Raw genomic sequence first — 230,686 nt, forward strand, 5'->3', positions numbered from 1 at the left:
GCGTAGCTCAGCTGGTTAGAGCGACTGCCTGTCACGCAGTAGGTCGCCGGTTCGAGTCCGGTCGCTCCCGCAGAGAAAAACACCCGCAAGGGTGTTTTTTTGTGGGCGATTGGCTCGAACGAGGAAGGGGGTCGGGGAAACGGGAGTTTCACCGTTGGCGGAGAGCAGGACTTTGTCCGCTGAGAACGGAGGCGTTCTCAGAGCGAAGCTGTTCGATTGTCCGGTCGCTCCCGCAGAATAAAGAACTTGGCCCTTGTGGCTGAGTTTTTTTGTATAAAAATTCTTTTGATGATACATTGAAAATCAATATGAAACACGTATTCTCACAATTAGAAAAAAAGAGAAACACAAACACTCAATCACGTGAGCAGTTCCTTCTTCATGTTTGTTGCGCACCGTGTAGTATCGCGGTGATTGATGAACTGGCGACAGAGTATGATCTCGTCGTGCTTTTCTATAATCCCAACATCCATCCGGAAGAGGAATATCTAAAACGGAAACGAGAAGTAGTCCGTGTGTGTGAAGAATGGAAAGTGCCGATGATCGATCATGATTATGATATTGAAAAATGGGAAAAAGATATACGAGGATTGGAAAATGAACCAGAAGGAGGGCTCCGTTGTGTCTCGTGTATCAGTATGCGACTTCTCCATACTGCAGAAATAGCTAAAGAAAAAAACATAGAGCTATTTGGTACGACGCTCACGATGGGACGAAACAAGAGAGAGATAGTCATCACGCCTCTTGGAAAATCGGCAGGGGAGAAATATGGTAGAGAATATTATGTCGAAGACTGGAAAAAGAAAGGACGCGAAATAAAAGCACGGGCTATGGTGAAAGAACGGGACATCTATCGTCAAACGTACTGCGGATGCAAGTACTCGATACGTGTCCAGAGAGAGGAATAAGAAAAAATAACGAGAAATGAAAAAAGAATCTTCAAAGAATTTTTAGGAAACCATTGGGCGAAACTGCTTCGGACGGGTTTATCTAAAATTTTTTGAAGATTCTTTTTATTCTATATAAGTAAAATACTATGGATTTTGTTTTTGTTGCGAAGTACGATGAGACAGGATAAGATAGGAATACATTTATTGATAAATATTATGACACAGAGTGAAGCGCTGGCTCTCCTCAAAACAGGAGCAAATGTCTTCCTTACGGGTGAGGCGGGATCAGGAAAGACCTATACTATCAATCAATATACCGACTATCTTCGTTCTCATGAGATCGATTTTGCTGTGACGGCTTCGACAGGTATCGCTGCGACACATATCCATGGTATGACGATACATTCGTGGAGTGGTATCGGTGTCCATCAAGAAGCGGACGAAGATGAACTCAAACACATTGCAGAGAATCGCTATGTCGCGAAACGTATCAAAAGAGCCAAGGTACTCATCATTGATGAGGTATCGATGCTTGATGGAAAAGTTTTGACACTCGTCGAACGGGTGTGTCGCAAGGCGCGAAAACTACGATTGCCGTTTGGAGGACTGCAGGTGGTGCTTGTGGGAGATTTTTTTCAGTTGCCACCAATAGCTAAAAAAGAAACAGCAATAGAATTTGCTTTTGATTCAGATGCATGGCAGGGATCGATGCCAATCGTGTGTTATCTCACGGAACAACACCGTCAGGAAGATAGTAAATTTTTGGATATTCTTTCGGCTATTCGGAATAATACGTTTGATGAAATGCACTTTGAAAGTTTGAGCGAACGGATTATATCACACGAAGAATTGCCGGACGATATGACGCGTCTGTTTTCTCATAATACCAATGTCGATACGATCAATACGAAAGAATTGCAAAAACTCCCAGGGAAAACAAAACTCTTTGTGATGGCAGCACGTGGCCCAGAAACACTGACCGATGCACTCATCCGCGGGTGTCTCTCTCCGGAACGTCTCGAACTCAAAGAGGGAGCAGCGGTGATGTTTACCAAGAACAATGCGAATCAGGGTTTCGTCAACGGAACACTCGGTACCGTCATCGGGTTTGATACGACAACTCATTATCCGATTGTGAGAACATCGAGCGGGACACATATCGAGACAGAGCCAATGGAGTGGACGATTGCAGAGGGGGATGAAATATTTGCCAAGATCACTCAGATACCACTCCGTCTCGCCTGGGCAATGACGATTCACAAGAGCCAGGGAGTGAGTCTTGATGCTGCAGTAATCGACCTCTCACAAACGTTCGAATATGGTCAGGGATATGTTGCTCTGTCACGAGTACGTACACTCTCAGGTATCCATCTCCTCGGTGTGAACGCACGAGCGTTTCAGGTCCATCCACTCGTTTCTGAAAAAGATGAACAATTTCGTCGTACTTCTGAGACTGCGAGAGAAGAATATCGACAATTTTCGAAAGAGAGAGTCGAAGAAATGGAAAAGAATTTTATTGTGTTGTGCGAAGGAAAACATCAGATCAAAAAACAGAAGAGTGTGAAGAAAAAAAAGACAGTATCAGTCGGAAAATCATTGGAGGAAATCCGCGAGAAACATCCGAAAGCATACGCGAAATGGACCACTGAGGAAGATGAAAAACTACGAAAATTATGGAACAAAGGAACGCAAGTCCTCGCACTCACCGAGGTATTTGGCCGTAAAAAAGGAGCTATCACATCACGTCTCAAAAAATTATTGCTTCTCCACTAGAGAACGGATGAAAAAGAATAGTTTTTTCTACTTTTCTCTCAATACCCAAAAGAATATTTTGTTGGTTGCTCCACTTGTTTGAGACGGCTTTCTTTCTTCTAAAAATTTCCTATGGATGCCGTAGAGTGAGGGAATATTTTTAGCAAAGAAAGAAGGCTTTCGAGGCTGGAGCAGAAACAAAAGATTGCTTTTGGGTGGTGAGAGAAACTGTACTTCTTAAAAGGAATGGAAGTTTTTTATTGACAAGAAAGAGAGATACCTCTATGCTACATCGTCGTTGAGAATTGCTTCTCTACGAATATTTATGCAACTTTCCAAGGAGTAAAGAATGAGCAATGTCAAAACTACGGCAAATCAACCGGTTCAGTGGTTTGTTGAATGTGATACTTTCACGAATGAAAGTATCGAACGGGAACTCTCAGCACGAGGACTCGAGAGTGATGCTATTAGTGCGCATTTTGATGCGCTGGGCAATGATGGGAAATTGCACAATGTGCTCGGTATCCCATCGACGTTTATCAAAATGTTGAAAGGAGCAAGGGTAAACGATACCCGATTCCAATTTCGTTTTTGGAAACGCAATGGTACGAAAGGAGTACTTTTTCCTGCCGACTTTGTCGAAAAGAAACCGCTCAGTCAGACAGCAGAAGTGAAGCGTGTCATCGCCAGGATCGGTGCCTTGAAAGACAAGAAAAAATGAGAATGAGGAAAGAGAAATTTCTTCCCCGGTGAGGGTATCAATGATACTCTCACTTTTTCTTTTTCTGGCTTATTGTTAGCAAAAAAAGTCATCCTATGATATTCTAGAATGACTTTTATAGAGAAAAGAAGTATGAATAAAAAAGGAAAACCACTATCTGTTTGGAGCGTTCTCCGGTCGTATGCTTTCTCGGTCCGCCGATACAAATGGTCTGCGGTGAGTGTGTTTGTGGTGTATGGATTGGCATCGGTAGTGAGTGGCATACTCTCCCCACTTGTGTATAGACGTATTATTGATACACTTTCTGGTGCCACAGATCGAATATTAGTATCGGAAATCCTCTTTCAGAGTTTATGGATGCTTATTGGTGTTATCGTTTCCTATCAATTCTTCTATCGAGCAGGAGATTTCATTATCACTTTTGTCGAAAGCAAGACGATAGAAGACCTGAACAATCGAGCCTTCCAGTCTTTTATGCGTCAGGGACACACATTCTTCATCGACCGTTTCTCAGGAAGTCTCGTGGCACAAGCGAGAAGGTATGCTCGTATTTTCGAAGATGTTGCTGATCAACTCGTGTTCAATTTTTGGATGCCATTTGTTCATCTGACAGGTGTTATTGTTACGCTCTTTTTTATTGAATCAAAAGTTGCTGTTATTTTCCTTGTTTGGATTCCGATTTACATCACTATTGCTATTTGGATTACCAAAAAGAAATTGCCGTATGATACCAGAAGTGCTGAGCAAGACTCTCTTTTGACAGCCAAACTCTCTGACGCACTTTCAAATATTTTTGCTGTCAAAACATTTGCTTCTGAAGAACATGAAACAGACGTATTCTCGCTCACTGCAAAAAGCGATGAGCAGGCACGACTCAAGTCCTGGCGTTTCAATAATGTTCTGATCGCCATTCAGACGATTATGTTTAGCATACTCGAAATCATGGCTATGTACGTCGTGCTCAAAATGTGGATTGTGGGAAGTGTGAGTACGGGAACGGTTGTCTTGGTGCAGGTCTATATTGGATCGATTTTTAGTGAATTGTTTGGACTTGGGCGTGCTTTCGGGAGATTGATGAAAAATGTTGCCGATGCCTCTGAAATGATTGAGACACTCGAACGTACAGACGGAGAAGTTTTGGAAATGGAAGATACTTTGGACAATACAACAGTTCTTTCTTCTGGCGGAATTACCTTTGATCATATTGTCTTTCGTTATTCCGCAAATAATGCGGTTTTCGATGATTTCTCTCTCGCTATCCGTCCTGGTGAGAAAGTGGGGCTTGTAGGTGCTTCTGGATCAGGCAAGAGTACACTTACCAAATTGTTACTCGGATTTATTGTCCCAGAATCAGGGACGATTTCGGTCGGTGGACAGAATGTCTCACCACTTTCTCTCCAATCACTTCGTCGTCTCATCGCGTATGTTCCTCAGGATACCGCACTCTTTCATCGAACGATTGCCGAGAACATTTCATACGGCAAAAAGGATGCTTCACGAAGTGAGATTGAGGCAGTGGCCAAGAAGGCTCATGCTCATGATTTCATCACAGCTCTTCCTCTGGGATACGACACCTTGGTCGGAGAGCGCGGAGTAAAACTTTCTGGAGGGGAGCGTCAGCGCGTGGCTATCGCTCGGGCACTTCTCAAAGATGCTCCGATACTCGTACTTGATGAAGCAACGAGTGCTCTCGATACGACGAGCGAGCACCATATTCAAGAAGCACTCCACGAATTGATGCAGGGGAGGACGACGCTCGTAATCGCTCATCGACTGAGTACCGTACGGGAGATGGATCGTATTATCGTTCTTGAGAATGGGAAACTGGCTGAATCAGGATCACATACAGAACTGATTACACAGGGAGGTATCTATGCTGGTTTCTGGAATCGTCAGACAGCCTCATTCGGCGATGTGTTACTTGTTGATGAGGAAGAAGAGAAATAAGATGCTGATGATATGGTATACTGGGAGGGGTAATTCGTGGAGAATATACATATCTTATGAACAATAAAACACTCGTTGAATACGTTGCAGGGAGACTCCGTACCGGTATCACTCGAGTAACTCTTGAAGAAGAATTGCGTACTGTCGGATGGTCAGAAGAAGAAGTCGAGGATGCATATCGATCAGGATTGATTGACTGTGGATTGCCAATTCCGGATGAGAAAAATCGTGCCGTACTTTCTCGTACATCTTCTACCGTAGATATCGTGATCAACTTTTTCTCGTTTATCCTCCTCGGTATTGTAGCAACCGCACTAGGAATATTGCTTTTTGGTGTTGTGAACAAATTTTTTCCTGACGTACTGGATACCGTGAATATGTATACAGAGGCTTCGACGTCGAGTGCTATTCATTATGCTATCGCTGCACTCATCATCGGTTTTCCTCTGTATTATTTTTCAATACGTTTGTGGTTCCGTACCTTCCGTGAAGATGAAGGACGGACAGAATCCAAACTTTCTCAGTGGTTGACGTATCTCGTATTACTCATTACCGCCGTGACGATTGTTGGAGACCTGATCACAGTCGTTTTTACTCTTCTACAAGGAGAAATTACGGTGCGATTTTTCCTCAAAGCACTCGTTATCCTGATGATTGTTGGTATTGTCTTCGGATTCTATTATTTGGAGCGTCGTAAAGTCCAATATCACGTTGATATTCCACGAACTCTTTTTCTCGTTTTCGGACGTATCGTGACAGGAATTCTTCTTCTTTCTATCGCACTTGGATTTTTTGCCTCTGGATCACCTACAACAGAACGACAACGAACTTTCGATCGTACTCGATCAGAACATCTGGAGACGCTTTCGGATTGCGTCACGAGTTACGCAAAGACATTTGGAAAACTTCCTGTATCGTTGGATGATATACGTTATACGAGTGAATTGAATTATTGTGGAAATTCGATGCAAGATCCCGAAACAGCTCTTCTGTATGAATACCGCGTGATCACTCCTTCGACTGAAGAAGGTTTGGTGCGTGTCGGAGAATTTGAATTGTGTGCTACTTTCGCATTAGACTTCATGGTGAGTACGGATTTGATACGCGTAGGGAACGAGTGGGCAGTACATCCTGCTGGAAGAAGTTGTGATATACGGAAAACACAACTTTCTGTTCCCGAAGGATCTATTCAAAAATCAGTTGATGAAGTTCCGTTGGATTTTATTCGATAAAAAGAAGATGAGAATTCTTTTTATAAGTGACTCTCGGTGTAGTATGCGAAAAGAAATACTGGAGAAAAAATTTCATTTACTCTATGACAATCAGTCAGACGCTCTTTTTCGATTTGTTTCATTTCGTGTGAATGATCGAGAAATGGCCCTTGATATTGTCCAGAATACTTTCCTCAAAATGTGGGAAGTATTGGAATCTGGACGCGCTATAGAGAATGAACGAGCATTTCTTTTTCGTATTGCTTCGAATCTTGTTATTGATTATTATCGGAAGTCCAAGGAATATTCGCTGGATAGTCTCGCTGAGGAAGGATTTGACGCTCCTTCTGATCCTGGTATTCCTATCGAAACACAGATCGATGCTGATGGAGCACTCGCTTGTTTGCAGTCTTTGTCAGAGAAATATCGAGAGCCGGTCTGGCTTCGCACGGTTGAGGATTGGTCAGTAAAGGATATTGCAGAGGTGCTCAATGAGACAGAGAATGTGGTATCGGTACGTATCCATCGTGGATTGAAGCTCTGGAGAAGTGAAATTGGTAAAAAAAACGGTAAGAAATCAGCTTCTGAAACGTCAAGAAAGTATGTATAAGAACAACCAACCAAAATATAGTCAGGGTGAGCGTGCAGTATTCGCTCGTTTTCGCGCCACACATCTTTCTTTAGGAGAGAAACGGGTGCTATGGAAGCATATTCGATATTCGATGCAAAACAGAAACAATCCATCTGTATATGAGTCAAGGAGTATTTTTCTTAATTTTTTCTCGTTTTTGACACATCGTTCATTTGCGATGCTTTCGTTGTCTCTCGTGATTATTCTTGGGAGTGGATTCGGTATCGCTCGTGCTTCTGAAAACGCTCTCCCTGGTCAGAGATTGTATTCGGTAAAAATAAATGTGAATGAGGCTTTTATAAGAAGTTTGAAGCGTTCTGATGATGATCGAGCAGAATGGGAGAGAGAATTAACGAGTCGGAGAATTACAGAAGCCGAGACACTTGCAGAAGAAGGGCATCTAGGAATTGAAGAAAAAGATGAAATAGAACGACATCTTTCAGAGAACCGCAAGGCATTAGAAGAGATTGAAGGTCGAACAGTGACCGATGAAGAATTTCTTCCACAGAACATTCAGTCTATGACGAAGAAAATCAATGTACGCGTCGAACACACTGAGGAAGAAACATTTATTCATATCGAAGAAAAATTTGAAACCGAAGAGGATGAAGAAAGAGAACAAGAACAGGGTTTTGTCGACGGAGAAGAATGGCACACATCCAATATCGAATCCACAGACAATGATGTGGAAATTCCTGAATCATTGGAACAAGAAAAAGTATTAGGAGAGGATGATAAGAACGAAGATCTAGAATCCAGAAAGTCTTCTTCAAAAAAGGAAGTAAAACAACAAGATACACAGGATTCCTCCTCTGACATACAGACTGATACAAAGAAAAAACAAGAAACTACTCAAAGTAAACAATCCTCGTCTTCACAAGAAGATAATCAAGACGATAGAGAAGAGGAGAAACAGAATGTAGAAGATGAGTCAAGCGTCGACACATCAGACGATGAAGATTTGGAAGAGTAAAAATATTTTTGCTTTCTTATTGTTTTTTCTCGAGAAACATGTATGCTGGCAGTGGTAAAGTATTTCTATCAAGGTCAGTTTTTTAACATTTTATGACTGTAAAAGGAGTTTATCGTGAACAAAACAACTATTCGAAGCGTACGGAAACCCGTTATTCCCGTTGTGAGGAAAGCTGTCCCCAAAGAGCCTTCACCATTGGTGAAAAAACTCTTGGGAAACGCAAGCCGTTTCGGCCCCAAGAAATTATTCGTCTTGGATACGAATGTACTCATGCATGATCCGATGAGCCTGTTTCGTTTCGAGGAGCACGATGTGTATATCCCGATGATGACTCTCGAAGAACTCGATGGTCACAAGAGGGGACAATCCGAAGTGGCTCGGAGTGCGAGGCAAGTCAGTCGGACGCTTGACGAGCTTGTTTCTGGAAGCAAGACAAACATCAAGGAAGGTGTTGATCTGCAGGAAAAATCTCAGGGTCAGGCGACTGGTCGTCTTTTTTTTCAGACAGAAGCTCTCGGCGATGCATTGCCAGATTTCTTACCGAAGGCCAAAGCCGATAATCAAATCATCGGCGTCCTCATTGCACTCAAAAAGTGTTATCCGAACCGCGAAGTGATATTGGTATCCAAGGATATCAATATGCGCATCAAAGCCAATGCTATCGGTCAGGTGGCACAGGACTATTTCAGTGACAAGGTCCTGGAAGATACGGATCTCCTCTATTCCGGCACCACAGAGCTTCCGGAAAATTTCTGGGGAAAAAATACAGAAACCTGGAAGGCTGGCGGACATGATTTTTATCGAGTGCGGGGAAAATTGTGTTCTCAACTGTTTGTCAACGAGTTCGTATGGCAAGATGGTGATCATCCGTTTCGTGCGATCGTACACGAGCGTGCTGGTCAGATGGCGATACTTCGGACATTCAAAGATTATGTCCATCAGAAGAATGCCGTATGGAGTATCACAGCTCGCAATCGTGAACAGAGTTTTGCTTTGTGTCTGCTCATGGATCCGGAGATTGATTTCGTGTCTCTCTCAGGGCAGGCGGGTACCGGCAAGACACTCCTCACGCTTGCGGCGGCTTTGGAACAGACGCTCAACAAGAAACTGTACAGCGATATCATTTTCACACGGGTGACGATGCCTATTGGTGAAGACATCGGATTTCTCCCGGGCACAGAAGAAGAAAAGATGTTGCCATGGATGGGCGCGATGGAAGACAACCTCGATGTTCTTGGAGCGAATAACCCTCCAGAATTGCACAAGGAAGGGGAAAAGAAACACCCAGTTGATTGGAATCGTGTCGCTGGTTTGACCGATCTGATTCGTTCCCGTCTCAAAGTGAAGTCACTTAACTTTATGCGCGGGCGTACTTTCGTCAACAAGTTCATCATCATTGATGAAGCGCAGAACCTGACTCCTCATCAGATGAAAACCCTTATCACTCGTGCAGGACCAGGGACCAAGATAGTGTGTCTTGGCAATATCGCGCAGATCGATACGCCGTATCTGACAGAAGGGGGATCGGGATTGACGTATGTTGTCGATCGCTTCAAAGATTGGGAACACGGTGGGCACGTCACACTCCTCCGTGGCGAACGTTCACGACTTGCAGATCACGCAGCTGAAGTACTCTAACAGAGACAGAGTTCGAGAAACCGCACAGAAAGAATATTTCTTGTGCGGTTTTTTCTTTATCGTCTGTATGTTCTCTCCGTTTCTTCCTCATCTTCGTTCTTGGCAATCTCACGGAGCCTTGTTTTCTCTGCCTCTGGATCAGTAATAGCATTCATTATGGCGTCTTTTTCGAGCATGACATGAGGCACTACCCCGACAATTTCTTTGTATTTTGCTCTGAGTCTCTGTGATTCTTCCTCTGGTGTTTCGGAGGTGAAATTGAGTTCAAATTGTTTTGGCATAGAATATTTATGAAGGATTATACTATCAGTATACCAGTATCATTTGTTTTGTGAATATCATAAGAAGGATCTACTTTCAGAAGAACAAAAAAATGCTATACTAGAAAAGTAAAAAGTAAAAAAAATTATGAATACAAACACACGTTTCCTATCGTGGTTGACAGGTATATACGTCGTTCTTTTTTTGCTTCTCTCCATCAATCCAATTGATCGCACGACGTGGTTTGTCGAGAATCTGACGGTATGGATTATTCTCGCAGGAATACTCGGTCTCTTCTGGGGCGGGGTGCGTTTTTCACGCACTGCGTATGCGCTTATGTTCGTCCTCATTTATATGCATACTATTGGGGGGCATTATACTTTTGCCCTCGTTCCTTTTGATTGGGTCACTGATTTTTTTGGATTTACACGCAATCATTATGATCGTGTCGCTCATTTCACAGTCGGTTTCTATGCGTTCGCCATTGCAGAATATCTCTGGACCAAGAAACTTGTTGTAGGGAAATTCCTTTTGTTCACGTATCCTGTTTTTGTGATTGCGACACTTGCGATGAGTTATGAGCTTATTGAATGGATCTATGCTGCCACAGCCAATCCAGAAGCAGGGATGGCCTATCTCGGGAGTCAGGGAGACATCTGGGATGCTCAGAAAGATATGCTCGCAGATACTCTTGGTGCTCTTTCTGCAATGATGCTTTTTTTCTGGTCGAAGAATATCTGGAAGAAAAGAGAAAATATTTGAACATATGCGAGAAATAATTATGGGTACGGTGGCAGGCGTTATGCTGAGTATGCTGGGCGTCGTATTGTTTTATCTGTATGTATCAGATGATTCGTATCGTTTTGATACGCCCCAGAGCATTCCTTGTACCGAAGAAGTAATGCTTTGTGCAGATGGATCTTCTGTAAGTCGCACTGGCTTGCAATGTGAATTTGCACCATGTCCGACTTCTGTTCTACCAGATATTCGTAAAGAGGTTTTTGGAGCACCGCTTGATCAGGCAAGCGAGAGAATAATGAAGAAACCATTTGGCATCTTGATCGATTCGAAGACATCCCCGGTACAGCCCGAGCGATTTGGTGGCTATCATACGGGGACTGATTTTGAAACATTTCCGAATGAAAAATCTGTCGATGTTTCGGTGCGTGCGATATGTACAGGAGAGATAAATATGAAACGACAGGCTTCTGGATATGGGGGACTGGTTGTACAACAGTGTACTTTGGATGGAGAGGCAATATCGATTGTCTATGGTCACCTCGCTCTTAGGAGTGTGACAGCAGAGAAGGGTGATATTCTCATACAAGGAGATGTGATAGGAATCTTGGAGATGGCAGAGAGTATTGATACGGACGGTGAGCGCAAGCATCTTCATCTTGGAATATTCAGAGGTGATGCAATAAATATTCTTGGCTATGTTCCTTCACAGAAAGAACTTGACCAATGGATTGATCCCTGTATTCTCGTCTGTAAATAACAAAACAAAGTAAGAACACTTATGGCGACTCTTTTCATTGATGTTCGTACCAAGGAAGAATATAAGAAACGTCATGTGACGGGTGCGATGAATCTTCCTGTTGAGGAAATAATCGACGGAAAACTTGGCATGCTTCATGATATGAATCGTGACACAGTACTGTATCTTTATTGTCGGTCTGGCGGTCGCGCAGAAAAAGCGAAGGAAATTCTTTTTTCTCTTGGTTTTACAAATGTTTCCAATCTTGGTTGGCTTGAGAACGCAGAAAACTTTTCTCGTGAGCAATAAGTATTCCTTTGGTGATCTGGAGTTTGATGGCAAAACAACAGAATAATGTGGTATGATAGGAAGGTAAAAGAGAAAACTCTATCGAATATATGTATAAGCGTCGTCTTTTAGATGTAAAAAAATTGATTGATTTTTGGTCTATACCACATTTCCTTTTTGGTACGTTGCTTGCTCTTGCAACGATTACTTTCGTTCTCTCGATCGAATACATGTTTCTTGTTACACTATTCTTGGCTATTGTGTGGGAATTGATTGAGATGAAATGGAGACTCTGCGAAGCACCAGGCAATGGTTTTGTAGATGTTCTTCTCGCACTCGTAGGCTTTACAGTGACGTTTCTTCTGGTAAATCGCGTAGGGGTGAGTCCAGAGCGGTATGGTTCTCTTTTGATTTTCACAACTTTGCTCTTTTTGTGTTTGAATTTTTTCGCATGGCGAGCTCGCTTCGAACACGACAGAGAGTTTCAAGGGTAATTCATATAAAAAAAGAATATGGCAGAAGAACAAGATATTTGGGAAAGAAAAAAAGTATGTATCATCGATGATAACGAAGATATTCGTTCTATTTATCAGACGAAATTCAGCGCGGAAGGATTTGAAGTCTTTATGGCCGTGAATGGAGAAGAGGGATTGAAAGTTATCAACCAAGCAAAACCAGATATTATTCTTTTGGATATAGAAATGCCAATCATGAATGGAATAGAGGTTTTGAAAAAACTTCGCGAAGATACTGCGTTATCACGTATTCCAGTGATTATGCTTACCAATCAAGATAGTGAAGATTCTTTTCGTACCGTTGGAAAATTTGATACACAATTTTACATTATCAAATCTCTCGCTACTCCTCAGAAGGTAGTGAATATTGTCAGGGAAGTATTGCGTGCCAGAAGATAATTCACCGATAGCTTTCCTTATGATTCCCTGGAAAAAAGAATATTGTCTCGGTATTGAATCTATTGATACCCAGCACAAACAACTGATAGATATTATCAATGTTTTGTCTCAAAGGATTGCGAGTGGTATAGCCAAGCACGATGTTGAGATAGCTATCGTTGATATGGAACGCTATGTACAGACACATTTTCTTTTTGAAGAGAAATTTTTTACGGCTTGTCGTTACGAAAAGACATCAGAACATATCGCAGAGCACCATCTTTTTCTTGAAAAAACTCAAGAGTTTCGTACACGAGCTCTGACAGGAGATATCTCTCTTTCTCTCGAAATGCTTGGCTATCTCGAGGATTGGTTCTTGCATCATGTACTTGTCATCGATAGGCAGTACGTGGACGACTTCAAGAAGTTTGGCGTACAATAGATCATACAATAAAAATATTTGAGCACTATGCAAAAAAGTTATTTGCCAGTTTTGTTTTTTACACTTTTGATCGATATGATCGGCATTGGAATGATTATTCCTATCATACCGATTATTTTCACTGATCCATCATCGCCACATTTTCTTCTGGTTCATTATTCGACAGGGGAGCAGTATGTGTTCGCTGGTGCTGTGACGGCACTTTTTGGACTGATGCAATTTATCACCGCGCCACTTTTAGGAGAACTCTCTGATGTGTTCGGGAGGAAGCGACTTCTCACTATCGGAGTTGGTATTCTTGCGCTCTCTCAGATTCTTTTTGGATTTGGTATCGAGATTGTTTCTCTTCCGCTTATCATTCTCAGCCGTGCAATTGCTGGTATTGCTGGTGCGAACTTCAGTATCGCTCAAGCAAGCATTGCCGATGTGACCGCACCGAAAGACCGTGCGAAGAACTTCGGACTGATTGGAGCAGCATTTGGTCTAGGATTCATCATTGGTCCGATGCTTGGAGGATTCATCGCCTCTACCACTGGGAGCCCTGCAGCACCGTTTTGGTTGGCAGGTATGCTTGGCGTGTTGAATGTGATGTCTATCTCTCTTTTCTTGCCAGAGACGAATATGCACAGGAGTGAGAAAAAACATTTTACTCTCCTCAAAGGAATACATAATATCCAATCCGCTCTTCGTGATAAGAATGAGAAACCTCTTTATATCGCCAACTTCCTCTATGTGTCTGGGTTTACTTTCTTCACTTCGTTTATTAGTATTCTTCTCGTCTCACGATTTCATTTTACTGAATCCAACATCGGCACCTTCTTTGGTGTGTTGGGAATATGGATTGTTTTCACTCAAGGATTCATTCTTCGTATCTTGACCAAGAAGTATGATGAGAGAACGATACTTCGCTACTCACTTCTGTTTCTTATGTCGGGTCTCGCACTCTACGCAATCGTTCCGAGTACTCTACTTCTTTATGTGTTGATGCCTGTCGTCGCTGTCTCGAATGGACTCTCGATGGCCAACATGGCATCGCTTATTAGTAAGGGCGTCTCCGAGACCAAGCAGGGGGCAGCGCTTGGCATCAACGGATCGCTCATGGCACTCTCGCAGGGCATTATCCCTCTTCTCGCAGGATTCGGCTCAGGAGTTGTTGGTATTCAGGGTCCATTTTTCGCTGGTGCGCTTTCTGTATTCTGTGCTTGGTACATTCTTTTTGATCGTAAGGCATAAAGAATCGAAAATGAGTATTTTTGATACGATAAAAAGCTTTATAAAAGGGATAAAGAGGATTTTCTGATTGACAAAAACGAGAGAGTGCGCTATAATACAAACGTGTAATAAAGGCACAGCAAAAAACGGAGTCGAGTTTTCGCAGTATATAAGCAACCGTAAAAAAATCGTATGCAAGGAACTATCAAAACCCTTACAGACCGAGGATTCGGATTCATTTCTCGCGATGGCGAAGCAAAGGATCTTTTCTTCCACTCTAAGGAACTCGTAGGAGTCACTTACGACGAATTGAAAGTAGGCGACACTGTCTCTTTCGAAGTTGTCAATGGTGAAAAAGGCCCAGCAGCTACAGGCGTATCTCGCATCTAGTTGTCGCTTTCAAGAAACACCCTGAGCTTGTCGAAGGGTGTTTTTTGTTTTTCATTTTCATCTTTTTCCTTCTTGTTATTCCTACTTTTCTTTATTTTTCCTCTGTCATTTCAACTTCTCCTTTGTCATTCTCGCGTAGGCAGGAATCCAGAGTTTTGTTCTCACTCCGACCCGATGAATTCTACAATGGTGTATAATGAGAGTGCTGTTAATTTCTTTTGAAGAACGATTATGACTGCACCATTGTTTAGTATTTTTGCTCTCGGAGCAGAATTTTGTGTGACTGGCGTCGTGTTCTATGTTATTTGGCAAGCAGTGGAAAAAGTGAAGTTTAACAAAAAGCTCGGTTTTGGCGTGTTGGCATACGAAGTCATCTTCAATATTTCATATATGGTCATGAGGTCTCTCGAGCATGTGAATGAGAAGCCGGACGTTGTAGAGAGGCCAGGGGAGACGGCGCTTGTTATTTTTCATGGAACATTTTCGCTCGTCATGTTTGTCGCGCTGGTCATCTTCTTTGTCATCGCCGAGCGACACTATGCCAAGGGTGAGAATTTCTTCGTCCATCATCATCGTCTGACGAGTATCTTCCTCTATGCCTGGGGCATCTCTGTTTTTTCTGGAGCCCTCTTCTTCGTTCGTCTGTATATGTAAAGAGTGTAGAAGGGTAAACAGAGTGCCAAAAAGAATATTTTGTTGGTTGCTCCACTTGTTTGAGACGGCTTTCTTTCTTCTAAAAATTTCCTATGGATGCCGTAGAGTGAGGGAATATTTTTAGCAAAGAAAGAAGGCTTTCGAGGCTGGAGCAGAAACAAAAGATTGCTTTTTGGTAGTCTGTTCCAGTATCTCGTGTTGTCATAAAAAAGAAAAAAAGAAATGTGCTATACTGGGAGTGAAAAGCCTTCAGAAAGGACTGCGAAAAATTGAGACCCACCTGGACTTCCGGGGAAAAATGTAATTTTTTCCGTTAATCTTTTTCAAGGGACTCAGCCGCTCTCCCGCATTGAAGGCTTTTTATTACCCTGAAAAGATATTGTTCTGTGTTCGAAAATGGTCTATACTGATACTATGAAATACTTCCAAAAAACAATCGTATTTAGTTTGATAGTGATGCTTGTATCGTCTGCGGGTGGTTTCTGTATGAACCCGATGATGGCAGAAGCGAACACTTCTGAGATGAACAAGGAGATGAATCATCTGCTCGTTATGGCACATGATGCTGTGGCCGCACAATCTGAGACATCATCTGCTATCGATGTGTGTATTGTCGATTGTGTTACAACGGTCCTTCAGATAACCACTACCAAGAAATCTGTTGTTGATCACATTCTGCAAGTTTCTTCTCTTACCCCGCTCACTCTCTTTCGAGGGTCGTCTTCGGATGGGATACTCGTGAGCGACGATGCCTTTGGTATTTCGCCGCCGTCACCCGATATCCTTTCTTCTGTTTTCAAACGGGAATAAATTTGTTTTTGACGTTTCTACCAGGCCCGATTTTTCGGTTGCTCTTTTGGGGACGTCAGAGTACCATTTCTTTAGAGAGAGATGGTTTTTGTTTTTCTTTCGCAGATAATATATCCAAGAGTATAAAATACAAAATTTATGAATAAAATAATTGTCGATATTACAGGAATGACCTGTCGTTCGTGCGAGCTTATCACAGAAGATGAGCTCGGTAGTGTGTCTGGTGTGACCAAAGTGAAAACAAATTTCCGTACAGGAAAAGCGGAACTCTGGTATGATGGCGCGCGGCCGAGCGATACGAGTATTGCTCGTGCGATACAGAAATCCGGGTACGCAGTAGGCAAAGGAAAGAAAAACTGGATCAATAATGATGTGTCTGCCTGGGTGGAAACTCTTTTCGCGCTCGGAATCGTCTTTGTGCTGTTCGTGATTGCTCAATCATTGGGACTCTTCAATATTTCTCTCGGAGCATCTGAGAAACTCACTAATCTCTCATTTGTACTGCTTCTTGGTGTGGTCGCTGGACTCTCGACGTGTATGGCGATGGTCGGTGGTCTCGTCCTTGCAATGTCAGCTCGTTTCAGCGAGCGTCATCCAGAGGCGAGCATACGACAGAAATTCATGCCAAACGTGTATTTCAACATTGGACGCATTGGAGGCTTTGCCATCCTCGGTGGATTGCTCGGATCTCTTGGCGCGACATTCCAACTCTCATCGCTTTCAGTAGGAGTGATGACAATACTTATCGGAGGAGTGATGCTTCTTGTTGGGCTTCAGTTACTCGAACTCTTTCCTCGTCTTTCGATGTGGAAATTGCAACTCCCGAAGAGTATTGCTCGAATACTTGGAATACAATCACAGACAAAAAAGGAGTACAGTCATGGACGCGCAATGCTCCTCGGTATGATGACGTTTTTTTTGCCGTGTGGCTTCACTCAGCTTGTTCAGCTCTTCGTCGTGGCACAAGGAAGTTTTTTCGTGGGTGCGGTGACGCTCGGGGCATTTGCTCTCGGGACAGCGCCAGGACTGCTTGGTATCGGAGGTATCACCGCCAGCGCACAGGGGACATTTCGGCAATTTTTTTTCAAGTCGGCAGGTATTATTGTGATTGCACTCGGCATCTTCAACTTTCAGAATGGTTCTGCGCTTGTGAGACTCGGATCAGAGACAAGAGGTATGAATATTGAACAGAATGATCGAGGAGCAAACGAAGAACCTCAGGTCATTCGTATTGTCCAAGATGCGAATGGATATACTCCGAGACAGCTCACGGTGAAGAAAGGACAACCAGTCAAGCTCATCATTGACTCAGAGGATTCATATACCTGTGCTACGAGTTTCACGATGCCGAAAGCGGGTATCAGAAAAACTCTCAAACCAGGAGAGAATGTACTCGAGTTTATACCAGGAGAGACGGGCGCGCTACCGTTTAGTTGTTCGATGGGGATGTATCGTGGGGTGATCAATGTCATCGAATAATCCTCATATCTTATGAATACAATAAAAAAAGTTGAAGAGAAGAGAATCAGTCTCTCTCTTTCTGGTATGCACTGTGCTTCATGTGCAAATCTCATCGAACGATCATTGCAAAAAGTGGCAGGCGTGAAAAGTGCGACGGTGAATTTTTCAGCAGAAAAAACCCTGATTGATTTTGATGAATCGATAGTCAATATTCAGACACTGATTGATACGGTGGTCGGTATTGGATATACAGCCCAAGAAGTCGATGCGAAGGACACGGAATATGAAACACGGAAACGTGAGAAAGAAACTTCGGTGTATTGGAATAAATTTCTCTTTGCTGCCATCCTGAGTTTTCCGATGCTGTACTTCATGTTGTTTGACTTTGTCGATTGGCTTCCTGGAGAGAAAGCATTTGCGCCGTATATCGGTGTTTTCTCACTCCTCCTCACCATTCCAATACAGTTCATTATTGGGGCAGGATTCTACCGAGGGATGTGGGCATCGCTTCGGATGAAGACGTTTAATATGGATAGTCTCATCGCTATCGGTACGTCAACAGCATTTTTCTATAGTCTGTATAATTTCACGACGTATGCGTTCGCGAACAGATCTCTTCTGGGTGTTTCGGAAATGAAGATTCCTGATTTATACTTCGAGACCGCTGCGTACCTCATCACATTTGTTCTTCTTGGGAAATGGCTCGAGATTCGTACCAAAGGCAAGACGTCGGATGCTATCAAGAAATTGATGGGACTCCAGGCTAAGACAGCTCGAGTGATCCGTAGTGGAGCAACACTCGATATTGCTATTGATGATGTTATTCACGGCGATATTGTCATTGTTCGTCCCGGGGAAAAAGTTCCTGTCGATGGAAAAATTGTAAAAGGTTCGTCGGCAGTCGATGAATCGATGATTACCGGAGAGAGTCTTCCTGTAGAAAAAAATGAAGGCGACATGGTAACAGGAGGAACGATCAATAAGACAGGAAGTTTCGAGTTTGAAGCGATGAAAATTGGAAGCGAGACAATCCTTGCTCAAATCATTCGTCTTATCGAAGAAGCCCAAGGGTCGAAAGCACCCATTCAAGGTTTTGCGGATAAGATTTCTGCCTGGTTTGTACCGGCGGTGATCGGAATAGCTCTCCTTACATTTCTTGTGTGGTATTTCGCGCTTGGATCGACACTCTCATTCGCGCTTATGGCGTTTACATCAGTCATTGTCATCGCTTGTCCATGTGCGCTCGGACTCGCAACACCGACGTCACTCATGGTCGGAACAGGTAAAGGCGCAGAGTATGGCATCCTCGTAAAGGGCGGGGAAGCTCTCGAAGCAGCAAGTAATATCTCTGCTGTCATATTTGATAAGACGGGAACACTGACCAAGGGAAAACCCGAAGTGACGGACATTGTAGTGTTCGGATCACAAGACAAAAATGCTATCTTAACCATTGCCGCAAGTTTAGAAAAACTTTCAGAACATCCGTTGGCTGAAGCTATCTGTCAGTATGCCAAGAAAGAAAACATCAATCTGGAAATTGTCCATAACTTCAATTCTGTTACCGGTCGAGGTGTACAGGGTGAGATGGGTGGTGTGACATATTCTATTGGGACTCGTAAAATGATGATTGAAATGCTTCATTTGGATGTAGAGAAAATCGAACAAAAGATGACACGTCTCGAAGAGCAGGGCAAGACAGTTATGATCGTGGCGACCGAAGAGGCTCTTATCGGAATTATTGCAGTGGCCGATACAGTGAAAGAAACTTCGCGAGAAGCGGTCGAAAAATTACAAAAAATGGGTATCGAAGTATGGATGATTACAGGGGATAACAGGAGAACAGCAGAAGCTATCGCCGAGCAGGTGGGTATTACAAATATTTTAGCAGAAGTACTTCCAGAAGAAAAAGTAAATGAAGTGAAAAAAATGCAGGATGCCGGGAAAAAAGTCGCTATGGTTGGCGACGGTATCAATGATGCTCCAGCTCTCGCACAGGCCAATGTGGGGATTGCCATGGGATCAGGCACTGATGTGGCGATGGAGGCAGGAGATATCGTCATTATGAAGAGTGATCTCTGCGATGTCGTTACGTCGTTTCAGCTTTCCCGAGAAACGATGTGGAAAATCAAACAAAATATGTTTTTTGCACTGTTTTACAATGTGATTGGTATTCCGATTGCTGCGAGAGTATTTATTGATTTTGGTCTCATACTCAAACCAGAGCTTGCTGGACTGGCGATGGCGATGAGTTCGATTTCGGTGGTAGGGAACTCACTTTTGCTTCGATTCTTTCAGCCAAACAAACGAAACTATATTTCTTTGGTTGCTCCATTTATTATGGTAATGGTGTTTACTTTCGGATTCTTCGAGTTTGCGAAATTGAGTGCTGGAATGTAAAGAAAATATGTTGTGAAGAGAAAAGCAGTCTCAAAAGTGAGACTGTTTTTTGTATAAAATTATGAAGGTTCATAATTTGAATAACCCTCAAAAAGCCTTTGTTGAGCCGTCTCAAAAGGGGGTTGTACAGGATTGAAGAAAAGGAGTATTATTGAGTGGAAAAGAAAGAGTGATATATGAGTGTATTCTTTCTCAGAAAGTGAAAACATACTATATGTAGTGTGCTATAATAGAAATACGGTACATTTCTATTGGGAGAAAGAAGTTTTTTTTGAAAATGAAAGACGCTTCATAAGAAGTCGTTTTTTCTTTCAAGAAAGTATTTTTGTGAGACATAATCCAACATAAACAGAGCATCTATGCCGATTTACAAAGTGCAGAAACGAAACGGAGGTATTGTAGATTTTGATCTGACCAAGATCGAGCGCGCGATCGAGAAGTCTGCTGAAGCAGTGGGAAAGAAGGGTGAAGTGAAGGTATCTGTGCTTGCAAAAGAAGTGTACAAAAATCTCGAGAAGAAATTCGAGGATGGAATCCCGACCGTGGAAGATGCTCAAGACAGCGTAGAAGAAATACTCATCGAACATGACTATGCTGATATTGCAAAAGCCTACATTCTCTATCGTGAAAAACGTCGTGAAGTACGTGAAGAGAAGAATGTCGTTATCCAAGTAGAAAAAGTCGTGACGGAATATCTCGAGAAGCTTGATTGGCGTGTGAATGCAAATTCCAATCAAGGCTATTCTCTCGGAGGTCTCATATTAAATACCGCTGGCAGTGTCATAGCCAATTACTGGCTTTCGCACATTTATCCCAAAGCTATTGGTGACGCACATCGCAATGGTGACTATCACATCCATGATCTCGATATGTTTTCTGGGTATTGTGCTGGATGGAGTCTTCGCGTCCTCCTCGAAGAAGGTTTCAATGGCGTGCCGAACAAAGTAGAATCTGCGCCTCCGAAACATCTCAATTCTGCAGTCTCGCAAATGGTCAACTTCCTCGGAACGCTCCAGAACGAGTGGGCAGGTGCTCAGGCATTCTCGAGTTTCGATACCTATATGGCACCATTCGTAAAGAAATATGAGATGGAGCTCCGTGCTGATGTGAAGAAATATGGAATGAAATTTGCTTCGAAGGAGGCAGAAGAAAAATATATAGCAGACGAGACGTATGAATATGTTCACCAAAATATTCAGTCATTTGTATTCAATCTAAACATTCCATCACGTTGGGGAACACAGACGCCATTCACGAACATCACTCTTGATTGGGATTGTCCGACAGATATGAAAGAGAAACGACTGTTTCTCGGAGGCAAAGAATTTGAATACACGTTTGGTGAGTTGCAGAATGAAATGGATATCGTAAATCGCGCTTTCATCGAAGTGATGTCTCATGGTGATTCCAAGGGACGGACATTTACTTTTCCTATTCCGACCTACAATGTGACCAAAGATTTCAAATGGGATGATCCGAAGAATTTGCCACTGTTTGAAATGACTGCTAAATACGGTACTCCATATTTCCAGAACTTCGTGAACTCCGATCTCAATCCGAGTGATGTACGTTCGATGTGTTGTCGTCTCCAGCTCGATTTGAGAGAACTTCGGAAGCGTGGAGGTGGACTCTTTGGTTCTGCCGAGATGACAGGTTCTATCGGTGTGGTGACGATCAATGCGGCTCGTATCGGATATCTTTCGAAGGGAGACAAAGAAAAGTTTTTCAAACGTATCGAATATCTGATGGACCTTGCCAAGACATCACTCGAAATGAAACGTAAAGAAGTACAAAAATGGATTGACGCAGGATTGTTCCCTTATACGAAACGTTACCTCGGATATTTGAAAAATCATTTTTCAACTATTGGTGTGAACGGTATCAATGAGGCTATCCGTAACTTCACGGATGGCAAGGAGAATATCACGACACCCGAAGGACACAAATTTGCTCTCGAGATTCTCGATTTTATGCGAGAACGTATCAAAGATTATCAAGAAGAAACAGGAAACTTCTTCAACCTCGAAGCAACACCAGCCGAAGGTACGACCTATCGATTCGCCAAAGAAGACAAGAAACGTTTCCCGGATATTCTCCAAGCTGGCACAGAAGAAGCCCCATACTATACAAATTCTTCACAACTACCGGTTGGATTTACGGATGATGTGTTTGAAGTATTGAAGCTCCAAGATGATCTGCAAACGAAATATACTGGAGGTACCGTACTCCATTGTTATATGAATGAGAAAGTGAGCTCGGGTGAAGCCTGTCGCAACCTTGTTCGCAGTATTCTTTCCAATTTCCGTCTCCCATACATCACGATCACACCAACCTTCTCGATCTGTCCGAAGCACGGCTATCTCGAAGGGGAATATGATTATTGTCCGAAGTGTGATAAAGAACTCGGTATCGAAAATGGCATACGGTTCGACACTGAGACACGGAAGAAGTATGAAGAATTGGAACAAGTAAAATAAAAATAATAAATAAGTGAATTAACCACAAACATATGTCAGAACAAAAAGCAGTCGACGTGGAAGCGCTCGAAGCCAAGAGAACACATTGCGAAGTGTGGACACGCGTGATGGGATATCATCGCCCGGTCTCCCATTTCAATATTGGTAAAAAGGCCGAGCATTATTCCCGCAAGCACTTCCAAGAAACCGTCGCTTCGAATAACGAGTTCTGCGAAAAGTATCAACTCGTAGCATGCTAGTAAGAATAATTTATCAATTTTATTGCTCGTGAAAACTTTTCATCACAAGCAACCTCTCTGGGTAGCCATTCATTTGCCCCAGCGGGCAAACTCTTTGCGTGAACTTTTTTTCATCCGACGAAGCGTCGGAACCATGCTGAAAAAAATTTCAAGCCTCCCAGAAAGATTCTTGTGAAAAAAGTCTCTGTTCCACTTTTTTTGTCTCGATTTTTTATTCTTTTATTGAAAAATGAAGTATTGATTAGAAATTCTTTTCTATGATCATCAGTGGTATTCAAAAATTCACTCTCTTGGACTTTCCTGGGAAAATAGCGTGCATCATCTTTACCGGTGGGTGCAATTATCGTTGTGGTTTTTGTCACAATCCGGAATTTGTTCTGCCGGAAGAACTGGCGAAGATTTCCAAGAATTTCATTCCCGAAGAAGTAGTATTCAATTTTCTGAAGGAACGACAAGGGATGCTTCAGGGAGTAGTGATTACGGGTGGCGAGCCGACGATTATGCCTGATCTCGAAGCATTTATTATGAAAGTGCGAGCGCTCGGATTTGCCGTGAAGCTCGATTCCAATGGCAATCGTCCAGAAGTACTCCGTTCACTTATCGAGAAAAAATTGGTAGACTATATCGCGATGGATTTCAAGACGAGTCTCCCAGAATATCAGAAGCTCGTCGGGAAGTGGGCCGACAGAGAGAAATTGCAGGAGAGTATCGATATGCTCAAGGATGGGAATGTCGACTATGAATTTCGTTCTACACTCATCAGAGAAATTCACACACCAGAAATTCTGCAAGCGATGAGTGAAACGCTCGAGGGAGCCAATCGCCTCTATCTCCAGACATTTCGTAACGGCATCACACTTCATCCTGATTTCAAGAACTACCACCCATTTTCTTCTGATGAAATGGAAGATATCGCCAAGCTTTTCAGAACAACAATTTCGGAGGTGTTCGTCCGCGGAGAATAAGAGATGTGCTAGAGTGGAGGTATGAAACAGAAATTCCTCTTTATTCTTTTGATGTTTTGTACGCTCGGAATGGCGATAGGATTTTTTGTTGTTTCTGTTGTGAGACAATCGAATGTCACTTCGGTTCAGGATATCCCTCAGGGAGAGAAGGTAGAAGAAGAAAAGAACAGACCAATTGTTACTTCAGATGAAAAGAAAGAGTCTGATGAAAACAGGTCTGTCGAAAGAGAACCAAAAAAAGTGAGAGAAAGTAGTTTCCTCGAGAACGTTCCTTTTACGACACAGGCACCATTCGGAGAATGGGATGATCCAGTGTTTCAGAACGGTTGCGAGGAGGCAGCTCTCGTGATGGCAGAGTATTGGCTCACAGGAAAACCGTTGACGAAAGAAATCGCCAAGAAAGAAATCATCGCTCTCTCGAAATTTCAGAAAAAGACAATAGGACAATCAATCGACACATCTACAGAAGATACGGAAAAACTTCTCAGAGAATATTATAGTGTCACGACATCGACTGTGCAGACAAATATCACACTTCTCGATATACGGGAAGCACTTTCTTCTGGAGTGCTCGTCATCGTACCAGCGGATGGGAGGAAACTTCATAATCCGAATTACACACAACCAGGACCGACGACACATATGTTGGTTATCATCGGATATGATGCCGAAAAGCAGGAATTCATCACCAATGATTCAGGCACTCGGAATGGCAAGGGATATCGATATAGGGAAGATGTCTTGTTTGAAGCGATCAGAGATTATCCTACGGGGAATCATCTGCCTATACCAAAAATCGAAAAGAGTATGATCATTGTGAGAAAAGAGTAGATTTTTTGTGATATAATAGAGGTATAATATGCTAATTAAAAAAGACTGTCGTTTTTTACAAGAATCTTTCTGGGAGAGTTGGAGTTTTTTCGAGCACGGTGCCGTCGTCTTCGACGGATCGAAAAAAATCCATAAGAGAAATTCACCGCTGGGTGAATGAATGGCTCCCAGAAAGGTTACTTGTAAAAAACATGGTAAATAATATACACCTATGGGACTTTTTTTCTCATCGAAGAAACCAGCCGTTCCTACGACACCGAGTGCGAAAGGAAGCGTTTCTTTGGCACACAAATATGATCGCAATAGTAGAGGGCGCATCACTGAAACGGAATTCAAATTTCTCGAAACGAGATTGAAACAAGAAATGAGTCATTCTGATGCGAAGCGAATTCTCGAGGGGATCCGTCCAAACCTCGATTCCGATGGACACTATGGTGGCAAGAATATCAGCACAAAAGAAGCGAATGACTCACTGGACTATATGAAAAGGAATCATCACAGCGGATTGTCAAACAGCGATATCGAAAAAGCGCGAGATATTTTGAGCGAATACCAATAATACGATTCTGGAAGTTTGTATGAGAGAGATGACTGTGTCTGATGAAAATGGCAACATTGTCTGTGTGGTCAAGAAAAATATACGGGCTCGTGCTCTGCGACTGGTCATCCAGAAGGATGGAAGAATAACACTTACTCTTCCATTTTTCATTTCGTATGAGCAGGGGCGACGTTTTCTCCAGAGTAAGCAAGAATGGATTTGTGAGAAAGTACGAGCATTCCTCTCGGCACCACAGCACCTCATCCATCGAGGGAGTGTAGAAGAATACAAGGCGTCTCAGAAAGAGGCAAGAAAACTTATTGAAGCTCGTCTCATATATTTCCAGAATGCGTACGATGTACATTGGAATCGTGTGAGTATACGCAATCAAAGTACGCGCTGGGGGAGCTGCTCACGTCATGGCAACCTCTCATTCAACTACCGTTTGCTTCTCCTCCCTCCGCACCTCTGTGACTATGTGATTGTGCACGAACTCTGTCATTTGCGAGAAATGAATCATTCACCGAAATTCTGGGCACTCGTAGCGCTCACCTTTCCAGACTATAAGAAACTTCGACAAGAAATGCGATTGTTGTGAAACATATGAGAAATCTATAGTTTTTGATTTATCTTTTTAGAGAATTATCAAAAGCCAATTTTTCATCATCGTTCCACCTCTCACAAGAGCTCTCAGTATTACGAAAAAAGCAGTCTCCAATCTACACAATCACAACTTCTTTTTTCGATCTGAGAGCTCTTGCTCAGTCAGTGTGGAAAGGATGATGAAAAATTCTTTTGACAATTCTCCTCACAAGTTGGGCTGTTTTATGAGAATGTGAGGTCTCTTCTCCTCTCTTTCAATACCCAAAAGAATTTTTTGTTGGTTGCTCCACTTGTTTGAGACGGCCTTCTTTGATCGAAAAATTTCCTATGGATGCCGTAGAATGAGGGAATATTTTTCATAAGCAAAGAAGGCCGGTGAGGCTGGAGCAGAGACAAAAGATTGCTTTTGGGTTTTGAAAGAGTTGCACTTCAGAATAGAATTCAGTTACTCAGGCTTGACAGGACTGCTTTTTCCTGCTTTAATGAAGTTCTTACTCTAGAGCCTTTTAGATGGTTCTACATTCCTTTGATTGAGTCATATCCTCTAATCTGAAGGGAAGAGATAAGACTTAATCACTAAGGGGTCTTTCCTTTTAGCACATTTCTTTGTTACAAGTTCCGGTACTCACCGCTGTATGCGACATACAGCTTGTTCTGTTCCTCACTTGCGCCTCGAACTGTACATAAAAGTAAAAAACCCTCTATATATCGAATATGTTTAGTAGAAACTCGAGGGGACGATCTCCTCAAAGAAGCGTGTCCGCAAACCGTGCTGGCCGACCAAATATGAGAGGACGACGCAAACGTCCCGCAGAGCGTGAGCTCGATTTCACACAATTTGTGAAAAAAGCAGTGCAAACAACAGAAGTAGAAGCTTTCAATCCGACACACAAGTTCGCTGATTTTGAAATGCACAGCAAATTGAAGGCCAATGTCGCCAAAGCAGGATATGTTCATCCGACACCTATTCAGGACGGGGCTATTCCTCATATTTTGGAAGGCAAAGATGTGATCGGCGTAGCGAACACTGGTACCGGGAAAACAGCAGCTTTCCTTTTGCCACTCATTCACAAGACATTCAAGCACCCGACAGAAAAAGTATTGATCATTATCCCAACTCGCGAACTCGCACTTCAGATCGAAGACGAACTCCGTAAATTTGCTGATGGATCAGGACTCCGTTCTGCACTTTGTATCGGTGGATCACACATGGGAGATCAGATTCGTAGTCTCTCCCGCAATCCGAGCTTTGTTATCGGAACACCGGGACGATTGAAAGACCTCGTCGAACGTGGCAAACTCCATCTCACAGATTTCAACAATGTGGTGCTCGACGAAGTAGATCGTATGCTTGATATGGGATTTATCAACGATATCAAATATCTCATCGCACTGCTCAAAACCCCTCGTCAGTCTCTTTTCTTCTCTGCTACGATGCCGAGAGAAATTGCAGAATTGACCAAGAAGTTTTCGAACAACGCTGTGACCATCACGATCAAATCCCGAGCGACTTCAGAAAATGTCGATCAGGATGTCGTACGAGTCTTGCCGAAAGAAGACAAGCTCGAGGTACTCCATAACCTCCTCCTCAAACCAGAGTTTACGAAAGTCCTCATTTTCGGACGAACAAAACACGGTGTAGAGAAACTCGCGATGCGTCTCGAAGAACGTGGTTTCAAATCTGATTCTATTCATGGTGATAAATCACAGTCTCAACGCCAGCGTGCCCTCCGTCGTTTCAAACAGGATGAAATCATCATCCTCGTCGCAACCGATGTAGCTGCTCGTGGACTCGACATCCCGGATGTTTCACACGTCATCAACTACGAACTCCCGGAAAATTACGAAGACTATATCCACCGCATCGGTCGTACCGGTCGTGGATCCAAGAAAGGCAATGCTTTGACATTCGTCGACTAAGCAGGAATCTTCATTCCAAGAAATACGAAGAATGTACTGAGCGGTTGAATCGCTCAGTGAAGTCTTCACTGGCAAAAAAAGTTCTGCTGTGTAGCAGGACTCTTTTTTTTAGGCTATACTAAAGAAGCTCTTTTTTGAAGATTACTATGCATTTCTTTCATGCTATCGAACAATTTATTACTCATTTTTCGACGACAGTGCCTCTGCCGGTGTTTGTGTTTGTAGGATCTTTTTTAGAAGAAGTCATTAGTCCTATCCCTTCTGCTCTCGTGATGGGAACGGCTGGGACGCTGGCGATGATTGAGGGCAATCCGTTCTCGTACCTTTTTCTTCTGGCCGCTATCGGCAACATAGGAAAGGCGAGTGGTGCCTGGATCTACTATTTCATCGGTGACAAACTTGAAAATATTCTCGTGAAGCCACTAACAAAATATTTCGGTATCAATCATCATGATATCGAGAATATCGGAAAACGTTTTACAGGACATCACTGGAAGGATGGAGGTGTTTTGTTTCTTATCCGTCTCTTCCCACCGTTCCCGACGACACCAGTTTCTCTTGCGTGTGGAATTATCAAGATGGATACCAGAGTGTTTCTCGCTGCGACCTACGCCGGGAACTTTTTCAAAGATCTTCTTTATCTGTATATCGGGTACGCAGGTTTCGCGAGTCTCCATTTTCTCTGGCATCAGACCAACAAAATGAAACTCGGAGTAGATATTATAGTTACATTGGCCATTATTGCATTTTTCGTCTTTTTATTCTTTCATCAGAGAAGGGGAAAGAAATTTCTTCGCCATTGTCAGAGTCATTCTGTTGATTTTTTGAATTTTTTGAAGAGAAAAAAATAGTATGTCCGTATTCACATTACGAAGCAAATACAAACCAGCAGGGGATCAGCCAGAGGCCATCGCTTCTTTGATGCGTGGATTGAAGAAAAAAATGCGGTTCCAGACACTCCTCGGTGTCACAGGATCAGGCAAGACTTTTACTGCGGCCAATATCATTGCTCAGAATGACCAACCGACCCTCGTCATCGCTCACAACAAGACACTCGCCGCTCAACTCGCACAGGAGTATCAGGAATTTTTTCCCGATCATGCCGTGCACTATTTCGTCTCATACTACGACTACTATCAGCCAGAAGCATATATGCCAGCCTCTGATACGTACATCGAGAAAGACGCACAGATCAACGCAGAGATTGACCGTCTCCGTCACGCTACCACGCAGTCGCTCCTCACCCGTCGTGACGTGATCATTGTCGCTTCCGTTTCCTGTATCTATGGATTAGGGAGTCCAGAAGAATACAAGAAAGAAAATATGCATCTCGAAATCGGTATGCGGATGGTGCGGACAGAGCTCCTTCACAAGCTCGTCTCTATCTTCTTCGAACGCACCAATGCTGATCTTGGCCCGGGACAATTCCGTAGTATCGGCAATCGAGTCGAGATCATGCCAATCTCGGATACATTCACCTATTTGCTCGAGATAGAGAGTGGGAAACTCGTACATATCACCAAGATCGATCCTGTCTCCCAAAAAATCCTCGATACACCAGAAAATATTTTTCTTTTTCCTGCAAAACATTTCATCACTGATCCAAAACAGAAAGAAAAAGCGATCGTCTCGATCCGTCAGGAACTTACGAAACAATTGAAAGTACTGGAAGCTGAAGGCAAACCACTCGAGGTGGAGCGTCTGAAACGTCGGACGAACTATGATCTCGCGATGATGCAGGAGATCGGCTATTGCAATGGTGTCGAGAACTATTCCCGTCATCTCTCTGGAAAAAAACCAGGTGATCCGCCAGAAACACTGCTCTCATATTTCCCACACCATGAGGATGGAACACCAGACTTCCTCACGATCATCGATGAGTCACACGTGACCATACCTCAACTGCGTGGTATGTATGCCGGTGACCAGTCTCGCAAGAAGACGCTCGTCGAATACGGTTTCCGTCTCCCGAGTGCTCTCGACAACAGACCACTCCGTTCTGAAGAATTCCTCGAACGAGTAGGACAGATTGTATTCACTTCGGCGACACCAGCAGACTATGAACGAGAGGTGAGTAGCCAGATAGTGGAGCAGGTTATCCGACCGACTGGACTGATCGATCCTGAGACGACGGTGCTTCCTGTACGAGAGAAAGACGAGCCTGTCCGCAATGCTTCCGTTTCGGATGCAGGAGGGTATCCAGGACAGATCGGAGATTTTATCAGACAGACTGAAGAAGAAATAAAAAAGGGTGGACGTGTCATCGCGACGACACTGACGAAGAAAATGGCCGAAGACCTGAGTACCTATCTGAAAGAACGTGGCGTGAAAGCAGAATACCTCCACAGTGATATCAAAACGATCGATCGTATCAAAATCCTCACGTCTTTTCGTAAGGGTGATTTCGACTGTCTCGTCGGAGTGAACCTGCTCCGCGAAGGTCTCGATCTTCCCGAAGTTACATTCATCGGTATTCTCGATGCTGATAAAGAAGGATTCCTCCGCTCCGAGACATCGCTCATCCAGATCATCGGGAGGGCTGCTCGCAATGTGAACGGACGAGTCGTCCTCTATGCTGATCGTATGACGGGATCGATGGAATATGCTCTCCGCGAGACCAATCGTCGTAGGAAATTGCAGATAGAATATAATACGAAACACGGTATCACTCCGCAAACCATTCAGAAAAAAATTCACGATATTACCGAATCGATGGAGAGCGATCATGCCAAAGCCGTACGTGCAAACGTCACCCTCGATGAAGAAATATTTGCCAAGAATCCAGAGAAACTCATCCGTTTGAAAGGAAAAGAAATGCAGTCAGCCGTGAAAGAACTCGATTTCGAGACGGCCGCTATCCTCCGCGATGAGATACGTGCCCTCGAAGAATCGATAGGCGGGAAAAAGAAGAAGCGCCCCGTCCGTTCCAAGATGTTTTAGTCAAAAAAAATATGAACCCAGAAATTCGTGAACGATTCATCATTACTGCCGATGATTATGGAATCCGTCAAACAGCGGAGCCTATACTTCGTCTCGTACGTGCGGGCAAACTCGACCGTGTCGCCGTGATGATCCGCTATATCTCACCCGAGGAGGCACAGGCACTCCTTGAGACGGGCGTGAAAATTGATCTCCATCTCGAGCTTATCGATATATTAAAAAGCGGTGAGAAGATGTATGATGGAGTGATCAAACGCGGAATCAATTTCGTCTTTCGTCTCGGACTCGGTATCGTGACCGCAAAGAAAGCAGAGGAGGCATGGCGTACCCAGATCGATCATTTCCAGGAACTCTTCGGACGTGTGCCAGACGGACTCGACTCGCATGAGCATCTCCATTATTTCCCCTCATTTTTCAGAGCGTGTGCACGCCTCGCCGAGGAATATCATATTCCTTTCATTCGTTTTGGGAGAGAGGGACTCCTGCCAGGACTGCACGGATCTCTCACGGGGAAGATTCTTCATTTCTTCTCGAGGAGAACACAGAGACCGTTTGCTGAGACGCACCTCACCACGACTGACTATGTCGTCAGTCTCGACTGGTTTTCTGATTTCGCAGATTTCATCACCCATCTTCCGAAAGAGGGGACGATCGAGCTCGTCGTCCATCCCGAGCGAGACGAGGACTATGATTCAATATTGAAGCACTTCTAACAAGCCATTTGGTGGCTTTTTTTTCTTGACAACCTTTCTCCCCAAGGTGTATCATGCTATATGTAACTAGAGTAAACAAATAAAATACTCTGAGAAAAGAATCATTCTTTTTGATTCGCAATTGAGAGTTGATATTTCTCTCGTTCTCTGGTATACTACATTTCCTTTTGATGATATGTATGACGAAAAAAATCGCACCAAAAAACACGTCGCACACCGCTCAGCCATCCGAGTGGATCATCGTTCGGGGTGCGCGTACGCACAATCTGAAGAACGTGACAGTACAGATGCCACGGAACAAAATGGTTGTTTTCACTGGTCTCTCTGGATCAGGCAAATCGTCTCTCGCATTTGATACCATATTTGCCGAAGGACAGCGTCGCTATGTGGAGTCACTCTCTGCGTATGCACGGCAGTTTCTGAACACGATGCAGAAGCCGGACGTGGATGAAATCGTCGGACTCTCACCGGCCATCTCTATCGATCAGAAATCCGCGAGTCGAAATCCTCGTTCGACCGTGGCGACGATCACCGAAATCTATGACTACCTGCGTGTACTCTACGCTCGTCTCGGTCGTCCGCACTGTCTCGTGTGTGATCGGGAAATCCAGAAACTTTCTACTGAAGAAATGCTCCTCATCGTCTCCGACAAAGTGAAGCAGGCCCTTACTGTCGCCAAGAAGAAAAAAATGTTACTGAGTATCACCGCTCCGGTCGTCCGTGGACGCAAGGGAGAATACTATCAGTTGCTCTACAATGCACTGAACAAAGGATTTGCAGAAATATTTCTCGATGGGGAACGCAAGAGTCTACGTGAGCGTGTCCTCCTCTCCAAAACCAAGAAACATAACATCGATCTGATCGTCGATGAGTTGCCATTGTTCGAATTTGAAAAATTTCCCGAGACATCGAGAGAACGATTGTCCGAAGCAGTGGAGCGAGCTCTCGAAGAAAGTGACGGACTCGTCAATGTGCGTATCGGTGATGAGAGTCTCGTTCTGTCCGCCAAGTTTTCTTGTCCGTACGATGGTTTCTCCTACCCGGAAGTCGAGCCGAGGCTGTTCTCGTTCAACTCTCCCTATGGTGCATGTGAGGCCTGCAATGGACTCGGGACGAAACATTTTTTCGGTGATGAACCGTGCGAAGTCTGTCATGGATCACGTCTTCGCGAAGAGGCTCTTCATATCCGTATCGGTGGAAAAAATATCGTGGATGTGACGACGATGATGACCGAGGATGCCAAGAAATTTTTTGACACACTCGAGCTGACTGAACGTGAGAAACAGATCGCTGCTGTCGTACTCAAGGAAGTCGGTGGACGTCTCCAATTCCTCCTCAATGTCGGACTGAATTATCTCTCACTTTCTCGTCGTGCCAATACGCTTTCAGGAGGAGAGGCTCAGCGTATCCGTCTCGCTTCTCAGCTCGGTTCACAACTCGTGGGCGCTCTCTATGTCCTCGATGAACCGACCGTCGGACTGCATCAGCGTGACAATGATCGTCTCATCGCGACACTCAAAGACCTTCGTGATCTGGGCAATACTATTATCGTCGTCGAACACGATGAAGACACGATCTATGCTTCTGATTATCTCGTCGATATCGGACCGGGTGCAGGGGTGCATGGTGGTAATGTTGTCGTGTCCGGGTATCTCGATGATTTGCTTCAGTCACCGAAGAATGATTCACAGTCACTCACACTCGCGTACTTGCGAGGCGAAGAAAAAATCCGGGTCCCAGAGAAGAGACGCACCAAAGAAAAAGGAACACTGAAAGTGCGTGGTGGGAAACTGTTCAATATTCATGATATGAATGTCGATGTCCCACTCGGACGGCTCAACGTCATCACCGGTGTCTCCGGCTCGGGCAAGTCGACATTGCTCTATGAAATCATTCACAAAAACCTCCAGGCTCGTTTCGACAGACGCTACAAATCCAACGAAGTATTTCACTGCAACACATTTACCGGTTCTGAATATTTGTCGCGCGCCGTACTTATCGATCAGAGTCCGATCGGTCGTACACCAAGATCGAACCCAGCGACGTACACAGGAGCATGGACACATATCCGTGATTTGTTCGCATCGAGTGAGGACGCTCGGGTACGTGGTTGGAAGGCTGGACGTTTCTCATTCAACCGTCCTGGTGGACGCTGTGAGACCTGTGAAGGAAACGGATTCATCGCTGTCGAAATGCATTTTCTCCCGACAGTCTATGTGCCGTGCGATGTCTGCAATGGCAAACGATTCACCAAAGAAACGCTCGAGATTCTCTACAAACACAAGAACGTTTTTCAGGTGCTCGATATGACGATCGAAGAAGCGTTCTCGTTCTTCGTGGACATCCCAGCCATCGCTGATCGTCTGAAAACACTGAACGAAGTCGGTCTCGGATATCTCAAGCTCGGTCAATCGGCGACGACACTGTCGGGTGGTGAAGCGCAACGTGTGAAAATTTCCTCGGAACTCTACCGCAAGATGTATGAACGCACGATCTATCTCCTCGATGAACCGACGATCGGACTGCATTATGAAGACGTAAGAAAACTGATCGAGATTCTCGAGAGCCTCGTTCAAAAGGGGAATACAGTGATCCTCATCGAACACAATATGGATATTATCAAATCAGCGGACTATATCATTGATATCGGTCCCGAAGGTGGAGCAGGTGGTGGCAAGATCGTCGCTTTTGGTACGCCGGAGGAAGTAGCTCAGATGCCACGCTCGTATACTGGTCAGTATCTGAAAAAAGTCTTGAAAAAATAAGGTTGCTTGTGATAATAAAGTCTGATAAAAAGTCAAAAAAACCACTCAATGTTGAGTGGGATAAAAAAAGAGGGATGCCACGTGACACAATGTCTTTCGTAGCATCCCTGTAAAGTCTGATTCCCCTTGAATTCAGGAGGAGGGGACCTGAGAGGAATCAGCATGGCAACAAACCCCGTTACAATTCGTATCTCGATTTCGGTTGAAGTGTCGGCATACGAACCGATGTGAGTACAAATTTCTTCGGTTGCGCGTTATATTTTTTGATCAACCGTTTGACTTCTCTTTCGGTTTCTCTTTTGAAATAAGGATAGGCTCCTGATTCAAAACTTCCTCTATTCATCTCAACGACTTTTTTGAAGTAAAAGAGAAATATCTCAAAAGAGAATTTTTGTTTTTCTGTGGCGAGAAAGAGATCAAATGTCTCCTGCCCCATCTTTTTTACGAGAGGATAAGCCATGTTGAACCCTTTCTTGTTCGGTGTTTGGTTGTCAAAGAAACGTATTTAGTATATTATACACCTTATTTCTCTCATTGTCAAGTATATGACACCGATCTCAGACTCTCACAGCCTGTCTCAAGAATGGAAAAAGCTTTTGAGCATAGACTCTTTTCATAAAGAAAATAAGCTCCCAGAAGTGCCGGGGGTGTATTTCTTCTTGGACGAGAACCGAGAAATCCTCTATATAGGCAAGGCGACATCGCTCCGTGATCGGGTGAAGAGCTATTTCTCCCGAGATATACAGGAAACTCGCGGACCGAAAATCAGTTTGATGCTCGACCGTGCACGATACATCGCGTATCGAGAAACCGATTCGGTACTCGAGGCGCTCATCCTCGAGAGCAACCTCATCAAAGCAAAACAACCTCCGCACAACACCGATGCCAAAGATGACAAAAGCTATTATCTGGTCGCGATAACAAAAGAGCTCTATCCTCGTGTCCTCATGGTGAGAGGGAGGGACATCGAACAGAAAAAATTTATCGATCCTGTGAAATATCTTTTCGGACCATTCCCATCTGGAGGAGGATTGCGCGAAGCACTCAAAATCGTGCGAAAACTCTTTCCATTCCGAGACAAATGCAAGCCGTTCGAAAGAACAGCGAAGCATCCTGAGTTTGTCGAAGAGTTGCATATGAAAAATATTCCGCACCCTTGTTTTTCTGCACAAATAGGACTGTGTCCAGGAGTGTGTTCAGGAAGAATTTCTCGACAAGAGTATGGAAAAACAATCAATCATATCCGACTTTTCTTTGAAGGACATAAAAACGATATCATCAAACAATTGAAGAGAGAAATGAAAGTGTCTGCAAAAGAACTCCGATTCGAACGAGCAAACGAAATCAAAAAAACATTGTTCGGATTGCAACATATCCAAGACATCGCTCTTATCAAAGATGATCTGAAAGAACGACATGCGCATCGTATCGAAGCATATGATGTCGCGCATCTCGGAGGAACGGCGAGTGTCGGTGTGATGACCGTTGTAGAACAGAGTCGGAGCAATCCAAGTGAGTACCGGCAGTTCAAGTTGCGAGGGAAGCACAATGGCAATGATCTGACTGCGCTCGAAGAAATCCTGACACGACGTCTGAAGCACACAGAATGGGCACTACCAGAAATCATCGTGGTGGATGGATCGTTGCCCCAAGTGGCAGTAGCGGAAAAAGTACTCACATGTGTGGGTCTTACCATCCCTGTCCTCGGTGTGGTAAAAGATGAGAAACATCGTCCAGACCATTTTGTCGGAGAAGAGGCGCTTACAAACCGTTTCAAAAAAGAGATGCTTCTCGCGAATAGTGAAGCGCATCGATTTGCTATTACCTTCCATAGAAAACGTCGTGCAAAAGAATTCCTCTAAACCGATCAAAAGAGCAGAGAAATCACATTTCTTAAAGAGAGAACGTTTCCTTTACACCGCGTGAAAAAGGGTGTATCATTGAAACCAATGTATGTTTTTTCGAGGAGGAGTTTCATCTGTTCTAAAACGTTTTGAGAAAGAAATGACGTTATGCCAGAGAAAAAATCAGTGATTGAGGTGCGCGGTGCTCGAGTCAATAATTTGAAGAACGTGGATGTCGATATACCGCGCAATTCCCTCGTGGTTATCACAGGACTTTCTGGATCAGGAAAATCTTCACTGGCTTTTGATGTTCTTTTTGCAGAGGCGAATCGTCGTTATGTGGAGTCCCTTTCCTCCTACGCACGCAATTTCCTGGATGGTTTCAACAAACCAGATGTCGATGCGATTCACAATCTTTCTCCTGCTATTTCTATTGATCAGAAGAGTGTCTCTCGCAGTCCTCGTTCGACGGTTGGTACGATGACGGAAATCTATGATTATTTGCGTATTCTCTTCGCCAAGATAGGTGTGCCACATTGTCCGGACTGTGACAAACAATTGACACGTAAGAGTGTGAGATCCATCTTAGATGAGATACTCCTCTTGCCTACGGATACCTCTATTGCTTTCCTTGCTCAGAATAAAACGCTTGCTACCAAGACAGAACGAGAAGCTCTTGCGCTCATCAATACATGGGGGTATGTTCGTGTTTGTTTTCATGGAGCGTTGGTGCCGATCGCACAAGCGATAGCAGAAGCTTCTTCGACAGAAATATCTGAAGTAATCATCGTGGTGGATCGACTCGTGTTGGATCTCACTCGTCCTGACAAAGAACGTATTCTCGATTCTCTCCAAACAGCTTTTCGTGTCGGCGAAGGAACACTGACGCTTCGTATCAATGGTACCGAAGAAGAGCGCGTCTATAATGAAGAATATCGTTGTGAAGAATGTGGAGTGAGTGTGCCAGAATTCACACCAAGCAAATTCTCTTTCAATAGTCCAGAAGGAGCCTGTGTCAAATGTGCCGGACTCGGTGTGACGCTCGAATTCGATCCGGAATTGGTTATTCCGAATAAGAATCTTTCTCTGGCAGAGGGAGCGATCCGTCCGTGGAGTAAGATGAATGGCGATCGTCATATGGGTAATGGACCAATGCAGTGGCTTCGGAGCGCGAGCCGTCGACAGAAATTTTCTCTTGATGTACCAGTGAAGAAATTATCGGCTAAACATCTCGCTCTTATTTTGAACGGTGAACTCGATGTACAGCAGGATGCCTTTCCTGGAGTGATTGCTTTGCTTGAAAAAAAATACCGTGAGACAAAATCGGATCATTTGAGAGGGGATATCGAAGCCTATATGCTCACGAAACGTTGCCCGGTCTGTGAAGGGAAACGATTGCGACTTGTTTCTCTTGCGGTGAAGATTGAGGGGATGTCTATCTATGATTTTGTTTCACGAAGTGCCGAAGATTTTCTTCAGATGATCATGACACTCCATCAACATCTACTCAAAACGGAAGAACGAGGCGTGATCGATCCGCTCTTTCGAGAAATGGAATCTCGAATACGAGCAGTGGACAAAGTTGGTCTCGGATATATCGAATTGGCGCGAAGTGCTGATACGCTGTCTGGTGGTGAGGCTCAGCGTATACGCCTTTCTGTACAGATGCGATCGGGACTATCAGGAATTATCTATGTCCTTGACGAACCGTCTGTCGGTCTTCATAGTCGAGATACTGAACAGCTGATCAGCGCACTCGAAGATCTACGCTCTGCGAACAATTCTCTCGTCGTTGTCGAGCACGATGTCGCTATTATGAGAAAAGCGGACTATATCATCGATCTCGGACCAGGAGCAGGGAGTGAGGGTGGTGAGATTATTTTTGCTGGTACTCCAGAAAAATTGATGCATTCCAAGATGTTGACTGGAGAATATCTTTCGGGAAAACGAAACATATCAAATAAAAAAATAACACGGAAACTTACCAAAGAAGCTATCACTATTTTTGGAGCGACAGAACATAATCTGAAACATATCGATGTCAGTATTCCTCTCGGAATGCTCGTAGCGGTCTCAGGTGTTTCTGGCTCTGGAAAATCGACACTCATTCACGATATTCTTTCACGTGCATTATCGAAATATTTCTTCCGTGCCAAGACTGAACCGGGAGCGTATGAGAAAATGGAGGGATTTTCGAATATCGATAAAATAATCACTGTCACACAAGATCCTATCGGACGTACTCCTCGTTCCAATGCTGCTACATATACCGGTGTTTTTAGTCTGATTCGAGATCTTTTTGCAGAGACAACAGAAGCAGAACGAGAACGATATTCAGCGAGCTATTTTAGTTTCAATATGCGTGGTGGTCGGTGTGAGGCGTGTCAGGGTGGGGGACTGAAGAAAATAGAAATGTATCTCTTGCCGGATGTCTATGTACCGTGCGAAGTTTGTCAGGGGACGAGATATAATGCGAAAACACTTGCTATTAAATATCGAGGAATGAGTATCGCTGATGTGTTACAGATGACTGTGACAGAAGCGAGACGCTTTTTCTTGGACCAGAAAATGATCGAAGAAAAGTTGCGTGTGCTCGAAGAGGTAGGTCTTGGATATCTCGTCTTGGGACAGAATGCGACCAATCTCTCTGGTGGCGAGGCTCAGCGTATCAAGCTTGCTACGGAACTCGCTCGCAAATCGACCGGCAAAACACTTTATATCCTCGATGAACCGACAATTGGTCTTCATTTTGAGGATGTCCGTCGTTTGCTTGAAGTTCTCGAAGCACTGGTGGACAAAGGGAATAGTGTACTCGTCGTAGAACACAATATTGATGTGATACGGAGCGCTGATTGGGTGCTCGAACTCGGGCCTGATGGAGGCGCGCGAGGAGGAGAACTCATTTTTTCTGGACCACCAGAAAAGTTGAAACAATGCAAACGGTCTCCTACTGCAAAGTATCTGTAGGTTGGAGATTTCTTTAGGAATTAGGTAGGTATTCGATATTAGGTATTTTATTCTTATGTCCTATCGTTTAGGAAAAAACATCTTGGCAACCGTGACATATTATGATGTTTTGGAGATGCCTCTGACTTCTTTCGAAATATGGAAACACCTCATCACGCAGAGTACGGACCAGCTTGCGTGTGATCGTCCTTGTACAATCGGTGATATTGTGAAATTTCTTCGGACGGGTCAATTAGAAAAGAAAATTGAAGAAAAAAATGGATTTTATTTTCTTCCTGGGCGAGAGGTACTCGTAGAGCATCGTATCCGAGCGGAGAAAATCTCTGTTGCGAAACTGAAGCGTATGCAGAAACTCGTTGCTCTCCTCGCTTACCTTCCGTACGTCCGCATGCTCGGAGCGACTGGCAGTCTGGCAATGAAGAACGGCACACGTGAGAGTGATTGGGATATGTTTGTCGTCTTGCGATCAGGAAAAATCTGGATCGGACGAACCCTATTGACAGGTTTTCTCCATATCATAGGCAAGAGACGTCATGGCAGGAAGATACAGGATCGTGCCTGTCTGAATTATTTTATTACCGATGATAATTTAGAAATCGGAACAAAAGATCTTTTTTCGGCACACGAATATCGTTTTCTTATACCGTTTTTCGAGAAAAAGCTCTTTCAGACATTTGAGATAAAAAATCGTTGGATTGTGGAATATAGACCAAATTTTACCCTGACCACGATACCTGCACTCTGGACAGTGAAAATGAAAAAGCAAAGAACAGCGATACAAGAGCGACTGGAGCAGTTTTTTGATCTGCTTCATTTCGAAACATGGCTTGCCAAGTGGCAGAAGGAAAAAATCAAGCGAAATCCCAATACGTTTTTGGAAGGAAGTTTCATCAAGGCAGATGATCATAATCTTATTTTTCTGCCTCGTCCACGTGGTCCGCAGGTATTTGAAAAATATAAAAATCGTCTGAGTGCATGATAGAAGTCTACCTTTTTGAAATGAATTGTGTTACAATAATGATATCGAAAAGTATTTTTGAACACACAAAAACAAAAATGTCGAAATTTTTTTATACTGCAAAAAATATCACGACTGGAGAAAGTTCTGGTGGTGAATTGGAAGCCAAGGATGAAAAAAGTCTTGCTCAAGAATTACGTTCACAGGGACTTCTTTTGACTTCTCACAAGGCTCTAGAGGAAGAAAAAACTCTCAATATCAAATTCTTTGATCGTTTTTCGACAGTTCCTCTCAAAGAAAAAATGGTCTTTACTCGCAACTTGTCAGTAATGGTTTCGTCAGGTCTCACTGTTTCTCGTGCTGTGCAAAACCTGAGTATCCAGACAAGTAATGCTCGATTCAAAGGTGTTCTCACTTCTGTCTATGATGATGTTCAGGCAGGTAGGACGCTCTCCGAAGGTCTCGCACGTTTCCCGAGTGTTTTTGATGAGTTGTTTGTCAATATGGTGAGTGTCGGAGAGATGAGCGGAAACCTGGAAGAAATTCTCGATATCCTCGCTCTTCAACTCGAGAAAGAGCAGGATCTCTCGAGTAAAGTCAAAGGAGCACTCATCTACCCTGCAGTGATTGTGGTAGCGATGGTCGGTATTTCTATATTGATGTTGACCTATATCCTCCCGAAGATCACAGGTGTTTTCAAGGATATGGACGTGACACTTCCTGCAACGACACTTTTCATCATGAAGATGAGTGATCTCCTCCGAAATAATGCTATTATGGTGATTATTTTTACCATCATCTTTATTATTGGGGTAAAGATCTTTGCAGGGACTACCACCGGGAAGCGTTTCTTTAGTCTCTTGTACCTCTATTTGCCTATCGTAGGCGGTATCGTCATCAAGGTGAACTGTGCTCGTTTTGCTCGTATCTATAGCTCACTTTTGAAAAGTGGTGTTTCTGTAGTGACTGGACTAGGGATTGTCTCCAAGACACTCGGAAATGTGTACTATCAAGATGCTCTCGCAGAAGGTATCGAAGAGGTGCAGAAAGGCGTTGAACTCAGTAAAATCATCAGAAGATACCCTCATATTTTTCCGATTCTTGTTCCGCAGATTCTTGAAGTAGGTGAAGAAACTGGAAAAACCGAGACAGTACTTCGTCGTCTGGCAGAATTCTATGAAGAAGAAGTGTCTCAGATTACCAAAAATATGTCATCGATCATTGAACCGATTCTCATGCTTGTTATTGGTGGTGGTGTAGGATTTTTCGCGGTTGCTATGCTTCAGCCGATGTATAGTGTTCTCGAAAATATCAAATAGTTTCAAAGTATTTTTTTTGGAAAATTTCATTGTTAGACGCTCTGGTACTCGACACGGTACTCTGAGTACCGCTTACTCCATTCCTCACGTCTGTCGCGAACTTTTCTCAAAAAAAATACTTTGAAGCTTATTACAAAAATCGTTTCTCAATAACAGATTTATAAACAGGGTTATTTGAGGAAATATTTTGATATTTTTTATGCTCGTTACGAGTCGCAAATTACAAATGATAAGCCGTAAGGGCTTTACTCTTATTGAAGCACTTGTTTTGTTGTTTATTTTTTCTGTCGTATCGGTGACATTTTTTCAGACGTATGCTGTTGGAACACGACTTATTCTCGATGCGAAGAATCGTCTCGGTGCGACGGCCCTCGCGAACCAAAAAATGGAAATTATCCGGAGTATTGATTATGATGCCATCGGGACAAAACATTGGAACGGAAGCGCATGGGTAACTGGTGTCCCAGCAGGAGATATCCTCGAAGATGAAGACGTAGCAGTGAGTACGACAATGTACCATGTTTATACCGTTGTTCAGTATATCGATGATTCTTTTGATGGAGTATTTGGAGGCAGTCCGAATGATGCTATCCCGAATGATTATAAACGAGTGCGGCTGGAAGTGTCATGGGGAGATGGTACTCCTGCGAGAACTGTTTCGCTTATTTCTACGCTCACACCAAACGGTATCGAGACTTCAGCTGGTGGTGGAGTGCTCGTGATCAATGTCTTGGACTCTGGTGGGGCAGGTATTTCGGGTGTACATACTCATATCGTCGGAAGCTCGACTGGTGTCGATACTACCACTGATACCGATGCAACAGGCAACATCACTCTGCCTGCTACCCCAGCGAGTATCCCTCTCGGGGCTCAGGATTATGCTATCACTGTTTCCAAAGCGAATTATTATGGAACAACGACGTATGTGCCATATCCGACAACGACGTATGATCCTGTCGATGAACACATTTCAGTCGTAGCAGATACTCTCAATCCCATAACAATTGTTATGGATCAATCATCAGATATTACGCTTCATACTGTCGATCCTTTTGGTACTGCTATACCTAATGTTGACTTCTCTCTCGTAGGAGGAAGGATACTTGGAAATAGTGTTCCGCCAGCCACGATGGAATATGGATTTTCTCAAACGACGAGTACGGATGCATCAGGGAATAGAGTTTTTTCGAACGAAAGTTACGGACAATACACACTAACAGTCTCTCCTTCGGCACCATATGAATTGTACAAGATTGATCCTCCAGAGGCAGCTGCCGATATCCTTGTTGTTTCTCCTGGTGTTGACAAGGAAACGAATATTGTTCTTCTCGATACTTCGATCGCATCCGCAAAAATAAAAGTAGTGAATGATGCTGATAGTACTGTTCTTACTGGAGCTACCGTACGACTTTCGAACACGCTTCTTGCATATGACGTGACGCTGACTACTGATTCGAATGGTTTCGTTTACTTTCCTTCTACATTACCAGCTCTTACCTCGGGAACGTACGATATTGCTGTATCTGTCGCTGGCTTTGCGGATAAAACAGATACTATTACGATAGAAAGTACTCTACAGAATAAAACGATAAGTCTGACAGCAAATTGATGCTTTTATGACAAAAAAAAATCTCAAAGGGATGACTCTTGTGGAGCTTATGGTAGCGATCAGTATTATGCTGATTGCTATGGGAGGTTTTACGACGCTTTTTATTAAGAGTTGGGATACGAATAAGTTTGTTCTCGAGGAAGGTATGGCATCCTCGAATGCTTCATATGCCTTGGGAAAAGTGATCAAACAGCTCCGTGGTGTGAAGCAAGCGGACAATGGAGATTTTCCTGTTGAATCCGCTGATGATTTTGATCTGAAAGTCTATGTCGACATCGATCATGATGACGTGACAGAGCGTGTACACTATTTCCTCGATCTCGATACACACGAGCTACAAAGAGGAGTGACCAATCCCACCGGATCAGCACCGGTCTCATATCCAGCATCCGATGACTCTGTCTCTGTGATTGCCGAGCATATCACGAATACGAATGCCAATCCGCTTTTTCTCTATTACAACAAAAACTATCCTGGTGATACGACCAACAATCCAATCGCGACACCGGCCGATGTCTCTGCTATCCGATTGATTCAGGTGCATCTCTGGGTAGATGTCAATCCGGCTCATCCACCGAATAATATCAATATGGAATCATTTGTCGATCTGCGTAACCTGAAATATTATGAGTAGTATGAGTGCAAAACAAAAAGGTTCAGCATTGGTGTATGGTCTGGTCATTATGACAGCTGTGGCTATTATATTGACATCTCTTTTGACATATATTACTTCACAAATAAAATACTCGTTGCGTATACATTCACGCGAACAATCGTTTCAGATAGCAGAGTCGGGCATTAGCTTTTATCGTTGGTATCTGGCACATCAGGCAGAAGGGAGAACCGCCCAACAGCTCGCTACCTTCTGGTCGAGTGGGAATCCATATGGTGTCGGAACTCCATATGTCGGGGTGTATTATGATCCTTTCGGAACGGCGATAGGGGAATACTCTCTCACAGTGATTCCTCCGGCAGTAGGATCGACAATTGTCAGAGTGACATCGATTGGTGCAACGTACAAATATCCGACTGATACTCGGACACTTACCGTACGTTTTCGTCGTCCTTCGTGGAGCGAGAGTGCGGTACTCGCCAATGATTTTATGCGTTTTGGAAATGGTACAGAAGTATTTGGCAAGATTATGTCCAATAAGGGCATTCGTTTTGATGGTTTGTCACATAATATTGTTTCCAGTGCTGTTTCTACATTCGATGATCCTGATCACACTGGTGCCAGTGAGTTTGGTGTTCATACACACAAAAATGTCCCTCCGACTACAGGGGTAAATGATACATTTCGTTCTGCGGAAGCACCGAACTCTGCTGTTGCGCTACGATCCGATGTGTTCGAAGCCGGTCGATCTTTTCCTGTAGCGACGGTGGATTTCAATGGCGTGATCGGGGATATGAGTTTAATGAAATCAGAAGCGCAAGCAGGGAATGGAGAATATTTCAATACAACTGGTTTTGGACGAGAAATCGTACTCAAAACAAATGGTACTTTTGATATCTGTACGGTGAATACCTATGATGCCACCACTTATCAGCCGTCTAATTATGTCGGTGCTGTTTCGGGTGCGAGCGGTTCCTATGCCGGAACCAATGGAAATAGTTGTGTTGCAACAACTTGCTGTGTAGGAGTTGCCTGTCCATTGATTCAAAATAGTAAACCTACAAGAGGAAGATGTGCGAGTCAATCGAATCATACTATTGTGGATAATGGAGTGATATTTGTTGAGAACAACGTGTGGGTGTCGGGTCAGATAGATACCAAGAAGATCACGATAGCTGCTGCGAATCTTGTCGGAGGCACTATTCCTTCGCTCTATGTGATGCACAATCTCTTGTATACCAATTATACAGGGACGGATATTATTGGTCTTATCGGACAGAAAAATGTCGATATTCCACGGAACAGCGATACGACACTTCGAATCGATGCTGCGCTCCTCGCTCAACAAGGGAGAGTGGGACGTGCGTGGTATAGCGGTCTGACAAAAAATACTATTACTATCTACGGAGCCATCGCTACGAGTCTTCGATACGGTTTTGCTTACACTGATGGCACCGGATATATAAATCGTAATTTGTATTATGATAATAATCTATTGTATTATCCACCGCCATATTTCCCTACAGGGACACAATATCAGATGGATTTGTGGGAAGAAGATTAGTCAGAGAACAAAGAGAAAAACACAAAGAAACAAAACAGAAAAAATATGTTATACTACAAAAGAAATAAACATACAGACCAATGAGTATTTTACAGAAGAATTTTTTCAATGTTTTCCCGAATGCTTTCGGACTTGATTTGAGTGATCTCTCTATCAAAGCTGTGTGGCTGGAACGTATGGGAAAACTCGACTCTATTTCGAGTTTTGGTTCCGTGCCATTACCTCTAGGCAGTGTTGTTGATGGGGAGATTGTCAATCCTGATGCAGTTCAATCTGCAATTATAGATTTGCTTGACAAAACTGGACCTGGACGAATCACAACCCGAAAAGTAATATGTTCTCTCCCTGAAACCAAGGCTTTTTTACGTATCATATCTATCCCCATGATGGCTTCCAAGGAGGTAAAAGAGGCTATTAAATGGGAGATTGAAGCCAATATTCCGTTGACACTTGATCAGGTATACTATGATTGGCAGATTCTCGATGAGAATTTTATTCAAGAAAAAGGGAAAATGAGCGTGTTAGTTGTAGCTGTGGCACGCAGTGTTGTTGATCAGTTTCAGTCCGTTCTCACTTCTGCTGGACTCGAAGTTGTCGGACTCGAAACAGAATCTATTGCTCAGGCACGAAGTCTCTTGGCGGAGAAAAATGAGAAACAAACAACACTTATTGTTGACATCGGTGATCGACGTTCGAGCTTCTTGATTGCTATCGGAAGTACGACGTGTTTCACTTCGAGTGTCCCTCTCTCTTCTCAGATGATCACTGATGCTATTTCCAAATCACTTCAGATTCCTTTTGGAGAAGCAGAAGAGATCAAAATCAAGCAAGGCTTAGGATCACTTGCTTTACAGAGTCCAGTGCTCAAAGCTGCTTTACCAGTACTCGAAAGCATTGCGACAGAAATAGAACGATCAATTGATTTCTACCTGAGTAATCTCCATTATTCTGAAAATATCGATTCGATTGTGCTCTGCGGAGGAGGAGCTAACATGCAAGGACTTGTACCATTTCTGTCTCGACGGTTGGGACGATTGGTCGAATTTGGAGATCCTTGGGTCAACGTCAATCTCGGTAAGAAAATACCTCTTATTGATCACAATCGTTCCGTACAGTATTCAACCGCTATCGGCCTCGCACTCCGAGGTCTCGACGAATATGAAAACTTTGCTTAACCTCTTACCAGAGGAAAATAAAAAAGATATCGAACGTAAAACACGCTTCCATTTTTTTCTGTGGCAGTTGTTTCTTATTTTTATGTTGGAAGTGTTATATGTCAGTATACTGGTTAGTTCCTATATCATTCTCGATTTTCAATTAAAAAATTTGACGATGTCCAAGAAGATAGAGAATGTAGAAAATGCGAAACAATCGACACTTGATACGTATCAGAAAAAATTCAAAGAAACAAACACGACAGTAGGTATAATAAAAAAAATAAGTGACAATCATTTTTCTTTTTCTCAGATTTTTCCATTACTAGACAGCTTGATTCCAGAGGGTATCGTTATCGATCAAATATCAACAAAAAACTACACGGTATCCCTTAAAGGAAAAGCGAACACAAGAGAGCATTTCTTGATGCTTGATGCGAAACTCAAAGAATCAGCGTGTACAGAAAATGTCAATATTCCTCTTTCGAGTCTTTTTTCTCAGGAAAATATTGAATTTCAGATTGATTTTGAAATAAAGAAAGAATGTTTGAAAAAAACTCTATGACAAGTCACTCATTTTCATTAAAAAAGTCTACACCATCGATTCTTCTGATCACACTTTTAGTGGCCGTAGGAGGTATGGTTTGGTTTGGTATTTTTCCTTTGAAGACATCGCTTCTTAATAAAGCACGAATGACCCAAGAATTTTATGCCGATGAAGAAAATCAATTGAAACAAATCGGTCGTTTACCAGAATTGCAGAATCAGTATACTACCATAGAAAATGATGCATCTAAACTTGATATTTTGCTTTATGAAGGACAAGTGATCGATTTTATCAAAACGCTCGAAACGCTTGCTTCTGAGGCAAATGTGAAATTGATTATTGCTTCCAAGGATACAGGGAAAATCGTCGAGCCCAAAGCAACAACTAAAAAGCCTCCTGTCACAGCAGAAAAAGAAACAAAAACTGATACATCGAGTACGACAAAAGCAAAAACAGTCGATATTCTCGAAGATATTCCCTTTGATAGATATCTGCGGTTGAGCATCAGTGCCACTGGACAATACGCCAATATCATCAATTTTCTCCATAAGATAGAGACATTGCCTGTTGGATTGGACGTGATCGGTATAGAAATAAAGAGAGCTGAGACAGAGAAGAAAGAAAAGCCTGTATTAGGAGCAGGTGTTCTTTTCTCGAGTGTTCCTTTGAATGGCAATCCACCTACTCAACCAGTAGCAGGAGAAGAAATTATAGAAAAAAATATTCTCGAGGGAGTATTTGATCTTGTGGTGTATGTGAATAAATAAAAAGTATCGTATGAATATTCCTTTTGGCGCTTCATTTAAAAAAATCAAAGAACAATCATCCTCCTGGCATATGATTTTTTTCTGGTATCGTCATTATAAAGTGTTTTTCTTTCTTGGATTCCTTGTTGTGTGCGCATTGGGTGGATGGGATTATTACTACAGTGTTTTTCGGTTTCGCTTTACTGATGAAGAAAAGAAGCTCTATGTCGATTCATATTTCAAAGAAACGCTTTTTGATGAAGAGAAATTTCACAAAACAATTAATGGTCTCACAAATCGTGCTGAGCATCACAAAGAACCTCTTCATCTTGAAAAAAATATCTTTGAGGTGAAATAGTTTATTTGAAGTGATGTGTCTTGTGTGAACGGAATTGACCCCGTATGTTTTTTGTCGTATACTGTTTGCTTACAGAGAAGAACGAATGAAGAACAAGTTACTTGAATTTTATAGAATATGCTTCTTTCCCGTAAACAACAATTTGAAGCCTTATTTCCAGAAGCCCCCGCTTTCCGATGGCGTCAGATAGAAGAGGCTTTTTTTGATATTTCTCTCAAATCTGTGACAGAAATCTCCAATATTCCTCTTACTATGCGTGAAATTCTTGTAAAAGAATTACCCTGGCTTACTGTCAAAGAAGTACGAGTATTTGAAAGTGTCAAAAAAGACACATTCAAGGCAGTGGTAGAGATAGAAGGAGGCCATCGGGTAGAAACTGTGCTTATGAAAAATGCACGAGGACAATGGACGGTGTGTGTCTCATCGCAGGTAGGGTGTGCGATGGCGTGTACGTTTTGTGCGACGGGAACGATGGGTTTCACTCGTAATCTCATATCCGATGAAATTGTCGATCAGATACGTTTCTGGAATATTTTTCTTGCTTCGCGTCCAAATCTCGCCCCTCGTATCAGCAACGTAGTCTTTATGGGAATGGGAGAACCACTCGCTAACTACGATAATGTGAAAGAAGCGATTCGACAATTGCTTACTTATACTGATCTTGGACCGACACACATTACGGTATCGACTGTCGGACTGTTACCGATGCTTCGCAAGATTCTTACAGATGAGAAGTGGCCACCTGTCCGTCTCGCTGTCTCGCTTCATAGTGCTGTGACTGAAACACGGAAGAAAATGATGCCCAGCTCGTTTGAAACTTTTTTAGATGAACTCATTGTGTGGACTCATGAATATTTTGCAAAGAATGAGACGAGACGTCGTCATCTCACGTTTGAATATGTGATGTTGTCAAAGATCAATGATACCGAAGAACACGCTACCTCTCTTATTCGTTTTGCGAAACAGATGGAAAATGTGAAAATAAATCTCATTCCTTACAACTTTACCGGAAGCGTGTACAGAGATAGTCTTCCTGGAGACTTTGATCGCTTTCAAAAACAACTCGAAGATGCAGGTGTCACGGTTACTCGTCGCAAAACAATGGGAGATGATATCGCTGCCGCTTGTGGACAACTCATTGTAGAAGGTAATACAACCACGAAATAGATGTATGACAAAAAAATTTTTCCTCAAAACTTTCGGGTGTCAGCAAAATGTCGCTGATTCAGAACGGATCGAGAGTTTCTATCTCTCTCGTGGTTTTTCTCGTGCTGAAACAATAGAAGAAGCTGATGTGCTTCTTCTCAATACGTGCGTCATTCGTGATAAAGCGGAAGAGAAGGTGTACGGTATGATCAAAAGTCTCCGTACACGTCTCGGTAATAAATCACCGCATATCGTCGTGACAGGATGTCTCATCGGAGCGGCGAGTCGTGTCCCTGGTGGTAAAATGATGAAACGTCTGACGACACGTCTCCCTGATGTTGAATTTCTTCCTCTTGAAGAAGTCGGTTTTGAATATACGCCGACCCGAGCTTCTGGCAAGACAGCATCTATCGTCATTTCCAATGGGTGTAATAATTACTGTGCTTTTTGTATTGTACCGTTTTCTCGTGGCAAAGAACGATCACGAGCCTTCGCTGATATTCTTTCTGAAGCCAAACAGGTGATAGCAGATGGATATGAGGAAATAGTACTCCTTGGTCAGAATGTGAATTCGTACGGGGCTGATTTTTTGCAAGAAAAAATACAAGAAGAGGAAGAATATATTTTGCCAGATGGTAAGAAAGTGAAGCCAGTGATGGTAAAACATCTGAACCGACACCGTATTCCGACATTGTTTCCATACCTTCTTGAAAGTGTTGCACAAATACCCAAAGTGAAAAAAGTCACTTTTATTTCTTCGAACCCATGGGACTTTTCCGATGAATTGATCAATGTGATGGCACGATACGAAAATATCAATCGAGAGCTTCATCTCCCTGTGCAATCAGGAAATGATGAAATATTGAAAAAGATGAATCGTTGGTATACGCGTGAAGAATATCTCAGTCTCATTGACCGTATTCGTCAGGCAATACCCAAGATGACATTCACGACTGATATCATCGTCGGATTCCCTGGTGAGACGAGAGAACAATTCGAAGACAGTATTGATATCGTAAAGCGTGTCGGTTTTGTCAAGACATTCATCGCGTGGTATTCACCACGTCCGGGAACATCAGCTACCAAAGGAATGGAAGATGATGTTCGTATCGAAGAAAAACAGCGTCGTTTTCACGAACTTGATGCTATCGCGTTCAAAGGAAAGAAGTAGTAAGAATTTTTATCTCTAGGGCGGTATTGTTTTTCAAAAGTATTTTTCTTCTTCCGTACCCCGCTTCGAACGATTCATGTCTTAGCGAAGAGAAAGTCGTCTCATTCTCGCTCTCAAAGAGCGAGTTCAGATAAAAACTGAACCATGAGACGATTTTCCTTGCTCCGCTTTCACCTCGAATCGTTATCGAATACAGGCTAAAGGAAGAGAAAAATACTTTTGAAAAATAATACCATCTGTAGACAGGGAGCGATATCAAAACAATATTTGCACCATCAAAAGATATGAGGAAATTTTCTGTCGCAAGAATCTTTCTGGGAAGCCTGAAGTTTTTTTGAGCATGGTTCCGACGTTTCGTCGGATCAAAAAAAGTTCACGCAAAGAGTTTTTCCGCTGGGAAAAATAAATGGTTCCAAAGAAAGGTTGCTTGCGATAGAAAATTCACAAACTCTATAGCAACAGAAGAAGTTTACCGATTTTTTCTATTGAAAGCCACAGAAGAAAAATATTTTTGGAGAACAATGTTGTTCATTGATTTTTGAAAATTGATTGAAGATTATTGTTTGGATGTGCTAATATAGGGAAGTATTCTATCTATTATTATGTCCAAAAAACTCCTCACAATCATATCGTGGAATGTCAACGGTATTCGTGCTGTCCATAAAAAAGGCCTTTTTTTGCCATTTATAGAGAAATATCAACCAGATATTCTCTGTTTACAAGAAACCAAGGCTCTCGAGGGTCAGGCGGAAATTGACTTACCAGAATACGAAGAGTATTGGAATTCTGCTGACAGAAAAGGCTATTCCGGGACAGCGATATTTACAAAAACAAAACCACTCTCTGTTATCAATGGCATTTTTCCTGAGATAGCTGAGCGATTTCATCTGACACACGATAGTTATGGTGATCCGACGAGAGAAGGACGAGTGATTACGGCAGAATATGATACTTTCTATCTTGTGACAGTGTATACCCCCAACGTGAAAGAAGATTTGAGTCGTCTCTCACTTCGTAAAAAACAGTGGGACCCTGCTTTTCTCGCTTTCTGTCAAGAACTAGAAAAGAAGAAGCCCGTTGTTTTTTGTGGAGATCTGAACGTGGCCTATACAGAAGACGATCTCGCGAATCCAAAAGCCAATATCGGGAAGCATGGTTTCACCAATGAAGAACGAAATGGTTTCCATAATTTTATCACAGCAGGATTTGTCGACACGTTCCGTATTTTTCACCAGGGCAATGGTTTCTATAGTTGGTGGTCGTACTTCGCGAATTCACGATCCCGCAATGTCGGTTGGCGGATCGATTATTTCCTCACGAGTCAGTCTCTCACCCCGAGAATCCATGACGCGTATATCCTCCCCGAAGTGACAGGCTCGGATCATTGTCCTGTCGGTATCACATTTTCCTTATGAACACTATTCCTCTCGCGGAACGGATGCGTCCGAAGACAATCGAAGAATTCTTGGGTCAGGAAAAAATATTTGGCGAAGGATCATTCCTCCGTGACGCTATCAAACAGAATCACGTCCCATCACTCATCCTCTGGGGACCACCAGGGAGTGGCAAGACGACACTGGCACGCATCCTCTCGACGGCACTCGATGCGGATTTTATTGCTCTCTCGGCAGTGAGTAGTGGGAAGAAAGACTTACAAACAGTGCTCCTCCGAGCACAAGAGAATCATACACAAGGGAAGCAGACGATTCTCTTTCTTGATGAAATACATCGCTGGAACAAGGCGCAGCAAGATGCACTCCTTCCTTTTGTCGAGTCCGGTATATTGACCCTCGTCGGTGCAACGACCGAGAACCCGAGTTTCGAAGTGAATTCTGCTCTTCTCTCTCGATCTCGAGTACTCGTACTTGAGAAGCATACGACTGCCACACTGACACTGCTTCTCAAACGTGCACTCACTGATGATGCCGAAATGAAAAAGAAAAAAATAACCGCCCGAGACGAGACGCTTTCTTTTATTGCGGAAGTCGCAGGAGGGGATGGACGGCAAGCACTCAATATTCTCGAGGCTTGTGCAACTCGTACCAAAAATATCACTCCAGAAATCGTCGGCACTATCGTCGAGCGTTCGCACATTCTCTATGACAAGGGAGGGGAGCAACATTACAATATTATTTCTGCTTTGCACAAATCCCTGCGGGGAGGGGACGTCGATGCGAGTTTGTATTGGCTCGGACGGATGCTTGTCGCAGGAGAAGATCCTCTCTATGTTGCACGACGTCTCGTCCGTTTTGCTTCTGAGGATATCGGACTGGCGAACTCATTTGCATTACCACAAGCAGTCGCTGTTTTTCAGTCCTGTCAGATGCTTGGGATGCCAGAATGTGAAGTCCATCTCGCTCAGGCAGTGGTCTATCTCGCGAAGTCCAAGAAATCCAACGCACTCTATGTTGCTTATGGAAAGGTTAAGGATGATGTGGCTCGTTTCCCGAACGAACCAGTACCCCTCCATCTTCGTAATGCCCCGACAAAATTGATGAAAGAAATAGGTTATGGAAAAGACTATAAATACACCCCTGATTTCAAGGACGAAAAATCAGCCAAACAAGACTATCTTCCAGAAAAACTCCGTGGGAGAAAATATATTGATTTTGTATAGTATTTCTTGATGATTGATAGGGAGTGTTTTTTTGTGCTATGATTGCAAAGCCGAGAAATGAGGAACAAGTTACCCGGTAGTGGTCTTTTGAGATCACTTTTCGTTTTTTGACAATTGAAACAAGAAGGATAATAGTATGCAGGTATTTTGTGAGGTGGTAAAAAAAGAACAATATTCTTGGAAAAAACACGTAGTGTGGTTTCTTACTTTTTCAAAATCATATCTCGAAAAAGATATGACAATACAAAACAAGGAGAAAAAAATGATTGAAGACGTTATTAAACAGGCTGAAAAAGCTATCGAACGAAGAGACCTCGTGGTCGCTCTCGCGGCACGAAAGGTTTTTGTCTATATCACTCGAGAGGAGCGATATCGGGATCATGAGTATTTCACGGCGAAATATCGTGAGATATGTGCTGGCATAGATAAACTCATTTACGCCGATGAAGCACTAGGTGAATCGAAAACGACGAAAAGACTCGTTGCGTAAATATGCAATGAGTAGGGCTCGGTAATCAGGGAAACTTCCTTGGTTACCGAGTTTTTGTTTTCTCGTGAAAAATGATACACTAGAATACTTACTTTTTAAATATATGACTATGGCTCTCGCTCTCGGTACGCAAGCACCAGATTTTTCTCTCCCAGATCAGAATGGTGTTCTCCATCATTTTGAGACCTCTCTCGGAAAATGGGTGATTCTCTATTTCTACCCCAAGGATGATACCCCTGGATGTACGATCGAAGCCTGTAGTTTCCGAGACAATTTTTCTGCACTTACAGAAGCTGGGATTGTTGTGCTCGGCGTTTCTGTCGATTCAGTGGTCAAACATGCAAAGTTCGTGTCGAAATATGAACTTCCATTCACACTTCTTTCTGATGAAGAAAAAGAGGTTGTTGCACTGTATGGAGTGTGGGGGAAGAAGAAATTTATGGGACACGAGTATATGGGGACGAGCCGGGTGTCTTTTCTTATCGATCCGACAGGGAAGATTGTGAAGATCTATGATCCGGTGAAGACGCTTGGTCATGCCAAAGAAGTATTGGCAGATGTTCAATCATTGAAATAATAGAGGACTATGCAATTTCTTTTTACAAAAAATGTTTCCGAGAAAAGTGTGTTGGCGCATATTACAGACAAAGAAACTGATGAGGTAGTCCATAAAGGAGAAAGAGAAGAACTCTTGCTCGGTATTGGTTCACGAGAAAAAATGACCAGACGAAAGTTATTGCTTCTTCCTCGTCGTATGGTGATGCTCGCTCAGTCAAAGAATATGAGGGAAATTTCGATTGATTGGCAGGAATGGCACTTTCCACATTTGAATATCGATGAAGTGGAGCTGGCAGAAATATTTGCGACGAATGCACTCATGGCCGATTTCTCTTTTGATGTATTCAAGACAAAGCCGAAAAACGGCTTTTCAAAAGTAGAGAAAATATTTTTTGATATATCAGTCAGAAAACAAGTCCTCGCTGGACTAAACAAGGGAATCATCATTGGAGAAGAAGTGAATGCCTCACGTCATATTGCGACGATGCCCGGAGGGGAGATGACTCCATCAATACTGGCGATGCACGCAAAAAAGGCAATCAAAAATCTTCCCATCAAACTCTCTGTCCTTGATGAAAAAGCGATGGGAAAATTGAAAATGGGAGGAATACTCGGTGTCGGTAAAGGTTCTATAGAGAAATCATATTTTATCGTATTGGAATATTGGGGAGCTGGAAAGCCCGCCCAGGGCGGGTCCGCCTTTGACGGAAAAGGGCCAGTTGTTTTGGTTGGCAAAGGCGTGACTTTTGATACTGGTGGTATCAATCTGAAACCGAGTGATAGTATCCTCGGAATGAATATGGATATGTCAGGAGGAGCATCGGTAATACACGCTCTCGCTTCAGCTGCACGTCTGAAAATGAAAAAAAATATTGTCGCTTTGATTCCGGCGGTGGAAAATATGGCATCGGGTTCGAGTTATCGTCCAGGTGATGTGCTCCGTTCGATGTCTGGAAAAACAATTGAAGTTTTGAATACGGATGCTGAAGGAAGAATTATTCTTGCTGATGCACTCATCTATGCAAAGAGGTATCATCCGAAATTGGTCGTTGATGTCGCGACGCTGACCGGTGCGTCTCTCGTCGCGCTTGGTGAGCGAGCTTCAGCTCTGTTCACACAGGACGAGAAACTAGAACAACTGTTTCGTCATCTCGGTGAAGAAAGTGGAGATCATGTTTGGCCACTGCCACTTTGGGATGAATATGATGATGAAGTGAAGGGTACTTTTGGTGATGTTGCCAATCTCGGAAAGACACGCTGGGGCGGTGCTATCACTGCTGCCGTTTTCCTGAAACAATTTGTCGACAAGGCATATCCGTGGGTACATCTCGATATTGCACCACGGATGACGACCCTTTCTGATGAATTTCTTGCCAGGGGATCAGCTGGCGCGCCAGTTCGTTTGCTGGTAAAATTATTGGAAAAATTCTAGAGAAGATATCTTAAAAGAAAGATATAATAAAAAAATGGCTTTTATGAGCCATTTTTTTGGTGCATAACTTTTGTGTTGACGGCTGTGAGAGAGTGGCGTAAAATGGGGACATGTGAAAGAGAAGTGGGACAGAGTGGGGAAATTAACAAAAATGTTATGTTCATCGGAGAATACTCACATACGATCGATCCCAAGAAGCGCCTCGCGCTTCCTTCAAAGTTTCGTGGTGAACTCGGAAGCAAAGTTGTAGTGACACGAGGACTCGATAATTGTTTGTTTGTGTATCCGATGAAGGTATGGGAAGAACTCGCAATCAAACTCGGGACACTACCAGTTGGTGAAGCAGGAACGCGAAGTTTTATTCGTGTGATGCTCGCAGGTGCGACTGATGTCGAGCTCGATAATCAGGGACGCATTCTTCTTCCGGAATATTTGAAGAATGATGGTGGCTTGAAAAAAGATGTCACGATTGTTGGACTCTTCAATCGTCTCGAAATATGGGACACGACGAAGTGGAACAAATACAAGAGTCAGGCAGAGAAGAATACAGGAAAGATTGCAGAGGATTTAGGTAAGCTGGGCATTTACTAAAATACGAAAAATTCAAAAATCTCAGCCAAAGGCGGATCAGCCTTTGGCGGAAAACAGTTCTAAAGAAAAAACAAAAAAAATTCAAAACACAAAATATCAATACAAAATTTGCTTGCATTAATATTTTGAAGGTTGAATGAATACTATGGAAGAAGTGAAACATATACCAGTTCTTTTGCAAGAAGTAGTCGATGGACTTTCTCTTCATCCAGGGGATATTGTCGTTGACGCAACATTCGGTGGAGGTGGGTATACCAAAGAAATACTCACACGTATTCTCCCAGGAGGAAGAGTTATTGCTATTGATACCGATCTGTCTACTCTCGAATCTTTCCGAAAAAGAGTAAAGGAAGACGTGTTCCTTTCTCAAAGACTCGAGAAAGAAGAACTTGTACTCGTGCACAGTAATTATTCCGCACTGGAATCAGTACTCGAGAATCAAGGTATAGAGAGAATCGATGCTCTCGTCGCTGATCTCGGATTTTCCTCTGATCAGATAGAAGCAAGCGAAAGAGGATTGAGCTTTATGCTTGATGGACCGCTCGATATGCGACTCAATCGTGAAACAGGGATTACTGCTGGGGAAATAGTGAATACATTTTCTCTGGAAGCTCTCGAAAAAATCCTTCGTGATTTTGGAGACGAAAGCGAATGTCGGCGTATAGCCAAGGCCCTTGTAAAAGAGAGAGAAGAGAAGCCTTTTACGACAACAGATGAATTACGAGAAATGATCGAAAGAGTATATCCCAGAGGAAAACGATATAAGATGAAGATTCATCCTGCAACCAAGACATTTCAGGCACTCCGTATCGCTGTCAACGAAGAAGAAAAACATCTGGACGAATTTCTCAAACAATCGGGAAATCGAATGAAGAAGGGTGGACGGATAGCTATCGTCACATTCCATTCTGGAGAAGATCGAAGAGTAAAACAGTTTTGGAAAGAACAAGCAGAGGGTTGTGTCTGTCCACCAGGGTTCCCGGTCTGCCGTTGTGGGAATATGCCAAAAGTAAAAATACTCACGAAAAAACCAATTATCCCAACAGACGAAGAAATCAAAAAAAATCCGAGAGCTCGTAGTGCCAAGCTCCGTATCGCAGAAAAAATCTGATAGAGTGGCACCAAAAAATAAAAAACAAAAAAGAATATGAGAACGTATTACTGCAAAATAGCAGAGACAAAAAGAAAAAGGGAAGATAGCAGATCTCGAACATTGACCGGGTCTGTTCATATTGCTCTCCTTAGTATGCTTATGATGACTTTTGTAGGAGGAGGTATCTATCTCTATTCTGTCAATAAAAGTGCCGTCCAGGGATATCATATGAGGACTCTTGAAAAAGAAATCGGAGTATTGAAACAAGAAAATGAAAATTTGAGAATAAGTGAAGCAGATGCTCGTTCGCTCTATCGTATGGAAACAGTCAGAGAAGACCTCCATATGCAAAAAATTGAAGCCCCTCTCTTTCTCGAGGATACCGAAAGAGAAAGCCACGATCGTTCAGTAGCTCTCAGATAGCATCAGATATTTCTGGAGATAAATCATAGATGAGACAGGCAGATATGCAAGGCTCTAGAAATCTTTTTTTGAAAAAGACAACAAAGAACACTTCTGGTTCGAGATATATGAGTCGTACCCATTCTCTCTTCTTCATCTTTCTTTTCATTGGAACTTTGCTCACGGGTCGTATGATTTTTCTTCAAATCATCGATCATGAAAAATGGGTCGCGATAGCAGAAAATCAACACACGGTCTCTCAAGGACTTTCAGCGGATCGTGGGGAGATATACATTCATGATGGTGATAGTCGATATCCTCTGGCAGTCAATCGTGAATATCAGACCGTCTATGTCTCACCCAAAGATGTTGTAGAGAAAGATCGGATGACACTGGAACTCTCACGCATTCTTGGATTGGAAACAGATTTTGTGCAGAATAAGCTCAAGATTCCTGACGATCCGTTTGAAATACTGAAAAAACGTTTGACGGATGATGAAATACAAGGTATTAAAAATCTTCATCTTAAAGGAGTTTCTTTCTTGTCCGAGAAATATCGATACTATCCAGGCGGACAACTTGCTGCGCATGTTGTGGGATTCGTCGGTTCCAACGAAAATGGAAAATCGAATGGATATGGTATAGAAGCATCAAAAAATATTCTCCTTCAAGGTGAGTCTGGCACTGTCTCTCAAGAGAAAGATGCTTCAGGAAGGTGGCTTCCTCTTTCTGATCGTGAAATGATAGCTCCGAAAAATGGTGATAATGTGGTATTGACTATTGATCGTGTTGTACAGTATGAAACAGAAAAGATTCTCAAAGAATCAGTAGAACTTTATGGTGCCGATGGCGCTACGGCTATCGTGATGGATCCGAAGACAGGAAATATTCTTTCTATGGCAAGTTTTCCCCAATTTGATCCTAATTCATATGGCGAGCAGGAAGATTATTCGATATTTCTCAATCCAGCAGTGAGTGTTTCGTATGAGCCAGGATCAATCATGAAACCAATTACGATGGCTATTGGCATTGAAGAAGAGAAGGTGTCTCCTCGAACAGAATATGTCGATACAGGATCAGTGAACGAATCTGGATATGTCATTCGTAATTCGGAAGAAAAAGTGTACGGAAGGAGTACAATGACACATGTTTTGGACATGTCAATCAATACTGGTGTTATTTTTGTAGAGAAACTCGTCGGTAATCAGTTGTTTGGTGAATATCTGAAAAAATTTGGTTTTGGAGAGAAAACGAGTATAGATTTACCAGCAGAACTTTCTGGAAACATAAGTAACTTACGCAATCCTCGAGCAACACTCAACTTCTTCACAGCTTCTTTTGGTCAGGGGATTGCAGCGACACCTCTTCAAATGATCACAGCCTATGCTGTTCTCGCTAATGGTGGTAATTTGGTGAAACCAAGGATTATTGAGAGTATTTCTGACGAAAATAATCAGGAAGAGACTGTGCCAACAGAAATTGTACGACGAGTCATTAGAGAAGAAACGAGTCGGTCCATGGGAGAAATGTTACGGAGTGTTGTTGTGAATGGACACGGAAAACGAGCTGATGTCCCTGGATATCTCGTTGGCGGAAAAACAGGAACAGCTCAGGTAGCCAAAACAGGAAGCAAAGGATACGAAGACAGTGTCACAATAGGATCATTTGTGGGTTATGCGCCGATTAATAATCCAAGATTTGTTGTGCTTGTGAAGCTTGATAATCCAAAAAATGTAGAATGGGCAGAGTCGAGTGCTGCACCAGCATTTGGTAGAATCATGAAATTTCTGCTAGAATACGCCAAGATTCAACCGACTGAGACAATTCCAATAAAGTGATATTCTTTGAAAGATTTTCTTTTAAAGAGGGGGTAAATGTATATATGATGAATCATCAGAAAAAAAATTTTTTGCAGAGCATACTGCGATTTATGGCACAAGTGATACTGAAAAAGTATCATCCGCTTGTAGTTGCTATTACTGGATCTGTAGGAAAGAGTTCGACCAAAGAAGCAATAGCATTGGTATTGTCACGAGCGTATAATATCCGTAAATCAGAGGGGAATTATAATAATGAGATCGGAGTACCGTTAACGATTATTGGTATTGAAAGTGGTGGATCATCGATAATAGCCTGGATCAAAGTTGTCTTTTTTTGGTTGCAAAGAGTTCTGTTCCCTGTGAAGTATCCACAAATATTGATTCTTGAGATGGCCATTGATCGTCCTCTCGATATGCAGTATCTGCTCAGTTTTGTTCCGGTAGACATCGGTATTATCACTCAAATCTCTTCGAGTCATTTGGAATTCTTCGGATCATTGGGAGAAATTGCGAAGGAAAAAGGAAAGCTTGTTTCTGCTATACCTGAGAATGGATTTGCAATACTCAATTTTGACGACAAGCGAGTGATGAAAATGCAAGAGAAGACGAAGGCCAAAGTGTTGACATATGGTTTTGGTGAAGGAGCGATGTTTCGTGTTGATAACATACTCTTCCACCGCGATATCAAACAAACAGAAGGACTTAGCTTCAAATTGAATTATGCCGGAAAAACTATTCCAGTGCGACTGCCAAAAATTATTGCGCAGCATTCTTTGTCAGCCGTTTTGTCTGCGGTGGCAGTGGGCATTGCTCTCAAGATGCATTTAGTAGAAATTGCAGAAACGTTAGAGGGTTTTGAGTCATTACCAGGAAGACTGCGATTGCTCCCGGGGAAGAACGGTATGTTTCTTTTTGATGACACCTACAACGCTTCGCCTGTTTCTACTCTGGTCGCCCTGGAAACGTTGAGAGAATTTATGGCACCTCGTAAAGTAGTTGTACTCGGTGATATGCTGGAACTCGGACCAAGCGCGAAGGAAGAGCATCAATCTTTGAAGGACGCTGTCATTACCTCAGGTGCTTTGATAGTCATCCTTGTCGGAACATATATGAAGGCACTTGCAGATGTATTACGGAAAGAGGGTTTTTCACAGAAACAGTTGTACTGGTTTCCTGATGAGACATCTGCTCGTATAGAAATCTCAAATATTGTCCGGTCAGAGGATCTCATACTCATCAAGGGTTCTAGAGGAATGCGTATGGAAAAAATTACCGAGATGCTTCTTCAGGATCCTCGTGATGCAAAGACACTGCTTTGTTGTCAGTCCAAGGAATGGCGTGATCGTCCATTTATAGCACCAAAGGAATGGGAGAAAAATGAAGATACTCTATTCCGATGATTGTTTTATAAAATAAAAAGTGTGAAGGATAGAGAGGACTTGCACACCTCGAAAAAGAAAGCTATACTAGCAAGAGAAGATGTATTCTTCAATAATGATTTAATCCGTATATCAAGTCTTATGACAGACAATGTGAAAGACAGAGATTTTATCGAGTACGCTGTGAAGATGCTCGTAGACAATCCAGAAGATGTGAAGGTAGAAAGAAAGATCGATGAGATGGGAGTGCTTATTACACTCGATGTAAATCCGAAAGATATGGGTATGGTAATTGGTCGTGAAGGTATGACCGCCAAGGCTTTGCGAACTCTGCTTCGTGTGATTGGAGCACGCAACAATGCTCGTGTGAATCTTAAAATCAATGAACCAGAAGGATCGGAGCGTCCACCACGTGAACCTCGTGAACATGTCGCACCTGTAGTTTCTTCAGTAACTGAAACTCCTAAATCAGAAGAGAAGAAAACCTTGGATGACGTGATGAATGATATTCAGATATAATTTTTGTTGATAGTATCGAAAAACCACCCTCATTGGGTGGTTTTTTTGCTTTTCTTTCTTGGATATTTTATAATGGAAATATTGTGAAAATAATTTTAAAAAATTGCTACGTATGCAGACAGAAAAAACACCCCTGGAAGGAGTGATAATTATTACACCAGATATTTTTTCAGATGAACGAGGTTTTTTTGTGGAAACGTTTCAAGAAAAACGTTATCAGGAAATATTTGGTGCCGATGTGCATTTCGTACAGGACAATTTTTCTGCTTCCAAAAAAGGTGTGCTTCGAGGACTGCATTATCAGGCATCTCCATTTGCTCAAGCAAAACTTGTACAAGTAGTGAAAGGGAGGGTACTTGACGTAGCAGTCGATGTTCGTTTTGGATCGCCGACATTCGGACAATTTGTTTCTGTAGAACTTTCAGAAGAAAATCACAAGCAATTTTTTATTCCTGCAGGTTTTGCTCACGGGTTTGTCGCTCTCGAAGATGATACATTGTTTCAATACAAATGTACGAATGTTTATTCCAAAGAACATGAACGAGGAATTATCTGGAATGACAAAGCAATTGGGATAGAATGGGGTATAAAGCAACCTCTCGTTTCGGGAAAAGATAATGAGCACCCGCTCCTTCAAGATATTGTACAAGATTTTGTATATCAGAAAAAATGATAGGAAATATATTGAAACAATTTGTATAAGGAAAAGCATATTGAAAAACATCTGAAAATATCTTCAGAATGTTTTTTAGGAAACCATTGGGCGAAACCTCTTCGGACGGGTTTATCTAAAAATATTCTGAAGATATTTTCTTTCTATTAAGCATCGCATTTAATTTATCTCTTTCTTATTATGAAAATACTTGTTACCGGAGGAGCTGGATTTATAGGGAGCAATTTTGTTCATCATATTCTGAATACCTATCCTCTTTATGAAGTCATCAATCTTGATGTACTGACATACGCAGGAAACCTAGAAAACCTGAAACAATGGGAAGATGATAAGCGATATCGTTTTGTGAAAGGGAGTATTACTGATTCGACCATCGTTGACCCTCTTGTAGCAGAATCTGACGTAATAGTGCATTTTGCAGCGGAATCACACGTGGATCGTTCTATTACTGGGCCGGATGTTTTTATTGATACCAATATCAAAGGTACATTTACACTCCTCGAATCAGCCCGCAAACAGAACAAACGTTTCCACCATGTCTCTACTGATGAAGTATTTGGAGCGCTCGGACCAAATGATGCACCTTTTGATGAATCCACCCCGTATGATCCTCGAAGTCCGTATAGTGCTTCCAAGGCATCCTCTGATCATCTCGTTCGTTCATATTTTCATACGTATGATCTTCCGGTGACGATTTCCAATTGTTCGAATAATTATGGCCCGTATCACTTTCCAGAAAAACTCATTCCTCTTATTATTACCAATCTTCTCGAAAATAAAAAAATACCAGTTTATGGTGACGGACTACAGGTACGCGATTGGCTATACGTCGAGGATCACTGTAAGGCTATTGATCTCATTTTGCATCAGGGAAAAATCGGTGAAACATATTGTATCGGAGGGAATAGTGAACGAGAGAACATTTGGATTGTCAAGAAAGTGATTGAGCTGTTAGACAAAGACGAGAATATGATCGAATATGTGAAAGATCGTGCCGGACATGATCGGAGATATGCAATCAATTATTCTAAAATTGAGCGTGAGTTGGGCTGGCGCCCAGAGGTCAATTTGGAAGCCGGACTTCTAAAAACAGTGGAGTGGTTCAGAGAGCATGAAGCTTGGTGGAAAAACATCAAGTCTGGAAATTATCAAAAATAGTATTAGCAGTACTTACAAAAAATGATAAAAAAGAAGTGATCGGAGCAGTTGCTGCCAATCACTTTTTTTATGTACGATCAGTCAGTCAATGAGCTGACAAATATCGTATGGAAAGCGAGAAACAATAGGATGAAGACGTCTCCATTGTTCTGCTATTTCATTTTTATCGAGGTATACCAAGACCTCAGTAACGGTTATGGTAGGGACTGCAAAACCATTTGGATTATTTCTGTCCCTCCAGTCACCACCGTCTGGATTTTCAGAAGGCAACGGAAAAATGATACCAATCCATTGCCTATAGAACAACTCCCCCGGAACATTTCTTGGAGGTATGTCAATAATTTTTATTTTCACTATTTCTCCTTTCGATGTGGTGTTGTAGATATGCATCCGTTTATGCAATGTGTGCATTTTAACACTGCCTTATTTTTTGTAAAGTACTGGTGCTCTATTTCCTCAAAAAGCTCTTTTTTGTTAAAATATAAAAAGAAGGTATTTTTAGATATATATAAATATGATGACTACAAAGGTTCTGATCCTTGGGGCAAAGGGGATGCTCGGACAAGAATTGGTTGATGTTTTCTCTCAGGATGAAAAGTATACGGTGACGAGTTGGGATTTCGAAGATATTGATGTGACTGATTTTGTCTCAGCAGAAGAGAAGATTCGTTCTTTCGCGTCAGATATTATTGTTAATGCAGTTGCATACAACGCTGTTGATAAATGTGAAGAGAGTGATGAAGAATATGAGAAAGCAATGATGCTCAATGCTCTCGTGCCGAAATTTCTCGCGCATCTTGCTCAGACATTGGACAATATTTTTGTACATTATTCTACTGACTATGTATTTGATGGAACGAATCAATCGGGTTATGCTGAGAATGCTCTTCCTCAGCCTCTTTCACGGTATGGTATGAGTAAAAGAATGGGAGAAGAAAATGTACTTGCCGTAGATGGGAAAAATTATATCATCCGACTTTCCAAGCTTTTCGGGAAACCGGCAATTAGTACTATCGCCAAAAAGAGCTTTTTTGATGTGATGTTACAAATTGCCAAGACAAAAGAACGAGTACAGGCAGTTGATGATGAGAAGAGTTGTTTCACTTATGCTCCAGATCTTGCTCAGGAAACGAAGGCTCTTCTGGAAGATAGGGCTCCCTGGGGGATTTATCATTTACCCAATAGTGATGATGTAACGTGGTATGAGGCCGTACAAGAGCTCTATACACAAGCCAAAATTGGGGTTACAATACAACCTGTAGGCAGTGATGCCTTTCCTCGTCCTGCCAGGCGCCCACAATATTCGAAACTTCTCAATACCAAGCGCGTACCGCTTCGATCATACAAAGAAGCGTTGCAAGCATATCTCGCACATATGGAATAAAATTTTCAATACGGAGTTTGATACAATACAATACACTGAAAATTTACTGTAATACTATGATGAAATATACGACTATCAAAAAACAAGATGCAAAAGTGTACGACGCGCTGATGGGTGAGACGAAGAGGCAAGAAGAAGGTTTTGAAATGATTGCTTCAGAGAACTACGTCTCCCTCTCTGTATTAGAAGCTATTGGTACAGTTTTCACAAACAAATATTCCGAAGGCTATCCAGGCCGTCGTTATTATGGTGGTCAGGAGTTTACTGATATTGTCGAAACACTCGCCATCGAACGTGCAAAAAAATTGTTCGGAGCAGAGCATGCGAATGTCCAGCCTCACGCTGGTGCTCCAGCCAATCTCGCGGCATATTCCGCCATCCTCAAGCCAGGAGATGTTGTCCTTGGTATGGACCTCTCTCACGGAGGGCATCTCACTCATGGTCATCCTCTCACTTTGCCTGCACAGATCTATCGATTTGTGGGATACAAAACAGAAGCAGACGGCACTATCGATTATCGTAAACTCGAAGCTCTCGCCAAGCAGGAGAAACCAAAACTTATTTTGGCAGGATTTTCCTCATACACACGACAACTCGATTATGAAAAAATTACGGCTATTGCCAAGAAAGTTGGCGCTTATTCAATGATGGATATGGCTCACATTGCAGGTTTGGTAGCGGGCAAGGTAGTTCCGAGTCCTGTACCGTATTTTGATATCGTGACGACAACGACACACAAGACACTTCGTGGTCCTCGAGGAGGGATGATTCTTTGTAAAGCAGAATTGGCAAAACAGATAGATAGGGCAGTGTTCCCAGGACTTCAGGGTGGACCACTTATGAATACTATTATGGCCAAAGCGGTAGCTTTTGAAGAAGCGCTCCAGCCAGCTTTCAAAAAATATGCGAAGCAAATACTGAAGAATGCAAAGACGCTCGAAAAAGAAATGCGGAAATATGATGCAGTCCTTCTTTTCGGTGGAACTGAGAATCATATGATTATGCTTGATACGGTGAAAAGTTATGGGATTTCAGGGAAGGAAGCAGAGAAATTTCTCGATATTGTGGGTATTACTGTGAACAAAAATGTGATTCCTGATGATCCTCGCGGACCGATGGACCCGAGTGGTATCCGTGTCGGCGTGCCTGCTGTGACCACTCGCGGATTGAAAGAGAAAGAAATAAAAATGATTGCGAAGTGTATTCATTTTACACTTTCTTCTGGTGGAGATACTGAGGTGCTTTCTAGTATACGTACGACCGTGAAAAAACTCTGTCGTCAGTTTCCTGTGTATCGCTAGGCATGTAATTGTTAATGAAGATTCTATGAAAGGTATTATTCTTGCAGGAGGGACAGGCACGAGACTTCTTCCTTTGACTGCTGTCACTTCCAAACAGCTCTTGCCAGTCTATGATAGACCGATGATTTTCTATCCACTCAACACACTTATCAGTGCTGGTATCAAAGATATTCTCATCATCGTTGCACCAGATCATTCGGGGCATTTCCTTAATCTGCTCGGTTCAATGTTTCATAAGTTTGGTATCAATATTTCTTTTATTGTACAGAAACAGCCTCGTGGTTTAGCAGAAGCATTTATTCTTGCTGAGGATTTCATCGATGGAGAATCGACGACGCTTATTCTTGGTGATAACATTTTTGAAGATGATTTTACGGAAGCGATTCAATCATTTACTGCTGGTGGACGTATTTTTGCAAAACACGTTTCAGATCCAGAGAGATTTGGTGTTGTAGAATTTGATGAGAAGAATGAAGTAATTTCTATCGAAGAAAAACCGAAAATGCCCAAGAGTTCTTTTGCTATACCAGGGATTTATATTTTTGACAAGGAAGTAGTAGAAGTAGCAAAATCTATCGTACCGTCAGAACGTGGAGAACTCGAAATTACTGATGTGCACAAATATTATTTGAAGAAAAAAAAGCTTGATGTGAGAGTGATAGAAGGAGCATATTTCGATACTGGTACACACGAGTCACTTTTCGAAGCAAGTAATTATGTGAGAGAGCACGATTTTCGGAGTCGTTTCCATCCGATGGTCAATGATGCAATTACTGAGTTTAATACAGAGTTTAAGAAAACTGTTTCCCTTAAAAAATAATTTTCTACACATATATGGATAATGCAACGCCGAGAAAAATCAAAAAAGCCATTCTTCCTGTTGCTGGTTTTGGAACACGTTTTTTGCCTGCGACCAAGGCTCAACCAAAAGAAATGCTCCCAGTTGTTGATAAACCTGTCGTACAATATTTGGTTGAAGAGGCAGTTGCATCAGGAATCGAAGAAATTATTTTTGTGACTGGTCGTGGCAAAAGAGCTATTGAAGATCATTTTGATATTTCATATGAACTCGAAGATACCCTCGTGGAGAAAAATAAACACGATTTACTCGAAGTAGTACAAAAAATATCGACACTTGCAAAGTTCTCTTATGTGAGACAGCCTATTCCGCTCGGTGATGGACATGCTCTTCTCCAGGCCGCCCATCTGATCGATGATGATGAATCGGTACTCGTGATATTTGGTGATTGTATCTACGATAGCAATGTTCCTGCTGCCAAACAGCTCATCGATGCGTATGCGCAATATCAGACACCAATTATAGGACTTTCAGAAGTGGCACTCGAGGATGTATCAAAGTTCGGTGTTGTCGCAGGGGAAAAAGTGAGTGACAATGATTGGAAAGTGACACGTATCGTCGAAAAACCAAATCCAGAAGATGCTCCGAGTCGACTCGTGGCTGTGGGAAAATATATTATTACTCACGATGTTTTTCAAACACTCGCCAGTATGGAATCAGGAAAATCAGGTGAGATTCGTCTCGCCGATGCCTTTGATGTCATGCTGGAAAAAGGTCTGCCAATACATGGACGAACACTCGAAGGAGAATGGCTCGATACAGGAGACAAATTCAACTTCCTCAAAACAACGATTCATTTCGGATTAAAACATCCTGAAATAGGAGAAAAATTCCGTGCATATCTGAAAGGTCTTTCACTGTAAAGAGATTACCGACATTTTTGACGCATTAAATACTTGAATACTGGTAAGTTATGTATTGGATATATCTCGCAATCTTTATTTTTATTGTTTTCGTTCCAAAAATTATCCAAACAGGCTACTTTTTCTTTCAAGAGGAAGACATTGAGTCGCTTATTCTTTTCTTTTTTGGTATTTTTATTTTCATTCTTTATTTTTCCAAAGAAAGGACTTTGCTCCATGTTTTTCAAGAAAAACTCCATCTGCAGAAAAAAACCAACATCGTTACCAAGGATCTTTCTGATTCGTATTCTTATATAGGGGGACTTAACAGAAAGTTTGATATCGTAAAAGATTTCATCTTTCATATTCCGGAAGATACTGCGGATGTACTCCTCTCAAAAAAACAAGAAACGTATCGATCAGTGTTGAACACTGTAAAAATCCTCGCAAAGTCAAAGTCGATATCGCTTCGTTTTGTAAATGTGAAGAAGAAAACAATTGAAACAGTGGTGGAGGTTGGAAAAAATGACGAATTCCATCTTTTCACGGCACAGGTACTTTTGAAGTCCAAAAAGAAATCTCTAGAAAAAAATGGTTACGCTATTGTGCAATCACCTTCTCTCGCGCACAGTATGACTGCCTTCCTTATTTTTCCGAAGCTCACCAATCAGATAGAGGATGTAGAAATGTTCAAGATTCTTGCATCACAAGCACTTCTTTTATTCTGTATAAACAAATATATTCTTCCGAATAACGACACCCTCCCTCCCACCAAGAAAAAATAATTATCAAAAGAGCGTACTGAAATATGAAAATAGGTATAGATGCCAGGTTCTATGGCTCCATTGGGAAAGGACTCGGTCGTTATACGGAAAAACTTATCGAGTATCTTGAGCGAGTGGATTCAGAAAACGATTACGTCGTTTTTTTGTTGCCAGAAAATTTTGATGAGTACATTCCGAAAAATGTACGTTTTCAGAAAGTTCTCTCACGGTATCCATGGTATGGTTTCTCAGAACAGTTTTTCTTTCCTTTTCAGCTTCTTTCGTATCATTTTGATCTCATGCACTTCCCTCATTTCAATGTCCCTATTCTGTATTGGAAGAAATTTGTCGTGACCATCCATGATTTGATACTTCTTCATTATCCGACAGCAGAGAATACTACCCGTTCACGATTTTTCTACGCAATGAAATTTATCGCATATCGTTTTGTGATTGCGTGTGCCGTATATCGATCCCATCATATTATCACTGTCTCTGCTTTTACGAAGGAGGATATCATTGCTACCTATCCCTCAACACAGAAGAAAATATCAGTGACGTATGAAGCAACGGATGAATGGTGTCAATTTCTTCTAAGAGAACAAGAATTAAAGTTATTTCGAACATTTGATTTACTGAAGTCTGATGTATCGGAAGAGCCTCTATCCAAACAGGTGAAATCGTATGTGCTCTATGTCGGCAATGCGTATCCGCATAAAAATCTGGATATATTCCTTGAACTTTCACCACGATTTCCAGAACAACTCTTTGTGCTCGTTGGAAAAGAAGATTTCTTCTATAAACGTCTTAAAAAAAGAGTGCAGGATAGACGTATTCAAAACATTCTTTTTCTTGGTTTCGTCGATGATTGGCAACTGAATACACTCTATCGTTTCGCTTCTTGTTATTTTTTCCCATCACTGTATGAGGGTTTCGGACTCCCTCCTCTTGAAGCAATGGCACGAGGAATACCAGTACTTTCTTCTTCTCGAGGATCTCTCCCTGAGATTTTAGGCAATGCCGCACTTTATTTTGACCCCGATAGAGTAGATGATGGAGAGAAGAAACTTACAGAAATCCTTATTTCTGATACACTACGTATGAAGTGTATACGTCTGGGATATGCACATATCAGGCAATACAGTTTTGATCGCATGGCAAGAGAAACGCGAGACGTGTATGAACGGAGTATAAAAAACAAACAGTAAAAAAGTGTTATGGCGTTTCTTCCTCATCGACAGTCATCACGTTTTTCTGATATCCGATCGGTCACGCCATCATCGGAGTTTATGTCGACCAAGAAATACCCGTTGTATACAAAACCACTTTCAAAACAATTCTCAAAGGAGAATATTTTGTATACTCCGATATCTTCTGCATCAATAATTGCTCGAAAGGAAAAACAAGAAGAACAAGGAAAGATATTAAGAAAGAAACGAAAAATTTTTCTTCAAATCGCTATCGTGATGGTGATTATTTTTTCGATATATGGTATTGTTCACAAAATTTCTGATACTGAACAAAAAGTATTAGCAGATGGTGAAACAGGTTTTCGATCCCTTTTATTTGCTGTTGAAAATATCAAATCTGGAGAGTTTGATAAAGCACATCAATCGTTTGAGAATGCATATCAGGCATTTTCGAGAGGAGAAAAACGTCTTTTGTGGTTTGGTGGTTCGATGCTTCGGTTGACGAGATTCGTCCCAGGACTGTCTCAGGTGGCAAGTGGTTCGTATGTGCTCGAATCAGGAAAGCATTTTTCTCTGGCTGGTATTTCGTCAGTCGCTATTATTGAAGAACTGTTTCTTTCCAAAGAGGCCTCGGCCCAAGGAGAGAAAGTATCTTGGCTTGATTTTTTCTCTCGTGTCGAGAAACCCTTGGAGGACATATTGGCAGAGCTTACTTTGGGTAACCAGTCTATCGAAAAAGTCCATCTCGATGATATCCCAGAAGAAAAGCGCGAACAATTTCTTTTGGCACGAAAGAGTCTACCGACCACTATCGGATTGATAAAAAGTGTTCATCAAAACAAAGCGATTATTCAGGAATTGCTCGGAGGCAATGGTCCTCGCAAGTATCTTTTTTTGTTGCAGAATAATCAAGAATTACGAGCCACAGGAGGATTTATCGGAACGTATGCACTCATGGATATACAGACTGGTTCCGTCAAACAATTTTTTGTGGATGGTATTTTCAATCCCGATGGACAGTTGAAAGAAAATATTGTCCCACCAAAACCCATACAAAAGATCAGTGCTGCGTGGAGTCTCCATGATAGCAATTGGTTTCCTGATTTCCCGACATCAGCAGAAAAGGCAATCTTTTTTTATGAAAAAACAGGTGGTCCAACAGTAGATGGAGTGATTACTCTGACACCGACAGTGATGCAAAAATTATTGGTTGTGACAGGCCCGATCACTCTGCCTCAATACGGAATTACTGTTGATGCAGAGAACTTCATCCCTATTATTCAGGAACAAGTAGAAACAAAATATGATAAGGAAGAAAATCAACCAAAAAAAGTATTAGCAGACCTGACGGCATTATTAGTCGAGACCGTACTTGCTTCTCAAGACAAAGAGACGCTGTATGGCATGATGAGCGCTCTTACTGAGGGTTTGAATGAGAAGCAGATACTTATCTATATGCGCCATGCGGAAACAGAAGCGTTGATAGATGAGGCTGGTTGGTCTGGTCGCATACTTTCAACTGAGAAAGATTATCTAAGTGTCGTGCATTCGAATATCAATGGATACAAGACAGACGGTGTGATAGACGAAACGATTCACCACAGCGCCGAGATACAGGAGAATGGTTCTATCATAGATACTGTTACGATCACGCGTATTCATAAGGGAGGGGATACCCCGTATGATTGGTGGAACAAAGTAAATGCTGATTATATGCGAGTGTATGTACCAGAAGGATCGACACTGTTGTCTGCCAAGGGTTCCACATGGGAATTTGGAGAGGATCCACTTGATTACAAAGCACTTGGTTTCCGTGTCGACGTTGATGTGGAACGTGAGGAAAAATCGATTACTGTCGATGAGAAAACGGGGACGAGAATATATTCCGAGGCAGGAAAAACAGTTTTTGGAGGATGGGTATATGTGAGTCCTCAAGAATCAGTAGTCGTGGAATATCGGTATCTGTTGCCTTTCACTCTCGATATGTCGAATATTCAAAACGGAGGAGTGGATTCATACACGACACTTTTTCAGAAACAATCAGGATCGATCGGAAGTAAACTTCTTCTTTCTGTGCATTTTCCGAATACGATAGAGCCTGTTTGGCAGACGGGCGGGAATTTGATACCGTATAATAGACAATGGAAATGGGAAACCAATCTCAAGACTGATGTATTCTCTGGTATGGTTTTCAATGCTAAAAAATAACTTTCTCAATATTCATGGTTAGGAAATGGTACAACAATTTCTCTTCTTGGACCCTCACTCCAAGTAAGACGGTAGGAAGCGCTGCACTGCTTATTGCGCTGGCTGGTATCGTTAGCCGTATTCTCGGATTTTTCCGTGATCGTATTTTGGCATCGCAATTTGGTGCTGGAGATGTATTGGATGCATATTATGCCGCTTTTCGTATTCCCGATTTGCTTTATAGCCTCCTTGTTCTCGGTGCTCTGAGTGCGGCATTCATCCCTGTGTTTACTGAGTTAGTTGCAGAAAAGAAACAAGAAGAAGCCTGGAGATTGACCTCAGGTGTTTTGCAATTGCTTTTTCTCGTACTTGGCAGTCTTTCGTTGTTAGGTATTATATTCGCTCCAATGCTGATACCACTCATCACCCCAGGATTTTCTCGTGAGAAGACGGATATTGTGATCCTTTTGACTCGAGTCATGCTCCTTTCACCTATTTTCCTTTCAGTGAGCGCTGTGTTTGGGAGCGTGCTTGTTTCTTTCAAACAATTTGTAGCATATTCTCTTGCTCCGATTTTTTATAATGTTGGTATTATTATCGGAGCAGTTCTTTTTGTTCCTTTTTTTGGTCCTGTTGGATTGGCATGGGGAGTCGTGATGGGTTCGATGCTTCATATGACAATACAGTATCCGTCATTGAAAAAATCAGGATTTCGTTTTGTTCTGCAACCTTTTATTTTTTGGCGAGATCCGACCGTACGAAAAGTTGTTCGGCTGATGATTCCTCGGTCACTTGGTTTGGCAGTGAGTCAGATGAGCCTTTTTACAATGACGATATTTGCTTCGACCCTTGCTTCGGGAAGTCTCGCCGTATTCACGCTTGCAAATAATATCCAGAGTGTCCCTCTCGGACTTTTTGGTATAGCATTTTCTGTCGCTGTTTTCCCATCACTTGCCTTTTTCTCTGCCAAGAAAAAAGAAAAAGATTTTTTCGTGATATTGTCACAGACATCAACACGTATTCTTTTTTTCGTAGTACCTATCTCCATGTTTATGGTTTTGTTCCGGGCTCAATTCGTACGCGTGATTCTTGGTGCAGGACAATTCGATTGGGAGGATACGATACTTACATTCGAAACATTGGAAATACTTGCCCTGAGTCTCTTCGCACAGAGTCTGATCCCTCTTTTTGCACGAGCCTTCTTTGCTCTCCAGGATACCAAAACACCGTTCTATATTGCCCTCGTGAGCGCAGGAGTACAGATAGCTCTCATACCATTTTTTCTTCCAGCATATTCTGTTCTTGCTCTTGCTCTCGCTTTTTCTTTGAGTAACGTGCTCAATGTGATTCTTTTGTATCTCTTCTTGCGCTCCAAACTCACTTTCTGGAATGATCGAGAATTCTTTCTTCCTATTATAAAAATTATTTTTGCAACACTTGGGGCTGGCATTATTGCTCAGATTTCGAAATCTGTTTTCGCTCTAACGATAGATGAACTTGATACATTTGCAAAAGTGTTTTTCCAGCTGTGTTCAGGAATTGCTATCGGAGGCGTATCTTTCCTCGTTTTCTGTCACTGGCTCGGAGTAGAGGAGCTTGGTATGGTGAAACGATTTATTTTGTGCAAGATCTTGCGTCAACCGGAAACAGCGACGGTAGCAGAAGATCACCCAGAACGAGGTGATTGGTAAAGTATCTTTTGTAGAAACAAAGAGAGCATGCGCCTTGCTTTTAGGGCGTTTTTGCTTTATTCTGAGGAAATGAATGAAATTACCCCACAAAAAAATATTCGAAACTTTTGCATTATTGCTCATATTGACCATGGAAAATCTACTCTAGCTGACCGTTTGATCGATCTGACACATACGGTGGAAAAACGGAAAATGAAAGAACAATTGCTCGATCAGATGGATCTCGAACGAGAACGTGGCATCACTATCAAGCTTCAGCCAGTCCAGATGCACTATATCTATGAGGGAGTGGAGTATATGTTGAATCTGATCGACACACCAGGACACGTAGACTTTCATTACGAAGTATCGCGCTCGCTTGCTGCAGTCGAGGGCGCTATCCTTCTCGTGGATGCTACCAAAGGAGTGCAGGCTCAGACACTTGCCAATCTCTATCTCGCTATTGAACAGGGTCTTGAAATCGTTCCTGTGATCAATAAAATTGATTTGCCGAATGCACAGGTAGAAAAAACCAAAAAAGAAATTGTTCATATTCTCGGATGCAAAGAAGAAGACATTCTCCTCGCTTCTGGGAAGACAGGGATGGGTGTACAAGCAGTACTCGAGCGAGTTATTACTCTTGTCCCTCCACCAAATGGAGATGCGGAAAAACCTCTTCGGGCACTTATTTTTGATTCTGTTTACAACACGTACAAAGGAGTCGTCGCGTATGTGAAAGTTGTTGATGGAAGTGTGAAGCGTGATGATATGCTCCATATGCTCGGAACAGAGAAAGAAGGAGTAACTGTTGAAGTAGGACTTTTTCATCCAAACCTCGTACCAACTGATATTCTTCGTGCTGGAGAGATCGGTTATATCGCTACAGGACTCAAAGAAGTGGGACACTGTCGCGTCGGAGATACAGTGACGTGGCGACTCAGAGACCGAGAAAAAGTGTTCGTGGAACGTCTCCCAGGGTACAAAGAAATCAAACCAGCCGTGTATGCGAGTTTCTATCCGCTTGATGGTGATGATTATACATTGATGCGTGACGCCTTGGATAAACTCAAGCTCAATGATGCTGCGTTCACTTTCGAACCAGAAAGCAATCAGGCTCTCGGAAGAGGGTTTCGTTGTGGATTTCTCGGACTGCTCCATCTCGAAATTATTCAGGCCAGACTTGAGAGAGAATTCGATCTCAGCCCGACGATTACAACACCGTCAGTTGTCTATGAAATTGCTTTGCATGGTGAGGAGAAACGCATTCCGTTGTATTCACCGACAAATCTTCCTGATCCATCAAGTATCGAGAAAATTTACGAACCATATGTCGCTCTTTCTATCGTGACGCCGAGTGAATATTTGGGAAATGTGATTACACTGACTTCGTCTATTCGTGCGGAATACAAAAATACAGAATACATCGATGAGGAACGGGTGCTCCTCTCTTTTGAAGCACCCCTGATGGATGTTATTGTCAACTTTCATGATGATCTGAAAAGCGCTTCCTCGGGATATGCTTCGATGAATTATGAACCAATAGAATATCGAGCAAGCGACGTTGTCAAGCTTGAGATTCTCGTTGCGAATGAACACGTGGACGCTTTTGCTCGTATGATCCCTCGTCGGGATGCATACGGAGAAGGAAAACGTGTGGTAGAGAAATTGAAAGAAGTAATTCCGAAACAGAATTTTGCTGTGGCTATCCAGGCTGCTATCGGAGGAAAAGTCATCGCTCGTGAGACGATCGCTGCGTTCCGTAAGGATGTGACAGGTGGTCTCTATGGGGGAGATTTTTCACGGAAGAAAAAGCTCCTTGAGAAGCAGAAAAAAGGGAAGAAGAAGATGCGTGATATCGGGAAAGTTTCTATTCCAGGAAGTGCTTTTCTCGCTGTGCTGAAGAAATAATAAAAAAGTTCACGCAAAGAGTTTGCCCGCTGGGGCAAATGAATGGCTACCCAGAGAGATTGCTTGTGATAAGAAATCTTCCATCTAAAGAATGGAATGATTTTTGCAAAATTGGGACGAAAACGGTATAATAAATGTGTAATATATTTTTATATAAATTCTTATGGCAATGCAATTTACAGACGCAAATTTCGAAGCAGAAGTATTGAAAAGTGATAAAATAACACTCGTCGATTTTTGGGCACCATGGTGTGGACCTTGTCAGTTGATGGGGCCAGTAATTGATGAACTCGCAGGAGAGATGACTACAGCCAAAATTGGTAAAGTAAACGTTGATGAAAACCCCAAGACAGCTGGCGCATACGGTATTATGTCTATTCCTACCATCAAGGTGTTCAAGGCAGGTCAAGTAGTGAAGGAATTCGTCGGTGTTCAGGCCAAGGACAAATTGAAAGGTGAGCTCGAAAGTCTCGCAAAATAGATTCTTTGCGTCTTCTCGTTTATAAAAACAAAAAAGTATGAAAATCCACAATGAAAAAATTTTGTTGGAAAGCAAAACTCAGATAGAGTTTATAGACATCACTGATCGAGTCCAAGAAATCATCGATCATTCTGGTATCCGTGAAGGACAGGTGCTCGTGTATGTGCCTCATACGACTATGGGTGTCTGTATCAACCATAATGAGCCGATGCTTATCCAGGACTTTATGCGGATTCTCTACAAAACGGTTCCTGTGGATGATCATTATTCTCATGACCTTTTTGAACTGCGTCGCGAGTCTGGCTCGGATGGTCGGAGCAATGGACACTCACACTGCAAATCTATTCTCTTGGGGAATAGTGAGACCGTTCCTCTCGAGAAAGGCAAACTTTCTCTTACGGAACGTCAGAATATTTTCGCTGTCGAATTTGATGGCTCTCGGAAACGCGACATCAGTATCCAGGTCATTGGATTATAATCTTTTTCTTTTGTAAGACAGTATTCTTCTATGCGTGTATTTCTTTTTATTGCTCTTACTCTCTCCCTTCTCACTCTCGGAGCTTTCTTTTTTCTTTCGTATGCGGAGGATGATTCTCATGGATCCAGACGAGACATGCAGCGTTTTGTCGTGAACGAGGGGGATAATGTACTTACTCTATCGGAACATCTCGAGGATGCTCAGATTATCACATCACGTTATATTTTGATGTGGCATCTGGCTCGTATCGGCAAGACACATGATCTCGTAGCAGGAACCTATAGTTTGAGCGGGGATCTCTCACCAACAGAAATTGCCTTCTTGATTACTGAGGGCCGAGTCATTCCTCGAGATATCAAGGTGACCTTTCCAGAAGGATGGGAAAGCAAGAAGATGGCAGAACGACTCACTGCAAATAGTCTCCCTGGTGCGGATTTTTTGGCGTTGGCACAGACGCCAAAAGCTGAATGGCGAGAGAGATTTGATTTTTTGAAAGAAATCCCAGAAGATGCTTCTCTCGAAGGTTTTCTTTTCCCTGATACATACCTCTTTGATCGAGAAGCGTCGGCTCAGACTATCATCGAAAAAATGCTGACGAATTTCGAGAAAAAATGGAATACTTCTTTCCGTACCACAGCAAGAGATGAGAATAAAAATATTTATGAAATAGTGACGCTTGCCAGTATTGTCGAAAATGAAGTGAAATCGAATGCAGATCGAGCAATGGTTGCTGACCTCTTCCTTCGTCGATTGAGTATCGGTCAAGCGCTGCAGAGCGATGCGACACTTCAATACATACTCGGATTGGACAAGGTAAAACATTCTTTCGAAGAGACCCGCACAGAGTCACCCTACAATACGTATGTGAATCCTGGTCTCCCACCGGGACCAATCGGTAATCCTGGAACATCCTCTCTACAAGCAACCCTTTTTCCCAAGAAAAATCCTTATTTTTATTTTTTGAATGATACAAAGACAGGAGAAACTATTTTCTCGGTCACATTCGAAGAACACGTGAAAAACAAAAGTCTGCACGGATTGTAAGATTGATAGGATGTTTGTAGTATGAAAATAGCTCTGGTACATGATTATTTGGTGCAATACGGGGGAGCAGAGCGAGTACTCGAGGCTTTCACTGAGCTGTTTCCGTATGCCCCGATCTATACACTCATCTATGACAAAGAAGCGATGCATGGGGTTTTCGAAAACAAACGTATCTACACGTCATTTCTCCAGCACTTTCCCTTTTCACGCAAACGACATCGTTTTTTTCCACCGCTTATGCCACTGGCTATTGAGCAGTTTGACTTGAGTAAGTATGATGTCGTATTGTCGGATTCATCGAGCTATGCCAAGGGTATCATCACTCGTCCTGAGACCCTCCATATCTGCTATATGCACACCCCGATGCGCTACGCGTGGGATGATTGTCAGAAGTATACTCAAGATTTCGGATTTCCAGCGCTGGTGAAAAAAATTGTTCCATTTTTTATGAACCCGATTCGTCTCTGGGACAAATCTTCAGCTGACCGTGTGGATCATTTTCTGACGAATTCACAATTTGTTACTAAACGTATCAAGAAATATTATAACAAAGAAGCTCTCGTTGTTCATCCGCCAGTCAATGTCAACCATTTCTTTCTTTCAGAAGAAAGACAGGATTATTTTCTTATTGTCGGTCGTCTCATTGCTTACAAGCGTCACGACATCGCTATCGAGGCCTTCAATCGGTTGAAACTCCCACTCAAAATTATCGGACGAGGACCAGAACTCGAACGTCTGAAGAAAATAGCTGGTCCGACGATCGAATTCCTTGGTCGTGTTCCCGAAGAAGAATTGCCAACATACTATGCCAAGTGTCGGGGATTTATTTTTCCTCAGGAAGAAGATTTTGGTATTGTGGCGATAGAAGCGATGGCGTCCGGTCGTCCGATCATTGCCTATCGTGCTGGAGATATCGTAGAACATCTGGAAGAGGGAAAGATGGGAGTTTTCTTTGATACACAGACGCCAGAAGCAATCATTGATGCCGTACATCGTTTCCGTGACGACGACTACGACCCGGCGTATATCAGGAGTAGAGCCCTCCCTTTTGACAAAGAGCGATTTAAGACTACAATAAAGGACTATATAGAAAAAGCTTTGAAGAATCACCTTCAAAGCTAAAAATGATACAATGAACTAATTTCGAAATTGTGACATTAGAAATTGTTTGAAAATTAGAAATTGAAAATTGGTTAATTAAATTCGTATGGAACTGAGAGAATATCTCGACATTTTCAAGAGACAAATCAAATGGTTTTGGATAACTATTCTTTTGTTTCTTTTCATAGCGGGAGCATGGCAACAAAATCAGCCAGAGACATTGGAAGCCACACTGCTCCTCAATATTGGTCGTGCCAGTGTTCAAGATACTCGAGACTACACATTCGATAGTTTTTATCGATTGCAGGCAGACGAACGTTTTGCCGATACAGTAGTGAGGTGGCTCGGTTCTTCTCGTGTCGCAGAAGATATCTATAGAGCAGTTGACAGAGAGACGAGAGATATGAGCACTCAGACACTCGAGAACGTTTTTGAAGCGAAGCGCTTGTCTTCTCAGATGATCGAAGTGACGTATGCACATCCAGACTATGAGACACTCCAAAAAATGTCTGAAGCGACAGTCACGCATCTGAACAACTACGCAGAACAATTGAACAAAGAAAGTCGTGAACAAACCCATTGGTTTACGATTGTGGGCAGCGACCCTATCATTCGTGATGTACGGATTACTCTTTCTTTTGCTCTTTCGGTCGGACTGGCTTTTGGAATATTTATCGGATTTTGGGTGGCGCTTATAAAACACTATTTCTCAAAGTGATGCGGATAGGAATCGATATACGGTGTCTGGCAGAAGGAAAACGTACGGGAGTGGAAGAATATACTATTGCTCTTCTTTCTGGACTTTTCGAACAATTTCCAGAGAATGACTACATTCTTTTTTTCAATGCATGGAAGAAGCAACTTCCTGATTTCTCGTGGGCGACTCGGTATCCCAATGTGACACTGCGAGTGTTCCATTTTCCAAATAAATTGCTCAATTTCTCACTCTGGTACTTCCGTTTTCCGAAACTCGATACACTTATTGGCGGTACGGATGTATTTTTTCTTCCGAATTTGAACTTCTCCGCTGTTTCTCGTAAGACGAAACTGGTGGTGACAGCACACGACCTGTCATTCGAACTCTTCCCAGACACTTTCTCTCTGAAACGTCGTATCTGGCATTTTTTCATCAATTTCAGAAGTCTAGTTCGGAACGCTGACGCTGTGATTGCCGTATCAGAATCGACCAAGAATGACCTCATAGATTACTACGGTGTTTCAGAAAAGAAAATAACCGTGATCCACAGTGGCATAGGAGAACAATTCTCCGTGATGAGTCGTAATGATACGAACCTTGTTCGAGTACAGGAGAAATATCATCTGCCATACAAATTCATCCTTTCTCTTTCGACATTCGAACCACGCAAGAACCTACTTGCTCTCATATCAGCCTTTGATGCATTGATGGCACTCGACCATCCTGTACTCAAGAAATATATGCTCGTGATTGCTGGTACACGTGGGTGGAAATATCGAGAGACGTTTCAAGCGATCAAAAACTCTCCATACAGAAAAAACATTCTCCTGACGGGATTTATCGCCGATGAGGACAAATCCGCGCTTTATAATCTTTCGAGTCTTTTTGTTTACCCATCATTTTATGAAGGATTCGGATTTCCACCTCTCGAAGCGATGGCGTGCGGTGTGTCTGTCATCGCTTCCCATTCGTCTTCTCTCCCAGAAATAGTCGGTTCGGCAGGGATACTCGTCGATCCGTATCGACCAGACGAGCTCTTCCAGGCGATGAAACAGGTCTTGCTCGATCCAGAACTCCTAGACACACTCCGTAAACAAAGCGAACTGCGAGCACGTGATTTCCAGTGGAGCACTTCCATCGCATCGACGGCTCATATCTTCTCTTCGATTGTTGAAAACTGAGCATTGTTTCGAAAAATGATGTTTTTTCGAGCTTCCTTGACAGCTCGTTTTTTTTTGCAAAAAATATGATACAATTACCACAGAGAGATGTCGATATCTCTTCTCGTTAGACTCTCTGACGAAAATGTAAGAAAACAAACAGTTGTGCGTCATAAGAAACAGAGAGGAATATAATCCTCATAGTAAATAATAATAAAAAGTGTATGAAGGAGAAAAACACAAAGAAGATAGGCACAGGAGCAGCATTACTCATAGCAGTAATGTCTTTTAGTTCGTTTTTTGCCGTGGCATCGTTGGTAGGGAAGAACCAATCTCCTCTGACTCCAGTCAGTCTTGCGAGTGATAATGAGGGGGAAGATGGTAATGATTCAGATGAGAACAAAGACGAGGAAGATGATGACAAGGATGAGGTGAAGTCTGCTTCTGAAAAAGCTAAGAAAGAGAAAGAAAAATCTCGAGAAGATTTGAAGAAGCGTTCTGAACGTGCAAAAGAGTCCAATAAGCAAACCACAGAACAAGATTCTGATGATGAAGAAGATAATAATGATGAAAACGAAGGAGATGAAAACGACGAGAACGACGACAATGATGGAGATGTAGATGACGATATGGATGAAGAAGATGATGATTCTTATGGTCAGGCACGAGGAGGGGATTTCGAGGGCATGTACAAAGACAGCGCGAAAACCCTTTCAAAATTGCAGGAAAATATAGCAGAAGCTGAGAAACATATTCTCGAAAAACAAGCAGAAGGAGTCGATGTGACTACTGCTCTTGCTGAGCTGAGTCTTGCCAAGGCCAAATTGGCTGGAGTAAGTACAGCATTTACTGCAAGCAATTTCGAGATGGCCAAGAAATTGTCCAAAGAAATCAAAAAAGAATCACTTTTCAGCGAGAAAGATCTCGAGTTCAAGAAAGATATGACTGAGTCGATAGCAGAAGTGATGAAGAAATTTACGAAAGTAGAGAAGAAAATTGCCTCGCTCGTCGCTCTTGGTGGCGATTCGACGACGTTCAACACACAATTGGCGTCACTCCGAGCTGATTTTGATGTCTTACAAACTTCATCACTCGTGACACGAACTGATGCGAGAGCTTTCGAGAAAAAAGCTGAACGATTGAAGAATCTCGTCGAGCAATCAATTTTTGCTCTCGGTGGCACAGAAGAAGATGATGATCTCTATGCCGATCATGAAGAAGATGCGGATGATCTCGATGAAGATTTGAATGATGTGGCTGAGATCGAAGACGGTGATGACAATGGTGTTGCGAAGAAGGTTCGTGCTATTGCAGCAGAACACCGCTCATCAGTAGCTGATATCGCCAAAAGTTTGAGTGATATTCAGAATCAGAGCGGATTTACAAAAACAGTTTTTGGTCCTGATGCTACCGCCTTGAATGGTCTCACAGCACAGACGACTGCTATGACGGCTCGTGCTGATGCATTGACGACTGCCTCTACACAGGTGACCGATCCTGATGTGAAACAGATTCTCACAGATCGTGCATCAGCACTGCGTAGTGAGGCTTCCAAGCTTCAGGCGTATCTCACTGCTACGACAAACCAGTTCAGTATCTTCGGAAAATTCCTCTCTCTCTTTCGCTAGCGAAGAGAAGGAAAGAAAACAATCCCTTATCCTTGATGAGGGATTTTTTCTTTTGTGATTTCTGTGATATTCTAATGGTGTAGCAAATTTTGTAAAATAAATCGACACGTATCACTATGGATAAGAAATCAAAAATATTTTTTGCCGTATTTTTTCTACTCATTGTTCTCTCTGTTGGAGCGACCTACTATCGGTATGTCGTGGCGCATGACTATATGATTCAGGCAGAGTTAGACTGTGATCCCTATACTGAATCTTGTTTCGTCTATGTTTGTGATCCGGAAGCTGATGAAGAATGTACCGGAGATCCGATAGAAGATACTTCGTATTACAAACTTATCGATCGCAATGCCAAGAATATTCCTCTTTGTGATCCTGCCGATGAAAATTGTACTGCTCTCGTGTGTGAAGAAGGGGAGGTAGACTGCTCATACACACTCTGTGATCCAGAGACAGCCGAAGAGGGTGAAGTGTGTAATGATCCAGTTGTGTATACAGCCGAGAATCCGATAGAAGAAGAAACAGATGAAGCAGTGGATGAAGAAGGAGCTACTACTCTGACTGAGGACGAAGAAAGTATCCCTGCTACCGAAGGCGAAGAAACAGCAAATGAAACAGTCGAAGGAGAAGAAACAACAGAAACTCCTGCAAATGCTAATGAAACAGAACCTGTATCTACCGAAGCATCCATCACTCCTGCAGTTTCTGGGACGGTTATCGTGCCCTAGTATATTTGATTCATATCGCTATCGGTATTTAGCTATGACATAGCAGAAGAGGGTTTTTTCGGACACGTTTCGAAGTCTTTTTTTATTTTGCAGATCTTACAAATATAGTAGCCAAGAAGCTCACACAATCTTTGAAAGTACAGGTGAAAACCGGTATAATGGACGGGTATATCACCGATGCGCATGTGTACAAAAACACCTATGACGATGCATTCGATATCCTGAGTACGTATCTTAATCAAACAGCTACAGCTTAATATATGAAGCTTTATTGTATTTCAGGGAATAAAAAGAAACTTGATCATTATCAAGAATTGCAAAAGATATTTTCTTCACGTCTTTTTGACATTGTTCCCAAAGAGATAACTACTTCCGAAATACAGTCAGTAAAAGGAGAAGAGGTTGTCCGGGAGAAAATGAATCAAATACGTAAACAAACATCGATGCCTTTTATTGTTGATGATGTTTCTTTGCTTGTTGGATCGAATGCTTACCCAGGAGCACTAATAAAGCATCTACTAGAAAATAATAATACCGAAACGATACCACAATTCTTGCCAGACAAAACACCTGTTGTAGTGGTTTGTTATCTCGGATATTTTGATGGTTTTGACTCTTTCATATTTAAGGGTGAGTTACGAGGAGAAACTCACTTTGATTCTTTGGATGTCCGTGCCCCGATTCAGTTGGATACTCTCATCTTTGCTCATGGTGTCCCTCTTGGTGTTGTTGATTCTACCGAAAATCATCGAGGGAAAGCCTTTCAGGAATTAGTGAAACACATTGAATCAGTCAGAGAAGAGCGTGAACGACATAATGTACAGGTAGCTGAACGTTGGAGCAAACGAGCAAACGAGTGGCAATCAGTACGTGAGGATGTTGCGTCCTATGTGAATCATGAGAATGGCTATGATCGTTTCGATACTGAAGTAAACCGTATTTTGCCTTTTATATTTGGTACGGCTATTGATGTTGGTTGCGGTGATGGAGCTGTCACGAGGCTTATTTCCTCGAATGCGAACATAAAGAACATCATTGGAATGGACATCAGTTCAGAAATGATCCAAACAGCTACAAAGAACACAACAGACAGTCGAATTCGGTATGAAGTTAGTTCATTTTTGAATACTAATAAAAGAAAGTATCATCTTATCACCTCGAGAGGTGTCGTGTTGTCGCATATGCATAAGACAGATGTTCTTCCGACGCTTATAGCGTTTGCAGAGTCTCTTGAGACAGATGGTTTCCTCGTCTTTGATTATATTAGTAATATAGATAACAATGATGATGCAGGGAGAATGCAGAAAAATCAGTTGAGTAAAGAGTGGATCCTTGCCGTTTTGACAGAGCTTGGGCTCGTAAATATTTCGTATAACGGATCCGAGACTCATAGAGTGAGTATACTCGTATTTCATAAACCAATTCCACAATCAGTATATTTTGCCACTGGCAATGCTACCAAGGTTCTCGAACTGAAAAATAAATGTAAGAATCATATCATTCATTTGGCAAATGTTGATGTTACAGAAATCAAGAGTGATGACATTGTGGAGATTGCAAAAGATAAGGCAATGAAGAGTTACACTGTATTACATCACCCTGTCATTGTGACCGATGGAGGTATATTTATTCATGCGTTGAATGAATTCCCTGGTCCAAATTCTAAACAGGCAGCGATGCTTCTCGGGCCAAAAAAGATACTCGCCTTGATGGAGAATGAAATTGATAGAACTGCTATCAGGCGAAATTGTATGGTTTTTTTTGACGGACATAACTATAAAATTTGTATTGCAGAAGTACCTCTTCTTATAAGTCATGATATTACGACGAGTAAATATGATGCCTATCCATTGGATTCTATACTGATACCAATACATACTGACAATCTTAAAAAACAAACCTATAAGCAAATGACTGTTACGGAACGCTTGATGTTTACCGAATTACCATTTTTTGAAGAATTCCTTGCTACACTTTGACAATTGACTCTTTTGAGAATAGTAAATGGTGGTGCAATAATGCAACATCATGCCTATTCTGAAAAGGAGAGAGCGATGAAAAAGATAACTATCTGTGTTTTTGGTGTCAATGGTGTTGGCAAGTCAGTTCTTTTGGAAGCTGTGCAGGATATACATCCTGATGCTATTGTTGTGCGTGGAAGTACTCTCCTCAAAGAGGCTTTGAGCGTAGCTTCTTATGAAGCTCTGGAATCGATGTCTTCATGCGTGAAGAAGAAGGCAATAATCGATAGTATCATAGCGCTGACTGAGGATACGAAAAGTCCTATCACAATAGTGGACACACATTTGGTTGTGCCTATCCGTAAATCTCATGAATTGACTGTCGAAGATATGTGGGATGATGGATTGCTTGGATGCTTTCAAGGCTTCATTTACATTCAGGCACATCCATCGATGGTTTCTGAACGACGTCAGATCAACGGAGATCGCGTATTACGTGCTCTCAATTCCAGTTCAGAGGTCTGCTCTGAGGATCTTCGGTTGAATGCTTGTCGTTGGGATGAGATTTGCCCGAAGATGCAGAACAAGAAAGTGATAGTGAATGACCAGTCAGTGTTTATTGGAGCGATGAAGATATCTCACTTCATCAGAGAATTGCAGGTATCTTTTTGACTTCACGAGATGTTGTGCGAGAGATGGGCGTTCCGAATAATATTTGGAGCCCCATTTTTTTATGTAAAGCTATTTTTTATGATAAAATAGGGTATAATCAAATAAAATATGTTAAATCTTTTGAAAAAAATACTCATTGTAGGAAGTACTCACGGTCACGAAAGGATCGGTTTAAAGGTGATCGATGAATTGAAAAAACTGAATGTAGGGAGCGATGTGCTTCAGTTTGAAGTTGGCAATCCAAGGGCTTCAGAAAAAAACATTCCTTTTACTGAGAATGATTTGAATCGTGTTTTTCCAGGGAAAGAACATGGTACCTATGAAGAAATGCGAGCGTATGAATTGTCTCCGAAAATCAAAGAATCGGACTTGGTGATAGATATCCATTCGACAAATACTACAGATCTGAGTGATAGATCCGTGCTTATAGTGACTAGCTATAACCAGGCGACGAAAGATATTATAGACGTAATCAAGCCACCCAAGGTTCTCTATATGAAGTATAAAGGAGACAACGCATTAATCTCTCAAGCAAAAGTTGGTATAGCTTTCGAATATGGTAAAGATTCGAGTACTGAAGTACTCAATGCTATTTTGTATGATATCGCAGAAGTATTGATGTATTACGGTCTTGTGGAAAAAAATCCCTATAAAACGATCAAACCTATAACTGAAACTGAAATATTTGAAGTGTATGATGTATTCAAGAAAGATTTCGTCGGTCCTCACAAATTTTATCCAAATATAAAAAATTTCGTAAATGTAGCGAAAGGTGAGACAATCTGTAGTACAGAGAGTGATGAGCAGATACTCGCAGAAGAAGATTTTATACCAATATTATTTGGCGAGAACAGATATACGGATATACTCGGGTTCAAGGCGAAGAAGATTTAATAATACACACTATTTTTTGCAAAAAATGGGGATTTGGGGTAGAACATGAGTGCAAGAAGTGCCTTTTTTTTGAAGAAGAGAGTTTTTAGATTTTTGACAGTTTTATACTTCTGATGTATTGTTTTATTTTAGTCGAATGAATCAATAATTCATTTTTTAAACTTTATTTTTTAAAAAATACATGAACACAATAGATACATCTGATAATATTAAGGGAAACAGTGAAGTTAATGTGAGTAAATTTGGAGTAGCTCCACAATTGGATGGTTACTATTTTTCACCAGAAAGAGCAAGAGAAGCGAGAGATCAGGGGCGACTATTGTCTATAAGGATTGAGCCAAGTTTTCGGTGTAATTTACGTTGTGAGTATTGTTATAATAAAAATTATCAATCTTTACCTGATGAAATTAGTTATTCTGAATTGGAAGACATTATTTATCAAGCAAAAGAACTCGGCGCTGAATCTATTGTGAATATCGGAGGAGGGGAACCGACCATTTACCCTCGATTTAAGGATTTGACGATATTTATTAATTCGCTAGGTATGGTCCCTGTTATTTTCACGAACGCTCAAACAATGACAAAGGATCTCGCAAAGTTTTTATTTGATAATAACGTTTCGGTAATTATTAAATTTGATTCATTAACGGAAAGTATACAAGATTCTTTATCAGGAGTGAAGGGTGCTCACAGAAATATTATGCAAGGGCTGGATAATTTATTGAAGGCCGGTTATGCTCACACAAAAAGTGACCAAAAGCTTAAATTAGGAGCCTCGTTCGTTATAAGCAAGAAGAATGCACATGAAGTTGTTGGCTTGTGGAAATTTTGTAGAGAGCGGAAAATATTTCCAAACTTGGAGATGATGACTCCTAATGAAACAGGAACGAATGCTGAGAAAAATCTTTTAAGCAGACAAGAATGGAAAGAAATTAAAATGCAACTTCTGGAAATTGACCGGAACGACTACGGTTTTGATTGGTTACCATTTACTCCCTTAGTTGGAAGTGGTTGTTTCCAGTTAATGTATAGTTTTTATATTACTGCAAGAGGATTTGTTCGCCCATGCGCTGCGATTGAAGTAGAATACGCAAATATAAAAGATTATTCTTTAAAAAATATAATGAAACTTCCTTTTTATCAGATGGCAAGAAATATTGACAAACATTTACAGGGGAAGTGTGGTGGATGTAAACATATATTAAATTGTCTGGGGTGTAGAGGAATGGCGTTCTCAATAGGAGTAAATAATGGTAAAAATCCGACGACTGCTCTTTGTGGGGAGGATCCTTCCTGTTTTAAGTAGTGGATTTCAAATTCAACCTATACGAGTTATTGGTCTATAGATGAGATGTATATATCAAAAGATCTATCTACTAAAGAAAAGTTACTCTTTCAATACAAAGACGAAAACATTTTTTCTTATGGAGGATGAACTCTTTCATGTCTTTTTTTAGGAATGTAATTGCTGGGATTGTTTCTGGATTTCGGTCGAAAATGGTTACGAAGTTAGTGTGTGAATGTGCATACAGGATATCGTTTTTGTCGCAGACAGTGTAAAACATTTTCTTTTTCTTTTCTATTTGAGCGCGCTTCTTTTTTGTTTCTGTAATATTTGTCACTTTTAGCGTGTTTAAAAGAGTGAAAATAGATGTTGTCGCGATAGGATATTGAGGTAATGCCTCTCGTAGTATTTGTATTGTTTTTTTATTACTAATAATATAGCCAATTCGTTCAGTTTCTAAAGAGAAGAACTTTGAAAATGTACGAAGGATAATGGTATTTTTTTTATGGAGAGCTTGTTGAATCAAGGATATTGGGACATAATCCCCGTATGATTCATCGATAATACAAAGGTTGCTCTTATTAACTATATGGATTAACTCATTCGAATTGAGATATAATCCGAGCTTATTGTCTGGATTGGTGATGTAGAGTATGTCGGTAGGATTAGACAGACCAGGCAGGAGAAACTTTCTAACGCCCGAACATACGTCCCAGAAAGTTTTCTGTTCTGTTGCAATTCTTGCATTTTCAGTAATTAGCTGTGTAGCGTAGTGATAATTCAAATCAAGGTATGTAACATTTTTGTCTTTAAGGATTGTTCTTACAAGTGTATGTATAGCAGCATCAGCGCCATTCGTAAAAAGGATACATTCGTAAGGAATATCTTTTATACTAAAATATCGTGCCAGAGCACCTCTGATATATTGTGATACGGCATTATCCGAGTTAATGTCGACAAGCTCATTGCTGTTGAGAGATGGTAGATTCATATTGATTTATTCTGTATCATTGTATCAATCTTAATAAGATCACTAATAATTTTTTCTGCCGATTTTGATCGACTAAAATTTGATCCAAATTGTCTTATTTCTATTCCTGGTATTTGATTATTTATCACTCTTGGGCGCATATTGAATGCACTCCATTTCTTGTAAGCAGTATCAATATCTTTCGTTTTAGCAGTTTTCAAGAGTCTTTTTGTAAACGTGGTAAAGTAGTTAATTGCATTCAATGAATTATTAGGAATTGAAAAATTGGCGCCAATTTTTGAAGTATGTACAGAGAGAAACTTCTTTAGGAAGATATTTCGGATATTTTTCTTAAAATGCACCATCTTTCCGTTTCGAAAAAGTTTTTTGTTACCGCGGTCATATTTTTCGTATCTCGAGATGAGTGTTTGTGTTAGACGGAGTATTTTTATATAATCTTTGAATGAAAACTGGTTTGAATATGTTGGATGAAATGTGATATGAAATGAGTTGATATGATTGTAGGTCCCAATTACTTTTTCAGATATTCTATTGAAAGACCAGGTAATATCTTTATATTGTTTGATATATTTTTTATATTTTGGTAATACAATATTTCTCCCGTCTTTTTGATCTGATAAAATTGTAAGATCAGAGCATAAGTATTGGTTTGAAAATGAACTTCCTTCATCAGAGAGAGCAATCCTATAGTATCTTGCCAGTTTAGGATAGGTTTTCTTTACAAATTTTTGTAGTTTGTTCTCAACAAATAAGTGGAGCTGGTTGATTTTTTTTAGGCCATCAAATACTTCATTAATGTGGTAAGGTTTTGATATAATCTCAATAAGACACTGGCTATATTCCTCGACAATAATATGATTATGCGGGAGCTTGGTATTCATAAGAAAAAGAAGGAATTCCTGTGCGAGATTTAAATTATACACTCGATCATCTTTCTTTGAATGAGCTTGTAAGAGAAATTCTTTCTCAAAGCCAAATTCAATTGGTAGATTAAGCTTCGTTGTAGCCATTTTCAATTCATTAATGTCCATATTTTTTTCTATATCTTATAAGTCTGCCTTCAGCTTGTTTTATTAAATTTGTATTATTTCTTATATGAGTAACTCGCCAGATCCAAAAGTCGATACCGGCAAATATAATCCAATCTTTCGCTTCTTTTCCCAGTGTAAGTGATGTTTGCCCGATTTTATTATATTCATGTATGAAGTGTTTGAGTCCAGTTAAAGTTTGAAGAGGTATTAGTCCAGACCAATAGAGTTTTGCGATATCAAAATAAGGAGAAGAATATGTTGCTTCATCGAAGTCAATCAGAAAGATTTCCCCTGAAACTTTGCGTAAATTGGAGAGGGTTATATCGCCATGCGTTAAAGAAGATGTACTTTTTGATTTTGTATAGCGACTGATACGTTTGATAAGTTGATGAATATCTATATCTATTATTTTTTTGATATCTGTGGCGTGTTGTTGTAAATGTCGAAATCTCTTTTCAATGAGTCTTCGAGGAGTCTGTTTTTTGATTTTGTGTAAACGAGAGAGCGTTTGAGCCAAAGATGTTACATCGTTTTTTGTGAAAGATCGGAGTCCTGTTCCTACAGATGTCATAATGATGTAGGGCCTTCCTTCTGTCGATCCATTTTTGATAAATTTTGGCATGTAATCAAATCCAGAATTGAAAGCAGAAATTTCAGATTTATAGTAGGATTTTTCGGAATAAATTTTAAGGATAAGGCCATGTTTTTTGTCTTGATAGACATCGTTAGCGAAGCCACCTTTACGCACGGTGAAGCCCTCCGGTATGTGAGATATATTTGTTAGGTTATTTGCTTTCATTGGTTTTTTATTATAGTATATACGTATTATTATATAATAAATACAGAATTATGAATACGTCACTTTTTCATAGAATTCAGCAAGAAAAGGCTCCTGAGATCTTATTCCTCTTGGTTGAGATCAGTCAGGGTGATTACAATAAATATGAGTATAACCATGATATTGGTGTCCTTGAAGTTGATCGTGTGCTCTATGGACCAATGTTTTACCCAATTAATTACTGCGATGTTCCAGGAACTTGGAACGATGGGGATAAAGACCCTCTTGATGCCCTTCTCTTTAGCAGCAAACCGATTGTTCCGGGCGCTATGGTTACAGGAAGAGTTATTGGTGCAATGGAGATGATCGATAATGGCGAAATTGATCATAAGATTGTTTGTGTAAATGCAAAAGATCCTCGCTTTGATCACGTGAAGAAGATTGAAGATCTGACACCGTATCAACGCAAAGATGTCGTAACCTTTTTTGAGCTTTACAAAATTCCTCAGACAGGTAAAGATACCACGACAGTTGGAAAGTTTATGGATTTTGATGAGGCTGCTGTATTTATTCAGAAATGTATAGATGCATATAAAGAGAAATTCGGAAACATACAAGGTAATTAGAATTCTTTATGAACAGCGCTGACTTGCTTGATTTAGAGAAGAAGTATTGTTCTTACGGAGACACTGTTCATTACGCTGAAAATCCGAAGATTTTTTCACGATGTGAAGGATCATATCTTTTTGATGAAAAAGATATGAGATATTTTGATTTGCAAATGTGGTATTCCGCCGTTAACCTTGGTTATGCAAACAAGAATATAAACACCGCGGTGAAAAAACAGATTGATACTTTACCCCAAATTGCATCACAATATCTTCATCAGGGAAAAATTGAACTCGCCGCACGCTTGTGTACGGAAACAGAAAAGCGATTTGGTGTGAAAGGACGGGTCCATTTTAACGTTGGTGGTGCGCAAGCTATTGAAGATGCTCTGAAACTTGTTCGAATGCGAACAAAAGCAAATGGAGTATTTGCTTTTATGGGAGGATATCATGGGAGAACAATTGCAGCCTCCGCAATTACTTCTAGCTATCGATATCGAAGTCGTTTCGGTCACTTTGGTGATCGTGCATTTTTCGTTGAATTTCCTTACGCTTTTCGTTGTCCAGAAAAAGGTGTAGACATAACTGATTATTATATCAGCAAGTTCAAACGATTGTTTGAGACAGAATATCATGGCATTTATGATAGCAGAGATGGCGCGTGTGAATATCGTGCATTTTTTGCTGAACCGATCCAGGGGACAGGTGGTTATATCATTCCTCCGAAAAATTTCTTTAAAGAATTAAAAAAAGTACTCGACCAATACGGCATTCTTCTTGTTGTTGATGAAATTCAGATGGGGTTTTATCGTACTGGAAAACTTTGGAGCATTGAACATTTTGACGTTGTTCCAGATATTATTGTTTTTGGTAAGGCACTTACAAATGGGTTAAATCCGCTCTCTGGGATTTGGGCAAAGGAAGGACTTATTGAACCAAGTGTATTTCCACCGGGTTCTACTCATTCAACTTTCGCTTCTAATCCTCTTGGTACTACAGCAGGATTAGCTACTCTTGAAGCTTTTGATAATTGGACTGATCGAGAGCGTGATATTGAAGGAAAGGGTAAATATTTTTTGAATAAGTTAAAACAACTGAAAGAGAAATTCCCACAGATTATTGGGGATGTAGATGGATTAGGACTTGCTCTTAGAATTGAGTTATGTGGAGATGATGGTCAGGTTCCGAGTAAAAAACGTGCTGATTTTATATTCAATGAGGGATTAAGGGGAGATCTTATATATGACGGAAAACCAATTGGGCTTATTCTTGATATTGGTGGTTATTATAAGAATATAATAACTCTTGCACCGAACTTACTTATAACAGAAGACGAAATTGATATGGTGTCAGAGTTGCTTTCTCAATTGTTTGATAGAGTTAAAAAGAATGGGATATAAGTTAGTAGATTTTGAATCTTTCAATTCTTTAGCAAAGCAATCACGTATTTTGCCAAAGCGATTATGTTTGCCAGGGCAAAATGTTTCTTGGCGCATTGGAAAAGAATCATACCAATTACCTTTTTCTAATAAAATAAGAGAAAGACTTGCCTTACTTGGGATGCTCTGTAAGAAATATCATGATGCTGTTGAGGATCTTTTTTTTCATGATACAGAATTTAGGAAAAAAGTGAATATGTATCGAGAAAAATCATTTCTCGATAATTTTAATCGAGCTAAGGATTTATCATCTGGGAATATTTTTTATCGACCAGACTTGGTTATAACAGAAGATTCACAATTTAAAATTGCTGAAATAGATGCTCTTCCTGGGGAGTTGGGTGTCCATAGTTTTTTATTGAATGCTTATGGGAGTTCTGTAAATAAGATTGTTCAATCTTTTGAAGATGTATTGAAAAAATTTCAACTTTCACAGAGTATAGATTTTGTTATTGATTCTATAATTTCTGAAGATGAATATGTCGCTGAGTATACGTACCTTGCGAGCTGTTTGTCCAGATCAGATATTACAATGCGTATATATAATATTAACGAATATTCTGGTCCAGAAAGAGAAGGCGTCTTGGTTTATAGATTTTTTGATATGGTACGAAATAATCAGGTACAGATACACACTATTCTTGATCGAATTAAAGAAACTAAATCATATTTGTATCCACCAATAAAACATTATCTCGAGGAGAAGTTTTCATTAAGCTGTGTACACGATAAGAATGTAGAAACAATATTTTTGCGACATTTTACAAATGAAGAGCTGTCTCTTTTTAGAGATCTTCTGCCAAAAGTTCATTATCTCGATAAACAGAGTCGATTAATTTTTCCGCCGATTCAATATAATGGTAGTTCTGTAGTAAATTTTTCAGATCTGGCTTTGTTGGCGCCAAATATACCATATGTTCTTAAAACGAGTGCTTTCTCAGATCAATTTTCTACATCGAAAGGGGCTATTCTCTTAGAAGGGTTGTCAAAAGAACAGATAAATAGTTTACTCGAAGAACATATAAACAAGTTTGATGAACACTTTATATTGCAAGAAAAGATTACGCCACTCATTGTTGGCGTACAAGTGGTTGATTCGAATGGCATAAACCAAGAAGTGAGGGGATTTTCGCGACTAACTCCTTTCTATTTTGTGCAAAAGAGAAAAATTGCACTTGTATCTTCTCATATAGTAATTCGAGAGAAGAATTTTGATGTTCATTTTGCTTCAGATTCTGTTGTTATACCGGCGTATTAAGAATTTCAAGATTTTTGAATGATTTGAAGTATTTCGTGGAAGTTTCTGAAAAGACAGGATTTTTTTTTCCTGTCGCGTAATAGTGTGAAAAGTTTCTCTTTTGCAAAAACGGTTGAACAGTGGCGAGCTCCTTCAATATCAGAAATTCCGTCGCCTATATAGATTGTATCGTTAGGATGAATAGGGATTGTTTTGATAATATGCTTGATAATTTGTGGTTTGCAATTTGCACAGACATTATTATGAATACAAGGATATAAATCAGAAGAATCAGATAGTGGTATAAATTTTATCATTTTTTCGGACATAAATTTTATATCATTTGCGTAGATAGAAGTGAAATATATCTTGTGAATTGTGAGGAATTGTTCGATGAGTGTATTTATTCCATCGCTTATAATAAAGAGAGGGATGCCCTTGTCTTTACAAAATTGCGAGAATTCGATAAAACCATTTTCTAGATGCAATTTACCCGCAAGATCAAAAATATCCGTAGCGTTCATTCTAATATTAGAGAATTGTTTTATAAGGCATTCTCTACTACCGATAGTGCCAGATGACCACTGCAGTTCAATATTTTTCCAGGTGTTGTCCACGCTGAACTGATTCAGTATTAAGTCTGTACTGTCTTCTTTTGCTATTGTCCCGTCAAAATCACAGAATATAGAATGTAACATATACTTGTATTATATCAAAACTGCCCTAAGAAATGAAATAATAATAATTTGTACTGTATGTTAGGATTGATATGAGTTTTTATAGTGGCATATTCTAAGGGTTGTTATGGTTCCATAGTATTTTTTGCAAAAAATGGGGATTTGGGGTAGAATATGAGTGTAAGAAGTGCCTTTTTGAGGTATTTTTTGTATTGACAAATAGTAAAAAAAGTGATATAGTATAAAATAAATTTATTTTTCGATAAACACTATGATGACACAAGATTTCAAGAAAGACGTTCGATTCGATAAGAAAATGCTCATAATCGGTGGTGGATTTATCGGACAAGGAGTCTTGCCTCTCATACTGAAACATATCGATATCAAGCCAGAGCAGATATCAATCATCACTGCTGACGAACGAGGCAAAGAAACAGCTGCCTATTACGGTATACCGTTTTCTATCAATCCGATTTCCAAAGAAAATTATCGAGAAGTACTTGATCCACTTCTCTCTCCTGGAGATTTCTTGCTCAATCTCTCATCTGATATAGAGAGTACGCTTATCGTGGATTTCTGTAGCGAACGAGGGATACTCTATCTCGATACTTGTATCGACTCATGGCTTGGAGAAAGTACCAACCCAGCACTTTCTGTTTCACAGCGATCTCTCTACAAATTGCGAGAACAAGCTATCAAGCTCAAAGAGAAATGGGGGAATACAAATGCTACTTCGGTACTCGCTCACGGAGCCAATCCTGGTATTGTATCGCACCTCGTGAAACAAGCACTTCTCAATATTGCAAAAGATGAAGGAAGAGATGTAGTCATCCCACAAACGAGAGAAGAATGGGCACGCCTCTCCCAATCACTCGGGATCCGGGCTATCCATGTCGCAGAGCGTGATACGCAGATTCCTACAGAACGAAAAAAAGTAGGTGAATTCATCAATACCTGGTCTATCGATGGATTGGTCGGTGAAGGACTCCAGCCAGCAGAGCTCGGATGGGGATCGCATGAGAAACATCTCCCTGTCGATGGGAGTAGACACACGTTTGGTGATCAGTCTGCTATCTATTTGAACAAACCAGGAGCATCAGTACGTGTCCGCACCTGGCTCCCTCTCGCTGGTCCACAGATCGGATATCTCATCACACACAATGAAGCTATTTCCCTCGCGAGTTATCTGACTCTCGGAACAGGGGAGAATCCAGAATATCGTCCGACAGTACACTATGCTTATCACCCTTGTGATGATGCGGTACTTTCGATTACAGAACTCGAAGAATCCAATTGGAAAATTCAGGAACAAAAACGATCGATCACTGATGAAATTGTTTCGGGTATAGATGAACTCGGTGTTCTCTTGATCGGGAACAAACAGGGTGTGTACTGGTTCGGATCACGACTCGATATCCATACTGCACGACAGCTCGCGCCATACAATTCTGCGACATCACTGCAGGTAGCTGCCGGTGTCGTAGCGGGGATGATATGGGCGATGCGTCATCCAGAGAGTGGGATAGTCGAAGCAGAAGAAATGGATTTCAGAGAAGTGCTCGATATTGCTAGTCCATACTGGGGAGAGCTCGTCGGCGAATACAGTGATTGGGATCCGACGATAGGACGGAACACCCTTTTTCCCGAAGATATCGATACAGAAGATCCCTGGCAGTTCAAGAATTTCCGCGTAGTATAGGCATTTATTGAGAATTTATAGAAAAGAAAAAAGAAGCAATGACGTAGCAATACTTCTTTAATTTCTTAAGTCAGTAGATACTAACTTGAATAAATGTGGTTCTTTCTATTGAACCTCGATTCGCTTCCGCAGATACGAACAGACCCATAGTTACCCTTGTTGCGATAATTCATCATTGAATCTGTTATCTCTGGAAGTTGTATTTTGAAATCAGCACTAAACTGAGTTTCAGCATTTGGTGCCGAAAGCATCATATACAGATTTCTTTCTGCGTAGTGTAAAGGAACGATATTTCTCATCAGTATTCTCCTGGTTAATTCAGAATTTCGGAAGGATGGCAACTTTCTTATAGCATGCAATAGTTATTTTGTACAATAGCTAGTAGGGGTATTTGTAATATTTTCACAGATTGACGAAAAACCGTTCTTATGATATTGTTTTCTTGCCATTATATCAATGGTGTTTTTAGGAGAATATCTCATGAAGCAAGGCCTTTTCGGTGGTTCTGGTGGTCACGGCAATGGAAATGGTGGCTCTGGTGGCCAACGTGGTGGCGGTGGCGGTAGCACCGGTGGCGGTTCCGGGACTCGTGGCAAATAAGTTCATCTGCCAAATCGCGTAATCTGCCAGTATGGCCTCGATCATCATTGTGTGATTGAGGCCATTTTATTTTTTCGATAAATACTCTATACTTCAAACTATGCAAGTATCTCATTTCGAAAATATACTCGAAGGGAAGGGAGGGAAGTTCCTTTCCATACACTGTCCACATCTGCAGGTGTCGATTGCTTCTGTATGGTTCGAAGCTGGTTCGATATATGATCCTTTGGGCAAAGAAGGATTGGCACATTTTTTCGAACATTTGCTCTTGCAGAAAACAAAAAAAGAGCCTTCTCGAACACAGAGACTCTATACTCTCGAATCTCGTGGAATAGATTTTTACGCCTACACGAACAAAGACTCAGCTTACTATTACCATATTCAAGAACCAGAGAAAACAAAAGAAAGCCTCGGATTACTCGCGCTTGGTATTGCAGACTTCGTTTTCGATGAAACCGATATCGAGAAAGAGAGAAATGTGATTCTTTCAGAGAAAGACACGTATGATGGAAATCGGGATGAGAAAGTGTGGGATTTTCTCTTCGATGGTTTGTATCATGGAAGTGTTTTTGCTCATAATCCGTTCGGAGATGCCCATTCGATTAGTTCTATTACGAAAGAAGATATAGAAAAATTTTATCGAGAATACTATAATCTCGAGAACGCTGTGTGGGTCATTCTCTCTCCGCAAGTATCTGGTGCAGATGAGAAAATACATCTTGAGGAAACCTTACGTCCTTTTGTTGATGCAAGCGAGAAAGTGTCAATCGATCATGATGCGAGAGAAACAATGGGAAGTGTCCATGATCAGAGGATAGTTGCCTCATCAGAAGATACATCATTTCTCGTAGCTGAAGCATTTCGTACGACGGATATTTTTGATCAAGAAAATATTCTTCGTATCGATCTTCTCCGTTCTATCATCGCCTCTGGGTGGATTTCTTGGGCAAATAAAATACTACGTACCGAGAAAAGTCTCATCTATTGGGCACGCAGTGTTTTCAGTCAATTTCATGATAGGGGATATGTAGCTTTCCTCTTTGATGTGCAAAATTCTTCCAAGACTGAAGCCATCACCCTCTTCGACAGATTGATAGAAGATTCGAAGGATATCGAAAAAATGAGTGAACATCTGGATGCACACAAGAACGCTTTTGCAACACGATTTCTCCGCGTGTATCATAACCCAGAAGATCTCTTGTGGTGGTATGGATACCCTGCTTTATTTGGTATTGTCAAAGAGTCTCCCAAAGAATATTTGCATCAACTGAAACAATTGAAAGCAGAAGAGCTCGTTTCTGTCGCAGAAAAAACTTTTACGAAGGAAAAGAGGAGTGTCATAGAGATTAGTTAGTATGTATGGTATTTCTGTGACATATAATCATTACTATGAATTTCAAGAATTTCCGCGTAGTATAGGCATTTATTGAGAATTTATAGAAAAGAGCCATTGACAAGGCTCTTTTTTTAGTGTATAATATAAATTTGATAGTCAAATGGGTTGATTATTGAAAGTTTTTTGAAAAAGGAGTCGCAAATGAAAGTAATGAAGAAATTTGTCGCTTTCATGGCGACACATAAAGAGCAGATTGCTCTCATTGCTACCGGACAAGGTGTGATGAGCGTGATCAATTGGCTCTATGATAATCCTCTTTACATAGGGGTTATCGCGTATTTCGGACCAGTGGTAGGCGGGGCAATGATGACAGCGGGTTCGCTTGTCATTTGTCTCGGCCTTATCCTCTTCTATAATAAGAAGGGTGTAGACTGGCTTGGAGTAGGAGCACTTGACGCGGTGAAGGAGATTTCTCTGGAATACGCCAAGAAGCTCGTTGAATGGAGGTCAGATTCGATTTTTGGTAAGATAGCATACTTCGTATTCTATCTTCCGATTCAGCTGATTTTCATTCTTGCACATCTTGTGAATCACAAGGTGTGGGGTGGTGTAGTAGCATTTGTGTTACTTTCCATCTTCACAGACCCATTCGTGACGACTGCCTATTCTCGTCACGGAAATTACGGCCCGATGAAGGTTCGTGATTGGGTGGTATTTTTCGGAAGTGTCGTGCTCAGCAATGGGTACTGGATATTCCGGACCACAGTGGTCATCGAGGTAGCGAAGGCCATTTGGAAGTTTGTTTGAGTGGAGGGTGAAACATCATTGATGTATCACCCTTTCATTTCATTTTACGAAAAACTTATTTTTTGCTAAAATACTTTCTATGAAAGATGTTTTGAATACGAAAATATACACGAATTTGGATGAAGCGAAAGCAGAAATTCAAAGACGTTGGAAGGACGAAGAATTGAAGAAAAAAGTCTTAGAATATCTCGGGGATATTCCAGAGTTTTTTTGTGATGAACCGAGAGCTATTCTTCATAGACATATTACTTCTCCAAATATTGAATTTCAACAATTTATTGATCATTCAAGAGATTTCGGACTGAAACCGCTCGGTTTGGAATATACCAATGATATTTTTTTGACGAGAAATCATGACAAGCTTGGATTAGGGAAGTTACCCTTTATCTCGGATAACAAAAAAAATGTACATTACAGGAAGGTGATCGATCTGATGGGGTCAGAGAAAAAAAAGTTTGCAGATATTCAAACATTATGGGGTGAAAATCTCATTGATTTTCATCATAATTTATTGAGAAATGCTTCATTTGACATAGAAACAGCAGATCTTTCATATTGGTACGGTAGACATGGAGATAATGCTCTCAATCGATATGAAAAATTATTAGCTTTTTTCGTCGCACATGGTGTTTTGTTTGAAAATTTCATTACAGACGAGAAAGAATTAGCATTTGCGGAAACAGTTGTTTGTCCAGCTATTGAAAAAATTACTTCTCTTTTCGGAGTAAAACCTCTTATTGTTCCAGTTTTTGCTCTCGATCAAGAAATGGAGGATTCTTGGTGGTGCTATGAGCAAGAAAAAGAATCTTTCATGAGTCATTAGGAATAATTCATCATGTATTGTCATCTTAGTCCTGTCTGTTTCGATAACGGCAGGACTTTTTTTATTTTTGAAATGTGGTAGAATAAAAAATAGATTAAGAACATTTTGTAATAACATAAACATATTCCAATGAATAATAAAGACGGATCAATTGATAATACAACTCTTTTTAAAAAATGTGATTTCTCAGATTTCAAGAAAGTACTTATTAGAATAAAACCGTCAGAAAGATTTGGAGGAATAGGCTTGTTTGCTATGAGGGATCTTGGAAAAGGGATGATGTTCGCAAAATGGGAACTTATGAATGAAGATCTTTTCTTTTCCTGGGATGATTTTGAAAAAATTGATGAGGAATCCAAAGAAACTGTTCTGGATTTTTGTGCTGAGGCGGAAAATGGCTTCTATGCACCAACTGATATAAATTATATATCACTCCCTTGGCACATGAACCACTGTTGTGATGGAAACGTAGGATTTAATGAAAATGGTGATTTTATAACTATCAAAGACGTGAAAAAAGGAGAAGAACTTTTCTATGATTATGGTTTGGTAATGTCGAATTCGAGATATAAGCTTGATTGTAAGTGCGGATCAGAAAATTGTCGAAAGATAATTACAGGTGATGATTGGAAAAATATCAATTTTCAGAAAGAAAATTATCAGTATATGTCTCCAGAAATAAAGGAGATGATAGATTCAATAAAATAAAAAAAATATGGATTTTAATATAATTACGAACAGTGAGATTTGTATTGCGAATACACAACAATACTTAACAGGACTCGTCTATTATTCTCATTTTCCGATGATCATACTGTCTTTATTTTTTGGATTTTTTGTATTTTTAAAAAATAAAAGTTCGTTAGCGTCAAAATGTTTACTGGGTATTACGTTCTTCTTTTCTTTATGGCTTGTTTTTGATTTTATTTTGTGGAAAAGTAGCAATAGTAGTTTGCTTATGTTTTCTTGGGCTATACTAGGTGTATTTGAAGCACTCTTTTTCATTCTAGGTTTATATTTTATATATACATTCATTGATAAAAAAGATGTTTCCAATAGTATAAAATTCATTTTTTTACTTCTTTCTTTGCCAGTTCTCTTTCTGACTCCAACGACATTTAACTTATCAAATTTTGATATCATAAATTGTGTTCCCGTTGAATCAGGGATATCTTTGGACTACGTTATTTCTTTGAAATTGATTATTTTATTGTGGATTTTTATTCTGTTGATAGTGAAATACCGGAAGCCTCCTGTAGACATATCAAGATTACAAATTTTTCTGTTAGGTTTAGGTATAATGTTGTTTCTATCTTCGTATTTTGTTTTGTCTTACGTTTCTGATTATTTGTACAATGCAGGTTATGAATGGGGGTATCAGGTTGAACAGGGTGGAATTCTCGCTATGGGTATTTTTCTTGGGTTTCTTAGTTATCTCATCGTTAAATTCAAGGCATTTGATATCAAACTGATCGGAGCACAAGCGTTGGTGTTAACACAATTTGCCCTTATTAGCTCAATGTTCTTTTTTGCCACGGTACTTATAAGTCGCGTCCTCATTGGAGTGACACTCTTTGGTACGACTATTGCTGGTTGGTATCTGATCCGATCAGTGAAGGCAGAAATCAAACGCAAGGAAGAGCTCGAAAAGATATCGCATACACTGATGGTGGCGAATGAACGATTGAAAGAGCTCGATGCCGCCAAATCAGAATTCATCTCTATTGCATCACACCAGCTCCGTACACCGCTCACGGCTATCAAAGGTTACCTCTCACTCTTGCTCGAGGGCTCCTATGGGCCAGTCTCTCCTCAGGTACTCGATATTCTGAACAAACTCTACGGTGTGAACAATCGTCTCGTCCATCTCGTGGAGGATCTGCTCAATGTCTCTCGTATCGAAGCAGGGCGTATCCAATACAGTTTTGCTCCGACACAGATCGAGCCTATCCTCGTTGAACTCGTCGATATGTTCCTTTCTCCAGCTCAAGAAAAGAATCTGACTATTGATATCCATCTCTCCAAGCATCCGCTCCCTCTCATCACGATGGATCCAAACAAAATCAAAGAAGTGGTGTCCAACCTCATCGACAATGCAGTGAAATACACCAAAGTAGGTGGTGTGACAGTCACACTCCAGAACACGCCTGAGGTCGCCCGTATCATCATCTCGGATACTGGTATCGGTATTCACGAAAGTGACAAGAAGAACCTCTTCCAGAAATTCCTTCGAAGCAAGGAAACAACGAAAATGGTAGTCTCTGGAGCGGGTCTCGGTCTCTACGTCGGCAAGAGTTTTATCGAAGCACACGGAGGCAAGATCTGGGCAGAATCCGATGGTCCAGATAGAGGCTCTCGCTTCATCATCGAACTCCCGATCAAAAACACTCATATTCAGATCGGTACGTCTGATGAACCTACTTCTGTCGAAAAAGAGTAATCTATAGAATGAAATTATTGTTGATAGATAATATGAAATAAAGTTCTATATAATAGAAAATATATGAACATTTGTGATAATTTTGATAGGATTAGCACACTCTCTAATAGAGATTTAGTGTCGCGTGGAGCGCCGTATTTGTTCAGACTTTTTACTATTGCAATAAAAGAATTCTCAAGTTTGTTTTCTATTGCTGAAGACGATGAACAAAAATGTTTTTATTTTTATGTTAGTAAAGATAAAAACATAATATTTAAATCAAGTGCGGTTAGTTTTTCGTGCGATAGGTATATTATAAATGCAGATTCAAAACTTTTTGTTAGTGTAAAGAATGGTGCTTGGAGGACATTTAATTTTGATGATTTTAAGCACTTACTATTAATTATAAATAAAAATTATAAAATAAATAAAGATTTTGACATTAATAATCAAATCAAAAAAGTTATCCAACAGACAAGATATTATATTTTTATAACGGAACGTGTCTTTGATACTAAAATAAACTTAAAGAGATATAGTCGAAATCATGATTTTTTTAGTGACTTACTTTTCAATTCACATAAACGGATTCTGGCTTTTTCATTGGTTGACGCTTTCGGTGTAACTTACGGACACTTAGATCACCCAACCCCATATCCGTATTCAAGTGGATTGAAACAAAGTCTATTGGGAGCTGATCCTTTTTTATCATTTATTAGAGAGATGGATAAGATAATCAAATTGAATGATGACGAATTGAAGTCGATTATTAAAAAACCTGATGTCTTACAGAAGAAATTTGATGTATCATCTAATGGAATTAGTCTGATTTTAGTGCCTAGATATTTCTTCGTGGAAGATGAACGCCTGCACCTAGAAGAAATCTCTTCAATCCTTAATTCTACAATTAAAAATCTTTACGGACGCGAGATTGATTATGATAAAAGTAAGAATTACTTGCTATTTATTCCTGAGATTGAGCGTGGTTTTGCATTATCGAGCAAGTCACTTTTATTTCAGGAATGTAAAATATTATCAGAGAGTCTTTTTGGTATTTCCTCAAGTTCGGGAAGAAGCATGATTGTGCCTGTAGTTCTAGAAAATAATAAGAATAGTTTTCTATTCCTAAAAACATCATGGCCTGATATCATAAAGACAGCCTACAATAGAGGGTTGAGGATTAGTGTAGTTGAATGGTATTTGGTATGTTACGAAATCTTCAGCTCATTTTCGTCAAATGAGTTTGAATTTTTCTCGGAAGAAATCTTTAGTCCGATTTTAAAAGATCATGATGTAACAAAATATCTAACTTTTATTTCAAGAAAACTTTTAATGTTAGAAAGAGATAAAAATGAATTCGTTTTGCCGCTAATAGGGTTGGTTGTTCCTAATCACGCATATCCTTTTGATGAAACTCCTCTGGTTCATTTTATGAAGCTGAGTCAAAATCCAGAGCTATTCTTGAGATGTCTAGTAGACTGTATAACGAAAGCAATTATATCGCAGCTTCTCAGTAAGGGTGTTTATCATAGTTCACATCTTCAGAACTGTTGTATAATTTTCAAAAAAAATGGCAAAGACATCTTGCCAATAAAAGCCCTTTTAAGAGATGGAGACATACGGGTTTGCGAAGATTATTCCTCATTACTTTCTATTGAGGAAATTAAGACAATTAGTAATTTGAGGAAAAAAAGAAATAAAATTTATCATGAAAAAAAGTTTTATAAGCATCTTTTTCATAACATAATTAATGAAAACTTTGGTAATATTGAGCAGTGTTTATTGATAGATAACCAATTTTCATCAGAGTTTTTTTGGCGATTAGTCCGTTCTAGTTTTGAAGATGCAATCAAGAGGAATGTAAAAGTTTTGAAAACAAGGAATGAATATAGAAAAATTCACGGAGTTATAGTAAAAAATTTTACGGAAACAGTTTTTAAGGGAAGCGGTTACTCAGTGAATTTTTTTCGAATGAGTTTTTTTGGAGTAAAGGAAAACTTTATTAAAGTACACAATCCTTTTTTAGGAAGAAAATCTTTTGAATTATACACAGCCAGGAGTCAGAGTATTACGGATACAAAAACCAATGAAGAAGAGTCACTTCGTCTTTAATTTTTTGAGAATAAAGATAATTGATTAAAAAGCTAGATACGTAGAATTTTTTTTTGAGTTCCGGAAGGAGAAAGTAAGTTGTTAATATATTTTAATGAATCATTCCTATGACCGAGCTAGAATCAATTAAAAAAATACGGTTTGTCCTTACGGATTTTTGTAATTATCAATGTAGATTTTGTCATAATGAAGGAACTCCAACAAAGAACACACGGTTTTTGGATAAGGAGAGTATTTTTTCGTTAACGAGTGTGGCTAAAGATTTAGGTATTAAAAAAATTACTCTAACAGGAGGCGAACCATTACTTCACCCAGAAATTGTAGCTATTGTAGACGGTATCAATGCTATATATCCAGAAGCTATCTTAGGGATGACAACTAATGGGATGTTATTTGATAAAAATAAATTTGCTACGATTATTACTAATCTTAGTCGGTTACGTTTAAATTTTCAAAGTTTAGATGAAAAAGTTTTAAAATATATTTGTGGTAATGGCGCTAATATTAGTAAAGCGCTTTTGATGATTGATGACGTGAGGAAACTGAATCCTGATTTAAATATTTGTTTGAATTTTGTTTTAACAACTTATAACAAAGAATCACTTTCTGATGTTATAAAATTTGCAATTAAAAATAATCTAGATGTAAAATTGTTAGAGTATATGGCTCTCAATAAAGATCTTTATGTTGAAGTCAAATATGCTAAAGATATATTAGAGTCTCTTCGACCTATTAAAAAGTATAAAGACTATCAGGACGATGATATTTATATGTTTACAGGATCTTCAAGTCGGATACGTTTATGCTATTCATTTTGCAATGGTTTTAGATGTAAATCTTGTCGTGAATGTGGTGAAATTAGATTGGCACCAGGGTTAACCCTTAAGCACTGTTTTGATGAGAGAATTGAAGAGGTTGATATTAGAAAAGAGTTGCTAGAACAGAATCTGGAATCAATAAAAAAGAAGATCATTTCAATTGATCAAATTAAGGGAAGATTGCTCTGACACGTCTAGTTATTATATGATTTTAGAAATTTCTTTTCTAAAATAAAATTATTTATGACCTCTGTATTTAAGAAGATATTTAACTATGAGGACGATCTCTCAGTATTCAAAGGAATAGATGCGAATAGAATTGCTTGTAATACGATAGTTTTGTGTGGTAATAAAATACTATTAGGTTGTCGGCGAAAGAAATATGCAAAAGGGATGTGGTGTTTGCCCGGTGGCCACTTAAACCTTGGGGAGAGTTTAGATAAATGTTTCTCTAGAGAACTTTACGAAGAAGTTGGTGTCGTCGGTAGTGGACAAGTTCCATTTTTGATAGTAGAAGAAGTTTCTGAAAAATATATATTTTATCACTTTTTTGCGTATTTAAGAATTAAAAGAAAACGAGCAGGTTGGTTTGTAAATAAAGAACCAAAAAATTTTTCTTGTTGGCTCCTTTTTGATTATAAAGATATTCCTGATGAAATGATTACATCTCATAGATTGGCTGCTGATTATCTTTTTTCGAAGAATCGTGTTATAAGAATATGATGATTAGTTGGAAGGAAATTGTGTAGCCGATTGCTATCGTATAGAGTGATTGTCGCTTGTTATGTTGAAGAGTTATATTAATAAAGATAGTCTGGAGAGAACCCTGTCTTTCCCCATCGTTTGCATAATGGAATACAAGTCAGGGGTCTGTATTTTTCCTGTTAATAAAACTCGGAAGATCCTTGCTATATCCGTGATATTTCCTTTATATCTTTCTGGATTTTCCTTAAATATCTTCATATTTTCCGCATAATCATGGGTTTTGGAAATTTTTTTTATTTTTTCAAACCACTCTTCTTTTGAGTCTTTTTCATTGTAGGATTTAATGAATGAATCTACTACTGTTTTGATGGTGGCAGAATCAATATTTGAAAGAAGGTGCACTGCAGTATCTTTTGTAATATTAAAATTTTGATCAAAGAAATACTCAATTTCTGTTCTTACATCAAACCATTTAGCAATATCTTTTCTACCACCTGTTCCACTATTTCTTTCTATGTTTAATATCTTTTTTGTATAATCAGCATCTTTTTTCATTGTTTTAGCAAGCTCTGGATCATATTTGTTGGTCCAGCTTAAAGCTTTTTCATAAACTTCTTCAGCTGAATACCTTGCAATAATCCCTTTGCTCGTGTCATTTAGTTTATCAAAATCAAATAGGGGACCGCTTGAGCCTGATAGTTTTTTTTGTGTCAGAAGGAATTCACGATTATTTTTATCTGGATTGGCCTTTCGCCAGTTTTCGAAATTTGAATTCGCTAAATTCAATAAGTATTCTATAACGGCATCTTCAGGGTATCCCTGTTCGGTGTAATATGCAACATTTGCTTCAGGGTCTTTCCTTTTGCTTAATTTTCTTTTTGAAGAATTCTCGATTTTCTGAATTGGAAATATATGTCCATATTTTGGAGCCTGCCATCCCATAGTTCTAAATAATTGTAAGTGTAATGGTAGCGAAGAAAACCATTCGTTTCCACGGATTACATGGGTAGTTCTCATTAAATGATCGTCAATGATATGAGCCATGTGGTAGGTTGGTAGACCATCAGATTTTATTATTACCATATCTTGGTCATTTTCGGGTAACTCTCTGCCTCCCAATACAATGTCATTAACGAAAATTTTATTATTAATATTGCCACAAGATTTAAATCTAATGACAAATTCTCTTTTTCCATCTAATGCTATTAGAATCTCTTGATCAGATTTATCGCGCCATTTCGCCCATTGTTGATAGTATCCAGGCTTAATGCCACGAACCGCCTGTATTTTATGTATTTCCTCAAGTTCTTCGTTAGAGCTAAAGCATGGGTAGGCTAATCCTTTTTCTACTAGTAATTTCGCATAGGCCTGATATATTTCTGTGCGTTTGCTTTGTTTGTATGGTCCGTAAGAGCCGATTTCTGTCCCTGAGGTTGTTTGTCCTTCGTCTGTGTTAATGTTGTAACTTTTGAGAGCGGAAGCAATCAGATTTGAAGCACCTTCGACTTCCCTCTTTTTGTCAGTATCTTCGATACGAAGATAAAAAACACCATCTGTCTGATGTGCCAATCTTTCAGATATTAGAGCAGTGTAGATACCGCCTATATGCATGAATCCCGTTGGACTAGGGGCAATTCGTGTCACCATTGCACCCTCCTTGAGTTTTCTAGGTGGATATCGTTTTTCAATAGCCTCTATAGTTGGTAGTTGTTTAGGAAACAACTTCTCAAGAATCGTCCTTTTGTTTTTTTGATTGTTCATATTTTATGCTATAATTACTTGTCGAGGAATGTTGCAATGATAAGTTGTGTTTATTTTAGATTACATTAAATCCTTGAAAAGTAAAGCTTTGTTCTCGTAGAAGTAGAAATTAGTCTTATATGAGCAAGAGTTTCATCGAAGCACACGGAGGCAAGATCTGGGCAGAATCCGATGGTCCAGACAAAGGATCGCGATTTATCATCGAACTCCCGATCAAAAACACTCATATTCAGATCGGTACCTCTGATCAACTAGCAGAAGCGAATGGCAGAGAAGTTGAAAAAGAAAAGTAACAGAAGTGAATTTGAAAGGGATGTTTTGTTTTTTTCTTTTTTCTGGTAGTATATAGGTAAAGATATGTAATAAAAAAATATGCCAAAGATTCTTTTCGTCGAAGATGATCCATTTATTGCTGAAATTTATAAGAAAAAATTTGCGAGCTCTGGTTTTGATGTGCTCAATGTCATAACTGGGAAATCAGCACTCAAGGAAGCTCTCGAACAGAAATTCGATTTGATATTGCTTGATCTCGTGATCCCAGAACTGAGCGGTACAGAAGTGCTTCGTGAATTACGTCACAATCCTGAATACGATCCGAATATGAAAATTGTTGTGTTCAGTAACCTGAGCTCACAAGAAGATCGTGATGAGTGTCTTGGTCTCGGTGCCAATGGATTTATCTCCAAGACAGAATTTTCTCCATCGGAAGTTGTCGTCGAAGTCAATCGCTTCCTGAGTCAATTCAGTGAACAGGCCAAGAATTCTGCTCGTTTCGAAAAACAAGGTACAGCAGAACATGAAGATGCTCCGGTAGTAGAGGGAAAAAAGATTCTCTTTGTTGAAGATGAGGCAGTGTTTATCGATATGTTTGGCAAGCGACTCCGAGATGAAGGATATGTCGTGACGACATGTCGTGACGGTGTCTCTGGACTACAGGCAGCACTTGATGGGACATTTGATCTCGTGATTTCAGATGTGATGATGCCAGGAATGGATGGTCGCGAACTCGTGATGAAGTTGAAAGAAGCAGAATCAGAAAACAATACTCCGATATTTCTGTTCTCCGCATCACTCGACGATAGAGATGTTCAGGCACTTATTGATTCCAAGATTGCCGAGGGAGTATTTCTCAAGACACAAATCACTCCTAGTGAACTCACTTATGCCGTCAATGATTTTTTCAAGGAGCAATCAGAGAAATAAATAACGATGTACGTATATATTGCGTAGTTATAGTTCCTTATAAATTTTCCACTTTTCAGATACGGAGGTTAAGAATGTATAATCCCGAGTCATTATATGATGTTAGCGAAGAGTACATCCGAGAGAGTCAGATACTTGATTCAAAAAACAGGCCAATCTGTTTGGTTTGGGTGAACGGTCAACAATTCAATTTTTATGTTGGACCAGACGCGCATGGATTTATTTTTGAGGATGAGGAGGGCGAGTACATCAACGTTGGGAATGAGAAGAGGTGGTGGCGCGGAACATTAGAGCCAATTCCTAATATTCTGAGACCCGACAGATTGAATGAGTTTGGGTTTTGTTCTATCAAGCCGGATGCCTTTGAAAGAGGCTTGGCTGAATTCATCAGGGCAGAAATTGAGTCGATGGGACTTGAAATTATTGGAAAAAAAGCGGTGTTAATTGAAAAGTCAGAATTATTTCGGCTTTACCCGTACTTTTTTGAATCCGAGTGGGAATCAGTTTTGATAAAGTACTTTTGCTCGGCACCAACATTGTTTATGATTCTCAGAGGCAATCAGTGACAGAAAATCTTCTCAAGCTGAGAAAAGCAATGAGACTGAAATTTAGGAAGTCTGAAGAACACCCGATTCGAAACATGTTCCATTGCTCAGATTCACAACTGGAGGCTATTCGCGAAGCGAGTATATTTTTTGGAGCAGAGGAATTACTTAAATTGGTCGGTTGTTCCGAAGACCTGTAGATAACGTTTAGCTGAAGCAGCTAGACGTTATTTTTAAAATAATATCTTATATATGGAGAATTTATTTTTTCTAATAGGAGGTAGTTTTTTAATTATATCAATATTTTGGCTCTTAAAAATTTTAAAGAGTTTTTTTTGGATTAAAAATAGCGCTGTTAATAATATTATTTTTAACAGCGTTGATAATAACATCCGATTCTTTATTTTAATACCCGTACTTGATGAAACAGCCATATTGGAGGATACAGTTAAATATTTTTTAAAGATTTCTCGGGTTTTTAAAGGTTCTAAAATAATTATTATTACTACAGAAAAGGAGTATCGATTTAATCACTCTGGAAGTAAGAATGATACTGTTGCTTTATCAAAATCATTAGAGGGGCAATTTAAGGATGTAGTACATGTGCATTATCCGGATGTTGATGGCAAAATGGCACATCAGGTAAATTACGCTGTTAATTTCGTAAAAAATAACTTAGATAAAAAGGACTTTTTTGCTCTTTATAATGCAGACTCTAGGCCTGATATTAGAACATTTAGCTGGATTAATAATTTCCAACTCAATAAACGGCATGGCAATTCTTCAGAAGTATTTCAACAGTATGGGAATTACCTTGGAAACTATTTAAAAATTGTGTCTATGCCCAATTTTTTTGAGAAAGCAATTTTAGTCTCTGCATCATTGTGGCAAAATAGATGGAGCATTGGTTTTGAAATACCACATTCCTTGAATCAACTCAAAAAAAGAGAGAGGGGCAATTTTTTCTCCTTTCCAATGAATTATTGTATTGGGCACGGACTCTTTTTCTCGTGCAGAATTTACGATAAGGTTAGGGGTTTTTCTGAGAATATGCACAATGAAGATGCTATTTTTGGTCTGAAGTTAAGTTATTATCAAGATACCATTGTCCCAATTCCATTTTTTGATGAAGCCTTCTCCCCGGAGAGTGTAAAGAGTTTATTTTTCCAAAAAGTCAACTGGTTTTTTGGACCACTGCAATCTTTTGAATACTATTCCCAAATAATAAAAGATGATCATTCGGTGAGAAAGAGTCGTTTGTTAGTGCTTACTTTAAAACTATTTAGCCATGCTGTTTATTGGATTTTCGGGCCGCTTATGATGATGTTTCTTTTTATCTATGCATTATTGTCAGAAACAGCGGCAATTTGGCTTTTCTTTAATTTAACTTTTATTTCCTTTTTTATAATTCCAAATTTCTTTTCTTGGTTAATTACGCGGAATAGAATAATTGCCAGTGAGATACCAGCAATTATTTTTTATTTATTTGTGGGGAGCCTTTTTTTCTATGCGTTGCACGGTCTCGCCGGATGTTTATCCCTATGGCGCTATCTCGGTCACATAATGTTTGGGCAACCACTTATTCAAAAGAATAAAACTGCGTTGTACAAGTAATTATTTTTGGCTGTAACCTACTAAATGGTGACTATTTTTTTTGAGGATAGCGAAAAGGCTAGGAAGATATTCAACAGTTTTTATGTTGATAGGTATTTTATCTATAGATACCCATTGATGCTGGTCGTGATCTTCTTTATTTAAGAGTATATTAGTCTCATTGCATACGCCAATAAATATAAGACGAATAAATTGTTTGTTCTTTTTTCTATCGATATTTGATGTGTAATGAAACAGGCTAAGGTTTTGAATATCAATCCCTGTTTCTTCTTTGGTTTCTCGAATAGCTCCTTCTTCTGGATCTTCCCCGTCGTCAAGTGTTCCTCCTGGGATATCCCAAAGACCAGGTAGAGTGTCCTCGCTAAGTGATCTCCGAATAAGGAGCACCTCTCGGTTCCCATTGAAGAGAACAGCATGTACAATTATTCCTTTGTCCATATTAGTTAAAATTATTTTTATTACACTATTAATTCATTGACTTTATTCATAAACTATAGCATAGTGTAGAGTATCCTGGAATAAACCAAATGGATATTGATTTAGCAAGAAATTTTTGTAAGGAGGCATTTATAAAATTTGAATTGTGGGGCTTTTTCGACAGAAGTGGTAATGTCAAAAAGTTTTCAAATGATGTACACAAAGAAGTTGTCTATGGATGTGAACAGCGACGGCCCTTAGAAAGGATGCATATAAATTTTAAGGGAGATGTTATTTTGTGCTGTATGGATTGGAAATGGCAGCATAAATTAGGAAATGTGAACGAGAGGTCTTTAGAAGAAATATGGAATTCTGAGATTTATAATGAATATCGTAAGTCTATTTACAATAATGGATCAGGAACACGAACAGGTCTATGTAAGAAATGCAAGTTATCGTTATGATGATTTCATTTGATGGCAATGTTTATGTGGGAAAAACGACTTTAATTAAGTCATTATCTCAGAGATATGGTTTTTCTACCATTGATGAACACTCTTTTTTTATTAATGATATTCAACAGAAAGATTATTATGAGAATGAGTATGTTAACACGCAGGCACGATATCTTGATGTAGATATCCAGAGAGGAAAACTTCTTAGAAATGGCATCAATCTTTTAGACAGGAGTTTTGTTTCTGTAAGTGCCCATGTTTATGCTATTTATAAATTGGGGTTGGTTGATATAAGAAGTTCATATCTTGAACTCTTGGTATCTAAGGTGGGGGAAATATTAATACCAGACATATTCGTTTTTGTAAGTTGTGAGTATGAGACTTCGCGTGCAAGATGTTTTGAGAGTGGTAATAGAAAACAAACGGGGGATTTATATCTTTCCGAACAATATTTCAGGTTCGTGAAAATATTTAATGTTAATTTTATCTCGATGGTTAATGGCCATGTTATTGATACAGAGAGCATCTTTACGGATACATCGTGTGTTGATATGTACAATCGAATTGTTCTCAATTCAAGAAATAAAAAAATAACAAAAGACACAGTAGCGATGATTGATAACATTCGAAACTGTCTTGATCTATAAGGATTTATAATAGAAACTGTTGCTATTATAATGCTTTTGTGATATAAATGTATGTTACCAAGTTTGAAGTAACAATTGAACTTTACCAATTGAATGAAGGAGAAAATCATGAGTATAACCTTTGGACTTGATTTTGGAACTACGAACTCTGTTTTGGCAATTTTGCAAAATGGCCAAGTAAAAGTTGCGAGTATTGATCCGAGCGGGGCTGTAGAAGAAACCCTGAAATCAGTTCTTTTCTTCGACGAAGAAAATTATGTGGCCGTTGGTCAAGAGGCTATCAACCAATACGTTGGTTACGGTGGTGTGTACGGTCGCTTCATGCAGTCGATTAAGGCGTTTTTGCCAAACAAAAGTTTCACTGAGACATATGTTTTTGGTAAGCGTTACGAGATTGAAGATCTGATAGCCTTAATTTTGAAAGCTATCAAACATCATGGTGAGCTTTATGTCGGTCACGTTGTGGACACAGTAATGATGGGACGTCCTGTTATTTTTTCGGAGGACAAGGAGTTAGATCTTTTGGCCGAAGAAAGATTGCGAGCCGCCGCCCTGCGTTCTGGGTTTACGAATATCCATTTCGTATATGAGCCTATTGCTGCTACGCTTGCTTACGAATCACAACTCAAGTCAGGTGAGGAAAAACTTGTTCTTATGGGTGATTTTGGTGGTGGCACCTCGGATTTTGTTGTTATGCGTCTTTGCGGCCGTGACACGCCGAAAAACAATCGGAAGGATGATATTCTCTCCATTGGGGGGGTGTATATTGCTGGTGATGCTTTCGATGCTTCTATCATGTGGCACAAAATAGCTAAACACTTCGGCAAAGGGGCAAAAGTCTATGGTGCCTCGAATCGTCAAATTCTTGATATGCCGATTTGGATTCCGCAGACACTTTGTCGGTGGCATATGATTCCGCAGCTTCGTAGCAAGAAAACACTTCAGATTATCCAATCTCTTCATGGTGTATCTGACGAAGATCGGAAGGCTTTGGAGAATCTGCGTACGCTCATTATGGAAAATCTTGGGTACTTGCTGTTTAGGGCCATTGAAAAAGCGAAGCGGGAGTTGTCTGATAACGAATCTGCCATTATTGAATTTTCCGAGAAGGGGGTTGTAATTCACGAGGAAATTACAAGGGAGGAATTTGAAATCATGGCTGACGATAACTTTCAGAAGATTAACGCTTGTGTAGATGAAACATTGGTTCGCGCAGGCGTGTCTTTGTCAGATATCGATACCGTCCTGTTGACCGGCGGGTCATCGTTTATTCCAAGAATCCGAAGAATTTTTTCGAGTAAATTCGGAGAGGAAAAAATAATATCGATTGATGCGTTTATGAGCGTAGCCTATGGGCTCGGCCTCTGCGCATCATAGTGCTGATTTCTGTTTGAGTCTTGGTTGTTGTAATAATGACCAAGACTTTTTTTATGATTTGAGTTATGGTAGAATGATATATTATTGATTCGTTGTTTTTAATTTAATCGTATGAAAGATGGATCGTATCATCGTCATCGAAGATGGAAAAATTGTCGAGTCTGGTTCACACAAAGAACTCATTGCCAAACAAGGAAGTTATTGTCATTTCTGGCAACAGCAAACTGACGGATTTATTGAATAAAAATAGGATGCTTGTTTTTCGGAAGCCTTTTTGTTATGATAAAGTTATATTTAAGCCATTGTCATAACATCTATGGAAGCCAAGAAACGTGTTCTCATCGCTGAAGCATCAAAATATATTGGAAAAGAGGTGAAACTGTCTGGTTGGATAGATGTACGCCGTGATCATGGTAAACTCATCTTTCTCGATTTGCGCGATATGAGCGGTAAAGTGCAGATGGTAGTCCTCCCGAATCATCCAGAGGCCATAGCAGTCGCACAGACCCTCCGTTCTGAGTGGGTGGTGGAAATAGTAGGGAGTGTGAATCCTCGCCCAGAGAAACTTGTGAATAGCGAGCAGGAGAATGGTGCTATCGAAATAGAAGTGCTCTCGGTGACTGTTCTCAATACTGCCGAGACACCAGCATTCGATGTGTCTTCTGATGGCAAAGAAATCAGTGAAGAACTCCGTCTCAAATATCGCTATCTCGATTTGCGTCGTGATCGGATGCAGAAGAATATGCGGAACCGTCATCTCGTGACGAATTTCGTCCGCAATTTCTATACCCAAGAAGGATTCGTAGAAATCGAAACGCCCAATATGACCAAGTCGACTCCGGAAGGATCACGTGACTATATCGTTCCTTCTCGTATTGATAAAGGAAAATTCTATGCCTTGCCACAATCCCCACAACAGTACAAGCAACTGCTGATGGCCGCTGGTTTCGAGAGATATTTCCAAGTGGCTCGCTGTTTCCGTGATGAAGATACCCGCGGTGATCGTCAGCCAGAGTTCACGCAGATTGATATGGAAATGAGTTTCGTCACGCAGGAGGATGTGATGCAGATCAACGAAAAACTCATCACAGAATTGGTACAAAAAATCTATCCCGAGAAAAAAATCCAGGAACTTCCTTTTCCACGTTTGACATACCAAGAAGCAATGGAGAAATATGGCTCAGACAAACCAGATATCCGTACCGATAAGAATGATCCAAATCTTCTTGCTTTTTGTTGGGTGATAGACTTTCCTTTTTTTGAGAAAGATGATAAAGGTGGCTGGACATTTACACACAATCCATTCTCCGCTCCGAAACCTGAGTTTATGAATGACTTGATGGAGAAGAAAAACATCGAAAGTATCGGAGCAGCACAATATGATATGGTACTCAATGGCTACGAAATCGGTGGTGGAGGAATACGAAATCATAACCCGGAAGCTCTCAAAAAAGTGTTTGAAGTGATGGGATATTCCGCCGAAAGAATTGAGAAAAATTTTCATCATATGCTCGAGGCTCTCGCTTCGGGGACACCACCGCACGGAGGACTGGCATTCGGATTTGATCGATTGATGATGCTCCTTCAGAATGAACCGAACATTCGTGAAGTTATTCCTTTTGCAAAAACTGGTGAAGGACGTGATCCAATGATGGAATCACCATCCGAAGTCTCTCTTGACCAGCTCATCGAACTCGGCCTCCGTATCACGAAAGAAGAGAAGTAGTTTCGGCTCTTAAAGAGAATCTTTATGAAGACTATCGTCGCTATTGGAGGAGGGGAAATAGGAGAATTGGAAACTCTCTCTATTGATCGTGCGATTGTGAAACTTACAAAAAAGGATCATCCGAATGTGCTTTTCATCCCAACGGCGAGTAGCGATTCTACTGGATATGCAGAAACTTTTCAGAAAGTGTACGGGAAGAAACTCGGTTGCGATATCGATGTCCTCTATCTTTTGAAAGAAAAACTTTCTAAAAAAGAAATTGAGAAGAAAATTCTCTCAGCTGATATTATTTATGTCGGCGGTGGAAACACGCTCCGGATGATGAAAGCTTGGCGAAAAAATGGTGTGGATGGATTGCTCAGAAAAGCTCATAAAAAAGGGATAATTTTGGCAGGTCTCAGTGCAGGATCCATTTGTTGGTTCCGTTATGGATCGAGCGATGCTCGGAGATTTGCAAATCCGAAAGATACTTCTTTTATGCGGGTACGTGGTCTTGGTATCATTCCACTGACTGTCAGCCCACACCATATTCGCGAGAAAAAACTCCGAGATGCTGGATTGGTAAAATTGATAAAGAGAACTCCTGGTATCGGACTTGCTCTTGATGATTATACAGCGATTCTTATTCAAGATGATCGATACGAGATATTGAAATCAAAAAAAGATGTTGGAATCGTCAAAGTGTTCCGGAATAAGGGAAAGATAGAACAGATTCCTCTCAAATCATCAGGAACACTCGTGGAATTATTGGAGAAGAAATAAATATATGAATATCGAATATGAAGCGACGTTTCCTGATATTGAGAAGGAAGAGATGCGTCTTATATTAGAAAAATCAGGGGCGACGCTGATACGACCAGAGTTTCTTCAGAAGCGAGTCGTATTTGCTCTCCCGACAGGACATGAAATCACAGGTGGGTGGGCGCGTGTACGTAATGAGGGAAACAAAATAACGATGAGTCTCAAAATAGTCGATGGAGACAAGATCGAGAATCAACGAGAGATCTGTCTGACTGTCGATAGTTTCGAGCAAGCAGAACTGTTTCTCACCACTATCGGATGCAGGAAGAAGTCATACCAAGAAACCAAGAGAGAATTGTGGATGATGGGTGACACCGAAATCACTATCGATGAATGGCCTTTTCTCCGACCGTTTCTGGAAATTGAAGGGAAGTCTGAGGAGGTTGTGAAACAAGTGACAGAGAAACTTGGTTTGGATTATAGAGAGGCGCTTTTTGGCGCAGTCGATATCATCTACATACATCAGTATCCCCATCTCACTTTTGATCGTATCAACAAGACGCCTCGTATCGTATTTGAAGGTGAGAATCCTTTTTTATGAAAAACTATGCGACGAAATTCATCGGGAGTATAGTTGATATACAAATCGACAGACCTCTGGGTTCGAAACATCCAAAACACGGATTTGTGTACGAAGTGAATTACGGATTTGTTCCTGATACTCTGGCACCAGATGGAGAAGAAATCGACGCGTATTTCCTCGGAATAAACGAACCCGTAGAGAAACAGAAGGGGAAATGTATCGCTGTTATCCATCGGACCAATGATGACGATGATAAACTCGTCATGATCCCTCAGTCGATGAATGATATGAGTGATGAAGATATCGAAAAGCTCACCCATTTCCAAGAGCAGTTTTTCACATCAGAAATAGTGAGGAAATAAATCTCAGTGAATCTATCGATAATTATGAATAATTCAGATTTTCAGACAAGACTGTGTGGTCGTATTGAAGAGAAACTTAAAATACGAATTGTCGATATGCACATTCCTCCACAAGGAATGTCGAGCAAAGTATTTTTTGTGAAATCTGATACAGAGAAGAAATACGCTATTAAATACGGCAATGACGTAACGAAAGATGTTTCTGCTTTGAAATTGATTATGAAGGAGGGTATTGATATCCCTGTTCCACGATTGTATGCGTCATTCCTTTTTGAAGAAACTCCCATAATTATTCTAGAAAAAATAAACTTTCCTTTGCTAGAATCGGTCTCAAAAGATCAAATGCCAAAGTACATTCCATCGATGATTGGAAACTTGAGGAAATTGCATTCAATAAAATTTGATAGATCAGGGTCGCTCATTGATTCAAAAAGTGAAAAATCGTGGAAGGAGATGTTGTCCGCGATATTTGATGGTGATGAATTTGATTGGAATGAAATTGCCAAGCGAGAAGGGCTCGATACGGAGTTGGTCCTGTCATCAGTGGAAAAAATAAGAGAAAAAATAAACAACACGGTTTTTGAAGAAGGAAATTATTCTCTTCTTCATACGGATTTTAATCAGAGAAATTTATTTGTTGATCCGAAAAGTGATGAAATAACAGGAATTATTGATTGGGAGGAGGCTTTATTTGGTGACCCTCTCTATGATTTTGCTCGAGTACGTATGTTTATGTGGCATTTTGGCTTTGATAACTCGTCTATTCAAGCCTACTATGATTTGATGAACTATACAGATGAACAGAAAGCGCTCGAAAATCTATATCGGCTTGTCCTGGTTATTCAGTATCTCGCATGGTATTCTGAAGATCTAAGTGAGTTTGCTCGAGGAAGAATCAAATTGCATCAGGATTATTTGCGGACGTATAATTGGGAAAAATAGAAATGGAAAATATGATTATTTTTGTAAATGGATCAATAAATTCTGGGAAAAGTACGGTGGCAAAGTTACTTGCTTTGAAATTGCCTAGAACAGCTTTGCTCGAGATTGATGCATTATGTGAATGTATCGCATGGATGCCTCTTGCAGAGGCGATTCCTATCAATTTAGAAAATGCCATTTCTGTGATTAAAAATTTTGTAAAAAGGGATATAAATGTTGTTGTTCCTTATCCTCTTTCACAAAAGAATTATGATTTTCTTATTCAGGAATTGAAATTATTGAATCAAGATATTTTTGTTTTTACTCTGAATCCGCCACTAGAAATAGCTTTAACGAACAGAGGAGAACGAGAACTGACCGTAGAAGAGCAAGAAAGAATCAAATATCATTATGAAATCGGAATCAATAAGCCAAACTTTGGTACAATTATTGATAACTCCAAACAAACACCAGAAGAAACAGTTGGAATAATTATGAAATCTATTGTATGAAAAAGTATCCAGAAGTGACACTTGTGATTGATGTAGAAAAAGATATTGAGAACGCTACTTATTTTCTGAAGTATGAAAAGAATCAATTCTTTCGAGACTGCTTTTTTCGTGGCGATTTGAATTTTATTTTGAGTGAAAAGTTTTCGAAGAAGGAACAGGGAAAAGTTATCGAAGCATACGTACGAAATTTCTTCAAAGAACATAAGAAAGAAATCGAAAAAGGACTACTTCTCGTAAAGCGAGACTGGAAAAAGAAAGAAAAGAAATATCTCGCGCTTATCGAGAAGATGTTCCGTGGACGTAAATGGCTAGAAGGGGAATATAGAGGTATTGTAAGTATTTTCAGGATGTATCCCAGGTGGATAGAACAAAAAACATTTTTCTTTCCTTATGCCCACCAGAAACCAGGATTTGCAAACGGTGTCATCGCGCACGAGATGCTTCATTTTTTCTTCTTTGATTATATCTTTGAGAAGTATGGCCTCAAAGAGGGTTCAAAAATAAAAGGAAAAGAATCAGACTATATCTGGAAAGTTTCAGAAGTATTCAATGTTGTGATGGAAAATTGGAAGCCGTATACGGATATCATCGGACGTGCAGGGAAGCCGTATCCTGGACAAGAGAAAATGTATAAAAAAATGCAGAAGCAATGGTTTAAAAATCAGGATATTGATTGGTTACTCGATCAGTGGCTTCAGAAATAGAAAAAAATCCCTCGGTACAGTTTTGTACACGAGGGATGTTTCTTGATGGAGGTGAAACGAGATCAATGGCTCAGATGTATCTGAACGGGAATGAATTGATCAGCCCCTTTACGCTTGATCGTTGTTGCGGTGAGCCTCTCGAAATATTCTTTTCCAAATATCTTGTCGAGCCGTTCTTCCAGGTAGACCTTGCGAATGGTCGCAAATACCTTTCGGAACCCACCCGTTTTGGCGTAGGTGTATACGGCCAAGTGAAGGGCGAAGAACACGAGCTTACTCCCAGATGTATTGATCATCCGAGAAATTTCGATGGCATCCCGAGGGATGGCTATCTGCTCAAATTGACTCAATCCTTCTTCCATAGGGAGGGGATTGCCGAGCAAGAGTTTTTTGTGGATGATACGACATCCAGCCACCGCTCGATCACCCTTCATCACAACAATGAAGATTGATGCGAGGTCGTAGCGATCCCGCTCCTCACCCCGTGGTTCTTCCCAATGATGCTTCTTGGCGAAGACATCATCACGAAGCTCATAAAAGAGCTTTGCTAGTTTCCGATCCCTTGGTGCGACCGGATTGACACGGATGATCCTCATTCCCAAAAGGACGAGAATCATAGCCAGTATCTTGCTGATAGTCACAAATGACCCAATGAAGAATTTCACGATTTCACCTCCAGGTTGTTAAAGTACTAAACCATACATTATACACCAAAAACGCATAAAAGTCAAGTCTTTTTTCATGCGGAAAGAAGGGAAAATATGACACATAAACGTTCTTTTTCTGTAGGGGGTTGCTTAAATATCGTGTTTGAGATAAGATAATTCAAGTACCGAAGAGGCATATAATAGATTAGAAGATTAGCGTTATGAAAGTGATACTTTTGCAGGATGTAGAAAAATTGGGAAAAGCAGGGGAAATCAAAGAAGTGCGTAGTGGATACGGATTCAATTTCTTGTTGCCTGAGGGACTGGCAGAGTTTGCTACCCCAACAGCTATCAAAGAAACGGAAAAAATGGTCGCAAGACAGAAGAAAGAGACTGAATCAATGCTCGCAGTGTCCAAAGAAACTGCGGGAGCATTGGCAGGCAAGAAAATAACTATCAAGACCAAGGCAGAAAATGGAAAACTGTTTGGTTCTATTGGTCGTGAAGAAATCGCTTTGGCACTGGAAGCAGCTGGTACAAAGATCGATGCCAAGCACATCGTTCTCGAAAAAGGTTTCAAGGAAGTTGGTGTATTTACTGTCGAAGCTCATTTCGGACATGGAGTGAAAGCTTCTTTTGAAGTGACGATCAAGTCAGAATAGAACATCCCCGTGTTACTTCACAAGAGCCGCTCCCAGTTCATCACCGGTAGCGGCTCTTTCTCTATAAAATAATTTTTTCCTTTCTCTTTTATTATGGCAAAACAAACAAAGAAGACGAAGTATATTTTTGTGGTAGGTGGAGTGATGAGTGGTGTCGGAAAAGGTATTACCACTTCTTCTATCGGAAAAATCTTGCAGTCGCGTGGTCTCTCTGTAACAGCATTCAAGATCGATCCGTATATCAATGTCGATGCTGGAACGATGAATCCAACAGAGCACGGTGAAGTGTTCGTCCTCAAAGATGGCTATGAAACGGATCAGGATATGGGGAATTATGAGCGTTTCCTCAATATTGAGCTGAACCGAGACCACTATATGACGACAGGAATGGTCTACAAGTCAGTGATCGAACGTGAACGCAATCTCGAATACGCTGGCAAATGTGTCCAGGTCGTGCCTCATATCCCTCTCGAAGTCATATCTCGTATCAAGAAAACCGCCAAGAAAGACAATGCTGATGTGGCTATCATCGAAATCGGAGGGACAGTTGGAGAATACGAAAACATTCTATTTTTAGAGGCAATTCGGATGATGAAAATCGCCAGTCCGAAAGATGTTGCAACAGTGATGGTGAGTTTCATACCGACTCCATCGACGATTGGTGAAATGAAGACCAAGCCGACACAGCACGCCGTTCGGACGCTCAACGGTGCTGGTGTACAGGCAGATATCATCGTGGCTCGTGCCAGTCGACCGCTCGATGAGAAGCGCAAAGAAAAAATCGCTGTTTTCTGCAGTGTCCGGAAGGAGGATGTCATCAGTGCTCCAGATATAGAGAGTATTTATGACGTGCCACTCAATTTTGAAAAAGACCATCTCGGTATTATTCTTCTCGCAAAACTCGGACTGAAAACGAAGAAGCGAACACAAGATTTGAAAGAATGGGAGAAGGTGGTAGAGCGTATCCATCATGCGACTGACGCAGTCCATATTGGTGTCGTAGGGAAATATTTCAAGACAGGGGACTATGTACTGAGTGATGCCTATATCAGCGTCATCGAATCACTGAAACATGCTGCCTGCCAGATCGGCAAGAAAGCAGTACTTACGTGGATCGACAGTACCGATTTCGAAGAAAATGCTGGGGCTTTGTCAGGACTGAAACAGTATGATGGCATTATCATCCCGGGAGGTTTTGGTACACGTGGTGTCGAAGGAAAAATCGCGGTAGTAGAATATTGTCGCGAAAACAAAATCCCATATTTTGGGTTGTGTTATGGTATGCAACTCCTCGTGGTGGAATATGCTCGTCATATCCTCGATCTTGCAGATGCACACACGACCGAAGTCGCACCACAGACCAAGAATCCTGTTGTCGACATCATGCCCGAGCAGAAAGAGAATATGCGAAAGAAAAACTATGGTGCGACGATGCGTCTCGGACAGTATCTGGCGCATATCGTTCCGAAAACTATTGCGAGAGAGTCCTACGGTACCGATATGATACTTGAGCGTCATCGTCATCGCTATGAGGTCAATCCTGCTTATGTGGCGTCACTTCAAGAAGCAGGGCTCATCTTCTCTGCGACGTCTCCAGACGGTGTGCTGATGGAAATAGCAGAACTTCCCAAGAAGCAACATCCATTTTTCCTCGCCACGCAGTTTCATCCAGAGTTCCAGTCTTCTCTCCTCCATCCTCATCCTTTGTTTGTTGCTTTTCTCAAAGCATGTATCAAGAAGAAATAAAAAAATATACAATCCATATATGTCAAAAAACATACGGAATTTTATCGGAGTATTGTTCCTGAGTTTTTTCATCTTCTCGCCGTCAGTACAGGCACGAGAGAATGTGACGGATTGGTATGTGAAAGATTTTCGGGAAGAATTTGTCCTTTCGACTGATTCTACAATGACGGTGACAGAATGGATTACGGCAGATTGTGGTCAGGCAATCGGAAAACATGGTATTTTTCGTGTGGTTCCGACGAAAACAACACTCGTTTCAGGAGAGATCATCGATCATCCTGTGACACTTATCGGTATCACGGATTTCCAGGGACATCCTTACAAATTTGAGACCACAAACGATCGAAGCAACGGAACGGTTACCTGGAAGATTGGTGACAAAGAAAGAACGGTTACTGGAGAGAATACATACAAAATTGTTTATACAGTAGAAAATATCATTCGATTTTCGAATCAGGCATTCGACGAATTCTACTGGAATGTTGTCGGAAATTTCTGGGTCATGGATATCGATGCTTTCGAGGCAACGATCATTTTTCCTGAAACAATCAAACAAGATGTTATTAATCTCTCATATTATACCGGAATGCGTGGATCCAAAGATTCTCGTCTCGTACGGTCTTCTTGGAAAAATGACCACTCACTTTCTCTGATAGCGAACCAATCATTTGCCCCGGGCAACGGTGTCACTCTCTCTGCGAGCGTACCAAAGAATCTTTTTGTTCCGTACCAGTTTGGTTTCTGGAAATTGTACGGTGAATATTTCTGGCTTTTCCTCCCTCTTTCTGTTTTTCTTTTCTGTTACCGTCTTTGGAGAAAGTATGGCGATGATCCGACGTGGAATAAGGTTGTCATACCGGAATATGAAATGCCAGAAAATTTGGGCGTGTTTGAGATGGGGATGCTTATGGATAATGGCATTTTCGATAATAAGTTCGTAACAGCAAGTATCATCGAACTTGCAGTGAAGGGGGCTCTCAAAATACAAGAACAAGAGAATAAGATTCTTTTCTTTACAATAAAAGAGTTCGTGTTGGAGAAACAACCAACAGCAGGAATCACTCTTCATTCGTATCAAAAAATTCTTTTTGATACACTCTTCAAATCTGGTGATCAAGTGAAGCTTTCATCGCTCAAAAATACATTTTATCAAGCACTGGATATTCTGCAAAAAACAGTGATTCATTCACTGACAACAAAAGGACTTATCGAGAAGAAAGGACTTTCATATCGGACATGGTTCGTGATGGGAGGAGCATTTCTTTTTGTAATTTTTTATGGAGCGTTTTCTGGTCTAGCTCTTTTTTCTGGAATTGCAAGTGGTGTTCTTTTGATTTTTTTTGCAAGAATTATGCCGAAGCGAACAGAAAAAGGAGTGGAAGTAAACTGGAGGATCCAAGGTCTGAAATTGTACATGAACACAGCAGAGAAACATCGACAACAATTTTACGAAAAAGAAAATATCTTTGAAACACTGCTTCCATGTGCCATCGCTTTCGGTATGACCAAAGAGTGGGTCAAAAAAATGCAAGATATCTATGGTGAAACATATTTCTCAGAGTATCATCCGGCATGGTTTGTTTCGAGTACTATCGGAAATTTTGATGTAGAGAGTTTTCATTCCTCTCTCGCAACACTCTCATCGAGTATCGCTTCGAATACAGGCGGTTCTTCGGGATCAGGGGGATCGGGTTCTTCAGGCGGAGGAAGTGGTGGTGGAGGCGGTGGAGGATGGTAAGAATCTGAACCCCCTTTCTCTTTTTTCTTTTGAACAATATCAAAAAACTCTCCTTTCGGAGAGTTTTTATTCTTTTTCAGATCGAAATGATATCTATTTCTTGGCCGCTTCTTTCTTTACAGTCTTTGTCGGAAGTACATGAACGAATGTGCGGGCGACAAGTTTTCCAGTGAAATCCTTCACTTTTTTGGCTTGGAATTCGACAACTCCGCTGATCAGAGCGAAAAGAGTATCGTCTTCACCTTGCGCAACATTTTTCCCTGCATGGAATTTGGTACCACGTTGACGGATGATGATATTTGCTGTTTCGACCATCTGACCACCAAAAATCTTGACGCCGAGGCGTTTGGAAATCGAATCACGACCGAGGGCGGTAGTCCCGCCTGCTTTTTTATGTGCCATACAAGAAGAGCTTACAAATTATTTGATGATTTGATATACTGCATATCATAGCAATGATAACTGTCTTTGTCAACCGAATCGATACTCTTATGCTCGATACTCTCCGCCAATGGTTCGTGAATCATAAGCAGAATATTGCCCTTTTTGGAGGGATTTTGCTTGTGGGCGTACTCAGTTTTGAGGGAGGGTTCCTCCGTGGTCAGATTTCTCAATCAGCACCGATGATCATCTCTCTTCCTGCAAATGTCGAATCAGCAATTCCTGTTGTTTCCGCGGGTACAGATGATGCTACACGTCAGACGATATCTGATGGAACAATATCTACCAAGGAAATCGAGGGGAATTGTCCGTTGGTAGGGAGTCGGAATTCTGATAAATACCATCTCTTTACGTGTGCGGTGGTCAAGAGAATCAAGACAGAGAACAGAGTTTGTTTCTTGTCAAAAGAAGATGCAGAGAAACGGGGCTATGTAGCTGGTTGTACGAAATAACAGAATAGTACTCGTCAAAAGAAAGTAAATGTGGCATACTAAAAGAAAAATGCACAAAGAAAATTTCAATCCCAAAAAAATATTCTATCTCAGCCTCGTTTCGTTTGTGCTTGGTTTTGTCGACGCTTTCTGGATCTATACTATCTCGACCTATTTTGCAGAAATATCTGGGACGAATAATGTCGGTATTTTTTATCTTGTAGCCTTTACCAGCGTACTCATTTCTCTTTTTTACGTACAGTCAATCGTGAGTCGTATAGGGAGATCGAGATTGCTTTATTTCTCACTCGGACTTTCTATCCTTCTCCTGACCTTATTGACACATGTTTCTCCTTCTTGGTTTTCTATCGGTCTCTTTCTGCTTTTTATGGTGATGAATAGTATCGTCTGGGTAGCTCTCGATATCCTTATTGAGGGTTTCTCATCTGATACGATGGCTGGGAGGATTCGAGGATTACATCTCACTATTATGAATAGCGGTGTTCTTGTAGCGCCTTTCTTGGCTTCCAAGGTACTCGATCTCTTTCATTTCGAAGGGATATTTTTTATCCTCGGTATCGGATATATGATTGTTTTCCTTATAGCACTTCTAGCCTTTCGTAATGACAATGCTACTTTTCACGAGCATCTAAAACCCTGGCAGACCATACGAAGAATGATACACGAGAAGAACATCTTTTTTATTTATGTGATATCGTTCGCATTGGACTTTTTTTATGCCATGATGATCGTCTATACTTCGCTCTATCTCTTGAGTATAGGGTTTTTGTGGACTGAAATCGGTATTATTTTTACTGTCATGCTTGTTCCTTTTGTATTGTTGCAATATCCTCTCGGTATCATCGCTGACAAGAGACTTGGAGAAAAAGAACTGCTCATCGTGAGTATTATGATCATTATTTTTTCTACAGGGAGTCTGCCGTTCATTCATACACACAGTATATGGGTCTGGAGTGCCATACTTTTTCTGACACGTGTCGGAGCAGCTGGTATCGAAGTACTGCGTGATGCCTATTTCTATAAACAAATTGATGGAAACAACCCTGATCTCATCGCTTTTTTCCGAACATCGCGACCAATCGGAAATATCTTTGGAGCTGGTATCGCGAGTCTTTTACTTATTTTTTTGCCTCTCCAGAGTGTTTTCTTCGCTGTTGTCCTAGTGATGGTGATAGCTCTTATTGCTACCCTCTTTCTTGAAGATACCAAGGGTGAATCCGAAGAATGCTCTGCCTAGGTATTACAAAGAGGTTGTTTGGAAGATTTCTCGAAAAATGGTACACTAATGAGGAAAAGAAGGCCTTTTTTCCTTGTGTTATTTGTGGAAAAAGACAATGGCTGGAGATTGATTATTTTCGTGAAAAAAATGGCGTATCAGATACATCTTGATCAATTCGAAGGTCCGCTCGACCTTTTGCTTTCTCTCATCGAGAAAGAAAAACTTGATATTACTATAGTAAGTCTTTCTCGCGTGACCGATCAGTATCTCGAATATCTCAAGAGTGAAGAATCTGTCTCGCTCGCGGACCTTTCTTCTTTCCTTTCTGTTGCTGTGAGACTTCTCCTTATTAAATCGCGTGCACTTTTACCTGTTCTCGAATTTACCGAAGAGGAAGAAGAGTCGATGGACGATCTCGAAATACGACTCAAAGAATACAAGCGATTTCGTGAAGGAGCTGTTCGACTCGGGACGTTGATCGATCAAGGAAAGAGCATCTCTATACGTGAGAGTTTTCTCGGGACACGTATCGTGTTCTATCCACCGAGCGGACTCACTGTCGACGACATACAGCTTCATTTTTCCAATGTCCTAGGTGAGATCCCTCTTGTCGAAGTATTGCCGGAGAAAGAACTTTTGGCCGTCATTACATTGGAAGAGAAAATAAATGAGCTCAAGCGTACGCTTCGAGAACGAGCGGAATCTTCTTTCACTGATCTTGTGCAGTCCGGATCTTCACGTGTCGAAATCATTGTTTCTTTCTTGGCTCTGCTCGAAATGGTCAAACAGCGTATTGTCTCTGTTGATCAAGAAAAGTTTTTTAGTAATATTCGTATCAATCGTATTGCTCCATAATATATCGTTCTATGTCATCACTTCATATTCTCTCATCACTAGAATCCCTCCTTTTTATCAGTGGAGAACCTATTTCGTTTGCTCGTCTTGCCAAAATACTCGAAGTTGATGAAGAAACTATCAAACAATCCCTCGAGACACTCGCTTTGAAATATTCAGAAGATGCTTCGAGCGGACTCATGCTCGTGATGAAGGAAAAAGAAGTTGTCATGGGTACGAAACCAGAAAATGCGACACTGGTCGAATTGTTGACCAAGAGTTCTATGCAGGAAAATCTCAGTCGAGTCGCACTTGAAGTACTTTCTATTGTTGCGTATCGGGCGCCGATTTCTCGAGTAGCTATAGAAGCGATTCGCGGTGTGAATTGTAGTTTTACTTTGCGTAATCTCCTTCTCCGTGATTTGATCGAGAGACAAACCAATCCGACAGATACTCGTGAATATGTTTATTCCCCGACGTTTCGTTTTCTGCAGTTACTCGGACTACATAGTGTGCAAGAACTCCCTGATTACGAGACGATGTCTGTCGATGGACGATTGAAAACGCTTATTGATTTTCCTCTCGAACAAGAAACACCAGATCCATCTGATATCAATACACAAAAAACGTCTGAATAAAATATGCACAAAGCTATCGTCTTTCTCACTTCTGTAATCATTATTCTCTTCCTCACCATTTCTGATGGAGAACATTTCTTGGCTCGAGGAGAGAGCTTTCTTGGTTTGTTTCGTATGGAAGATACACGTTTTTCTGATACTTCTTTCGAATCGCGTCAAATAGCCGATACTGTTTATGTGACAGAGGATCGAAGTTTTGCGTGTGGCTTTGTCCCTGAACTCAAGACGTATGCACCGAACCTGAGTATTGTTTCTGCTCATGCCTCAGTCATTCTCGACGTCGATTCTGGAAATGTATTGTATGAGAAAAATGCAAATGAAGAACGGCAAATAGCATCACTTACGAAACTTTTTACAGCGACAATAGTAATGGAACGGGTGAAGAATCTCGATGAACTCGTAACTATCGACGAAGAAGCGGTCTATGCTGAAGGGACTCGTATCGGTTGCCCTCGTTCGGGTTTCTGTAATAGTGTACGTCTCAAAGTGGGGGAGAAAATTTCTGTCAAAAATCTTTTGAAAGCAGCGCTCATGAATAGTGCCAATGATTCTGCCATCGCACTCGGAAAACATATCGGAAAAACACAAGCAGGATTTGCGAATATCATGAATGCACGAGCCAAAGAACTCGGGTTGGAACATTCTCATTTTTGCACACCATCCGGTCTCGAACTCGATGGACGTGAGGCTGAGTGTTATTCTTCTGCTCTTGATATGGCCAAAATTACTGTACACGCTCTTTCTTTTCCAGAGATTTGGGAGATAATGCGTATAGAAAAGGATTTCATTGCCTCTTCTGATGGAGTGTATGAACACGAGATTTTCAACACCAATAAGTTACTTGGTCAATTGCCAAATCTGGTTGGAACAAAGACTGGATTTACTCCGCTCGCAGGATATTCTTTGTTGGCAGTTGCTACTGATGAGAGTCGATCACATAGAGTAGTAGCAGTACTTCTCGATGATCCTAATCGTTGGCAAAGTATTCGATCGATGTTTGATTGGAGTTTCCAATCGGTGAGCTGGAGATAATAATTATGTAATTTTTCTATGGATATCCAAATTGCTCAAGTGCAGAATATTCCGATGGTGATCAATGTGCTCAAAGTTCTTTTTACCGGATTTTTAGCATTTCTTTTGGCATTTTTTCTCACACCGATCTGGACACATATCCTCTATAAATATAAAATTGGTATCAAAATAAAATCGAAATCAGTCGACGGGGAAACATTGACATTTGTCGGTAAACTCCATGCCAAAAAACAGGGGACACCAACCATGGGTGGAGTGATTATTTGGGTAACGGTATTGATGTTGGCGTATCTTTCGCATTATCTGTTTCCACTTATTGCAGAATGGCTCGGTATCAATTTCATCGCTCGATTGGATTTTCTCAGTCATTCACAGGTATGGTTGCCTCTTTTTGTACTGGTAACTGCTGGTATACTCGGATTGTTTGATGATTATATGAGTATCCGTGGATGTGGCACAAACAAGGGTGGAGGAATGCGATTTGCTTTACGTTTTTGGTGGCTTTTCACTATTGCAGGCATAGGTGCTTGGTGGTTTTATTCCAAACTCGGATGGGATGAGATACATATCCCTGCTCTGGGTGATTTTTCGATGGGGCTTTGGTATATCCCACTTTTTATCTTTGTCATTCTTTTTTCGGCTATTTCATCCAATGAAACAGATGGTCTCGATGGTCTGAATGGAGGAGTGCTCCTTATCGCTTTCAGTTCTTTCACGCTCATTGCTTTTATGCAAAACAGTTTGGACCTCGCATCTTTTTGTGCAGCCCTCTCAGGAGCCCTCCTTGCTTTTTTGTGGTTCAATATTCCTCCCGCGAGATTTTTTATGGGTGATACTGGTGCTATTTCACTCGGTACGACACTCGGCGTCGTAGCGATGCTCACGAATTCGTCTTTGATTCTTTTCTTTATTGTTTTTATCTATATCTTGGAATCAGGAAGTGCTGCTCTCCAACTGTTGAGTAAACGATTTTTGAAACGAAAAATATTTTTGTCAGCACCGCTCCATCATCATTTTGAAGCCAAAGGTTGGGAAGAACCAAAAATAGTGATGCGAGCATGGATATTTACTGCACTCACGGCGCTTATTGGTCTCATGATCGGTATTCTCGGCATGGGAAAAATACATTTGTAAATCACTAAGAGGAAATGATATATGATTTTAAAAAGTATCGAAGAAGCATCGCTGGAGAACGCTCGAGTGCTCGTACGAGTGGATTTTAATGTCGAATTCAAGAACGTGTCTGAAGTGGCAGAACATTTCCGTTTTGATATCGTGAAAAAAACCATTGATTTTCTTGCGCAATTTCCTGGTGTGAAAATAGCTTTGCTCACTCATCTGGGTCGTCCCGAAGCTCAGGATAAGATGTTTTCTACAGAACGCATCATCTCTGCTGTAGAGCAATCTCTCAAGCGTAAAGTAGTATTTGTCCCAGACTGTATCGGAGACAAGGTGTCTCAGGCTCTTGATACGTTACCATCGGATGCGGTACTCCTTTTGGAGAATGTCCGGTTCTATGCTGAGGAAGAATCCAATGATATACTCTTCACACAGAAATTGGCAGAACCATTCAGTGTCTTTGTCAATGAGGCGTTTAGTGCATGTCACCGGGAACACGCTTCTATTGTCGGTATTCCACAACTGCTTCCTGCGTATGCCGGTTTCCGACTGATCGAAGAAGTGGAAACGCTCGATCGAGTGAAATATGAACCGAAACATCCAGCTATTGCCGTGATTGGTGGTGCCAAAATAGAGACCAAGTTGCCTCTTATTCATGCATTTGAAGAAAATTACGATGCTATTTTGGTGGGAGGGAAGATCGCCAATGAAGCTCTTGATCAGAACATCGTTTTTTCTGAAAAAGTATTGCTTCCACAAGATTTCGGCTCTCCTGATCGATTCGATATCGGACCAAAAACGATTGCATTTTTTATACAAATGATCAAATTAGCCAAGACTGTAATATGGAATGGGCCAATGGGAAAGTTTGAAGAAAAACCATACGATATGGGAACGGACGCTATCCTCCATGCTCTTCTCGAGAGTTCCGCGTACGTCGTTATTGGAGGAGGAGAATCACTCTCTGTATTGGAGAAAGCGGATGCGATGAACAAAATCGGATTTGTTTCTTCGGGTGGCGGAGCGATGCTCGAGTTTCTCGGTGGAAACACTTTGCCAGGACTCGAAGTGCTCAAAAGCGAAGAATGAGAGAGTGTGGTATAATAAACCAGAAGATGATTGTGTATCAATCAAAGAAAAGTGACTTTGAAAAAAAGAAAATATCAAAAAATAATTTTCCTGGAACGTATGTTTTTCACTACTCCATCGTATAAAGTTATCTGTGTTGGTTCGACCTCCAAAGATGTTTTTTTCCCTACCGACGAAGGAATTATTATCGAAACACCGGAGGATATTCTCTCGAAAGAGAAGATTGCTTTTGAATTGGGTGGAAAAATCCGTGTCGAGAATCGTTTTGAAGCTGTCGGAGGTGTCGCTGCCAATGTCGCACACGGATTGACTCGTCTCGGGCATCGTGTCGGTTGTTATAGTAAGATAGGCAAGGACGAAACTGGAGACTGGATTTTAGATGAATTTCGGAGCGAGTCTGTACCGACCGATCTTTTGTCTATTGATGCAACCGCCAAGACAGATCTCTCTGCTATTATCGTGATGATGCAAAACGGAGAACGGACTATTTTTCATAATCGAGATGCCAATGAAAAATTGGAGATCAAAACTGAAAAACTGAAAAACACTGAATGGATTTTTGTCAGTGCTCTCAATGGTGATTGGGAGAACAATCTCAGTATCCTCACTGATTTCAAAGAAAAGAAGGGTCTTTCTCTGGCACTCAATCCAGGTCAACACAATATCAAAAGTAACGTCTCAGCTGTTCTCAAGGCCGTAGCGGTCAGTGATGTCTTGATGCTTAACAAAGATGAAGCGATCGAACTTGTGATACAAATCAAAAAAGATATACCTCGGGAAAAACTCGATGATGAATTTTTCCTTCTCGAAGCATTGCACCTTTTTGGCGCAAAAATTATCAGTATGACAGACGGAAAACGAGGTGCTTGGAGTTTTGATGGCACAGCGTATTGGTTTTGTCCGATACATACGAAATCAAGCGTGGTAGATAGTACTGGATGTGGTGATGCGTTTGCATCAGGCTTCTTTGGAGCTATTCTCGAAGGACATTCTATAGAAAAAGCCCTTTGTTATGGTACAGCGAATAGCGGAAGTGTGATTGGTGAGTATGGGGCAATCAGTGGTCTCTTGCACAAGGATATAATGGAACAGTCTCTCGGAGATATTCTCCCAGAACGTTTAAACTAAAAGCATCATTTATACAGTATGGGTATTTTTTCGAAACTTCCATGGGGCGGTGATTCAGATCTTTTTCTGGCACTGGATATAGGGACAGAAGTGGTAAAAGCCCTTATTTTTCGTATTGATAAACAAAAAAATCAGGGTATTATTATTGGGGTTGGTAGAGCACCTCAGAAAATCGGTAATATGCAAAGTGGTGCAGTATCGGATATTAGTCGCGTGATCGAGTCTTGTCGAGAGGCTATTGTTCTTGCCAAGGAGCAGGCTCATATCAAACATATCAAAAAAAGCATCATCGGTATCGCAGGAGAACTCGTGAAAGGCACAACAACGACGGTACATTATGAACGAGTCAATCCTGAAATGCATATCGGTGTTGCGGAATTGAAAACAATTATTCAGAAAGTACAGGATAAAGCATATCAGCGTATCAAAAAACAATTGGAATGGGAAACGGGACAAAGTGATATCGATGTCAAACTCATCAACGCAGCTATAGTCGATGTGCGCATCGATGGATACCATATTGCTACCCCTGTGAATTTTCAGGGAAGAGATGTTTCTATGAGTGTATTCAATGCTTACGCACCAATGATTCATCTCGGAGCTATCGAGACTATTGCGGACGAACTTGATCTCGATCTTCTTTCGGTTGCTGCTGAACCGTATGCTGTAGCACGTTCTGTCGAAGTGAAAGACATGATGGATTTCAACGCAATCTTTATTGATATCGGTGGTGGTACAACGGATATTGCCGTTGTCCGTAATGGTGGATTGGAGGGAACAAAGATGTTTGCTCTTGGTGGACGAGCTTTCACGAAACATCTGGCCCAAGAGTTCAATCTGAGTTTTGAGGTTGCAGAAAAAATGAAAATTGATTATACCAATGGACAAATACGGAAAGAAGATGCCGAGCGCCTTTCACTTTTGTTCGCCGATGACTGTCGTGTGTGGCTTGGTGGTGTAGAGTTATCACTCCTCGAATTTGCAGAAACAGATATCTTGCCATCGCGTATATTTCTTTGTGGTGGTGGATCGGCTTTGCCAGGAATTCAGAAGGCGTTACTCTCTCCAGATTGGTGGAAACAAAGTCTCCCATTTGCCAAACAGCCCCAAGTCGGATTTTTGCAACCGCGTGACATTGTGCACATTGTTGATGCAACCGGCGAATTGAACAATCCGCAAGACATCACTCCTATCGGATTGGCCAATCTCGCTCTCCTCAGTCATTTGGATGAAGAGAAAATGCTCTCCAGTATTTTACAGAGAAGTGTCGAAACTATAGAGAGACGATAAATCACAATACGTTCGATTTTTTACACACATTTTATTATTGCTTATGGCACAAACTTTTTATATCGAGTCAGACGAAGAAATTATTTCCGTGATCAGTCACTTACGGAAGTCTCTCGATGAAGAGAATATTTTTGTGTTTCCCAAACGTGCACTCGTACTACAAAGTATCATCAATTTGCGTCTTTTGGAACGAGAAGCGATAAAATGCAATAAAAAAATTATCATTGTGACACAAGATGAAGCAGGGAAGATGCTTGCTGAGAAGGCGGGTATCGAGACACAAGACTATCTGGAAGAGTCTCTGAAAAAAGAGACGCATATCGAGTTTTCATCGCGTAATTCTGAAGCAGCCGATATTTCCAGAGAACAATATGGTACATCATTCTCTGATGACGAAGAAGAATCTCATTCTCTTATTTCTGCTGATACCATAGGAAGTACTGCATTTAATATGAAAAAAGAACCGAACCTTGCTTCAAAAAATATTGCCGTTGCACCATTTTCTTCTTTTGCTTCCAATACTTCATCTCCTGTAGAGAAGAAAATATCTATACGCAACGCTTCCCCAGAGAAATTGACTTCCCTCAACTCAAAGCGTACAGATATGAGTGCTCCGAGAGTCTCTGTCCGTCCTACTTTACTGCAACCAATGCGTACCGCTCTTGTCGACAATACAAAAAAACCACTCTCACCGACTATGAGAACAACACAAGAGGAACAATTTCCTGCTCAGACACGAGAATATGGTGAACGATTGAAAAATTTTTATACACATACGGATACGAATCCACAGCCACAAAGAAAACAAGATACAAAGGAAAAAATACAATCTGCTACCGTCAATAAAAACGCCCGCGTTTTCTTTTTCGCGTTAGGAGGTATCTCCCTTCTTTCTGTCGTTTTTGTTGGCCTCTTCTTTCTTTTTCCGAAAGCGGATGTTCATGTGACGCCATTCAAAGATCTCCAATCTTTTGAGAAAGAATTCAACGGCAAGCTGGGTGATGATGCTCGTAATGACATAGCAATTCGTATGATCGAGAATGAGCAAGAAGTATCAGTGACCGTTGCGACGACTGGAAAATCAGGAGGAACAGACCAGAAGTCTCATGGCACAGTCACTCTCTATAATGCTTTCAGTACAGAGCCACAATCTCTTGTTGCTACGACGAGACTGGAAACTCCAGATGGGAAAATATTTCGATTGGAGAGTGGCATCACCCTTCCAGGGATGAAAGAAATAGATGGAAAACAAGTGCCAGGAGAAATAACCGTAGAGGTGACCGCTGATCGGGCCGGTGAAGAATATAATATTGAAGCCTCTCGTTTTTCCGTTCCTGGTTTCAAAGGAAGTCCAAAATATGAGAAATTTTCTGCTCAGTCTTCCAAAGCAATGACGGGAGGTGGAAAAAGTGGTATTTCTGATGTCTCTGTCGTGACCAAACTCGATCAGGATACTGCTTTGCGTGAGGCAAGTACGAAAGCGAAAGAAATGTTTTTAAATGACACCCGTGGAGAAATCGATGCTTCAGAAAAGATACTCCAAGAACAGATTGAGACAACTCCAACATTCACCCCCGTATTTCCTTCTGTCGGCACGGTCGCAAATATGATCGAATACAAAGGGGTTTTCAAAGTGAAAGCTATCGTATTTTCAGAAAAGACTGTACAGCAAAAAATAGAGGATATAGTCGTACAAAATAATGAAAACGTGAAATATCGAGTCGCATCATCCAATATCACGTATGATGACTCTCTTGTGGACTTTACCATTGGGACAGTGCGTATCAAAGCGAGTGCTCGTGTGACCAAAGAATCGGTTATTGATATCGAGAAATTGCGTTCGATGCTTGCTGGCAAAGATATGCCAAGTATCGAACAGTCACTGAAAGATTTTCCTGAACTGAAGAGTATTCGCATCACGTTTTATCCGAAATGGTTTGTCAGTCACATACCAAAATCTGAAGAAAAAATATCCCTTACTGTCGATCCAGCAGAAAATCGGTAGACTTGTCGGAAAGAAACATTTTTGTTAGAATACTTTTTTGATGAAGATACCCTATGTCCAATGATATAATGGCAGATAAATCCGATCGAGTACGAGCAGTGCGTGAAGCTCAGTTTAATCTTTTTGATCTGCAATCCAGCGAGAAGAAATTTGAACGATCATGTGCTGATTTGGAACAAGAAATACACAGAATAGAGATTCAGATGTCTCGACTCAAAGCAGAGCTCGAACACAAGCAGTCTCTTCTTAAATCAGCGAAACAGAAACTGCAGTCAGCCCAAGAAGCATCGGCGCAAGCGAAGAAAAAAATGAATAGTTTGTAACTGAGAGTATCAGAGAAATACCGTAATCAGAAAAAAAGGCTATGAAAGATATCCGTACAATTTATTTGGAATTTTTTGAATCGAAAAACCATAAACAAGTTCCTTCGTCACCACTCGTTCCAGAGAACGATCCGACGACACTTTTCACGGGTTCTGGTATGCAACCGATTCTCCCATATCTCCTCGGAGCAAAGCATCCGATGGGTTCTCGTATTACTGATGCTCAAAAATGTTTTCGTGCTCAGGATATTGAAGAAGCGGGGGATAATCGTCACACGACTTTTTTTGAAATGCTCGGAAATTGGTCATTTGGTGATCCGACTGCAACCGATGCTATTGGTGAACAGGGTTATTTCAAACAGGAGCAGATTACCTGGATGTGGCAATTTCTGACAGAAGGCATTGGTCTCGATCCGAAAAATCTCTACTTTACATGTTTTCGAGGAAACGAAGATCTCAATATTCCCAGGGATATAGAATCGGCTCTCCTCTGGCAGAAACTCTTTCGAGAAAAGGGTATTGAGGCAATGATAGGGGAAGATCCGGAAAAAAACGGAATACGAACAGGTGAAAAAATATTTTATTATTCTGAAAAGAAAAACTGGTGGAGTCGTGCGGGTGTACCAGGAAATATGCCGGTCGGTGAACCAGGAGGACCAGACACGGAAATGTTCTGGGATTTTGGTGAATCACAAGGGCTCCACGAACAATCCATTTGGAAAGATGAACCGTGTCATGTGAATTGCGATTGTGGTCGATTTATGGAAATCGGCAACAATGTGTTTATGGAGTACAAAAAAACGACGACTGGTTTCGAAAAACTCGCTCAGAAAAATGTCGATTTTGGTGGAGGTCTCGAACGGCTTGTCGCAGCGCAGGGGAATAATCCAGATATGTTTCTCGGATATATCTTTGATACGCTTCGTCAGACTATCGAAGAACTTTCTTCGAAGAAATATGGTGAAAATAAAGAATACACGTATGCTTTCCGCGTCGTGATGGATCATATTCGTGCTTCGATATTTCTCATTGCAGACGGAGTAGTGCCCTCCAACACTGATCAGGGATATGTTCTTCGCAGACTCTTGCGACGAGCGGTGCGGTATGCTGATATACTCGGAATTTCTCCTCAATCACTGTCACGATGTGTCCCGGCTATTATCAAAGAATATGCACAAGCATATGGATATCTGGAAGAGAAGAAAGGGTATATTGTTACCATCATAGATGGAGAAGAATCAAAATTTCGAGAAACGCTGACACGTGGTATGAGAGAGCTCGAAAAACGTCTCGAAAAAAAGAGTCTGACAGGAAAAGATGCTTTTGAACTTTTTTCAACATACGGATTCCCTCTCGAAATGACAGAAGAAATGGTGAATGAAAAAGGTGTGACTCTTAATCGAGAAGAATTCAAAAAAGAATTTACGAAACATCAAGAACTCTCACGTTCTGCAAGTGCCGGGAAGTTCAAGGGTGGACTTGCCGATCACAGTGAAATGTCAGTGAAATACCATACGGCGACACATCTCCTTCAGCAAGCATTGAGAACTGTCCTCGGCAATCATGTTACTCAGAAAGGAAGCAATATTACATCAGAACGTATGCGATTCGACTTTTCTCATCCTGAAAAAATGACTGATGAACAAAAAAAAGAAGTGGAGAATATTGTGAATGAAAAAATCGCCGAGAAACTTCTAGTGAGTTATGAAGATTTGCCAAAAGAAGAGGCAGAAAAACTCGGTGCCATCGGACTTTTTGAGGAGAAATATGGTGATAAAGTGCGTGTGTATAAAATAGGAGCATTCAGTCTTGAGTTTTGTGGTGGCCCTCACGTAGCCAATACGGGTGATTTGGGGCATTTCAAGATTATGAAAGAAGAGGCTTGCTCAGCTGGAGTACGTCGTATCAAAGCCATTCTTGAATAAGGAATATAACTTATCTGAAAAAGAAAAAACCCTACGATGCAGTTGCATAATAGGGTCTTGTTGTCTTAGGCCTTAGACCTTAGGCACACGAGTGAGAAAGGATACTGAACGCTTGTTGATATCCTTTGACTCCAATCCAAACGGGGAGAAAATATTCTTTATTCCCTGTCCGACTTGTTTTCTCGAGAGCCTTTCCAGGGAGTGTCTCATAGCAATCGAAACCGCTATGCCGATATCGCTCCAATAGACGTCGCCGTATGGTGACGTAAAAGCCTGTCACTCCTCGTTCATGAAGATACGTGAGGAGATGGCCGAGGAACTCGAGAGAATGCTTTGCAGACTCGGGAGTCCCTGTGATTCTGGAGATCTCGACGGAACCGAGTGGTACCGATTGAGAATTATCCAGGAGTTTGCTGATGGGCAAATCGAGTGTGGGTGTGCTCCAAATGAGACGACACCCAGCACCTACTTGCCCTAGAGCATTGGCGAGGAGAACATAATCGCATCGACCGAAACGGTCGTAGCCATCCTGTTCCATGCCATCAGCACGTACTTCTTCCCACCCGTATTTGATGGCGAATTGTTCGTGTCGACGCCGGTAGTGGTCCTCTACCAAACATGTTTCCCGATCGGTTTTGAGACCCGATCGGATGATGAATGGTGTATAGTGTGTTGCCACTATAGAAGGACCCTCGTTTTTTTCGTTTGTTTCTTTGAAACAATGCATGATATGACTCCAATGTAAGCTGTATGCCTTCCCCGGGTAAGGGGATACGAAAAAATATGGCTCACCGGGAGCAGTTTTGTTAAGAAACTGACTATACATCATACTCCTTTTATAGCGTTTTGTCAATAGGACAATACAAATATAACACATTTTTTGCCTTTTATAAAGGGAAATAATACGTATGATGTACAGTACTGTTCCAATGCTGGTTGACAGTTTTCGAGGAATAGCGTATAGTGGACAAGTAAACAAATGGCTTGTTAATAGTATTTATTTTTGGCATATGCTCGCGATTATCAGAACTGGCGGAAAGCAGTACAAAGTTTCCGAAGGACAGAAAGTGAAAATTGAAAAATTGGAAAAAGAAATCGGTGATACGATTGCTTTTGAAGTATTGTTTGTTGGTGATGAGAAGTCCGTACAGGTTGGTACTCCAGTTTTGGAAAAGGCTGTTGTCGAAGGAAAAGTGATCGATCAAGATCGTCATGACAAAGTAAAAGGTATCAAACACAAGGCCAAGAAGCGTTATCTCGTACGTTTTGGTCATCGTCAACCATATACCGAAGTAGAAATTACCAAGATTACTGCATAAAAGTTTCTCCTATAAAATTTCAAAGCCCGTCTGGATGTTACCTGACGGGCTTTTTTTTGAGTTTTCACTCACTATTTTTTTGTTCCTGTGAAGAATCACCTTGTGTAGGCTGTTGTTGCTGGTCATCATCACTGATGACAACCAGACCTTCTTCCACGGCTTCGTAGGGGACAAAGTGCCCCTCCATGCCTGGTTCAAACGGCACAAAAGCTGTCATTTTCTTGCTCCTCGGTTGGTTGAAAAAAAGAAAAACGGGTGATATTACTCGTTTTGAAAGTGCTCCTACTCACAATGATATTATACCAGTTCCTTGCGATTTGTCAAGGAGGCAGTAAGGGTCATTTCATCGGCATATTCGATATCGCCACCGGTCGCCATACCACGAGCGATACGGGTCACTTTGATATGGAGGGGCTCGAGCTTCTTCTTGAGGTAGAGAGCAGTCATATCGCCTTCGGTGGTAGGATTGGTAGCAAGGATCACTTCTGTGATGTGTTCGTCTGCGACACGATGGAGGAGTTCGCTGATACGGAGGTTGTTGCTGTTATCATTCTTCCCGCTTTCGATAAGTCCACCGAGTACGTGATAAAGACCGTTGTAGGTGCCGGTACGTTCGATGGCGATGACATCGAGTGGTTCTTCCACGAGACAGAGAACATCTGAGATACGCTTGGTATCAGCACAGATCATACAGAGATCGCTTTCGGCGATATGAAAACAACGAGTACAACTTTTCAGATGATGGAGTGCTTCGAGACTCTCTGCAAAACCCTGCAGCCGTTCCTCATCCTGTTTGAACAGATAGAGTACGATACGTTCGGCCATTTTCGGTCCCACGGAAGGAAGGGAAGAGAAGTGTGCGATGAGTGACTGAAAAACTTTTGGATAATGCATAAAAACAAGATGCTAGATAAGAGATAATGGATGTAAGATAAAAAAGAAAAGGGGAAAATAAGAATTTGACATCACTTATCAATTATCCCTCATCATTTATCTATCATCGTGTAGTTTCTCGAGTGATCGGAACGCAGCAGAATTGTCATCGAAGAAAAGTTGCACTTTACCGACTGGTCCATTACGGTGTTTGGCGATGATGATATCAGCAATATTTTTGTTTGGTGTATCTGGTTTCACGCGGTCTTCACGATAGAGGAAAAGTACGACGTCAGCATCCTGTTCGATAGAACCAGACTCACGCAAGTCAGACAGTTTTGGTATCTGATCAGGACGGGATTCGACCGCACGAGACAGCTGTGAGAGAGCGATGACCGGAATATTGAGTTCGCGTGCGAGTTGCTTGAGTCCGCGAGATATTTCTGAGATTTCTTGGACACGATTGTCGCCTTTGCTACTTCGTCCTTCCATCAGCTGGAGGTAGTCGATGATGATGAGTCCGAGATTGTGTTCTGCTTGGAGGCGTCTGGCCATTGTTCTCATTTCCATAATGTTGAGTGATCCAGAGTCATCGATGAAAATAGAGGCTTCAGAAAGCACTCCCATAGCATCCGAGATACGCTCGAAATCATTGTCAGGACCTTCGCTTGAGAGCTTGCCCGTACGGAGTTTCCAGAGATCGACACCGGCCTGTGAAGCGATCATACGATCGACGAGCTGGTCAGAACCCATTTCAAGAGAGAATATACCGACAGGAACTTTGGAGTGAATACCGACTTGACGGGCGATATCGAGCGCGAGAGATGTTTTTCCGACAGATGGACGGGCGGCGAGAATGATGAGATCGGATTTCTGGAGTCCTGCCAAAATATTATCGAGATCAGGGAAATGTGTCTGTACGCCACGAAAGGTATTGTCGCTTTTATGGAGTTCATCGATACGATTGAAAGCTACTTCAAGAATGGATTTGATTGGTATGAAATCCTGCTTGATATAATTCTGAGAGATGGCAAATATTTTTTGTTCAGCTTGATCGAGGAGTTTCTGAATATCTTCTGATTCATCATAACCGAGTTCCACGATGTCGTTTGCCGAACTGATGAGTCTACGAAGGAGAACCTTTTTCTGCACTACTTTGGCATAATGAACGACATTTGAAGACGAAGGAACAGAATTGACGAGACTGGCGAGATAGTTCGATCCACCAATTTCTTCGAGTTTGCTTTTTTCTTCGAGTTTGTTGGCAAGAGAGAGAACATCAATCGGCTCACGTTCTTCGTAGAGAGTGAGCATAGTCTCGTAGATGAGATTGTGAGCGTCCTTGTAGAAATCTCCGACCTTGAGAAGGTCTGCGATTTTGATCACAGCATCTTTGTCGAGCATAAGAGAACCGAGGACAGATGTCTCAGCTTCGAGGTTGTGAGGGGGAACTCGGAGATGTTCGGTCGTTTTTGCCATGAAAGTGAAGTATGTATTTAGAGCAGTTGTTTTAGTATACTCGAGTATTAGAGAGAATTCAACTTGACGAAAGTGATATTTTAGTATATATGTAAAGTGTGATGAAATGGTGTTTGTATTGTTCTTTAGGAGGTTTCAATGAGTAGTATAACGCTGAAGGGAACGGTGACTTCTGTCCAATTTGAATTCGCTCGTTGGATGGAAAAGGAGACAGAAGGATATGAGAAAGAAATCACAAATAGTCGATTGACTATTTTGTCAGGTGATACCATATCACTAGAAATTTTTTTTGAAACAAAGGAAAAGGAGAAGAAAAAAGTGTGTGAAGCAGAATAAAGGGGTGGTCGTGTGAATATACGACTACCCCTTTTCATTTTTTAGATTTTTTTGATCTGGTAGTTATCAGCGATATCTTCTATTTTGTATCCGTGAGCGAGGATGGTATCACGGAGACGATCGGATTCAGCAAAGTTTTTCTCTTTTCGTGCGTGCTTGCGTGCCTCGGCAAGAATAGTGACTTCTTCTGGTATAACGGTTATTTCCTGTTTCAGGCCGAAAAAGAAAAATATTTTTTCAAAAACGAGTAGAAGCGCAGACTGATTTACAGGTTCATTCCGATCCAGAATCGTATTTATTTGTTTGGTGAGTTCGAGTGCGAGAGAGAGTGCTTCTGGAGAATTGAGATCATCTTGCATGGAAAAACGTATGCGTTCGATCAGGTCTTGTCCATCAAATGCTGTGTCGATATTTTTTTCTTTTGGAAGAGCAGAGAGACGATCAAATGTCGTGAAGAGCGTTTCTCTATTTTTCTTGGCTTGTTCGAGGGATTCCCAGGTGAAGTTCATCTGACTGCGATAATGAGCACTGAGAAGAAGAATGCGAAAATCCATCGGAGAAAATCCTTTTTCAACGACATCTTCGAGCGTGTAGAAATTACCCTTGGATTTGGACATTTTCTCGCCACTTACGAGTATGTGACGCGTGTGCATCCAGTATCGTACGAAAGGTTGTTCGGTCACACCTTCTGATTGGACGATTTCTGCTTCGTGATGAGGGAAGATATTGTCTTCTCCGCCAGTGTGAATATCGATTGTATTACCGAGATATTCCATGCTCATCGCACTACACTCGATGTGCCATCCAGGATACCCTTCACTCCAAGGAGAGGTCCAGTGCATGAGATGTCCCTCTGGTGCTTTGAGCCAGAGAGCGAAATCCCATGGATTTTTCTTGTCAGGATGTTCTTCGAGACGTGCGCCGACTTTCAGATTGACCAGTGTGTTACCAGACAATTTACCGTAATCAGGGAATGTCGTCACATCGAGAAAAACATTACCATTTTTTTCATAGGCATGACCTTTTTTTATGAGTTCTTCGATGAGGTGAACCATCTGCTTTACATGAGCTGTCGCTCGAGGAAAATAGTGAGCAGGGAGGATATTCATTACATCTTCTGTTTGGTGAAAATATGCTTCGTAGAAAAGAGCTATTTCTCCAGGTGTTTTCTTTTCTGCGCGAGCTTTCTTCTCGATTTTGTCTTCACCACTGTCACCCTGAGCGACATCATCGGAAGTGAGGTGTCCGACGTCGGTGATGTTTTTGATCATTCGTACTTCATAGCCCGCATCTTCGAGCACACGACGCAGAGTATCTGAGAACGTATAAGCACGAATATTGCCAATATGAATATATCCGTAGACGGTTGGTCCACAGATGTACATCCCGACCTTTCCGGGATTGAGAGGTTCGAATTCTTCTTTGGATTTTGTGAGAGTATTGTAGAAACGCATAGCGATAGATTATCAACAAAAAGCCATTCCACAATAACACAAAAACAAACTCCGAGACAAATGAGCTGTTTTTTACTTTAGAGCCATTTTTTGAATTTGAAAATGGCGATAGTGATGACAGAGAGGAGTGCCATAAATCCTGAATGAATCCAAAAGGCAAAAGGACTGTGTCCGAATGGGATTTGCGCACTCATCGCGAGCATATTGGAATAGACGCTCATCGGCAGAAGAACAGCAGAAAAAATAGTGAGCACTTTCATCGTTAGATCGAGCTTGTTGGACAGAAGAGAATTATTGGTTGCTTCGAGTGCCTCGATAGTTTCTTTCTGACTTTCGAGAATGTTCCAGAGACGGATGTTCGTACCGATGAGATCTTGGAAATAAATTTTTATCTCAGTCGGTATGAAAGGATGATTTTTCTGAATCATTGATTCGAGAATAGAGCGTTGTGGTTTGAGTGTTCGACGAAAATTGAGAATATCTCGTTTGAGGACAGAAATTTCAAATACCATTTCTTTTTCTTGACCCGCAAAAACCTGTGTTTCGACAGAATCGAGTTTTTTCCCGATATGATTGAGTCGAGGAAAACAGGAATCGAGCAAGATCTCTATGAGATTATGAAGAAGATAGGTAGGGGTTTTTCCGAGAGAGATTCGTTTCTTCCCCTCATGTTGTTCGAGGTCTTCGAAAAATTTGTTGATTTGATAGATGCTTTGTTTGTGACTGGTGATGAGGTGATGTTCGGTAAGGATAATATCGAGTTCTCCTGGATATGTGGTCCGATGTTCTACGTCGAAGAGAGGAATATGAATAGACAAAAAGAGACAACTGTCATATTGGACGACTTTTGGTTGATAGGTTGGTGTGATGAGTTCTTCTATTGCAAGGGGATGAATGTTGAAATTTTCTTGCAAGTAAGTGATATCATCCGTTCCTGGATCTTCGAAATCTATCCAGGTTATTTCTTTGTATTTGAGAGTTTTCATTTTTTTGTCATCGTCGCTTGCTTGTCATATCGTTTCGCGAACGACAATGATGAGCAATAGGATGTTTCTATTTATTTTCTTTCCCTCAGTATACCAAGCAAAAAGAAAATTGACAAAGTTGTTCTCCTGATACTATGCTGTCGATATGATAAAAAAAATATTACTAGCATCGATTCGACTCTATCAGAAAACCCTTTCGCTCGAACATGGGTTTATGGGGAGGGTATTTGGTGAACGGTTTTGTCGATTTTATCCGACGTGTAGTGCTTATACGTACGAAGCCATAGAACGATATGGTGTTCCGCGTGGAGGTTTTATGGGACTGAAACGTATCCTTCGTTGTCATCCGTGGAACGATGGAGGATATGACCCTGTGAGAAAGAAGTCGTCACAAGCGACTGAAGTCGTGCCAAAGGCGTGATGTTCTTGTCCTATAGAAGAGAGTGAGTAAGGGTAGTTTGTTTAACAACGGAAAAGGAGATTGAAAAATGACAGCTAAGAAAAAGCCTGATGGGAAACAGCTAAAGGTTGTTCCATCCAAGCCATCGACACACATCGTGTGTCACATCTTTTTATCGACTCTCGGTTTGAATCCTGAAGAGGGAAAAAACCGGACTATTCCCGTCCTTTGGGCGAGACGTGATCACTTCTGCAAAGGGAATCGTGTCTGTGAACAGAATTGTCGCAATCAGTGTCAATGAAGAATTTATAAAGCGCGTTCAGGTGAACGCTTGTGGTATTGCCACACAAGAATAGGAGGTCTGAAATAAGCCTCCTTTTTCATTGTCTTTTTTGAATTGGCACTCTACTTGACAGAGTGCCAATTCGTATTTATAATGTATATAAGAGTTATTTATCTCTTATCAATTATCACTTATCTTTTTCTGAAATGAACAATCGTCAAGAAAAAATTCTCTCAGCTATCGTCGATATCTATACGAGGACAGCATTGCCAGTAGGATCGCAAGCTCTCCTTGAAGAATATGATTTTGGTGTGAGCTCTGCGACACTGCGAAGTGATATGGTAATCCTCGAGGAAGAAGGATATCTCTATCAACCACATGTCTCTGCTGGACGTATCCCGACCGATGTAGGGTATCGGAAATATGTCGAAGAGATGATGGGGGAAAAAACGCTCTCACATAAAGATCAAGAACGGTTACAAACAGAACTCCTCATGCTCAAGGCCAAACATCTTCGTCTCGGTCGTACGACAGCCAAACTTCTTTCGGCACTCTCTGGCAATCTCGCCGTTTCGGGTGTGTGGAAAAAGCCTGCCCGCCACACTTCTGATTCCGCTGAAACGGGAGAGGATGTGGGAGGGGATGAATTCTATGATTTCGGGATGAAGGAGATGATCGAGAAACCGGAATTCAAAGAAATCGATGAACTCTGTCGTCTCGTAGAAACACTCGATTCGCTCGACGAGAAACTCGATGGCATTATGCTCAAACTGAAAGACGGAGAGACACAGATATTTATCGGCAATGAAAATCCGATTCGTGGTATAGACAACTGTTCGATGGTCGTCGCCCCGTATCAGAACAAAGAAGGGGAACGAGGAATGCTCGCTATCATCGGTCCGAAACGAATGGATTATGCGAAGAATAAATCCCTCATCGAATATATGAAAAAATTGTTGTCTTCCTCGCTCGTCGTCATCGTCTTTATTTCTCTCTCATAAACGAAACAAATATGACGATGGAAAAGAATTCATCACCGTCGCTCGCCACCGTCGTTTCGCGAACGACGTGGCAAGCGAGCGACGTGACAAGAGAAAAAGAAGAAGAGAGAAAGAATAAGGAACTCTCAGAAGCAGAAAAACAAGAACAATTCGAACTCGCAAAAAATAGACTAACCCGTTCATCGTAATAAAAATATGACGAATAAAAAAAAGAATTCATCACCATCGCTCGCGAGCGACGTGACAAGAGAACAGGAAGAAATAAACAAGGATCAAGAACCAACAGAGATCACTGAAGAAATGGAAGAGAAATCAGAATGGCAAGTGAAGGCAGAGGAATACCTCGAAGACCTGAAAAGAACGCAAGCAGACTTCGAAAACTACAAGAAACGACAGGTAGAATCACAGAAGGAGTTGCGCGGGATGCTCATAGAAAAACTGGTACTCGATATTGTCCCTGTTCTCGATAATTTCCGTTCTGCGACATCTCATGTACCACCTGAACAGTCGAGTAGTCCGTGGGTCGTCGGTATCCAATATATCGAGAAACAACTCGAAACAGTACTGACCGATAATGGAATGCAAGTGATGGAAACGAAAGAAGGAGATGTATTTGATCCGAGTATCCACGAAGCGATTGATACAGAAAAAAATACTGAAGAAAATGTAGAAAGCGATGAGGCAAAGAAGAATGATGAACAGCACACGGTAGCCAAAGTTATTCAGAAAGGATACAAGTTTGGAGAAAGAGTCGTGAGGCCAGCGAAGGTAATCGTTAAATAAGAAGATGTATTATGTATTAAGTATAACGTATACTGTATGGAAATACATGATACAGAATACGTGATACGGTATACGACCAGTTAAATTAATTAAGTAAATATATTGTAACAAATTAACATTAATATTATGAGCAAGATATTAGGTATCGATCTCGGAACAACCAATTCAGCAATGGCATTTGTCGAAGGTGGTACTCCGTCGATCATCGAAAATAAAGAAGGGAATCGTACGACACCATCGATGGTAGCCGTATCAAAGACAGGAGAACGCCTCGTCGGACTCCTCGCCAAGCGTCAGGGAGTGACCAATCCGGAAAATACACTCTACTCAGTGAAGCGTCTCATCGGACGACATTTCAACGATGACGAAGTGAAGCGTGATATGAAAACGCTTCCGTACAAAGTCATTCAGTCAGGTGAAGGTGTGAAAATTGTGATGAGTGGCAAAGAATACACGCCACAAGAAGTGAGTGCAATGATCCTCTCCAAGCTCAAGGCTGATGCCGAAGAAAAACTTGGTGAGAAAATTACCGATGCAGTCATCACAGTGCCTGCGTACTTCGATGATTCTCAACGCAAAGCGACCAAAGAAGCTGGAGAAATCGCTGGATTCAATGTTCGTCGTATTATCAACGAACCAACAGCAGCCGCTCTCGCCTACGGATTCAATAAAAAGAAAGATGAGAAAATCGCTGTCTATGACCTTGGTGGTGGAACATTCGATATTTCCATTCTCGAAGTTGCAGAAGATACTGTCGAAGTGAAATCAACGAATGGTGATACACACCTCGGAGGTGATGATTTTGATCAACGCATCATCCACTGGATTTTGGATGAATTCAAGAAACAAGAAGGCATCGATCTTTCCAAAGATCCTCTCTCACTCCAGCGTATCAAAGAAGCTGCTGAGAAGGCCAAGATTGAGCTCTCAACTGCCAACGAAACAGAAATCAATCAACCGTTCATCACGGCTGATGCGTCTGGACCAAAACACATGCTCATCAAGCTTTCTCGATCCAAGCTCGAAGAACTCGTCGGCGATCTTGTGACCGCATCATTCGAACCAGTCAAGAAAGCTCTCGCTGATGCAAAACTTGATGTGAAAGACATCAGTGAGGTCGTGCTTGTTGGTGGTATGACTCGTATGCCACTCGTCCTCGCTGAAGTAGAGAAATTCTTCGGTAAGAAACCAAACATTACGGTGAACCCTGATGAAGTAGTAGCACTCGGTGCTGCTATCCAGGGAGGTGTGCTCGAAGGATCAGTGAAAGACGTGCTTCTCCTCGATGTCACTCCACTGACATTCGGTATTGAAACAATGGGAGGTGTCCGTACGCCACTTATTGATCGCAATACGACCGTTCCAGTTTCTCGATCACAAGTGTTCTCGACCGCTGCTGACAATCAGCCATCTGTCCAGATTCATGTCCTCCAAGGGGAGCGTGAAATGGCCGGAGATAACAAATCACTCGGACAGTTTATTCTCGATGGTATTATGCCGGCACCACGTGGTATCCCACAGATCGAAGTGACTTTTGATATCGATGCCTCTGGTATTCTCACGGTATCTGCCAAGGACAAGGCGACGGGCAAGAGTCAGAATATCCGTATCGAATCATCGACAGGACTTTCCAAAGATGAAATCGAACGTATGAAGAAAGATGCTGAGATGCATGCCGATGAAGACAAACGAAAGAAAGAACTCATCGAGGCACGCAATATGGCAGACAGTCTTTCTTACACGACTGAAAAGTCGATGAAAGATGCAGGGGACAAACTCACCGCTGAAGAGAAGAAACCAGTTGAAGAAGCCATCACTGAACTCAACAAAGTGAAGAACGGTGATGACCTCGAAGCCATCAAGAAAGCAACTGAAACACTTTCTCAGTCAGCTCAAAAGATTGGTGAGAAACTCTACAAGGCCGCACAAGAGGCTGAAGCAGCTAAGGCGAGTGCTACAGGCGCACAGCCAGGTGCTGAAGGCGCTACTGGTACGACCGAAGCTCCAAAAGAAGCCGAGACCGAACCTGTTTCAGAAGAAACCAAGCCTGAAGAAGAAAAGAAGTAAGGAAAAATGTAGTATAATAAAAGCGGGACAGAATGTCCCGCTTTTATGGTAAATACGCATTGAAAATTCTATGGAAAAATTTTTTGAACAAGAGAGACCGAAGATTATTGATACACTCGAGATCGCTTCTGGGAATATTTCTTTGATACATGAAATGGATAGGGTAGCTACTTTGGAGGGAAAAGAAATAAACTGGGGTGATGCTGTCGTCATTTCCGATATCTCACAGAGAGACCTCGTTGATGAAAAAACCGCTTTATCTCGAGAAGCTGTCCGTGAAGGAAAGACTCCTTCAAAAGAAATGTACGTTGCTTTTGACAATATCTCGATGCCATTTTCTGATAATTCTGTAAAGAGAATCATTTGTCGAAATTTCTTTAGCTCCTTCTCTGATATGAGTACGAACGATGGGAGTCAGATAGATACTGAAAAAGTAAAGAAATATAGAGATGAAATATACAGAGTGCTTGTACCAGGCGGATATCTTTTTATCCACGATACCCTGAGTCCCAAAGTGTCAGATCAGATTTTCGATGAAAAACTTTTTAATGATCGATTTGATGAAGTTTCCGTCGATGCTACGAATGATCTCAATATTTCTGTTGATTTTGTTTCAAAGATAGAGAATAAATTTGGAGAAAAAGGTGATCGTGGCATGAGAATCTTTAGGAAGAGGTAGCTATAAAATCCTTACAGATCAGAGTGAATTTCTCTGTTGGATTTTTCATTAAAAATATCAATAACTTCTATTTGGAAGCAAGGTTTCTAAGTATTTTCGAAGAATATATTTGATCAAATTATTTATTATGAAAGTAACTATTATTGGGACTGGATTTCTCGGAGAGGCTATCTATCAAGTTCTGAAGAAACAAGATATTGATATTGTCACGACATATCATACGCACAAGAAATTTGATACTTCTCTCGAGTATGATTTTTTGAATGATGATCCAGAGAAAGTATTTTCAGAGAACAAAGGAGATGTGGTTATTATGACCGCTATGGTTGAATTCACTGATGACTCAGCACTGCTTCAGAAATCGATGGAGCGTTTCGTGCAGTTCTTCCATCATTCGAGAATCATCTATATATCGAGTGATGGTATTTTTGATGGAGAACGTGGGGAATATACAGAGAATGATATCCCTCACCCAGTCACTTTGTATGGAAAGAATCTGCGCATTTGTGAAGAAGCGGTACGAAAGTATTCAAAAGATTATTGTATCGTCCGTCCCAGTTATATGTATGGTTTCGTGAATAACGTTCTTGATAATCGACTCAAAACAGCAAAAGAACTGCTCGAGAGAGGTGAAACCGTATCTCGATTTACTGATATGTATAAGTCGCCACTCAGTTATGCTGAGGCTGCTCAGGTCATCGATGTATTGATATCTTCTGGCTATATTGGAATTGTACATATTTCTGGAGAAAGGATGAGCGTGTATGATTTCACGAAAAATGGTATGAAATCGCTCGGTATATCAACAAGCACTCTCATAGGTGAACCTATGCCGATACCCAGACCAGTTGGACTTCTTCCAGACACTTCGCTTCGTTATGATTTGATGGAGCAATTGACACACATAAAACCAAAAAGCATACAGGATGAATTGCAGGTATAAAATTTCAAATTTTGAAATATATCGACAAAAAGAAAAAAGCCCGACGAATGTTATCGTGCGGGCTTTCTGCATATCAAGGGAGAGTCATATTCCATAGGACGTATTCATCAATTCATTGAAGCTCTTTTGCCCAACGATAGGAATGTTACTCGGCGCAAAGAGATATTCCTGGCGACATGTTTCGCAGTATGGGACGCTATAAATGTAGTCAAAGGATGTTGCTCCACGAATCCGTTTGACGATATGTCCATTGCATCCTTCCTTTATGCATTTCCCGTCTTTCCCGGATCTTTCGAGTAAATATCTTGCAATGAATGCTTTCTTCTCAGGGTTTTCAGTGAAAGCTTTTACTCGAGCAATCAAGTCTTCTAACGGCAGTTGACTCGCCATGATGTTTACCTCAGTTGTTAAAGATACTCAAAGAGTATAAGATATAGAATTTTTGGTCAAGAATCAGTGATCTTCTTCGTATATTGCATTGAAAGGAAAGAAAAAGCCCAGACGAATGTTATCGTGTGGGCTTTTTTTGTAGAGGGGAGCAGTGGCTCATTTGTGTGGTGGCGACTGGTGTTACACTGTTATGGCAATGTATTGCCACGAAGGAATGAGATAACTCCATGGTTTGAGAGACCATATCTGAAGCAATTTCTCGCCACTCACCGCCCGATTGCCGACAGGAAGTGTCGTATCTGAATCAGCGAGCACACTCGGATCATAGAGACAATACATATCCTTGTTTCGGCCACACAGTACTACCCAATGTGGGAAGAGTCGACCTCTCACAAAGAGCACTACTGGTCTATGGGTTTTCAAGAGAAGATTGACTCCGCGCAATAGCTGAACCTTGTCCCCGTACATTTGTATGAAACGGGGAGAAAAACCGTGAGCTACGAAAATTTTGAGCATCGAAGATGGAGATACTGATTTGTGCTCCAATCCGTCATCTTCCTTATACGTAAGACCGATGGCGTTGATCGCCCATCGGGCACTATGCGGACCACACGCCTTTCTTGGCATACGTGAAAAGTTTGTTGGATTTTTCACCAGATATCCCTCCTGTAGCAATTTCAGTAGTAACTGAGGCAGTTGTGAAACTCTATTTTTTGGTGGTTAGTACGATCACCAGAAACAGGCTTCGTTTCAAAAGGGACTGAAGCGTCTTCCTCATCCCGTAGGCGCTGATTTTCTTTCTTCAGCACCAGGTAGTACTTGTTGTACGCCTGAGCCACGCGCTCCTGATGATTCACGCTGGAACCACCGAAACGACGAAGGAATTCCTCCCAGTGCATCTGGTGAGAAGATTCGGCGTATTTCAGAAACTCGCTACCTGGATCTTTCAAAACGAGCTTTTTCGCTTCATCAAAAGCCAGATTTTTGGTCACAATAATTTGTGGATCATGCATGTCATACTCCTGTTGTTAAAGAAACTTATTTATAGCACTTTTTTGTGTTTTTGTCAAGTACAAAAAATACATTGGAAAAGAAAAAAGCCCGAGCGAATGCTATCGTGTGGGCTTTCTGGTAGAGGAGGAGAGAACGAATGGGTTCTTCAGTATGAGTCGACGTCGTCGTGCACCAGTATCTTTTCTGATGTTTCGAGCGACTGAACAGCGCGATGAAGAGCGAAATAGTACTCGTTGTACGCTTCAAGTGCGATGCCGTTGTCGGTAATCGACGTTTTGCCGAAACGTGAGAGGAATTCGTTCCAGAGACTATCATTCTGGGCGCTGAGCAGGTATTTCAGAAGCTCGTGTTTTGGATCATGAGCGTGAAGAAGTCCAGCCTCTTCAGTAATCAGGCTCGAGATATCGGTGATTTCAGTTGCATTTAACATTTTTTCTCCTGTTGGATTGTGAAAGAATATATCCGTTGTAGAATTTTTTACTCATTTTGTCAAGAGAAATCTTTGCATATTGGCTGATATACTTTATACTGAGAGTAGGATTTTTTAATTATTTATTTCGAAAATTTATGGAATTTTTACGGATACTCCGACAGAGTATTTTTGATAGAGATTTTTATATGAAAGCAAAAGATACTCATTTTAGCGGAGCATTGAAGCAGTATACACTGTTTATAGTGTGTATCGCTTGTATTACTGCAATATTTTTCTTTTCTTTCCTTTTTGTTTCTTTGTCACAAATGAGAGAAATGGGGGATGTTCGCGCTCAAGCACTGTCTCTCTATCCTGATGAACTCGTGCTCCGTTTCGAGAATGGTCAAGCGACTTCCAATGTCGCAGAACCGTATGTGATCCCGGTACCAGCATCGTTTGGTATACAAAATTCTGACAATCTGCTTGTTATCAATACTCAGGGGACAGTGACGCCAGCTGATTTCGATCTCTATAATACATCCGCCATTCTCGGAGGTGACGCCGTGTGGGTCTATGATCGAAAGAAAGAGAAGATTGAGATTCAGAAATTTGATATGTTTGGAAAAGAAGCTGTTGTCGTGAATGAACAGAAAGTAGGAGAGTGGATAGATATCGCTTGGAACATAGGGAAGAAAGTGTTGGTTGCTTCCTTCATATTCGTACCGTTTTTCATTTTCTCTTTTCTCTGGTTCAGTTATCTGACATACCTCCTCTTTGGCGCAGTCATTATTTGGGTTGTTGCCAAGGTACGTAAAGCCGATCTCTCGTACAGCCAGTCATACAAAATCGGTCTCTATCTTATTACGCTTCCAATTCTCTACAATACATTGACAGTTGCTTCTCTCTCCTCCCTTCGTTTTCCTTTTGCATTTACGATTATTCTCGCTATCGTAGCGTATGCAAATCTGACCCCGACAAGCACCATTTCAATCAGTGAAGAAAAAACAGACACACCCAAAGAAGACGAAGGAGTGATCAAAATTGAAAACATCGAAGAAAAAAAGGATCTGAATATTGAATCAAATAAAGAATTATAAGAAAATCAGGAATATTCAAATTATTTTTTATCTTTATGAAAGAACAAGTGAAGAATCAAATTCAGATCAAGGCAACGGACGAAGTATTGCGCGGGGTGTATGCGAATGCGATGCAGGTGCTTCATACCAAACAAGAATTTGTTCTGGATTTTATGAACATGTTTCCGCCGACAGGGACACTCAATGCACGAGTCATTGTTTCACCTGCTCATTTGAAACAAATTATTACCGTACTTTCTGACAATTTGAATAAATACGAAACGAGTTTTGGAACAGTGGAAGCTTCGGATGCTTCATCAAAAACTATTGGTTTTCAAGCATAACGTACAGACATATGTATGAAGGATTTTTGCAGGAAAGAGATGAGTCAGACGCAAAAAATGATATTGCAGAAGAGACGATAATCCATGTCCAGGAATTATTGGACGATGGATTGTACGATGAGGATGCTCGAAACAGAGCTATTATTATGCTCGAAGAAGCGAGATTGTCAACAAAAGATGAACGCGCAATAGAACAAATAGACATGCTTCTCGAAGATATCGAAACTCGCTACGGAGATGTTTAAGAAAACAACATTTGTTTTTTTCTTTGAAGTAGGATAAGGTGCGATACGACCTATGGATATACATTCGGTACAATTTGTGAAAGGAGTCATTGGTTCCGAAGGACTGCCACAGCCATCACTGCCTGTTGTGGCTTTTTTCGGGCGTTCGAATGTGGGAAAATCGAGCGTGATCAATTCACTCGTAAAACAGAAAGGTATGGCACGATCAAGTTCTTCTGCAGGACGGACGACAGAGATCAATTACTACCTCGTGAATGACGCATGGTATTTGGTCGATCTCCCTGGCTATGGGTATGCTAATCGTCCAGCAGTCGTACGAGCGAAACTTGAGAAACATCTTTCCTGGTATGCAAGTACTGATGAAGTCAATTTTCTTTGGACAGCACTCATCGTCGATGCGGAGATAGGTGCCAAAGATTCCGATAAAAAAACTTTTGAACTCCTCCGAGAATATGGGAGAAGAGTGATCATCATCGCGAATAAATGTGACAAGGGTGGTCGGAACGATATGACCAAGAGTTTGCAGAAAATTCGTACGACCTTCCCTGATTGCCCTGTGATTCGCTATTCCGCCAAGACAGGTGAGGGGAGAATAGAGCTTCTCCAAACTCTTTTTCCGAAAGAGAAGAAATAGACAGCACACAATTGAGTATCACTTTTTTCACCCATCAACATCTCTTGACTGATGGGTATTTTTGTGTCAAAATATTGTGTTGACATTGTCAACAGTTTTTTCACAACTAGTAGGAGTAAGAGATGAAGAATGTGTATTCTTTTGTGCTTTGTGGCGGTCGAGGCATTCGTCTCGGCGCGCTTACCGATACTCGGGCCAAGCCCGCAGTACCGTTTGGCGGGAAATACCGTATTGTCGATTTCGTGATGTCGAATCTGTTTAACAGCGGGTTCCACACTATTGGGGCACTCGTCCAATATCGGAGTCAGTTTCTGATGGACTATCTGTCCAACAATTGGAGCTCAGTCCCGAAAATGGGGTTCAATGTCTATACCATCGCACCTCAACAGGTGTTTGGTGAAGAATGGTATCGTGGTACGGCCGATGCGGTGTATCAGAATCTGGACACCGTGCGTGAGCATGGGTCTTTCGATACCGTGTGCATCATGAGTGGTGATCATATCACCGCGATCAATCTCTCTCAGATGTATCGGTACCATCAGGCACGGGAATCAGTGTTTACTGTCTGTGCGATGTCTGTGCCATCGGGCGAAGCATCAGAACGCTTTGGCGTGATCGAAGTCGATGAAAACAGTCGAATCATTGGTTTTGAAGAAAAGCCGAAGTTCCCGAAAGAAATTCCTGGGAAGCCTGGGTGGAGCTATATCTCCCTCGGGAACTACTTTGCGAATTTTCATCGTCTCTCGAGTTATCTTGGTGAAGATGCGAATGATGCTGAAAGTGATCACGACTTCGGCAAAGACATCATCCCTCAGATGGTGAGTGCCAGAGAAGCAGTGTTCGCTTATGACTATCGGGATAACCATATCACTGGTCAGAAAGAACACTACTGGCGTGACGTTGGTACGGTGAGTGGGTATCATGAGGCCAATATGGACCTCGTCCAGTACGAGCCACAGATCAACCTCTACAACGAAGAATGGCCTATTTGGACGCCGGCGGACAACCTGCCGGGCGCCAAGTTCGTCAAACCGCATCATCGGCTGGGTAGCGGTGAACGTTTCATTGTGAGTGGTGGATGCATCGTGGAAGATGCTTACCTTTGTGAGACGATTCTCGGACGCAATGTCCGCGTGTATGGATCCAAAGTATGTCAGTCAGTGATCTGTGCTGGTGTGCGAATTGGATCTGGATGTTCACTCAGTCGTGTGATTATCGACGAAGGTGTTCATATTCCACCGAAAACGAAAATCGGCTTTGATGCCGAACACGATAAAGCTCGTGGCTTCTTCGTTGATGACAGTGGTATTGTCATCGTTCCTCAAGGATATGTCTTCAAGTAAGGTCATATCAAAAAGTAGAATCACCCCGTTTTCCGAACCAGGAAGCGGGGGATTTTTTTATTAGGAAATACTTTTGAGATCCGAATGCTTTTTCTTAGGTTTTTTATATTGACTTCTTTTATTCTTTGAGGATATACTCTATGGAAGTTTGATCATGCTTACCTAGGGATCCAAATGAAAGGGTTCTTGTGGTAGAGCGGGATCGTCCTGTTTTATCCTGCTGGGCGACTGGCGGGCTGGTGAGCGATCACCTTCAGTTCTTTTACAACCGGAGTATTTTTATCATGAAAACCTTTGAAATTGGCAAGTTGTTTCACGAAGGGAATGTCCAGACCTCCGTCACTTTGATGGATTTCCCTTATCTGATCCCTGATGCGTTTTATGAGACACGAGAGGGGAAGAAGCTTTCTATCCCTCTGTTACGCTCGATACTGAGCGAGTATTCCAAGAACTATATCCTCCTTAAAAAAGAAAGTGGCAAGGAAGAACGTCTTTTGGAACGAGCCTTGAAAACGCTGGAAACAGCGAATCACTATGAGTCGGCCTGCCCGAATGGCTTTTTCGGTCTTGACGGACTCGAACAGTCATTGAAAGATTTGGACGATCCCACAAAACATGTCATGATCTCGGCTGGTATGAGCAATGTCACATTCAAACTTTTGCGTTTGGGTGACTGTATTGCCATGTTACCAACTGACTCACGAGGAGAAAATCATCAGGATGCAATCGGTATCCTCGACGACATAATGGAAAGAACAAATGGAGTGATGAATCTCATACATTTCGTTCGGCAATATGGATTTTCTATTGTTCCAAACTATGCCCCAGATGGGAACAATGGCGGTATCTTTGATGTGGCCGACGAAATAGCGAAATGGCGTGTACATGCGCCTCTGATCAATTGGGTGGACGCGGAAGTTTTTACCCAGAGCCTGTCGGAAGATTTCATATCGAGTTCTGATAATGATGACGGTGGTGTCGTCATCGGATCGTACGGAGATATGGACGTTTTGATGAGAATCAAGTCCGCGAAAAACTCAAAAGACGACATGGCCTGGCGACGTGGATATATCCGGAGCCAGACGGCTACGAGAATCGTTTTCGAGTCGAATCATCGGTACATGATCGAAGTGGAGTATTTCTTGAGAGTCAAGAATCTTCGGCCTTGTTGGCTTACCGCTGTCTCGCTGAAACACAGTCTTGATTACGGTACAGAACAACACTGCATGGCAGCCGTTGCACGAATGATGTATGCTGGACTTTATAGCCGTTCTTTTGAACAAACAATGAGTCACAATTCCCATCTTCGTTCATTCGTCATTTGTACTGTCTGTCGATAAGTAGGTGGCTTTGGTCACTACTGAATACAGTAAGGCCATATCAATAAAGTAGAATCACCCCGTTTTCCGAACCAGGAAGCGGGGGATTTTTTTATAAAAAAGAGGAGAAATGAAGAATCGTATTTTTTAAGCAATAAAAAAGCTCCTCCAATAAGAAGAGCTTTTTCAGTTGTCCGAATATATCGTTTAGCGTAAAGCTTTCACGATATAAATCAGCACTACAGCGCCGATAAGGGCGACGACGAAGCTGTAGAGATCGAACCCAGACACTCCGGCCTGACCAAAAAAGGTCATGATCCAACCACCGACGACAGCGCCGACAATACCTACAATAATATTGAGGAGAATGCCTTGCTGACTGTCTGTGTGCATGAGAAGTGATGCGACCCAACCGACGAGACCACCAAAGATGATCCAAATAAGAAAACTCATAGAATTTAATGTTAATGAATTAAGAGGTTATCAATCTTGTCGATCAAGTTTTACGGCTGCTTCAGGAGTAGAGACTGTCTTCCCCATGACAAGGAGCTTGATAATACCCCATGCAAAGAGAAAATAGACGAACATAGCGAGAATGGTGGTCCATTCAAAAATACTCCCTTCCACTCGTGATATTCTGAAAACAGAAGTGAACGGTGCTACGAAGATACCAGTGGCGGTGTAGATGAAATCTGTGAATCCTGCTCCAGCATTGGCGCCGAAAAGCTTGAGGATGAGACGAAACGCGAGGAGCGTTTCGAGAAGCCCGAGGAGATACCAGATGACCTGTGTTCCGCGATAGAGTGGTTTTGTGCTGCCTGATGACATTGCGTCCATAAGATTTTTCGTTACGGATTAAGGCATTTTTTCTATCTTTCTAGGTAACCACGTGGTTACATGAATAATGAAGAAGAACTTTCATATCTCTATTGTACTCCTTATAGTTTAAATTAGCCAATGTTTTTTGAAAAAAGTCAAGAGGATAGAGGTGTCTTGTTGTTGATTTCCTTGCCAATTGCAGGTATACTCTATGCACACTTATGGAAGAAACAACATTACAATCATCGCTCTCTATCAAAGATATCCTTCCGGAGAAACAGGGGAAATGCCAAGCAACGATCAAGGTCTGTCTGCACGATAAATGTTGTCGAAAGGGAGCGGAAGATATCTATAAAAATCTCAAAGAAGGACTCTCGAAAGAAGAAGCTCTTGTTTTGCCTATCCACGAATGTTTCGGATTCTGCAAAGACGGTCCGAATATCTCTTTGAATGACAATATTATCAAAGGTGTTCGTCCTTTCTCAGCTGTGGAGCTCGTCAGAAGAGAACTCGAGAACCCATCCTGCAAGGCCGATGGACTCGGATCAAAAAGCATTGAGACACTTGACGATGTCTTGGAAAATATCGAAAAACTCTAGAGTGAAATAAGAATCCGCCCACATCGTTCTATGAAGTGTTTCGGGCAGGCCCGCCTGCAACGCTATGCGTAGCATTACGGGCAGGGTTGTAAAAAAAAGGTCTTTGTGATAGCTTGTTATATCAATAAATAACGAGCTTTTTTTGTAAAGACAAGGTCATGAAACGAAGCAAAGCTTTTTTCAAGTCAGTACTCAAAGCGAATAAAGAGAGGATGCTCGCTACTTTTGATCGAGCGAAGAAACATACCCAATCGATGATGCAAAGAAACGTGAAACGAAATGAGAAGTCACTTCTGATAATTCTCTGGAACATCTATTATCAGAAAATACGTACTGTCCTGTACTCTGCCTCTGCGAAATCAAGGACATACATCCGCCAATTTTCTTTACGAGATACTTATCGGAATATATCTGTTTTTTTCACCAAGACATTGAATCGCATGAAAGACACTTCTTTCGCGATATATGAGAATGTTATTCTGCGAGGAAAATATACGCATAAAATGTTTATGATACTTTTTCTGGTAGCTATTGTTTTTGGAATAGGAGTGAAATCTCTTGCTGTGAATATCGGTATGACGATGGGCTTTGATGATTACCTGGTTATTTCAGAGGATGTTCGTTATGATATCGGCCTTTTGCAAGAGAAAAATATGAACCAAACAAAAGAAGATTCAGAAAGTAACGAACGACAGGGCGATGTCTGTTCGGATTTGGAGATATAATTCCCTATTTTTTTTAGATGATTTTTATGGATACTTTTTACCCGAAGAACGAAGTGACGCAAGAGAAAAGTGTCGTTCAGATAAAAAACCTGATTGCACTGGGTGTTGTCTTGACAGGGCTTTTTATCGGAAGTTTGTTCGTGGACTTTGCACAACTGATGACGGGAAGTGGTTTTTCTCGGAGTATCGTTCGAGAGTATGATCTTCTTCAATCAGGAGGCAAGACATGGGTAGCTTACAAAGAACCAAAAGTGACTGTCCATATCATCACTGATGAAGATTGTACGAATTGTGATCCTCGCGAGGCCCTCGTATGGCTCCGACGTGTGATGCCGACGATAGAAGCTTCTGCTGTAGAGAGTACTTCTCCTCTCGGAAGAGAGCTTATCGAGCAAATGCGCATCGTGTCTCTCCCAGCATTTATTTTCTCTCGAGATGTGACAGCGACAGATTTCTATTCTCAGGCATCGAGTCTCTTTATCGAGGAGGAAAAAGGATATTTTTTTGATATGGGAAAAATTGGTTTGTCTATCGGGAAATATCTGACACTTCCAGAAGTGCGTGACGGTGACAGTATGAGTGGACCACGAGATGCTCGAGTGACCATTATCGAATTCTCAGATTTCCAGTGTGTCTATTGCAAGACATTTCAATCCGATCTGAATACAGTGCTGAAAGAATATGCTGGTAAGGTATTGTTCGTTTATAAGCATCTTCCGCTCTCTTCACATACTCAAGCGGAGAACGCATCACTTGCTTCGCTCTGTGCCAATGAGCAGGGGAAGTTTCAGGTGTATGCTGATTATCTTTACACAAAACAAGACGTGTGGGGAAAAACAATTGGTACACAGAAATTCAAGGACTATGCTTGGTGGCTCGGTCTCGATGGTCGAAAATTCACGACCTGTCTCGATACCAAAAAATATCAAAACCAGGTACTCGCTGATAAAACAGAAGCGAATAAATTCTCTCTTACAGGAACGCCGAGCACTTTCATTAACGGCGTCTTCTTATCTGGTGCTGTGACAAAAGATGTCTTGAGACAAGTGATTGACGAAGAGCTTGCTCGATAAACATGAGACATGAGTCTTGCTGTTTGGTTATTTTTCCTGTAAAATGGAAAAAGTTTTGCATTTGCCAAGATAGCTCATCCGCCATCCGCCATCTGGCGGAGGCGGAGGCAGAGCGGCACATTCGCTCGCCCCGTCACACAATGAAGTTTCAGAAAATACGATATTACGCCATCTTAGCTCAGTTGGTAGAGCGGCACACTCGTAACGTGCAGGTCCGCGGTTCAATCCCGCGAGATGGCTCCAAGATTAATGTGTGACTGGGGTAAATGCAGGTCCCGGGTTCGATTCCCGGTCTTGGCTCCATAAATAAGTTCTCCAGTTTTCCCTGCCCTCCGCCAGCTGGTGGATTGGAGGGGATTCTGATCATCGGCTCAAGAAGAATAAAGCAGGTTTCGATAGACCTGTTTTTCTTTTTGTGAAATGAGAAATATGGTATACTAAAATATATGAGTACTATGAAAGAAAAAATAGCAGTTCTTCAACAAAAACTCCTGCAGTTGCAGGAATGTCTTTGACTTCGAGAAAAAAGATATTCGTAGAAAGGAGCTCCGTCTGCAGAGCGAAGCGCCAGGATTCTGGAACGATCCTCAGTCGGCTGGTCTCGTGATGCAAGAACTCGAATCCCTCGAGAAAGAACGTTCTTCTTTTGCACAGTTTGAAAAAACTGTCGGAGAGACGAATGACATTGCATCCCTCGAGAATCTCTCTTCGGAAGATGAAAAAACGCTTGAGGAGGAATATCTCTCGATAGAACAGACATTCGCAGAGTGGGAGCTCAAAACCTTGCTCGGAGGAGAATATGACGATAAAGACGCTCTCCTGACTGTCCGGAGTGGGGCAGGCGGTGTCGATGCCCAGGACTGGGCTGAGATGCTGTTTCGTATGTACTCTGCGTATGCGAGCAAACAGGGATGGAAGACACGTCTCCTCGATGAATCTCGTGGCACTGAAGCAGGGATTAAAAGCGCCACTATGGAAATAAGCGGGAGATATGCATACGGATATCTCCATGGAGAAGCAGGCATTCACCGTCTCGTGAGACTCTCGCCATTTAATGCGAATAGTCTGAGACAAACATCGTTTGCCTCCATCGAAGTGATGCCGATCATCGATGAGAAAGGAATGATCCCGATCAAGTCCGATGAACTCCGTATTGATACGTATCGATCCTCAGGTGCTGGTGGACAGAATGTCAACAAGACAGAGAGTGCTGTCCGTATCACTCATATCCCGACAGGTCTCGTCGCTGCATGTCAGAGCGAGCGTTCTCAGCTCCAGAACAAAGAAGAAGCGATGAAGATGCTTCGTTCAAAAATGGTACAAAAACACATTGAAGAACAAGCGGAAGCAAAACGGAAACTCCGAGGTGATTTCAAGAGTGCTGGCTGGAGCAATCAGATCCGCTCATATGTCATCCATCCCTATACCCTCGTCAAGGATCATCGTACCGATACAGAAACGAGCGATACGACCAGAGTGCTCGGTGGTGATCTGCAGATGTTTATCGAAAGCGAACTCCGTTACTTACAACTGTATTAAATTAAAAAAAAGACATTTCATAAATATAAAAAATATGTCCGATCAAGAGCCTATTATTCGTTTCGAAAATGTGACCAAGGTATTTTCTGATGGTATTACTGTGCTCGATAATATCAATCTGTCATTCCGACCAGGAGAATTTGTTTCTCTCGTGGGATCGAGTGGTGCTGGAAAATCGACTCTTCTCAAACTCATTTACGCTGAAGAAGTTCCGACTCAGGGAGAGGTCTATTTTCGAGGACGATCTATCAGTGGTATCAATCGCAAACATCTTCCATTTTTCCGTCGCGATATCGGAACTGTTTTTCAGGATTATAAACTTCTCCCCGCGAGAACTGCATTCGAGAACGTTGCATACGCACTCGAAGTTGATGGTAGGAGTACGGCAGAGATCAATATCGAAGTGCCGGAGATTCTCGAAATCGTTGGTCTCGGAGACAAAATGCACAAATTTCCGAAGCAACTTTCTGGAGGTGAACAACAGCGTGTTTCTCTCGCGAGAGCCCTCATCCATCGCCCGAGAGTGATCATCGCCGATGAACCGACAGGGAATCTCGATCCTGTTTCAGCTGATGAAATTATTCAACTTCTTCTCGAAATCAATTCATTTGGTACGACTGTTCTCCTCGCGACACATAACAAAGGCATTGTCGACAAAATAGGAAAACGCGTTGTCCTTATCAATAAAGGGCAGGTCATCCACGATGCAGACAAAGGAAAATACATTCTGAGTTGAAGATACAGGATAGGTGATGCAGAACAAAAGAGAAAAAGCACCTATCAATTCCTTCATTCTTGTTCTCAATATCTCTCATCTCTTATCTCTTATCTTTTATCATCAACATATGAAAATGCTCAAGCTCTGGCGCACCTTCAAAGAAGGAAAAAATAATTTCTTTCGTAATGGTTGGCTGACATTTGCGACAGTGAGTATTCTGACTTTCTCGCTTTTTATCGTCGGACTTTCTCTCTTGCTCGGTATCACATCGCAATATATTTTGCAGAATATGCGAGAGAAAGTGAGTATCAATGTTTCTTTCAATCCTGATGTGAGTGAAGAACGGATACTCGCCATCAGAGAGAAACTCGCACAAGCCACCAAAGAAATTGCCTCTGTCGAATATATTTCTCGCGATGCAGCACTCGAACAGTTTCTCGAGGAGAGTGGCAACGACCCGACTATTGTCCAAGCACTGAAAGAAATCGGGGAGAATCCGCTCTTTGCTTCTCTCGTGATCAAAGCGGTACAACCTGATCAGTATGCACTCATCGTCAGTGAGATGCAGAAATCGACATTCCAGAATGATATCAGTCGTATCAATTACGAAAAAAACAAAAAAATATTTGAGCGTCTCGATCGTATGGGAACGATGACGAGCAAGGCTGGTCTGGCACTCGGAGCAATATTTATTTTCATTGCCATTCTGATCACGTTCAATGCTATCCGTATCACCATCTATTCTCATCGTCAGGAGTTTGAAGTGATGCGTCTCGTCGGTGCTTCGAATATCTATGTCCGTATGCCGTTTGTTTTCGAAGGAGCACTCTACGGTTTTGTTGCGAGTGTTCTCTCGATTATTACGCTCTACGGTATGGCCTACTATATCGCTCCATTTACTGATGGTTCTATGAATATGGGAAATATGCTAGATGTTTTTCTTGGGTATTTTTGGTACCTTTTTGTAGGATTGATAGTACTCGGTATCACACTCGGTGTTGTGAGTAGCACCCTCGCTATCCGTCGTTATCTCAAAGCATAATATTTTTCCCTTCTTCCGATACGCCGATAGGACCACTCTTGACGAAAGGGTGGTTTTATTGTATTTTGAACTGTCCTGTTGTTTAACAATTTCTTTTGAAAGGAGATTACTATGCTTACCTGTGTAATAGATATACTCAGACAGCATCAGGAAGATCCTGGGCTGTTTGAAAAGGTTGTCCGTGGTACATTTGCATATGGCAGTCCGCAGATGCAATTGATGGCAGATGCGCGACTCATCGCTACTGAGGCACATCGTTTCGATACGCGCTACAGCGGTGAAGCCTACGTCCGTCACGCTGAGCTGGTAACGGTCATCGATATGGAGTATCTCGGATGTACCGATCCCGTTGAGCTTGCCAGCGATCTCACTCACGATGTCGGCGAAGATCATGGAGAACAATGGCCGATCTATCGGATCGGCGAAAGACTTGGCAAAGAAGTCGCGGAAACTGATGACTGGGTCAACCGGCGACGGTTTGATTATGTGAGGGATGTATCGGAAGCCAAACGGCTTTTCTTTCATAACCTGCTGTTCGTAGCACCGCTACGTCCCATCCGGGTTAAGCTATGTGATCAGCTGCACAATGGATTGACCCCATGGAACCTTGATGACGAGGCCTGGGTTGGACGAAAAGTCCATGACCTTCGGGAATATTACATTCCTATGGCCAAGAAGGTTGGTGTTCTCTATCGAGAGCTCATAGAAGTGACCAGGGCCTTGGAAAATGGTATCTGTCTCTTACCACCGGTTTCAATACCGCAGAATGTCAGTTCGACTCACAGTGCCGGTCTCGGATGAACCGGAAAAATGAAAAAGACCGCGGATTATCCTGATACAGGTGTCCGCGGTTTTCTCTTGAAAAAAAAATCGTTTTAGCGTAGAATAGGAAAACATTCGAAATGAAGACCCTTCTCTTCATTTTTTTGTAGCCCATTGGGGTGTGGCCAAGCGGTAAGGCAATGGGTTCTGGTCCCATGATCCTAGGTTCGAATCCTAGCACCCCAGCATTGTTGAACGATGAGAGGCGAGAGCCTCTTTTTTCGTTTCTATAGCGAGGGAATTCAGTTCGAAGGTACGTTTTCTCTCTGTCAGAGTCTCCACATCTTCACGAAGCCATAAGAAAGGATCATTAAGGTCGAAATACGCTAGCTTGCGGTCTTTCACGCCAATGTTCGAAGTGAAAACTTCTACGATATCTCGTTTCATTTCTTTCGTGCCGAGATTGAAGAGATTATGCGCTGTTTTTATGAAACGAACAGCCTGCTCGATCTCGTCTCCAAGTTCTGCAGTAGTATGTTTTGCGTTAGAGAGCTTCTCTTCGATATTTGCTTCTTCCATTGTGATTTCTGAATACTTTCTATCGTATATTTCTTTCGGCAGAGCATTATCGATAAACTTCTCGACCAGCGACTCTTTGCGTCGGCGTGTGTCTTCGAGTATATGGAGTAATCGCGCCTCCGTTTCTTTCGCGAGATTGTCTTCGCTTCTCAATTTCTCTTTCGATGCATCCACGATCAAATCCAGTATCTCATCATCGAAATGAATCTTTTTCAATTCTTCTGCAATATGTTTCTCCAAATCTTCCTCTCGTGTGTATGGCTGAGAACATTGTCTCACGCCTTTGGACTTGGTACACCGATAATATGTGTGGCCTTTTTGTATTTCTGCCGTCACCTTGAGTCCACATTCACCGCATACGAGAAAGCCTCGATAGGTGAACAATCGTTTCGTATGTTGCGTTTGCCATTTCTTTGGTTCGAGTCGTTTCGTCGCTTCTTCGAAAGTAGCGAGTGAAATGATTGGTTCGTGAACACCGTTATATACCTGTCCTTTCCATTTGAAGAGCCCAGCATAGACTGGATTCGTGAGGATTCTATACACAGTGCTTTTGCCGACCCTGTTGCCGAGACGTGAACGGAATCCCTCTTCGTAGAGGGTATTCGCGATACTCTCAACAGAGAGATTATCCGAAATATAGAGATCAAAGACACGTAAAACAAAAGGGACGGCTTGTGGATCCTGAATCATCGCTTTTGTCTTATAGTCCGACATATAGCCGAAAGGACGTGGCCCAGGATATTCGCCTCGACGTACTTTCTCTGCCAATCCTCGTCTGACATTCTTACTCAAATCACGGATGTACTGAGTCGCCATAGAAAACTCGATACTTGCCATCACGACGTTATCTTCTGGATTGTACTCTCGATCAAATGTTCGTATCTGTTTGATTGTCTCATTCTGTAACATCCATTTCACCATTCCCTCATCGACAGGATTGCGCGCCAAGCGATCGATTTTCCAACAGAGTACTCCTTGTGCTTTCCCTTGTTGAATGAATTTCATCATCTCTGCAAAGACTGGTCGTCCGGGAGCTTTCGCAGATTTTGATTCTTGAAAAATTTTGATGACACTCAGACCTTCGCGTCTTGCGATTTCTTGCATTTCAATAATCTGAGATTGAATAGACAAAGATTGTCGATCTTCACTCTCAGTAGATTTTCTGGCGTAGATGATGTAGTGCATATTCATCAATTGAAAATATATCCGATGAGGAGGAATGTACCAAGACAAAGAAAGTACACAACGATTTCCATTGGACGCCATTTTGAAAAAGGAGGAGCTCCTTTGTAGCGGAAGTTTTTATGAGATAAATACATATTGCGCAAAACAAAAGGGCACCCTTCGTTGCACACAGATCCTTTCGGACACTGTACGAAGGAATGCCCTTTCGTCGGAACAACTAAGAATAGTTGCTCCATGTGTCCGAAATATAAATCTGTGTGCATATACATAGTACAGTATTTTTAGTATTTTCTCCAAATCCAAACTCTTTTTTCTCTGCCTCTTCATCGCCCGCGTCGCTTCCGCTCCTTCTTCGCTTCGCTCACTGCCCTGAGCAGGGCAGGCGGGCTTCGTCTCTGCCAGCTCTCCTCTCTCTACCTCTTCAAACTTCTCCCGACGCCCCCAACAAATGTCAGAGCTCGATTCGGTTTCTGCTTCTCACATCACCTCAGTCTCGCTCCGTCTTTCTTTCACCCATTATCGTTGTGCTCGGAACCATTCGAACATCGACTGGAATCAGGAGTGCCTCTTGTCCCTCTCCGCAGAAGACTCCTCTTCCTGACAGTAAGAGGAGACATCTGCTTCGTAATGGTGGACGAGACTGGCACTCCCGACCCATCCGACGTTCGCCTGCCGAGCACAGCAGATTTTATTGCGCGGAAAAATGAATGACACTCTTTCTCTTCCGACCCGTGTCCTCGTCGATATCAGGGTGGATACCCCCCGGCCACCCTTCCCTGATAGACGAAGGACAAAACCGCACTCCCGACAAGCATCGCATAAGTGCAACCCCTATTATGCAACTCTCATCCCAGAGATGAGGTCGCATAATTGGCACTTATGCCGACGCGTATCGGAGAGGCGGTGGCGGGTCGGTGATGCCCTGTCATACTTTTCGGAGTACTTTCCGCGCACCCGAGACACCGAGCACTTGCATCTTCGCGTCGTTTCTATTGCTTCCTTTTTGGTGAGAGGAGTGGCTCCTTGCCAAATACCACCACGCCTCACCCGTTCCATTTTTTCCGCCCAGCAGATTTTTCATCCTCTCCATTTTTTCGCATCTCTTTGTGTTTTTCATTCTTCTTACTTCTTATATTGAAAAAGATTCTTTCTTTTTCGATTCGATCGATTTTTCTTTGTTTCGATGTCGTCCTTGTCGAACGACAACAGAAAAATCATGTGTCGTTCTCTTTTTTCGTTTCTTCTTTTTCGTATTTCTTCTTTTTCGATTCGATCGATTTTTCTTTAAATTAAAAATTAGAATTACTTTTATTATTTAATTTTTCTTTTTAAATGCTTATTTTTTGTGCTCATTCTTGATACCATTTATTGGTGCAAGATATGCTCTCCGGTCGGTGTAATTGTTACACCTACCCCTATCTTTTCCTTTGTTTGATAAGAAGGATATATCTGTTTACCTTCCGTGAGTTTTTTGATGATCGTTCTACGCGAAGATACCCGATTTCTTCTAATTCCCCAATAGCTTTAATGACAGTATTCTTCGCACAATTAGTTTCTGACGCGATTGTTCTTTGTGATGGATGACAATCTTCTTTTCCAGCGAATGTATGCATGACCAAATTACAATATACCAGTTTCGCTGGTCTAGTGAGCCGTTTGTCCAGAAGCACTTTATGTGGAATCATTGAAAACCCGATTTCTCTCCATTTGTCACGAGAGTTTTTGATGTATCCTTCCATGCGATTTCCTCGATTGATTATGTTCTTTATCTCCATAGTGTTATGTTACTTTATTGATTATTTTTTTGCTTATATATTTCCAAAAGCTCCAGCGCTATATTGCTGATTTTGGCAAATTGATCAAGAAATATTTCAGCTTGATCCTCAGTAATACTGAAACCAGCGCGTTTCGACATTACACGTTGGCATCGCTTGATTAATCTATCGGAATATTTTCGTTGCATATTGATGGTGAAATCTTATACAACTATTATTACAAACCCAATTTTTCAATTAATGAAAGTGTGTGTCGGTGGGATTTTGTGTTTTTTCAAGGCTATTTTTGGCATAATAAAAGGACTTTTTGAAAAAAGTCCCACTAGATCCTGAAATACAATTTTTTAAATCCCACTTGCTACCTGAAAGTCATGAATATAATATTTTGTTTCTTATCAATCTTAAATTGAAAGTCTTTCAATTTTTTATCTCTCTGCAGTTCACCACGGGTATTTTTTACAAAATTAAACCTTTCTGTGTGATTTAATTGCTTGCCAAAATTCACAGTGCTTATATTTAATGGCTCTTTACGAATATCTACATAGACTGCGTCTATATTTCTCCCATCTCCAAAATTTTTGACAAGACACTCGAGAAGTTTGAATTTTTGTGTATCTTTGCCACCAATTTTTATAGCAACTTCTCCTGCTATCTGAAGAAAGCCGATCTTTTCCTTTATAAAACACGTTGGCGCCACCTTCCTTTTTACCGCTTTCATTCCAATCTTTTTGAGGAATTTTTTCTGTAAATCAATGCTAACGAAAAAGCGCGATTCATCACGAGCGTTCTTTTCACTGCCGAGGCTATTGATTTTTACATCACTGTTTTCTTCAAGCGCTAACATACAATCCAGCAGTCGAAAGTCCTCTCCAAACTCAAAATCTTTTAGTACCAGTCCCTCCCCGTATTTCTCATAGTCCGTCCGCGCTCTCTTTTCGAAGATTGCCTCATGGTCTGAAAAGTTGAGATATGCAATGTTTACTTTTTGCAGATTGTCTTCAGAAAACGCTTTGGCGTAGCTCTTAATAAAACTGTGGAGACCGTTTCTTGCTTTCTCTGTCATTGTAATTTTGAAATTAACACCACTAAATAACACGGCGGAAATTTTTTCTTGCTTTTGGAACACTTCTTCTAAATCTGTAAGTGTAAATTTATTTTCAATGATTCTTTTTACAGACGTATATTTTTGTAATGGATCAGGATGGCACATTTGATAGAGATGCTCTTTTATTCCTTTTTTATCAGCATAGAAAAGTCCATATCGGTCAAATTCAAATTGCTTCAATTGTATTCCATAAGCGCTGTTTATTTGCGAGATTGTTTGAAAGACATAGAGCAGTGCGGGTTTTTTAAAATTAAAGAATTGTATTTCTTCAAAATCAAAACTCTTTTGTTCCCCGTATGGATAGTCGATCAATTTCAAGATAAGAAATAAAATATCCTCATCAATATAGGCTAATTTTTTTGTTTCTTTGGTGGCGCTTTTCATACTTGCTTATTCGTGGGGAAGTTGTAGACTAATAGTAAGTCAAAAACTATGAAGACGCAACAGAAGAAAATTGAAGAATATCCTGAAATTCTCACACTTGCAGAGGCGTGTGAGTTGTTAAATTGCCACCCGAACACACTCCGCAATTGGGACAATAAAGGAATCCTGAAAGCGATCCGATTTGGGACGCGCGGTGATCGACGATACAAAAAAGAGGATGTGTTAAAAATTATCAATAAGGATTAGTAAGATTATGGCACTATTCAAGATCAGCGGCTCTGTCGTCAAGAAGATAATCGTAAAGGATGCAGATTTAGAAAAAAATCTACAATCTCTATTTGAACAAAACTTAGAAGAGATCTTGAATATTAATTTTCTTGCTCATGAATATTCCACGAGTTTTGGTGGAAGAATGGATACTTTGGGTATAGACAAAAATGGCTCACCCTGCATTATCGAGTATAAGAAAAGTCAGAACGATAATGTTATCAATCAAGGTCTTTCATATTTGCGCTGGCTTTTGGATCACAAGGCTGATTTTGAAATTTTATGCAAAAATAAAAATATCAACATTGATATTGATTGGGATTCACCACGAGTAATTTGTGTTGCGGAAAGTTATAACAAATTTGATATAGATACGGCGGATATTTTACCAATCAATATTGAGCTTTTGAGATACAGGATTTATGAAAACGATATTCTTTATCTTGAACCGGAGAGCTACCAAAAAATAAAAATTTCTACTTCTGGAATTATCAAGAAATCAAAAAATAACAATAAAGAAAAAACGGAACTTTTGCAAAAAGATTATTCTGTGGAGGATCATTTAAAAAAGGCTGACCAAAAAACAAATGATCTGTTTCACAAATTACGCGAAAAAATTATTTCCATCGATGAAGAAATAAGAGAGGAACCAAAGAAATTTTATATAGCCTACAAGACAGCAACCAACTTCGCCGACTTGATTATCTATAAGAATGAAATCAGAATTACGCTCAATGTAAAAAGCGGAAAATTAATTGATGTATTCGACATGGCGACAGATTTTACAAAACCCAAGAAAGGCCACTGGGGTAATGGAGACTATGAGGTGAAATTAAGGGAAGAGAAAGATCTTGAGTCAGTTTTTCTTTTAATCAAGCAAAGTTATGATTTGAATAAGTAGTTTATGGAAAAGAAATCATCATCAAACAACAATTTACATAAGGCCAGCAAGGAAAAAAAGGATGAGTTTTATACTCAGCTTGTTGATATTGAAAAGGAGCTGAAACACTACAAAAGCCAATTTCGTGGCAAAGTGGTATATTGCAATTGCGACGATCCATTTGAGAGTAACTTTTTCAAATATTTTGCTAGCAATTTTAAAGAACTTGGATTGAAAAGACTTATCGCTACGAGCTACAAGCCGTCTCCTATTGCCAATACGGAACTTGTATTGCAGCCATCCCTTCTTCTCGGTTATGAAGATAAGATTGTGAGACAGCCAGTAGAACCAAAAGGCCGTCCAAAGGTAACGGCAAATAAATTCATTATCAACGAGGTTGATGATATAGATGGCGATGGTGCATTTGATTTGCGTGATATTGCCGAACAACTCAAGGTCAATAAAAACAACGAATGGCTACCGCTTAAAGGCGAGGGGGACTTTAGAAGCAAGGAAAGCATAGAGTTGCTAAAGCAGGCTGATATTGTGGTAACAAACCCACCTTTCTCGCTCTTTCGTGAATATATTTCTCAGCTTGTTGAATATAACAAGAAGTTCTTAATTATTGGTAATGTTAATTCAATTACTTACAAAGAATGTTTCAAACTTATAAAGGATAACAAACTGTGGCTTGGAGCAAGTATTCATAGTGGTGATCGTGAATTTCAAGTACCAGATGATTATCCCTTAAATGCTGCTAGTTCTAGGATTGATAGTGATGGAAAAAAATATATTCGTGTCAAAGGCGTACGTTGGTTTACAAATCTAGACTATGAAGAGCGCCATGAAAATTTAGTATTGTACAAAACATATATCCCAAAAGAATATCCCAAATATGATAATTATGACGGAATAAACGTTGATAAAACCGCTGATATTCCAGTTGATTACAACGGTGCCATCGGTGTACCGATTACTTTTTTAGATAAATACAATCCAGAACAATTTGAGATTGTAAAATTTAGAAAAGGCGACAATGATAAGGATTTAGTAATAAATGGGAAATCGCCGTATTTTAGAATAATAATAAAGAAAAGATAATATGAAAATTGATCTACACAGAATCAAAGTACGCGAAGTGATCGACGGCTACAAAGACAGCGCCGAAGAAGGTGTTGTTGCGTATGGTGGCAAGCTCGATGTTCGCCCCAAGTATCAACGTGAATTCGTCTATAAAGACAAACAACGTGATGCGGTCATTGATACAGTCAAGAAAGGATTTCCGCTCAATGTGATGTATTGGGTAAAGACTGGTGCGGACAGTTTTGAGGTGCTGGATGGACAACAAAGAACAATTAGTATCGGACAATATGCAAATGGTGATTTCTCGGTGGACTTTAACGGTCGTACGGCCATGTTCCATAATCTCACCAAGGAGGAAAAAGACCAGATCCTTGATTATGAATTGATGGTTTATTTCTGCGAGGGTACTGATAAGGAAAAACTTGATTGGTTTAAAATTATCAACATTGCTGGTGAAAAATTGACTGACCAAGAGCTACGCAATGCCGTTTATACTGGCTCGTGGCTTTCTGACGTAAAACTCAAATTCAGTAAATCAAATTGCGCCGCGTATCTTTTGGCGAATGACGGCGGTGCATTGCTTACCGGTTCACCGATACGCCAAGAATATTTGGAAACTGCGCTCTCGTGGATAAATAACGGCGAAGTAGCGGAATACATGGCAAAGCATCAGCACGACAAAAACGCTAATGAATTGTGGGAGTATTTTCAAAATGTTATTGCATGGGTGCGCAAAGCATTCCCTAATCACCGCAAAGAAATGGCGAATGTGAATTGGGGCGAGCTGTACAACCAGTTCGAAGATGAGAAATTGGACGCCAAAAAACTAGAAGCCGAAGTTACAAAGTTGATGCAGGACGAAGACGTAACGAAAAAATCTGGTATCTACCCCTATCTTCTCACGAGTCAAGAAAGACATCTCTCAATACGCGCCTTTAACGACAAGATGAAGCGCGAAGCTTACGAGCGACAGAAAGGTGTTTGCGTAAAGTGTAGGAAAGAGTTTGCACTCGAAGAAATGGAAGCCGATCACATTACCCCTTGGCACGAGGGTGGTAAAACGACTGCGAAAAATTGTCAGATGTTGTGCAAACAAGATAACCGCACTAAATCTGGGAAATAAGAGAAATGACAACTCAAAATACAACTGATGGTGGATACTACGCAATAAAAGGATTTGCTTATCAAATAGACAAAGCTATTTTAGAGCTTTTAAATACTGACGATAATAATGCAAATATAAATATTGAGCAAATCCAAGACATTGACTCAAATAGTTATGTTATACAAGTTAAGTATAAAGAAAATGCAAAATTAGTGCCTTCACAAGTTAATAAACCAATATCTCAACTTATCGAGGAATTTAAAAAAGATAATAAAAAAAGTTATATCTTATATGTCTTTTTTTCGGATTTAAATGGATATGCTGATAAGGTTGATAAAGATAAAAAAATTTCAAAAGAAACATTGGACGAGCTTTTGGGAACTCAAAAAGATATATTCACAAATCAGGAAAAAAAGAATTTTGCTAATAATTTTTACTTATTTCTTTCTCCTGAATTTCAAGCCCAATTCAATAGTATAATTTTAAAATTAAAAGAAGCAGGATTTGGAGATACTGATGAAGAGACAATATTTTACTATGCAAATATTTCGGACTATCTTTATAAAAAAGTTTGTAATAATTCAATAGCACAAGTCCGGAAGAGAACCTGTACTCAAAAAGAAATTTTTGATTATTTAAAAAATGGTAAAAAGTTAATTTCAAACTCTTCTTTTAGAGAGTATCAAGGAGATCAAAAATACTTTAATTTTAATAAGAAACAATTCTTTAGTCAGAGAAATATTGATTATTTTGAAAGATTTATTGTAGTGGAATTGAACGGAGATGAAGACGTGGCGGAACTAAAGGAAATCTTATATAAAATAAAAAATAAATTCTACAACATTTCAGGGGATTGGACTTTTAAAAGAATAAAATCTCCCGCACCATACGTATTCCTAAAAAATATCTCGGAAGAAAAATTAATATTATTAAAAACCCAAATCTTAAAAGAGGGAATGGTTTTTAAAGATGGTTTTGATTTTCATGGCGCTCTCTTTTCTTTAACTTCAATAAAAGCAGATTCTACAACTCATAATAACCTTTGTTTGAAATTAATAAACAATGAAGAAAATTTTCAAAGTTTAATTGGTGAAGATTTTAAGAAAACAAAAGAAGTTTATCAGTTTTATATAAATGAAAGTATACCAATTGAATCTGATATAAAAAATATAAGTATAAAAATTAAAAATATTTTAGATATTAAATTTATTCTTTAATTTTAAATATTATGACAAGTTCAACAGGTGAAAAACTTGCTTTTGTGACCTCTGTATTTCCAAATAAAGTAAGAATTGAAGTCGTAAACCTAACAGCTTTCAAAGCCAATATTGATGACGCTCTGGGAGATTTGAAGATAGGCTCTTATCTTGAAATTTCCGATAATGATGGCTGTAGGCTGATAGCTATAATTGAAAGCTATCAAATAGAATTAAAAGAAAGAATTATTGAAAACGAACAAGGCGGAAAAGAAAAAGAAATTTACAATGCTTATGTTTTAGAGGCTAGTCCTCTTGGAACGATAAAGGATGGAAAATTTATAAGAGGTGGCGATGCATTGACCATTCCACCAACAGAAGTAAGGCCTGCTAACGCAGCCGATATTAAACTTATTTATGAGACAGGTTTCGATGTCGCAGAAAAATTCTGTTTTGCAAAACTATCACAAGATGAAAACATATGTGTCCCCGTGAATGGAAACAAATTTTTTAATAAACATTTTGCGGTGGTCGGTTCAAGTGGTTCTGGAAAATCACACACTATAGCAAAAATTTTACAAAATACTATTGATATAGAAAAAGGAACAAGAGCTTTTGATTTAAACAATTCACACATTATAATTTTCGATATTCACAATGAGTATAAAACAGCTTTCCCGGATGCAAATTTTTTGAACGTTGAAAATCTTATTTTGCCGTACTGGCTTTTGAATAGTGAGGAGCTAGAGGAATTATTTTTAGACACTGAAGCAAATGATCATAATCAAAGAAATATATTTAAGGAAGCAATTATAAATGAAAAAATTTCAAATGTAGTTAAAATGGAAAATGAAGATGCTACCGAATTTGAAAAAAGAAAGCAAAAAATTCACTATGACTCACCAGTGCTATTTGATATTGGAAAAGTTTTAGAGATAGCAAATAATAAAAATGATGAAATGATAGATACTGGTGAAGTATATGCAAGTGGTGCAAAAAAAGGACAACCAAAAATGAATCAAGGATCTCTATTCGGTAAATTAACTAATTTTGTGAGTAGACTAGAAAATAAAGTTAACGATAAAAGATTTGATTTTTTACTAGGAGACAATTCCAAAGCTGTGTCATTTGAAGATACAATCAAACAATTTGTCGGCTATAATAAGCGTAAGAAAAAAAATGAGAGCGGAGAGGAAGTAGAAATAGACAAATCAAACGTCACCATAATTGATTTAAGTGGGGTGCCCTTTGAAGTATTAAGTATTACCGTGTCCCTAATTTCCAGAATTTTGTTTGATTATGGTTATTTTTATAAAAAATACTTAAACGACGGAGTTGATTTAGAAACACCCCTTTTACTGGTCTATGAAGAAGCTCATAAATACGTACCAAAAAGTGATTCTGAAAAATTTAAAGCGTCAAGAAATGCAATTGAAAGAATTGCAAAGGAGGGTAGAAAATATGGTGTTACATTGGGCATAGTGAGTCAGAGACCATCAGAGATATCAGAAACAATATTTTCTCAGTGTAATAATTTTATTGCTATGAGATTAACCAATCCAAGTGATCAAAACTACGTAAGAAGGCTATTACCAGATACCTTGGGAAATCTAATTGAAGCCCTTCCATCCTTACAGTCGGGTGAAGGATTGCTTTTAGGTGAAGCAGTAGCGATGCCATCTTTAGTAAAAATTGATAAATGTGAAGCTGATAAACAACCCTCTTCTAATGATGTGAAATATTTAGAAATTTGGAAGGATGAATGGAAAGATGTGAATTTTGAAAATATAATAGCAGAATGGAAAAAATAAAAGATTTGGAAATGTAAAATTAACTTAGATGAATCATTATGAATGCAATTATATGTCCACACTGCAAGAAAGCTTTTAAGGTCGATGAGGCGGGATTTGCCGATATTGATGAATGGACAAGTTACCGTTAAATATAACAAATATGGATCCACTCAAAACAAATGGTTTAATAATACAGAATTTTCCACAAGAGAAATATGAATCTATTCACCATATTTTGAGTAGCAAATATGCAGAAAAGAAAGAGTATGAACATTTTTCAGGAGCGTGGAATGCTACAGCTTATCGATACAAAGCTACAATTGACCATGGAAGTGACTTCATCAAATTATTAAAATTATATGGAACGGCACCACAGCCAGAAAAAAGATATTTACAAGAACAAGCGCTTTTTAATCATTTCAGTTCGTGCTTTTCAGTTTTTGAATCAATGTGTTATGGATTTTATGCGATAGGATCAATTGTTAGTCCAGAATTTTTTTCTATTAACGACACAGCAGATCAACGAAAAATATCTCCAGAAACAACAAAAAGAACTTTTCAAAAGGCATTTCCTGATGAACAAATCACTAAAACATTAATTGAGTTAATTGCCGATTCAGAATTTGAAAATATTAGAAATACTAGGAATATTCTTACTCATCGAACAGCACCAGGAAGAAAGATTTATCTACACATAGGAGAAGATGAATCACTCCCAACAGAATGGAAATTGAACAATAAACCCTTAAATGAATTGATAGTCAAATCAAACGAGGATAATATGAAAAGGCTTTTAAATAATTTACTAACTGCAGGAGAAATGTTTTGCATATCACATTTATAATTATATGGCACGTAAAAATATTTTAAAAATACCAGCTAAGATAAAGAAGCAAATAGAAACATTTAGTCAGGATGATGTTGTTGTGGCTTGTGTAAAATATATTCCAAATGAAGAAATTCATAAATACAAACACTTAAACATGCGCTATATCAACGGCGAGCTAGTTCTTCCACCTTCAAAAACTCCAAATCACAATACCGGAAAATTTTCTCGGGCAAACCTAGAAGGTTTGGAGAAAAAAAGAACTGATTTACCAAAAATCTCAAAAGAATTTAGCTCTGAAGCTCCAAATTGGAATGGAAATGGCACACATGCTGTTTCTTATTCGCGGGATGTATATCAAAAGGATTTCTACCCACCCAAAGAAGTTGAATTAAAAATTGAGCAAATAGAAAAAAGAGAACATGGTTTCAAAATAAAATTTTTAATTGATCAAGTAATTAATCGAAATACTCTAAATTTTGAAAAAGAATTATTATATAACTTAAATTTATTACAAGAAAACGTTGGAATGATAGATGTCTTTCCGAGCATTGCAACTTTGGCAGATTATGCAAAAACCGTTTATATTGATTGGGAAATATTACCACCAGGAACTGTTGATGAGATTGTAGAGGCTTTGTTAAAAAACCAAAAAACAGGAAGTATTACTCCGGATCAAGTAAAAGTAATGCGGGAAAGAATAGGTGTCATGTCAAAATTGAAGCCCGTTGTGTATATAAAAGGGACAAGTGGTTTTTTAAGATATTTTGGGGCAAAGTTCGGAGACGATTTTGTTGTTTTTGAAAATATAAAATATGGAAACGCCCTGTATGTAATGTATGATTTATGGGTGGAGCTAAGTAAAAAAAGTAGGACAGAATTACTAAATGGATCAAGAGAAGATTTTGAACGCATAGAGCATAGAGATGGATGGGGAGATGTTTTACAAAAATTTGTCAGAGAATATAGGCGTAAAAATAAAAATTAAACTATGAATGAAGAGACATTTGAAAAAAGAGGAGAAAAGCTTAATATTAAATAGTCCCGCCGTCCCGCCGAAAATTTTTGGGGGCGAAGCCCAAGCAGGCGGGCAAAAAGGAAGGGGGTTGGGGGGAAGGAATTTTTGCCCGCTTGCTTCCGTTCCTGTTCCGTTTGAGAAAAGGAAAAGTGGATAAATGTCTTTTTTGAAGAAAATATTTTTTAGATTTGATTATTGCAATATAAAGCATGGGGCTGATTTGTTTTCACTCATCCACAAACATATGGCGAACGTAAGTAGTGAGTTTATCTTAGAACTTCAAACAATTATCAAGGAAGACTACGACAAGGAACTGTCTACTGCAGAGGTGTCTCAAATAGCCAATGATCTGGTCTGTTACTTCGACCTACTGGGAAAGATATACCATCAGAATATAAACCACTCCCAAGAGCCAGAAACTAGCGCGTAGCAAGCTTCTCTATCCGAAGTAATATCAATTCAAGTCCCTTCCTCTTTTCAATCAAATGTGCAAGAATTGAAGGGTAAAATCCGTTCACAACCGCATCCCTCCACCCCAGCATTGAACAAAAATACATCCTTTACTAGGATGTATTTTTGTTTTAATATAGGTGCCAGGAGTCGAAGTTTATGCCCTTTAGGGTAAATCCTAGCACCTCAGCCACGAAAAGTGGCTTCGCCACCTCGTGGCCTTAGGCCAATAAAATGGCTTTTCAGGCCTCTTAAAGTGAGCAGTGAGTATTCCTAGTACCTCAGAAAAAAAATTTATGATTTCATACAAACACACCCAAATTGGATATCTGATGCTGGTTGTTACGATGGTGGTGCTGGTATTTTTCGCATGGACTCAAATTACGGCCAGACTCGAATCTCCTTCGTACTACTCCGGCACGAATTTTGCCGTTACTGCCCTAATGGCATTCATTCTGTTTGTTCTTGCATCGTTTGCCACGCTGACATCATCGATTGATGAAAACTATCTTCGAATCAAGCTTGGTTATGGACTTTTCGCCAGGAAGTTTGCTTTGAATCAGATAGCTTCAGTGCAAGTAGTAAAGAATCGCTGGTATTATGGATGGGGGATAAGATTGTGGCTGTGGCCAAAAATGTGGATATATAATGTTTCAGGTTTTGATGCGGTTGAGATAACTATGAAAAATGGGAAAATCTATCGCATAGGAACAGATACTCCTGAAGAACTTGAAACTGCGATTAAGCAATCTATAAATTCTTAATCGAAAATGTACGCCGCCAAAGAAAAACCTGGAATTGTTCTCTCTGCTATTAAAATTGATTTGAATTCTTAATAAAGGTTCCCACTTTACCCCAGAGCCCCAACTGACAAATTATGAACTACTCAGCTATCATAGAAATTCCTAAAGGATCTGATCGCCGAATACATATGTCTTATGACATGAGTGGCTTTGTAGACCTTGGAGCCATAAAGGAACAAATTCCAGTGAATAATGGCATTATGCCAGTTGCTTATGGATACTTACCTTCTTTTATAAATAAAGCTGAGGGTGACCCAGTTGATATTCTTGTTTTTTCTTGTGAAGAATACGTCACCGGAGATACAACTAATGTTGAAATATTAGGAATGTTCACGCGAGAAGATGGAGATCACAAAATTCTTGCTAAAGACAGCTCTATAAATTATGAAAGTTTCATGGATGTACCTGGCCTGGAAAGAAAGCTTCTCTTAGAGTACTTTGGATATAAGTCCGAAATTACCGCTGTAGATGACGCTAATAAGGCTAAAGACTACCTAAATAACTCAGAAATGGTTTCGATAGCTTAACCCAAATAAATTCCCACTTCGTCCCACAGGTTCAGCATATACAATCTATGAATGAATTCACATTTAAATCTGTAGAACTGTGGCTTTATCCTGGACAGGCGGGGAATTGGCATTTTGTCTCTCTTCCGAAGAAAGAGTCAGGGGAAATCAAGAAGAAATTTGGTGAGAGGAGTAAAGGTTGGGGATCTCTTCCTGTTTTGGTTACTATCGGAAAAACAAGCTGGAAAACTTCCATATTTCCTGATAAAAAATCGGGCGGATACCTTTTACCTATCAAAGCCGTTGTACGAAAGAAAGAATGTCTCCTGGTAGGCGAGAAAATTTCTTTTTCGATTAAGATATAAAAAATATCGTCCTACAGATTTAACACTGTGATATACTTCTTTTATGGCTCACTTGAATTATTATGTCGACCTTTGTGCTGAGGCATATATCGTGAACGATGGTGCGGTACTTTTACGTTTGCATGAAAAGTATAACTTCTGGATAGCTCCAGGTGGTCATGTGGATCCAGGAGAAGATATCAACCAAGCAGTACTCCGAGAAGTGTGGGAAGAAGTAGGGTTGAAAGTAGAACTGATTGGACCAAGTACGTGGACCAAACAGGACTTTGATACCAATAAAGATTTGGTACCTCCAGTCTTCGTCAACCGACATTCGATCAATGAACACCATGATCACTCTTCTTTTGTTTTTGTTGCAAAGTCGAATAGTCGTGAGATAAATCCCCAAGAAGAAGCGAGCAAAAATGTCGAGTGTGTTTGGGTGACTCAGGAAGAACTCGATCAGATGCACAGAAATGACAATCGTCTTCGCAAGGACATATACCGTTACGCGTCTACGGCTCTCAAACTCATTCAATAAGTTCAGTCACGAAAATTTATGAAACTCTATCTATCATCATATAAAATTGGAGATCAGCCAGAAAAACTTCTGGCATTATTTTCAGGCAATAAAAAAGTAGGCTACATACCAAATGCCTTAGATTTTACTAACGCTAATCCAGTAAGAAGGGAGAATCACATCGAAAGTGATATACAAAGTCTAACTGATAACGGTCTCCAAGTAGAATTACTTGATTTGAAAAATTATTTCGAAAAAGAAAATGATTTAAGAGAAAAATTGCAAGGCTTAGGAGGAATCTTTATTAGCGGTGGAAATACTTTTATACTTCGCCAAGCAATGAGACTTTGCGGACTTGATACTGTATTGCAAGGATACAATAAAACTCGTGAAGATTTTGTCTACGCTGGTTACAGTGCTGCGGGGTGTGTTCTTTCTTCGTCTTTGAAGGGATACTCTATTGTAGATGATCCAACGGATTTTCCATATGCGAATCAAAAAGAAACTCTTTGGGAAGGACTTGGCATGATTGATTATACTTTCTTACCACACTTTGACTCCGACCACCCTGAATCTGCCGACATTAACAAAGAAGTAAAGTATTGTATTGAAAACAAAATTCCTTATAAGACTCTACGGGATGGCGAGGTCTTGATTATTGAGTAGAAAGGTCCTAGTTTCGTCCCGCAAGTCCAGTTAATAAAACTACATCAGTTTCACTTTCGTGATTTGAGAAATACAGACAGAATAAAACAGTTGAATTAAAACTTAGAATACAAGGATCCTCGTTATGCGAAAAATACAGAAAATATTCATTACGCAGCCTACTATAGAGGGTGCTGGAGTGTATTTGAAGCGAGGCTTCAGTAATCGTGAAGCAGAACTATTTGACCCGTTTTTGCTTTTTGATGATTTCTCAAATATTGATAGTAATTTATACAAAAATGGTTTTCCTTTGCATCCCCATCGAGGCATAGAAACGGTGACATATATTTTGAAGGGCGCTGTAGCTCATAGAGATAGCTTGGGAAGCGAAGGAACTATTGGAGCTGGTGATGTGCAATGGATGACGGCAGGAAGTGGTATTATGCACGAAGAAATGCCGGTAGCACATACTGAAGGGATTCAGGGTTTCCAGTTATGGGTGAATTTGCCACGAGCAAATAAAATGATGAATCCTCGATATCAAGAAATTAAAAGCAATGATATTCCAACGTTCAATGAGAACGGGACGGAGGTGAAAATTATTGCTGGGCAGTATCGAGATATACAAGGTCCTGTAAAAGATTTGATGGTGTCAACAACATACCTTGATGTGACGCTCTCACCACTCATGTCTTTTTCTTTGATGACTCATCCTGAAGATAATTTCTTTGTGTATGTGATACATGGAAGACTCATGGTGAGTGATGATCGAGGTGAGATTTGGGTAGAAGAGGGGAGTATCGGTCTTCTCTCATATGATACTCAATTTTCCTGCACTGCAGGTAAGGAGGGAGTACGATTCTTGCTTATTGGCGGTAAACCAATCAGGGAAGAGATGATTGGACATGGTCCAATTGTGATGAATACTCGAGAAGAAATTGAAACAGCACTTACGGAGCTGAATTCAGGAACTTTTATAAAATAACCCTAGTAAATAAAACCATGCAAACTTCAACAGAAAATATCAAATTTTTTGTTTTGAAAAATAGAGGATGGAATTATTCGTGGTATAATCAAAAAGAAGAAATTTAATATAAAAAAATATGAACAAGGTACTAAAAATCAGTGGGTTGGTTTTGCTTGGACTTTTTGTGGTGAGCGCGATAGTTGCAATTTTCACTTCGACGTATAGAGGATCGATGATGAGAGCATCTCAGACGTCGACTGGAATGTCTTTCGCTAATTCTCTCTCTGTATCATCGCCAAAATCATTTGGTGGATTGCGAAACGAGATGATGGAAGTCGCTCCTATGACGTCTCGGATGAACGGAAATACTATCGACAGTGTTACAGTTTCAGACGAAGCTCTGTCAGTGGACAAGAAAATAATCAAAAATGGCAACCTTAGTTTGAAAGTCGATGATACCGATGTATCGAGTACGAAAATCAGTGCTATTGCAAGAAATAATAGTGGAGAAGTGTTCGCCTCCAATTTCTATCAGAGTGGAAACAACGTGAAGAGTGGTACGATCACTGTGAAAGTCCCAGTAGCGTTTTTCGAAAAGACGTTTGGAGAGATCAAAGAGGTTGCTTCTCTCGTCATATCAGAATCGACGACAGGACAGGATGTGACCGAACAATATACTGATCTCAAAGCGCAACTGAGCAATGCACAAGCAGAAGAACAATCATTTATCAAGATCCTCGATCAAGCCGTCAAAATAGATGATGTCCTCGCAGTCACGAGAGAACTCGCTCGCGTCAGAGGCACGATAGAGAGACTAGAGGGGAGCATGAAGTATCTCGAATCGCAAACGGATATGTCGACAATCGCGATCAGCTTGACGGAGAATCAAAACATCACCGTTTCAGACTCTTGGCGACCGTTTCAAGTGATGAAAGATGCTGTGAATTCTCTCATCGAGAATCTTCAAGGCTTTGTAGATTTTGTGATTCGTTTCATCGTTACAGTCCTTCCATTTCTTATCATCTGGGGCGTCATCATCTGGGGTGTATACAAGATAGGAAGAAAAATATATCAGAAAATAATGGCAAAGAACGAGAACGTATAAGAAAATTAATGTATAAACTCTATGAACTTCGATATCCCGACGCCACCAGCTGAAAAAGGACGACAGATTCTCACTGCCGAAGAAGTAAAAGCAAAGATTGAAAAATTGAGTGGGAAAGAAAACCAAGAAGTGATCAGAATGTTGGAAGACGAAAAGGGCGTCTATCTGTATGAAGTCGTCGCCGTAGATGACAAGGGAGATGCCTCACTGTTTTCTTATAGGCGATCAGGAAACTTTCAGGAAACAAAAAGAGCCTCCACTGGAGTTGATGTTGCATATTTCATCGGTCCTATCGAAGATGATATGTGTGTCGGCGGTGATACTCTGTCCAATTATGACGAGACCTCTGGCACGTGGATTGATACGAAATAAATTCTCGTTTTTCTTAATCCTCAGTTTCAAGAATACATCTGACTTGCAGATGTATTTTTATTTTTACGAGAAAAAAACAGAATAAAGCGTTGTCTTGACATATACCCTGTGGGGGTATATTATAAGGGTGTACTCTCGAAAGAGGGGACACTAATAAATATATTGTAGTACACTTATGTCACACACACTTGTAGACAAAAAAGTCCCGTCAGTCGTTTTCAAGACCAGGGTTCGTGATGAATCTCTCGGAGGAGAGAATCCGTTCCGTTGGCAAGACCTCACGTCTGAGGAAATATTCTCAGGAAAAAAAGTAGTGATTTTCGCTCTTCCTGGAGCATTCACTCCTACGTGCTCGACGACACACGCCCCAGGCTACGAAGCCAAATATGCAGAGTTTCAGAAGCTCGGCATCGATCAGGTGATCTGCCTCTCGGTAAACGATGCTTTCGTGATGAAGCAGTGGGCAGACAAGCTCGGTATCAAGCAGGTGTTTATGCTTCCTGATGGCAATGCAGAATTCACCAGAAAGATGGGGATGCTCGTCCGAAAAGAAAATCTCGGATTTGGAGAACGCTCTTGGCGTTACAGTATGTATGTCGAGGATGGTACGATACAGCAGATGTTCATCGAAGAAGGATTCTCTGATGATTACTCCGAAGACCCATTCGAAGTATCTGATGCAGATCATATGCTCGCGTATCTCCAAGCCAAGAAGTAAGGTAAAGAAACAAAGCAGAAAAGAAAGGCACTCATATTCGTGGGTGTCTTTTTTGTGGTGTATAATGAAAGTATTATTATGAAAAAAATGTTTTATGCACTATACACTCGAACTCAATGACCGACCGTTCCAAGCTATCAAATCTGGAACAAAAAAAATCGAAGGAAGAACTCCGAAAGATGTCGATGACAAACGATATGAGACGATGAAGAGGGGAGACACCATTGCTTTCACGAACAATGTCACTCTGGAAAAGATGCAGTGTGAAGTATTGTCTGTGACTCATTATAGAGATGTGCGAACGATGCTTGAAACAGAGGGGACGGCGAATGTGCTCTCGAGCGGACTCGACATCGAAGGAGGAATAAGAAGTTATAATAGTTTGGAGGGATATGAAGATCGCATACAACAGTATGGTATCTATGCGATTGGTATCAGATTGCTTACTGGACAGGATAACAAAAATGTGCTATAATACTGTCTTAGTACATTTTTCTAAAAGGTCACACAACGAACAATCAAGGATGGTACAGGAAACACTGCACCATCCTTTTTTATTTTTCCAGTCATACTCTACCGAGCAGTCTTTTCTATTTTACAAAGATTTATTTTTGTGTTATTCTTTATGTAAATATTGTAAACATTAAAAAAAGACTTATGAAAAAACAAGAAATGAAAAAACAGGCAGTCATTTATCAGGCGAAATCAGGAGCAGTTGAGCTTCAGGGTGATTTTCAGCATGAAACAATTTGGGCGACACAGGCTCAAATTGCAGATATTTTTGGAACACAAAGACCAGCTATTACGAAACATCTGCGTAATATTTTTGTGGACGGTGAGCTAAAAGAAAAATCAGTTAGTTCCATTTTGGAACATACTGCCGCAGATGGAAAAAACTATAAAACTCAATTTTATAACCTCGATGCGGTTATCTCGATTGGATATCGGGTGAATAGTAAACAAGCAACGCTTTTTCGCATTTGGGCGACGCAGACTTTGCGGACGCATATTGTCGATGGATACACTATTAATCGTTCGCGGATAGGCAAGAATTATGATGCTTTTATGCAAGCCGTGACCGATGTGAAGTCACTTCTACCGAAAGGAATGAAGAGTGATACCGGAAGTATCCTCGAGCTCGTGCGCTTGTTCGCAGACACGTGGATGTCTCTCGATGCGTACGACAGAGAAGCATTTGATATCAAGAAACCCACCAAGAAGAAAGTGGCACTCACGGGAGCCAGACTCACTGCAAGCGTCGCTGTTCTCAAAACCGAGCTCATGACCAAGGGCGAGGCGACAGAACTCTTTGCATCCGAGCGTACACACGATGCTCTCGAAGGGATAGTGGGCAACGTGATGCAGGCATTTGGTGGTACTGATGTTTATCCAAGTATCGAGTCCAAGGCAGCTCATCTCCTCTATTTCATCGTGAAAAATCATCCATTTGTCGATGGGAACAAGAGAACGGGTGCATACTCATTTGTTTGGTTTCTGAACTGGGCCAAAGTACTCGATACCACACGTCTCACTCCTGAAGCTCTGACGGCTATCACGCTCCTTATCGCAGAGAGCGATCCGAAAGACAAGGACAAACTCGTAAAACTCGTAATCATGCTCATCAGCAAGAAATAGGGAGATTGTTCTCGGTATCATGATTATTCGATGATTGACAGAAATATTTATTCTCTCCGTCTTTTTTGGTATACTGTTTTCAAAAGAGTATAGAGGGAATATAACAGGATACAAAAAGAAAAGAGTATGATTGATTCTATAGAACTGGGTAGTTTTTTTGCAAATATATTTATTGGTTTTTTATTATTTCTGGTTTCAATAGAATTTATTATTTTGAGGAAATATAACAAATATATTGTTTGGATTTGGCTTTCTTGTTCGTTAAACATTATCTCTATTCTCTACTTTTTAGGTGACACATCGTATGTTATCCCTGTAGTGAATGTTTTCATTTGGCCAGTCATAAATATTATTCTCATTATCTGGTATGTTAAGAATAAAAAACACTAAGCGATATTTTCTCGTTTTTTTTCTTGCATCTTCACTTGTTTTTTCGCCTCTCCATTTTCAATTTTTCATCAGTACTCCCTCTGTAGGTGCTGTCGATATTATTATCGATTCAAATACAGAGTGGTCTGGACTTCAAACGATATCAGGATACGCTATAGTAGAGAATAGAGCGACACTCACGATCAAGCCTGGCACTATCATAGAGTTTGAAGGACAATCAAGCTTCGATATACAAGGCATCCTCAGAGTAGAGGGCACGACGAGCGAACCTGTTATCTTCCGAAAAAAGAACGCCTCAAATGTCGATGATCATTATGCTATTGTTGTTTCTGGCAGTGTATATGCGCGGAATATAGATGTGTCTGGAGGAGGGAGTATTTTTGAATCCTTTATGGTTCAGAAGAACAAAAATGATTCCCTTTTTCAGTATGCCAATGCCGCATGGTTCTATAGCGGAGCATTTACAGCGTATGACACGGGAAAACTCGATATTGAAGGAGCGAACTTTCATGATAATGCACTTGCAATATACACTGTTCAGAGTTCATCTTTTGGTACGAAAATCTGGCGATCGAAATTTTCACAAAATGAGATTGATATTGTTGATCAAAATCAGTTCGGATTCCTGGATGTAAGACATAATTGGTGGGACAATGTGAATGGTCCTATTGCTTGTACTGTAAATTGCGGTGAGTATTATCCACGACCGTATCAGAAAATTATTGGAACGATCAATTTTTTGCCTTGGCTCGATAACCCTGCATCTGCACAAGCGTCAGATGGAGTATGTACAGAGAACTGTTTCTCCAATGTTCTGTTTTTGCCAGGACTTGAAGCGAGCAGGCTCTATGTGCAAGATGATCCAGGCTGTCTCCTCCTCAACTGTGAGAACCAACTCTGGGAACCAAATAGGAATGCAGATGCGGAAAAATTGTTTCTTGATGAGGATGGAAAAAGTATCAATCCTGATGTGTATACGAAAGATGTGCTAGATGAAGTGAACGTGTCGCAAGCAGGACAAAAAAATATCTATAAATCATTCCTTGCTGATTTGGATAAATGGAAGAACGACGAGAAGATTATTGTCGATTATTCCGCTATCCCTTATGATTGGCGTTTGTCACTCGAAGATATCCTTGCTGGCGGTGCAGTATTAGATAGAGAGAAAATTTTCTATACCGAGAAATCCATTGCACCATATATTGTGCGTGAATTACGACGTCTCGCAAGCACTTCAAAAACAGGCAAAGTGACGATCATCGCTCATTCCAATGGAGGGCTCGTTGCCAAGGCGCTCACACAGACACTCGGAGTAGAAGCTGAAAAATTAATCGATAACATCGTGCTCGTAGCAGTGCCACAAGTCGGTACACCTCAATCTATTGGAGCTATTCTCCATGGGTATGATCAGGGACTGCCTACAGACTGGCTTCCATGGGTTCTTTCACCAAAAACTGCTCGTACATTGGCGCAGAATATGCCGAGTGCATACAATCTCCTTCCATCGAAAGCATATTTCAGTGGAAATGGAAGTACGACGAGTACGCCTGTTATCTCCTTTCGAGATGGACTCCTTACGAATCCATTTATCAGCAAATATGGCAATGAGATTTCTACAGAAGAATCCTTGCGAAGTTTTCTTCTCGATTCTGAAGGCAAGGTTTCTGCTGATTCAGGTGATGTCATCCGTCCGAGCAGAGTCAATACGAAACTTTTCAATCTTGCCGAAGACGTTCACAACACACTCGATGATTTCACTGTCCCTGCATCCATTTCTGTTTATCAGATTGCTGGTTTTGGTGAAGAAACACTTGGAACAATCAAATATTGGACAGGGGAAATCTGTACGAAGAGTTTCCGTGGTTGGTGTCTCGAATCAGGACCGAAACTTGAGTATTCTCCAGAGATGGTGATCGATGGTGATGGTACAGTAGTGACGCCGAGTGCTTTATCGATGGATACAAAACGGTATTGGGTGGATCTGTTTAATTTTAACGATGTGAACTTCAATAGAAAACACGCAGACATTCTCGAAGTTCCTACATTGAGAGATTTCATCAAGAATAAGGTCGTGATGAAATTGTCAAACGATCTCCCTGAATACATCTCTCCTTCCGTACCATCTATTTCTTCAGAGAAACGATTGCAATATATTTTGCATTCACCACTCACACTTTCAGTTCGTGATACTGTTGGTAATGAAATCAGTGCCTCAGTTTCGATTATTTCAGGAGCAACGTACAAGCGTTTCGGTGAAGTGCAGTATATTTCTCTCCCAGCTTCGACAGTACATACAGTGATACTCGATGGACTAGCAGAGGGATCTTTTACACTGGAAATGCGAGAAATGGAGAATGGTACAGCGATTGCAGAGACGATTTTCTCTGGTATTCCGAATTCAGCTGAGACGACAGCGACTCTCGAGGTGACAGATGGCACCATCGGAGGTGCTTCACCGCTGATCATTGATACCGACGGTGATGGTGTTTCTGATTTCTTTCTTCAGCCGAAAGTAGGGGAAAAGGTGATGCTTCCTCCACTCGATCAGACTCCGCCAGAAGTGAAACTTTTCTTCGATACCAAGACGAATAAAATGGGAGTAGATATCATCGATGAAAGCAGAACCACAACGACGTATACTACAATGCTTAGAGAATCAGAAAAGGATCGAAATCATGAAGAGCGAGAAGAAAAGAAAGAAAAACAACAAAAACAGATACTGACCGTTATTGATCGTGCGGGAAATAGTACGATACTTACTTACACCGAGAAATACACGGAGAAAGATCAGAAACTCACTTTCGAACTCGATTCGATATGTTACAATGGTGTTACGACTTCTTTTGAGAATACAAAGGCAGAATATCACTTCAGTCAGACGAAGAAGAGTGTCGGACGATACACTTCGTTTGTGACAGACATCCGCACTGCATCTCGCACACTGAAATCACATTATATACCCAAACAAGATACCACTATCATCATTGATAAGTTACGAGAATCGGATGAAGATGAAAATGATGAAGATGATAATGAGGAAGAAGATATGAAGCAGAAGCAGAAACGCTCAGGACTGATCATTCCTATGCTTATGACTCATCAGGGAAATATTGAGATAGGGTATTAATTTATTAGAATAACAAGAGATATGAATAAAAGAAATGTTTTGTGGGCTGGACTTATTAGTACAGGATTTTTTTTCTTAGCAATGTATCCAGCAATATTTGGTATCTGTGAAATGAACAATTATGATTGTAGAAAAACTTCAGATTTAATACAAATAATATTTGGTATATTTCCTGTTGTATTTTTCCTCTCCCTCATCACCTACAAAATGCGAGACGAAGTATTTGAAGCCTGGTGGAAACCTGCTCGCTTTTTCATACCGATCATCATGCTGGTAACCCTCCTCGTCAATTCCAAAACCAGAAGTGGTGGAATGGGCATCAGTGGTGCTATAGCAGGAGGTTTTGATATTTTTCTCATCGGCATCTTCTATTTCATCTTCATTGTCATCTCTCTTGTGAGAATTGTTTCAGTCTATCGCAAGTAATGATTTGGAAGCAAGGCTTCCAAATGAATACAAATTGACTCATTAGAAACAGGAAGAAAGAAGTGCTATACTGTAGAGGTAAATCGTAACAACAAAACTATGATGTTATTGAAATGGCTCGTGAGTGCAATGGCATTTCTCGTGCTTCCATATCTCGTCTCAGGAATCAGCGTGAAGGGGATAGGTACCGCGCTTATCCTCGCTCTCGTGTGGGGACTGATCAATGTGACGATCAAACCAATTCTTCTTATCTTGACCCTGCCGATTAACCTTCTCACATTTGGTATCTTCACCTTCATTATCAACGGATTCCTCCTCTGGCTCCTCGGAGGACTGATTCAGGGATTCGCAGTCCGTGGATTCCTTGCAGCCGTGCTCGGCGCTCTCATCCTTTCGGCTATTGGCACTATCACCCACTGGGCCATGCACAAGACTGAAATATAGACAAAAATATATCCTGTTATCTTTGCGCGATACATTGCGCGATTATTGCGCGATTATCATTTATGTGCTATACTGTAGGCATATAAACGGAACAGGGAAAAACTATGTTCAACCCAAAATATACGTTAACAGACAGTATTGTTTCGATGCTTACTTCTATTGCTGAAGTGAAGTCTGTTATTGAACATGCCCGAATCTTACCAAAGAATGAGCTGATGCTACGTCGGCAGGCTCTAGTACGATCGGTACATCATTCGACCGCCATCGAAGGGAATCAGTTGAATGTTTATGATGTCGAGGCGCTGGTAGGAAAGAGAAAAATAGATGCGCCGAATCGTGATATTTTTGAGGTACAGAATTATTTAAATGCTTTGAAATATATTGAAGAAATCGTTCAGGAAAAGAAAGTTATAACGGAAAAAGTATTATTGAAGATTCACAAGCTTGTGACTCATAAAACTTTACCAGAAGAACAGTCTGGTCATTATAGAAAAAGCCCTGTCTATGTTGTGAGGCGGAAATTGGGGATGCCGACAGAAGTTATGTACACTGGTCCAGATGCAGAAAAAGTCCCGACTCTCTGTGCGAATCTGATGGCATGGATAATGAAGAGTGAAACAGAAATCAATCCTGTGATTGTAGCAGGCATCGTACACCAAGAGATTGCAGCTATTCATCCTTTTGCTGATGGAAATGGACGTACCGCGAGAGCTATGGCGACGCTTATTCTTTACAAGCGAGGATACGATTTTCGAAAACTCTTTGCATTGGAGGATTATTACAACAGAGAACGGCAAGATTATTATAAGGCAATAAATATAGGGGAGACCTATTCTGAGAGAAAAGTAGATTTCACGCCATGGCTTGAATACTTCACACTTGGTTTCAAAGAAGAAATCGATGATGTGAAAAATAAAATTTTGTTATTATCTGCACGAAGAGTAAATAGCGACATCAATTCCCAGATATATTTAGCAGAGGATCAGATGAAAATTCTTGATTTCATTGATAAGATGGGGAGGATCAATGTATCTGATATTGTTGATATTCTTGGTTGTCCAAAAAGAACTGCACAGTTTCATCTATTGAGACTGAAGAAGATAGGAACCATCAAACAGGTTGGCAAAGGTCCAGCATCAGCTTATATTTTGAAATAAGCTCTAAAAATAAAAAATCCCCGCCTAACGATGTTGAGTGTTACCTCTTGGCCGGGATCTTTAATGTCATTGTAGCAGAAAATGCTGATTTGTCTATGTCTGAATCGTCTAAAATACATCTATTAATCGTATATAAAATTATATAATTAATCTTAAAAGTAGTGAATGGATGGTTGTTTTTGGTGTCTATTCACTACTAATTGACAAAAAGTAGTGAATGAGTGAGATTTTCTTTGAGGGAAGGGGTGTGGTATAATAGGCGTATTATGATGAAAGCACATGAAAACTATCGTGAGCTCATTTGGATGCTTGCCAAGACTGATTTAACAGAGGAAAAATAAACTATGAATATAAAATTTCGTGATTTGTATGTGACCAAGATAAAGAAATATATTCCAAAAAGAATATTTCTTTTTTATAATGCATTCAAACAACGCCTCCATATCAAGTTCCCAGAAAGCAGACTCGCCCACAAATACCTCGATGGATTGAAGGGTTTGGAAATAGGAGGTTCTGTCCATAATCCATTTGGCCTCGATACGAAGAACGTTGATTATACTGTTGAAGAAAATCAGTATAAGAAGCTTGAAAAGAAGTTTACTGGAGAATCATTGAAAGTAGACATTGTCGCTCCTGGCGATGAAATACCTCTCCCTGATGAGAGTCAGGATTTCGTCTTGAGCGCACATGTCATCGAACATTTCCCAAATCCGATCAAAACACTAAAAGAATGGTATAGGCTCATTCGCAAGGGAGGATATATTTTCATGATTGTTCCTCACAAAGAAAGAACTTTTGACAAAGGACGAGAACGAACAAAACTTCAAGAGCTCATTGATTGCTATGAAGGACGCATTGTGAGGAATCCAAATCCAGATGATCATTATTCTGTCTGGATTACCGAGGATATGGTAGAGATAGTAAAATATCTCGGCTGGAATATCGTCGAGGTTCAGAACGTCGATGACAAAGTAGGGAATGGATTTACTATTGTGATTCAAAAGTAACAAGCTTGAGATTTTAGAAAAGCCATTCATATTTAGAATGGCTTTTTATTATTCCTCTTCTTTTTTGAAAACGAGTAAATAAACAGGCCCTAGAGTGCCAATAAAGAAGAGAGAAAATATGAGAGTAAGACTGGTTCCTTTGAGGAATTCTGGCTTGTACTGTGACAATCGGTTATTGAGTTGCCCGAGGTCGCCCAAGAAACTTCCAGTACCGTAAGCAGGACGCATCTGGAGTGTCCTATTTTCGTATATGAGATAACTTCCTATATTGGTATATGACCAGCCGAGAAACTGTTCTCCTTTGCTTGCACCGAGGTATGGGCGATCACCCTTGCGATTGACCAGTGAGTAGTACGTCGTTTTGAAACAGTACGTTTGTCCGAATGAATGAGTCAGAGGAGGAAATGTGAAATGATAATAGGTAGAAGGAGACAGATCATAAGAATGATATGTGCTCTGTGCAAGTATTTTCTCACAAGTAGCATCAGCAAGTTCGAAAACTATTTTTTCTCTGAATTCGAGATCTGAATTGCCGAGAACAATTTTTATCTGATTAAGATTGTTTTCTTTCGCAATGAATGTTTGTGTCACTGGTTTCTCCGGATCGAGTTTTACTTGATGTGTTCTTCCGGGGAAAGTGTAGCTGGAATCAGGAAAACTCAAATTTGCAAAAAATGAACCGAAAATCCAAATAAGCCAACTCACAAAAAGCGTAACAAGGATTTTTCTTTTCTGTTCTTCTATGAACTCAATTATTTTCATACCGTTATGCATAATACAAGATACTTGATACTGTTCTAGAGATAATAACGAGGGATAATAACATCGATCATCGCATGCAAGGAGAGTAAAATCATTGAAACAAGAAGTGTTTTGATGAGAATATCGAATTGTTTCTTGCTTCGAGTGAAAAAGCCCAAACCAACTGCCATAACTATGATATGAGGAATGATAGTTGGTAAGAAGTAGCGTCCTGGTTGGCCGATGAGAATTTGTTTGTATGCATCAAATATACGCCAATCGAAGAATCGAATAGCGAGCTGAAGTGCTATCATAATACCGAAAAAGAACAGAATATATTTTTTTTCAGGGAGATAACTTTTTTCCGTCCCCATTCTTATTTTTTTGAGAAATCTTTTTGGAACAAAAAACAATACGATACCGAATAACGCTATGATTTCGAGTATCCAAATACCTTGTATGATGTTTCCAGACAGAGGTGTGTCGAGCCAGCCGAAATTACCCCAATAAGATTTTTCTGTACGGAGAACGGAGGTCATATTGATAGTCTTATCAATATATTTCGTCAGAGATTCGACTGGAGAATCAAATTTCGAGGTTGCATTGAAATTTGTGATACTGACGAAATAGCTTTTTGGAACAGAGAGGGTGATAACGGCAACGAGTATAAATATTGCAATACTTACATACAAAGAAAACTTTTTCAATGAAATGTTGAATCGTTTGTAAATCAGATAACCAAGGAGGAATGGAGTAATGGCAAATAAGACGATTCCAGGGCCTTTGGAATAAAATGCGAGAGGCAAGGAAAGAATCAGAAGGAGGATATCTTTCCAGTGCATTCCACTATGGAGCAGGGAAACAGATGCATAAATATAAAATGAAAATGCGAGGATGAGAGCAATATCGATGTTTACCTGTGAAGCAGAGGCCGAAAACATCGGTTGAAAAGCGACAAGAGCAGTAATGATGAGACTGTTTTGTTTGGAAAATCCGATTTTCTGTGAAATGAGATAGGCAAGAAACACGATGAGTACTCCCATGACAACCGAGAGGAGACGCATCGAGAAGAGGCGAGTCAGGATAGATTGATCAGAGAGTATCTGTTCGACTTTTGCTCCGAGAGAATAATAGAAAGATATTGTCCCAGAAATATTCGCAGGGTAGGTATCTATATATCTTTTCCAGTTATTACTCATGATCTCATCTTCATGTAATCCTCTATCAGACTGAGAAAATTCCTGAGTATTTTCTTTTTGAAACTTCACATCATCGAATTGCAATTTTTGAGCAGTTTGGATGGTTTCTTCTGAAAAATGATACGTAGAGATATCGATACCATTTGAACTATCTTTCCCTTGTTTTATTGTCCATGTTTTTTCATTTGGCTCAGCTCGTTGTTGGATAGTGGCATAGTGAGTCTGTTCATCAGGAGCCTGGAAAAAAGGAAAAAGAACGCTCAAAAAAACACCCTTGAAGAAAAAAACAACAAGAATGAGAGTTAAGATAAATTCAGGAGCTTTGATAAAAGCCAGAAACCTCTGTTTATTCATATTTCCAGTATATCACATCCAAAAAATGACGTATCAAATGCTATTTGGAAAGAAAAAAGAATGAGCGTATAATAAGGGGGTTATCAGAAGTCTTTTTTAATTTTTTTCACACGAGAAGATATGAAAATCTTGATTGTCGGAGGAGCAGGGTTTGTCGGGACACATATGCAGAAATTTCTTGCTGATAAAAAAGAAATTACTTTTCAAGTATATGACCAAGTAAATGGAGATGATACCAGAGATCGATTTAAACTCGACAGATTGTTCGAGAGTGAAGGATTTGACGCTATTATCAACCTCGCCGCACGCGCCGGCGTACGTAGAGGTGAAAGTTTTCCAGAAGAATATTTCAGTACCAATGTTATTGGTCTCGTGAATTTGATCGAAATGGCAGAAAAATGGGGGGTGAAGAAACTCGTACACTATTCATCGAGTTCAGTATTTGGAAATGATGAGCAGGTAGCGACAGATGAGAATTATCCCAAGAAACCAAAATCTATCTACGGTATTACGAAACTTGCTGGTGAACTCCTTCTCCAGAAATCAAAACTCGACTATACCATCATCCGACCGTTCACTATTGTCGGAGAGAACGGTAGAAAAGAAATGGTTGTGTACAAATGGTTGAATCAGATCAAGGCAGGGCGAAAGGCTACATTCTACGGAGACGGCACTACATACAGAGGTTATACGTATATAGAGGATATGCTTCGTGGCACTATCGAATGTCTGACTAATTCAAAAGCGAGTAGACAGGATTTCAATCTCGGAGGTGATCAGATCATCACTCTCGAAGATTTGTGGAATATATTCAAAGAAGCCTATCCACAGGCAGAGCGAGAAATGCTCCCGATGCCAAATACCGATCAGATGTTCAGTCTGGCCAATGTCAGCAAAGCAAAAGAACTCCTCGGCTGGGAACACAAGACTGATATTAAGAAGAAGATACAGGAGATGATAGCGTTGTAATTAGAATGTTAAGGGATTGCTTTTATTTCAATAAATATCTGTAAAAAATTCTAGCAATTGAATGCTGTATTAGATATATCTTTTCAGGCGGTACTTGACAAAATTTATCAGTATAGTAAACTAAAGGTAAGAATAATTCATACCTTTAGACTATAATAATGATATGGAAAGCTTTCTGACAACTATCTATGGATCGAAACAAACGGTTTTCACAAGTAGGGAAATCGCTCTTTTGACTGGCACAAAGAATGCTAATAACCTCAAATCCAAGCTTTCGTATTATGTGAAAACAGGGGGATTGATCCGACTGCGAAGAGGTATTTTTGTCAAAAACAAAGACTATGACAAAAATGAATTGATCGTACGGATATATACACCGGCATATTTGAGTTTTGAAACGGTGCTTGCCAGGGAAGGTATGATATTTCAATATTATGAATCCTTGTTCGTCGCGAGTTATCTCTCGCGTGATATCTTTGTCGGTGGAACCAAGATTATTTATAAGAAGCTCAAGAATGAAGTATTGACAAACAAAAAAGGACTCATTAATCGTGGATATTATTTCGAAGCGACAAAGGAGCGAGCGTTTTTGGATAGGCTATACCTCTTCCCTCGTTATGCCTTTGATAACCTTCGTGGAATAGATTGGAGTGTGTGTCAGGATATTGTTCCAATATACAAGAGCAAGAAACTTCAAAAAACATTAGAAAAATATCAGAAAGAATATGCCAATTAATAAGAAAAAATATGTTTAACAAAGACAAACACAAGCTGATAATGACCCGGATATTGAAGGATATCTATTCTGATGTGACTATTTCATCGCTTCTCGGTTTCAAGGGTGGAACAGCGGCTTATTTATTTTATGAATTACCGAGGTTTTCTGTCGATTTGGATTTTGATTTGTTGGAAAATTCTCAGAGTAATAGAGATCTCGTCTTTGAGAGAATTCACGATATATTGTCGAAATACGGAGAAGTCAAAGATGAACAAGAGAAATTTTTCACCGTATTTTTTTCGCTTTCTTATGAAGCAGGTGAACATCAGATCAAGGTTGAAATAAATACAAGAAAGACGGGAGCTCGTTATGAAATGAAGAGTTATCTCGGTATCCCTATGTTGGTCACAACGAAAGAGTCTATGTTCGCAGGGAAGCTCGTCGCGATGACACAGAGGAAAGAATTTGTTTCTCGTGATCTCTATGATACTCATTTTTTTCTGACACAGATGTGGGATATAGATAGAGATGTCCTGACTTCTTATCAAATCGAATCTTTGAAGACATATCTTGAGACTTGTATTGCATTCATAGAGGATATTCCTGATAATGTACTATTGGCTGGTCTAGGGGAATTGATCGATGAAAAAGCGAAAGTATTTGTAAAGAATAAATTGAAAAATGATACCATTTTTCTCTTGAAAGTTCGATCAGATATCCTCAAATAAGAATATCTGCATTCTGTATCTCCTGTCACTTATCTTCACTCAGTGTAATTGTTTACTCTAGTAAAACAGGATTACACAGGGTGAATTCATTATTATCTGCGTTCTTTTCAACTATCTCTTATCCCTTATTTAGCATCTATTATCCCTCCATACCCCTCTGTGGCATGGGTTGTGGTAGTCTCGGAATTGGCGTATAATAAGGGGGTTGTATAGAGCCTTTTTATGATTTCATCTGTAGGAATAAAGCAGAAACTGTTTCAGATTGCGGAGATCATCCATCTCCGTATTTTTGGGCATGAAATGGGGGAGGAAATGAGAAAATTTATCGGAAATCTCTCCTGGTCATTCTTTGGAGGGATAATTGCTTCGGTACTGATGTTTGGAGTAAATGTTGGTATGGGACGGTATTTTGGACCCGAAGAGTATGGGAAATATAATTTTGTATTGATTCTGAGTCAATTTCTATTAATTTTTATATATCTAGGAACAGATGTTTCAAGTGTGAAATTTCTTTCTAGCGAGAAAGAAATGTCGGACAGGAAATCGTTTTTTTCGAGTTCGTATTATTTCGTTTTTGTGATGATTCTCTTGTCTTGGTGTGTATATTATTTCGTTCATCAGAAGATTGAGAGTTATTTCCATATAGATAGTCAATATCTATTTCTCGCCCTCATCTTAGGATCAGTTCTTGGTATGAAGGGTGTGGTCGATGGATATTTGAGAGCATTCTCTCTCTTTCGTTTTCAGGCATTTTTGCGTGTTATTGAGGCGACTTTGGTCATTATTTTCCTTTTTTTAATTTTAAAAGTGTTTGGCATAAGGGAATATCAATACTATGTGTATGCGATTGTAGGAGGAGCCGTCTTGTTTTCGCTTATAACTTTATTTCGATTGAAAGAGAATTTTGGAGTGTTTCGATGGACGTCTTTAAAATTGATGTTGTCTTATGGAAAAGTTGTTCTTATGGGCGTGGTTTTGGGCGCGGTATTTAATTCGCTTGATAAGATAATTGTTGCAAAATATCTTGGCGTGACACAATTAGGGGTTTATTCAGCGTATTTTATGACTTCGACTAATCTTATTGCACAAATGACGCAAGTATTCAATAATGTCTTTTTTCCAGCTATCTCTCGAGTAGATAATATAGCGTATGTGGCGAAAATAAACACATTAATGAAACAGTTTTTTGTTCCTGGTGGAATTATTTTTTCTTTAGTTTTATATGGGATACTGCTTATTTTTGGGAAAGCCTATAAGCCAGATGTCTTTTTGGCAATCGGATTTGGATTCTTATCTATTCTTCAAATTATTTTCACCATAAATGCATCAATAATTATGGCTCTTTCAAAAGAACTACTCAAGAGATACTATTTTTGGTTGTACAGTGTAAGTTTCCTTCATATTGCTTTCTATGGAATTTTTATATATTTCAAATTTGTTACGATACCGATTTTGCTCCTATTATTTTTCATAAATTTTTCAGTGATAATATTTATTCAAAAAAATCTTATAAATACCTTTATCAAAGCAAAAAAAAATCCTCATTCCCAGTTTATTTCTGATATGGTAGAATGAGCTTGTTATTTATTATAAACATAAATGAATATGATAAAGAAAAACGTTGAATTGATTCTCAGTGAAATAAAGACTGTTTTTGAATCATTAGATGAAAATCAGGCTATATTGCTTCGAGATGAAATTTTGAATGCGAATACGATAGTAGTTTGTGGGGCTGGTCGGGTAGGTATGGCGATACGTGGCTTTGGGATGCGATTAGGACATCTTGGAATGAAAGCCTTTACTCTCGGTGATTCGGTGGTTCCCGGAATCAGCAAAGGTGATTTGCTGATTGTTGCATCCGGATCAGGAGAAACTCAAACTATATTTGACCTTGTTGAAATTGGGAAAAAAAATGGTGTACGCATTGCTTTGATAACTGGTAATCCTGAATCAAGAATGGGGAAACTTGCAGATATTGTAGTGAAAATTACAGCTCCATCAAAAACAAAAGCAGTTGAGGGGTTTATATCGATTCAACCGATGACAACCTTAAACGAACAAAGTCTCGGAATATTTTTTGATGCTCTTGTATTAGATCTTATGGAAAAAATGAGAGAAACCCATGATACTATGTGGGCGAGGCATTCTAATTTGGAATAAATGTATACTATGCACGATCACAAACACTGTCAGTTAGCTGCATCAATAATTTGTGGCAATTCTTTCAATCTTGAGTCGGATTTGGCTGCTCTTGAAAAAGGGGGAATTGATTATATTCATTTTGATGTGATGGATGGAGTATTTGTTCCACGCTTTGGATTGTTTCCTGAATATTTGAAAGCTATTCGCTCCAAGACAAATCTTCCGATAGAGGTTCATATGATGGTGCAGGATCCGGAGCCGTATATTCAGGACTTCGTGAATGCTGGAGCGACAATGCTTACTCCGCACATAGAGCCGCTTATGCATGTTCATCGCACGGTAATGAAGATTAAGAGTGCAGGCGTTCAGGCTGGGTTGGCACTTAATCCCGGAACACCACTTTCATCGCTTGATTCTATTTTGGAAGATTTGGATTTGGTAATGCTGATGGCTATCAATCCTGGTATTGTGGGTCACAAACTTATCCCAAGAACCATGGGGAAAATTGCGGAGTTGCGAAAAAAAATCGATGAAACAGGCAAGGATATTATGATAGAAATTGATGGTGGTGTCACGCCTACGAGTGGGATTGAAATGGTCAGGGCGGGTGCAAATATGTTGGTGTGTGGTACAGGGACAATTTTTCAGCCACCAGCAAAACTGGATGACAAGATACGAGAATTTCGATTGACATTATAATTACTAGAAATATTGATATGGCAGGTGATATGGCATATAAGGTTTTGATTACAACATCTGGTACAGGATCGAGACTCGGTGATATAACAAAATATACGAATAAATCTCTCGTGAAAGTCGGTAAAAAACCGGCTATTTCGTACATCATTGAAGCATATCCAAAGAATACTGAATTTGTTATCACCGTCGGATATTTTGGAAATCAGGTCCGAGATTTTTTGAAACTTGTCTATCCGGAAAAAAACTTCAAATTTGTTGAAGTTGATAAATATGAAGGGAAAGGAAGTAGTTTGGGATATTCTATGTTGCAAGCGGCATCTCAATTGCAATGTCCATTTATTTACCATGCTTGCGATACAATTATATCTGGAAAAATACTAAAACCAAAAAAGAATTGGATAGGGGGATTTCTCGGGGAGGGTTCCTCTCATTACGCTTCATTTGATGTTGTTGATGGGAAAGTGCAACAGATGTATGACAAAGGAATGATAGATCCTGATTTTTTGCATATCGGGTTGATAGGTGTACAAGAATATAAATCTTTTTGGGAAAATTTGAAAGAATTGCATAGGAAAAATCCAACCAACGGTGCTCTCAATGACGTTGAAGTAATTAGTAAGATGATAGGACAAGGGAGTGAATTTGGAGTCGTTCCGTTTGAGGAATGGTACGACATCGGCAATGTCGAGAGCTTGCATAAGGCGCGGGTTGAGATCGAAGATTCGTTTAGGATTCTTGACAAATCAGATGAATCGATTTTTATTTTTGATAAGTTTGTAGTGAAGTTTTTTTATGATGAGAAAACTGTTGCGCAGCGCGTTGAAAGAGGGAGGCTTCTTAGAGGACTTGCGCCTGAAATTGAGGGATCAACAAAGAATTTTTATCGTTATAAGTATGCAAACGGAAAATTGTATTCGAAGGTCGCCACCCCGATAGATTTTGGTACATTTTTGCGTTGGTCAAAGAAAAATCTTTGGAAGCCGAATCGGGAGGTTTCCGATCAAGAATTTAAAAAAATCTGTTATGATTTTTATTATAAAAAAACAGTGGAGCGAGTAGAAAAGTTTTTAGTTTCACGCAAGGTGAAGGACGCGGAGATTGTCATCAATGGTGAAAAAGTTCCTACTATCAAAAAAATGCTCAAGATGATTGATTTTGATTGGCTATGTAATGCAAAGCAAAGTGGGTTTCATGGAGATTTCATCCTTGATAATCTTTTGAAAAAAGGTAAGTCAGGGTATGTGCTTTTGGATTGGCGTCAGAACTTCGGAGGGCTTCTGAAGTCGGGGGATATGTATTATGATCTTTCGAAGTTAAATCACAATTTGACGGTGAATCATGAAATCGTGAATAATGATTTGTTCAAAATTGAGATAGAAAAGGACGAAGTGACTTGTGATATTCATCGGAAAGAGAACCTTGTCCAGTGTCAGAAAGCATTATTTGAGTTTCTTCAAAAAAACGGATATGATACAAAGAAGGTGAAAATATTGACTGCATTGATTTGGCTCAATATGTCACCGCTTCATCATCATCCTTTTGATCTTTTTTTGTTTTATTTCGGGAAATTAAATCTCTGGCGCGCGCTCAACGAAAAATAGGAACTATGAAAAAGAAAACAATCAAAAATTTCATATTGGATGTCGATGGCGTTTTCACTGATGGTAAATTCTATTACACCATCGATGGTAAGGTGATGAAAAAATTTGGTCCAGAAGACAATGACGCTCTTTCTCTTTTGAAAGACAGGTTGCATCTCCATGCTATTTCAGGCGATAAGAATGGATTTGCTATTACTAAAAGAAGGATTGCTGATGATATGAAACTCCCACTAGATCAGGTGAGCACATTTGAACGTATGGAATGGATTCGTGAGCGATTCGACCCAGAGGAGACTATTTACATGGGGGATGGTATATTCGATCCGCTCGTTTTTAAATATGTTGCATATAGCATTGCACCAGCTAACGCATTCTATAAGACGAAGGAACAAGCAGACTTTGTCACCGAGGCAAGAGGAGGAGAAGGCGCAGTTGCGGAAGCGTGCCTCCATATATTGGAAAAGTTTTTTGATGAATCATTCGATATACATTCGCTCGACCTCAAGAATGGATCGGGCGCGTGGACAAATAAAAAGTCAGTATAGGTTTTTTATAAATAAAATTTATTGTATGGAATACATTGAAAGAAAGAAAAGTATAATAACAGGAAAAGAAAATCTGGAGCAATTGCATACATTTAAGGATTTTCCGGTTTTCTTTGGTTGTGTTGAATATGGCCCAGAGAAAGACATTAAGGCTGATATGAGTTGGGCAATATGCCCGGAATCGGGTGTGATTCAGCTGGATAAGCTCATCCCACTTGATATCCTCTATCAGGAGCAACATGTTGACGGAACTGGTCCGACATGGGAACGGTATTACCATGATTTTGCCGATTATATAAAGAAGCAACCTTCGACGAATATCCTTGAGATCGGGGGCGGTGCAGGGAAGCTTGCCGACATTTTCACCGGCATTACTAAAGAAACGTCTTGGACACTCGTTGAACCCAATCCGTTGCACCCGGGGAATGATCGGGTCAAGATTACACGCGCTTTTTTTGATGAAAATTTCAAGTATGAGGGCGATGTGGATACGGTGGTTTTTTCACAGGTGATGGAACATGCCTACGATCCGAATCAATTCGTGGAATCCATAGCGAAATTCCTGAAACCAGGTCAAAAACTCATTTGTGCCTATCCGAATTTGAAGTTGTGGCTTGAAAATAAATACACGAACGCTATAAACTTCGAACACACTATGTTTTTGACGGACTACTTCGTCGATTATCTCTTTGTTAAGCACGGATTTGTCATAAAGGACAAGTACTTCTACAAGGATCACAGTATATTCTATGTCGCGGAAAAGCTGGGACAGCCGGCAGTCGCAACCTTCGAAAATCAATACATGGAGTACAAAAAAATATTTAATGATTTCATTCAATATCACCAGGATATCGTGAGGAATTTGAACGAGAAAATATCCGATTTTGACGGTGAAGTGTATCTCTTTGGTGCACACATTTTTGCACAGTACCTTTTTGAGTTTGGATTAGACCAAACAAAAATTGTTTCACTGCTTGATAATTCTGGTTTGAAAAAAGAAAAACGCCTTTACGGTACAAATTTGATTGTTCATGGACCGGAGATTCTTCAAGGTAAAGGGAAAGTCGGTGTGGTTTTGAAAGTCGGTATATATCGGGATGAAATATTGAAACAACTGAAGGAAATAAATCCTGAAGTTATTATTTTTGAATAGTGCTATGGTAACTGCAATCTGTAATATCTTTATAAACTCGGATTTTAAGCTCAGATTGTTTAAAGAAACGTTTCCGCGTGTATATGATGTTTCTGATAATTGGCTTGTAAATATTCGAGGGAAGTATCGCGAGGATGTCATAAAATATATCCAGGAAACTTTTGAGGATTCTGGAGAAAATTGTATTTTTTTCTCTGGACTTGATAACGGTGATTGGGCGAGAAGTACCAGTAAAATGCTTGAGAGATCAAGATATGACTACGTTTATGTCTTTCTCGAGGATCATTTTCTCCTGAAATCACTTGATCATTTCAAAGATGTTATCCGAGATATGGAAGATAGTGATATAGATTATTTCCAATATTCATTTTTTAACGTTGGGTTACACACGAACAGTATAGAAAAAATCTACCCGGATTTTACTGATTTCTTTTGTTCATTTATCTTGGAGCCGAAACAGCTTCGTGAAATTAGAAAGAATCATAAATATTTTTTTCCCTATTCTCTTGCTAGTGTAGCTTCTAAGCGTTATTTTCTGAAGTTGTTAGAGCTAGAAAGAAAAAAAATAGTAAAAGTACCTTCTATTCTTCAAGAAATTCTAGGGAAGATATTTCTTCGTCATCCAAAAAACAGATTGCTTTGGTTTGTTCTTAATAAAATGATTACGAAAATTGGTTTTCGTCTCGCAATTTATTCTCCTGCTACGCCGTTTAATTTGGAGAAGTCTCTTTTTGATTTTGACGAGGAATTAATGTCAATTAAAGTTGGTGTTCTAACGGAAGAACTTTTTGCGAATTGGGATGATGACAATGGTGTATCTGACACATCTCTTATGAAGCGTGGGTTGTACCCATTATCTTTTGTGGTTAATGATGTTAATTATGAACCATCTATTTTAAAAAAATATAACCAATCAAAAGAAAGGAGTTTAAAGTTTCAATATTATGCGGATAAGTCACGTATTACTACTGTTCCATTGAAATATATTTCTGTTGAAAGTGGGTCATTGAAAATTGTGTCATCTTTGGAAACGGTAAATTTAAATGCTGGAGAATACGTGTGGGTTGCTGCAAATATCCCACATATGATTACGGCAATAGAAGATTGCTGGTATAATGTATATATACGAGATTAATTTTAAAAAAAATCTATGCACATCTATAACAAGGAGTTTTATGAAGATCAGCAGAATGGTTCATATATTTCAGCGAAGGAAATATTGCCTATAATTTTTGACTTGATTAATCCGAAATCAATTGTTGATGTAGGATGCGGTGTTGGGACATGGCTTAGTGTATGTCAGGAACTAGGTGTTGATGATGTGTTGGGATTGGATGGCCCATATGTTTTAGAAGAAATGCTTAAAATATCGGCTACAAAATTTAAAAAAACTGACTTATCAAAACCGGTAAATATTTCACGTAAATTTGATTTAGCAATGTCGTTAGAAGTAGCCGAGCATTTATCTGAATCAAGTGCTGATTGTTTTGTTGAATCACTTACAAATCTGAGTCCTTTTGTGTTTTTTTCTGCAGCTATTCCGTTGCAAGGGGGGCATAATCATGTTAATGAACAATGGCAAGGATATTGGGCTGATCGATTTTTTAAAAAAGGATATATAGCTATTGATTGTATTCGCCCTGCTGTTTGGGGGAATGATGCTGTTGAATGGTGGTATGCCCAGAACGCACTACTTTTTGTAAAAAAAGAAGTACTTGATAGCCGAACAGATCTCCAACTATTGCATCAGAATACTCATAAAAATCAACTTAACTTAGTGCATCCTAAAAATCATATAAGATTTTTTGATGCCACTCGCGTTTCTTTGTTTTCTGTTTTGAAGTCTCTTCCGAAGCGCGTTCTGAGTTCTTTTAAGTGAATGATATATGTCTGAGCATATTTATAATCCCATACTTTCTGTTGTTGTGGCTGTGTTTAACGGGGAAAGATTTCTTTCGGAAGCAATCGATAGTATTTTGAGTCAAACATATGATAATTTTGAGCTTCTCATCATTAATGATGGGTCTACTGATGACACGGAAAAAATCATTCAAAATTATACAGAAAAAGATGGGCGAATTGTATATATAAAAAATAATGTTAATTTGAGGCAATCAAGAAGTTGGAATAGAGGTATAAAAATCGCAAAGGGACAATTTATTATCAGGATGGATGCTGATGATATTTGCCTTCCGGATCGATTTGAGAAACAGTATCAATATATGCTGTTACATCCTAATATCGGGGTTCTCGGGTCTCATTATTATATATTTTCCAACAATAAAGAAAAAAAAGCTAAAAACGCCCCTTTTTTTAGTATAATTGATGGGCGACCGCCAGTTCATCATCCAACTTGTTGTATCCGTAAAGAATTATTTGAAAAGTTCGGATATTATGATTCGCGATATGATAACGCTGAAGATACAGAACTTTGGTATAGATTTTATTCGAGAGGGGTTGAATTTTCTAACTTAGATGATTATCTTTTATTATATAGAGTACATGAGAATAATGTGAGTATAAAAAAACAAAAAAAACAAGTTTATTTGCAGTTAAAAATAAACCTTCTCGCTGTATTCAAATATAGGATTAAGTTTTCTTTGAAGGGATATCTTCGTATATTAGAGCAATTTTTTTATCTTATATATCTTTCGTTTGGATTGGATAAAATTTACCAGAGAGGCAATACAAGTTTAAAATGAAATGAAAAAGATTTGCATAGTAAATTTTAATGTTTATTGTCTATTCAATCCAGAGAGTTCTGCTCCTATGGGTGGAGCAGAGTTGGATATGTATACCGTTGCTAAGGGATTGGAGAGTGCGTATGATGTAACGGTAATTACGGGGGATTGGGGGCAGAAAGAAGATGAAATCTTTGGAAAAATTCATGTTTTTCGTTCCTTCGAGCTAGGTAAGAAGGGAATGCTTCGATTTTTTCGTGGAGTTTTTTTATTTTGGAATAATCTTTCTCAAGTAGATGCAGATGTCTATATTTCTTCTGGAGCGGGTCCAGAAATTGGTATAATTGCATTTTTCTGTAAGTTAAAAAAGAAAAAATTTATATATCGTACAGCATCTGAGATTGATTGTAATAAAAAATATATCAACTTAAATGGCATCAAAGGATTGATATATAAATACGGCCTTGAGAATTCCCATCGTATTGTAACGACGGTGCGACAACATAAAAATTTATTAGCATGCTCTCATTCAAATACTGAGAATAAGGTTTTGCATATCAATCTCGGTATATTTTCGGGAAATAAGCAGGAGCAGGGAAAAGATAGTGTTTTATGGGTTGGTCGCTGTGATTCGTTGAAAAATCCAGACGCCTATATAGATATAGCGAAATATATTTCCGATTATAAGTTTGTTATGATTTGCCCGAGGCAAAAGCATAACTCGGATTATTTTGAAGAAATAAAAAGAAAAGCTGAATCCTTGCCGAATATGACGTTTATTGACTTCGTTCCGTTCAAAGACATACAGCCCTACTTTGATAAATCGAAAATATTTGTAAATACCTCTGATTTCGAAGGATTTACGTATACTCTAATACAAAGCGGATTGGCACGAACACCAGTAGTCTATCTGAATGTCAATCCCGATGAGGTTATTACGAAGCATAATATTGGATATGTTGCGGATGGCGACAAAGAAAAAATGGCTGAACAGATAAGTATGCTTTTGAACGATGAGAAAGACTGGAAAGAAAAATCAGAAAATGCTTTCCGATATGTAAAAGAAAACCACGATATAAATATCGTGGGAGAGCAATGGAAAAATCTTCTAGAAGAAATTTAAATATTATTCTTCTTAAAAAGAAATTCGTTGCAACCAATGCTTCGTGCTGGATTGGTTTTTTCACATTCGAATCCTCGCTCTTTGAAATAGGAGATAATTTTTTCTTCTGATGCGTATTCGTATGGGTATCCGCCGAGCCAATCCTTGATATCAGTCATAAAGCTCATTCCTCGCAGAGAGTGATAGTTTTTTATGTACGCGATAGGATTTACAAGATTCAGAGCGAGTCCGATGATGTAATATGTCGTGTAAATAGCTTCGATGATGTGCTTCTCAACACTGCTACTTTTATTGTAGATTTTTTTAACTTTGAACCAGAAATTTGAGGTTCCTTCCATAAACCGTTGGTTGTCGTTGTAGAGTGCGACATAGAGTTTTCCCTCAGGATTGATGAGCACGGTAACGTTCTGGAGCGCCTGATACATATCACCAGTGTGGTGGAGTACCCCCCAGGAATAGACAATATCGAATGCACCAAGCGAATTGATAAAGTTTTGATCGAGTGCTGACCCTGTTTTTATCTGCCAATGCTCTGGTTTCCCATTCTTTTCATAAAGATATTTGGCACACGCTACCGAAGCATCATCGATATCGATACTCAGGATACTTTTCGCTCCGAGCCGGTACGCCGCCAATGAAAAGAGTCCGCTACCACAACCAATATCAATAAAAGATTTTCCGGTAATATTTTCCTTGCCACCAAGGAAATCAATAAGTGATTTTTCAGCTTCTTGTATCCTTCTCTCGGTAAGGCTTTTTAGGAAATTTTGCCAATTTTTTCCAAAGCTGAAATGTTTAATATTTTTATAGCTTTCTTCGTACAGTTCATTTTCCATAAAGTATTCTATTTGATTGTCTTTATTAGAGTATTTTCCCATTTTTTTGCTATTTTTTCAAGTGAAAAAGAGTTTTTAATGGTCTTCTTGGCCTCTTTGGATAACTGACTTCTTACTGTTTCGCTTTTTTGTATCTGTTTGATTGCTTGAACGATATCTGAACTATTTTTTGCAGGGACGAGCAATCCTGTTTTTCCATTTTCTATTAGAACTCTATTTTCCGGGATATCGGTAGTGATGACTGGAATTCCTGAAGCCATAGCCTCCATGATAGCGTTTGACTGCCCTTCAAAGAGGGTTGGTAGAACGAAAAGATCAGATATTTTGAGGAGTTGTGGCACATCGATTCGACGACCGAGAAAAGAGATGTTGTTTTTAGATTGATAGTTTTGAATCTGGTGTTTCAGATTTTCTTTTTCTATGCCTTCTCCAACAATGAAGAGCTTGAGATTTCTTGCGTTCTCTGGATTCCCGCTTTCGCGAGAATGACAGAATAGTGATTCGAATGCTTCGAGGAGATAGTAATGTCCTTTATTGATATGAAGATTGGCAACGCAGATAATCACGAAATCATCTGGTGCGATGCCGAGAGATTTTTTCAATTCTGAATCAGAGGTGATGGCATCAAAGTATTCGACATCGATGCCATTGGGAATGACAGTGATTTTGTTAGGATCTACACCGAGGTGCTCGATGTAGAAATCTTTGACTGCCTCAGAATTGGCGAGATAGTCTCTTACAAGAGATTTCGTGAGCCATTCAAAGATACGTGCGATGAGATATTTCGGATGATTGTATGTGGTACGGAGGAAGGGAATAATAGTTGCTTTAGCCGTATTGTAGAGTGCGAGGCGACCAAGTATATCAGCATGGAAAAGATATGTGAGAATGATATCAGGATTTTCTTTTGTGACGATTTTACGGAGACGAAGAATACCAGGAATATCGAAAAGACTCTTGCAGTGAATCGCTTCGACAGTGATGCCAGTAGTGGCGAACTTTGGAGCGAGTTCATCGAGTTCTTTTAAAGTGATAATTTTATGCTCAAAATCATCGAGGAGAGGAAGTGTACGAAGAAGCATATTCTCGCATCCACCGTTACCAAGAGATTGGATAATATGGAGAATTTTTTTCTTTGGCATACTTAGTGCGTACCGACGCAGGTGATACCAGCCTCGGGGTGTTCAAATGATTGTACGTCCTCTAACTTGCTATCGCTGAACCATTTTTCGATTTCTTCAACATAGTAATAGTTACTTTTTGGAGTCGCGAGAACATCGAAAGCATCGTTGAGCTTCATATTGAAAGGAAAATTCTCGTAGTAGGCAAAGGGGAGTTTCGTAGCAAGCGATTTGAATCCTATCATCTTGAGGAGTTTCCCGAAAAGATTGATGAGATGAACAATAAATCCAGGAATGTAGCAAAGTTTGAAGAGAATCGGCTTAGGGAGTTTTTTCAAGAAATCACGAAGCGGTTCATAGAAATAGAGGGCACGAGCATTGTTCCGTCTGTTGTAAACCCAAATAAGCATCTTTCCACCTGCTCTAAGAGTTTTTGGAAGACGGGAAAATCCATCTTGCGGTTTGGGGAGGTGGTGAAGCACTCCGATCGAATAGGCAATATCGAAAGTATCAGTAAACGGCATATGATAGATGTCGGCCTGGACAATACAGATGTTCGGAATATCTTTGGTCATTTCGTAGGCGACTCCGACAGTTTCTCCGAGATCTGTTCCAAATGAAATCTCGGTTTCTGAGAGTCCTGCCCACTTCGTGAAGCGCCCAGACCCGCATCCTATATCAAGTGTCTTTTTTCCTCTCAGATTCTCTTCTTTCAAAAATGGTGAGAGAAAATGAAAGAAATTGCTTTTCTCGTAATTATTCTCTTTATAGATGTACTTCCATTCGTAGGCGAAACTTTCAGCTGTTTTCTTCTGGTGCTTCCAGAAAGCGTCAAGGTCAGGAATATTGTCGATAGCTTTCTGCCACTCAGCGTGTATATTTTCGGGTAATTTTTCTTTCCAAGTTTTGAAAAAGTCTTGATGAGTTTGGAGGAGGTTCGTCTTCAGCTCGTCTATGAGTATTCTAGGAATACCGTTTATGATCGGATACCAAGAACCTGCTGTTGTGACGAGGCCGGAAATTACGTGCGATCCTGCTTCTTCGAAGACAATAATGTCGAATGGATTATTTGAGACCGGATCAGAGAGATACGAGAGATGATTTCGTCGCATGGTTTCTAAATTTATTGATTAATTTAATTATTATATCATGCCGGAAAGTATTCCTCAAACCAGAGTTCGAGGGTGAGAAGTGCCCAAATATGAGGTGAGAAGTTTATATTCGTATTGCAGTGTTGGTCGAGAATGTGTTGGATGTATTCTTTTTTGAGAAGACCGTCTTTTACGAGACGACCATCAAGAAGTTTCTCTCTCGTATAGTCTTTGAGTTCATTGCGAAACCAATGGGCAATCGGAATACCAAATCCCATCTTTGGTCGAAACATCACCTCATCGGGGATGAGGCCTCGTAACGCTTCTTTGAGAATATACTTTTTGTTATTGAGACCCTTGAGCTTCAAGTGAAATGGTATTTGTGCTGTAAGTTCGAGGAATTCATGATCCAAAAAAGGGGAGCGTCCTTCGAGAGATACTGCCATTGTGGCAATATCGACTTTTGTCATAAGATCTTCTGGAAGATATGTTATAAAATCAGCATAGACAGCTTGTTCTGTCCGATTTTTCGAACCTGATTTTCTGAATTCTCGAGCAATGATGTCGTATGTATCCTGATCCCAGACTTTTTTCTTGAACTCATCCGTATAAAGCGCGGACTTTTGTTCGTTTGTGAAATAGGCCGTGTAAGAAAGGTAGCGCCTGCGATAATCATCAGAAATACTTTTTGAGAAACGATGGAGTCGATCGAAAAATGTATTTTTTATACTGTTTTTGAGAAAGCGTGTTATCGGTTCTCCAAATAATTTATTGAGAATATTAAAGTGATCTAGGAGAGTGGATATTTGAAAAGCACTATACCTACTATACCCAGCAAAGTTTTCATCGCCCCCATCACCATTGAGAGCGACTGTGACGTGTGCTCGGGTAAGCTTGGCAACATAATAGGTCGGAAGAGCGCTGGAATCGGCATAAGGTTCCTCGTATTGCTTGACGAGCATCGGAAGGAGATGGATAGCATCAGGCTTTACGATGAATTCGGTATGATCCGTTTTGAACTTGTCCGCAATTATTTTTGCGTATTTCAGTTCGTTGAATTTTTCTTCATCAAAGCCTATGGAAAATGTTTTTATCGGAGTAGGGGAATTCTTGGCCATCAGGGCAACGATGGCACTGGAATCAATACCGCCAGAGAGGAATGCACCGATAGGAACATCAGAAATCATACGAAGTCTGACAGACTCATCGAGTTTATCAATGACGCGTTTCTTCCATTCTTCTTCAGAAAGATCAAGTTTTTTGGAATAGTCGAGTTTCCAGTATGACTCGTTCTCTACTTTTTTTGTTTTGAGATCGATGAAGAGATAGTGGGCTGGCTGGAGCTTCTTGATACCGACGAATCCAGTGAGTGGTGCTGGAACGTACTGAAGCGTCAAATAATGATGTATAGCGACGTAGTCAGGCTCCTTGTGGTATTCGGGCTGAGTCAGGATGGCTTTGAGCTCTGAAGCGAATAGAAAGACATTCTCGTCTATGTAATATTTGAAGGGCTTTTTGCCAACTCGGTCCCGAGTACAAAAGAGTGTTTGTTCTTGTTCATCGTAGATAGCAAAAGCAAACATACCTCTCAGATGCTTCACACATTCTTTTCCGTATTTGTCATAGAGAGCGAGAATCACTTCTGTATCGGAATGAGAAACAAAAGTGTACCCTTCTTTTTCAAGTAAATCTCTCTTTTCTTGGAAGTTATAGATTTCTCCATTGAAAACAATTTCGTACCGATCCATATAGCGCATCGGCTGATGACCGAGTGGAGAGAGGTCGATGATAGAGAGTCTCCTATGACCGAGACCTACTTTGTTATCAGGAGAAATATATGCACCGCCATCATCGGGACCACGATGTTTGATAGCATTATTCATCGTCTCAATTTCTTGAGGCGTGATGTCTTTTTTGTTGAATGAGATTTTACCAGTGATTCCGCACATAAGACAGTCAACAAATAACAATTAACAGAAAGTAATCAAAAAAGTACGTTATTTCTTATTATCGAGGAGTTTGGAGAAAATTTCAAGGTATTGATTGATTGCGTGGTCCCAAGAAAATTTATTTTTTACTTCTTGGTAAGCATTTTGACCAAAGAGGATTCGTTTCTCAGGATGATCGATCAAGTCAGTAAGTTTTTCTCTGAGTTGCTCGATATTCTTTGGTTCGATAAGATAACCATCGCCGTTTCCAGAAATAACTTCTGACGTACCACCCACATTGGTAGCGATTATAGCTTTCTGGCAAAGCGCTGATTCAGTGACAGATGTCGGGAGGCCTTCGGTATAGCTTGGATTGACGACGATATCGGCAGTTTTCAGAACACTAATAGCTTCATCAAAGGGGAGGTTGCCGAAAAAAACTATTTGATCTTCGAGATTATAGGTAGTTGCCATTTTTTTTAATCTCATTTCTTCTGGGCCACCGCCAATAATGAAGGTGACGATGTTATTTCGCTTCATTTGAGCGATGGCGGTGATGAGATCATGTGCCCCTTTGCCATCGATCAGTCGTCCGATAAATGCGATGATGGTTTTGTCTTGATATTTTTCCTTCAAGTCTCGGTGAAGTATGCATTTTTCTATTCCTGCGATATTAGCACCGCGATAAATCACACTACAATCATTTCTTCCAGAAAGTTTCCGTACGAAATCAGCTGAAGCAGAGGAATTGCCAATGACACAATTGGCCGATCGGAGAATACAACGTCCGAATGTCCAATCGTAGAATTTGGCAAGTAGAGTTTTTATACTTCCATTGAATTGAGCAAAATCGGAACCATGCTCGATGTGGACAAGGGGAATATTATTTTTCCGTGCGTATCGAAGAGCCATCAGAGAAGGGAAAAAGAATCGGGTACGAGAAATGATGATATCGTAATTTTCATCAGAAAGAGAATTCCATCTTTGCCAAAAATTCGTTTGCCAGAATTTTGGTATCGGATAATTGTGAATGGGTTCGAAAGCGGAGAAACGGATTATTTTGACATCGTTATGATGAATTTCGGTTTCTGGAGCATCCTCTGGCAGACGTGGGGTGAAAACAGAAAGAGTCACATTTCTTTGTGAAAGATGTTTGTTAAATTCATCGCTATGACTCTCGAGTCCACCGATATGTGGTGGATAGAATGGCGAGAAGATAAGGATTTTTTTTACTGGATAATTTTCCATATATAAATATGATTTGCTTCATCAGAATAGACTTTTTCGAAATAATCAGATTGTTGATTAAAAATAATATGTTTTTCTTTGTTTTCGAATTTTTTCATATATGGGCGATCGACATAGGGATTTTTTTCACTCGGAGCGGCATAGTAAATATAGTAGGATTTATTCTTACTTACCATTTCTTCTGTCGTGTTTTTTGCTTGTTCTATCAGTTCTATCTGACTGAGAATATTTCGTGCCACTTGGACGTTTGATGTCACGTTTTCTGTGTCGATATTTTCGACGGTTGTCTTGAGTGATTCAATAGCTTTCTTCTGATCCGCTTCAGAAAACGGAATTTGTCGACTTTTAAATTCACTCTCGAATACCGTCTCATCGAATAAGAAATTTGGGTCCCCGACTTTGATAACTGATGATCCTGAGAAAAAACTCAGCAATCGGCCACTTTCGACGGTGAAGATGGTTCGATTATTGGGAAGATTTGTATTGATCCACTCAGCAGAAACGAGCTGTGGTTCGGTAATCATATATTTTTTGAGTGTATTGATATATATGGCCGCAGCGATATTGGCAGAAAATCCGAGAATGATAATCCAGAGAAAAAATTGATTTTTTCCTATAGGAAGAGAGAATAAAGGAATCAGAAAAAAGAGCGCTATCGTTCCGGCGAATACCCAAGCCCGATCCGGAAGGAGAGCGATACCTGTAAGACGTGGGAGAATCTCTGCGATGATGAAAAAAACGAGAAATATGCATGTGAGTACCTTACCTTCTTGAGAAAAAAGAAATGATCGTACAATTTTGTTTTTGATAAAATAGAGTAGTGTCACAAAGGTAAGAAGAAGGGGTGGTCCGATGTAAAAAAGATAATATTTGGCGACACCGAAGAAATCGCCCCAGCCCATCTGATTGCCATCGATATTCACATAATACTGCGGGAAAAGGAGATTCGGTTGTGAATTCAGGAGAGCAGAGAGTAGTGATTCGATGTGAGAAAAGATGAAAAGAATCGGGCTGTAAAAAGCTGGCAAAGTGATAAAGAGAAGCAGGAATGTGGTGAGTCTGTTTTCTCTGACTTTCTGAAAGATTTCTCGTCGGTAATTCCAGAGAGAAAAAAGAATCCAGAGAGCAAGTGGAATAGCGAGTGCTTCGTGGTAAAAAAAACTGAAAAAAAGAACGGCACCGCCAAGAAAGTAAAAGAAGGTATTTCCAGTAATCAGCGAGTACGTAAGAAAAGCAAAAAAGAAAAATAGTCCAATATTCGCGAGAGCTTGCGGAATAGGGAGAGTGAGATAAATAACGGTAATGCCGCTTGCAAAAGGAAAGAAAAAAACGATTACTTTTTGTAATGGATGTGAGAATTTTTGTGCAAGTAGCGCTGTAGGGAAGATGAGAAAGAGAAGAAGTGCTGGAAGAACATATTTGAAATAAGCATAAAAATCAATATGCGCTCCTTGGGTGAAGATGTGTGTGAGAGATGAGAAAAGCGGACGATGTCCATTGAGTGTTGTTATGGTTTCTGTCTGAAGTTGTGTGCGATATTCAGTTATCCAATAATAGGGGTCGAGGTCTGGAAGTGGATAATAGGCGGTGATAATGCTGATAACGACGGTAATGTAGAGAATGAATGGTGGGAGAAAATTCTTCGAGAAAAATGTGCCCAACAAATCCTTATTATTCAATGGAAATTCTTGGATACTTTCGAGATTTCTTTTTTTATGAAAAAAATATATTCTAGCAATGATGATGAAGATAAGCAAAGCAGTAATGAAAGGGAGATAAGGAATTAGTGTCTTCAATTCCGTGTATTCGATCGTGAGCAGGAAAGGGAGTAAAAAGAGGGAAAAAACGAGAGCGATATTTATAAATTCGAGAAGAGAAAACTTTTTTTTCAAGAAATATTGAATGAGAAATGCTAAATTTATTCCTGGGAGAAAAAGAATAAAAGAAAGTTCTATGAAAGATCGAATAATCCTTGTCGCTGTGAAAGTATCAAGTGGGAGAAAAAAAATAACACAAAAAAGAAAAAGAAAAACAAGATTTATTCGAATAATCCAAGGCATAATTTAGTTCTCTGTTTTTTGAATTCCTTCGTCTGACAAGGCGCGATTGCGTGTAACGACAGAAATCTGCTGTTCGAGATGTTCGATGGCGGAGAGGAGTTTGAACATCATAAGGAAAACAAGGATAAATCCAGTGAGAATAACGGCATTGATATTGCCTTCGATACCGATGATATTGGCCAATGTATTACTGAAAGTAGGAAAAAGAACGATAAATACCATACCTCCCCAGACAATAAGTCTCGTCCCTACTTTGAGAAGCGTTTGATTGCCTTTTCCTCGAAGAAAATTGCTTACTCCCTGATAGATCATCACTCCAGAGATGATGAGGATGATGATTTGATAAAACTGAAGACTATTGAAATCCATAGTTGTGTATATTAAGAGATAATATTCCAAATGATTTTGTAGAGTGTCTTGATACCGTTTATGAAGCCTTGTTTTTGAATTTTTCCCATCGAATACTCCGTATAGCGGACTTCGATAGGCACCTCTGTATATTTTAGCTTATAAATGTAGATTTCGCGAATAACTTCGCTGTCGTACTCATAACGGTCGGTTTTCGTATTGATGAGTTCGGAAGCGTGACGAGAATAGGCTCGAAATCCTGATTGACTATCTGAAACCCAGAGGCCGTAGAAGTACCAAGTAACAGCATTGCCAATATGGTTGGCGAGTATTTTGTACCAGGGCATTCCTTGGGGATTCCGGAGTCGTGTACCGAGGACGACGTCACAATGTTTTTTCTGTAGAGGTTCTATAAGTCTGGCAATATCATTTGGATTGTGCTGACCATCACCATCGAGCGTGACAATAATATCAGCATTGAGAAGTTTCGCTCCTTCAATGCCGGTTTTAGTCGCGGCACCCTTGCCACGATTGATGAGGTGTTTCAGTACTATGACATCAGTGATAGTCCGAGCCCTCTCGTAGGTATCGTCAGTACTCCCATCATCGACGACAATAATGTTGTTATAGCCAGCGGACTGTATTTCACGGATGACGTCGCAGATCACGGTGGCTTCATTGTAGGCCGGAATGACGATGAAGATGGAAGGGGTAGACATAATGCACAAAGTAAGGAATTCTGGGAAAATTATATATTCAGTATAACATAAAATCGGATATGTACCGGTTTTTGTTTGATTTATTGATTTTTCTGTGTAATTTTTTTCATATTTTTTTCCCAATTCCAGGCGTCACGGAGAGCATCTGCGAGAGAAAGTTTTGATTGCCAACCGATGTCGTCTCGGATGCTCGTCGGATCAGCATAGCAGGTCATGATATCGCCCGGACGGCGTGCTCCGATGACGTAGGGGACTTTGGTTCCATTGACCTCCTCAAATGTTGCTATGAGCTGTTTCACACTCACTCCGATGCCCGTACCGACGTTGTAGGCACGATAGGTGAGGTTTTCATGTGTAGCGAGGTATTCGAGCGTTCTAATATGCGCCTGCGCCAGATCGACGACGTGGATATAGTCACGGATGCAGGTGCCGTCAGACGTCGGATAATCATCGCCGAAGATGGTGAGATGCTCTCTCTTGCCGATAGCCGTCTGGGTGACGTAGGGGACGAGGTTGTTTGGAATACCGAGAGGGAGTTCGCCGATGAGTCCTGATGGATGCGCTCCGATGGGATTGAAATAACGGAGGGCGATGATATGTATATCGCCATGGAGAGATGTCTCTGTATCTCGCAAAATATCTTCGCAGATGCGTTTGGTGTTGCCATACGGAGAGAGAGCTGTCTTGCGTTCTGCTGTTTCTCGGATAGGGACGCTGTCTGGTTCGCCATAGACAGTAGCTGATGATGAAAAAACGAAAAACTTCGTCCCATATTGTTTTGCACACTTGAGAATGGTAATGAGAGAATCGATATTGTTTCGATAATAACGGAGAGGATTGGCCACTGATTCGCCGACGGATTTCAGGCCTGCGAAATGGATGATGCCGTCAATGATGTTTTCTTCGAAGATGTTTTGTACAAATTCCTCATCACAACAATCACCTTCGTAGAGGTGAGGGCGAACAGAGGTGATCTGCTCTATGCCATCGAGTGATGATCGATCAGAATTAGAAAAATTGTCGAGAATGATGGCAGCATGACCTGCCGAGATGAGCTCGACGACAGTGTGTGATCCGATATATCCAGCACCACCTGTTACGAGAATGTTCATAGTTTTTTTTCAAAATAAAACCCTTGACGCTAGTATATCAAGAAACGGAGAAGAGTGAAAATATGTCTTTGAGATTGCCTAAATGCTGTTTTTTCGCTATTATTGAAAAGTATTATTTAACTGTTTTACCTACACTGGTATGCAAGAAAATCAGCCGTATTTGTCAGTAGTCGTCCCACTCTATAATGAAGAGGGGAATGTCGCAGAACTGCATCAGAAGATCGTCGAGTCGGTGCAGAAGATCGGCAAGCCCGCCCGCAACGATTCGCGTAGCGATTCGGGCAGGCCATTTGAAATCATTTTCATCGATGATGGGTCCAAGGACAAGACCGTGGAAATTGCGAGGAGTCTCTCTCCGCTCAAGCTCATTGTGTTTCGCAAGAACTTCGGTCAGACCGCCGCATTTGACGCGGGATTCAAATCTGCTACAGGAGAAGTGATCATCACCCTTGATGGCGATCTGCAGAATGACCCGGCCGATATCCCACTCCTGCTCGAAAAAATCAATGAAGGCTATGATGTTGTTTCTGGATGGCGTTTCAAGCGTCAGGATCCGTGGAGCAAGAAAATTCCTTCTCGTATTGCCAATCTCCTTCGCAAGATTCTCATCCAAGATACAATTCATGATTCTGGTTGCAGTCTGAAAGCCTATCGTCGTGAATGTTTCCAGAATGTTGATCTTTTCGGTGAAATGCATCGGTTCATCCCGGCTATTCTCGAGATGGACGGTTTCCGTGTGGCAGAGGTGAAAGTTTCTCATCATCCTCGTCTCCATGGAGTGACCAAATACAATTGGAAGCGTGGTATGAAAGGCTTCGTCGATATGATGTCGATCTGGTTCTGGCGGAAGTATTCGTATCGTCCACTCCATCTGTTTGGTGGTGGTGGAGTAATACTCTTTACGACGGGTGTCGGTATCTTGTTTTGGATGCTCGTTGAGAAACTCGTTTTTCATGCTTCACTCGCAGAGCGTCTCTGGCCTCTCGTAGGCATCTTTTTCGTGCTCATTGGTGTACAACTTTTCATCTCTGGACTACTCGCTGATATGGTAGTGCGAAACTACTATCAGGGTCGCAATCGAATGAACTATACCGTACGAGAAGTGCGGGAGCAGTGAAGCTGTATACCGTATACAGTATCGCGTATACTGTATAGAAGAAGACGAAGAATGTTAATAATTAAGCCGTGAATCTGATGTGTCATATGTCATACAGAATACGGTATACAATCCTATGAAAGTTACTTTTCTCGGTACTGGATATGTCGGACTCGTCTCGGGTGCTTGTCTCGCAGAGAGTGGACACGAAGTCATCTGTGCAGATATTGATAAGAAGAAGATAGCTATCTTGAAAAAGGGTGGTATCCCTATCTATGAAATCGGTCTCGAAGAAATCGTGAAGCGTAATGTTGAAGAAGGTCGCCTCTCGTTCACTTCCGATTTGAAGAAAGCCATCCAAGAATCCGAAGTGGTTTTCATGGCTGTTGGTACTCCAGAAGACAAAGTGACGGGTCAAGCAGATCTGCAGTACGTGTTTGCTGTTGCAGAGACCTTCGGAAAACATCTTAATGGATTCAAACTTTTTGTTGACAAATCGACTGTACCAGTCGGAACGGCCGAAAAAGTAGAGGCGATTATCAAGAAGGCTTCGAATGGAGCGCATCCATTCGAAGTGGTATCAAATCCTGAATTTCTCCGTGAAGGAGCTGCTGTGAAAGATTTCCTCAATCCTGATCGTGTCGTCGTCGGAACGAAGTCCGAGAAAGCTCGCAAGATGATGGAGCAGATTTATCGCCCTATCGCTCGCAATGGTCGCCCAGTGCTTTTCACTGATGTACGCAGTGCAGAAATCATCAAATACGCTGCCAACGCATTTCTCGCAATGAAGATTACCTTCATCAATGAAGTAGCAAACTTCTGTGACGTCTCTGGTGGTAATGTGAAAGAAGTCGCCAAAGGACTCGGTTATGATTCTCGTATTGGAGAACGATTTCTCTATGCTGGTATCGGTTATGGTGGATCGTGTTTTCCGAAAGATGTGAAGGCATTTCTCGAAACAGGACGTGAATACAATTCACCATTTCAGATTATCGAAACCGTAAACGATGTGAATGTTTCTCAACGTATCAAGCCATTCGTCAAACTCCAAGAAGTTTTCGGAAAGAAACTGAAAGATAAAACAATCGCTGTCTGGGGACTCGCTTTCAAACCGCGCACCGATGATATCCGTGAAGCTCCTGGTATCGAAAATATCAAACTGTTTCTCGAAGCAGGATGCAAAGTACGGACATTCGATCCTGTCGCAATGCCCAATACCAAGAAGGTACTCGCGCACAAGAATCTCACCTATACTAAGAAAGCGCTTGATGCATTGAAGGGTGTCGATGCACTCGTGATCGCTACCGAATGGGATGAATTCCGTGTAGTGGATTACAAGAATATGAAGAAATTGATGAAGGGCAATATCATCTATGATGGACGCAATGTCCTCGAACGATCCGAAGCCGAAGCTGCCGGATTCACGTATTTTGGTATTGGAGTTTAGGAAGTCTTGTATAGCGTATTGTGTATACTGTATACCGTATGGAAGAGGGGAAGGGAACAAGTATCACGTATAAAAAAGAAGTCATATTGCGTATGGAGACGGAGAAAATAAAATCGTTTACTGATTTGAATGCATGGAAAGAAGGGCATAAGCTAGTCCTCTCGGTTTATTCTCTAACGAAGAAATTTCCTAAAGAAGAAATTTTTGCTCTTTCGAATCAGATGCGACGGTGTGTTGTCTCAATTACTTCAAATATCGCAGAGGGTTTTAGTCGGCAGAGTGCGAAAGAAAAAGTTCAGTTTTACTGTATAGCACAAGGTTCTGTAACAGAGCTTCAGAACCAACTTCTCATTTCTCGAGATGTTGGATTTATCTCACAAGAAGAATTTTCTCGTTCGGCAAATATTTCCGTAGATGTACACAAGCTTATTTCCGGATTGATGCGAAGTGCACAGAACCGTGTTCGCAATACATGATACGGTATACATAATACAAAATACAGCCCTATGAAAATATTGTTTCTCAATTATGAATATCCTCCACTCGGAGGTGGAGCGGGCAATGCGACAGCGTATCTCTTCAAGGAATATGCTGGTATTCCAGACCTCGAGGTACATCTCGTGACCTCGTCTGCAGATGAGACTCTGCATCATATCTCTGTCGGAAAAAATATCACTGTGCATGCCATACCGATCGGTAAGAATGGCAAAAACATTCATCATCAATCAGAAAAAGATCTCCTCACATACGCGTGGAAAGGATATCGTTTCGCAGACACCCTCCTCGCAGAGGGTCATTTTGACGCTATTCATGCGTTTTTCACCGTACCATGTGGCTATATGGCGATGAAACTTTCGAAGAAGCATGGTGTTCCGTATATCGTGTCGCTTCGCGGGGCCGATGTGCCGGGATACAGTGAGCGTTTTACACTGCTCTATTCGCTTCTACGGCCACTGACGCGTACCATATGGGCTCGAGCCTCAAACGTCGTATCGAACAGCTCCGGACTCCGTACACTGGCTCTGGAAACGAATTCTTTCCAAGAAATATCTATCATCCCCAATGGTATCAATATCGCAGAGTTCAAGCCTGATACAGAAAAAGAAATTGATGGTTACGTGAGAATACTCTGTGTCTCGCGTCTCACTCCACGCAAGGGTATCAACTATCTCATCGAGGCGATGCAGATACTTCTCACAGAGGATAATGAAAGAAAAATCGAACTCTGGATTGCAGGGGAAGGTGATGCGACCGAATTACTCAAACAACAGGCGAAAGAATTGCGCATCGAAAAGAATGTGAAGTTTTTCGGTCTTGTGAAACATGATGATTTGGCAAGATATTACAAAATGGCTGATATATTCTGCCTGCCATCGCTCAATGAAGGGATGAGTAATACGATGCTCGAAGCCCTCGCCTCAGGGATGCCTATTGTCGCGACAGTGACAGGGGGAACAGAAGAATTGGTCGGAGACGGAGAGAATGGGTTTTATGTGGAACAAAAATCCTCGAAAGATTTGGCAGAAAAATTGGAAAAGCTCATAGGAAATGATGATATGCGAAAACGATTTGGTACGGCGAGCCGGGTGCGTGCCGAGCAGATGAGTTGGCAAAACGTCGCACAGGCATATTACGAGATGTATCAGAAAGCGAGAAAGGAATAAAAAGTATTGTGTATCACGCATACTGCATCGTGTATTTTGGAAAAACTTTGGAAAATTTAAAAGCCGGGGAACGTAGTTATCGTTCACCGGCTTTCGTTTAGGCGGTCAGTCTTCGTGACGATGCGCGAAGAACTCATCTAGGAGCTCGTTGTAGGAGATTTCCGGATAATGGAGCTTTACAAGATGCTCCATCATCATTGGTTGCCGGATAATCTTCTTCTGAAGTAACCGAGCCCGTTCTGTATTTGGGGCGAAATTGACGTCCCAGAGGAAAGGGTCGGCTCGTCCGACCATACCCCAGCGTGGCATCCGCTGTGTCTTCTTCGAGAAGCGGAGTGCCAGATCGAAGTCATCCATACCTGCCAGAGCCACTTGTCCTACAGCAGGCAATTCGATAGTTCTGTTATCGTTGCCATCGCAATTTTCCGGAGAGAATCCCTCCATTTTTTGCAATACTTCTATGGGATAGAGGCAGGCTGTATTCTGAGCGAGAGCCCATTGATACAGACGCCAATACCCCTGACGATACGCCCCGACGAAATCGAGTCCGTGTCGCTCCATATGAGCGAACATCCGTGCCAGAATACCGCTGGTCATTTCCAGTTCCGGGTTCCATGACAGAATGTGTGAAACGTTATTCGTCTCTATGGCAGACCGCCAACCGGTATTGAGCGCGTGCGCACTGCCGGCATTGTTACCCCATTCCTTGTCAACCACGACACGGAGGAATCCGTTTGTCATCTCGTTGGGGAAAGCCACGAAAAGCGCACGCTTGGTTGGTGTGCAACCGAACTCATCGGTTGCTTCGCCGAGACCGAATCGCAGATCGGCATTGGAAACAATAATGATCTGTTTCACTTCCGATCCAATGCTTCGCATGAAGCGACGTAGTGGGGCGGCGAGACGTTTCTCGAAATCTTCCTGATTGAAAGACTTGGTGACGCCTGCGCCGATTTGGAACCAACGGCAGATGACTGCCACGTTAGGTTGATAAAAAGAAACCATTTTTCTTCTCCTTTGCCATTTAATTGTTAACCTCCGTAGATATCTACGAAGTCACTTGTGTTACGTTCTGTATCGCAACAGCACATGATAGCACATTTTTTGCATTTTGTCAATGATAAAATGGCTTAGAGAGAGGAGGAAAGGATGATTTGTGCTATAATAAAGCAGAAATATCGTAATGTGAGTATTCATGAAAAAAAGACTTTTGTTTGTGCTGAAAATAGTAGTGACGGTTGGGCTGATATTCTGGCTTATTGAGCGTGTCGACTGGACGAGCGTGCTCGTGAAACTCCGAGAAGTCTCAGTACCTCTTCTTTTGCTTTATGTCATATTTCAATTGTCAGGGAATCTCATTTCTGCAAAAAAATGGCAGGTGATCGCTCGCTTCAAGGGGCTAACGCTCTCTCTCAAAGAATCGTTCTTCACCTATATGACAGGGACGTTTATCAATAATTTTTTGCCATCGACAATTGGTGGGGATACCTATCGAGCGTTGTGGCTTGCAGAAAAATCTGGTGCGAAAGCCGCTTCTGTTTCTACGGTGATATTTGATCGATTCATCGGTCTTTGGACGATAGCGCTCCTCGCACTCCTCTCGAGTCCAGTACTCTTGCCTTTTGCTTCCGAGAGTCCGTCGCTTGTCATCACTTATATCGCTCTTGTTGTTTTCTTTGCTGTCGATATTCTCATCACGTATATTTATTGCAAAGAGTGGTTCCACCTATTCGTGGAGCGTCTGCCATTTTTCAAAGTGCGTCGGTTTCTTCAGGAGATTATTTTCTATACCAAAAAACATATTTGGCTTCGTACGAGTCTCTGGTCGACACTCTTCATTTTTGTTGGACTCGTACTCTCAAACTTCACACTGTTTCATGCACTCGGGAGTGATGTCAACATCCTTCCTTTCGCAAGCGCGATGTTCCTCGTCGCTATCGTTGCATCCGTGCCACTCTCGATCAATAATATCGGTATCAAAGAATGGGCGTATATCACATTCTTTGGTCTCATCGGAGTGAGTATCGAAACAGCTGTGACGGTCGCTCTCCTCTCACGTTTCATCCAGATGATCCTCTCGTTTATCGCACTGCCACACTACCTCGCCAATCGTGAGAAGTAAGAATTTTGTTTATAAAAAAAGTAATCATAATTTCACGGTCGTGAAATTATGATATAATCTGAATTCGAGAAAAAAAAGGCGTAGTGAAGATTTGGAAGCCGAACTTCCAAATTTTTTTCTAGATTCCCGTCTTCACGGGAATGATAAAAAATCTCTCTAAAAAATGAAAAGCCCGAGGAATCCTGGATAGGTTTCTTCGGGCTGATTTTTGCACCCCTCATGGAAGAGAGGCTTATGCGGTGTGGAGATTCACCATGTACTCATTGTTCTGATAGGCGAATACGTAGTTGTCCTCGACGATTTCCCGACGAGCACCGATATCTGCCAGTTCCTGAAAAAGAAACATGAGTATCGTGTCGTCTTCACCATCGTAAATGCGACCGACGATTTTCCCCAATGCCTTGATAAGGCGATTGGCGAAGGAAAGTAAAAACGTCGGCTGGTGGTGGCCATAGGCCGTATCGTCCGACAGAGGAAAACTCACCAATCGACATCCGTTGCTGTTTTTGACAGCGCGGACTGTTGTCCGGATGACCAGGTGAACGGCTTCGTCCACCTCAGCACGAAAATCGTCAGGGTGACGAGCTCGCATTTCAGTTCGTGTGACTTTTCCGTTTCGGAGCTGAATCTCCGCCAACAGTTTTAGTAATTCATCGCTGGGAAATTTTCCAGCACGCGTAACTCGTTGTGTCATTTGCCACTCCTTGGGTTTGGGTTGTTAAGGAAACGTTCTACTTACTAACAAAAAAATATATCACAAATGGTGCTATTCGTCAAGAAGATCTTTCCATGAATGCATGTTTCTAATAGTTTCAGCTTGCCTTGTTTTCTGTGCTTCTATTTTTGAATCAATGCTGTAGAGGATGTTAATTTTTGGTTTCAAATAGATGACATTCATAATTCCAAAAGATTTAATTTCCATAACATCAAATAAATCAATAAATTGGGACAGGTCATTCTTTTTTTTATCCGTACTCATCTGTATTGAAAAATATTCCCCGTCTCTAGATAGTTGTTTCTTATCGAACTTGTTGAGGTAGTCGTATCCTTTTCCTTGAAGGAATATCCAATATGTCGGTTCATACTCAGATTCTGATGAAATGAAAATTTTTGCATCTTTATTCGGGACTTTCTGCTCTATATAATCTGTAATTTTCTGGTGTATGAAGAATGGGGTTCTATAATAATTCGGAAAAACATCCTCAGTTTCAACTTCGATCATTATTTCTTCTGAATTATTGAGTTGTAAGAAACTATCTGAAATTTTTGTTAAGTTTATTCCTACAATCAATAGCGTAGCAATAATAACAAGAGCACCGTTCAATATTTTCTTTTTGAAGTTTATTTGTTCAAATATCAGCCCTAAAAATATAAATGCAAGGGGGGCAAGTACGAGATAAAATCTTGGATATATGTAGAGTTTTTTTAATGTTAGAGATATAAAATAAAGACTTCCAATGAATAGCCACAGTCCAGAAATTATCAAAAAGTCTTTCTGTATAGATCTTTTTTTAATAAAAAAATTCCACACAATAAGCAAAATCGAAATCATGTAAAAAAGTAACGCAGAGAGTCTCCAGAAGAAATCTTCTTTACATGTTTTGCAAAACAGCCCAAGCGAATATCCATTTGGTCTACTTGTATTTATTCTATCTTCACCCGTTAGGATAAGAAAAAATTCTCCCGAATTATATCGGAAATTCTGTACTATTTTTTCAGAAATATTCTTTTTTTCTTTACTTGATCCAGAAATTTTTTCAATAAATAATTTTGAATTAGACCAATCATATTTAATTTCATGTACGATGAGAGGGGAGTAAATAAGAACTGAAAATAAAATCGCATATATTACCGTTCTTAATGGGAAATGAGGACGTTTAATCAAGAGAAAAAGGATATATGTTGGAACTATTATAAATAATCCATTGAAGTGCAGTTGACTTATTATTGAGAGAAGTACCAATGAAAGTATAAAAAAAATATTTCGATTTTTCTCTTCTACAGAAATACTCCTCAATAATAAATAAAACATTGCTAAAATAAAAAATGGCAAGACATTTGGGTTCCAAGAAAAACGAGCGTATTGGATCATGTAAAACGAAGTGGAATAGAGAGCTAATAGTGACAATGATATGAGGTGAGAAAAATATATACGTGCAAAAACGAAAAATAACGGCAAGGATGCAAGCGCAAGGATAAGGTTGGGCATCGCATGTCCTGATGGCGTATTTGCAAAAATTCTTCCACCAAGGTATTCAATGTAGTAATATGCTGGTCCTATACGCAGTTCCTCTGCCCCAGCTCTTGGTCCAAGGAGTTTTAAGTTCCCAATTCCACTTTGGACTGCTGGCGATGTAATGAGAAAATCATCGACCTGATCTGTCTCAAAATGAAGCCAATCTCCGAAATGATAGGTGCGTAAAAAAAATCCTATACCAAAAATAATAATCAGTGCGATATGAAATTTTCTTTTTTTACCAAACTCAATAATTTCTTTTGAAGTCATATACTGTGATTTGATCGCTTTAAATATCTACTTCGAGAAATCTATCATAGCTACGCCTTCTGTTATTGTTCAAAACGAAATACTTTGACAAATTGCGAGGGTCGATTGTTGATATCGATTTCAAAAATTGGATTTTTCTTCGTGTAGTATTGGTCGAAACGGATGAGACCTGGTTCGTTTGTTATGATATCACCACTCATCATCTTGGTCGTGCGACTCTGCCGACCCGAAGAAACAACAATGTAATCAAGCCCTTCTGTGTGGAGTCGGTCATAATTGAGACTGCTCATACAGCGACCAATGAAGAATTTGCAAACACCCTCCTTGTCGGTCCAGATAAGCATATTTTCAGCTTTGGGGAGTGTATTCAAATATCTGGCGACTTCATAGCTTCCTGCACCCATATCTTTCATATCCGTACTATACTTGTTCGGGAGGAACATTGATGCGTAACTGAGAGAGAACGGTGTTGTGAAAAGTGTCAGTCCTCCGAAGAAAAGAACAAAGGATGCGATGAAAACTGGTGTCGGCATTTCTTTCACAGAGAATCGCTTGTGGATGAGGATGAGGAAATGCTCGAGTGTGATACCCGCAATGATCGCCACGAGAGGGAAAATAATGATCTGATAACGGACGATAGCGGCGACGTGGTTGACAGTCGTACCGAAATAATAGAGTAAGACAAAAATGATGAGATAAAAAGAGGTGCGGAGAGCGACGGATTCTGTCCACTGTTTTTTCAGAAAAAAGAGTGGGGCAATGAGTAATGAAAGAAAAACAATCGGCGTGACACCAAAAATCATCGGGTAAAAATTCGTCAAAAAGGCACCAATAAGGTCACTTTTCCCAGAAATGGTCTTGGGTGAAGCGAGGAGATCCATAAAAGGGTAAAGCGTCATACCAGACCAGGTGTTCCAGAGGGTAGCAATGACAGAGAGGAAAAAAATTCCGCCGATGAAAAGTGCGAGTTCGTGTCTGATTCTTTTCAAGAAATCAAGAATGATACTGGTAAAACGAGATTTATTCAGCCATTGGTCGATCAGGATGAGAGCAATAAGAACGAGAAAAATAGGTGCAACTTTTTCGAAGGCCTGACTGAAGAGGGTCGAGGTGAGGAGTTTGCTTGGCTTGACCCAGACAGCAGGGAAGAGAATGAAGAAAGTAGTCAATGCTGAGAAGGTAAGAAGAGCAAAGTGACTGAGTGATTTCTTCAGGTACATGGCAAAGGGGATGAGAGTGTTTTTGGGATGATAGAGATAGTCGAGGAAGATGAGCCCAAGGAAAAAAACAAAGAGGATATTGGCGACGTATTTGGTGAGGAGTGCGAGACCGAGGAAGATGCCAGAAAAGATGAGGTAACGAAAAGACCCTCGTTTCAGGAAGACGAAATAGGAGAGGAGAGACAGTGGAGAGAAAACCCAGAGAAGCGAATCAGGATTCACTATTTTGGTCATCCCGACCAGAATAGGAGAAAGGGCGATGAAAACAAAACTAAAAAGTGCTCGTCTCCTCCCGAGGAGTCGCTCGAGAAAGAAATAAAAGAAGGGTAACATCAGTGTGACGAATAGGAGAATAGGGAAACGGAATGCGAAATAATAACTCTCGACACCTTTTTTGAGGTTGAATACTTCGCCTTCTGAATGAATGGTTTTGTATTCATTGGTAGATTTGAAAAGTGTGCCTGGTCCTGTAACGAGAGCTACAGTGATGCCTGGTTTGTCACTGATACCAGTACCTCTCCAGTCTCGTTCACCGATATTTTTCCAGTATTTAGCGATACGACCGTCGATCCAGAGCGGTTCATCGACTGCTGCGTACTGTGTCAATCGAGACAAACCGAAAACAAAAAACATCCCTGTAGCGATGATTATGAGAAGAAGTATTGGTAATCCTTGGGCAATGAACCATTGCTTGCACGAGAGAGCCTCTGTATCTCTGTCAGTACATGAAGAGTGTTCTTTGTTGATAAAAAAGGTAGATATCAGTATACCTGAAAGGATGCCATACGTACCGAGAGCAATATCGAATATATAATGGAAAGAACGTGACGTATTCATCCCGTAGAGAAGTGTCAGTACACCAGGAAGCCAGATAAGGAGAAAGGTAGTGAGTTGCTTCTTCCAATCGAGTTGAGAAGAAAAGTAAGCAATACCTCCAAGAGAAAGCACTGTCAAAGCTACGAAGCCGAAATAGAATGGATCATTGTTGGTAAAAAAAGAAAACGATATATTTTTTTTGGATTGCGCGATGATGAAGAGAAACATCCAGAATGCGCAGAGCGCAGATACACTACTGTAGAAACGATTTTCTCTGCCATTGAAAAGAGTGTACATAAGAGTTTTTCACGTTTGCTTTGAGATTTAAAATGGTTTAAAATAGAAGAAAGAACTCTCGCATCCTAGCATAAATCAGGGAGAATAGAAAGTGCACTTGATATGTTCCATTTTTCATCAAAACAGTGGGTAGTGGTTGGGCTTGTGGTTATTATGTCACTGGGATTTTTCTTGCGTGCGTATCATTTCTCGGACTGGTTACATTTTGAGCTTGATCAGGCTCGTGATTCCCGTGTCATCGACGATGCGCTCTCTGGCGGGCCCGGAGAACTTACTCTTCTCGGACCAAAAGCTGGCGGTACGTCACTTCGTTTGGCACCAGGATTCTATTATCTAGAGTATGTAAGTGCGCTCCTATTCGGTGGAACACCTGACGGTATGGCAGTTTTTGTGATGGTATTTTCTATTCTTTCATTACCGATCTTTTATCTCTTCATTCGGAGATTTTTTGTATGGAGAATAGCACTCGGACTCACGCTTCTTTTTTCTGTGTCAGCATACGCCGTGATGTATGGACGTTTCGCATGGAATCCGAATCTCATCCCGTTCTTTGTCTTGCTCGGATTCTATGCCCTCTTACGGTCAGTCGATCCTGAAGAATTACGGAGGGACAGGTGGTTTCTTGTTTCAGTGTTTTCACTCGCACTGGCAACACATTTTCATTTTCTTGCATTCCTCGCTCTTCCGATAATTCTCCTTCTTTTCCTCCTCATCAAACGACCAAAATTTACGTGGAAAATATGGCTACTAGCTTTTCTTATACCGATTTTCCTTTATATGCCGCTTCTTCTGAATGAAAGAGAAACAGGCGGAATCAATACACAAGAATTCTTCAAAGCGGTGACTGAAAAGTCAGATAATGAGAAGTATTCATGGCTTGAGAAGGCGATTCGTGACGTATCAGAACATGCACTAGCTGGAATGGTCATCACTACTGGTTTCGAAGGAGGAATGTTTCCGGCAATTATCATCCCCGGCGAGAATGAATGGGTGGGACACAATTGTGATAGTCGTTGTGACGAAGGAAAATGGCACGGAGTGGTAGCTGTTTCTGTCTTTCTTCTCAGTTTGCTCGCTCTCGGATGGTTCTGGTTTAAGAGTATAGAACAAAGAAAAAGTGATTTTCTCCTCTTATCGGGTATATGGTTCGGTGTGACATTCGTATTATTCTTACCTCTAGCATATGATATTGCTCCGAGGTTTTTCCTCCTTTCTCTTCCTCTCTTCTTTATCCTTCTTGGTCTTTTCCTCTTTGCTGTGAGAATAATTTTTAGAGAAAATAGAATTATTCGGAAAATAACCTGGTTTGTACTCCTGCTCTTTGTTTTACTGAACACATCTTTTTTGTTCGAACGTTTTGATGAACTGAGACAAGCTGGTACTGTCGCTATCGATAGTCCTCCAGATCGTATTTTGAAAGAACGCATCAGGGTAACATTGGAGCAACAAAATGCCATTGTTACTTTTCTTGGAGAACGTTCAGAAGAAAATGGCTATCCTGTCTATATGTGGAGCGAGCCCCAGTACCGTCGCGCACTCAAGTATCTGATGGAAAAACGAGGGATAGAGAATGCGGTTCTAGGATTTGATGGAATCTATCGAGAGGGTGTTTATTATCTCATCTTACGCGCTCAGTCCGACCTCGAGGATGCTTTGAAAAAATACAGGGTACACTATATCATCGGTGACACAACATCTTTCGGAACACTTGTCGCTATCGAACTCACACCGAAACCAGAATCTATCGAGAAAGAACGTCAGGATTTCTCAAAAACAGAAACAGTAGAAGTTAAAGCATCGCCCCGGTATACCTGGCGAGAACTCTGGGAGAGGAACTCTTCTCAATTACAGAGTACAGAGGAAGATAGAGAGGATACAGAAGATAATTAATATAAAGAACACATATCCTATGAGCTGGAAAAGTACGCTGAAGATTCTCATACTGATTCTCGTACTGGGCACTGCCGTACGTCTCTATAATCTCGATCAGAATTCATTCGTATCGGACGAGTTTCTCGATATGAATTCTTCGTATGGCTACACACAAACAGGAGAATGGAAAGCGTGGGATTTCAATTTCGGCAAAGTATCAGAAGTGAACAAAAACGTCCCACGTGATGAACGGGCAACCATCTACAAATGGCAAGTGGCGCAAGTGTTTCATCTCCTTGCACCGACAGAGAAGAATGCAAGGCTTGTGAGTGTCCTCTGGGGAGTCATTTCAATGGGCGTTATTTTCTGGTCTGCGTACGTTTTTACCAAACGGAAAGAAATCGGCCTTATCGCATCACTTCTTTTTGCGTTTTCGATGAGCGGTATCATATTCGATCGGACACTGCGTATGTACGCGATGTTCCTCCCAATGTATCTCGCTACTTCGACGTTTGCTTTCCTCGCACTAGAGAAAGAGTATCTCGGGAAAGTTTCTTTCTTCCGTCTCCTCTGGAAAAAATATGGTATCAATGCACCGTATATTCTTCTCGCTGGAATATTTTTTGTGCTTTCTCTTCTGACACATCAATTGACAGGGACATTCGTATTCTTCATCGCTGTGTATCTCGCAGTGAGGGCATTTCAAGAATGGAGACAGAGGAATGGATTGGTGAATAAATATGCTCTTCTATTCGGTTCTTTCGTCATCGCGCTTTTCCTTGTCGCAATTTTCTTGCCAAAATTCTTTCAATCGTATGCTGCTGGTCTCTTTTTCTTCGAGAATAACTATGGATATGTGAAATATATCTTAAGAGAATATTATCATCCGTTGCTTGGTGTAATTCTTCTCGGATTTGGATCATGGTGGCTCGCCAAACGTGAAAAATTGACGAAAGAGTCACTTTGGCTCACGCTTTCTCTCCTTATACCGCTCTCTATGGCGATATGGCTGTGGCGACGGAATATGGGTGCGCAGTATATCTATTTCGCGGAATCATTCGCCGGTATTCTGACAGCCGTCGGCATTTTCGGTCTCTGGAGATTGATGAGTGAGAAATATACTC

General features: G+C 40.6%; 227 protein-coding genes, 3 tRNA genes and 1 pseudogene (2 of these 231 only partly in view). 188 read left to right on the plus strand and 43 right to left on the minus strand.

Going from position 1 to position 230,686, the window contains the following annotated elements:
- From PHH40_00230 to PHH40_00270, 9 genes are all read left to right on the plus strand, one after another.
- Positions 1-70: transfer RNA gene (locus PHH40_00230), tRNA-Asp, on the plus strand; it begins 4 nt to the left of the window's first position.
- A gap of 238 nt (positions 71-308) precedes the next feature.
- Positions 309-908, plus strand: coding sequence for an epoxyqueuosine reductase QueH (locus tag PHH40_00235; protein ID MDD2766174.1), 600 nt, complete (start codon positions 309-311; stop codon positions 906-908).
- A gap of 198 nt (positions 909-1,106) precedes the next feature.
- On the plus strand, positions 1,107-2,663 hold the full coding sequence (locus PHH40_00240; GenBank protein MDD2766175.1) for a PIF1 family DEAD/DEAH box helicase: 1,557 nt from the start codon (positions 1,107-1,109) through the stop codon (positions 2,661-2,663).
- 328 nt (positions 2,664-2,991) lie between these two features.
- A complete protein-coding gene (locus PHH40_00245) occupies positions 2,992-3,363 on the plus strand; it encodes a hypothetical protein (protein ID MDD2766176.1) in 372 nt (123 codons plus the stop codon).
- A gap of 132 nt (positions 3,364-3,495) precedes the next feature.
- On the plus strand, positions 3,496-5,310 hold the full coding sequence (locus PHH40_00250; GenBank protein ID MDD2766177.1) for an ABC transporter ATP-binding protein: 1,815 nt from the start codon (positions 3,496-3,498) through the stop codon (positions 5,308-5,310).
- 56 nt (positions 5,311-5,366) lie between these two features.
- Positions 5,367-6,542 carry a DUF5671 domain-containing protein gene (locus tag PHH40_00255; protein MDD2766178.1) on the plus strand — a complete coding sequence of 392 codons (1,176 nt, stop codon included), beginning with the start codon at positions 5,367-5,369 and terminating at the stop codon, positions 6,540-6,542.
- A gap of 43 nt (positions 6,543-6,585) precedes the next feature.
- Positions 6,586-7,131, plus strand: a complete 546-nt coding sequence (locus PHH40_00260) for an RNA polymerase sigma factor (GenBank protein MDD2766179.1) — start codon at positions 6,586-6,588, stop codon at positions 7,129-7,131.
- Positions 7,124-8,125, plus strand: a complete 1,002-nt coding sequence (locus tag PHH40_00265; GenBank protein ID MDD2766180.1) for a hypothetical protein — start codon at positions 7,124-7,126, stop codon at positions 8,123-8,125. Before PHH40_00260 ends, PHH40_00265 begins: the two co-directional genes overlap by 8 nt.
- Positions 8,126-8,323: 198 nt before the next feature.
- Positions 8,324-9,763, plus strand: a complete 1,440-nt coding sequence (locus tag PHH40_00270) for a PhoH family protein (GenBank protein MDD2766181.1) — start codon at positions 8,324-8,326, stop codon at positions 9,761-9,763.
- 56 nt (positions 9,764-9,819) lie between these two features.
- Here the strand turns inward: PHH40_00270 and PHH40_00275 are convergent, their stop codons facing one another.
- Positions 9,820-10,044: a hypothetical protein gene (locus PHH40_00275; GenBank protein MDD2766182.1), complete on the minus strand. Its 225-nt coding sequence runs from the start codon at positions 10,042-10,044 to the stop codon at positions 9,820-9,822.
- A gap of 127 nt (positions 10,045-10,171) precedes the next feature.
- Between PHH40_00275 and PHH40_00280 the strand changes: the two genes are divergently transcribed.
- From PHH40_00280 to uvrA (PHH40_00390), 23 genes are all read left to right on the plus strand, one after another.
- A complete protein-coding gene (locus PHH40_00280; GenBank protein MDD2766183.1) occupies positions 10,172-10,786 on the plus strand; it encodes a DUF2238 domain-containing protein in 615 nt (204 codons plus the stop codon).
- 4 nt (positions 10,787-10,790) lie between these two features.
- Entirely contained in the window at positions 10,791-11,522 is a 732-nt protein-coding gene (locus tag PHH40_00285) for a M23 family metallopeptidase (GenBank protein ID MDD2766184.1), read from the plus strand.
- Positions 11,523-11,543: 21 nt separating this feature from the next.
- Positions 11,544-11,810 carry a rhodanese-like domain-containing protein gene (locus PHH40_00290; GenBank protein MDD2766185.1) on the plus strand — a complete coding sequence of 89 codons (267 nt, stop codon included), beginning with the start codon at positions 11,544-11,546 and terminating at the stop codon, positions 11,808-11,810.
- Between the two features lie 89 nt (positions 11,811-11,899).
- Positions 11,900-12,283 (plus strand): hypothetical protein, encoded by a 384-nt coding sequence (locus PHH40_00295; protein ID MDD2766186.1) that lies wholly within the window; start codon positions 11,900-11,902, stop codon positions 12,281-12,283.
- An 18-nt stretch (positions 12,284-12,301) separates the two neighbouring features.
- Positions 12,302-12,703: a response regulator gene (locus PHH40_00300; protein ID MDD2766187.1), complete on the plus strand. Its 402-nt coding sequence runs from the start codon at positions 12,302-12,304 to the stop codon at positions 12,701-12,703.
- A gap of 19 nt (positions 12,704-12,722) precedes the next feature.
- On the plus strand, positions 12,723-13,124 hold the full coding sequence (locus PHH40_00305; protein ID MDD2766188.1) for a bacteriohemerythrin: 402 nt from the start codon (positions 12,723-12,725) through the stop codon (positions 13,122-13,124).
- A 27-nt stretch (positions 13,125-13,151) separates the two neighbouring features.
- Positions 13,152-14,357 carry an MFS transporter gene (locus PHH40_00310; protein ID MDD2766189.1) on the plus strand — a complete coding sequence of 402 codons (1,206 nt, stop codon included), beginning with the start codon at positions 13,152-13,154 and terminating at the stop codon, positions 14,355-14,357.
- 171 nt (positions 14,358-14,528) lie between these two features.
- Positions 14,529-14,726 carry a cold shock domain-containing protein gene (locus PHH40_00315; GenBank protein ID MDD2766190.1) on the plus strand — a complete coding sequence of 66 codons (198 nt, stop codon included), beginning with the start codon at positions 14,529-14,531 and terminating at the stop codon, positions 14,724-14,726.
- A gap of 231 nt (positions 14,727-14,957) precedes the next feature.
- On the plus strand, positions 14,958-15,380 hold the full coding sequence (locus PHH40_00320) for a hypothetical protein (GenBank protein ID MDD2766191.1): 423 nt from the start codon (positions 14,958-14,960) through the stop codon (positions 15,378-15,380).
- Positions 15,381-15,794: 414 nt separating this feature from the next.
- Positions 15,795-16,190, plus strand: a complete 396-nt coding sequence (locus PHH40_00325) for a hypothetical protein (protein MDD2766192.1) — start codon at positions 15,795-15,797, stop codon at positions 16,188-16,190.
- Between the two features lie 138 nt (positions 16,191-16,328).
- Entirely contained in the window at positions 16,329-17,669 is a 1,341-nt protein-coding gene (locus tag PHH40_00330) for a sulfite exporter TauE/SafE family protein (protein MDD2766193.1), read from the plus strand.
- A 12-nt stretch (positions 17,670-17,681) separates the two neighbouring features.
- Positions 17,682-20,048, plus strand: coding sequence for a heavy metal translocating P-type ATPase (locus PHH40_00335; GenBank protein MDD2766194.1), 2,367 nt, complete (start codon positions 17,682-17,684; stop codon positions 20,046-20,048).
- Positions 20,049-20,407: 359 nt separating this feature from the next.
- Complete coding sequence (locus PHH40_00340; protein MDD2766195.1) at positions 20,408-22,525, plus strand: ribonucleoside triphosphate reductase; 2,118 nt, start codon at positions 20,408-20,410, stop codon at positions 22,523-22,525.
- Between the two features lie 32 nt (positions 22,526-22,557).
- On the plus strand, positions 22,558-22,764 hold the full coding sequence (locus PHH40_00345) for an anaerobic ribonucleoside-triphosphate reductase (GenBank protein MDD2766196.1): 207 nt from the start codon (positions 22,558-22,560) through the stop codon (positions 22,762-22,764).
- A gap of 257 nt (positions 22,765-23,021) precedes the next feature.
- Positions 23,022-23,729 carry an anaerobic ribonucleoside-triphosphate reductase activating protein gene (locus PHH40_00350; protein ID MDD2766197.1) on the plus strand — a complete coding sequence of 236 codons (708 nt, stop codon included), beginning with the start codon at positions 23,022-23,024 and terminating at the stop codon, positions 23,727-23,729.
- A gap of 21 nt (positions 23,730-23,750) precedes the next feature.
- Complete coding sequence (locus tag PHH40_00355) at positions 23,751-24,560, plus strand: C39 family peptidase (GenBank protein ID MDD2766198.1); 810 nt, start codon at positions 23,751-23,753, stop codon at positions 24,558-24,560.
- 211 nt (positions 24,561-24,771) lie between these two features.
- The gene (locus PHH40_00360) at positions 24,772-25,119 is read left to right on the plus strand and encodes a hypothetical protein (GenBank protein ID MDD2766199.1); all 348 of its coding nucleotides are present in this window, start codon (positions 24,772-24,774) and stop codon (positions 25,117-25,119) included.
- 19 nt (positions 25,120-25,138) lie between these two features.
- Positions 25,139-25,696, plus strand: coding sequence for a SprT family zinc-dependent metalloprotease (locus PHH40_00365; protein ID MDD2766200.1), 558 nt, complete (start codon positions 25,139-25,141; stop codon positions 25,694-25,696).
- A gap of 791 nt (positions 25,697-26,487) precedes the next feature.
- On the plus strand, positions 26,488-27,621 hold the full coding sequence (locus PHH40_00370; protein ID MDD2766201.1) for a DEAD/DEAH box helicase: 1,134 nt from the start codon (positions 26,488-26,490) through the stop codon (positions 27,619-27,621).
- Between the two features lie 146 nt (positions 27,622-27,767).
- Entirely contained in the window at positions 27,768-28,472 is a 705-nt protein-coding gene (locus tag PHH40_00375; GenBank protein MDD2766202.1) for a VTT domain-containing protein, read from the plus strand.
- Between the two features lies 1 nt (position 28,473).
- Positions 28,474-30,561: an excinuclease ABC subunit UvrB gene (uvrB, locus tag PHH40_00380; GenBank protein ID MDD2766203.1), complete on the plus strand. Its 2,088-nt coding sequence runs from the start codon at positions 28,474-28,476 to the stop codon at positions 30,559-30,561.
- Between the two features lie 11 nt (positions 30,562-30,572).
- On the plus strand, positions 30,573-31,274 hold the full coding sequence (locus PHH40_00385) for a ChbG/HpnK family deacetylase (GenBank protein ID MDD2766204.1): 702 nt from the start codon (positions 30,573-30,575) through the stop codon (positions 31,272-31,274).
- Positions 31,275-31,453: 179 nt separating this feature from the next.
- A complete protein-coding gene (uvrA, locus tag PHH40_00390) occupies positions 31,454-34,039 on the plus strand; it encodes an excinuclease ABC subunit UvrA (protein MDD2766205.1) in 2,586 nt (861 codons plus the stop codon).
- 178 nt (positions 34,040-34,217) lie between these two features.
- Here uvrA (PHH40_00390) and PHH40_00395 read toward each other — a convergent pair whose 3' ends face one another.
- Positions 34,218-34,499 (minus strand): hypothetical protein, encoded by a 282-nt coding sequence (locus PHH40_00395; protein ID MDD2766206.1) that lies wholly within the window; start codon positions 34,497-34,499, stop codon positions 34,218-34,220.
- An 85-nt stretch (positions 34,500-34,584) separates the two neighbouring features.
- On the opposite strand from PHH40_00395, the gene PHH40_00400 reads away from it, so the two are divergent.
- From PHH40_00400 to rfbB, 26 genes are all read left to right on the plus strand, one after another.
- Positions 34,585-35,901, plus strand: a complete 1,317-nt coding sequence (locus PHH40_00400) for a GIY-YIG nuclease family protein (protein MDD2766207.1) — start codon at positions 34,585-34,587, stop codon at positions 35,899-35,901.
- Positions 35,902-36,051: 150 nt separating this feature from the next.
- Positions 36,052-38,850 carry an excinuclease ABC subunit UvrA gene (gene uvrA / locus PHH40_00405; protein MDD2766208.1) on the plus strand — a complete coding sequence of 933 codons (2,799 nt, stop codon included), beginning with the start codon at positions 36,052-36,054 and terminating at the stop codon, positions 38,848-38,850.
- A gap of 55 nt (positions 38,851-38,905) precedes the next feature.
- Positions 38,906-39,829 (plus strand): hypothetical protein, encoded by a 924-nt coding sequence (locus PHH40_00410; GenBank protein ID MDD2766209.1) that lies wholly within the window; start codon positions 38,906-38,908, stop codon positions 39,827-39,829.
- A gap of 77 nt (positions 39,830-39,906) precedes the next feature.
- Complete coding sequence (locus PHH40_00415) at positions 39,907-41,127, plus strand: type II secretion system F family protein (protein ID MDD2766210.1); 1,221 nt, start codon at positions 39,907-39,909, stop codon at positions 41,125-41,127.
- A gap of 199 nt (positions 41,128-41,326) precedes the next feature.
- Positions 41,327-42,736 carry a hypothetical protein gene (locus tag PHH40_00420; protein MDD2766211.1) on the plus strand — a complete coding sequence of 470 codons (1,410 nt, stop codon included), beginning with the start codon at positions 41,327-41,329 and terminating at the stop codon, positions 42,734-42,736.
- Between the two features lie 7 nt (positions 42,737-42,743).
- The gene (locus PHH40_00425; protein MDD2766212.1) at positions 42,744-43,370 is read left to right on the plus strand and encodes a prepilin-type N-terminal cleavage/methylation domain-containing protein; all 627 of its coding nucleotides are present in this window, start codon (positions 42,744-42,746) and stop codon (positions 43,368-43,370) included.
- Position 43,371: 1 nt separating this feature from the next.
- On the plus strand, positions 43,372-44,913 hold the full coding sequence (locus PHH40_00430) for a pilus assembly PilX N-terminal domain-containing protein (GenBank protein ID MDD2766213.1): 1,542 nt from the start codon (positions 43,372-43,374) through the stop codon (positions 44,911-44,913).
- An 80-nt stretch (positions 44,914-44,993) separates the two neighbouring features.
- Positions 44,994-46,088, plus strand: a complete 1,095-nt coding sequence (pilM, locus tag PHH40_00435) for a type IV pilus assembly protein PilM (GenBank protein MDD2766214.1) — start codon at positions 44,994-44,996, stop codon at positions 46,086-46,088.
- Positions 46,072-46,632, plus strand: coding sequence for a hypothetical protein (locus tag PHH40_00440; GenBank protein ID MDD2766215.1), 561 nt, complete (start codon positions 46,072-46,074; stop codon positions 46,630-46,632). The genes pilM and PHH40_00440 overlap by 17 nt, the downstream gene beginning before the upstream one ends.
- Positions 46,629-47,381 carry a hypothetical protein gene (locus PHH40_00445; GenBank protein ID MDD2766216.1) on the plus strand — a complete coding sequence of 251 codons (753 nt, stop codon included), beginning with the start codon at positions 46,629-46,631 and terminating at the stop codon, positions 47,379-47,381. Before PHH40_00440 ends, PHH40_00445 begins: the two co-directional genes overlap by 4 nt.
- 10 nt (positions 47,382-47,391) lie before the next feature.
- A complete protein-coding gene (locus PHH40_00450) occupies positions 47,392-47,718 on the plus strand; it encodes a hypothetical protein (GenBank protein ID MDD2766217.1) in 327 nt (108 codons plus the stop codon).
- 117 nt (positions 47,719-47,835) lie between these two features.
- Positions 47,836-48,885, plus strand: coding sequence for a 23S rRNA (adenine(2503)-C(2))-methyltransferase RlmN (locus PHH40_00455; GenBank protein ID MDD2766218.1), 1,050 nt, complete (start codon positions 47,836-47,838; stop codon positions 48,883-48,885).
- Positions 48,886-48,889: 4 nt separating this feature from the next.
- A complete protein-coding gene (locus tag PHH40_00460; protein ID MDD2766219.1) occupies positions 48,890-50,035 on the plus strand; it encodes a MiaB/RimO family radical SAM methylthiotransferase in 1,146 nt (381 codons plus the stop codon).
- A 602-nt stretch (positions 50,036-50,637) separates the two neighbouring features.
- Entirely contained in the window at positions 50,638-51,450 is an 813-nt protein-coding gene (locus tag PHH40_00465; GenBank protein ID MDD2766220.1) for an exodeoxyribonuclease III, read from the plus strand.
- A complete protein-coding gene (locus tag PHH40_00470) occupies positions 51,447-52,652 on the plus strand; it encodes a replication-associated recombination protein A (protein ID MDD2766221.1) in 1,206 nt (401 codons plus the stop codon). The genes PHH40_00465 and PHH40_00470 overlap by 4 nt, the downstream gene beginning before the upstream one ends.
- Positions 52,653-52,788: 136 nt before the next feature.
- Positions 52,789-53,142 carry a hypothetical protein gene (locus tag PHH40_00475; protein ID MDD2766222.1) on the plus strand — a complete coding sequence of 118 codons (354 nt, stop codon included), beginning with the start codon at positions 52,789-52,791 and terminating at the stop codon, positions 53,140-53,142.
- Between the two features lie 109 nt (positions 53,143-53,251).
- On the plus strand, positions 53,252-53,719 hold the full coding sequence (bcp, locus tag PHH40_00480; GenBank protein ID MDD2766223.1) for a thioredoxin-dependent thiol peroxidase: 468 nt from the start codon (positions 53,252-53,254) through the stop codon (positions 53,717-53,719).
- A 9-nt stretch (positions 53,720-53,728) separates the two neighbouring features.
- Entirely contained in the window at positions 53,729-55,132 is a 1,404-nt protein-coding gene (locus PHH40_00485) for a leucyl aminopeptidase (protein ID MDD2766224.1), read from the plus strand.
- A gap of 156 nt (positions 55,133-55,288) precedes the next feature.
- Positions 55,289-55,723 carry a division/cell wall cluster transcriptional repressor MraZ gene (gene mraZ, locus PHH40_00490; GenBank protein MDD2766225.1) on the plus strand — a complete coding sequence of 145 codons (435 nt, stop codon included), beginning with the start codon at positions 55,289-55,291 and terminating at the stop codon, positions 55,721-55,723.
- A 145-nt stretch (positions 55,724-55,868) separates the two neighbouring features.
- Positions 55,869-56,834, plus strand: a complete 966-nt coding sequence (gene rsmH / locus PHH40_00495) for a 16S rRNA (cytosine(1402)-N(4))-methyltransferase RsmH (GenBank protein ID MDD2766226.1) — start codon at positions 55,869-55,871, stop codon at positions 56,832-56,834.
- Positions 56,835-56,975: 141 nt separating this feature from the next.
- A complete protein-coding gene (locus tag PHH40_00500; protein ID MDD2766227.1) occupies positions 56,976-57,239 on the plus strand; it encodes a hypothetical protein in 264 nt (87 codons plus the stop codon).
- 107 nt (positions 57,240-57,346) lie between these two features.
- Positions 57,347-59,056, plus strand: coding sequence for a penicillin-binding protein 2 (locus PHH40_00505; GenBank protein ID MDD2766228.1), 1,710 nt, complete (start codon positions 57,347-57,349; stop codon positions 59,054-59,056).
- Positions 59,057-59,148: 92 nt separating this feature from the next.
- Positions 59,149-60,438 (plus strand): UDP-N-acetylmuramoyl-tripeptide--D-alanyl-D-alanine ligase, encoded by a 1,290-nt coding sequence (locus PHH40_00510; protein MDD2766229.1) that lies wholly within the window; start codon positions 59,149-59,151, stop codon positions 60,436-60,438.
- Between the two features lie 120 nt (positions 60,439-60,558).
- The gene (locus PHH40_00515; protein ID MDD2766230.1) at positions 60,559-60,936 is read left to right on the plus strand and encodes a KH domain-containing protein; all 378 of its coding nucleotides are present in this window, start codon (positions 60,559-60,561) and stop codon (positions 60,934-60,936) included.
- A 112-nt stretch (positions 60,937-61,048) separates the two neighbouring features.
- The gene (gene rfbC / locus PHH40_00520) at positions 61,049-61,609 is read left to right on the plus strand and encodes a dTDP-4-dehydrorhamnose 3,5-epimerase (protein MDD2766231.1); all 561 of its coding nucleotides are present in this window, start codon (positions 61,049-61,051) and stop codon (positions 61,607-61,609) included.
- 180 nt (positions 61,610-61,789) lie between these two features.
- Positions 61,790-62,767, plus strand: coding sequence for a dTDP-glucose 4,6-dehydratase (gene rfbB / locus PHH40_00525; GenBank protein ID MDD2766232.1), 978 nt, complete (start codon positions 61,790-61,792; stop codon positions 62,765-62,767).
- Positions 62,768-62,848: 81 nt separating this feature from the next.
- Here the strand turns inward: rfbB and PHH40_00530 are convergent, their stop codons facing one another.
- A complete protein-coding gene (locus PHH40_00530) occupies positions 62,849-63,178 on the minus strand; it encodes a hypothetical protein (protein ID MDD2766233.1) in 330 nt (109 codons plus the stop codon).
- 103 nt (positions 63,179-63,281) lie between these two features.
- Here PHH40_00530 and rfbD point away from each other — a divergent pair, with 103 nt between their 5' ends.
- The 21 genes from rfbD (at position 63,282) to PHH40_00635 (ending at position 87,022) form a co-directional block, all read left to right on the plus strand.
- Positions 63,282-64,151, plus strand: coding sequence for a dTDP-4-dehydrorhamnose reductase (gene rfbD, locus PHH40_00535; GenBank protein MDD2766234.1), 870 nt, complete (start codon positions 63,282-63,284; stop codon positions 64,149-64,151).
- Positions 64,152-64,210: 59 nt separating this feature from the next.
- Complete coding sequence (locus tag PHH40_00540; protein ID MDD2766235.1) at positions 64,211-65,452, plus strand: serine hydroxymethyltransferase; 1,242 nt, start codon at positions 64,211-64,213, stop codon at positions 65,450-65,452.
- A 25-nt stretch (positions 65,453-65,477) separates the two neighbouring features.
- Positions 65,478-66,272, plus strand: coding sequence for a sugar phosphate nucleotidyltransferase (locus tag PHH40_00545; protein MDD2766236.1), 795 nt, complete (start codon positions 65,478-65,480; stop codon positions 66,270-66,272).
- A 14-nt stretch (positions 66,273-66,286) separates the two neighbouring features.
- A complete protein-coding gene (locus PHH40_00550) occupies positions 66,287-67,174 on the plus strand; it encodes a UTP--glucose-1-phosphate uridylyltransferase (GenBank protein ID MDD2766237.1) in 888 nt (295 codons plus the stop codon).
- A 50-nt stretch (positions 67,175-67,224) separates the two neighbouring features.
- Positions 67,225-67,938: a hypothetical protein gene (locus tag PHH40_00555; GenBank protein ID MDD2766238.1), complete on the plus strand. Its 714-nt coding sequence runs from the start codon at positions 67,225-67,227 to the stop codon at positions 67,936-67,938.
- A 23-nt stretch (positions 67,939-67,961) separates the two neighbouring features.
- On the plus strand, positions 67,962-69,125 hold the full coding sequence (locus tag PHH40_00560; protein ID MDD2766239.1) for a glycosyltransferase family 1 protein: 1,164 nt from the start codon (positions 67,962-67,964) through the stop codon (positions 69,123-69,125).
- A gap of 9 nt (positions 69,126-69,134) precedes the next feature.
- Positions 69,135-71,315, plus strand: a complete 2,181-nt coding sequence (locus tag PHH40_00565) for a DUF4012 domain-containing protein (GenBank protein MDD2766240.1) — start codon at positions 69,135-69,137, stop codon at positions 71,313-71,315.
- A gap of 14 nt (positions 71,316-71,329) precedes the next feature.
- On the plus strand, positions 71,330-72,985 hold the full coding sequence (gene murJ / locus PHH40_00570) for a murein biosynthesis integral membrane protein MurJ (GenBank protein MDD2766241.1): 1,656 nt from the start codon (positions 71,330-71,332) through the stop codon (positions 72,983-72,985).
- A 69-nt stretch (positions 72,986-73,054) separates the two neighbouring features.
- Positions 73,055-74,872, plus strand: a complete 1,818-nt coding sequence (lepA, locus tag PHH40_00575) for a translation elongation factor 4 (GenBank protein ID MDD2766242.1) — start codon at positions 73,055-73,057, stop codon at positions 74,870-74,872.
- Between the two features lie 163 nt (positions 74,873-75,035).
- Positions 75,036-75,353: a thioredoxin gene (gene trxA / locus PHH40_00580; GenBank protein MDD2766243.1), complete on the plus strand. Its 318-nt coding sequence runs from the start codon at positions 75,036-75,038 to the stop codon at positions 75,351-75,353.
- A gap of 37 nt (positions 75,354-75,390) precedes the next feature.
- The gene (locus tag PHH40_00585; GenBank protein ID MDD2766244.1) at positions 75,391-75,831 is read left to right on the plus strand and encodes a secondary thiamine-phosphate synthase enzyme YjbQ; all 441 of its coding nucleotides are present in this window, start codon (positions 75,391-75,393) and stop codon (positions 75,829-75,831) included.
- A 30-nt stretch (positions 75,832-75,861) separates the two neighbouring features.
- Entirely contained in the window at positions 75,862-76,875 is a 1,014-nt protein-coding gene (gene mltG / locus PHH40_00590; GenBank protein MDD2766245.1) for an endolytic transglycosylase MltG, read from the plus strand.
- A gap of 21 nt (positions 76,876-76,896) precedes the next feature.
- Positions 76,897-77,997, plus strand: a complete 1,101-nt coding sequence (locus tag PHH40_00595) for a glycosyltransferase (protein ID MDD2766246.1) — start codon at positions 76,897-76,899, stop codon at positions 77,995-77,997.
- 85 nt (positions 77,998-78,082) lie between these two features.
- Positions 78,083-78,694, plus strand: coding sequence for a hypothetical protein (locus tag PHH40_00600; protein ID MDD2766247.1), 612 nt, complete (start codon positions 78,083-78,085; stop codon positions 78,692-78,694).
- Positions 78,694-79,854 carry a glycosyltransferase family 1 protein gene (locus PHH40_00605; protein MDD2766248.1) on the plus strand — a complete coding sequence of 387 codons (1,161 nt, stop codon included), beginning with the start codon at positions 78,694-78,696 and terminating at the stop codon, positions 79,852-79,854. Before PHH40_00600 ends, PHH40_00605 begins: the two co-directional genes overlap by 1 nt.
- A 203-nt stretch (positions 79,855-80,057) precedes the next feature.
- Positions 80,058-81,461, plus strand: coding sequence for a hypothetical protein (locus PHH40_00610; GenBank protein MDD2766249.1), 1,404 nt, complete (start codon positions 80,058-80,060; stop codon positions 81,459-81,461).
- Between the two features lie 116 nt (positions 81,462-81,577).
- Complete coding sequence (locus tag PHH40_00615) at positions 81,578-82,189, plus strand: hypothetical protein (protein MDD2766250.1); 612 nt, start codon at positions 81,578-81,580, stop codon at positions 82,187-82,189.
- A 260-nt stretch (positions 82,190-82,449) separates the two neighbouring features.
- The gene (locus tag PHH40_00620; protein ID MDD2766251.1) at positions 82,450-84,168 is read left to right on the plus strand and encodes a non-canonical purine NTP pyrophosphatase; all 1,719 of its coding nucleotides are present in this window, start codon (positions 82,450-82,452) and stop codon (positions 84,166-84,168) included.
- A gap of 12 nt (positions 84,169-84,180) precedes the next feature.
- The gene (locus PHH40_00625) at positions 84,181-84,822 is read left to right on the plus strand and encodes a hypothetical protein (GenBank protein MDD2766252.1); all 642 of its coding nucleotides are present in this window, start codon (positions 84,181-84,183) and stop codon (positions 84,820-84,822) included.
- A 108-nt stretch (positions 84,823-84,930) separates the two neighbouring features.
- Positions 84,931-85,716 carry a succinylglutamate desuccinylase/aspartoacylase family protein gene (locus tag PHH40_00630; protein ID MDD2766253.1) on the plus strand — a complete coding sequence of 262 codons (786 nt, stop codon included), beginning with the start codon at positions 84,931-84,933 and terminating at the stop codon, positions 85,714-85,716.
- 181 nt (positions 85,717-85,897) lie between these two features.
- On the plus strand, positions 85,898-87,022 hold the full coding sequence (locus PHH40_00635) for a radical SAM protein (GenBank protein ID MDD2766254.1): 1,125 nt from the start codon (positions 85,898-85,900) through the stop codon (positions 87,020-87,022).
- A 70-nt stretch (positions 87,023-87,092) separates the two neighbouring features.
- Here the strand turns inward: PHH40_00635 and PHH40_00640 are convergent, their stop codons facing one another.
- The 3 genes from PHH40_00640 to PHH40_00650 are packed head-to-tail and all read right to left on the minus strand — an operon-like array spanning position 87,093 to position 89,822.
- The gene (locus tag PHH40_00640; GenBank protein MDD2766255.1) at positions 87,093-87,992 is read right to left on the minus strand and encodes an aminotransferase class I/II-fold pyridoxal phosphate-dependent enzyme; all 900 of its coding nucleotides are present in this window, start codon (positions 87,990-87,992) and stop codon (positions 87,093-87,095) included.
- Complete coding sequence (locus PHH40_00645) at positions 87,989-89,023, minus strand: hypothetical protein (GenBank protein ID MDD2766256.1); 1,035 nt, start codon at positions 89,021-89,023, stop codon at positions 87,989-87,991. The genes PHH40_00640 and PHH40_00645 overlap by 4 nt, the downstream gene beginning before the upstream one ends.
- Complete coding sequence (locus tag PHH40_00650) at positions 89,013-89,822, minus strand: aminoglycoside phosphotransferase family protein (protein ID MDD2766257.1); 810 nt, start codon at positions 89,820-89,822, stop codon at positions 89,013-89,015. Before PHH40_00650 ends, PHH40_00645 begins: the two co-directional genes overlap by 11 nt.
- A 50-nt stretch (positions 89,823-89,872) precedes the next feature.
- Here PHH40_00650 and PHH40_00655 point away from each other — a divergent pair, with 50 nt between their 5' ends.
- Genes PHH40_00655 through PHH40_00665 form a run of 3 tightly spaced genes read left to right on the plus strand, consistent with a single transcriptional unit; the run spans position 89,873 to position 93,106 of the window.
- Positions 89,873-90,427 carry an inorganic diphosphatase gene (locus PHH40_00655; GenBank protein ID MDD2766258.1) on the plus strand — a complete coding sequence of 185 codons (555 nt, stop codon included), beginning with the start codon at positions 89,873-89,875 and terminating at the stop codon, positions 90,425-90,427.
- An 8-nt stretch (positions 90,428-90,435) separates the two neighbouring features.
- Entirely contained in the window at positions 90,436-91,809 is a 1,374-nt protein-coding gene (locus PHH40_00660; GenBank protein MDD2766259.1) for an aminotransferase class III-fold pyridoxal phosphate-dependent enzyme, read from the plus strand.
- Positions 91,781-93,106: a hypothetical protein gene (locus tag PHH40_00665; protein ID MDD2766260.1), complete on the plus strand. Its 1,326-nt coding sequence runs from the start codon at positions 91,781-91,783 to the stop codon at positions 93,104-93,106. Before PHH40_00660 ends, PHH40_00665 begins: the two co-directional genes overlap by 29 nt.
- A gap of 5 nt (positions 93,107-93,111) precedes the next feature.
- Here PHH40_00665 and PHH40_00670 read toward each other — a convergent pair whose 3' ends face one another.
- Positions 93,112-93,783: an MtnX-like HAD-IB family phosphatase gene (locus PHH40_00670; GenBank protein MDD2766261.1), complete on the minus strand. Its 672-nt coding sequence runs from the start codon at positions 93,781-93,783 to the stop codon at positions 93,112-93,114.
- Between the two features lie 253 nt (positions 93,784-94,036).
- Between PHH40_00670 and PHH40_00675 the strand changes: the two genes are divergently transcribed.
- The 5 genes from PHH40_00675 (at position 94,037) to PHH40_00695 (ending at position 99,735) form a co-directional block, all read left to right on the plus strand.
- Positions 94,037-95,461 carry a saccharopine dehydrogenase NADP-binding domain-containing protein gene (locus tag PHH40_00675; protein MDD2766262.1) on the plus strand — a complete coding sequence of 475 codons (1,425 nt, stop codon included), beginning with the start codon at positions 94,037-94,039 and terminating at the stop codon, positions 95,459-95,461.
- Positions 95,462-96,161: 700 nt separating this feature from the next.
- Positions 96,162-97,415, plus strand: coding sequence for a pitrilysin family protein (locus tag PHH40_00680; protein MDD2766263.1), 1,254 nt, complete (start codon positions 96,162-96,164; stop codon positions 97,413-97,415).
- A 183-nt stretch (positions 97,416-97,598) separates the two neighbouring features.
- Complete coding sequence (locus PHH40_00685) at positions 97,599-98,204, plus strand: hypothetical protein (GenBank protein MDD2766264.1); 606 nt, start codon at positions 97,599-97,601, stop codon at positions 98,202-98,204.
- 79 nt (positions 98,205-98,283) lie between these two features.
- Positions 98,284-99,027 (plus strand): hypothetical protein, encoded by a 744-nt coding sequence (locus tag PHH40_00690; protein MDD2766265.1) that lies wholly within the window; start codon positions 98,284-98,286, stop codon positions 99,025-99,027.
- Positions 99,028-99,156: 129 nt separating this feature from the next.
- Positions 99,157-99,735: an SET domain-containing protein-lysine N-methyltransferase gene (locus PHH40_00695; GenBank protein MDD2766266.1), complete on the plus strand. Its 579-nt coding sequence runs from the start codon at positions 99,157-99,159 to the stop codon at positions 99,733-99,735.
- A gap of 87 nt (positions 99,736-99,822) precedes the next feature.
- Here PHH40_00695 and PHH40_00700 read toward each other — a convergent pair whose 3' ends face one another.
- Positions 99,823-100,170: a hypothetical protein gene (locus tag PHH40_00700; protein MDD2766267.1), complete on the minus strand. Its 348-nt coding sequence runs from the start codon at positions 100,168-100,170 to the stop codon at positions 99,823-99,825.
- A gap of 205 nt (positions 100,171-100,375) precedes the next feature.
- Between PHH40_00700 and PHH40_00705 the strand changes: the two genes are divergently transcribed.
- From PHH40_00705 to PHH40_00720, 4 genes are all read left to right on the plus strand, one after another.
- Positions 100,376-101,467: a HAMP domain-containing sensor histidine kinase gene (locus PHH40_00705; protein MDD2766268.1), complete on the plus strand. Its 1,092-nt coding sequence runs from the start codon at positions 100,376-100,378 to the stop codon at positions 101,465-101,467.
- Positions 101,468-101,530: 63 nt separating this feature from the next.
- Complete coding sequence (locus PHH40_00710) at positions 101,531-103,558, plus strand: hypothetical protein (GenBank protein ID MDD2766269.1); 2,028 nt, start codon at positions 101,531-101,533, stop codon at positions 103,556-103,558.
- A gap of 107 nt (positions 103,559-103,665) precedes the next feature.
- Positions 103,666-104,565, plus strand: a complete 900-nt coding sequence (locus PHH40_00715; protein MDD2766270.1) for a radical SAM protein — start codon at positions 103,666-103,668, stop codon at positions 104,563-104,565.
- Between the two features lie 54 nt (positions 104,566-104,619).
- Positions 104,620-105,099, plus strand: a complete 480-nt coding sequence (locus tag PHH40_00720) for an NUDIX hydrolase (protein MDD2766271.1) — start codon at positions 104,620-104,622, stop codon at positions 105,097-105,099.
- Between the two features lie 72 nt (positions 105,100-105,171).
- Here PHH40_00720 and gltX read toward each other — a convergent pair whose 3' ends face one another.
- On the minus strand, positions 105,172-106,842 hold the full coding sequence (gene gltX / locus PHH40_00725) for a glutamate--tRNA ligase (protein ID MDD2766272.1): 1,671 nt from the start codon (positions 106,840-106,842) through the stop codon (positions 105,172-105,174).
- 119 nt (positions 106,843-106,961) lie between these two features.
- Between gltX and PHH40_00730 the strand changes: the two genes are divergently transcribed.
- The 4 genes from PHH40_00730 to PHH40_00745 all read left to right on the plus strand — a co-directional run bounded on the left by PHH40_00730 (position 106,962) and on the right by PHH40_00745 (position 110,204).
- Positions 106,962-107,135: a hypothetical protein gene (locus tag PHH40_00730; protein MDD2766273.1), complete on the plus strand. Its 174-nt coding sequence runs from the start codon at positions 106,962-106,964 to the stop codon at positions 107,133-107,135.
- 79 nt (positions 107,136-107,214) lie between these two features.
- Positions 107,215-108,045, plus strand: a complete 831-nt coding sequence (locus PHH40_00735) for a response regulator (protein ID MDD2766274.1) — start codon at positions 107,215-107,217, stop codon at positions 108,043-108,045.
- A gap of 170 nt (positions 108,046-108,215) precedes the next feature.
- On the plus strand, positions 108,216-108,611 hold the full coding sequence (locus PHH40_00740; GenBank protein MDD2766275.1) for a nucleoside-diphosphate kinase: 396 nt from the start codon (positions 108,216-108,218) through the stop codon (positions 108,609-108,611).
- A 231-nt stretch (positions 108,612-108,842) separates the two neighbouring features.
- Positions 108,843-110,204 carry a hypothetical protein gene (locus PHH40_00745; protein ID MDD2766276.1) on the plus strand — a complete coding sequence of 454 codons (1,362 nt, stop codon included), beginning with the start codon at positions 108,843-108,845 and terminating at the stop codon, positions 110,202-110,204.
- Here the strand turns inward: PHH40_00745 and PHH40_00750 are convergent, their stop codons facing one another.
- Positions 110,205-110,642, minus strand: a complete 438-nt coding sequence (locus PHH40_00750) for an NUDIX hydrolase (protein ID MDD2766277.1) — start codon at positions 110,640-110,642, stop codon at positions 110,205-110,207.
- Positions 110,643-111,081: 439 nt separating this feature from the next.
- On the opposite strand from PHH40_00750, the gene PHH40_00755 reads away from it, so the two are divergent.
- The 10 genes from PHH40_00755 (at position 111,082) to PHH40_00800 (ending at position 118,649) form a co-directional block, all read left to right on the plus strand.
- Positions 111,082-111,723, plus strand: coding sequence for a deoxynucleoside kinase (locus PHH40_00755; protein ID MDD2766278.1), 642 nt, complete (start codon positions 111,082-111,084; stop codon positions 111,721-111,723).
- Positions 111,724-111,816: 93 nt separating this feature from the next.
- Positions 111,817-113,100, plus strand: a complete 1,284-nt coding sequence (locus PHH40_00760; GenBank protein MDD2766279.1) for an Hsp70 family protein — start codon at positions 111,817-111,819, stop codon at positions 113,098-113,100.
- A 118-nt stretch (positions 113,101-113,218) separates the two neighbouring features.
- A complete protein-coding gene (locus PHH40_00765) occupies positions 113,219-113,344 on the plus strand; it encodes a hypothetical protein (protein MDD2766280.1) in 126 nt (41 codons plus the stop codon).
- A 72-nt stretch (positions 113,345-113,416) separates the two neighbouring features.
- On the plus strand, positions 113,417-114,826 hold the full coding sequence (gene aspS, locus PHH40_00770) for an aspartate--tRNA ligase (GenBank protein MDD2766281.1): 1,410 nt from the start codon (positions 113,417-113,419) through the stop codon (positions 114,824-114,826).
- Positions 114,827-114,850: 24 nt separating this feature from the next.
- Positions 114,851-115,588, plus strand: coding sequence for a peptidase E (locus PHH40_00775; GenBank protein MDD2766282.1), 738 nt, complete (start codon positions 114,851-114,853; stop codon positions 115,586-115,588).
- 4 nt (positions 115,589-115,592) lie between these two features.
- On the plus strand, positions 115,593-116,168 hold the full coding sequence (locus tag PHH40_00780; GenBank protein ID MDD2766283.1) for a CYTH domain-containing protein: 576 nt from the start codon (positions 115,593-115,595) through the stop codon (positions 116,166-116,168).
- A complete protein-coding gene (locus PHH40_00785) occupies positions 116,165-116,512 on the plus strand; it encodes an inorganic diphosphatase (protein MDD2766284.1) in 348 nt (115 codons plus the stop codon). The genes PHH40_00780 and PHH40_00785 overlap by 4 nt, the downstream gene beginning before the upstream one ends.
- Before the next feature lie 24 nt (positions 116,513-116,536).
- Positions 116,537-117,454 (plus strand): aminoglycoside phosphotransferase family protein, encoded by a 918-nt coding sequence (locus PHH40_00790; protein ID MDD2766285.1) that lies wholly within the window; start codon positions 116,537-116,539, stop codon positions 117,452-117,454.
- A gap of 11 nt (positions 117,455-117,465) precedes the next feature.
- A complete protein-coding gene (locus PHH40_00795; protein ID MDD2766286.1) occupies positions 117,466-117,945 on the plus strand; it encodes a hypothetical protein in 480 nt (159 codons plus the stop codon).
- Positions 117,942-118,649 (plus strand): hypothetical protein, encoded by a 708-nt coding sequence (locus PHH40_00800; protein ID MDD2766287.1) that lies wholly within the window; start codon positions 117,942-117,944, stop codon positions 118,647-118,649. The genes PHH40_00795 and PHH40_00800 overlap by 4 nt, the downstream gene beginning before the upstream one ends.
- 62 nt (positions 118,650-118,711) lie before the next feature.
- Here PHH40_00800 and PHH40_00805 read toward each other — a convergent pair whose 3' ends face one another.
- Positions 118,712-119,314 (minus strand): acyl-homoserine-lactone synthase, encoded by a 603-nt coding sequence (locus PHH40_00805; protein ID MDD2766288.1) that lies wholly within the window; start codon positions 119,312-119,314, stop codon positions 118,712-118,714.
- Positions 119,315-119,517: 203 nt separating this feature from the next.
- Between PHH40_00805 and rplI the strand changes: the two genes are divergently transcribed.
- From rplI to PHH40_00820, 3 genes are all read left to right on the plus strand, one after another.
- The gene (gene rplI / locus PHH40_00810) at positions 119,518-119,958 is read left to right on the plus strand and encodes a 50S ribosomal protein L9 (GenBank protein ID MDD2766289.1); all 441 of its coding nucleotides are present in this window, start codon (positions 119,518-119,520) and stop codon (positions 119,956-119,958) included.
- Positions 119,959-120,051: 93 nt separating this feature from the next.
- Positions 120,052-121,704, plus strand: coding sequence for a CTP synthase (locus PHH40_00815; protein ID MDD2766290.1), 1,653 nt, complete (start codon positions 120,052-120,054; stop codon positions 121,702-121,704).
- A 19-nt stretch (positions 121,705-121,723) separates the two neighbouring features.
- On the plus strand, positions 121,724-123,442 hold the full coding sequence (locus PHH40_00820; GenBank protein ID MDD2766291.1) for a DUF2207 domain-containing protein: 1,719 nt from the start codon (positions 121,724-121,726) through the stop codon (positions 123,440-123,442).
- Between the two features lie 93 nt (positions 123,443-123,535).
- On the opposite strand, the gene rpmA is transcribed toward PHH40_00820, so the two are convergent.
- The gene (gene rpmA, locus PHH40_00825; protein ID MDD2766292.1) at positions 123,536-123,844 is read right to left on the minus strand and encodes a 50S ribosomal protein L27; all 309 of its coding nucleotides are present in this window, start codon (positions 123,842-123,844) and stop codon (positions 123,536-123,538) included.
- 89 nt (positions 123,845-123,933) lie between these two features.
- On the opposite strand from rpmA, the gene PHH40_00830 reads away from it, so the two are divergent.
- The 12 genes from PHH40_00830 to PHH40_00885 all read left to right on the plus strand — a co-directional run bounded on the left by PHH40_00830 (position 123,934) and on the right by PHH40_00885 (position 136,937).
- Positions 123,934-124,335, plus strand: a complete 402-nt coding sequence (locus PHH40_00830; protein ID MDD2766293.1) for a hypothetical protein — start codon at positions 123,934-123,936, stop codon at positions 124,333-124,335.
- A 49-nt stretch (positions 124,336-124,384) separates the two neighbouring features.
- Entirely contained in the window at positions 124,385-125,572 is a 1,188-nt protein-coding gene (locus PHH40_00835; protein MDD2766294.1) for an MFS transporter, read from the plus strand.
- 84 nt (positions 125,573-125,656) lie between these two features.
- On the plus strand, positions 125,657-126,409 hold the full coding sequence (locus PHH40_00840) for a segregation/condensation protein A (protein ID MDD2766295.1): 753 nt from the start codon (positions 125,657-125,659) through the stop codon (positions 126,407-126,409).
- An 11-nt stretch (positions 126,410-126,420) separates the two neighbouring features.
- Positions 126,421-127,026 carry an SMC-Scp complex subunit ScpB gene (gene scpB, locus PHH40_00845; GenBank protein MDD2766296.1) on the plus strand — a complete coding sequence of 202 codons (606 nt, stop codon included), beginning with the start codon at positions 126,421-126,423 and terminating at the stop codon, positions 127,024-127,026.
- 3 nt (positions 127,027-127,029) lie between these two features.
- Entirely contained in the window at positions 127,030-128,058 is a 1,029-nt protein-coding gene (locus tag PHH40_00850; GenBank protein ID MDD2766297.1) for a D-alanyl-D-alanine carboxypeptidase, read from the plus strand.
- A gap of 18 nt (positions 128,059-128,076) precedes the next feature.
- The gene (locus PHH40_00855; GenBank protein MDD2766298.1) at positions 128,077-129,192 is read left to right on the plus strand and encodes a phospho-N-acetylmuramoyl-pentapeptide-transferase; all 1,116 of its coding nucleotides are present in this window, start codon (positions 128,077-128,079) and stop codon (positions 129,190-129,192) included.
- A gap of 21 nt (positions 129,193-129,213) precedes the next feature.
- Positions 129,214-130,266, plus strand: coding sequence for a phosphoglycerate kinase (gene pgk, locus PHH40_00860; protein MDD2766299.1), 1,053 nt, complete (start codon positions 129,214-129,216; stop codon positions 130,264-130,266).
- Between the two features lie 99 nt (positions 130,267-130,365).
- A complete protein-coding gene (locus PHH40_00865; GenBank protein MDD2766300.1) occupies positions 130,366-131,394 on the plus strand; it encodes a carbohydrate kinase family protein in 1,029 nt (342 codons plus the stop codon).
- 18 nt (positions 131,395-131,412) lie between these two features.
- Positions 131,413-132,684: a cell division FtsA domain-containing protein gene (locus PHH40_00870; protein MDD2766301.1), complete on the plus strand. Its 1,272-nt coding sequence runs from the start codon at positions 131,413-131,415 to the stop codon at positions 132,682-132,684.
- Positions 132,685-132,727: 43 nt separating this feature from the next.
- Positions 132,728-134,689, plus strand: coding sequence for a hypothetical protein (locus PHH40_00875; GenBank protein ID MDD2766302.1), 1,962 nt, complete (start codon positions 132,728-132,730; stop codon positions 134,687-134,689).
- Between the two features lie 53 nt (positions 134,690-134,742).
- Positions 134,743-135,012 carry a hypothetical protein gene (locus PHH40_00880; protein MDD2766303.1) on the plus strand — a complete coding sequence of 90 codons (270 nt, stop codon included), beginning with the start codon at positions 134,743-134,745 and terminating at the stop codon, positions 135,010-135,012.
- A 41-nt stretch (positions 135,013-135,053) separates the two neighbouring features.
- Complete coding sequence (locus tag PHH40_00885) at positions 135,054-136,937, plus strand: alanine--tRNA ligase (protein ID MDD2766304.1); 1,884 nt, start codon at positions 135,054-135,056, stop codon at positions 136,935-136,937.
- 79 nt (positions 136,938-137,016) lie between these two features.
- On the opposite strand, the gene PHH40_00890 is transcribed toward PHH40_00885, so the two are convergent.
- On the minus strand, positions 137,017-137,664 hold the full coding sequence (locus tag PHH40_00890; GenBank protein ID MDD2766305.1) for a hypothetical protein: 648 nt from the start codon (positions 137,662-137,664) through the stop codon (positions 137,017-137,019).
- 283 nt (positions 137,665-137,947) lie between these two features.
- On the opposite strand from PHH40_00890, the gene rplU reads away from it, so the two are divergent.
- On the plus strand, positions 137,948-138,256 hold the full coding sequence (gene rplU / locus PHH40_00895) for a 50S ribosomal protein L21 (protein ID MDD2766306.1): 309 nt from the start codon (positions 137,948-137,950) through the stop codon (positions 138,254-138,256).
- A gap of 64 nt (positions 138,257-138,320) precedes the next feature.
- Here the strand turns inward: rplU and PHH40_00900 are convergent, their stop codons facing one another.
- From PHH40_00900 to dnaB, 3 genes are all read right to left on the minus strand, one after another.
- Positions 138,321-138,473: a hypothetical protein gene (locus tag PHH40_00900; protein ID MDD2766307.1), complete on the minus strand. Its 153-nt coding sequence runs from the start codon at positions 138,471-138,473 to the stop codon at positions 138,321-138,323.
- A gap of 80 nt (positions 138,474-138,553) precedes the next feature.
- On the minus strand, positions 138,554-139,150 hold the full coding sequence (gene recR, locus PHH40_00905; protein ID MDD2766308.1) for a recombination mediator RecR: 597 nt from the start codon (positions 139,148-139,150) through the stop codon (positions 138,554-138,556).
- A gap of 96 nt (positions 139,151-139,246) precedes the next feature.
- On the minus strand, positions 139,247-140,608 hold the full coding sequence (gene dnaB, locus PHH40_00910; GenBank protein MDD2766309.1) for a replicative DNA helicase: 1,362 nt from the start codon (positions 140,606-140,608) through the stop codon (positions 139,247-139,249).
- Positions 140,609-140,746: 138 nt separating this feature from the next.
- Between dnaB and PHH40_00915 the strand changes: the two genes are divergently transcribed.
- Complete coding sequence (locus PHH40_00915) at positions 140,747-140,944, plus strand: hypothetical protein (protein MDD2766310.1); 198 nt, start codon at positions 140,747-140,749, stop codon at positions 140,942-140,944.
- 41 nt (positions 140,945-140,985) lie between these two features.
- Here the strand turns inward: PHH40_00915 and cysS are convergent, their stop codons facing one another.
- Both cysS and PHH40_00925 read right to left on the minus strand, forming a co-directional pair.
- A complete protein-coding gene (cysS, locus tag PHH40_00920; GenBank protein ID MDD2766311.1) occupies positions 140,986-142,398 on the minus strand; it encodes a cysteine--tRNA ligase in 1,413 nt (470 codons plus the stop codon).
- Positions 142,399-142,475: 77 nt separating this feature from the next.
- Positions 142,476-143,384, minus strand: a complete 909-nt coding sequence (locus tag PHH40_00925; protein MDD2766312.1) for a magnesium transporter CorA family protein — start codon at positions 143,382-143,384, stop codon at positions 142,476-142,478.
- 148 nt (positions 143,385-143,532) lie between these two features.
- On the opposite strand from PHH40_00925, the gene yidD reads away from it, so the two are divergent.
- The 7 genes from yidD to PHH40_00960 all read left to right on the plus strand — a co-directional run bounded on the left by yidD (position 143,533) and on the right by PHH40_00960 (position 149,540).
- Positions 143,533-143,805 (plus strand): membrane protein insertion efficiency factor YidD, encoded by a 273-nt coding sequence (gene yidD / locus PHH40_00930; GenBank protein ID MDD2766313.1) that lies wholly within the window; start codon positions 143,533-143,535, stop codon positions 143,803-143,805.
- Positions 143,806-144,273: 468 nt separating this feature from the next.
- Positions 144,274-145,068 carry a hypothetical protein gene (locus tag PHH40_00935; protein ID MDD2766314.1) on the plus strand — a complete coding sequence of 265 codons (795 nt, stop codon included), beginning with the start codon at positions 144,274-144,276 and terminating at the stop codon, positions 145,066-145,068.
- Positions 145,069-145,079: 11 nt separating this feature from the next.
- Positions 145,080-145,256, plus strand: coding sequence for a hypothetical protein (locus PHH40_00940; GenBank protein ID MDD2766315.1), 177 nt, complete (start codon positions 145,080-145,082; stop codon positions 145,254-145,256).
- A 7-nt stretch (positions 145,257-145,263) separates the two neighbouring features.
- Positions 145,264-145,851, plus strand: a complete 588-nt coding sequence (locus PHH40_00945) for a nucleotide exchange factor GrpE (GenBank protein MDD2766316.1) — start codon at positions 145,264-145,266, stop codon at positions 145,849-145,851.
- Positions 145,852-145,977: 126 nt separating this feature from the next.
- Positions 145,978-147,918, plus strand: a complete 1,941-nt coding sequence (dnaK, locus tag PHH40_00950) for a molecular chaperone DnaK (GenBank protein MDD2766317.1) — start codon at positions 145,978-145,980, stop codon at positions 147,916-147,918.
- 70 nt (positions 147,919-147,988) lie between these two features.
- Complete coding sequence (locus tag PHH40_00955; protein ID MDD2766318.1) at positions 147,989-148,597, plus strand: methyltransferase domain-containing protein; 609 nt, start codon at positions 147,989-147,991, stop codon at positions 148,595-148,597.
- A gap of 127 nt (positions 148,598-148,724) precedes the next feature.
- Entirely contained in the window at positions 148,725-149,540 is an 816-nt protein-coding gene (locus PHH40_00960; protein ID MDD2766319.1) for a sugar nucleotide-binding protein, read from the plus strand.
- A gap of 84 nt (positions 149,541-149,624) precedes the next feature.
- On the opposite strand, the gene PHH40_00965 is transcribed toward PHH40_00960, so the two are convergent.
- The 4 genes from PHH40_00965 to PHH40_00980 form a co-directional block, all read right to left on the minus strand.
- Entirely contained in the window at positions 149,625-149,930 is a 306-nt protein-coding gene (locus tag PHH40_00965; GenBank protein MDD2766320.1) for a hypothetical protein, read from the minus strand.
- A gap of 180 nt (positions 149,931-150,110) precedes the next feature.
- Positions 150,111-150,557 (minus strand): hypothetical protein, encoded by a 447-nt coding sequence (locus PHH40_00970; protein ID MDD2766321.1) that lies wholly within the window; start codon positions 150,555-150,557, stop codon positions 150,111-150,113.
- A gap of 50 nt (positions 150,558-150,607) precedes the next feature.
- On the minus strand, positions 150,608-150,943 hold the full coding sequence (locus PHH40_00975) for a hypothetical protein (GenBank protein MDD2766322.1): 336 nt from the start codon (positions 150,941-150,943) through the stop codon (positions 150,608-150,610).
- Between the two features lie 146 nt (positions 150,944-151,089).
- The gene (locus PHH40_00980) at positions 151,090-151,374 is read right to left on the minus strand and encodes a hypothetical protein (protein MDD2766323.1); all 285 of its coding nucleotides are present in this window, start codon (positions 151,372-151,374) and stop codon (positions 151,090-151,092) included.
- A gap of 137 nt (positions 151,375-151,511) precedes the next feature.
- Between PHH40_00980 and PHH40_00985 the strand changes: the two genes are divergently transcribed.
- The 6 genes from PHH40_00985 to PHH40_01010 all read left to right on the plus strand — a co-directional run bounded on the left by PHH40_00985 (position 151,512) and on the right by PHH40_01010 (position 156,338).
- The gene (locus PHH40_00985) at positions 151,512-152,453 is read left to right on the plus strand and encodes a DUF1189 family protein (protein ID MDD2766324.1); all 942 of its coding nucleotides are present in this window, start codon (positions 151,512-151,514) and stop codon (positions 152,451-152,453) included.
- A gap of 35 nt (positions 152,454-152,488) precedes the next feature.
- Positions 152,489-152,776 carry a DUF3467 domain-containing protein gene (locus PHH40_00990; protein ID MDD2766325.1) on the plus strand — a complete coding sequence of 96 codons (288 nt, stop codon included), beginning with the start codon at positions 152,489-152,491 and terminating at the stop codon, positions 152,774-152,776.
- Positions 152,777-152,787: 11 nt separating this feature from the next.
- Positions 152,788-153,021, plus strand: a complete 234-nt coding sequence (locus tag PHH40_00995) for a hypothetical protein (protein ID MDD2766326.1) — start codon at positions 152,788-152,790, stop codon at positions 153,019-153,021.
- Positions 153,022-153,073: 52 nt separating this feature from the next.
- The gene (gene yihA / locus PHH40_01000) at positions 153,074-153,655 is read left to right on the plus strand and encodes a ribosome biogenesis GTP-binding protein YihA/YsxC (protein MDD2766327.1); all 582 of its coding nucleotides are present in this window, start codon (positions 153,074-153,076) and stop codon (positions 153,653-153,655) included.
- A gap of 131 nt (positions 153,656-153,786) precedes the next feature.
- Positions 153,787-154,998, plus strand: a complete 1,212-nt coding sequence (locus PHH40_01005; GenBank protein ID MDD2766328.1) for a sugar phosphate nucleotidyltransferase — start codon at positions 153,787-153,789, stop codon at positions 154,996-154,998.
- A gap of 284 nt (positions 154,999-155,282) precedes the next feature.
- Complete coding sequence (locus PHH40_01010; GenBank protein MDD2766329.1) at positions 155,283-156,338, plus strand: hypothetical protein; 1,056 nt, start codon at positions 155,283-155,285, stop codon at positions 156,336-156,338.
- 186 nt (positions 156,339-156,524) lie between these two features.
- Here PHH40_01010 and PHH40_01015 read toward each other — a convergent pair whose 3' ends face one another.
- Positions 156,525-156,770 (minus strand): GlsB/YeaQ/YmgE family stress response membrane protein, encoded by a 246-nt coding sequence (locus PHH40_01015; protein ID MDD2766330.1) that lies wholly within the window; start codon positions 156,768-156,770, stop codon positions 156,525-156,527.
- A 30-nt stretch (positions 156,771-156,800) separates the two neighbouring features.
- On the minus strand, positions 156,801-157,154 hold the full coding sequence (locus tag PHH40_01020; GenBank protein ID MDD2766331.1) for a YggT family protein: 354 nt from the start codon (positions 157,152-157,154) through the stop codon (positions 156,801-156,803).
- 203 nt (positions 157,155-157,357) lie between these two features.
- On the opposite strand from PHH40_01020, the gene PHH40_01025 reads away from it, so the two are divergent.
- The 9 genes and pseudogenes from PHH40_01025 to PHH40_01065 all read left to right on the plus strand — a co-directional run bounded on the left by PHH40_01025 (position 157,358) and on the right by PHH40_01065 (position 163,840).
- The gene (locus PHH40_01025) at positions 157,358-157,735 is read left to right on the plus strand and encodes a (2Fe-2S) ferredoxin domain-containing protein (GenBank protein ID MDD2766332.1); all 378 of its coding nucleotides are present in this window, start codon (positions 157,358-157,360) and stop codon (positions 157,733-157,735) included.
- A 158-nt stretch (positions 157,736-157,893) separates the two neighbouring features.
- Positions 157,894-158,460, plus strand: coding sequence for a hypothetical protein (locus tag PHH40_01030; GenBank protein MDD2766333.1), 567 nt, complete (start codon positions 157,894-157,896; stop codon positions 158,458-158,460).
- Positions 158,461-158,486: 26 nt separating this feature from the next.
- Entirely contained in the window at positions 158,487-159,533 is a 1,047-nt protein-coding gene (locus tag PHH40_01035) for a thioredoxin domain-containing protein (protein ID MDD2766334.1), read from the plus strand.
- Between the two features lie 167 nt (positions 159,534-159,700).
- Positions 159,701-159,776 (plus strand) — tRNA-Thr (locus tag PHH40_01040).
- Between the two features lie 258 nt (positions 159,777-160,034).
- Positions 160,035-161,072: pseudogene (gene prfB / locus PHH40_01045) on the plus strand (peptide chain release factor 2).
- Positions 161,073-161,106: 34 nt separating this feature from the next.
- The gene (gene ftsE / locus PHH40_01050; GenBank protein ID MDD2766335.1) at positions 161,107-161,808 is read left to right on the plus strand and encodes a cell division ATP-binding protein FtsE; all 702 of its coding nucleotides are present in this window, start codon (positions 161,107-161,109) and stop codon (positions 161,806-161,808) included.
- A gap of 109 nt (positions 161,809-161,917) precedes the next feature.
- Positions 161,918-162,832 (plus strand): permease-like cell division protein FtsX, encoded by a 915-nt coding sequence (locus PHH40_01055; protein MDD2766336.1) that lies wholly within the window; start codon positions 161,918-161,920, stop codon positions 162,830-162,832.
- Between the two features lie 111 nt (positions 162,833-162,943).
- Entirely contained in the window at positions 162,944-163,633 is a 690-nt protein-coding gene (locus tag PHH40_01060; GenBank protein MDD2766337.1) for a hypothetical protein, read from the plus strand.
- A 136-nt stretch (positions 163,634-163,769) separates the two neighbouring features.
- Positions 163,770-163,840, plus strand: a tRNA-Gln gene (locus tag PHH40_01065).
- On the opposite strand, the gene PHH40_01070 is transcribed toward PHH40_01065, so the two are convergent.
- From PHH40_01070 to PHH40_01085, 4 genes are all read right to left on the minus strand, one after another.
- Positions 163,829-165,358, minus strand: a complete 1,530-nt coding sequence (locus tag PHH40_01070; protein MDD2766338.1) for a recombinase family protein — start codon at positions 165,356-165,358, stop codon at positions 163,829-163,831. The genes PHH40_01065 and PHH40_01070 overlap by 12 nt on opposite strands.
- A gap of 1,415 nt (positions 165,359-166,773) precedes the next feature.
- Positions 166,774-167,133: a helix-turn-helix domain-containing protein gene (locus PHH40_01075; GenBank protein ID MDD2766339.1), complete on the minus strand. Its 360-nt coding sequence runs from the start codon at positions 167,131-167,133 to the stop codon at positions 166,774-166,776.
- 14 nt (positions 167,134-167,147) lie between these two features.
- Entirely contained in the window at positions 167,148-167,321 is a 174-nt protein-coding gene (locus PHH40_01080) for a hypothetical protein (protein ID MDD2766340.1), read from the minus strand.
- 170 nt (positions 167,322-167,491) lie between these two features.
- On the minus strand, positions 167,492-168,622 hold the full coding sequence (locus PHH40_01085) for a hypothetical protein (GenBank protein MDD2766341.1): 1,131 nt from the start codon (positions 168,620-168,622) through the stop codon (positions 167,492-167,494).
- A 48-nt stretch (positions 168,623-168,670) separates the two neighbouring features.
- On the opposite strand from PHH40_01085, the gene PHH40_01090 reads away from it, so the two are divergent.
- The 24 genes from PHH40_01090 (at position 168,671) to PHH40_01205 (ending at position 191,406) form a co-directional block, all read left to right on the plus strand.
- Positions 168,671-168,868 carry a helix-turn-helix domain-containing protein gene (locus PHH40_01090; protein MDD2766342.1) on the plus strand — a complete coding sequence of 66 codons (198 nt, stop codon included), beginning with the start codon at positions 168,671-168,673 and terminating at the stop codon, positions 168,866-168,868.
- A gap of 7 nt (positions 168,869-168,875) precedes the next feature.
- Positions 168,876-169,790, plus strand: a complete 915-nt coding sequence (locus PHH40_01095; protein ID MDD2766343.1) for a DUF5655 domain-containing protein — start codon at positions 168,876-168,878, stop codon at positions 169,788-169,790.
- Positions 169,791-169,793: 3 nt separating this feature from the next.
- A complete protein-coding gene (locus tag PHH40_01100) occupies positions 169,794-170,870 on the plus strand; it encodes an adenine-specific methyltransferase EcoRI family protein (GenBank protein ID MDD2766344.1) in 1,077 nt (358 codons plus the stop codon).
- A 1-nt stretch (position 170,871) separates the two neighbouring features.
- On the plus strand, positions 170,872-171,975 hold the full coding sequence (locus PHH40_01105) for a DUF262 domain-containing protein (protein MDD2766345.1): 1,104 nt from the start codon (positions 170,872-170,874) through the stop codon (positions 171,973-171,975).
- A gap of 5 nt (positions 171,976-171,980) precedes the next feature.
- Positions 171,981-173,174 (plus strand): hypothetical protein, encoded by a 1,194-nt coding sequence (locus PHH40_01110; GenBank protein MDD2766346.1) that lies wholly within the window; start codon positions 171,981-171,983, stop codon positions 173,172-173,174.
- Positions 173,175-173,185: 11 nt separating this feature from the next.
- Entirely contained in the window at positions 173,186-174,964 is a 1,779-nt protein-coding gene (locus PHH40_01115; GenBank protein ID MDD2766347.1) for an ATP-binding protein, read from the plus strand.
- 142 nt (positions 174,965-175,106) lie between these two features.
- A complete protein-coding gene (locus PHH40_01120) occupies positions 175,107-175,790 on the plus strand; it encodes a hypothetical protein (protein MDD2766348.1) in 684 nt (227 codons plus the stop codon).
- 4 nt (positions 175,791-175,794) lie between these two features.
- Positions 175,795-176,760 carry a hypothetical protein gene (locus PHH40_01125; protein ID MDD2766349.1) on the plus strand — a complete coding sequence of 322 codons (966 nt, stop codon included), beginning with the start codon at positions 175,795-175,797 and terminating at the stop codon, positions 176,758-176,760.
- A 776-nt stretch (positions 176,761-177,536) separates the two neighbouring features.
- Entirely contained in the window at positions 177,537-178,004 is a 468-nt protein-coding gene (locus PHH40_01130; protein ID MDD2766350.1) for a hypothetical protein, read from the plus strand.
- A gap of 113 nt (positions 178,005-178,117) precedes the next feature.
- Positions 178,118-178,570: an inorganic diphosphatase gene (locus PHH40_01135; protein ID MDD2766351.1), complete on the plus strand. Its 453-nt coding sequence runs from the start codon at positions 178,118-178,120 to the stop codon at positions 178,568-178,570.
- A 47-nt stretch (positions 178,571-178,617) separates the two neighbouring features.
- A complete protein-coding gene (locus PHH40_01140; GenBank protein MDD2766352.1) occupies positions 178,618-178,914 on the plus strand; it encodes a DUF1905 domain-containing protein in 297 nt (98 codons plus the stop codon).
- A 43-nt stretch (positions 178,915-178,957) separates the two neighbouring features.
- The gene (locus PHH40_01145) at positions 178,958-179,434 is read left to right on the plus strand and encodes an NUDIX hydrolase (protein ID MDD2766353.1); all 477 of its coding nucleotides are present in this window, start codon (positions 178,958-178,960) and stop codon (positions 179,432-179,434) included.
- Positions 179,435-179,452: 18 nt separating this feature from the next.
- Positions 179,453-180,079: a Type 1 glutamine amidotransferase-like domain-containing protein gene (locus PHH40_01150; protein ID MDD2766354.1), complete on the plus strand. Its 627-nt coding sequence runs from the start codon at positions 179,453-179,455 to the stop codon at positions 180,077-180,079.
- Positions 180,080-180,203: 124 nt separating this feature from the next.
- The gene (locus PHH40_01155) at positions 180,204-181,043 is read left to right on the plus strand and encodes a pirin family protein (protein ID MDD2766355.1); all 840 of its coding nucleotides are present in this window, start codon (positions 180,204-180,206) and stop codon (positions 181,041-181,043) included.
- Between the two features lie 118 nt (positions 181,044-181,161).
- Entirely contained in the window at positions 181,162-182,130 is a 969-nt protein-coding gene (locus PHH40_01160) for a DUF4349 domain-containing protein (GenBank protein MDD2766356.1), read from the plus strand.
- Between the two features lie 21 nt (positions 182,131-182,151).
- The gene (locus tag PHH40_01165; protein MDD2766357.1) at positions 182,152-182,502 is read left to right on the plus strand and encodes a hypothetical protein; all 351 of its coding nucleotides are present in this window, start codon (positions 182,152-182,154) and stop codon (positions 182,500-182,502) included.
- A gap of 175 nt (positions 182,503-182,677) precedes the next feature.
- A complete protein-coding gene (locus PHH40_01170) occupies positions 182,678-183,220 on the plus strand; it encodes a peroxiredoxin (protein ID MDD2766358.1) in 543 nt (180 codons plus the stop codon).
- A gap of 94 nt (positions 183,221-183,314) precedes the next feature.
- Positions 183,315-183,695, plus strand: coding sequence for a hypothetical protein (locus PHH40_01175; protein MDD2766359.1), 381 nt, complete (start codon positions 183,315-183,317; stop codon positions 183,693-183,695).
- A 182-nt stretch (positions 183,696-183,877) separates the two neighbouring features.
- Positions 183,878-184,855: a virulence protein RhuM/Fic/DOC family protein gene (locus PHH40_01180; protein MDD2766360.1), complete on the plus strand. Its 978-nt coding sequence runs from the start codon at positions 183,878-183,880 to the stop codon at positions 184,853-184,855.
- A gap of 367 nt (positions 184,856-185,222) precedes the next feature.
- On the plus strand, positions 185,223-188,372 hold the full coding sequence (locus PHH40_01185) for a hypothetical protein (protein MDD2766361.1): 3,150 nt from the start codon (positions 185,223-185,225) through the stop codon (positions 188,370-188,372).
- 21 nt (positions 188,373-188,393) lie between these two features.
- Positions 188,394-188,798 (plus strand): hypothetical protein, encoded by a 405-nt coding sequence (locus PHH40_01190; GenBank protein MDD2766362.1) that lies wholly within the window; start codon positions 188,394-188,396, stop codon positions 188,796-188,798.
- A gap of 99 nt (positions 188,799-188,897) precedes the next feature.
- The gene (locus PHH40_01195) at positions 188,898-189,242 is read left to right on the plus strand and encodes a phage holin family protein (GenBank protein MDD2766363.1); all 345 of its coding nucleotides are present in this window, start codon (positions 188,898-188,900) and stop codon (positions 189,240-189,242) included.
- Between the two features lie 104 nt (positions 189,243-189,346).
- Positions 189,347-190,399: a Fic family protein gene (locus tag PHH40_01200; protein MDD2766364.1), complete on the plus strand. Its 1,053-nt coding sequence runs from the start codon at positions 189,347-189,349 to the stop codon at positions 190,397-190,399.
- A 344-nt stretch (positions 190,400-190,743) separates the two neighbouring features.
- On the plus strand, positions 190,744-191,406 hold the full coding sequence (locus PHH40_01205; GenBank protein ID MDD2766365.1) for a class I SAM-dependent methyltransferase: 663 nt from the start codon (positions 190,744-190,746) through the stop codon (positions 191,404-191,406).
- 48 nt (positions 191,407-191,454) lie between these two features.
- On the opposite strand, the gene PHH40_01210 is transcribed toward PHH40_01205, so the two are convergent.
- Both PHH40_01210 and PHH40_01215 read right to left on the minus strand, forming a co-directional pair.
- The gene (locus tag PHH40_01210; protein ID MDD2766366.1) at positions 191,455-192,168 is read right to left on the minus strand and encodes a hypothetical protein; all 714 of its coding nucleotides are present in this window, start codon (positions 192,166-192,168) and stop codon (positions 191,455-191,457) included.
- A gap of 35 nt (positions 192,169-192,203) precedes the next feature.
- Positions 192,204-193,700 (minus strand): glycosyltransferase family 39 protein, encoded by a 1,497-nt coding sequence (locus tag PHH40_01215; protein ID MDD2766367.1) that lies wholly within the window; start codon positions 193,698-193,700, stop codon positions 192,204-192,206.
- 120 nt (positions 193,701-193,820) lie between these two features.
- Between PHH40_01215 and PHH40_01220 the strand changes: the two genes are divergently transcribed.
- The 13 genes from PHH40_01220 (at position 193,821) to PHH40_01280 (ending at position 206,059) form a co-directional block, all read left to right on the plus strand.
- On the plus strand, positions 193,821-194,669 hold the full coding sequence (locus tag PHH40_01220; GenBank protein ID MDD2766368.1) for an NAD(P)-dependent oxidoreductase: 849 nt from the start codon (positions 193,821-193,823) through the stop codon (positions 194,667-194,669).
- A 163-nt stretch (positions 194,670-194,832) separates the two neighbouring features.
- Positions 194,833-195,405, plus strand: a complete 573-nt coding sequence (locus tag PHH40_01225; protein ID MDD2766369.1) for a hypothetical protein — start codon at positions 194,833-194,835, stop codon at positions 195,403-195,405.
- 11 nt (positions 195,406-195,416) lie between these two features.
- The gene (locus tag PHH40_01230) at positions 195,417-196,115 is read left to right on the plus strand and encodes a nucleotidyl transferase AbiEii/AbiGii toxin family protein (protein MDD2766370.1); all 699 of its coding nucleotides are present in this window, start codon (positions 195,417-195,419) and stop codon (positions 196,113-196,115) included.
- 222 nt (positions 196,116-196,337) lie between these two features.
- Positions 196,338-197,690, plus strand: coding sequence for an oligosaccharide flippase family protein (locus PHH40_01235; protein MDD2766371.1), 1,353 nt, complete (start codon positions 196,338-196,340; stop codon positions 197,688-197,690).
- Positions 197,691-197,720: 30 nt separating this feature from the next.
- Complete coding sequence (locus PHH40_01240; GenBank protein MDD2766372.1) at positions 197,721-198,275, plus strand: SIS domain-containing protein; 555 nt, start codon at positions 197,721-197,723, stop codon at positions 198,273-198,275.
- A 9-nt stretch (positions 198,276-198,284) separates the two neighbouring features.
- Complete coding sequence (gene rpe, locus PHH40_01245; protein MDD2766373.1) at positions 198,285-198,956, plus strand: ribulose-phosphate 3-epimerase; 672 nt, start codon at positions 198,285-198,287, stop codon at positions 198,954-198,956.
- A gap of 17 nt (positions 198,957-198,973) precedes the next feature.
- A complete protein-coding gene (locus PHH40_01250) occupies positions 198,974-200,557 on the plus strand; it encodes a nucleoside-diphosphate-sugar pyrophosphorylase (GenBank protein ID MDD2766374.1) in 1,584 nt (527 codons plus the stop codon).
- 5 nt (positions 200,558-200,562) lie between these two features.
- On the plus strand, positions 200,563-201,102 hold the full coding sequence (locus tag PHH40_01255) for an HAD hydrolase family protein (GenBank protein MDD2766375.1): 540 nt from the start codon (positions 200,563-200,565) through the stop codon (positions 201,100-201,102).
- 25 nt (positions 201,103-201,127) lie between these two features.
- The gene (locus tag PHH40_01260; protein MDD2766376.1) at positions 201,128-202,255 is read left to right on the plus strand and encodes a methyltransferase domain-containing protein; all 1,128 of its coding nucleotides are present in this window, start codon (positions 201,128-201,130) and stop codon (positions 202,253-202,255) included.
- A gap of 4 nt (positions 202,256-202,259) precedes the next feature.
- Positions 202,260-203,390, plus strand: coding sequence for a hypothetical protein (locus PHH40_01265; protein ID MDD2766377.1), 1,131 nt, complete (start codon positions 202,260-202,262; stop codon positions 203,388-203,390).
- A gap of 15 nt (positions 203,391-203,405) precedes the next feature.
- Positions 203,406-204,134, plus strand: coding sequence for a methyltransferase domain-containing protein (locus PHH40_01270; GenBank protein ID MDD2766378.1), 729 nt, complete (start codon positions 203,406-203,408; stop codon positions 204,132-204,134).
- A 7-nt stretch (positions 204,135-204,141) separates the two neighbouring features.
- Positions 204,142-204,957 carry a glycosyltransferase gene (locus tag PHH40_01275; protein MDD2766379.1) on the plus strand — a complete coding sequence of 272 codons (816 nt, stop codon included), beginning with the start codon at positions 204,142-204,144 and terminating at the stop codon, positions 204,955-204,957.
- A 1-nt stretch (position 204,958) separates the two neighbouring features.
- Positions 204,959-206,059: a glycosyltransferase family 4 protein gene (locus PHH40_01280; GenBank protein ID MDD2766380.1), complete on the plus strand. Its 1,101-nt coding sequence runs from the start codon at positions 204,959-204,961 to the stop codon at positions 206,057-206,059.
- On the opposite strand, the gene PHH40_01285 is transcribed toward PHH40_01280, so the two are convergent.
- The 9 genes from PHH40_01285 to galE all read right to left on the minus strand — a co-directional run bounded on the left by PHH40_01285 (position 206,056) and on the right by galE (position 216,522).
- Positions 206,056-206,895, minus strand: a complete 840-nt coding sequence (locus PHH40_01285) for a class I SAM-dependent methyltransferase (GenBank protein MDD2766381.1) — start codon at positions 206,893-206,895, stop codon at positions 206,056-206,058. The genes PHH40_01280 and PHH40_01285 overlap by 4 nt on opposite strands.
- Before the next feature lie 8 nt (positions 206,896-206,903).
- Entirely contained in the window at positions 206,904-208,037 is a 1,134-nt protein-coding gene (locus PHH40_01290; GenBank protein MDD2766382.1) for a glycosyltransferase, read from the minus strand.
- A gap of 2 nt (positions 208,038-208,039) precedes the next feature.
- Positions 208,040-209,128: a methyltransferase domain-containing protein gene (locus PHH40_01295; protein ID MDD2766383.1), complete on the minus strand. Its 1,089-nt coding sequence runs from the start codon at positions 209,126-209,128 to the stop codon at positions 208,040-208,042.
- Positions 209,129-209,163: 35 nt separating this feature from the next.
- Positions 209,164-211,056, minus strand: a complete 1,893-nt coding sequence (gene asnB, locus PHH40_01300; GenBank protein MDD2766384.1) for an asparagine synthase (glutamine-hydrolyzing) — start codon at positions 211,054-211,056, stop codon at positions 209,164-209,166.
- Positions 211,057-211,104: 48 nt separating this feature from the next.
- Positions 211,105-212,283 (minus strand): glycosyltransferase family 4 protein, encoded by a 1,179-nt coding sequence (locus PHH40_01305; GenBank protein MDD2766385.1) that lies wholly within the window; start codon positions 212,281-212,283, stop codon positions 211,105-211,107.
- A complete protein-coding gene (locus tag PHH40_01310) occupies positions 212,265-214,343 on the minus strand; it encodes a hypothetical protein (GenBank protein ID MDD2766386.1) in 2,079 nt (692 codons plus the stop codon). Before PHH40_01310 ends, PHH40_01305 begins: the two co-directional genes overlap by 19 nt.
- Before the next feature lie 3 nt (positions 214,344-214,346).
- Entirely contained in the window at positions 214,347-214,712 is a 366-nt protein-coding gene (locus PHH40_01315; GenBank protein MDD2766387.1) for a DUF2304 domain-containing protein, read from the minus strand.
- A gap of 11 nt (positions 214,713-214,723) precedes the next feature.
- Entirely contained in the window at positions 214,724-215,410 is a 687-nt protein-coding gene (locus PHH40_01320; GenBank protein MDD2766388.1) for a glycosyltransferase family 2 protein, read from the minus strand.
- An 80-nt stretch (positions 215,411-215,490) separates the two neighbouring features.
- Entirely contained in the window at positions 215,491-216,522 is a 1,032-nt protein-coding gene (gene galE, locus PHH40_01325) for a UDP-glucose 4-epimerase GalE (GenBank protein MDD2766389.1), read from the minus strand.
- Positions 216,523-216,661: 139 nt separating this feature from the next.
- Here galE and PHH40_01330 point away from each other — a divergent pair, with 139 nt between their 5' ends.
- The 4 genes from PHH40_01330 to PHH40_01345 all read left to right on the plus strand — a co-directional run bounded on the left by PHH40_01330 (position 216,662) and on the right by PHH40_01345 (position 220,729).
- The gene (locus PHH40_01330) at positions 216,662-217,639 is read left to right on the plus strand and encodes a glycosyltransferase family 2 protein (GenBank protein MDD2766390.1); all 978 of its coding nucleotides are present in this window, start codon (positions 216,662-216,664) and stop codon (positions 217,637-217,639) included.
- Between the two features lie 115 nt (positions 217,640-217,754).
- Positions 217,755-219,065 (plus strand): UDP-glucose/GDP-mannose dehydrogenase family protein, encoded by a 1,311-nt coding sequence (locus PHH40_01335; protein MDD2766391.1) that lies wholly within the window; start codon positions 217,755-217,757, stop codon positions 219,063-219,065.
- A 38-nt stretch (positions 219,066-219,103) separates the two neighbouring features.
- Positions 219,104-219,541 carry a four helix bundle protein gene (locus PHH40_01340; protein ID MDD2766392.1) on the plus strand — a complete coding sequence of 146 codons (438 nt, stop codon included), beginning with the start codon at positions 219,104-219,106 and terminating at the stop codon, positions 219,539-219,541.
- 30 nt (positions 219,542-219,571) lie between these two features.
- The gene (locus PHH40_01345) at positions 219,572-220,729 is read left to right on the plus strand and encodes a glycosyltransferase family 4 protein (GenBank protein MDD2766393.1); all 1,158 of its coding nucleotides are present in this window, start codon (positions 219,572-219,574) and stop codon (positions 220,727-220,729) included.
- 105 nt (positions 220,730-220,834) lie between these two features.
- Here the strand turns inward: PHH40_01345 and PHH40_01350 are convergent, their stop codons facing one another.
- On the minus strand, positions 220,835-221,710 hold the full coding sequence (locus PHH40_01350) for a hypothetical protein (GenBank protein ID MDD2766394.1): 876 nt from the start codon (positions 221,708-221,710) through the stop codon (positions 220,835-220,837).
- A gap of 214 nt (positions 221,711-221,924) precedes the next feature.
- On the opposite strand from PHH40_01350, the gene PHH40_01355 reads away from it, so the two are divergent.
- The gene (locus tag PHH40_01355) at positions 221,925-222,851 is read left to right on the plus strand and encodes a lysylphosphatidylglycerol synthase transmembrane domain-containing protein (protein ID MDD2766395.1); all 927 of its coding nucleotides are present in this window, start codon (positions 221,925-221,927) and stop codon (positions 222,849-222,851) included.
- A 232-nt stretch (positions 222,852-223,083) separates the two neighbouring features.
- On the opposite strand, the gene PHH40_01360 is transcribed toward PHH40_01355, so the two are convergent.
- From PHH40_01360 to PHH40_01370, 3 genes are all read right to left on the minus strand, one after another.
- On the minus strand, positions 223,084-223,545 hold the full coding sequence (locus tag PHH40_01360) for a hypothetical protein (protein MDD2766396.1): 462 nt from the start codon (positions 223,543-223,545) through the stop codon (positions 223,084-223,086).
- A 72-nt stretch (positions 223,546-223,617) separates the two neighbouring features.
- Positions 223,618-225,357, minus strand: a complete 1,740-nt coding sequence (locus tag PHH40_01365; protein ID MDD2766397.1) for a glycosyltransferase family 39 protein — start codon at positions 225,355-225,357, stop codon at positions 223,618-223,620.
- A gap of 62 nt (positions 225,358-225,419) precedes the next feature.
- Positions 225,420-227,690: a glycosyltransferase family 39 protein gene (locus tag PHH40_01370; protein ID MDD2766398.1), complete on the minus strand. Its 2,271-nt coding sequence runs from the start codon at positions 227,688-227,690 to the stop codon at positions 225,420-225,422.
- Between the two features lie 153 nt (positions 227,691-227,843).
- Here PHH40_01370 and PHH40_01375 point away from each other — a divergent pair, with 153 nt between their 5' ends.
- The gene (locus PHH40_01375; protein MDD2766399.1) at positions 227,844-229,580 is read left to right on the plus strand and encodes a glycosyltransferase family 39 protein; all 1,737 of its coding nucleotides are present in this window, start codon (positions 227,844-227,846) and stop codon (positions 229,578-229,580) included.
- A gap of 19 nt (positions 229,581-229,599) precedes the next feature.
- Positions 229,600-230,686 carry the 5' portion of a glycosyltransferase family 39 protein gene (locus PHH40_01380; GenBank protein ID MDD2766400.1) on the plus strand. 437 nt of this gene lie beyond the right edge of the window, so the window shows 1,087 of its 1,524 coding nt (coding positions 1-1,087); it begins with the start codon at positions 229,600-229,602; its stop codon lies off the right edge, out of view.

The sequence above is a fragment of the Candidatus Moraniibacteriota bacterium genome, from assembly GCA_028688415.1.
Classification (GTDB): Bacteria; Patescibacteriota; Minisyncoccia; order Moranbacterales; family UBA1568; genus UBA1568.

Coding starts and splice junctions, on each gene's coding strand:
- PHH40_01265 (MDD2766377.1), top strand. CDS start 202,260: ATGGTAACTGCAATCTGTAATATCTTTATAAACTCGGATTTTAAGCTC.
- PHH40_00875 (MDD2766302.1), top strand. CDS start 132,728: ATGGCACAAACTTTTTATATCGAGTCAGACGAAGAAATTATTTCCGTG.
- trxA (MDD2766243.1), top strand. CDS start 75,036: ATGGCAATGCAATTTACAGACGCAAATTTCGAAGCAGAAGTATTGAAA.
- PHH40_01205 (MDD2766365.1), top strand. CDS start 190,744: ATGAATATAAAATTTCGTGATTTGTATGTGACCAAGATAAAGAAATAT.
- PHH40_01280 (MDD2766380.1), top strand. CDS start 204,959: ATGAAAAAGATTTGCATAGTAAATTTTAATGTTTATTGTCTATTCAAT.
- PHH40_00620 (MDD2766251.1), top strand. CDS start 82,450: ATGAAGCTTTATTGTATTTCAGGGAATAAAAAGAAACTTGATCATTAT.
- PHH40_00400 (MDD2766207.1), top strand. CDS start 34,585: ATGACACCGATCTCAGACTCTCACAGCCTGTCTCAAGAATGGAAAAAG.
- PHH40_01075 (MDD2766339.1), bottom strand. CDS start 167,133: ATGGAGATAAAGAACATAATCAATCGAGGAAATCGCATGGAAGGATAC.
- PHH40_01365 (MDD2766397.1), bottom strand. CDS start 225,357: ATGACTTCAAAAGAAATTATTGAGTTTGGTAAAAAAAGAAAATTTCAT.
- PHH40_00325 (MDD2766192.1), top strand. CDS start 15,795: ATGAAATACTTCCAAAAAACAATCGTATTTAGTTTGATAGTGATGCTT.
- PHH40_00255 (MDD2766178.1), top strand. CDS start 5,367: ATGAACAATAAAACACTCGTTGAATACGTTGCAGGGAGACTCCGTACC.
- PHH40_00470 (MDD2766221.1), top strand. CDS start 51,447: ATGAACACTATTCCTCTCGCGGAACGGATGCGTCCGAAGACAATCGAA.
- PHH40_00280 (MDD2766183.1), top strand. CDS start 10,172: ATGAATACAAACACACGTTTCCTATCGTGGTTGACAGGTATATACGTC.
- PHH40_01285 (MDD2766381.1), bottom strand. CDS start 206,895: ATGGAAAATGAACTGTACGAAGAAAGCTATAAAAATATTAAACATTTC.
- pgk (MDD2766299.1), top strand. CDS start 129,214: ATGATTTTAAAAAGTATCGAAGAAGCATCGCTGGAGAACGCTCGAGTG.
- PHH40_01120 (MDD2766348.1), top strand. CDS start 175,107: ATGGATCCACTCAAAACAAATGGTTTAATAATACAGAATTTTCCACAA.
- PHH40_00250 (MDD2766177.1), top strand. CDS start 3,496: ATGAATAAAAAAGGAAAACCACTATCTGTTTGGAGCGTTCTCCGGTCG.
- PHH40_00335 (MDD2766194.1), top strand. CDS start 17,682: ATGAATACAATAAAAAAAGTTGAAGAGAAGAGAATCAGTCTCTCTCTT.
- PHH40_00275 (MDD2766182.1), bottom strand. CDS start 10,044: ATGCCAAAACAATTTGAACTCAATTTCACCTCCGAAACACCAGAGGAA.
- PHH40_00440 (MDD2766215.1), top strand. CDS start 46,072: ATGAAAACTTTGCTTAACCTCTTACCAGAGGAAAATAAAAAAGATATC.
- ftsE (MDD2766335.1), top strand. CDS start 161,107: ATGTCCGATCAAGAGCCTATTATTCGTTTCGAAAATGTGACCAAGGTA.
- PHH40_00965 (MDD2766320.1), bottom strand. CDS start 149,930: ATGGCGAGTCAACTGCCGTTAGAAGACTTGATTGCTCGAGTAAAAGCT.
- PHH40_00445 (MDD2766216.1), top strand. CDS start 46,629: ATGACAAGTCACTCATTTTCATTAAAAAAGTCTACACCATCGATTCTT.
- dnaK (MDD2766317.1), top strand. CDS start 145,978: ATGAGCAAGATATTAGGTATCGATCTCGGAACAACCAATTCAGCAATG.
- mltG (MDD2766245.1), top strand. CDS start 75,862: ATGCGTGTATTTCTTTTTATTGCTCTTACTCTCTCCCTTCTCACTCTC.
- PHH40_00355 (MDD2766198.1), top strand. CDS start 23,751: ATGAAACAGAAATTCCTCTTTATTCTTTTGATGTTTTGTACGCTCGGA.
- PHH40_00565 (MDD2766240.1), top strand. CDS start 69,135: ATGGCGTTTCTTCCTCATCGACAGTCATCACGTTTTTCTGATATCCGA.
- rsmH (MDD2766226.1), top strand. CDS start 55,869: ATGGAAGAAGTGAAACATATACCAGTTCTTTTGCAAGAAGTAGTCGAT.
- PHH40_00360 (MDD2766199.1), top strand. CDS start 24,772: ATGGGACTTTTTTTCTCATCGAAGAAACCAGCCGTTCCTACGACACCG.
- PHH40_01060 (MDD2766337.1), top strand. CDS start 162,944: ATGCTTACCTGTGTAATAGATATACTCAGACAGCATCAGGAAGATCCT.
- PHH40_00425 (MDD2766212.1), top strand. CDS start 42,744: ATGACAAAAAAAAATCTCAAAGGGATGACTCTTGTGGAGCTTATGGTA.
- PHH40_01195 (MDD2766363.1), top strand. CDS start 188,898: ATGATGTTATTGAAATGGCTCGTGAGTGCAATGGCATTTCTCGTGCTT.
- asnB (MDD2766384.1), bottom strand. CDS start 211,056: ATGTGCGGAATCACTGGTAAAATCTCATTCAACAAAAAAGACATCACG.
- PHH40_00310 (MDD2766189.1), top strand. CDS start 13,152: ATGCAAAAAAGTTATTTGCCAGTTTTGTTTTTTACACTTTTGATCGAT.
- PHH40_00350 (MDD2766197.1), top strand. CDS start 23,022: ATGATCATCAGTGGTATTCAAAAATTCACTCTCTTGGACTTTCCTGGG.
- PHH40_01275 (MDD2766379.1), top strand. CDS start 204,142: ATGTCTGAGCATATTTATAATCCCATACTTTCTGTTGTTGTGGCTGTG.
- PHH40_00505 (MDD2766228.1), top strand. CDS start 57,347: ATGAGTCGTACCCATTCTCTCTTCTTCATCTTTCTTTTCATTGGAACT.
- PHH40_01340 (MDD2766392.1), top strand. CDS start 219,104: ATGGAAGAGGGGAAGGGAACAAGTATCACGTATAAAAAAGAAGTCATA.
- PHH40_01370 (MDD2766398.1), bottom strand. CDS start 227,690: ATGTACACTCTTTTCAATGGCAGAGAAAATCGTTTCTACAGTAGTGTA.
- PHH40_00610 (MDD2766249.1), top strand. CDS start 80,058: ATGAAGGAGAAAAACACAAAGAAGATAGGCACAGGAGCAGCATTACTC.
- PHH40_00540 (MDD2766235.1), top strand. CDS start 64,211: ATGAAATATACGACTATCAAAAAACAAGATGCAAAAGTGTACGACGCG.
- PHH40_01150 (MDD2766354.1), top strand. CDS start 179,453: ATGAAACTCTATCTATCATCATATAAAATTGGAGATCAGCCAGAAAAA.
- PHH40_01010 (MDD2766329.1), top strand. CDS start 155,283: ATGAAAACCTTTGAAATTGGCAAGTTGTTTCACGAAGGGAATGTCCAG.
- PHH40_00735 (MDD2766274.1), top strand. CDS start 107,215: ATGCCAAAGATTCTTTTCGTCGAAGATGATCCATTTATTGCTGAAATT.
- rfbB (MDD2766232.1), top strand. CDS start 61,790: ATGAAAATACTTGTTACCGGAGGAGCTGGATTTATAGGGAGCAATTTT.
- PHH40_00375 (MDD2766202.1), top strand. CDS start 27,768: ATGCATTTCTTTCATGCTATCGAACAATTTATTACTCATTTTTCGACG.
- PHH40_01100 (MDD2766344.1), top strand. CDS start 169,794: ATGGAAAAGAAATCATCATCAAACAACAATTTACATAAGGCCAGCAAG.
- PHH40_00790 (MDD2766285.1), top strand. CDS start 116,537: ATGAATAATTCAGATTTTCAGACAAGACTGTGTGGTCGTATTGAAGAG.
- PHH40_00765 (MDD2766280.1), top strand. CDS start 113,219: ATGGATCGTATCATCGTCATCGAAGATGGAAAAATTGTCGAGTCTGGT.
- PHH40_00925 (MDD2766312.1), bottom strand. CDS start 143,384: ATGAAAACTCTCAAATACAAAGAAATAACCTGGATAGATTTCGAAGAT.
- PHH40_01145 (MDD2766353.1), top strand. CDS start 178,958: ATGGCTCACTTGAATTATTATGTCGACCTTTGTGCTGAGGCATATATC.
- mraZ (MDD2766225.1), top strand. CDS start 55,289: ATGTTCATCGGAGAATACTCACATACGATCGATCCCAAGAAGCGCCTC.
- PHH40_01125 (MDD2766349.1), top strand. CDS start 175,795: ATGGCACGTAAAAATATTTTAAAAATACCAGCTAAGATAAAGAAGCAA.
- PHH40_00595 (MDD2766246.1), top strand. CDS start 76,897: ATGAAAATAGCTCTGGTACATGATTATTTGGTGCAATACGGGGGAGCA.
- PHH40_00645 (MDD2766256.1), bottom strand. CDS start 89,023: ATGGACATTAATGAATTGAAAATGGCTACAACGAAGCTTAATCTACCA.
- PHH40_00800 (MDD2766287.1), top strand. CDS start 117,942: ATGAAAAAGTATCCAGAAGTGACACTTGTGATTGATGTAGAAAAAGAT.
- PHH40_00960 (MDD2766319.1), top strand. CDS start 148,725: ATGAAAGTAACTATTATTGGGACTGGATTTCTCGGAGAGGCTATCTAT.
- PHH40_01085 (MDD2766341.1), bottom strand. CDS start 168,622: ATGAAAAGCGCCACCAAAGAAACAAAAAAATTAGCCTATATTGATGAG.
- PHH40_01170 (MDD2766358.1), top strand. CDS start 182,678: ATGTCACACACACTTGTAGACAAAAAAGTCCCGTCAGTCGTTTTCAAG.
- PHH40_01035 (MDD2766334.1), top strand. CDS start 158,487: ATGGATACTTTTTACCCGAAGAACGAAGTGACGCAAGAGAAAAGTGTC.
- PHH40_00715 (MDD2766270.1), top strand. CDS start 103,666: ATGACCGAGCTAGAATCAATTAAAAAAATACGGTTTGTCCTTACGGAT.
- dnaB (MDD2766309.1), bottom strand. CDS start 140,608: ATGGCAAAAACGACCGAACATCTCCGAGTTCCCCCTCACAACCTCGAA.
- PHH40_00680 (MDD2766263.1), top strand. CDS start 96,162: ATGCAAGTATCTCATTTCGAAAATATACTCGAAGGGAAGGGAGGGAAG.
- PHH40_00290 (MDD2766185.1), top strand. CDS start 11,544: ATGGCGACTCTTTTCATTGATGTTCGTACCAAGGAAGAATATAAGAAA.
- aspS (MDD2766281.1), top strand. CDS start 113,417: ATGGAAGCCAAGAAACGTGTTCTCATCGCTGAAGCATCAAAATATATT.
- PHH40_00630 (MDD2766253.1), top strand. CDS start 84,931: ATGTTAAATCTTTTGAAAAAAATACTCATTGTAGGAAGTACTCACGGT.
- PHH40_01105 (MDD2766345.1), top strand. CDS start 170,872: ATGAAAATTGATCTACACAGAATCAAAGTACGCGAAGTGATCGACGGC.
- PHH40_00240 (MDD2766175.1), top strand. CDS start 1,107: ATGACACAGAGTGAAGCGCTGGCTCTCCTCAAAACAGGAGCAAATGTC.
- PHH40_00395 (MDD2766206.1), bottom strand. CDS start 34,499: ATGGCTTATCCTCTCGTAAAAAAGATGGGGCAGGAGACATTTGATCTC.
- PHH40_00745 (MDD2766276.1), top strand. CDS start 108,843: ATGGAGAATTTATTTTTTCTAATAGGAGGTAGTTTTTTAATTATATCA.
- scpB (MDD2766296.1), top strand. CDS start 126,421: ATGTCATCACTTCATATTCTCTCATCACTAGAATCCCTCCTTTTTATC.
- PHH40_00760 (MDD2766279.1), top strand. CDS start 111,817: ATGAAGGAGAAAATCATGAGTATAACCTTTGGACTTGATTTTGGAACT.
- PHH40_00700 (MDD2766267.1), bottom strand. CDS start 100,170: ATGATATCAAAATTTGATAAGTTAAATGTCGTTGGAGTCAGAAAGAGA.
- PHH40_01130 (MDD2766350.1), top strand. CDS start 177,537: ATGATTTCATACAAACACACCCAAATTGGATATCTGATGCTGGTTGTT.
- PHH40_00655 (MDD2766258.1), top strand. CDS start 89,873: ATGAATACGTCACTTTTTCATAGAATTCAGCAAGAAAAGGCTCCTGAG.
- PHH40_00605 (MDD2766248.1), top strand. CDS start 78,694: ATGCGGATAGGAATCGATATACGGTGTCTGGCAGAAGGAAAACGTACG.
- PHH40_00455 (MDD2766218.1), top strand. CDS start 47,836: ATGCTTCTTTCCCGTAAACAACAATTTGAAGCCTTATTTCCAGAAGCC.
- PHH40_00300 (MDD2766187.1), top strand. CDS start 12,302: ATGGCAGAAGAACAAGATATTTGGGAAAGAAAAAAAGTATGTATCATC.
- PHH40_01020 (MDD2766331.1), bottom strand. CDS start 157,154: ATGGACGCAATGTCATCAGGCAGCACAAAACCACTCTATCGCGGAACA.
- PHH40_01310 (MDD2766386.1), bottom strand. CDS start 214,343: ATGCCTTGGATTATTCGAATAAATCTTGTTTTTCTTTTTCTTTTTTGT.
- rfbC (MDD2766231.1), top strand. CDS start 61,049: ATGCAGACAGAAAAAACACCCCTGGAAGGAGTGATAATTATTACACCA.
- PHH40_00885 (MDD2766304.1), top strand. CDS start 135,054: ATGAAAGATATCCGTACAATTTATTTGGAATTTTTTGAATCGAAAAAC.
- PHH40_01225 (MDD2766369.1), top strand. CDS start 194,833: ATGGAAAGCTTTCTGACAACTATCTATGGATCGAAACAAACGGTTTTC.
- PHH40_01255 (MDD2766375.1), top strand. CDS start 200,563: ATGAAAAAGAAAACAATCAAAAATTTCATATTGGATGTCGATGGCGTT.
- PHH40_00835 (MDD2766294.1), top strand. CDS start 124,385: ATGCACAAAGAAAATTTCAATCCCAAAAAAATATTCTATCTCAGCCTC.
- PHH40_00775 (MDD2766282.1), top strand. CDS start 114,851: ATGAAGACTATCGTCGCTATTGGAGGAGGGGAAATAGGAGAATTGGAA.
- PHH40_01160 (MDD2766356.1), top strand. CDS start 181,162: ATGAACAAGGTACTAAAAATCAGTGGGTTGGTTTTGCTTGGACTTTTT.
- PHH40_01110 (MDD2766346.1), top strand. CDS start 171,981: ATGACAACTCAAAATACAACTGATGGTGGATACTACGCAATAAAAGGA.
- PHH40_00945 (MDD2766316.1), top strand. CDS start 145,264: ATGACGAATAAAAAAAAGAATTCATCACCATCGCTCGCGAGCGACGTG.
- PHH40_00990 (MDD2766325.1), top strand. CDS start 152,489: ATGAAAGAACAAGTGAAGAATCAAATTCAGATCAAGGCAACGGACGAA.
- murJ (MDD2766241.1), top strand. CDS start 71,330: ATGGTTAGGAAATGGTACAACAATTTCTCTTCTTGGACCCTCACTCCA.
- PHH40_01270 (MDD2766378.1), top strand. CDS start 203,406: ATGCACATCTATAACAAGGAGTTTTATGAAGATCAGCAGAATGGTTCA.
- PHH40_00900 (MDD2766307.1), bottom strand. CDS start 138,473: ATGACAGCTTTTGTGCCGTTTGAACCAGGCATGGAGGGGCACTTTGTC.
- PHH40_00260 (MDD2766179.1), top strand. CDS start 6,586: ATGCGAAAAGAAATACTGGAGAAAAAATTTCATTTACTCTATGACAAT.
- PHH40_00780 (MDD2766283.1), top strand. CDS start 115,593: ATGAATATCGAATATGAAGCGACGTTTCCTGATATTGAGAAGGAAGAG.
- PHH40_00720 (MDD2766271.1), top strand. CDS start 104,620: ATGACCTCTGTATTTAAGAAGATATTTAACTATGAGGACGATCTCTCA.
- PHH40_00795 (MDD2766286.1), top strand. CDS start 117,466: ATGATTATTTTTGTAAATGGATCAATAAATTCTGGGAAAAGTACGGTG.
- gltX (MDD2766272.1), bottom strand. CDS start 106,842: ATGAACAATCAAAAAAACAAAAGGACGATTCTTGAGAAGTTGTTTCCT.
- PHH40_01295 (MDD2766383.1), bottom strand. CDS start 209,128: ATGCGACGAAATCATCTCTCGTATCTCTCTGATCCGGTCTCAAATAAT.
- PHH40_01330 (MDD2766390.1), top strand. CDS start 216,662: ATGCAAGAAAATCAGCCGTATTTGTCAGTAGTCGTCCCACTCTATAAT.
- PHH40_01155 (MDD2766355.1), top strand. CDS start 180,204: ATGCGAAAAATACAGAAAATATTCATTACGCAGCCTACTATAGAGGGT.
- PHH40_00690 (MDD2766265.1), top strand. CDS start 98,284: ATGAAAGATGTTTTGAATACGAAAATATACACGAATTTGGATGAAGCG.
- PHH40_01210 (MDD2766366.1), bottom strand. CDS start 192,168: ATGAAAATAATTGAGTTCATAGAAGAACAGAAAAGAAAAATCCTTGTT.
- PHH40_01305 (MDD2766385.1), bottom strand. CDS start 212,283: ATGGAAAATTATCCAGTAAAAAAAATCCTTATCTTCTCGCCATTCTAT.
- PHH40_01240 (MDD2766372.1), top strand. CDS start 197,721: ATGATAAAGAAAAACGTTGAATTGATTCTCAGTGAAATAAAGACTGTT.
- PHH40_00750 (MDD2766277.1), bottom strand. CDS start 110,642: ATGGACAAAGGAATAATTGTACATGCTGTTCTCTTCAATGGGAACCGA.
- PHH40_01030 (MDD2766333.1), top strand. CDS start 157,894: ATGAAACGAAGCAAAGCTTTTTTCAAGTCAGTACTCAAAGCGAATAAA.
- PHH40_01335 (MDD2766391.1), top strand. CDS start 217,755: ATGAAAGTTACTTTTCTCGGTACTGGATATGTCGGACTCGTCTCGGGT.
- pilM (MDD2766214.1), top strand. CDS start 44,994: ATGAGTATTTTACAGAAGAATTTTTTCAATGTTTTCCCGAATGCTTTC.
- PHH40_00420 (MDD2766211.1), top strand. CDS start 41,327: ATGCTCGTTACGAGTCGCAAATTACAAATGATAAGCCGTAAGGGCTTT.
- PHH40_01235 (MDD2766371.1), top strand. CDS start 196,338: ATGATTTCATCTGTAGGAATAAAGCAGAAACTGTTTCAGATTGCGGAG.
- PHH40_01025 (MDD2766332.1), top strand. CDS start 157,358: ATGGAAGAAACAACATTACAATCATCGCTCTCTATCAAAGATATCCTT.
- PHH40_00320 (MDD2766191.1), top strand. CDS start 14,958: ATGACTGCACCATTGTTTAGTATTTTTGCTCTCGGAGCAGAATTTTGT.
- PHH40_00410 (MDD2766209.1), top strand. CDS start 38,906: ATGTCCTATCGTTTAGGAAAAAACATCTTGGCAACCGTGACATATTAT.
- PHH40_00820 (MDD2766291.1), top strand. CDS start 121,724: ATGTCAAAAAACATACGGAATTTTATCGGAGTATTGTTCCTGAGTTTT.
- PHH40_00685 (MDD2766264.1), top strand. CDS start 97,599: ATGAAAGTAATGAAGAAATTTGTCGCTTTCATGGCGACACATAAAGAG.
- PHH40_00545 (MDD2766236.1), top strand. CDS start 65,478: ATGAAAGGTATTATTCTTGCAGGAGGGACAGGCACGAGACTTCTTCCT.
- PHH40_01360 (MDD2766396.1), bottom strand. CDS start 223,545: ATGACACAACGAGTTACGCGTGCTGGAAAATTTCCCAGCGATGAATTA.
- PHH40_01135 (MDD2766351.1), top strand. CDS start 178,118: ATGAACTACTCAGCTATCATAGAAATTCCTAAAGGATCTGATCGCCGA.
- yihA (MDD2766327.1), top strand. CDS start 153,074: ATGGATATACATTCGGTACAATTTGTGAAAGGAGTCATTGGTTCCGAA.
- rpe (MDD2766373.1), top strand. CDS start 198,285: ATGCACGATCACAAACACTGTCAGTTAGCTGCATCAATAATTTGTGGC.
- PHH40_01140 (MDD2766352.1), top strand. CDS start 178,618: ATGAATGAATTCACATTTAAATCTGTAGAACTGTGGCTTTATCCTGGA.
- PHH40_00985 (MDD2766324.1), top strand. CDS start 151,512: ATGGAATTTTTACGGATACTCCGACAGAGTATTTTTGATAGAGATTTT.
- rplI (MDD2766289.1), top strand. CDS start 119,518: ATGAAAGTGATACTTTTGCAGGATGTAGAAAAATTGGGAAAAGCAGGG.
- PHH40_00850 (MDD2766297.1), top strand. CDS start 127,030: ATGCACAAAGCTATCGTCTTTCTCACTTCTGTAATCATTATTCTCTTC.
- PHH40_01215 (MDD2766367.1), bottom strand. CDS start 193,700: ATGAATAAACAGAGGTTTCTGGCTTTTATCAAAGCTCCTGAATTTATC.
- PHH40_00305 (MDD2766188.1), top strand. CDS start 12,723: ATGATTCCCTGGAAAAAAGAATATTGTCTCGGTATTGAATCTATTGAT.
- PHH40_00485 (MDD2766224.1), top strand. CDS start 53,729: ATGCAATTTCTTTTTACAAAAAATGTTTCCGAGAAAAGTGTGTTGGCG.
- rfbD (MDD2766234.1), top strand. CDS start 63,282: ATGATGACTACAAAGGTTCTGATCCTTGGGGCAAAGGGGATGCTCGGA.
- PHH40_01185 (MDD2766361.1), top strand. CDS start 185,223: ATGTTAAGAATAAAAAACACTAAGCGATATTTTCTCGTTTTTTTTCTT.
- PHH40_00650 (MDD2766257.1), bottom strand. CDS start 89,822: ATGAAAGCAAATAACCTAACAAATATATCTCACATACCGGAGGGCTTC.
- PHH40_01165 (MDD2766357.1), top strand. CDS start 182,152: ATGAACTTCGATATCCCGACGCCACCAGCTGAAAAAGGACGACAGATT.
- PHH40_00510 (MDD2766229.1), top strand. CDS start 59,149: ATGGCACAAGTGATACTGAAAAAGTATCATCCGCTTGTAGTTGCTATT.
- PHH40_00940 (MDD2766315.1), top strand. CDS start 145,080: ATGACGATGGAAAAGAATTCATCACCGTCGCTCGCCACCGTCGTTTCG.
- PHH40_01070 (MDD2766338.1), bottom strand. CDS start 165,358: ATGCACTACATCATCTACGCCAGAAAATCTACTGAGAGTGAAGATCGA.
- PHH40_01220 (MDD2766368.1), top strand. CDS start 193,821: ATGAAAATCTTGATTGTCGGAGGAGCAGGGTTTGTCGGGACACATATG.
- PHH40_00865 (MDD2766300.1), top strand. CDS start 130,366: ATGTTTTTCACTACTCCATCGTATAAAGTTATCTGTGTTGGTTCGACC.
- PHH40_01190 (MDD2766362.1), top strand. CDS start 188,394: ATGAATAAAAGAAATGTTTTGTGGGCTGGACTTATTAGTACAGGATTT.
- PHH40_00500 (MDD2766227.1), top strand. CDS start 56,976: ATGATGACTTTTGTAGGAGGAGGTATCTATCTCTATTCTGTCAATAAA.
- PHH40_01200 (MDD2766364.1), top strand. CDS start 189,347: ATGTTCAACCCAAAATATACGTTAACAGACAGTATTGTTTCGATGCTT.
- PHH40_00245 (MDD2766176.1), top strand. CDS start 2,992: ATGAGCAATGTCAAAACTACGGCAAATCAACCGGTTCAGTGGTTTGTT.
- PHH40_00265 (MDD2766180.1), top strand. CDS start 7,124: ATGTATAAGAACAACCAACCAAAATATAGTCAGGGTGAGCGTGCAGTA.
- PHH40_00530 (MDD2766233.1), bottom strand. CDS start 63,178: ATGCACACATTGCATAAACGGATGCATATCTACAACACCACATCGAAA.
- PHH40_01015 (MDD2766330.1), bottom strand. CDS start 156,770: ATGAGTTTTCTTATTTGGATCATCTTTGGTGGTCTCGTCGGTTGGGTC.
- PHH40_01290 (MDD2766382.1), bottom strand. CDS start 208,037: ATGCCAAAGAAAAAAATTCTCCATATTATCCAATCTCTTGGTAACGGT.
- PHH40_00730 (MDD2766273.1), top strand. CDS start 106,962: ATGAGCAAGAGTTTCATCGAAGCACACGGAGGCAAGATCTGGGCAGAA.
- PHH40_00285 (MDD2766184.1), top strand. CDS start 10,791: ATGCGAGAAATAATTATGGGTACGGTGGCAGGCGTTATGCTGAGTATG.
- PHH40_00345 (MDD2766196.1), top strand. CDS start 22,558: ATGTCAGAACAAAAAGCAGTCGACGTGGAAGCGCTCGAAGCCAAGAGA.
- PHH40_00600 (MDD2766247.1), top strand. CDS start 78,083: ATGGAACTGAGAGAATATCTCGACATTTTCAAGAGACAAATCAAATGG.
- PHH40_00995 (MDD2766326.1), top strand. CDS start 152,788: ATGTATGAAGGATTTTTGCAGGAAAGAGATGAGTCAGACGCAAAAAAT.
- PHH40_01115 (MDD2766347.1), top strand. CDS start 173,186: ATGACAAGTTCAACAGGTGAAAAACTTGCTTTTGTGACCTCTGTATTT.
- PHH40_00555 (MDD2766238.1), top strand. CDS start 67,225: ATGTATTGGATATATCTCGCAATCTTTATTTTTATTGTTTTCGTTCCA.
- PHH40_00465 (MDD2766220.1), top strand. CDS start 50,638: ATGTCCAAAAAACTCCTCACAATCATATCGTGGAATGTCAACGGTATT.
- rpmA (MDD2766292.1), bottom strand. CDS start 123,844: ATGGCACATAAAAAAGCAGGCGGGACTACCGCCCTCGGTCGTGATTCG.
- PHH40_00560 (MDD2766239.1), top strand. CDS start 67,962: ATGAAAATAGGTATAGATGCCAGGTTCTATGGCTCCATTGGGAAAGGA.
- PHH40_00955 (MDD2766318.1), top strand. CDS start 147,989: ATGGAAAAATTTTTTGAACAAGAGAGACCGAAGATTATTGATACACTC.
- PHH40_00460 (MDD2766219.1), top strand. CDS start 48,890: ATGACAAAAAAATTTTTCCTCAAAACTTTCGGGTGTCAGCAAAATGTC.
- PHH40_01250 (MDD2766374.1), top strand. CDS start 198,974: ATGGCAGGTGATATGGCATATAAGGTTTTGATTACAACATCTGGTACA.
- PHH40_01260 (MDD2766376.1), top strand. CDS start 201,128: ATGGAATACATTGAAAGAAAGAAAAGTATAATAACAGGAAAAGAAAAT.
- uvrB (MDD2766203.1), top strand. CDS start 28,474: ATGTCCGTATTCACATTACGAAGCAAATACAAACCAGCAGGGGATCAG.
- recR (MDD2766308.1), bottom strand. CDS start 139,150: ATGCATTATCCAAAAGTTTTTCAGTCACTCATCGCACACTTCTCTTCC.
- PHH40_01080 (MDD2766340.1), bottom strand. CDS start 167,321: ATGCAACGAAAATATTCCGATAGATTAATCAAGCGATGCCAACGTGTA.
- PHH40_00830 (MDD2766293.1), top strand. CDS start 123,934: ATGCTCGATACTCTCCGCCAATGGTTCGTGAATCATAAGCAGAATATT.
- PHH40_01095 (MDD2766343.1), top strand. CDS start 168,876: ATGGCACTATTCAAGATCAGCGGCTCTGTCGTCAAGAAGATAATCGTA.
- PHH40_00370 (MDD2766201.1), top strand. CDS start 26,488: ATGAGAGGACGACGCAAACGTCCCGCAGAGCGTGAGCTCGATTTCACA.
- PHH40_01055 (MDD2766336.1), top strand. CDS start 161,918: ATGAAAATGCTCAAGCTCTGGCGCACCTTCAAAGAAGGAAAAAATAAT.
- PHH40_00475 (MDD2766222.1), top strand. CDS start 52,789: ATGCAGGTATTTTGTGAGGTGGTAAAAAAAGAACAATATTCTTGGAAA.
- PHH40_00660 (MDD2766259.1), top strand. CDS start 90,436: ATGAACAGCGCTGACTTGCTTGATTTAGAGAAGAAGTATTGTTCTTAC.
- galE (MDD2766389.1), bottom strand. CDS start 216,522: ATGAACATTCTCGTAACAGGTGGTGCTGGATATATCGGATCACACACT.
- PHH40_00785 (MDD2766284.1), top strand. CDS start 116,165: ATGAAAAACTATGCGACGAAATTCATCGGGAGTATAGTTGATATACAA.
- PHH40_01090 (MDD2766342.1), top strand. CDS start 168,671: ATGAAGACGCAACAGAAGAAAATTGAAGAATATCCTGAAATTCTCACA.
- PHH40_00890 (MDD2766305.1), bottom strand. CDS start 137,664: ATGCATTGTTTCAAAGAAACAAACGAAAAAAACGAGGGTCCTTCTATA.
- PHH40_00385 (MDD2766204.1), top strand. CDS start 30,573: ATGAACCCAGAAATTCGTGAACGATTCATCATTACTGCCGATGATTAT.
- uvrA (MDD2766205.1), top strand. CDS start 31,454: ATGACGAAAAAAATCGCACCAAAAAACACGTCGCACACCGCTCAGCCA.
- PHH40_01345 (MDD2766393.1), top strand. CDS start 219,572: ATGAAAATATTGTTTCTCAATTATGAATATCCTCCACTCGGAGGTGGA.
- PHH40_00755 (MDD2766278.1), top strand. CDS start 111,082: ATGATGATTTCATTTGATGGCAATGTTTATGTGGGAAAAACGACTTTA.
- PHH40_01375 (MDD2766399.1), top strand. CDS start 227,844: ATGTCACTGGGATTTTTCTTGCGTGCGTATCATTTCTCGGACTGGTTA.
- PHH40_01320 (MDD2766388.1), bottom strand. CDS start 215,410: ATGTCTACCCCTTCCATCTTCATCGTCATTCCGGCCTACAATGAAGCC.
- PHH40_01180 (MDD2766360.1), top strand. CDS start 183,878: ATGAAAAAACAAGAAATGAAAAAACAGGCAGTCATTTATCAGGCGAAA.
- PHH40_00710 (MDD2766269.1), top strand. CDS start 101,531: ATGAACATTTGTGATAATTTTGATAGGATTAGCACACTCTCTAATAGA.
- PHH40_00330 (MDD2766193.1), top strand. CDS start 16,329: ATGAATAAAATAATTGTCGATATTACAGGAATGACCTGTCGTTCGTGC.
- PHH40_00880 (MDD2766303.1), top strand. CDS start 134,743: ATGTCCAATGATATAATGGCAGATAAATCCGATCGAGTACGAGCAGTG.
- lepA (MDD2766242.1), top strand. CDS start 73,055: ATGAATGAAATTACCCCACAAAAAAATATTCGAAACTTTTGCATTATT.
- PHH40_00670 (MDD2766261.1), bottom strand. CDS start 93,783: ATGTTACATTCTATATTCTGTGATTTTGACGGGACAATAGCAAAAGAA.
- PHH40_01175 (MDD2766359.1), top strand. CDS start 183,315: ATGCACTATACACTCGAACTCAATGACCGACCGTTCCAAGCTATCAAA.
- PHH40_00975 (MDD2766322.1), bottom strand. CDS start 150,943: ATGCATGATCCACAAATTATTGTGACCAAAAATCTGGCTTTTGATGAA.
- PHH40_01230 (MDD2766370.1), top strand. CDS start 195,417: ATGTTTAACAAAGACAAACACAAGCTGATAATGACCCGGATATTGAAG.
- PHH40_00550 (MDD2766237.1), top strand. CDS start 66,287: ATGGATAATGCAACGCCGAGAAAAATCAAAAAAGCCATTCTTCCTGTT.
- PHH40_00855 (MDD2766298.1), top strand. CDS start 128,077: ATGGATATCCAAATTGCTCAAGTGCAGAATATTCCGATGGTGATCAAT.
- PHH40_00450 (MDD2766217.1), top strand. CDS start 47,392: ATGAATATTCCTTTTGGCGCTTCATTTAAAAAAATCAAAGAACAATCA.
- PHH40_00870 (MDD2766301.1), top strand. CDS start 131,413: ATGGGTATTTTTTCGAAACTTCCATGGGGCGGTGATTCAGATCTTTTT.
- PHH40_00635 (MDD2766254.1), top strand. CDS start 85,898: ATGAACACAATAGATACATCTGATAATATTAAGGGAAACAGTGAAGTT.
- uvrA (MDD2766208.1), top strand. CDS start 36,052: ATGCCAGAGAAAAAATCAGTGATTGAGGTGCGCGGTGCTCGAGTCAAT.
- PHH40_00640 (MDD2766255.1), bottom strand. CDS start 87,992: ATGAATCTACCATCTCTCAACAGCAATGAGCTTGTCGACATTAACTCG.
- PHH40_00295 (MDD2766186.1), top strand. CDS start 11,900: ATGTATAAGCGTCGTCTTTTAGATGTAAAAAAATTGATTGATTTTTGG.
- PHH40_00340 (MDD2766195.1), top strand. CDS start 20,408: ATGCCGATTTACAAAGTGCAGAAACGAAACGGAGGTATTGTAGATTTT.
- PHH40_00315 (MDD2766190.1), top strand. CDS start 14,529: ATGCAAGGAACTATCAAAACCCTTACAGACCGAGGATTCGGATTCATT.
- PHH40_00980 (MDD2766323.1), bottom strand. CDS start 151,374: ATGTTAAATGCAACTGAAATCACCGATATCTCGAGCCTGATTACTGAA.
- PHH40_00430 (MDD2766213.1), top strand. CDS start 43,372: ATGAGTGCAAAACAAAAAGGTTCAGCATTGGTGTATGGTCTGGTCATT.
- PHH40_00970 (MDD2766321.1), bottom strand. CDS start 150,557: ATGCCAAGAAAGGCGTGTGGTCCGCATAGTGCCCGATGGGCGATCAAC.
- PHH40_00915 (MDD2766310.1), top strand. CDS start 140,747: ATGAGTAGTATAACGCTGAAGGGAACGGTGACTTCTGTCCAATTTGAA.
- PHH40_00935 (MDD2766314.1), top strand. CDS start 144,274: ATGAACAATCGTCAAGAAAAAATTCTCTCAGCTATCGTCGATATCTAT.
- PHH40_01355 (MDD2766395.1), top strand. CDS start 221,925: ATGAAAAAAAGACTTTTGTTTGTGCTGAAAATAGTAGTGACGGTTGGG.
- PHH40_00675 (MDD2766262.1), top strand. CDS start 94,037: ATGACACAAGATTTCAAGAAAGACGTTCGATTCGATAAGAAAATGCTC.
- bcp (MDD2766223.1), top strand. CDS start 53,252: ATGGCTCTCGCTCTCGGTACGCAAGCACCAGATTTTTCTCTCCCAGAT.
- cysS (MDD2766311.1), bottom strand. CDS start 142,398: ATGCGTTTCTACAATACTCTCACAAAATCCAAAGAAGAATTCGAACCT.
- rplU (MDD2766306.1), top strand. CDS start 137,948: ATGCTCGCGATTATCAGAACTGGCGGAAAGCAGTACAAAGTTTCCGAA.
- PHH40_00615 (MDD2766250.1), top strand. CDS start 81,578: ATGGATAAGAAATCAAAAATATTTTTTGCCGTATTTTTTCTACTCATT.
- PHH40_00515 (MDD2766230.1), top strand. CDS start 60,559: ATGACAGACAATGTGAAAGACAGAGATTTTATCGAGTACGCTGTGAAG.
- PHH40_00695 (MDD2766266.1), top strand. CDS start 99,157: ATGAATAATAAAGACGGATCAATTGATAATACAACTCTTTTTAAAAAA.
- PHH40_01315 (MDD2766387.1), bottom strand. CDS start 214,712: ATGGATTTCAATAGTCTTCAGTTTTATCAAATCATCATCCTCATCATC.
- PHH40_00235 (MDD2766174.1), top strand. CDS start 309: ATGAAACACGTATTCTCACAATTAGAAAAAAAGAGAAACACAAACACT.
- PHH40_00415 (MDD2766210.1), top strand. CDS start 39,907: ATGTCGAAATTTTTTTATACTGCAAAAAATATCACGACTGGAGAAAGT.
- PHH40_00815 (MDD2766290.1), top strand. CDS start 120,052: ATGGCAAAACAAACAAAGAAGACGAAGTATATTTTTGTGGTAGGTGGA.
- PHH40_00365 (MDD2766200.1), top strand. CDS start 25,139: ATGAGAGAGATGACTGTGTCTGATGAAAATGGCAACATTGTCTGTGTG.
- PHH40_00585 (MDD2766244.1), top strand. CDS start 75,391: ATGAAAATCCACAATGAAAAAATTTTGTTGGAAAGCAAAACTCAGATA.